The organism is Pseudoclavibacter sp. CFCC 14310 (genome assembly GCF_008831165.1).
GTDB lineage: Bacteria > Actinomycetota > Actinomycetes > Actinomycetales > Microbacteriaceae > Pseudoclavibacter_A.
The window spans coordinates 54,234-284,919 of sequence record NZ_WBKC01000003.1 but is presented as its reverse complement, the minus strand read 5'-3'; the positions used below and the strand labels follow the sequence as shown (position 1 = coordinate 284,919).

Annotated in this window: 198 protein-coding genes, 3 tRNA genes and 3 riboswitches (1 of these 204 running past the window's edge); of the genes, 141 read left to right on the top strand and 60 right to left on the bottom strand. The window is 65.8% G+C overall.

Features of this window, described 5'->3' with window-relative positions:
* Positions 1-232 carry the 3' portion of a ribose-5-phosphate isomerase gene (locus tag F8O06_RS08670; RefSeq protein ID WP_158038243.1) on the top strand. 245 nt of this gene lie to the left of the window's left edge, so the window shows 232 of its 477 coding nt (coding positions 246-477); its start codon lies beyond the left edge, outside the window; the stop codon is at positions 230-232.
* A gap of 411 nt (positions 233-643) precedes the next feature.
* On the opposite strand, the gene F8O06_RS08665 is transcribed toward F8O06_RS08670, so the two are convergent.
* Complete coding sequence (locus tag F8O06_RS08665; protein ID WP_158031082.1) at positions 644-1,135, bottom strand: Dps family protein; 492 nt, start codon at positions 1,133-1,135, stop codon at positions 644-646.
* A 205-nt stretch (positions 1,136-1,340) separates the two neighbouring features.
* Between F8O06_RS08665 and F8O06_RS08660 the strand changes: the two genes are divergently transcribed.
* Positions 1,341-1,535 (top strand): hypothetical protein, encoded by a 195-nt coding sequence (locus F8O06_RS08660; RefSeq protein WP_158031083.1) that lies wholly within the window; start codon positions 1,341-1,343, stop codon positions 1,533-1,535.
* A gap of 187 nt (positions 1,536-1,722) precedes the next feature.
* On the opposite strand, the gene F8O06_RS08655 is transcribed toward F8O06_RS08660, so the two are convergent.
* Positions 1,723-2,121: a hypothetical protein gene (locus F8O06_RS08655; protein WP_158038242.1), complete on the bottom strand. Its 399-nt coding sequence runs from the start codon at positions 2,119-2,121 to the stop codon at positions 1,723-1,725.
* A gap of 398 nt (positions 2,122-2,519) precedes the next feature.
* On the opposite strand from F8O06_RS08655, the gene F8O06_RS12265 reads away from it, so the two are divergent.
* The gene (locus tag F8O06_RS12265) at positions 2,520-3,074 is read left to right on the top strand and encodes a hypothetical protein (RefSeq protein WP_192496894.1); all 555 of its coding nucleotides are present in this window, start codon (positions 2,520-2,522) and stop codon (positions 3,072-3,074) included.
* A gap of 147 nt (positions 3,075-3,221) precedes the next feature.
* Here the strand turns inward: F8O06_RS12265 and F8O06_RS08645 are convergent.
* Positions 3,222-3,295, bottom strand: a tRNA-Gly gene (locus F8O06_RS08645).
* 121 nt (positions 3,296-3,416) lie between these two features.
* Here F8O06_RS08645 and F8O06_RS08640 point away from each other — a divergent pair.
* From F8O06_RS08640 to clpX, 5 genes are all read left to right on the top strand, one after another.
* Positions 3,417-3,490, top strand: a tRNA-Pro gene (locus tag F8O06_RS08640).
* 93 nt (positions 3,491-3,583) lie between these two features.
* Positions 3,584-5,032, top strand: a complete 1,449-nt coding sequence (tig, locus tag F8O06_RS08635) for a trigger factor (RefSeq protein WP_158038241.1) — start codon at positions 3,584-3,586, stop codon at positions 5,030-5,032.
* Positions 5,033-5,248: 216 nt separating this feature from the next.
* A complete protein-coding gene (locus F8O06_RS08630; RefSeq protein ID WP_158037620.1) occupies positions 5,249-5,848 on the top strand; it encodes an ATP-dependent Clp protease proteolytic subunit in 600 nt (199 codons plus the stop codon).
* Positions 5,849-5,955: 107 nt separating this feature from the next.
* Positions 5,956-6,609, top strand: coding sequence for an ATP-dependent Clp protease proteolytic subunit (locus F8O06_RS08625; RefSeq protein WP_158031811.1), 654 nt, complete (start codon positions 5,956-5,958; stop codon positions 6,607-6,609).
* Between the two features lie 60 nt (positions 6,610-6,669).
* Positions 6,670-7,941, top strand: coding sequence for an ATP-dependent Clp protease ATP-binding subunit ClpX (clpX, locus tag F8O06_RS08620; RefSeq protein ID WP_158031089.1), 1,272 nt, complete (start codon positions 6,670-6,672; stop codon positions 7,939-7,941).
* Positions 7,942-7,945: 4 nt separating this feature from the next.
* On the opposite strand, the gene F8O06_RS08615 is transcribed toward clpX, so the two are convergent.
* On the bottom strand, positions 7,946-8,737 hold the full coding sequence (locus tag F8O06_RS08615) for an alpha/beta hydrolase (RefSeq protein ID WP_158037621.1): 792 nt from the start codon (positions 8,735-8,737) through the stop codon (positions 7,946-7,948).
* Positions 8,730-8,993: a hypothetical protein gene (locus F8O06_RS08610; RefSeq protein WP_158031091.1), complete on the bottom strand. Its 264-nt coding sequence runs from the start codon at positions 8,991-8,993 to the stop codon at positions 8,730-8,732. The genes F8O06_RS08615 and F8O06_RS08610 overlap by 8 nt, the downstream gene beginning before the upstream one ends.
* Positions 8,994-9,109: 116 nt before the next feature.
* On the opposite strand from F8O06_RS08610, the gene F8O06_RS08605 reads away from it, so the two are divergent.
* Positions 9,110-10,450 carry an MFS transporter gene (locus F8O06_RS08605; RefSeq protein ID WP_158031092.1) on the top strand — a complete coding sequence of 447 codons (1,341 nt, stop codon included), beginning with the start codon at positions 9,110-9,112 and terminating at the stop codon, positions 10,448-10,450.
* Between the two features lie 79 nt (positions 10,451-10,529).
* On the opposite strand, the gene F8O06_RS08600 is transcribed toward F8O06_RS08605, so the two are convergent.
* The gene (locus tag F8O06_RS08600; protein ID WP_158037622.1) at positions 10,530-11,618 is read right to left on the bottom strand and encodes a radical SAM protein; all 1,089 of its coding nucleotides are present in this window, start codon (positions 11,616-11,618) and stop codon (positions 10,530-10,532) included.
* A 164-nt stretch (positions 11,619-11,782) separates the two neighbouring features.
* Between F8O06_RS08600 and F8O06_RS08595 the strand changes: the two genes are divergently transcribed.
* Positions 11,783-12,400: a hypothetical protein gene (locus F8O06_RS08595; protein WP_158037623.1), complete on the top strand. Its 618-nt coding sequence runs from the start codon at positions 11,783-11,785 to the stop codon at positions 12,398-12,400.
* A gap of 825 nt (positions 12,401-13,225) precedes the next feature.
* On the opposite strand, the gene valS is transcribed toward F8O06_RS08595, so the two are convergent.
* Positions 13,226-15,871, bottom strand: coding sequence for a valine--tRNA ligase (gene valS / locus F8O06_RS08590; RefSeq protein ID WP_225733380.1), 2,646 nt, complete (start codon positions 15,869-15,871; stop codon positions 13,226-13,228).
* Between the two features lie 218 nt (positions 15,872-16,089).
* Between valS and F8O06_RS08585 the strand changes: the two genes are divergently transcribed.
* The 8 genes from F8O06_RS08585 to ndk all read left to right on the top strand — a co-directional run bounded on the left by F8O06_RS08585 (position 16,090) and on the right by ndk (position 28,645).
* Positions 16,090-17,607 (top strand): L,D-transpeptidase family protein, encoded by a 1,518-nt coding sequence (locus F8O06_RS08585; protein ID WP_192496830.1) that lies wholly within the window; start codon positions 16,090-16,092, stop codon positions 17,605-17,607.
* 151 nt (positions 17,608-17,758) lie between these two features.
* Entirely contained in the window at positions 17,759-20,785 is a 3,027-nt protein-coding gene (locus tag F8O06_RS08580) for an FAD-binding and (Fe-S)-binding domain-containing protein (RefSeq protein WP_158037625.1), read from the top strand.
* A gap of 162 nt (positions 20,786-20,947) precedes the next feature.
* Positions 20,948-22,201, top strand: coding sequence for a transglycosylase (locus F8O06_RS12260; protein ID WP_192496831.1), 1,254 nt, complete (start codon positions 20,948-20,950; stop codon positions 22,199-22,201).
* A gap of 45 nt (positions 22,202-22,246) precedes the next feature.
* A complete protein-coding gene (locus F8O06_RS08570) occupies positions 22,247-22,681 on the top strand; it encodes a pyridoxamine 5'-phosphate oxidase family protein (protein WP_158037626.1) in 435 nt (144 codons plus the stop codon).
* Positions 22,682-22,966: 285 nt separating this feature from the next.
* A complete protein-coding gene (gene ileS, locus F8O06_RS08565) occupies positions 22,967-26,242 on the top strand; it encodes an isoleucine--tRNA ligase (protein ID WP_158038188.1) in 3,276 nt (1,091 codons plus the stop codon).
* Positions 26,243-26,246: 4 nt separating this feature from the next.
* A complete protein-coding gene (locus tag F8O06_RS08560) occupies positions 26,247-27,746 on the top strand; it encodes a bifunctional folylpolyglutamate synthase/dihydrofolate synthase (RefSeq protein ID WP_225733381.1) in 1,500 nt (499 codons plus the stop codon).
* Positions 27,747-27,777: 31 nt separating this feature from the next.
* Positions 27,778-28,179, top strand: a complete 402-nt coding sequence (locus F8O06_RS08555) for a DUF4233 domain-containing protein (protein WP_192496832.1) — start codon at positions 27,778-27,780, stop codon at positions 28,177-28,179.
* 25 nt (positions 28,180-28,204) lie between these two features.
* Entirely contained in the window at positions 28,205-28,645 is a 441-nt protein-coding gene (gene ndk, locus F8O06_RS08550) for a nucleoside-diphosphate kinase (protein ID WP_225732830.1), read from the top strand.
* A gap of 156 nt (positions 28,646-28,801) precedes the next feature.
* Here ndk and F8O06_RS08545 read toward each other — a convergent pair whose 3' ends face one another.
* Positions 28,802-29,401: a vitamin K epoxide reductase family protein gene (locus F8O06_RS08545; RefSeq protein ID WP_158037628.1), complete on the bottom strand. Its 600-nt coding sequence runs from the start codon at positions 29,399-29,401 to the stop codon at positions 28,802-28,804.
* Positions 29,402-29,646: 245 nt separating this feature from the next.
* Here F8O06_RS08545 and F8O06_RS08540 point away from each other — a divergent pair, with 245 nt between their 5' ends.
* From F8O06_RS08540 to F8O06_RS08475, 14 genes are all read left to right on the top strand, one after another.
* Positions 29,647-32,508 (top strand): Rne/Rng family ribonuclease, encoded by a 2,862-nt coding sequence (locus F8O06_RS08540; protein WP_158037629.1) that lies wholly within the window; start codon positions 29,647-29,649, stop codon positions 32,506-32,508.
* 113 nt (positions 32,509-32,621) lie between these two features.
* Positions 32,622-32,930, top strand: coding sequence for a 50S ribosomal protein L21 (rplU, locus tag F8O06_RS08535; RefSeq protein WP_158031102.1), 309 nt, complete (start codon positions 32,622-32,624; stop codon positions 32,928-32,930).
* 19 nt (positions 32,931-32,949) lie between these two features.
* A complete protein-coding gene (gene rpmA, locus F8O06_RS08530) occupies positions 32,950-33,207 on the top strand; it encodes a 50S ribosomal protein L27 (RefSeq protein WP_158031103.1) in 258 nt (85 codons plus the stop codon).
* A gap of 76 nt (positions 33,208-33,283) precedes the next feature.
* Positions 33,284-34,912 carry a GTPase ObgE gene (gene obgE / locus F8O06_RS08525; RefSeq protein WP_158037630.1) on the top strand — a complete coding sequence of 543 codons (1,629 nt, stop codon included), beginning with the start codon at positions 33,284-33,286 and terminating at the stop codon, positions 34,910-34,912.
* Positions 34,909-35,760 carry a glutamate 5-kinase gene (gene proB / locus F8O06_RS08520; protein WP_158037631.1) on the top strand — a complete coding sequence of 284 codons (852 nt, stop codon included), beginning with the start codon at positions 34,909-34,911 and terminating at the stop codon, positions 35,758-35,760. Before obgE ends, proB begins: the two co-directional genes overlap by 4 nt.
* Positions 35,761-35,933: 173 nt before the next feature.
* The gene (locus tag F8O06_RS08515) at positions 35,934-36,653 is read left to right on the top strand and encodes a response regulator transcription factor (protein WP_225733382.1); all 720 of its coding nucleotides are present in this window, start codon (positions 35,934-35,936) and stop codon (positions 36,651-36,653) included.
* Positions 36,650-38,293, top strand: coding sequence for a sensor histidine kinase (locus F8O06_RS08510; protein ID WP_158037633.1), 1,644 nt, complete (start codon positions 36,650-36,652; stop codon positions 38,291-38,293). Before F8O06_RS08515 ends, F8O06_RS08510 begins: the two co-directional genes overlap by 4 nt.
* A gap of 32 nt (positions 38,294-38,325) precedes the next feature.
* Positions 38,326-39,627, top strand: coding sequence for a glutamate-5-semialdehyde dehydrogenase (locus tag F8O06_RS08505; RefSeq protein WP_158037634.1), 1,302 nt, complete (start codon positions 38,326-38,328; stop codon positions 39,625-39,627).
* 97 nt (positions 39,628-39,724) lie between these two features.
* Complete coding sequence (locus tag F8O06_RS08500) at positions 39,725-39,940, top strand: hypothetical protein (protein WP_158037635.1); 216 nt, start codon at positions 39,725-39,727, stop codon at positions 39,938-39,940.
* Between the two features lie 14 nt (positions 39,941-39,954).
* On the top strand, positions 39,955-40,569 hold the full coding sequence (gene nadD, locus F8O06_RS08495) for a nicotinate-nucleotide adenylyltransferase (RefSeq protein ID WP_225733383.1): 615 nt from the start codon (positions 39,955-39,957) through the stop codon (positions 40,567-40,569).
* Positions 40,570-41,718 (top strand): hypothetical protein, encoded by a 1,149-nt coding sequence (locus tag F8O06_RS08490; RefSeq protein WP_158037637.1) that lies wholly within the window; start codon positions 40,570-40,572, stop codon positions 41,716-41,718. It abuts the gene before it with no gap.
* Positions 41,715-42,101: a ribosome silencing factor gene (gene rsfS / locus F8O06_RS08485; RefSeq protein WP_158037638.1), complete on the top strand. Its 387-nt coding sequence runs from the start codon at positions 41,715-41,717 to the stop codon at positions 42,099-42,101. Before F8O06_RS08490 ends, rsfS begins: the two co-directional genes overlap by 4 nt.
* 16 nt (positions 42,102-42,117) lie before the next feature.
* Entirely contained in the window at positions 42,118-42,417 is a 300-nt protein-coding gene (locus F8O06_RS08480) for a TIGR02611 family protein (RefSeq protein ID WP_225733384.1), read from the top strand.
* Positions 42,418-42,586: 169 nt separating this feature from the next.
* Positions 42,587-42,659, top strand: a tRNA-Ala gene (locus F8O06_RS08475).
* Between the two features lie 456 nt (positions 42,660-43,115).
* Here F8O06_RS08475 and F8O06_RS12255 read toward each other — a convergent pair.
* A complete protein-coding gene (locus F8O06_RS12255) occupies positions 43,116-43,271 on the bottom strand; it encodes a hypothetical protein (protein ID WP_192496833.1) in 156 nt (51 codons plus the stop codon).
* A gap of 103 nt (positions 43,272-43,374) precedes the next feature.
* On the opposite strand from F8O06_RS12255, the gene F8O06_RS08470 reads away from it, so the two are divergent.
* The gene (locus tag F8O06_RS08470; protein ID WP_158037640.1) at positions 43,375-44,877 is read left to right on the top strand and encodes an aldehyde dehydrogenase family protein; all 1,503 of its coding nucleotides are present in this window, start codon (positions 43,375-43,377) and stop codon (positions 44,875-44,877) included.
* A gap of 1,071 nt (positions 44,878-45,948) precedes the next feature.
* Here F8O06_RS08470 and F8O06_RS08465 read toward each other — a convergent pair.
* On the bottom strand, positions 45,949-47,073 hold the full coding sequence (locus F8O06_RS08465; protein WP_158037641.1) for a 5-methyltetrahydropteroyltriglutamate--homocysteine S-methyltransferase: 1,125 nt from the start codon (positions 47,071-47,073) through the stop codon (positions 45,949-45,951).
* A gap of 161 nt (positions 47,074-47,234) precedes the next feature.
* Here F8O06_RS08465 and thrC point away from each other — a divergent pair, with 161 nt between their 5' ends.
* From thrC to F8O06_RS08435, 6 genes are all read left to right on the top strand, one after another.
* Positions 47,235-48,662 carry a threonine synthase gene (gene thrC / locus F8O06_RS08460; protein WP_158038190.1) on the top strand — a complete coding sequence of 476 codons (1,428 nt, stop codon included), beginning with the start codon at positions 47,235-47,237 and terminating at the stop codon, positions 48,660-48,662.
* A gap of 69 nt (positions 48,663-48,731) precedes the next feature.
* Positions 48,732-50,309 carry a cryptochrome/photolyase family protein gene (locus F8O06_RS08455; RefSeq protein ID WP_158037642.1) on the top strand — a complete coding sequence of 526 codons (1,578 nt, stop codon included), beginning with the start codon at positions 48,732-48,734 and terminating at the stop codon, positions 50,307-50,309.
* A gap of 306 nt (positions 50,310-50,615) precedes the next feature.
* On the top strand, positions 50,616-51,359 hold the full coding sequence (locus F8O06_RS08450) for a TetR/AcrR family transcriptional regulator (protein WP_158037643.1): 744 nt from the start codon (positions 50,616-50,618) through the stop codon (positions 51,357-51,359).
* Entirely contained in the window at positions 51,356-52,222 is an 867-nt protein-coding gene (locus F8O06_RS08445; RefSeq protein ID WP_158037644.1) for a 3-hydroxyacyl-CoA dehydrogenase, read from the top strand. The genes F8O06_RS08450 and F8O06_RS08445 overlap by 4 nt, the downstream gene beginning before the upstream one ends.
* 146 nt (positions 52,223-52,368) lie before the next feature.
* Positions 52,369-53,898: an amino acid ABC transporter substrate-binding protein/permease gene (locus tag F8O06_RS08440; protein WP_225733385.1), complete on the top strand. Its 1,530-nt coding sequence runs from the start codon at positions 52,369-52,371 to the stop codon at positions 53,896-53,898.
* Positions 53,895-54,749 carry an amino acid ABC transporter ATP-binding protein gene (locus F8O06_RS08435; protein WP_225733386.1) on the top strand — a complete coding sequence of 285 codons (855 nt, stop codon included), beginning with the start codon at positions 53,895-53,897 and terminating at the stop codon, positions 54,747-54,749. Before F8O06_RS08440 ends, F8O06_RS08435 begins: the two co-directional genes overlap by 4 nt.
* 4 nt (positions 54,750-54,753) lie before the next feature.
* Here the strand turns inward: F8O06_RS08435 and F8O06_RS08430 are convergent, their stop codons facing one another.
* Positions 54,754-56,151, bottom strand: coding sequence for a peptide synthetase (locus F8O06_RS08430; RefSeq protein ID WP_158037645.1), 1,398 nt, complete (start codon positions 56,149-56,151; stop codon positions 54,754-54,756).
* A gap of 95 nt (positions 56,152-56,246) precedes the next feature.
* Here F8O06_RS08430 and F8O06_RS08425 point away from each other — a divergent pair, with 95 nt between their 5' ends.
* Positions 56,247-57,086: an alpha/beta fold hydrolase gene (locus F8O06_RS08425; protein ID WP_158031126.1), complete on the top strand. Its 840-nt coding sequence runs from the start codon at positions 56,247-56,249 to the stop codon at positions 57,084-57,086.
* Here F8O06_RS08425 and F8O06_RS08420 read toward each other — a convergent pair.
* The 5 genes from F8O06_RS08420 to F8O06_RS08400 all read right to left on the bottom strand — a co-directional run bounded on the left by F8O06_RS08420 (position 57,074) and on the right by F8O06_RS08400 (position 61,724).
* Positions 57,074-58,417, bottom strand: coding sequence for an MFS transporter (locus tag F8O06_RS08420; protein WP_158037646.1), 1,344 nt, complete (start codon positions 58,415-58,417; stop codon positions 57,074-57,076). The two genes, F8O06_RS08425 and F8O06_RS08420, sit on opposite strands and share 13 nt — an antisense overlap.
* Positions 58,418-58,705: 288 nt before the next feature.
* The gene (locus tag F8O06_RS08415) at positions 58,706-59,743 is read right to left on the bottom strand and encodes an arsenic resistance protein (protein ID WP_158037647.1); all 1,038 of its coding nucleotides are present in this window, start codon (positions 59,741-59,743) and stop codon (positions 58,706-58,708) included.
* Complete coding sequence (locus F8O06_RS08410; protein ID WP_158037648.1) at positions 59,737-60,855, bottom strand: NAD(P)/FAD-dependent oxidoreductase; 1,119 nt, start codon at positions 60,853-60,855, stop codon at positions 59,737-59,739. Before F8O06_RS08410 ends, F8O06_RS08415 begins: the two co-directional genes overlap by 7 nt.
* A 117-nt stretch (positions 60,856-60,972) precedes the next feature.
* Positions 60,973-61,377, bottom strand: coding sequence for a phage holin family protein (locus F8O06_RS08405; protein ID WP_225733387.1), 405 nt, complete (start codon positions 61,375-61,377; stop codon positions 60,973-60,975).
* Between the two features lie 5 nt (positions 61,378-61,382).
* Positions 61,383-61,724: a DUF488 domain-containing protein gene (locus F8O06_RS08400; RefSeq protein WP_158037649.1), complete on the bottom strand. Its 342-nt coding sequence runs from the start codon at positions 61,722-61,724 to the stop codon at positions 61,383-61,385.
* A gap of 90 nt (positions 61,725-61,814) precedes the next feature.
* Here F8O06_RS08400 and F8O06_RS08395 point away from each other — a divergent pair, with 90 nt between their 5' ends.
* Together F8O06_RS08395 and F8O06_RS08390 are read left to right on the top strand one after the other, a co-directional pair.
* Complete coding sequence (locus tag F8O06_RS08395) at positions 61,815-62,420, top strand: hypothetical protein (RefSeq protein WP_158037650.1); 606 nt, start codon at positions 61,815-61,817, stop codon at positions 62,418-62,420.
* A gap of 2 nt (positions 62,421-62,422) precedes the next feature.
* Positions 62,423-63,637 (top strand): glycerate kinase, encoded by a 1,215-nt coding sequence (locus F8O06_RS08390; RefSeq protein WP_225733388.1) that lies wholly within the window; start codon positions 62,423-62,425, stop codon positions 63,635-63,637.
* A gap of 7 nt (positions 63,638-63,644) precedes the next feature.
* Here the strand turns inward: F8O06_RS08390 and F8O06_RS08385 are convergent, their stop codons facing one another.
* Positions 63,645-64,541: a LysR family transcriptional regulator gene (locus F8O06_RS08385; RefSeq protein ID WP_158037651.1), complete on the bottom strand. Its 897-nt coding sequence runs from the start codon at positions 64,539-64,541 to the stop codon at positions 63,645-63,647.
* A gap of 62 nt (positions 64,542-64,603) precedes the next feature.
* Between F8O06_RS08385 and F8O06_RS08380 the strand changes: the two genes are divergently transcribed.
* From F8O06_RS08380 to F8O06_RS08360, 5 genes are all read left to right on the top strand, one after another.
* Positions 64,604-65,734: a YeiH family protein gene (locus F8O06_RS08380; protein WP_225733389.1), complete on the top strand. Its 1,131-nt coding sequence runs from the start codon at positions 64,604-64,606 to the stop codon at positions 65,732-65,734.
* 25 nt (positions 65,735-65,759) lie between these two features.
* The gene (locus F8O06_RS08375) at positions 65,760-66,536 is read left to right on the top strand and encodes an HNH endonuclease family protein (RefSeq protein ID WP_158037652.1); all 777 of its coding nucleotides are present in this window, start codon (positions 65,760-65,762) and stop codon (positions 66,534-66,536) included.
* A gap of 287 nt (positions 66,537-66,823) precedes the next feature.
* Positions 66,824-68,428 (top strand): DEAD/DEAH box helicase, encoded by a 1,605-nt coding sequence (locus tag F8O06_RS08370; protein ID WP_158037653.1) that lies wholly within the window; start codon positions 66,824-66,826, stop codon positions 68,426-68,428.
* 45 nt (positions 68,429-68,473) lie between these two features.
* On the top strand, positions 68,474-69,784 hold the full coding sequence (locus tag F8O06_RS08365) for a metallophosphoesterase family protein (RefSeq protein ID WP_158037654.1): 1,311 nt from the start codon (positions 68,474-68,476) through the stop codon (positions 69,782-69,784).
* Complete coding sequence (locus tag F8O06_RS08360) at positions 69,781-72,453, top strand: AAA family ATPase (RefSeq protein ID WP_158037655.1); 2,673 nt, start codon at positions 69,781-69,783, stop codon at positions 72,451-72,453. Before F8O06_RS08365 ends, F8O06_RS08360 begins: the two co-directional genes overlap by 4 nt.
* Here F8O06_RS08360 and F8O06_RS08355 read toward each other — a convergent pair.
* Positions 72,422-73,600 (bottom strand): LOG family protein, encoded by a 1,179-nt coding sequence (locus F8O06_RS08355; protein WP_158037656.1) that lies wholly within the window; start codon positions 73,598-73,600, stop codon positions 72,422-72,424. The genes F8O06_RS08360 and F8O06_RS08355 overlap by 32 nt on opposite strands.
* Positions 73,601-73,825: 225 nt before the next feature.
* Between F8O06_RS08355 and F8O06_RS08350 the strand changes: the two genes are divergently transcribed.
* The 3 genes from F8O06_RS08350 to F8O06_RS08340 are packed head-to-tail and all read left to right on the top strand — an operon-like array spanning position 73,826 to position 76,841.
* Positions 73,826-74,644 carry an N-acyl homoserine lactonase family protein gene (locus F8O06_RS08350; RefSeq protein WP_158037657.1) on the top strand — a complete coding sequence of 273 codons (819 nt, stop codon included), beginning with the start codon at positions 73,826-73,828 and terminating at the stop codon, positions 74,642-74,644.
* Entirely contained in the window at positions 74,644-75,072 is a 429-nt protein-coding gene (locus F8O06_RS08345; RefSeq protein WP_158037658.1) for a zinc ribbon domain-containing protein, read from the top strand. The genes F8O06_RS08350 and F8O06_RS08345 overlap by 1 nt, the downstream gene beginning before the upstream one ends.
* A gap of 35 nt (positions 75,073-75,107) precedes the next feature.
* Positions 75,108-76,841, top strand: a complete 1,734-nt coding sequence (locus F8O06_RS08340; RefSeq protein WP_158037659.1) for a TCP-1/cpn60 chaperonin family protein — start codon at positions 75,108-75,110, stop codon at positions 76,839-76,841.
* Positions 76,842-76,913: 72 nt separating this feature from the next.
* On the opposite strand, the gene F8O06_RS08335 is transcribed toward F8O06_RS08340, so the two are convergent.
* Positions 76,914-78,026: a YcjF family protein gene (locus F8O06_RS08335; protein ID WP_158037660.1), complete on the bottom strand. Its 1,113-nt coding sequence runs from the start codon at positions 78,024-78,026 to the stop codon at positions 76,914-76,916.
* On the bottom strand, positions 78,023-78,316 hold the full coding sequence (locus tag F8O06_RS08330) for a PLDc N-terminal domain-containing protein (protein ID WP_158037661.1): 294 nt from the start codon (positions 78,314-78,316) through the stop codon (positions 78,023-78,025). The genes F8O06_RS08335 and F8O06_RS08330 overlap by 4 nt, the downstream gene beginning before the upstream one ends.
* Positions 78,317-78,565: 249 nt before the next feature.
* On the opposite strand from F8O06_RS08330, the gene F8O06_RS08325 reads away from it, so the two are divergent.
* Positions 78,566-80,221: a TIGR04028 family ABC transporter substrate-binding protein gene (locus F8O06_RS08325; RefSeq protein WP_158037662.1), complete on the top strand. Its 1,656-nt coding sequence runs from the start codon at positions 78,566-78,568 to the stop codon at positions 80,219-80,221.
* Between the two features lie 122 nt (positions 80,222-80,343).
* Here F8O06_RS08325 and F8O06_RS08320 read toward each other — a convergent pair whose 3' ends face one another.
* On the bottom strand, positions 80,344-81,327 hold the full coding sequence (locus tag F8O06_RS08320) for an NAD-dependent epimerase/dehydratase family protein (RefSeq protein ID WP_158037663.1): 984 nt from the start codon (positions 81,325-81,327) through the stop codon (positions 80,344-80,346).
* A gap of 136 nt (positions 81,328-81,463) precedes the next feature.
* On the opposite strand from F8O06_RS08320, the gene F8O06_RS08315 reads away from it, so the two are divergent.
* Entirely contained in the window at positions 81,464-82,294 is an 831-nt protein-coding gene (locus tag F8O06_RS08315; protein ID WP_158037664.1) for a TetR/AcrR family transcriptional regulator, read from the top strand.
* Between the two features lie 51 nt (positions 82,295-82,345).
* Here F8O06_RS08315 and F8O06_RS08310 read toward each other — a convergent pair whose 3' ends face one another.
* The 10 genes from F8O06_RS08310 to F8O06_RS08265 form a co-directional block, all read right to left on the bottom strand.
* Positions 82,346-82,978 carry a YitT family protein gene (locus F8O06_RS08310; protein ID WP_158037665.1) on the bottom strand — a complete coding sequence of 211 codons (633 nt, stop codon included), beginning with the start codon at positions 82,976-82,978 and terminating at the stop codon, positions 82,346-82,348.
* Between the two features lie 11 nt (positions 82,979-82,989).
* On the bottom strand, positions 82,990-83,721 hold the full coding sequence (locus tag F8O06_RS08305) for a PadR family transcriptional regulator (RefSeq protein ID WP_225733390.1): 732 nt from the start codon (positions 83,719-83,721) through the stop codon (positions 82,990-82,992).
* A gap of 164 nt (positions 83,722-83,885) precedes the next feature.
* Positions 83,886-85,352: a cardiolipin synthase gene (gene cls, locus F8O06_RS08300; RefSeq protein ID WP_158037667.1), complete on the bottom strand. Its 1,467-nt coding sequence runs from the start codon at positions 85,350-85,352 to the stop codon at positions 83,886-83,888.
* Positions 85,353-85,486: 134 nt separating this feature from the next.
* Positions 85,487-87,106 (bottom strand): L-lactate permease, encoded by a 1,620-nt coding sequence (locus F8O06_RS08295; protein ID WP_158037668.1) that lies wholly within the window; start codon positions 87,104-87,106, stop codon positions 85,487-85,489.
* A 242-nt stretch (positions 87,107-87,348) separates the two neighbouring features.
* On the bottom strand, positions 87,349-88,116 hold the full coding sequence (locus F8O06_RS08290; protein WP_158031145.1) for an endonuclease/exonuclease/phosphatase family protein: 768 nt from the start codon (positions 88,114-88,116) through the stop codon (positions 87,349-87,351).
* A gap of 143 nt (positions 88,117-88,259) precedes the next feature.
* Entirely contained in the window at positions 88,260-89,135 is an 876-nt protein-coding gene (locus F8O06_RS08285; RefSeq protein ID WP_158037669.1) for a hypothetical protein, read from the bottom strand.
* Between the two features lie 54 nt (positions 89,136-89,189).
* Complete coding sequence (locus tag F8O06_RS08280) at positions 89,190-90,098, bottom strand: HEAT repeat domain-containing protein (RefSeq protein WP_158037670.1); 909 nt, start codon at positions 90,096-90,098, stop codon at positions 89,190-89,192.
* A complete protein-coding gene (locus F8O06_RS08275) occupies positions 90,095-90,688 on the bottom strand; it encodes a TetR/AcrR family transcriptional regulator (RefSeq protein WP_192496834.1) in 594 nt (197 codons plus the stop codon). Before F8O06_RS08275 ends, F8O06_RS08280 begins: the two co-directional genes overlap by 4 nt.
* A gap of 114 nt (positions 90,689-90,802) precedes the next feature.
* Positions 90,803-92,092: an arginine deiminase gene (locus F8O06_RS08270; RefSeq protein WP_158037672.1), complete on the bottom strand. Its 1,290-nt coding sequence runs from the start codon at positions 92,090-92,092 to the stop codon at positions 90,803-90,805.
* A 67-nt stretch (positions 92,093-92,159) separates the two neighbouring features.
* The gene (locus F8O06_RS08265; protein ID WP_158037673.1) at positions 92,160-93,635 is read right to left on the bottom strand and encodes a basic amino acid/polyamine antiporter; all 1,476 of its coding nucleotides are present in this window, start codon (positions 93,633-93,635) and stop codon (positions 92,160-92,162) included.
* A gap of 132 nt (positions 93,636-93,767) precedes the next feature.
* Here F8O06_RS08265 and F8O06_RS08260 point away from each other — a divergent pair, with 132 nt between their 5' ends.
* The 7 genes from F8O06_RS08260 (at position 93,768) to F8O06_RS08230 (ending at position 104,221) form a co-directional block, all read left to right on the top strand.
* Complete coding sequence (locus F8O06_RS08260; protein ID WP_158037674.1) at positions 93,768-98,480, top strand: ATP-dependent helicase; 4,713 nt, start codon at positions 93,768-93,770, stop codon at positions 98,478-98,480.
* Positions 98,480-99,271, top strand: coding sequence for a DNA-formamidopyrimidine glycosylase family protein (locus F8O06_RS08255; protein ID WP_158037675.1), 792 nt, complete (start codon positions 98,480-98,482; stop codon positions 99,269-99,271). Before F8O06_RS08260 ends, F8O06_RS08255 begins: the two co-directional genes overlap by 1 nt.
* Positions 99,241-100,533: a polysaccharide deacetylase family protein gene (locus F8O06_RS08250; protein WP_225733391.1), complete on the top strand. Its 1,293-nt coding sequence runs from the start codon at positions 99,241-99,243 to the stop codon at positions 100,531-100,533. The genes F8O06_RS08255 and F8O06_RS08250 overlap by 31 nt, the downstream gene beginning before the upstream one ends.
* A gap of 217 nt (positions 100,534-100,750) precedes the next feature.
* Entirely contained in the window at positions 100,751-101,920 is a 1,170-nt protein-coding gene (locus F8O06_RS08245; protein WP_158037676.1) for an LLM class flavin-dependent oxidoreductase, read from the top strand.
* Positions 101,907-102,449, top strand: a complete 543-nt coding sequence (locus tag F8O06_RS08240; protein WP_225733392.1) for a MarR family winged helix-turn-helix transcriptional regulator — start codon at positions 101,907-101,909, stop codon at positions 102,447-102,449. Before F8O06_RS08245 ends, F8O06_RS08240 begins: the two co-directional genes overlap by 14 nt.
* Positions 102,450-102,464: 15 nt before the next feature.
* Positions 102,465-103,256: a CE1759 family FMN reductase gene (locus tag F8O06_RS08235; protein ID WP_225733393.1), complete on the top strand. Its 792-nt coding sequence runs from the start codon at positions 102,465-102,467 to the stop codon at positions 103,254-103,256.
* Positions 103,257-103,432: 176 nt separating this feature from the next.
* Positions 103,433-104,221 carry an isocitrate lyase/PEP mutase family protein gene (locus F8O06_RS08230; protein WP_158037677.1) on the top strand — a complete coding sequence of 263 codons (789 nt, stop codon included), beginning with the start codon at positions 103,433-103,435 and terminating at the stop codon, positions 104,219-104,221.
* A gap of 81 nt (positions 104,222-104,302) precedes the next feature.
* Here the strand turns inward: F8O06_RS08230 and F8O06_RS08225 are convergent, their stop codons facing one another.
* From F8O06_RS08225 to F8O06_RS08200, 6 genes are all read right to left on the bottom strand, one after another.
* On the bottom strand, positions 104,303-105,148 hold the full coding sequence (locus F8O06_RS08225) for a GTP pyrophosphokinase family protein (protein WP_158037678.1): 846 nt from the start codon (positions 105,146-105,148) through the stop codon (positions 104,303-104,305).
* Positions 105,149-105,158: 10 nt separating this feature from the next.
* Entirely contained in the window at positions 105,159-108,521 is a 3,363-nt protein-coding gene (gene dnaE / locus F8O06_RS08220; RefSeq protein WP_158037679.1) for a DNA polymerase III subunit alpha, read from the bottom strand.
* A gap of 5 nt (positions 108,522-108,526) precedes the next feature.
* Positions 108,527-108,868: a DUF6504 family protein gene (locus tag F8O06_RS08215; RefSeq protein WP_158037680.1), complete on the bottom strand. Its 342-nt coding sequence runs from the start codon at positions 108,866-108,868 to the stop codon at positions 108,527-108,529.
* A 43-nt stretch (positions 108,869-108,911) separates the two neighbouring features.
* Positions 108,912-109,631, bottom strand: coding sequence for a DUF6226 family protein (locus F8O06_RS08210; protein WP_158037681.1), 720 nt, complete (start codon positions 109,629-109,631; stop codon positions 108,912-108,914).
* Between the two features lie 89 nt (positions 109,632-109,720).
* Positions 109,721-110,575 carry an aldo/keto reductase gene (locus F8O06_RS08205; RefSeq protein WP_158037682.1) on the bottom strand — a complete coding sequence of 285 codons (855 nt, stop codon included), beginning with the start codon at positions 110,573-110,575 and terminating at the stop codon, positions 109,721-109,723.
* Between the two features lie 10 nt (positions 110,576-110,585).
* Positions 110,586-113,393 (bottom strand): ATP-dependent Clp protease ATP-binding subunit, encoded by a 2,808-nt coding sequence (locus tag F8O06_RS08200; RefSeq protein WP_225733394.1) that lies wholly within the window; start codon positions 113,391-113,393, stop codon positions 110,586-110,588.
* A 172-nt stretch (positions 113,394-113,565) separates the two neighbouring features.
* Here F8O06_RS08200 and F8O06_RS08195 point away from each other — a divergent pair, with 172 nt between their 5' ends.
* The 6 genes from F8O06_RS08195 to F8O06_RS12250 all read left to right on the top strand — a co-directional run bounded on the left by F8O06_RS08195 (position 113,566) and on the right by F8O06_RS12250 (position 120,939).
* Complete coding sequence (locus tag F8O06_RS08195; RefSeq protein WP_158037684.1) at positions 113,566-114,774, top strand: glycosyltransferase; 1,209 nt, start codon at positions 113,566-113,568, stop codon at positions 114,772-114,774.
* On the top strand, positions 114,771-115,727 hold the full coding sequence (locus tag F8O06_RS08190) for an exopolyphosphatase (RefSeq protein WP_158037685.1): 957 nt from the start codon (positions 114,771-114,773) through the stop codon (positions 115,725-115,727). The genes F8O06_RS08195 and F8O06_RS08190 overlap by 4 nt, the downstream gene beginning before the upstream one ends.
* A 95-nt stretch (positions 115,728-115,822) precedes the next feature.
* Positions 115,823-117,187: a sugar porter family MFS transporter gene (locus F8O06_RS08185; RefSeq protein ID WP_263970002.1), complete on the top strand. Its 1,365-nt coding sequence runs from the start codon at positions 115,823-115,825 to the stop codon at positions 117,185-117,187.
* A 26-nt stretch (positions 117,188-117,213) separates the two neighbouring features.
* Positions 117,214-118,239 carry a magnesium transporter CorA family protein gene (locus F8O06_RS08180; protein ID WP_158037687.1) on the top strand — a complete coding sequence of 342 codons (1,026 nt, stop codon included), beginning with the start codon at positions 117,214-117,216 and terminating at the stop codon, positions 118,237-118,239.
* Entirely contained in the window at positions 118,236-118,922 is a 687-nt protein-coding gene (locus tag F8O06_RS08175) for a LysE family transporter (protein WP_158042597.1), read from the top strand. The genes F8O06_RS08180 and F8O06_RS08175 overlap by 4 nt, the downstream gene beginning before the upstream one ends.
* A gap of 148 nt (positions 118,923-119,070) precedes the next feature.
* The gene (locus F8O06_RS12250) at positions 119,071-120,939 is read left to right on the top strand and encodes a DUF2207 domain-containing protein (protein ID WP_192496835.1); all 1,869 of its coding nucleotides are present in this window, start codon (positions 119,071-119,073) and stop codon (positions 120,937-120,939) included.
* Between the two features lie 113 nt (positions 120,940-121,052).
* On the opposite strand, the gene F8O06_RS08165 is transcribed toward F8O06_RS12250, so the two are convergent.
* The gene (locus F8O06_RS08165) at positions 121,053-121,820 is read right to left on the bottom strand and encodes a TetR/AcrR family transcriptional regulator (RefSeq protein WP_158037688.1); all 768 of its coding nucleotides are present in this window, start codon (positions 121,818-121,820) and stop codon (positions 121,053-121,055) included.
* 240 nt (positions 121,821-122,060) lie between these two features.
* Here F8O06_RS08165 and F8O06_RS08160 point away from each other — a divergent pair, with 240 nt between their 5' ends.
* From F8O06_RS08160 to F8O06_RS08140, 5 genes are all read left to right on the top strand, one after another.
* Positions 122,061-123,137, top strand: a complete 1,077-nt coding sequence (locus F8O06_RS08160; RefSeq protein WP_158037689.1) for an AI-2E family transporter — start codon at positions 122,061-122,063, stop codon at positions 123,135-123,137.
* A 138-nt stretch (positions 123,138-123,275) separates the two neighbouring features.
* Positions 123,276-124,595, top strand: a complete 1,320-nt coding sequence (locus tag F8O06_RS08155) for a uracil-xanthine permease family protein (protein ID WP_158037690.1) — start codon at positions 123,276-123,278, stop codon at positions 124,593-124,595.
* A gap of 69 nt (positions 124,596-124,664) precedes the next feature.
* Positions 124,665-125,300 carry a uracil phosphoribosyltransferase gene (upp, locus tag F8O06_RS08150; RefSeq protein ID WP_158037691.1) on the top strand — a complete coding sequence of 212 codons (636 nt, stop codon included), beginning with the start codon at positions 124,665-124,667 and terminating at the stop codon, positions 125,298-125,300.
* A 120-nt stretch (positions 125,301-125,420) separates the two neighbouring features.
* Complete coding sequence (locus tag F8O06_RS08145; protein WP_158037692.1) at positions 125,421-127,646, top strand: NADP-dependent isocitrate dehydrogenase; 2,226 nt, start codon at positions 125,421-125,423, stop codon at positions 127,644-127,646.
* A gap of 333 nt (positions 127,647-127,979) precedes the next feature.
* Positions 127,980-129,503, top strand: coding sequence for an aldehyde dehydrogenase family protein (locus F8O06_RS08140; RefSeq protein WP_158037693.1), 1,524 nt, complete (start codon positions 127,980-127,982; stop codon positions 129,501-129,503).
* Between the two features lie 73 nt (positions 129,504-129,576).
* On the opposite strand, the gene F8O06_RS12245 is transcribed toward F8O06_RS08140, so the two are convergent.
* On the bottom strand, positions 129,577-129,744 hold the full coding sequence (locus F8O06_RS12245) for a hypothetical protein (protein WP_192496836.1): 168 nt from the start codon (positions 129,742-129,744) through the stop codon (positions 129,577-129,579).
* On the opposite strand from F8O06_RS12245, the gene F8O06_RS08135 reads away from it, so the two are divergent.
* Positions 129,743-130,288 (top strand): DUF779 domain-containing protein, encoded by a 546-nt coding sequence (locus F8O06_RS08135; protein ID WP_158031181.1) that lies wholly within the window; start codon positions 129,743-129,745, stop codon positions 130,286-130,288. The two genes, F8O06_RS12245 and F8O06_RS08135, sit on opposite strands and share 2 nt — an antisense overlap.
* On the opposite strand, the gene F8O06_RS08130 is transcribed toward F8O06_RS08135, so the two are convergent.
* The 5 genes from F8O06_RS08130 to thiE all read right to left on the bottom strand — a co-directional run bounded on the left by F8O06_RS08130 (position 130,289) and on the right by thiE (position 135,474).
* Positions 130,289-132,130: a sigma-54-dependent Fis family transcriptional regulator gene (locus F8O06_RS08130; protein WP_158037694.1), complete on the bottom strand. Its 1,842-nt coding sequence runs from the start codon at positions 132,128-132,130 to the stop codon at positions 130,289-130,291.
* 25 nt (positions 132,131-132,155) lie between these two features.
* Positions 132,156-132,959, bottom strand: a complete 804-nt coding sequence (locus tag F8O06_RS08125; protein ID WP_192496837.1) for an alpha/beta fold hydrolase — start codon at positions 132,957-132,959, stop codon at positions 132,156-132,158.
* 376 nt (positions 132,960-133,335) lie between these two features.
* Positions 133,336-133,851: a Cys-tRNA(Pro) deacylase gene (gene ybaK, locus F8O06_RS08120; protein ID WP_158037696.1), complete on the bottom strand. Its 516-nt coding sequence runs from the start codon at positions 133,849-133,851 to the stop codon at positions 133,336-133,338.
* A 24-nt stretch (positions 133,852-133,875) separates the two neighbouring features.
* On the bottom strand, positions 133,876-134,775 hold the full coding sequence (locus F8O06_RS08115; RefSeq protein ID WP_158038200.1) for a fructose bisphosphate aldolase: 900 nt from the start codon (positions 134,773-134,775) through the stop codon (positions 133,876-133,878).
* Between the two features lie 60 nt (positions 134,776-134,835).
* The gene (gene thiE / locus F8O06_RS08110; RefSeq protein ID WP_158038201.1) at positions 134,836-135,474 is read right to left on the bottom strand and encodes a thiamine phosphate synthase; all 639 of its coding nucleotides are present in this window, start codon (positions 135,472-135,474) and stop codon (positions 134,836-134,838) included.
* Positions 135,475-135,586: 112 nt separating this feature from the next.
* Positions 135,587-135,720: riboswitch (TPP riboswitch) on the top strand.
* Between thiE and F8O06_RS08105 the strand changes: the two genes are divergently transcribed.
* From F8O06_RS08105 to moeB, 4 genes are all read left to right on the top strand, one after another.
* Positions 135,713-136,990 (top strand): FAD-dependent oxidoreductase, encoded by a 1,278-nt coding sequence (locus F8O06_RS08105; protein WP_158037697.1) that lies wholly within the window; start codon positions 135,713-135,715, stop codon positions 136,988-136,990. (Overlaps the previous riboswitch by 8 nt.)
* Positions 136,987-137,223: a sulfur carrier protein ThiS gene (thiS, locus tag F8O06_RS08100; protein ID WP_158037698.1), complete on the top strand. Its 237-nt coding sequence runs from the start codon at positions 136,987-136,989 to the stop codon at positions 137,221-137,223. Before F8O06_RS08105 ends, thiS begins: the two co-directional genes overlap by 4 nt.
* Position 137,224: 1 nt before the next feature.
* Positions 137,225-138,010, top strand: coding sequence for a thiazole synthase (locus F8O06_RS08095; protein ID WP_158031187.1), 786 nt, complete (start codon positions 137,225-137,227; stop codon positions 138,008-138,010).
* Complete coding sequence (gene moeB, locus F8O06_RS08090) at positions 138,007-139,197, top strand: molybdopterin-synthase adenylyltransferase MoeB (RefSeq protein WP_158037699.1); 1,191 nt, start codon at positions 138,007-138,009, stop codon at positions 139,195-139,197. Before F8O06_RS08095 ends, moeB begins: the two co-directional genes overlap by 4 nt.
* A gap of 31 nt (positions 139,198-139,228) precedes the next feature.
* On the opposite strand, the gene thiD is transcribed toward moeB, so the two are convergent.
* The 3 genes from thiD to F8O06_RS08075 form a co-directional block, all read right to left on the bottom strand.
* A complete protein-coding gene (thiD, locus tag F8O06_RS08085) occupies positions 139,229-140,092 on the bottom strand; it encodes a bifunctional hydroxymethylpyrimidine kinase/phosphomethylpyrimidine kinase (RefSeq protein ID WP_225733395.1) in 864 nt (287 codons plus the stop codon).
* A riboswitch (TPP riboswitch) is annotated at positions 140,083-140,178 on the bottom strand. (Overlaps the previous gene by 10 nt.)
* Before the next feature lie 35 nt (positions 140,179-140,213).
* Positions 140,214-140,927, bottom strand: coding sequence for a DsbA family protein (locus tag F8O06_RS08080; protein WP_192496838.1), 714 nt, complete (start codon positions 140,925-140,927; stop codon positions 140,214-140,216).
* A gap of 107 nt (positions 140,928-141,034) precedes the next feature.
* Positions 141,035-142,294 carry an MFS transporter gene (locus F8O06_RS08075; RefSeq protein ID WP_158037701.1) on the bottom strand — a complete coding sequence of 420 codons (1,260 nt, stop codon included), beginning with the start codon at positions 142,292-142,294 and terminating at the stop codon, positions 141,035-141,037.
* Positions 142,295-142,435: 141 nt separating this feature from the next.
* On the opposite strand from F8O06_RS08075, the gene F8O06_RS08070 reads away from it, so the two are divergent.
* Positions 142,436-143,122 (top strand): M48 family metallopeptidase, encoded by a 687-nt coding sequence (locus F8O06_RS08070; protein ID WP_158037702.1) that lies wholly within the window; start codon positions 142,436-142,438, stop codon positions 143,120-143,122.
* Between the two features lie 35 nt (positions 143,123-143,157).
* Here F8O06_RS08070 and F8O06_RS08065 read toward each other — a convergent pair whose 3' ends face one another.
* Together F8O06_RS08065 and F8O06_RS08060 are read right to left on the bottom strand one after the other, a co-directional pair.
* Positions 143,158-143,955, bottom strand: a complete 798-nt coding sequence (locus tag F8O06_RS08065) for an SGNH/GDSL hydrolase family protein (RefSeq protein ID WP_225733396.1) — start codon at positions 143,953-143,955, stop codon at positions 143,158-143,160.
* A complete protein-coding gene (locus tag F8O06_RS08060; RefSeq protein ID WP_225733397.1) occupies positions 143,948-144,667 on the bottom strand; it encodes a DedA family protein in 720 nt (239 codons plus the stop codon). Before F8O06_RS08060 ends, F8O06_RS08065 begins: the two co-directional genes overlap by 8 nt.
* Before the next feature lie 153 nt (positions 144,668-144,820).
* Between F8O06_RS08060 and F8O06_RS08055 the strand changes: the two genes are divergently transcribed.
* A complete protein-coding gene (locus F8O06_RS08055) occupies positions 144,821-145,609 on the top strand; it encodes a sulfite exporter TauE/SafE family protein (protein ID WP_158037703.1) in 789 nt (262 codons plus the stop codon).
* A gap of 46 nt (positions 145,610-145,655) precedes the next feature.
* Here the strand turns inward: F8O06_RS08055 and F8O06_RS08050 are convergent, their stop codons facing one another.
* Positions 145,656-147,215 carry a helix-turn-helix domain-containing protein gene (locus tag F8O06_RS08050; RefSeq protein ID WP_158037704.1) on the bottom strand — a complete coding sequence of 520 codons (1,560 nt, stop codon included), beginning with the start codon at positions 147,213-147,215 and terminating at the stop codon, positions 145,656-145,658.
* A gap of 134 nt (positions 147,216-147,349) precedes the next feature.
* Here F8O06_RS08050 and F8O06_RS08045 point away from each other — a divergent pair, with 134 nt between their 5' ends.
* Positions 147,350-147,760 (top strand): hypothetical protein, encoded by a 411-nt coding sequence (locus F8O06_RS08045; RefSeq protein ID WP_158037705.1) that lies wholly within the window; start codon positions 147,350-147,352, stop codon positions 147,758-147,760.
* A gap of 241 nt (positions 147,761-148,001) precedes the next feature.
* On the opposite strand, the gene F8O06_RS08040 is transcribed toward F8O06_RS08045, so the two are convergent.
* Both F8O06_RS08040 and F8O06_RS08035 read right to left on the bottom strand, forming a co-directional pair.
* Complete coding sequence (locus F8O06_RS08040) at positions 148,002-149,708, bottom strand: L-lactate permease (protein ID WP_158037706.1); 1,707 nt, start codon at positions 149,706-149,708, stop codon at positions 148,002-148,004.
* Positions 149,709-149,830: 122 nt separating this feature from the next.
* On the bottom strand, positions 149,831-150,526 hold the full coding sequence (locus F8O06_RS08035) for a FadR/GntR family transcriptional regulator (protein WP_158031197.1): 696 nt from the start codon (positions 150,524-150,526) through the stop codon (positions 149,831-149,833).
* Positions 150,527-150,689: 163 nt separating this feature from the next.
* Between F8O06_RS08035 and F8O06_RS08030 the strand changes: the two genes are divergently transcribed.
* From F8O06_RS08030 to F8O06_RS08005, 6 genes are all read left to right on the top strand, one after another.
* The gene (locus tag F8O06_RS08030; RefSeq protein WP_158031198.1) at positions 150,690-151,472 is read left to right on the top strand and encodes a (Fe-S)-binding protein; all 783 of its coding nucleotides are present in this window, start codon (positions 150,690-150,692) and stop codon (positions 151,470-151,472) included.
* Positions 151,469-153,133, top strand: a complete 1,665-nt coding sequence (locus tag F8O06_RS08025; protein WP_158037707.1) for a LutB/LldF family L-lactate oxidation iron-sulfur protein — start codon at positions 151,469-151,471, stop codon at positions 153,131-153,133. Before F8O06_RS08030 ends, F8O06_RS08025 begins: the two co-directional genes overlap by 4 nt.
* A complete protein-coding gene (locus F8O06_RS08020) occupies positions 153,130-153,762 on the top strand; it encodes a LutC/YkgG family protein (RefSeq protein WP_158037708.1) in 633 nt (210 codons plus the stop codon). Before F8O06_RS08025 ends, F8O06_RS08020 begins: the two co-directional genes overlap by 4 nt.
* A 66-nt stretch (positions 153,763-153,828) precedes the next feature.
* A riboswitch (TPP riboswitch) is annotated at positions 153,829-153,925 on the top strand.
* Positions 153,918-154,712: an ABC transporter ATP-binding protein gene (locus F8O06_RS08015; protein ID WP_158037709.1), complete on the top strand. Its 795-nt coding sequence runs from the start codon at positions 153,918-153,920 to the stop codon at positions 154,710-154,712. (Overlaps the previous riboswitch by 8 nt.)
* Positions 154,709-155,485: an ABC transporter permease gene (locus tag F8O06_RS08010; protein ID WP_158031202.1), complete on the top strand. Its 777-nt coding sequence runs from the start codon at positions 154,709-154,711 to the stop codon at positions 155,483-155,485. Before F8O06_RS08015 ends, F8O06_RS08010 begins: the two co-directional genes overlap by 4 nt.
* A gap of 183 nt (positions 155,486-155,668) precedes the next feature.
* Entirely contained in the window at positions 155,669-156,727 is a 1,059-nt protein-coding gene (locus F8O06_RS08005; protein WP_158037710.1) for an ABC transporter substrate-binding protein, read from the top strand.
* Positions 156,728-156,835: 108 nt separating this feature from the next.
* Here F8O06_RS08005 and gdhA read toward each other — a convergent pair whose 3' ends face one another.
* A complete protein-coding gene (gene gdhA / locus F8O06_RS08000) occupies positions 156,836-158,197 on the bottom strand; it encodes an NADP-specific glutamate dehydrogenase (RefSeq protein WP_158037711.1) in 1,362 nt (453 codons plus the stop codon).
* A 163-nt stretch (positions 158,198-158,360) separates the two neighbouring features.
* A complete protein-coding gene (ilvD, locus tag F8O06_RS07995; protein ID WP_158037712.1) occupies positions 158,361-160,217 on the bottom strand; it encodes a dihydroxy-acid dehydratase in 1,857 nt (618 codons plus the stop codon).
* A gap of 130 nt (positions 160,218-160,347) precedes the next feature.
* Here ilvD and F8O06_RS07990 point away from each other — a divergent pair, with 130 nt between their 5' ends.
* From F8O06_RS07990 to F8O06_RS07970, 5 genes are all read left to right on the top strand, one after another.
* Entirely contained in the window at positions 160,348-161,121 is a 774-nt protein-coding gene (locus F8O06_RS07990) for a LiaF transmembrane domain-containing protein (protein WP_158037713.1), read from the top strand.
* Entirely contained in the window at positions 161,121-162,242 is a 1,122-nt protein-coding gene (locus F8O06_RS07985) for an alpha/beta hydrolase (RefSeq protein ID WP_158037714.1), read from the top strand. Before F8O06_RS07990 ends, F8O06_RS07985 begins: the two co-directional genes overlap by 1 nt.
* Before the next feature lie 83 nt (positions 162,243-162,325).
* Entirely contained in the window at positions 162,326-163,075 is a 750-nt protein-coding gene (locus tag F8O06_RS07980; RefSeq protein WP_158037715.1) for a TIGR00645 family protein, read from the top strand.
* Positions 163,075-164,799, top strand: a complete 1,725-nt coding sequence (locus F8O06_RS07975; protein ID WP_158037716.1) for an ATP-binding cassette domain-containing protein — start codon at positions 163,075-163,077, stop codon at positions 164,797-164,799. The genes F8O06_RS07980 and F8O06_RS07975 overlap by 1 nt, the downstream gene beginning before the upstream one ends.
* Entirely contained in the window at positions 164,796-166,538 is a 1,743-nt protein-coding gene (locus F8O06_RS07970; protein WP_158037717.1) for an amino acid ABC transporter ATP-binding/permease protein, read from the top strand. The genes F8O06_RS07975 and F8O06_RS07970 overlap by 4 nt, the downstream gene beginning before the upstream one ends.
* A gap of 18 nt (positions 166,539-166,556) precedes the next feature.
* On the opposite strand, the gene F8O06_RS07965 is transcribed toward F8O06_RS07970, so the two are convergent.
* On the bottom strand, positions 166,557-167,228 hold the full coding sequence (locus F8O06_RS07965) for a metal-dependent transcriptional regulator (RefSeq protein ID WP_158037718.1): 672 nt from the start codon (positions 167,226-167,228) through the stop codon (positions 166,557-166,559).
* Positions 167,229-167,307: 79 nt separating this feature from the next.
* Between F8O06_RS07965 and F8O06_RS07960 the strand changes: the two genes are divergently transcribed.
* From F8O06_RS07960 to F8O06_RS07940, 5 genes are all read left to right on the top strand, one after another.
* The gene (locus F8O06_RS07960) at positions 167,308-168,993 is read left to right on the top strand and encodes an AMP-binding protein (RefSeq protein ID WP_225733398.1); all 1,686 of its coding nucleotides are present in this window, start codon (positions 167,308-167,310) and stop codon (positions 168,991-168,993) included.
* Positions 168,990-169,721 carry a polyprenol monophosphomannose synthase gene (locus F8O06_RS07955; protein WP_158037719.1) on the top strand — a complete coding sequence of 244 codons (732 nt, stop codon included), beginning with the start codon at positions 168,990-168,992 and terminating at the stop codon, positions 169,719-169,721. Before F8O06_RS07960 ends, F8O06_RS07955 begins: the two co-directional genes overlap by 4 nt.
* A gap of 107 nt (positions 169,722-169,828) precedes the next feature.
* On the top strand, positions 169,829-170,380 hold the full coding sequence (locus F8O06_RS07950) for a YceI family protein (protein WP_192496839.1): 552 nt from the start codon (positions 169,829-169,831) through the stop codon (positions 170,378-170,380).
* Positions 170,381-170,617: 237 nt separating this feature from the next.
* Positions 170,618-172,708 (top strand): phosphate acetyltransferase, encoded by a 2,091-nt coding sequence (gene pta / locus F8O06_RS07945; protein WP_158037720.1) that lies wholly within the window; start codon positions 170,618-170,620, stop codon positions 172,706-172,708.
* Positions 172,705-173,817, top strand: a complete 1,113-nt coding sequence (locus tag F8O06_RS07940) for an acetate/propionate family kinase (RefSeq protein WP_158031214.1) — start codon at positions 172,705-172,707, stop codon at positions 173,815-173,817. The genes pta and F8O06_RS07940 overlap by 4 nt, the downstream gene beginning before the upstream one ends.
* On the opposite strand, the gene F8O06_RS07935 is transcribed toward F8O06_RS07940, so the two are convergent.
* Entirely contained in the window at positions 173,750-174,475 is a 726-nt protein-coding gene (locus F8O06_RS07935; protein ID WP_158037721.1) for a GntR family transcriptional regulator, read from the bottom strand. The two genes, F8O06_RS07940 and F8O06_RS07935, sit on opposite strands and share 68 nt — an antisense overlap.
* A 77-nt stretch (positions 174,476-174,552) precedes the next feature.
* Here F8O06_RS07935 and F8O06_RS07930 point away from each other — a divergent pair, with 77 nt between their 5' ends.
* The 32 genes from F8O06_RS07930 (at position 174,553) to F8O06_RS07775 (ending at position 215,026) form a co-directional block, all read left to right on the top strand.
* The gene (locus tag F8O06_RS07930; RefSeq protein ID WP_158037722.1) at positions 174,553-176,448 is read left to right on the top strand and encodes a DEAD/DEAH box helicase; all 1,896 of its coding nucleotides are present in this window, start codon (positions 174,553-174,555) and stop codon (positions 176,446-176,448) included.
* Positions 176,449-176,664: 216 nt separating this feature from the next.
* On the top strand, positions 176,665-178,149 hold the full coding sequence (locus F8O06_RS07925) for a cytochrome ubiquinol oxidase subunit I (RefSeq protein WP_192496664.1): 1,485 nt from the start codon (positions 176,665-176,667) through the stop codon (positions 178,147-178,149).
* A gap of 18 nt (positions 178,150-178,167) precedes the next feature.
* The gene (gene cydB, locus F8O06_RS07920; RefSeq protein ID WP_158037723.1) at positions 178,168-179,202 is read left to right on the top strand and encodes a cytochrome d ubiquinol oxidase subunit II; all 1,035 of its coding nucleotides are present in this window, start codon (positions 178,168-178,170) and stop codon (positions 179,200-179,202) included.
* Positions 179,203-179,345: 143 nt separating this feature from the next.
* Positions 179,346-181,109 carry a thiol reductant ABC exporter subunit CydD gene (gene cydD, locus F8O06_RS07915; RefSeq protein WP_158037724.1) on the top strand — a complete coding sequence of 588 codons (1,764 nt, stop codon included), beginning with the start codon at positions 179,346-179,348 and terminating at the stop codon, positions 181,107-181,109.
* The gene (gene cydC, locus F8O06_RS07910) at positions 181,106-182,890 is read left to right on the top strand and encodes a thiol reductant ABC exporter subunit CydC (RefSeq protein ID WP_158037725.1); all 1,785 of its coding nucleotides are present in this window, start codon (positions 181,106-181,108) and stop codon (positions 182,888-182,890) included. The genes cydD and cydC overlap by 4 nt, the downstream gene beginning before the upstream one ends.
* A gap of 51 nt (positions 182,891-182,941) precedes the next feature.
* Positions 182,942-185,473, top strand: a complete 2,532-nt coding sequence (gene leuS / locus F8O06_RS07905) for a leucine--tRNA ligase (RefSeq protein WP_158037726.1) — start codon at positions 182,942-182,944, stop codon at positions 185,471-185,473.
* 164 nt (positions 185,474-185,637) lie between these two features.
* Positions 185,638-186,324, top strand: coding sequence for a helix-hairpin-helix domain-containing protein (locus F8O06_RS07900; RefSeq protein ID WP_158037727.1), 687 nt, complete (start codon positions 185,638-185,640; stop codon positions 186,322-186,324).
* On the top strand, positions 186,321-188,579 hold the full coding sequence (locus tag F8O06_RS07895) for a ComEC/Rec2 family competence protein (RefSeq protein ID WP_158037728.1): 2,259 nt from the start codon (positions 186,321-186,323) through the stop codon (positions 188,577-188,579). The genes F8O06_RS07900 and F8O06_RS07895 overlap by 4 nt, the downstream gene beginning before the upstream one ends.
* Positions 188,580-188,636: 57 nt before the next feature.
* On the top strand, positions 188,637-189,647 hold the full coding sequence (gene holA, locus F8O06_RS07890; protein ID WP_225733401.1) for a DNA polymerase III subunit delta: 1,011 nt from the start codon (positions 188,637-188,639) through the stop codon (positions 189,645-189,647).
* 110 nt (positions 189,648-189,757) lie between these two features.
* Positions 189,758-190,018: a 30S ribosomal protein S20 gene (rpsT, locus tag F8O06_RS07885; protein WP_158031224.1), complete on the top strand. Its 261-nt coding sequence runs from the start codon at positions 189,758-189,760 to the stop codon at positions 190,016-190,018.
* A 78-nt stretch (positions 190,019-190,096) separates the two neighbouring features.
* Entirely contained in the window at positions 190,097-191,965 is a 1,869-nt protein-coding gene (lepA, locus tag F8O06_RS07880) for a translation elongation factor 4 (protein ID WP_158037730.1), read from the top strand.
* Complete coding sequence (gene hemW, locus F8O06_RS07875) at positions 191,962-193,116, top strand: radical SAM family heme chaperone HemW (protein WP_158037731.1); 1,155 nt, start codon at positions 191,962-191,964, stop codon at positions 193,114-193,116. Before lepA ends, hemW begins: the two co-directional genes overlap by 4 nt.
* Before the next feature lie 92 nt (positions 193,117-193,208).
* Positions 193,209-194,243 carry a heat-inducible transcriptional repressor HrcA gene (hrcA, locus tag F8O06_RS07870; RefSeq protein WP_158037732.1) on the top strand — a complete coding sequence of 345 codons (1,035 nt, stop codon included), beginning with the start codon at positions 193,209-193,211 and terminating at the stop codon, positions 194,241-194,243.
* Between the two features lie 64 nt (positions 194,244-194,307).
* Positions 194,308-195,408 (top strand): molecular chaperone DnaJ, encoded by a 1,101-nt coding sequence (dnaJ, locus tag F8O06_RS07865; protein WP_158031228.1) that lies wholly within the window; start codon positions 194,308-194,310, stop codon positions 195,406-195,408.
* Positions 195,408-196,277 (top strand): 16S rRNA (uracil(1498)-N(3))-methyltransferase, encoded by an 870-nt coding sequence (locus F8O06_RS07860; RefSeq protein WP_158037733.1) that lies wholly within the window; start codon positions 195,408-195,410, stop codon positions 196,275-196,277. Before dnaJ ends, F8O06_RS07860 begins: the two co-directional genes overlap by 1 nt.
* A 25-nt stretch (positions 196,278-196,302) precedes the next feature.
* Positions 196,303-196,653: an HIT domain-containing protein gene (locus F8O06_RS07855; protein WP_158037734.1), complete on the top strand. Its 351-nt coding sequence runs from the start codon at positions 196,303-196,305 to the stop codon at positions 196,651-196,653.
* The gene (locus tag F8O06_RS07850; RefSeq protein ID WP_158037735.1) at positions 196,598-197,734 is read left to right on the top strand and encodes a PhoH family protein; all 1,137 of its coding nucleotides are present in this window, start codon (positions 196,598-196,600) and stop codon (positions 197,732-197,734) included. The genes F8O06_RS07855 and F8O06_RS07850 overlap by 56 nt, the downstream gene beginning before the upstream one ends.
* Positions 197,731-198,198: an rRNA maturation RNase YbeY gene (ybeY, locus tag F8O06_RS07845; protein ID WP_158037736.1), complete on the top strand. Its 468-nt coding sequence runs from the start codon at positions 197,731-197,733 to the stop codon at positions 198,196-198,198. Before F8O06_RS07850 ends, ybeY begins: the two co-directional genes overlap by 4 nt.
* On the top strand, positions 198,195-199,544 hold the full coding sequence (locus tag F8O06_RS07840; protein ID WP_158031233.1) for a hemolysin family protein: 1,350 nt from the start codon (positions 198,195-198,197) through the stop codon (positions 199,542-199,544). The genes ybeY and F8O06_RS07840 overlap by 4 nt, the downstream gene beginning before the upstream one ends.
* Positions 199,541-200,527, top strand: a complete 987-nt coding sequence (era, locus tag F8O06_RS07835) for a GTPase Era (protein WP_158037737.1) — start codon at positions 199,541-199,543, stop codon at positions 200,525-200,527. The genes F8O06_RS07840 and era overlap by 4 nt, the downstream gene beginning before the upstream one ends.
* 144 nt (positions 200,528-200,671) lie before the next feature.
* Positions 200,672-202,450 carry a 2-isopropylmalate synthase gene (gene leuA, locus F8O06_RS07830; protein ID WP_158037738.1) on the top strand — a complete coding sequence of 593 codons (1,779 nt, stop codon included), beginning with the start codon at positions 200,672-200,674 and terminating at the stop codon, positions 202,448-202,450.
* 6 nt (positions 202,451-202,456) lie between these two features.
* Positions 202,457-203,197, top strand: a complete 741-nt coding sequence (gene recO, locus F8O06_RS07825; protein ID WP_158037739.1) for a DNA repair protein RecO — start codon at positions 202,457-202,459, stop codon at positions 203,195-203,197.
* Positions 203,198-203,209: 12 nt separating this feature from the next.
* Entirely contained in the window at positions 203,210-204,055 is an 846-nt protein-coding gene (locus tag F8O06_RS07820) for an isoprenyl transferase (protein WP_158037740.1), read from the top strand.
* A 105-nt stretch (positions 204,056-204,160) separates the two neighbouring features.
* Positions 204,161-205,546, top strand: coding sequence for a glycine--tRNA ligase (locus F8O06_RS07815; protein WP_158037741.1), 1,386 nt, complete (start codon positions 204,161-204,163; stop codon positions 205,544-205,546).
* The gene (locus F8O06_RS07810) at positions 205,543-206,799 is read left to right on the top strand and encodes a CPBP family intramembrane glutamic endopeptidase (RefSeq protein WP_158037742.1); all 1,257 of its coding nucleotides are present in this window, start codon (positions 205,543-205,545) and stop codon (positions 206,797-206,799) included. Before F8O06_RS07815 ends, F8O06_RS07810 begins: the two co-directional genes overlap by 4 nt.
* A 3-nt stretch (positions 206,800-206,802) precedes the next feature.
* Positions 206,803-208,071, top strand: a complete 1,269-nt coding sequence (gene dusB / locus F8O06_RS07805) for a tRNA dihydrouridine synthase DusB (protein WP_158037743.1) — start codon at positions 206,803-206,805, stop codon at positions 208,069-208,071.
* Positions 208,072-208,075: 4 nt separating this feature from the next.
* Entirely contained in the window at positions 208,076-209,401 is a 1,326-nt protein-coding gene (locus F8O06_RS07800) for a deoxyguanosinetriphosphate triphosphohydrolase (RefSeq protein ID WP_158037744.1), read from the top strand.
* A gap of 83 nt (positions 209,402-209,484) precedes the next feature.
* The gene (dnaG, locus tag F8O06_RS07795) at positions 209,485-211,431 is read left to right on the top strand and encodes a DNA primase (RefSeq protein WP_158037745.1); all 1,947 of its coding nucleotides are present in this window, start codon (positions 209,485-209,487) and stop codon (positions 211,429-211,431) included.
* A gap of 43 nt (positions 211,432-211,474) precedes the next feature.
* Positions 211,475-212,404 (top strand): NAD(P)-dependent oxidoreductase, encoded by a 930-nt coding sequence (locus F8O06_RS07790; protein WP_158037746.1) that lies wholly within the window; start codon positions 211,475-211,477, stop codon positions 212,402-212,404.
* A 28-nt stretch (positions 212,405-212,432) separates the two neighbouring features.
* Positions 212,433-213,728, top strand: coding sequence for an alpha-hydroxy acid oxidase (locus tag F8O06_RS07785; RefSeq protein WP_158037747.1), 1,296 nt, complete (start codon positions 212,433-212,435; stop codon positions 213,726-213,728).
* A gap of 66 nt (positions 213,729-213,794) precedes the next feature.
* Positions 213,795-214,253: a GNAT family N-acetyltransferase gene (locus tag F8O06_RS07780; RefSeq protein ID WP_158037748.1), complete on the top strand. Its 459-nt coding sequence runs from the start codon at positions 213,795-213,797 to the stop codon at positions 214,251-214,253.
* Positions 214,254-214,405: 152 nt separating this feature from the next.
* The gene (locus tag F8O06_RS07775) at positions 214,406-215,026 is read left to right on the top strand and encodes a TetR/AcrR family transcriptional regulator (RefSeq protein ID WP_158037749.1); all 621 of its coding nucleotides are present in this window, start codon (positions 214,406-214,408) and stop codon (positions 215,024-215,026) included.
* Between the two features lie 28 nt (positions 215,027-215,054).
* Here F8O06_RS07775 and F8O06_RS07770 read toward each other — a convergent pair whose 3' ends face one another.
* On the bottom strand, positions 215,055-215,657 hold the full coding sequence (locus F8O06_RS07770; protein WP_158037750.1) for a GNAT family N-acetyltransferase: 603 nt from the start codon (positions 215,655-215,657) through the stop codon (positions 215,055-215,057).
* A gap of 80 nt (positions 215,658-215,737) precedes the next feature.
* On the opposite strand from F8O06_RS07770, the gene nrdI reads away from it, so the two are divergent.
* From nrdI to F8O06_RS07720, 10 genes are all read left to right on the top strand, one after another.
* Positions 215,738-216,181 carry a class Ib ribonucleoside-diphosphate reductase assembly flavoprotein NrdI gene (nrdI, locus tag F8O06_RS07765; protein ID WP_158037751.1) on the top strand — a complete coding sequence of 148 codons (444 nt, stop codon included), beginning with the start codon at positions 215,738-215,740 and terminating at the stop codon, positions 216,179-216,181.
* 321 nt (positions 216,182-216,502) lie between these two features.
* The gene (locus F8O06_RS07760; protein ID WP_158037752.1) at positions 216,503-217,678 is read left to right on the top strand and encodes a hypothetical protein; all 1,176 of its coding nucleotides are present in this window, start codon (positions 216,503-216,505) and stop codon (positions 217,676-217,678) included.
* A 227-nt stretch (positions 217,679-217,905) separates the two neighbouring features.
* Entirely contained in the window at positions 217,906-218,166 is a 261-nt protein-coding gene (locus F8O06_RS07755; protein ID WP_158037753.1) for a hypothetical protein, read from the top strand.
* 191 nt (positions 218,167-218,357) lie between these two features.
* On the top strand, positions 218,358-218,687 hold the full coding sequence (locus tag F8O06_RS07750; RefSeq protein WP_158037754.1) for a hypothetical protein: 330 nt from the start codon (positions 218,358-218,360) through the stop codon (positions 218,685-218,687).
* 227 nt (positions 218,688-218,914) lie between these two features.
* Positions 218,915-219,169, top strand: a complete 255-nt coding sequence (locus F8O06_RS07745) for a hypothetical protein (protein WP_158037755.1) — start codon at positions 218,915-218,917, stop codon at positions 219,167-219,169.
* Between the two features lie 191 nt (positions 219,170-219,360).
* Positions 219,361-219,663, top strand: coding sequence for a hypothetical protein (locus F8O06_RS07740; RefSeq protein WP_158037756.1), 303 nt, complete (start codon positions 219,361-219,363; stop codon positions 219,661-219,663).
* Between the two features lie 50 nt (positions 219,664-219,713).
* Complete coding sequence (locus tag F8O06_RS07735; RefSeq protein ID WP_158037757.1) at positions 219,714-220,040, top strand: hypothetical protein; 327 nt, start codon at positions 219,714-219,716, stop codon at positions 220,038-220,040.
* A gap of 508 nt (positions 220,041-220,548) precedes the next feature.
* Positions 220,549-221,145 carry a suppressor of fused domain protein gene (locus tag F8O06_RS07730; RefSeq protein WP_158037758.1) on the top strand — a complete coding sequence of 199 codons (597 nt, stop codon included), beginning with the start codon at positions 220,549-220,551 and terminating at the stop codon, positions 221,143-221,145.
* Between the two features lie 586 nt (positions 221,146-221,731).
* Positions 221,732-222,676 (top strand): PoNe immunity protein domain-containing protein, encoded by a 945-nt coding sequence (locus tag F8O06_RS07725; RefSeq protein WP_158037759.1) that lies wholly within the window; start codon positions 221,732-221,734, stop codon positions 222,674-222,676.
* Between the two features lie 5 nt (positions 222,677-222,681).
* The gene (locus tag F8O06_RS07720; protein ID WP_158037760.1) at positions 222,682-223,584 is read left to right on the top strand and encodes a hypothetical protein; all 903 of its coding nucleotides are present in this window, start codon (positions 222,682-222,684) and stop codon (positions 223,582-223,584) included.
* A gap of 74 nt (positions 223,585-223,658) precedes the next feature.
* Here F8O06_RS07720 and F8O06_RS07715 read toward each other — a convergent pair whose 3' ends face one another.
* Positions 223,659-224,213 (bottom strand): hypothetical protein, encoded by a 555-nt coding sequence (locus F8O06_RS07715; RefSeq protein ID WP_158037761.1) that lies wholly within the window; start codon positions 224,211-224,213, stop codon positions 223,659-223,661.
* 832 nt (positions 224,214-225,045) lie between these two features.
* On the opposite strand from F8O06_RS07715, the gene F8O06_RS07710 reads away from it, so the two are divergent.
* The 5 genes from F8O06_RS07710 to F8O06_RS07690 all read left to right on the top strand — a co-directional run bounded on the left by F8O06_RS07710 (position 225,046) and on the right by F8O06_RS07690 (position 228,448).
* On the top strand, positions 225,046-225,639 hold the full coding sequence (locus F8O06_RS07710) for an RNA 2'-phosphotransferase (RefSeq protein ID WP_158037762.1): 594 nt from the start codon (positions 225,046-225,048) through the stop codon (positions 225,637-225,639).
* 61 nt (positions 225,640-225,700) lie between these two features.
* Positions 225,701-226,285 carry a T6SS immunity protein Tdi1 domain-containing protein gene (locus F8O06_RS07705; protein WP_158037763.1) on the top strand — a complete coding sequence of 195 codons (585 nt, stop codon included), beginning with the start codon at positions 225,701-225,703 and terminating at the stop codon, positions 226,283-226,285.
* A gap of 377 nt (positions 226,286-226,662) precedes the next feature.
* The gene (locus F8O06_RS07700; protein ID WP_158037764.1) at positions 226,663-227,109 is read left to right on the top strand and encodes a hypothetical protein; all 447 of its coding nucleotides are present in this window, start codon (positions 226,663-226,665) and stop codon (positions 227,107-227,109) included.
* 163 nt (positions 227,110-227,272) lie between these two features.
* Positions 227,273-227,506: a hypothetical protein gene (locus F8O06_RS07695; protein WP_158037765.1), complete on the top strand. Its 234-nt coding sequence runs from the start codon at positions 227,273-227,275 to the stop codon at positions 227,504-227,506.
* A gap of 60 nt (positions 227,507-227,566) precedes the next feature.
* Positions 227,567-228,448 (top strand): PoNe immunity protein domain-containing protein, encoded by an 882-nt coding sequence (locus F8O06_RS07690; protein WP_158037766.1) that lies wholly within the window; start codon positions 227,567-227,569, stop codon positions 228,446-228,448.
* Between the two features lie 473 nt (positions 228,449-228,921).
* On the opposite strand, the gene F8O06_RS07685 is transcribed toward F8O06_RS07690, so the two are convergent.
* Both F8O06_RS07685 and F8O06_RS07680 read right to left on the bottom strand, forming a co-directional pair.
* Entirely contained in the window at positions 228,922-229,857 is a 936-nt protein-coding gene (locus F8O06_RS07685) for a hypothetical protein (protein WP_158037767.1), read from the bottom strand.
* A gap of 17 nt (positions 229,858-229,874) precedes the next feature.
* Positions 229,875-230,411, bottom strand: coding sequence for a hypothetical protein (locus F8O06_RS07680; protein ID WP_158037768.1), 537 nt, complete (start codon positions 230,409-230,411; stop codon positions 229,875-229,877).
* Positions 230,412-230,686: the final 275 nt, after the last annotated feature.

Here is a 230,686-nt window from a genome sequence, read left to right as displayed (position 1 = left end):
CGCCGCCAACAAAGTGACCGGCATTCGCGCGGCGCTGGCCTGGAGCGAGGCGACAGCCAAGCTCGCACGGCAGCACAATGACGCCAATGTCGTGGCGGTCGGAGCTCGGCAGCACACCGTCGACGAGGCGACGCAGCTGGTCGAGTGGTTCGTGCAGGAGCCGTTCAGCGGTGACGAACGTCATGTGCGGCGCATCGGCCAGATCGCGGACTACGAGGCGCAGCGCGGCTGAGCTGCATCTCTGCGCGGCATCCCATCCAGCCATGCCGTTTGACTCTGTGCTGTGACTCTGCACGGCATCCAGCCATGCCATTTGGCTCTAGGCGGGATCCAGACAGGGTATTTGTCGTCGAACTGCTTCCAGACATGGAACTTTCCATGTCTCGATGTGCTGAGGCGTCATTTGCCATGTCTCGATCTGAGGGGCGGGTCCGTTCCACAGCCTGAAGCGCGGGGGAGGGGGGAGAGAGACCGACGGCTCGATGACCCGGGATGACCCGGGATAACCCGAGGCCCCGAGGCCCCGAGGACCCGAGACAACGTGAGGGGTCGATGACACCCAACCTCGAGCAGGTACGAAAGAAGGGGCAGAACCCGAAGGCTCTGCCCCTTTCCGTTCGTGGGGGTGACTCAGAAGACCGGACTACGCCTCAGCGATGTGTGCGAAGAAGAACCAGCGATCCTTGTCGAGCCCGCGCTCGATCTCGATCGCGACGTCCTGGCTCGACAGATCGATGCCGTCGAGCTCGACGACTGCGGTGTGAACGACCTTGAGAGCCGCATCGATGTTGGCGATCGCGGCGGCAATGGTGTCGGGCGACTGCTGGAAACCGTCGGCGAGCACCGGCGACGTGGTCTGCTCCGAGACGGTCTGCAGACGGCCGTCGACCGGAAGTCCGAGAGCGACGACGCGCTCGGCGGCAAGATCCGCCCAGTCGCGAGCATGGGCGACGAGGTCGTCGAGCAGCTCGTGGATCGGGCCGAAGTTTGCGCCACGCACATGCCAGTGCAGCTGCTTCGCATTGACGCTGAGCGCGGTCAGCTCGACGACGACCGGCTGAAGGAACTGGGCGACGCCGGAAACGGTGTCGGGGGTTACTGAGGTCTGAACGGGTGCAACGGTTGATGTAGTCATATCTGAGGGCTCCTTTCGAACTCTTGAACATCACACTAGGCACCTCAATCGGCAGCGTCAATGCAGTTGAGCCTTGGCTAAGGGACTCTTGGGAATAGGGCGTTCGCCCATGAAGAAATACGACGATTTCGCTATCTTTCCCAGTAAGAGATGAGTATCGTGAGGTGCGTCAGAAGCTGTATCTCAGGACGCAGAGGAGAGACTCATGGGAGTGTTCGAAGACGCCAAAGAGACGCTGAAGGCCGGCGCCGAGAAGGTCGGAGACGCCGTGCACGAGGGCGTCGATCGCATCAAGGACAAGGCCGACGAAGTCAAGGCCGAGGCCAACGTCAAGAAGGCAGAGGCTGAGAAAGAGTCGGTCGAGGCGCGCAATGACGCGAAAGAAGAGCTGCGAGACTGACAGCTAGTCGACTTCAGAGAGCAGGGGCTCGGTCAGTGTTTCGACCGAGCCCCTGCTCTTTTTCTGTCTGCTGGGTCTTCTGCTTACTCGTCTTGTGGCTGTTCAGCTGCCTCGAGGGGCCTCCCCGCGTCCGCGGCGTCGGTCGTCCGACGCGCCTATCAGCGTGTCGTCTGACCCCTCAGTACTATCAGTGCGCTGCGTCTGAGCCGTCCATCCGACGCTGGCGCTCGATCTCACGCCCGAGGTCGACACGGGCGCGCGCCTTCCCCGCAGACTGCAGCAGATCGTGTGACGCCTCGACGCGTGCGATCGCGCGGATGAGTCGGGCTGCTGACTGCTGCTGCTCGGAGAGCGCAGCCATCTGAGCAGCCAGCTTCGCGTGCTCGGCCTGGTCGTGACGGTCAGCTGGGCGAATCCCGCGCACGAGCAGGGCACACGCCAGGCAGAGCAGCACGAGGCTCATGAAACCCATGGCGACGATCAGCACCACAGAAGAAATCATCGCTCCCGATCGCATCGCGAGCAGCATCCCTGCGACTGCAACGGTGATCGCGGTCCATGCGACGGTGATGCGGGTGAGATCCATGTGCGGCCTCTCTGTCGTTCTCAGTCGTTCCGGTGTCTGGTGTCTGGTTGCGGTGTCCAGTTTTCGGTTTCCAGCGTCCGGTGTCCAGTGCGTGGTCTCCAGCGTCCGGTGTCCAGCGTCTGGTTTCTAGGGGCCGGGCCAAGGCATCCTTGCGCACCGGCGCTCCGAACTCTGCGGCGGCTGCTGCGCCTCGAACGAACCATACTGTCATGTCGGGCGGCCTGGGGCACTTCGGCATGTCGGGCTGGCTGACGCACTTCTGCATATCGGGCTGCCTGACGCACTCCGGCCAGCGCGAACGAAGGCAGCTCTGCGCGCAGTGACCTGCCTCAGCGGGCGAAGGCCAACCTCATCTTCACCATCTGGAGTCGGCGACCTGATATTCGTACACTGCGGTCATGGCAATCTCCTCTGACGCGACATCCCCGGCGACCGAGCCAGCCTGGACGACCTCTCGGATAGACCGGCTGCTGAGCTCGCGGCTGGTCGGCGGGTCGAACGCGGCCCTGCGACTGGCGGCTCCGCCCCAGGGCGCGCAGCGCGTCTGGCGGTCGATCGCTCTGCTGCTGTCTCTCGAGGTCGTCGTGGGCATCGCGACGCTTGTTGTGGCTTTCGCATTTCGTCATGTGGATGGTCTGGTGACGCCCGCCTCATGGTTCCGCGGCACCGTGGTGCTGTTGATGACGTTCACGCTCTTCGGTTTCGCTTGGGCGGCACGCCGCGGCTACTGGTGGGCTTACTGGCGTCTGCGCCTCTTCAGCCAGATCTTTCCTGTGGTCACTCTGGTCATCGCAGCGGTGCCCGGTCTGTATCCGCTCTGGATGACGATTGAGCAGATCGTCTTCAGTGTGCTGCTCATCGGAGTCGGCGACTTCTTGACAGGGGAGCGGATGCGGGAGTGGTACCCGAACCCGAAACGTCAGCCCGACGCCTATGTGGCAGTGCACGTCTAATTGGTGCGCTCGCTGACAGTGTCGCCAACACATTTGCCGACACTCAGTGCCTACTAGTCTTTGCCGACGTTGCGACCAACTCACGTTTTCGAGTTGGTGCAACGACGGGTGTCGCGTGTGGTTCCGTCTATCTGTGCGGAACCGGTATGGAGCGGGCGACGGGAATCGAACCCGCGTAGCCAGTTTGGAAGACTGGGGCTCTACCATTGAGCTACGCCCGCATGTCTCAACGACAACTTGAGCACGAGGTACGAGCATACCTGTTTTGCGCTAGACTTGCACGGGCCGTTCGACGAGGCCACGTGCGAAGTGCGGTCTTCTGAGGTCGCACAGGCATGAAAACGGGATGTAGCTCAGCTTGGTAGAGCACTCGCTTTGGGAGCGAGGGGTCGCAGGTTCAAATCCTGTCATCCCGACGGACAGGCCGGTCGTGCCGGCGAACCGTCCTTCAGAGTCGCAAGACTCGAAGACGCCATCCGGCGGAACGCGAAGAAAGAGGAGACCAATAAGTGTCCAGCACCATTGAGCAGCTGAGCCCGACTCGAGTCAAGATTCACATCGATGTGACTCCCGAAGAGTTCAAGCCTGCACTGGAGAAGGCCTACAAAGAGATCTCGAAGAACATCCAGATCCCTGGTTTCCGCAAGGGACATGTTCCTGCTCCGATCATCGACCAGCGTGTCGGCCGCGGTGCCGTCATCGAGCAGGCGATTAACGACAACCTCGACACCTACTACCAGAGTGCGGTGCGTGAGCACGATGTGAAGACGCTGGGTCGCCCCAACGCCGACATCGTCGAGCTGCCGAACGTCGAGACGCTGCAGGGCGATCTGAAGATCGCGGTCGAGGTCGACGTGCGCCCGGAGTTCGAACTGCCTGACGTCGCCGATGTGACCGTCGAGGTCGAGCCTGCGGCTGTGACCGACGCCGACGTCGACGAAGAGCTGGAGCACCTGCGCGAGCGGTTCGCGACGCTGACCAAGGTCGAGCGTCCCGCTGCCAAGGGCGACTTCACGACGATCGATCTGCAGGCCAAGATCGACGACGAAGTCATCGACGACGCATCGAACATCTCGTATGAGATCGGTTCGGGCCAGCTGCTCGACGGCATCGACGAGGCGCTCGAGACGCTGACCGCAGGCGAGACCACCACGTTCGAGTCGAAGCTCGTGGGCGGTGACCACGAGGGCGAGACCGCTCTGATCGAGGTCACGCTGAACGCCGTCAAGGAGCGCGAGCTGCCTGAGGCTGACGACGACTTCGCTCAGCTGGCGAGCGAGTACGACACCATCGCCGAGCTGCGCGACAGCCTGAAAGACGAGGCTGCGAAGCGCAAGAGCACCGAGCAGGTCGGTCAGGCCCGTGGCAAGCTCGTCGAGGCGCTGCTCGAAAAGGTCGAGCTTCCCCTTCCCGAAGATCTCGTCGACGCCGAGGTCAAGGCTCATCTTGAGCAGGAGGGCAAGAGCGAAGACGATCCGCACGCAGCGGAGGTTCGCCCTGATGTCGAGCGCGGCATCCGCACTCAGCTGCTGCTCGACAAGGTCGTCGACGACCTGCAGGTGCAGCTGGGGCAGGACGAGCTCTCGCAGTACCTCGTGCAGCAGTCGATGCAGTACGGCATCGAGCCCAACGAGTTCTTCAAGATCATCAGCGAGCAGGGTCAGCTTCCGGCCCTGTTCGGCGAGATCTCGCGCAGCAAGGCGATTTCGACCCTGCTCGGCAAGGTGAAGGTCGTCGACACCGACGGCAACGCCGTCGACCTGAGCGAGTACCTGCCGAAGGATGCCGAGGCTGAGACGGCAGCGCCCGCCTCTGACGAGTCTGCCGAGGACGCCCTCGATCAGGTCAAGGCTCCTGCGAAGAAGGCACCGGCGAAGAAAGCCGCAGCGAAGAAGGCTCCGGCCAAGAAGGCCGCGGCCAAGACCGCTGCTGAGGCAGAAGAGACCGACGCCGAGTAGTTCGCCGTCGACTCGCAGCAAAAGCGGGGTGCGCCCACTGTGGCGCACCCCGCTTTTGCGTTGTCACGGCGAGCTTTTGCCGACGGCGAACAGCGCGAACGAAGACGGGGGATTCCAGTAGATTCATACATGTCGGCCTCTCTCGGGGCCGACGAAGCTTCGAGTGTCGTCATGGCACCTGCGCCGTCGAGGCGCGCTGAGGAATGGAGAGTGGAGATGGCAGAACCCCAAGGGCAGGCATCGGTCTACGAACGCCTGCTGAAAGAGCGGATCATCTGGCTCGGCAGCGAGGTTCGCGATGAGAACGCGAACGAGATCTGCGCGAAGATCCTGCTGCTGTCCGCCGAGAACCCAGACGCTGACATTTATCTGTACATCAACTCGCCCGGCGGCTCGATCACCGCTGGCATGGCCATCTACGACGCGATGCAGTTCGTGCCGAACGACATCGTCACCGTCGGCATCGGCATGGCCGCTTCGATGGGGCAGTTCCTGCTCTCCAGCGGCACGAAGGGCAAGCGCTACGCCACCCCGAACACGCGCGTGCTGCTGCATCAGCCGCATGGCGGCTTCGGCGGCACGGCGTCAGACATCGCCATTCAGGCACAGCTGATCAGCGACATGAAGCGTCGCCTCTTCGAGCTCACCGCCGAGCAGACCGGCAAGACCGTCGATCAGATCGCCATCGACGGCGACCGCGACCACTGGTTCAGCGCCGAAGAGGCCAAGGAATACGGCTTCGTCGATCACATCCAGGCGGCGGCTCTCAATGTCTCCGGTGGCGGCGGCACGGCGCACAAGTCGGAGGAGAAGTGAGCATGGCAGACCAGTTCGGCGACCAGCACCAGTCACACAGCGGGCAGCACCGCAGAGAGATGGGCATGCAGATGAGATTCCCCAACCTTTCCCAGGCCCCTGTCGGCATGCCGTTCGGCGGCGTGCCCAGCGGCGTCGAGATGCCCTCGTCTCGGTACATCCTGCCCGAGTTCGAAGAGCGCACCGCCTACGGCTACAAGCGTCAGAACCCGTACACGAAGCTCTTCGAAGATCGCATCATCTTTCTCGGCGTGCAGGTCGACGACGCCTCTGCCGACGATGTCATGGCGCAGCTGCTCGTGCTCGAAAGCCTAGATCCCGAGCGAGACATCCAGATGTACATCAACTCGCCCGGCGGCTCGCTGACGGCTCTCACCGCCATCTACGACACCATGCAGTACATCCGCCCCGAAGTGCAGACCATCTGCCTCGGGCAGGCGGCCTCGGCAGCCGCAGTTCTGCTGGCCGCAGGCGCACCCGGCAAGCGCCTCGCACTGCCCAACGCCCGCATCCTCATCCACCAGCCGGCAGTCGGCGGCGAGGGCGGCCACGGACAGGCCTCAGACATCGAGATTCAGGCCGCTGAGATCATGCGCATGCGTGACTGGGTCGAAGACACGCTGTCGCTGCACTCCAACCGCACCAAAGAGCAGGTGCACAAAGACATCGATCGTGACAAGATCCTCACGGCCGAGCAGGCGCTGGAGTACGGCCTCATCGACCAGGTGCTGACGACGCGAAAGACGCAGCGCCCCGCCTGACACACAGTGTCTGCGGCAGCGACTAGGCTCGTGTGATGACATCAGGAAGGAACGGCGAGTATGGCGCGCATCGGTGAGACGTCTGATCTGTTGAAGTGCTCTTTCTGCGGCAAAAGCCAGAAACAGGTGCGCAAGCTGATCGCCGGGCCCTCCGGGGTCTACATCTGTGACGAGTGCATCGAGCTCTGCAACGAGATCATCGACGAAGAGCTCACCGAGCAGCCTGCCGTCGAGCAGACCGAACTGCCCACGCCGAAAGAGATCTTCGCGTTCTTGGGCGAGTTCGTGGTGGGGCAGCAGACGGCCAAACGCGATTTGGCCGTCGCTGTCTACAACCACTACAAGCGCATTCGTGCGGCGGGCGCGAGCACAGACGAGAGCGAACCCGTCGAGATTCAGAAGTCGAACATCCTGATGGTCGGCCCCACCGGCTGCGGCAAGACATATCTGGCTCAGACGCTGGCTCGGCGACTCAACGTGCCGTTCGCCGTGGCCGACGCCACGTCGCTGACAGAGGCCGGCTATGTGGGCGAAGACGTCGAGAACATTCTGCTGAAACTGCTGCAGGCCGCTGACTTCGACGTCGAGCGCGCGCAGCACGGCATCATCTACATCGATGAGATCGACAAGATCGCACGCAAAGCCGAGAACCCCTCGATCACGCGAGACGTCTCGGGCGAGGGCGTGCAGCAGGCTCTGCTGAAGATCATCGAGGGCACCGTCGCGTCGGTGCCGCCCCAGGGCGGCCGCAAGCACCCGAACCAGGAGTTCATCCAGATCGACACGACGAACGTGCTGTTCATCGTGGCCGGCGCGTTCGCCGGGCTCGAAGAGATCATCGCCGATCGCTCCGGCGCGCACGGCGTCGGCTTCGGCGCTCCGCTGTCGACCGAGGCCGATCGAGTGAACATCCTCTCTGAGGTCGAGCCAGAAGACCTGCGCAAGTTCGGCATGATCCCAGAGTTCATCGGTCGTCTGCCCGTGCTCACCACTGTCGACGCGCTGGATCGCGCCGCGCTGATCGACATCCTGGTCGGCCCGCGCAACGCTCTGGTCAAACAGTACGAGCGCATGTTCGCGCTTGACGGCGTCGATCTCGCCTTCACCGACGACGCACTGACGGCGATCGCCGATCAGGCGGTCGAGCGCAAGACCGGCGCCCGCGGACTTCGTGCGATTCTCGAGACCGTGCTCGGCCCGGCGATGTACGAAGTGCCCGGCAACGACGAGATCGCCAAGTGCCTCGTCACGGCCGCGGCCGTCGAAGGCACCGACTCGGTGCAGGTCTTCACACACGAAGAGGTCGAGCGCGCCGCTGAGAAGACCGCCTGACCGGTCAGCCCTGCGACTCCGTGAGCACGTGCTCGTCGAGAAATGCCGAGACGTCTGACAGCTCCTGCGCACTCACCGCGTGGCCGATGCCGGCATAGACCCGCTCGTCCAGTGCGCTGTGCGCGGGCAGCCACTGCTCTGTGAACTGCGTCAGGTGCGGCGGAATGACCGGGTCTCGGTCAGCGCGACCCCAGAACACCGGCGGGCGTTCGACGCGCAGGAGCTCATCCAGCTCACGCGGCTGCTGAGCGACGTACCCGGACAGATTCACCGTGGCACGCAGCAGGTGCGCGTGCGTGCGCAGCAGCTCGGTCGTCATCAGCCCGCCCTGCGAGAAACCCAGCACGCTGACCTGCGCGCTGCGGGAGCCGACCGGCGCGACCTCGTCGAGCCACCGCACCAGTGCATCCACCGCCGGGCGCGCATCGGTCTGGTCGCCGCCCGTGGCAGGCTCACGCAGAGCCGCGATCGGGTACCAGGCGAAGCCATAGTCGTTGCCCGCGTCGAGCGGCGCACGCGGCGCGGCGACGACGAACTCGGGCGGCAGGCTGCTGGCCAACGGCAGGATGTCGGACTCACGCGCGCCCCAGCCGTGCAGCATCAGCAGCAGGGGTCGGGTGGCCAGCGCCTCTGCCCGGTCTTCGGGCGACACGTTCCAGAGCGTGTGGCGGTCGTCGATGCTCAGCACAGCGGTTCGACGCGAGTCGGCTGTCTGGGGCGCAGTCGGCTGCGATGCGCCCGACTGGTCGAGCGGATGCTGCGGCCGTGCATTGGGGTGTGCTGACGGTTCAGGCATAGGGGCCTCCGTTGACGTCGTCGTCTTCGTCGAGTCGGTCGACGGTCACCTCACCGATGTCAGGCAGCCAGCTGATGGTCGTGCCGTCGTCGAGCTCGGCCACGGGGTGACGTTCCAGCCAGGTCAAGGTCCACGACCAGCGTTCGCGCTGTGTCGGTTCGAGGCCCGCCTCGACCTCGCTGATCGCGGCCAGCATCGGGTCGGGCAGGGCGAGCGGGGGAGTCACTCCGACGTTCCATCTGGTGCCGATCTGCATGAGATCCTTCCGTCATCAGCGGTCTTCTCTGCGTCGTAGGGTACCCTGTTTCACGGCCGACGGTGACCTGTGGAGGTCGCCGGCAGCGGTCGCAACCCAATTCAGGAGTCACAGATATGAGCACGACGACGTCGCCGGCACCCGGCACGCAGACCACAGGCAACTCACGCGCACGCGTGCTGGTCGCCAGCCTGATCGGCACCACGATCGAGTTCTATGACTTCTATGCCTATGCGACTGCCGCGGTGCTGGTCTTTCCGGTGCTCTTCTTTCCGAATGATCCGAACAACCCCGATCACACCGTGCAGCTGCTCTCGTCGTTCGCGATCTTCGGCGTCGCGTTTCTGGCGCGCCCGCTCGGCTCGCTGCTCTTCGGCCACTTCGGCGACCGCATCGGCCGCAAGGGCACACTCGTCGCCTCACTCATGTTCATGGGGATCGCAACGTTCCTCATCGGCTGCCTGCCGACCTACGCCCAGATCGGCTACTGGGCGCCGGCGCTGCTCGCGCTGATGCGCTTCTGCCAGGGCATCGGCCTCGGCGGCGAATGGTCGGGCGCGGCCCTGGTGGCGACAGAGAACGCGCCGAAGGCCAAGCGTGCGCTCTGGGGAACCTTTCCACAGCTGGGAGCCCCGCTCGGCTTCATCCTGGCGAACCTGGTGTTTCTGTGGCTGGCGCTCGGGCTCGATGAAGAGGGCTTCCTCAGCTGGGGCTGGCGAGTGCCGTTCCTGGTGAGCATCGCTCTGGTGGCGATCGGCCTGTGGGTGCGGCTGCGTCTGGTCGAGGCTCCGGCCTTCCAACAGGTGGTCGACCGCGGTGAGATCGAGAAGCAGCCCATCGTGACGTCATTCACGGGCTACTGGCGCGAGATCGTGATCGGCACCTTCCTGATGGCGGCGACCTACACAGTGTTCTATCTGGTGAACACCTTCGCACTGACCTTCGGGACGACTCCGGCCACAAAGACGCCCGGCGGTCTCGGCTATGACCGCAGCACGTTCATTCTGCTGTTGATCTTCGGCTGCGTCTTCTTCACGATCACGACGCTGCTCAGCGGCATCGTCGCCGATCGCATCGGTCGTCGCCGGCTGAACACCATCGTGAACGTGGCGATGGCGGTCTTCGGCATCGTGTTCGGCCCGCTGCTCGGCGGCGGCTTCGCCGGGCTGATCGTCTTTCTCGTGGTCGGCTTCTCGCTCACCGGCTTCGCGTTCGGGCCGATGGCATCGACGCTGCCCGAGCTGTTTCCGACGCGTGTGCGCTACACCGGGTCGGCCATCGCCTACAACCTCTCGGCGATCGTCGGTGCCGCAGTGGCTCCGTTCATCGCGGTCTGGCTGTGGAGCCTCGGTGGTGGCAGCGCATTCTGGGTCGGCATCTACCTGACCGTGATGTGCCTGATCTCGCTGGTCGCGATTCGTCTCGCGCCCGAGACGAAAGACGTCGAGTACCACTGACCCGTTGCTCGACGTCGAGGCGTGGCTGAGCGTTGCACAGGAGTGTGCGGTTCAGCTGAGCTGACTCCGGTGAGCTGTTTCAGAACAGCGTGGGTACCGCGGATGCGTCAGTCGCCAGCGGGGATCGGCTGCGCGTCTTCGCTGCGCGCCGGTGCTGCGGCCGAGGTGCTCGGGGAATGGGAGCAGCCTGTGCCCCAGGCTGAGAGCCGTCGAGCCGATACAACGAGATCAACGGCTTGATCAACCCTGCGAGGTGGCGCCGGTAGTCGCTGGTCGCTCGGTCTCCCTTCGGGTACAGCTCGGTGTACCTGTCGACAAGGTCGGGATGATACTCCCGCAGCCAGCGCATGAACCATGGGCGCACGTGGGGGCGTAGGTGCAGCACTTGATAGAGCACGCGGTGGGCACCGGCTTCTCCGACAGTCTGAAGAGTGTGCATCAGGCTTGACCGGCTGTCGGTGAGCAGTGGCAGAATCGGCATCAGGAACACTCCGACGTCGAGGCCGAGATCACGCGCACGGGATACTGTGCGCAGTCGAGCCTGAGCGCTCGGGGTGCCCGGCTCGAACTGTTGGCGCAGCTGGTCGTCGACGATGGGAATCGACATCGACACGCTCACCGGCACCTGTGTCGCGAGTTCGGAGAGCAGCGGCAGATCGCGTCTGATCAGCGTTCCCTTCGTCAGTACTGAGAAGCCGATGCCTGCCTGCGCGAGCTCGCGGTAGATACCGGGCATCAGTGCGTAGCGACCCTCGCAGCGCTGATATGGGTCGGTGTTCGAACCGAGCATCACGAACGGCACGCGGCCGACATGCGAGGTGCGCAGCTCCTGATGCAGGCGTTCGACGATGTTCGTCTTGACCACGATCTGCGTGTCGAAGTCGTGACCTGTGTCGAAGTCGAGGTACCGGTGGCTGCCCCGAGCGAAGCAGTAGATGCACGCGTGCGAACAGCCGCGATAGGGATTGATCGTGTAGGCCCCGGGAAACTCGCTGCTCGCGTCTGGCACACGGTTCAGCGCGGAACGTGCGAGCACCTCGTGGTAGACGAGGTCTGCGAACCCTGGGGTGCGGACTTCGTGGGTGACCTCGCTGAGGCTTTCGATGCGGTCGAGTCCGCTCAGAGCATCGAGGTCGGTGTGTGCCGTCTCTTGTGCATGCCAGCGCATGATGTGATTCGAACATATATTCGAATGATCGTCAAGCTGGTCGTCGCTCGTCGCTACGAAGACCGAGACGGGCCCAACGTGTGCCTGCGGTCAGCGGCTCGGAAGCTCGGTTCTGCTAGTGTGCGTACTGCGGGTGTCGCGGGCAGGTCAAAGGGGTGGGGAATATGAGAAGAGTGTCTGTCATTCTGGGGGCTCTCGGGTTCCTCGCTGTGGTCATCGGAGTCGCCGTGTTCCTGCTGAGTTCGCATTCGGCTGCGCCAGAGCAAGCAGCACAAGAGCAAGAGGCGCAAGAGCAAGAAGTGCCCTCCAGCTCCGGGCCGTTATCCTCAGTCGAGGACGAATACACACAGGCGATCCAAGGCAGCCTTGCGAATGACCTGCAGCTGCCAGACGGTGTTTCATGGCCCTCACTGTCCGAGATGGTGGTCAGAAGTGATTTCGCCACAGACCCATCGTCTGCAGGGGTCGGGGCCGGTGAGGTCGAGCTGACGTACGAGGCCGGAACGGGAGTCGGGCAGGCACTTTCCTTCTATGCCTGGGCGTGGGAGGCAGAATCCGTCAGAGCGCAGAGAGAAGGCGACTCTGACGCTCTGCAAAAGGCGTTGGACAAGTTGAAAGAGTGGACTTCGCTCCCTCAGACCACTCAGTATCATGCGAACCCGGACGGTTGGTATCACGCAGTCGTTGAGCCCGCGCGCAGGGGTGACTTCGCCGCCATGGAGGAAGAGGTCAGCGCCGGGCCACCAAAGCTGCCCGCGACTGCCGAACAAGCAGGACTCTAGTCAGTCTGCGTGCAGGATCGAGGCGATGCCGTCTGCGTTCGTCATTCGTGCAGCCGGCGACTGATCGCCTGAACTCTGTACCCCGACACCTGAACAAGAGGTGATGAGTATGCCGTGTCGTCGTTGGTGCGCTGGTGTTGCGCGGTTGTGCGCGGTCTTCGTGTCTGTTCTCGCTGCGACATTCTGTTTGAGTGGTTGTTCTGATGACGATCCCCCTGCTCCAAGCCCGAGCGAGCTGCGGAAGATCAATTATTTCTCCGAGGACTTGGTAGGAGGTATGAACCGAGCGATTGATGCAGGAAAGCTTGGCTCTGGTGTGCCTTTGAGCACAACGGAATCTGATGTCCTGAACTGGCTGAGAACTCCAGAAGTCGCCAGTGGGGACTCTGTGTATTACGGTGTGCTGTCCGTCGAATCATTGGACGACCAGCATTCCCTATTCCACCTCGTGGTTTTTATCGGTATCGGTTCCGCTGACCCCTGGCACATACCCCGCCAAGATCCTGACGCACCCACGGAGGCACGGACATGCATCAATATCCCCGTCACCCTCGGGACCCAAGCACACGCCGACGCCTTCACCCGCGTCGCCTGCCCACCAGACACCCCGACATATTCCCAGCAGGAACTGCCAGACGGTTCACGGATACCCAGCCTCACTGGACAATGAACAGATCCATGGACAGCATTCTGGCCACCCAAGGATCTGACATGAACATCAGATCCTCGCGGAAGTGACAGCCCGGCCGGAATCACAGCGACAGATGGGCGAAGAGGCGGATGCCACGGAGCATCCGCCTCTCAACTCGGCCGGCCACAGACCGCCTACTGGTCGAGCGAGCCGAACTCCACATCGCTGACGGTGAACTGCTCGCCGTCTTCGGCCAGCACGATCTGCTCTGCCTTGGCGACCGAACGCAGATCGTCGAGCGCGAGAGCGACCTGCTGGATGCGGTCTGCCGGCCCGTGCAGCGTGGCCGTCACGATCGGGGTGCGCATCTTGACCTTCGCCTCGGTCTTCGCTCGACGGAAGGTGATCAGCGCATCGCTAACCGCCGCGAACACGCCGCCCTCGTCGATATCGTCGCCGGCAGCATCGGCTGGCTCGGCGGGGCGAGCCGCAGGAGTCAGCACCTCGGCGGCAGTCGGCCAGGGCTGACGGTGGATGGACTCGTCGTGCGTCCAGCTGTAGACCTCTTCGGTTGCGTACACGATGAACGGCGCGAAGAGCCGCAGCAGCACCTCGAGTGCCGTCTGCAGGGTGACCAGAGCCGAGTCTCGCTCAGCGTCGCCGGCCGCGCCGTAGGCACGCTCTTTGACGATCTCGATGTAGTCGTCGCAGAACGTCCAGAAGAACGACTCGGTCACTTCGAGCGCACGAGCATGGTCGTACGCGTCGAAAGCCTTGGTCGACTGCTCGACGACCTCTGCCAGCGTCGCCAGCAGGCTGATGTCGAGCGGGTTCGTCGCCTGCGTTCCTTGGGACGCCTGACCGAAGGCGAGCACGAACTTGGCCGCGTTCAGAATCTTGATCGCCAGACGGCGGCCGACCTTGATCTGCTTCGGGTTCTGCGGGTCGAACGCAGCGTCGGTGCCCAGCTTGTAGGCAGCCGCCCAGTAGCGCACGGCGTCCGAGCTGAACTGCTCGAGCAGGCTCAGCGGGGTGACGACGTTGCCCTTCGACTTCGACATCTTCTTGCGGTCGGGGTCGACGATGAAGCCCGAGATCGTGGTGTGCGACCACGGCAGGCGGTGATCTTCGAGCTCGCTGCGCAGCAGGGTCGAGAACAGCCAGGTGCGGATGATGTCCTGCGCCTGAGGGCGCAGATCATAGGGTGCGACGAGGTCCCAGAGCTCAGGATCGCGCTCCCAGCCGCCGGCCAGCTGCGGAGTGAGCGAGGAGGTCGCCCAGGTGTCGAGTACGTCGACCTCACCGACGAAGCCGCCGGCCTGTCCTCGCTGCGACTCGTCGAAGCCGGCGGGCGCCTGCGACGAGGGGTCGACCGGAAGCTGCGACTCGTCGGGCACGATGGGATGCTCATAGTCGGTGACGCCCTCGGCATCGATCGGGTACCAGACCGGAATCGGCACGCCGAAGTAGCGCTGACGACTCACCAGCCAGTCTCCGTTGAGACCGTCGACCCAGTTGTCGTAGCGCACGTGCATGAACGCCGGGTGCCACTCCAGCTCGTTTCCGCGCTCTTTCAGCGTGGCACGCAGCTTCTCGTCGCCCGCGCCGTTCGAGATGTACCACTGGCGCGTGCTGACGATCTCGAGCGGGCGATCGCCCTTCTCGAAGAACTTGACCGGATGCTTGATCGGTTTGGGTGCGCCCAGCATCTCGCCCGACTCCTGGAGTGCCGCGACGACGGCCTTCTGGGCTGAGAACACCGTCTTGCCCACGAGCTGAGCGAAGGCGTCGCGACCCTGCTCGTCGGTGATCCATTCCGGGCTCAGATCGATGACGCGACCGTCCTGGCCGATGATGGTGCGGTTCGGCAGGTGCAGCTCGCGCCACCACACCACGTCGGTGACATCACCGAAGGTGCAGATCATCGCGATGCCCGATCCCTTGTCGGGCTGGGCGAGACGGTGGGCGAGCACCGGCACCTCGACGCCGAAGAGCGGCGTGCGCACCGTGGTGCCGAAGAGCTTCTGGTACCGCTCGTCGTCGGGATGCGCCACGAGCGCGACGCAGGCAGGCAGCAGCTCTGGGCGAGTGGTCTCGATGATGACGTCTTCGCCGTCATGTGCGCCCGTTCCATGGAAGGCCAGGGAATGATAGGCGCCGTCGCGCTCGCGGTCTTCGAGCTCTGCCTGTGCCACCGCCGTGCGGAAGGTGACGTCCCAAAGCGTGGGAGCATCCGCCTGATACGCCTCACCGCGCGCCACATTGCGCAGAAATGCACGCTGACTGGCCGTGATCGACTCGTCGCCGATGGTGCGGTAGGTCTGGTTCCAGTCGACCGAGAGCCCCACGGAGCGCCAGAGCTGCTCGAACTGCTTCTCGTCTTCTTTGGTCAGGCGCTCGCAGAGTTCGATGAAGTTGCGACGCGAGATGGGCTGCTGATCGGCGGCCTTCACGCTCTTGCCGTCGCCGCCTTCGAACGGGGGAACGAAGTCTGGAGTGTAAGGGAGCGAGGGATCGCAGCGCACGCCGTAGTAGTTCTGCACGCGTCGTTCGGTCGGCAGGCCGTTGTCATCCCAGCCCATCGGGTAGAAGACCTCTTTGCCCTGCGCGCGCTGGTACCGTGCGATCACGTCGGTGTGCGTGTAGCTGAAGACGTGGCCGATGTGCAGTGAGCCGGATGCGGTGGGCGGGGGCGTGTCGATCGAATAGACGCCCTTGGCCTTGGCGGCATCGCGATCGAAGTGGAAGGTGCCCTGCTGATCCCACTTGGCGTTCCACTTCTGCTCGAGGCCTTCGAGTGCGGGTTTGTCGGGGATGCCGTTGGCAGCGGAATCGGTCACCTGAGGTGCTCCTTCAGTATGTGCGGCACCGCGTCATGAGCCGAAATGGGCTGCTGTGTGCCTGAATGTCGGATACGAGTCGACGAAACGTCGATCCAATTCAGCATACACATGGGCGTTTCGTCCACGGTCGAGCTTGGTTGTCTGTACTAATATGATTCGACAGACATCAGTGCCCGTCTCGCTTGCGAGGCTGCACGGCGAGAGGAAGCATGCCCATGGGGGACAACGTCACTTTGGATCGAGGCACGGGCACGGGGATGACTCCGGAAGCCAAGCCCACGACCCAACTGATCGATGTCGCGGCCGCAGGCGGCATGCCGCCCGCAGGAGGAGCCGACCGCAGTTCTGGCACAACGGGGCCTGGTCGCAAGCGCCGTCGCAAGGCGCCGTTCATTCTCGGCGGGGTGGGCGTGCTCGTTCTGGCCGCCCTCGGTTTTGGGGCTTGGTACTCAGCTGACCACGTCGCTCCTGGCGTCACGTATGCCGGCGCAGATCTCGGCGGTCAGACCAGCGAACAGGCGGCACAGACCATTCAACGTCAGTTCGATCAGCACTCGGTGCCGTTCAGCTTCGACGGCACTCAGCAGCAGGTCAGCGCAGCCGACCTGGGGCTGCAGATCGATGCGCAGCAGACAGCGCATGACGTGATCGCAGGTCAGCCGGCATGGCAGTTCTGGCGCTGGAACAACGCCTCGACCGTCTCTCCGCAGGTCTCAGCCGATGCAGCCGCAGAGAGCACATTCTTCTCTGACGCATGGCCAGCGGCATACACGGTCACTGAACCGAGCCTGGAGTATCAGCCGGCGAAGGCCTCATTCACGGTCGTTCCCGGGAAGGCCGGCCAAGGAGTCGACGCGGCCGCCGTGCAGACTGCGTTCCTCAACTCCTTCGCCAACGGCGACTCATCAGCCCAACGCGTGAGCCAGAGTGAGGTGCAGCCCACGATCACCGACGAACAGGCTCAGGCCGCTCTGCCCACGGCTCAGCATCTCGTGCGCAAGATGACCTTCCAGGCCGCTGGCAAGCCGCTGATCACGGCCGATGCGGTCACAGTCGGGTCGTGGGTCAAGATCTCTGACCGCGACGGCCAGTTCACCGCGGTCTACGACGCCAAGGCCATCAGTGACTTCGTCGAACAGAACGCACCCACGAAGCTCGACCCGACGCCCAAGACGCAGACCGTGCTCGCCTCTGACGCCAACGTCGTGCTCGTGCCTGGCAGCACAGGCAAGACCTTGGGCGATGTGTCGTCATTCTCTGAAGACGTCGCCGCGAAGGCCGCCACAGGCGACAGCTCGTTCGACCTGCCGGTCACAGAAGTGCCGTTCGAGACCAAGACCGTCGACCGCAAGATCGACATCAGCCTCGCATCGCGCTCGGCCTCGCTGATCGAGAACGGCCAGGTCGTCACGACCTTCCCGATGTCTCCCGGTCTGCAGACGAACTCCGGGGCGATGCAGGCGGCGAAGACGTCGACCAAGGTCGGCAACTACAAGGTCTGGTACAAGACGACGGTGCAGAGTATGGGCTGCACGCCGCAGTACGACTACTGCACGCCGAACGTCAAGTGGTCAACGTTCTTCAACGGTGACCAGGCTCTGCATGGCACCTACTGGCACAACCAGTTCGGCATCTCAGACATGAGCCATGGGTGCGTGAACCTGCGCGAGGCCGACGCGAAGACGGTCTACGACTTCGCACCGATCGGCACTCCGGTCTCAGTGCACTACTGATTCGACGAACCGGCTTCGAAAGCGCGGTTCGCAGGTCTGGGGAGTGCGCTCGCCGATCGCTTCGTCGCGTGCATTGTAAGATTCGAGCTGTGCGCGCATGAGCGCGAAACTCATTCCACGACGCACGGGGGAGTCTCGAAAGGAAGATCGCATGTCGACATTGGCCGGCCCCCCGGTGCTTCGACCACCGGCGGATGTTGCAGCGCTGGATGCTGACGTCGTCGCCGAGATCGCGGGTGTGCTCAGCGGTGGTGCGGCCGATGTGGATTCAGGCACACGCCGCCGGGCCGAGTACTCGTCAGATGCCTCGGTGTATCGCGTGGCTCCACGTGCGGTTGTCTTTCCTCGCACGGCCGAAGACATCGTCGCGGTCATGCGCATCGCCCGATCGCACCAGCTGCCGGTCACCATGCGCGGAGCCGGCACGTCGATCGCAGGCAACGCCATCGGCCCAGGCGTCGTGCTCGACACCTCTCGGCATTACAATCGCATCCTTTCGCTTGATCCCGAAGCCCGCACCGCCGTCGTGCAGCCCGGTGTGCTGCTCGCCGCGATTCAGAAGGCCGGCGCCCCGCATGGGCTGCGCTTCGGGCCAGATCCCTCGACATGGACGCGCTGCACCATCGGCGGCTCCATCGGCAACAACGCCTGCGGCCCCCATGCGCTCGCCTGGGGTCGCAGCGCCGACCAGGTGATCGATCTCGATGTGGTGGATGGCACCGGTCGTCGGTTCACGGCCTCGACCGGGCTCGACGAGTTTCCCGAGCTGCGTGACATCGTTCACGGCGGTCTCGCCACGATCCGTCGAGAGTTCGGCACGTTCGGCCGCCAGGTGTCAGGCTATTCGCTCGAGCATCTGCTGCCCGAGCGCAAAGAGAATCTGGCACGCATGCTCGCGGGCACGGAGGGCACGCTGTGCGTGATCCTGCAGGCCACCATTCGGCTGGTGCCGGTGCCGACCGCCCCACACCTCGTCGTCCTGGGCTACCCCGACATGTTCGAGGCGGCCGACGACGTGGTCAATCTTCTGCCGCTGAAGCCGCTGGCCATCGAGGGAATGGACTCCAGGCTGGTCGACGTGGTGCGCCAGCACAAAGGCGACGGTGCGGTGCCCGACCTGCCCAAGGGCGCCGGCTGGATGATGGTCGAGGTCGGCGGCGTCGACGAGGCCGATGCTCGCGAGCGCGCCCACCAGCTCGCCGAGGCATCCGCAAGCGATGAGGTCGCGGTCTTCCCACCAGGGCCCGATGCGACCGCGATGTGGCGCATCCGAGCAGATGGAGCAGGCCTCGGTGGTCGCACGCCGGCAGGGGAGCAGGCCTGGCCCAACTGGGAGGACGCCGCCGTGCCGCCCGCCCGCCTCGGCGAGTATCTGCGTCGATTCGACGCGCTGATGAAGGAGTACCGACTCGACGGTCTGATGTACGGCCACTTCGGCGATGGCTGCACACACATCCGCATCGACTTCCCGCTTGATCGCGACCCGCAGGTGATGCGCGACTTCATGGAGCGCGCCGCCGATCTCGTGGCGACCTACGGCGGCTCGCTCTCGGGAGAGCACGGTGATGGTCGGGCGCGATCCGAGCTGCTGCCGCGCATGTACTCCGCTGACGCGATCGATCTCTTTCGCCGGGTCAAGGGCGTGTTCGATCCCGATTCACTGCTCAACCCGGGCGTGCTGGTCGATCCTGATCCCATCGACGAGCACGTGCGACGCCCGAACGCCGGGCCGGTGCCGGCATCCGGCGGCTTCTCGTTCGAAAGCGATCACGGCGACTTCTCGACGGCGGTGCACCGCTGCATGGGCGTCGGCAAGTGCCGCGCCGACATGCGCGCCGCCGGCGGGTTCATGTGCCCTTCGTATCAGGCGAGCAAAGACGAGAAAGACTCGACGCGCGCCCGCGCTCGTGTGCTGGAAGAGATGATCCGAGGCACGCTGGTCGACGGCGGGTGGGATGCCCCCGAGGTGGCCGACGCGCTCGACCTGTGCCTCTCGTGCAAGGCCTGCTCGAGCGACTGCCCGGCCGGCATCGACATGGCTCAGTACAAGTCTGAGGTGCTGTACCACAAACACAAGGGACGGGTGCGGCCCATATCGCACTACTCGCTGGGCTGGCTGCCGCGCTGGCTGCGCCTGGTGGGCATCGCTCCGGCAGCGGTCAACGCGATCATGAAAGTGCCCGGCGTGCAGCAGGCGATCATCCGAGGCGGCGGCATGGATCGTCGTCGGCGCATGCCCGGCTTCGCCCCCCAGCAGTTCGGGCGCTGGCTCAAGCGCGACGGTCGACGACGCTCGCATGACTTCTTCACCGATGTCGACTGGGTCGCGTCGGTGGGCGGGCGAGCAGGGGCGGCGACGGGCATGCTTCCTGTGGATGCCGCAGACAGTGACGCGCGGCGGGGCGCGGTGGCGGCGCGGCGGGCTGGAGTTCGCACCCCGGTCGTACTTTGGACCGACTCGTTCAGCAACGGCATCGCGCCGGAGATTCCACGGGCGGCCGTCGCCGTGCTGGAAGACGCCGGCTATGAGGTGGTGCTGCCGCCGGACAACGCCTGCTGTGGGCTGACCTGGATCACGACCGGCCAGTTGGACGGCGCGAAGTCTCGGCTCGAGGATCTGCTGGGCAAGCTGGGACCGTTCGCGGCTCGCGGCATTCCGATCCTTGGGCTCGAACCCTCGTGTACGGCGGTGCTGCGCAGCGACCTGCTGCACCTCTTGCCGAACGATCCGCGTTCGCAGGTGGTCGCTGACCATGTGTTCACCCTCTCTGAGCTGCTCAGTGCCCCCGCCCCTCTCGGGCCCAGGCCCGACTGGCGGCTGCCCGATCTGCACGGCACCACGGCAGTGGTGCAGCCGCACTGCCACCAGTACTCGGTGATCGGGTTCGCCCCAGATCGTGCGCTGCTCAAACGTGCCGGCGTCGAGTTCACCGAGCTGGCCGGCTGCTGCGGGCTCGCCGGAAACTTCGGCATGGAGAAAGGGCACTACGAGACCTCGGTCGCCGTCGCCGAGAACGCTCTGCTGCCGGCGCTGCGCGAGGCCGACCAGAGCTGCGGCGGTGACTACGTCTACCTGGCCGACGGGTTCTCGTGTCGCACTCAGGCAGACAACCTCGCGGACAAAGACGGGCGGGCGCTCGCCCAGCTTTTGGCCGACGGACTGCACCTGAGGTACTGACAGGGGCGGGAGCATCTCTGTGGTCGCCCGCTCTGGCTTCGGGGCGCAGATGCGAACACAGCATGGGTTGACTAGGGTCGAGAGTGTCGTCGTGACGAGCTGAGCACGTTTCTCGCCTCACCCGGTCTGACGACACATTGCTGCAGGAGAGTGAGAGACCGGATGACCTCGAGACGACGACCGCTGCGCTGGGCGGCAGGGTCTGCGGCTGCGTGCACGCTGGCGACCGCTCTCGCGGTCACCCCTTCGTCGTTCGCCCCCGGGCGGGTCGACCTGCCTCTCGCCCGTGCCGACGCCGCCGGTGACACCCAGTCGCAGATCGACGCGATCAACGGGCAGCTCGATGATCTCGAGCAGCGTTCCGACGAAGCCGGTGACGCCGCGGTACGCGCACAGGGCGATGCGAGCGACGCCCAACAGGCCCTCACCACGGCCACAGAGCAGGTGGCGGCGCTGCAGGGCCAGATCGACACCGCTCGCGCCGCCGCCGACGAAGCTCGTCGAAACAGCACCTCCGCAGTGCAGCAGCTCGCGCGCGGCACCGGGATGGAGACAGACCCGGCGGGGCAGCTCGTGACCAGTCGCGATCCCTCTGCCGCGCTCTGGCGGCTGACCACACTCGGGCAGGTCTCGCAGCAGACCGATCAGCGCATGACCGAGGCAGGGCAGCGAGCCAGTGAGCTCCAGGCGCTCACCGACCAGCAGCAGCAGGTCGAATCCGAACGCGAGCGTCTCGCCCGCGAAGCCGAGAGCGACGCTCAGGCCGCGAGTGCGGCATCCGCTTCGGCTGACGCGGCTGTCAGCGCTCTGCAGACTCAACAGCAGGGGCTGCTGCAGCAGCTTGCCGACATCAAGCGCACGACTGCGGCGCAGGAGGCCGAGGAGCGACGACAGCGTGAGCTGGCGGCCTCGATCGCCGCATCGAACCAGCCGCAGGCCGCAGCCTCCGACAGTGCGCCAGCCAGCAGCAGCGCGCCGACTCAGCCGCAGACGCCAGCTGTACCGAACCGTCCTGCTCCCGCTCCCGCTCCTGCGCCGACGCCGACGCCGGCACCGGCTCCTTCGCCTGCACCGGCACCAGCTCCGGCCCCAGCGCCGAGCGGTGGCTCGTCGCCTGCTGCGGCGAAGGCGTACGCTCAGTCGCGCATCTCCCAGATGGGCTGGGGCAACGACCAGTTCGTCTGTCTGGTCAATCTCTGGCAGAAGGAGTCAGGGTGGCAGGTCAACGCTGAGAACCGCAGCAGCGGTGCCTACGGCATTCCGCAGTCTCTGCCGGGCAGCAAGATGGGCTCCGTCGGAGCTGACTGGAGAACCAACGCTCAGACGCAGATCGAATGGGGGCTGGGCTACATTCGCGGTCGCTACGGCACGCCCTGCGGCGCTTGGGGCCACTCTCAGTCGACCGGCTGGTACTGACCGCTCAGAGTGGACTCTTCCCACCACAGGGTGTACATGTGATGTATGGAAGACAACACAGTGATCACTCGAGTCGGCGAAGACGAGGCATGGCAGCTGTTCACCAGGAACACCCTCGGCCACCTCGGCTTCATCGTCAACGATGCCCCTGAGGTGCTGCCCGTGAACTACGCTGTTCGCGACCGCAGCCTCCTGCTGCGCACCGCTCCCGGCACGAAGCTCTTCGGCGTGACGGCGAACCCGAAGGTCGCCTTCCAGACAGAGCAGTACACCGAGACCGGCGGTTGGAGCGTCGTGGCCAAAGGAACCGCCGAGGTGCTGACCTCTGAGAGCGCAATCGAAGCGGCCGAACAGGCCGGGCTCAGGCCGTGGGTGCCGACCGTCAAAGAGAACGTCGTGCGCATCGTGGTCAGCGAGATCACGGGTCGTCGCTTCGTCTTCGGGCCAGAGCCGGAGGCGGAACCGGAAGGCGCGGCCTGATCGCAGGGGCGCTCCGTGACCTCTGCGGGCTCGGACTGATCGCGCTACACTGAGATACTGCACTGATCCGGCCATCACCGGGGAGCATCTGGAAGAACCGCAGGTCGCCGCGAACGACAGGCGCAGTAGACCCAGACGGGTCCGGCCCGAGACAGCCGAAGAGAAGCGGTTCGTCGGTGTCGTCGTCAGACGAGGCAGGCGAACAAGCGAGGTGGTACCGCGCACGTCTTTCGCAGAAGGGCGGCGTCCTCGTGCAGGTGAACGAGCACGAGAGTGACACGCGCAATGGTCTATCCGCTTCCCAGCCCCGGCAGCGAGCATCCCGAATCAGTCCAGCCTTCGCCGAGCTTCCCCGCAGTCGAGCAGGGCATCCTGGCCTTCTGGAAGGGCGATGACACCTTTCAGAAGTCGATCGACCAGCGACGCGACCAGCACGCCCCAGAGTGGGTCTTCTACGACGGCCCTCCGTTCGCCAACGGCCTGCCGCACTATGGGCACCTGCTGACCGGCTACGCCAAAGACGTCTTTCCCCGCTTTCACACCATGCGCGGCCAGCGCGTCGAGCGCCGCTTCGGCTGGGACACCCATGGGCTGCCCGCTGAGCTGCAGGCCGAGAAGGAACTCGGCATCACCGACAAGCGCGAGATCGAAGAGACCTTCGGCATCGCGAAGTTCAACGAGGCGACTCGCGCCAGCGTGCTGCGCTTCACCAACGAATGGCGCGAATACGTCACTCGTTCGGCCCGCTGGGTCGACTTCGACAATGACTACAAGACGCTCGACCTCACCTACATGGAGAGCGTCATCTGGGCGTTCAAGACCCTCTACGACAAGGGCCTGATCTACGACGGCTATCGTGTGCTGCCCTACAGCTGGTACGAGCAGACGCCGCTGTCGAACCAGGAGACGAAGCTCGACGACGCCTACAGGATGCGTCAGGATCCCACCGTCACGGTCACCTTCCCGCTGACGGGTGACAAAGCAGCCGCGCTCGGGCTCGAGGGTGCCAAGGCGATCGCCTGGACGACGACCCCGTGGACGCTGCCGACGAACCTCGCGCTCGCGGTCGGCCCCGAGATCGTCTATGCGGTCGTGCCTGCCGGTGAGGCCGGTGCAGGCGACGGCTCGCCTGCGGGCACACGGTTCGTGTTGTCCCGCGATCTGGTCGGCTCGCATGCGAAGGCACTGGGGTATGACTCCGCTGAGGCCGCGCAGGATGCCGTGGAGCGTACGCTGCTGGGCGCCGAACTCGAGCACGTGCGTTACGAGCGGCTGTTCGACTACTTCGCCGATGCAGAGCAGTACGGCACGCAGAACGCCTGGCAGATCCTGGTGGCTGACTACGTGTCGACCACAGACGGCACCGGCATCGTTCATCAGGCTCCAGCCTATGGCGAAGACGACCAGCTGACCTGCCAGAAGTACGACATCCCCGTCGTGCTCTCGGTCAATCAGGCGGGTGAGTTTCTGCCCAGCGTGCCCGAGGTCGCCGGAGTGAACGTGTTCGAGGCGAACAAGACGCTGATCAAGCTGGTCAAGTCGCACGGCCGTCTGCTCGAACAGGCGACCATCGAGCACTCTTACCCGCACTCCTGGCGCAGCGGCAAGCCGCTCATCTACATGGCGCTGCCTGCCTGGTTCGTGAACGTGACCAAGGTCAAAGACCGCATGATCGCGCTCAACCAGCAGATCAACTGGGTGCCCGACAACGTCAAAGACGGTCAGTTCGGCAAGTGGCTCGAGAACGCCCGCGACTGGAACATCTCTCGCAACCGCTACTGGGGTGCACCGATCCCGGTGTGGAAGAGCGACGATCCCGAGTACCCGCGCGTCGACGTCTACGGCTCGATCGAGCAGCTCGAACAGGACTTCGGCGTGAAGGTCGACAACCTGCACCGGCCCTACATCGACGAGCTGACCCGCCCGAACCCCGACGACCCGACCGGCAAGTCGACCATGCGCCGCGTGCCCGAGGTGCTCGACTGCTGGTTCGAGTCGGGCTCGATGCCCTTCGCACAGGTGCACTACCCGTTCGAGAACAAAGAGTGGTTCGACACCCACAACCCCTCTGACTTCATCGTCGAGTACATCGGGCAGACCCGCGGCTGGTTCTACAACATGCATGTGCTCGCCACCGCGCTCTTCGACCGCCCCGCGTTCACCAACGTGATCAGCCACGGCATCGTGCTCGGCAACGACGGGCAGAAGATGTCGAAGTCTCTGCGCAACTATCCGGATGTCAACGAGGTCTTCGATCGCGACGGCTCGGACGCCATGCGCTGGTTCCTGATGTCGAGCCCGGTGCTGCGTGGCGGCAACCTGATCGTCACCGAAGAGGGCATCCGCGAAGGCGTGCGCCAGGTCATCCTGCCGCTCTGGAGCACCTGGTACTTCTTCCAGATGTACGCGAACACGGCACGGCCCGCCGGTTCTTCGGCGTCCGGCTACGAGGCGAAGTGGCGAACCGACTCGACCGACGTGCTCGACCGGTACCTGCTGGCCAAGACCGGTGACCTGGTGCGCACGGTCGAGGTCGCGCTCGAAGGCCTCAACGGCGTCGACGCGACCGACGCGCTGCGGCAGTTCGCAGACGTGCTGACCAACTGGTACGTGCGACGCAGTCGCGACCGTTTCTGGGTGGGCGAAGACACCGACGCGTTCGACACGCTCTACACGGTGCTCGAGACGGTCACGCGTGTGGCCGCTCCGCTGCTGCCGCTGGTCACCGAGCGCATCTGGAAGGACCTCACCGGGGGCGAGAGCGTGCATCTGCAGGACTGGCCCGACGCCGGTGCGTTCCCGAAAGACGACGACCTGGTCGCCGCGATGGATCAAGTGCGAGACATCTCGAGCGCCGCCCTCGCGCTGCGCAAGGCTGAGCACCTGCGGGTGCGTCTGCCGCTGTCGAAGCTCACCGTGGTCGAGGCGGGCGCGGATGCGCTGGCTCCGTTCGCCGACATCCTGCGTGACGAGCTCAACGTGAAGTCGGTCGACCTCGTCGAGCTCAGCGAGCAGACCGCAGAGCGCTTCGGTGTGTCAAAGCGACTGACCGTGCATGCTCGGGTGTGCGGTCCACGCCTCGGCCGCGAGGTGCAGACCGCCATCAAGGGCTCCAAGACCGGCGACTGGAGTGCAGAGGGAGACCAAGTCGTCTCGGGCGGCATCGCCCTGCAGCCGGGGGAGTACTCGATCGATCTGGTCGCCGACGCCAGCTCAGACAGAGGCACCGATCACGCGGTCGGGCTGCTTTCCGGCGGCGGTTTCGTCCTGCTCGAGACCGCGGTGACCCCTGAGCTCGCCGCCGAAGGGCTGGCGCGTGACACGGTGCGCCAGGTGCAGCAGGCACGACGCGCAGCCGGACTCGAGATCAGCGATCGCATCCACCTCACCTTGGGCGGCGACGACGCTGTGCGTGCGGCGCTCGAGGCCAATCGTGACCTGATCGCCGCCGAGACACTCGCGACCGACCTCCATGTCGTCACTGTCGAAGCGCTCGGCGACGAGGCAGACCAGCCCGTCGGCGACGGCGAGCGGGTCGGCATCCTGATCGAGAAGGCCTGAACCTGTGACTGACGCACGCAACGCCACGACGGCTGCCCTCGCCCCGAACAGTGTCGAGCAGCTCACCGAGCAGCTCTATGGGCGGGCTCCTGAGAACCGCATCGAGCCACGGCTGGACGCGGTCGCTCGGGTGCTCGACCTGTTGGGCGACCCACAGAAGTCGTACCGGATCATCCATATCACGGGCACCAACGGCAAGTCGTCGACGGCACGCATCGCCGCCTCGATGCTGGCGTCGGCGGGCCTGCGAGTGGGAGTGTTCACCAGCCCCCATCTGGTGCGCTTCAACGAGCGCATCGTGATCGACGGATCGCCGATCACCGACGAGCGGCTGCTCGGCACGTGGGAGGACGTACAGCCCTTCGTCGAAATGGTCGACGAACAGCTGCGCGGCGAAGGCCGGGCGGCGCTGACCTTCTTCGAGGCGCTGACCGTGCTCGCCTTCGCGGCCTTCGCCGACGCACCTGTCGATGTGATCTGCCTCGAGGTGGGCGTGGGCGGGGAGTGGGACTCGACCAACACCGCCGACGGCGACGTCGCGGTGTTCGCGCCGATCGCGCTCGACCACACCAAGGTGTTGGGCAGCACGATCGCCGAGATCGCGCATACGAAGGCCGGCATCATGAAGCCGGGCGCCATCGCGGTGACCGCCGCGCAGGCACCGGAGGCGATGCGCGAGCTGCAGGCCAAAGCCGACGCTTTGGGCATCACGCTGAAGCGCGCGGGCACCGACTTTGAGGTGTCGGGCGCGCAGCCGGCTGTTGGCGGGCAGGTGATCGACGTGCGCGGCCTGGCCGGCACCTATCGCGATCTCGCGCTGCCGCTCTACGGCGAGCATCAGGCGCAGAACGCCGCGCTGGCGATCGCCGCCGTCGAGGCCTTTCTCGGCGGGGGAGACGTGCCGCTGGGCGCCGATGTCGTCGAGCCGGGCATCGCCTCGGCCAAGTCGCCCGGTCGGCTGCAGGTGGTCGGCACCGACCCGACGATCATCATCGACGCCGCGCACAACCCACACGGAGCGCGCAGCCTGGCCCGTGCGCTGGTCGAGAACTTTCACTTCGATCGCACCGTCGCCGTGATCGGCGTGTTGTCTGACAAAGACGCGAAGGGCTTTCTGCAGGCGCTCGACGGCGCCGTCGACGAGGTGGTGGTGACCGCCTCGCACTCGCCTCGGGCGATCCCCGCAGACGACCTGGCCGCACTGGCGGTCGAGGTGTTCGGCACAGAGCGGGTCAGGGTGGTCGACGATGTCGAAGAGGCCTTGGACGAGGCTCGCTACCTGGCACGCGAGGTCGAGCACTCCGGCATCATCGTCACCGGGTCGATCACGGTCATCGGCGAGGTGGCCGCGCTGACGGACGCCGACACCTCTGCGGTGGCAGCGGATGCGACGTCGGATGCCGACGTCGAGGCGGCGAAGGAAGCCCTTGAGGCGTCGGCTGCCGAAGACGACGACGCGAACGAGATGTGGCCAGACAGCACGGAGCCAGGAGACCGGTTCTGACCATCGGGCCGCAGCACGTAGAATGAAGGCGATGAAACCTCCGAACAGCGCAGACGGTGCGGCTCCGAGCAGCGGTGTGAGACTTCGTCAGAAGCTCTGCAGCGTGATGCTCGGTTTCGAGTCGTTCGTGATCATCTTCTATACCTTGGTGCTCTTCGGGCTGCGGCTGATCTCGTCGCCGCTGGTCTGGTGGCTCGGCGCCGGCTCGATGCTGCTGCTCGTGCTCGCTCTCGCCTGTATGCGTCGAGGCCCCATCGGACTCTGGCTCGGGTGGGCGGTGCAGGTCGTGCTGCTGCTCGCCGGCCTCTTCAGCGGGTTCATCTTCTTCGTGTCGCTGATCTGCCTGGCCCTGTGGATTTACATCATGGTCGCGGCAGCACGCGCAGACCGGGAAGCTGCAGCGGTGCAGCATGAACAACCGACCCAACACTGACGAAACACCCGAAAGGAATCGACAGATGACCACTGCAGAGCAGAAGCAGATCACCCCAGACCACACCCTCGTGCTGGTGAAACCGGATGGCGTCGAACGCGGACTGACCGGTGAGGTGCTCGCCCGCATCGAGCGCAAAGGCTACCGCCTGGCAGACATCCGGTGGGTGAAGCCGACCCGGGAGCTGCTCGAACGCCACTACGCCGAGCACAAGGGCAAGCCGTTCTTCGACTCTCTCGTGGACTTCATGATCAGCGGGCCGATCGTGGCCGTGATCTTCGAGGGCGACAACGTCGTTCCCGGCGTGCGCACGCTGCTCGGCGCAAGCGACCCGACCGTCGCAGCGCCCGGCACCATTCGCGGCGACTTCGGCCGTGACTGGGGCGTCTCGGTGCAGCGCAACGTCGTACACGCATCTGACTCGACGCAGTCTGCAGCGCGTGAGATCGGCATCTGGTTCGCCTGATCCTCTCCGTGCGCAGTTGACCTGCGCAGATGACAGAAGGGGCCGCGCTCTGCAGAGCGCGGCCCCTTCTGTCATCTTCAGGGCTCAGCGGTGCGCAAGGCGCCGTGAGACATGAGCAGAGCAGGTCAGCGCAGCGCCTGAGCGCCGCGCCGACGGTCAGAGCAGAAACTCGATCCAGCCGAGACGGATCTCGGCGAGCACTGCGATCAGCACGAGGTTGAGCAGGCTGACGACCCACGCCCAGTGGAAGAGCCAGACCCCGAAGCGTTTGAGCCCGCTTCCGAAGTGACCTTCACGCAGATTCCAGGCGGTGATGTACCAGAAGCCGAAGATCATGAAGAACCAGACCTCCATGCACCACGGGCACAGTGTGCCGATGACGAAGATGCTCTGGGAGTAGAGCCACGTGATGAACACATAGCCGCCGAGCATGCCGAGGTTGAACAGCTGCCAGTACCACCGTGTCATGCGTGCCCCGGCCAGAGCGCTCACCCCGACGGCGATCGGGAAGATGAAGCACATCAGGCCGAGCAGCGCGTTGGGGAACCCGAAGAGGCTGCCCTGCCAAGACTGCATGTTCGGACCGCAGGTCACCAGGATGTTCAACGAGCAGTTCGGTGTATACGCGGGGTTCTGCAACGTCTTGACATACTCAGTGGCCAGTTCGAAGGCTCCGAGCAGGCCGCCCAGGCCGATGACGACCATGGTGACGGCGAGCGGCTTGGGAAGGGCAGTGCCCGAACGGTTTGCAGACATGCCGCCATTATGGCACGCAGCGGCGAACACCGGATTCCATGCGATAATGGGCTGGGTCGCGTGAGTCGCCCTCACGCGCAGACGCGCATCACAGGCGTCGTCAAAACGACGCAGATGCTGTTCAGGGCCAGGACGCCCTGCGATAGAGCTGAATTTGGCGCATCGACCTCAGCGGTCGTGCGAACAGTTTGAGGAGCCGGCTCGGGGCGACCGGGACTGCGGCTGGATACAGGAGTGCACCAGCGATGGTGGGTAATGAAGAACATGGGAAGGGCGGTCTGTTCGGGCAGCTCTTCGGTACGAAGCGCACCCGACGGGCGAAGTCTGCCTTCGGCGACCACGAGTCAGCGGACGAGACGTCAGGCGACGCCGCGCCGCGCCACGGTGCCGAGGGTGAAGCAGTGAACGAGCACGCCGCCGCCGGTGTCGCGTCGGCCGCGTCGTCTGATGCTGATCGTGGCGATCTGGCGAACCCGGCTGAGGCTCCGGCCCCTGCAGTGGTCGAGGAATCGCTCGCAGTGGCAGAAGAGACAGCCGATGCACAGGCGCGCTCCAACGAATCGGCGACAGCGGACGAGCACTCGTCAGACCAGGCGGCCCGAGCGGCTGCTGCACCGGGCGAGACCGCGCCTGCAGAGGCAGCGCTGACGGATGCCGAGGCAGCCGCCGACGTGTCGGCTCAGGGCACCGGTGAGCTGGCTGCGACCAAGACCGAGTCTGCTGCCGAGGCGGCCGCTGAAGCGACGCCGGCGCAGGCACCTGAACCAGAGCCGGCGCCTGATCCCCTTGCTGAGATCACGCCGTTCTCGCCGTTCAGCGTTCGAGAGGCGGGGGCGACCTCAGCTCCGGCAGTGCCGGTCGCTGAGACGGTCGCCCCGATCGAGCTGACCTTCAAAGAGCCCGAGCTGCCCGAGCGCGACGATGACGAAGAGCCCGAGCTGCCCGAGCACGTCGAGAGCGTGCGTCGTCGCACCCGCAAGCGTGACGGAAGCCGTCGGTCGCGCACGAGCGACGAAGCCGCCGACGAACAGAGCCCGGAGAGCGGGCAGCGCAGTCATCGTGAGACGCCGACCAAGGTCAAGGGCTCGACACGACTCGAGGCGAAGAAGCAGCGTCGCAACGCCAGTCGCGATGCCGGGCGTCGTCGCCAGAGCGTCACCGAGGTCGAGTTCCAGGCACGCCGCGAGGCGGTCGACCGGCAGATGATCGTGCGCTCGACCGACGACCGCATCCAGATCGGCGTGCTCGAAGACGACATTCTGGTCGAGCACTATGCAGCGCACTCACGAGACCTCTCGCTGATCGGCAACGTCTATCTGGGGCGCATCCAGAACGTGCTGCCCAGCATGGAGGCCGCATTCGTCGACATCGGACGCGGCCGCAACGCCGTGCTCTACTCAGGCGAAGTCGACTGGGAGGCTGCCGAGGTCACCGACAAGCAGCGGCGCATCGAGATGGCGCTCAAAGCGGGCGACACCGTGCTGGTGCAGGTCACGAAAGACCCCGTCGGTCACAAGGGCGCCCGTCTGACCAGTCAGATCTCTCTGCCCGGTCGCTACCTGGTGTACGTGCCGGGCGGTTCGATGAGCGGCATCAGTCGCAAGCTGCCCGACAGCGAGCGTTCGCGTCTGAAGAAGACGCTGAAAGAGATTCTGCCTGAGAACGTGGGCGTCATCGTGCGCACCGCTGCTGAGGGTGCGACGAAGGAACAGCTCGAACGGGACGTCACCCGTCTGCAGCAGCAGTGGGAAGAGATCCAGCGCCTGCGCGAGACGCAGCAGGCTCCGGCGCTGTTGCACACCGAGCCGAATCTGCTCATCAAAGTCGTGCGCGACGTCTTCAACGAAGACATCACGAAGATGGTCATCAGCGGCAAAGACGCAGAAGAGACCATTGAGAAGTACCTGCACACGATCGCGCCGGATCTGGTCGATCGCGTCGAGCACTACAGCGGCGACAAAGACATCTTCGACGCCTACCGCATCAACGAGCAGCTGGCGAAGGCGAGCGAGCGCAAGGTCTTCCTGCCGTCGGGCGGCTCGCTGGTGATCGACCGCACCGAGGCCATGACGGTCATCGATGTGAACACCGGCAAGTTCGTCGGCTCCGGAGGCAACCTCGAAGAGACGGTCACGAAGAACAACCTCGAGGCCGCCGAAGAGATCGTGCGACAGCTGCGTCTGCGCGACCTGGGCGGCATCGTGGTGGTCGACTTCATCGACATGGTGCTCGAGTCGAACCGCGATCTGGTTCTGCAGCGTCTGATCGAATGCCTTGGTCGCGATCGCACCAAGCATCAGGTGGCCGAAGTGACCTCGCTGGGTCTGATCCAGATGACCCGCAAGAAGATCGGCATCGGGCTGGCCGAGACGTTCACGCAGCTCGGCGAGAGCTCCGACTCCGGTCAAAGCACGCACAGTTCTCAGAGCGGGAAATCCGGTTCGGCTCGCAAACCTCGCAGCAAGAAGACCCAGGCTGTCAAGCCGGTGAAGAACACCCTGAACGCGAACGTCAAGAACGCCGTCGCCCAGGTCGCCGCCAGCACGATCGCGCAGATCGCCTCTGCTCCGACCGCCGAGGCGTCTGCACCTCTGGCGGCTGCGGGCGATGTGGCAGCGCATGCGCCTGTGCACGAGCATCGTTCTGGCGAGCCAGTCGCCCGTACTTCGCACGCAGAGTCGGGCCTCAGCGCAGCGGAGGGTGCCGCAGCCGCGCCCGCATCCGATCGAATTCGGCCTGCTGCGACGGCACACGAACCCGCAGAGCGTCAAGAGCCCGTCGAGCCGCACCTGCAGGCGAAGTCATTGCAGTCGGCGGAGTCGAGCGAGCATCCGCAGCGACGTTCGGAACCCGCGTCGGCTCGCCGGTCGCGTCGTGCATCGGCTCCGGCAGGGCCGGCGCGCACCGACATCGACCTCGACCTGGATCTGCCGAAGCCGAAGACCCAACCTGCCGCCGAGGCCTCACCGAAACAGCCGGTCGACCGCGACGCCCTGCTGGCAGACGTGCTCGCGCACCTGCCAGAAGGCGCCCGCACGCCGAACGCAGCCAAAGAGACTCGAGGCCAGAGTTTTCGGCAGCGCCCGGGCGGTGAGCGTCAGGACTGAGACACGCGGTCGCGGGTGTTTGACCTGCACACACACAACTGAGTATTATTGAGTGTTGGCTCGGGCTGGTTCTGCCGGCGAGTGAACACAGACTTCAAGACAAAGGATGACACGTGGTTTATGCAATCGTGCGCGCCGGCGGGCGTCAGGAGAAGGTCGAGGTCGGCACTGTCGTGACGGTCGACCGTGTTCAGGCAGATGAGCAGGGCGCTGTGGAGCTTCCCGCTCTGCTGCTGGTCGACGGTGACAAGGTCACCTCGAAGACCGAAGATCTCGCCAAGGTCAAGGTGACCGCCGAGGTGGTCGAAGACCTGCGCGGCCCCAAGATCAACATTCAGCACTTCAAGAACAAGACCGGTTACCGTCGGCGCCTCGGGCACCGCTCTGAGCTGACCAAGCTCAAGATCACCGGCATCAAGTAACAGCGAAAGGCGTCCTCTCATGGCACATAAGAAGGGTGCGAGCTCAACTCGCAACGGTCGCGACTCAAACGCTCAGCGTCTCGGCGTGAAGCGCTTCGGTGGGCAGGAGGTCAACGCCGGCGAGATCATCATTCGTCAGCGTGGCACCCACTTCCACCCCGGCGCCAACGTGGGCCGCGGCAAAGACGACACGCTCTTCGCGCTCGAGACCGGATCAGTCCAGTTCAGCAGCAAGGGCCGTCGCCGCGTGGTGAGCATTCTCACCGCTGCGGAGTGACATTCCGTTTTTCAGCATGATCGAGGCGGGCTCGCATAGCGAGCTCGCCTCTTTCGCACCTTAAGGAGCACATCACATGGCACTCAGCTTCGTCGACGACGTCGTGCTGCACGTCACAGCAGGTGACGGCGGCGACGGCTGTGCGTCAATTCGCCGCGAAAAGTTCAAACCGCTCGCCGGCCCCGACGGCGGCAACGGGGGTGACGGCGGCAACGTCATCGTCGAATCAGACCCGCAGATCACCACACTGTTGGCCTACCACCGTCGACCGCATCAGCGGGCCGAGAGCGGCGGCTTCGGCATGGGCGACTACCGCGACGGCTATGCCGGACAGGATCTGATCCTGCCCGTTCCGGTCGGCACGGTCGTGCGCGACGCGGATGGCGAGATGCTCATCGACCTCGATCAGCCGGGCATGCGCTACACGGTGGCGCAGGGCGGCATCGGCGGTCTCGGCAACAACTCGCTCGCCTCGACGAAACGCAAGGCTCCCGGCTTCGCACTGCTCGGCACACCGGGCTGGAGCGGCGATGTGCGGCTCGAGCTCAAGACCATGGCCGATGTGGCTCTCGTCGGATACCCCTCAGCAGGCAAGTCGAGCCTGATCGCAGCCATGAGCGCGGCCAAGCCGAAGATCGCCGACTATCCGTTCACGACGCTCGCTCCGAATCTGGGCGTCGTCGAGGCCGGAGATGTGCGGTTCACCGTGGCAGACGTGCCCGGGCTCATCGAAGGGGCCAGCGAAGGCAAGGGGCTGGGCCTCGACTTTCTGCGCCATGTGGAGCGGTGCGAGGCATTGGTGCATGTGCTCGACTGCGCCACGATCGAGCCGAATCGAGATCCGATCAGCGACCTCGAAACGATTCTGGCCGAACTCGCGAAGTATCCGGTCGCCGAGGGCAAAACGCCGCTCATCGAGCGACCGCAGCTTGTCGCGCTCAACAAAGTCGACGTACCTGAGGCCGAGGAACTCGCCGAGTTCGTCACAGATGATCTTGAGCAGCGGGGATTCCGCGTGTTCCAGGTCTCGGCGGCCACACGCCGCGGGCTGCGCGAGCTCACCTTCGCGATGGCCGGACTGGTCGACGAGGGTCGGGCCGCACAGCGTGCCGAGGCAGAAGCCGAGGCTGAGCAGCCGGAGCGCATCGTGATTCGCCCGCGATCACGTCGTCGTGAGGCTGAATTCACCATTTCTCGTGAGACCGGCCCGGACGGCGAGTACTTCCGTATTCTCGGTGAGAAGCCGGAACGCTGGATCGCCCAGACGATGTTCGACAATGATGAGGCGGTGGGCTACCTCGCCGACCGGCTGAACCGGTTGGGCATCGAGCAGGAGCTGTTCCGTGCCGGTGCGCGCGCCGGATCGGCCGTGGTCATCGGGCCGGGCAGCAACGAGCGAATCTTCGACTGGGAGCCGTCGATCACCTCCGGCGCCGAGATCGCTGCGCCGCGTGGCGAGGATCTTCGCCTGAGCGATCACTCGCGCCCGACCCGTGCCGAGAAGCGCGTCGAGTACTACGAGCGCATGGATGCCAAGGCCGCTGCCCGAGCCGAACTGCAGGCCGAACGCGAAGCCGGCCTGTGGACGGAGGATCGAGAGCGGACGAGGGCGACCAGTGCATCCGCCGCAGGCTCGACAAACACGACGGATGCCGCAGGCTCGGCCGCTGAGGACACCTCGGACGAAGAAGGAGAGCAGCGGTGAGCAGCGTCATCTCGCAGGCTGGGATTCCCGGCGCCGGGCGCATCGTCGTCAAAGTCGGCTCGTCGTCGATCACCGGTGAGAACGAGCACCAGCTCGGCCATCTGGTGTCGGCGCTGGCGCAGCTGCACGAGGGGGGCGTCGAGGTCGTCCTGGTGTCGTCCGGAGCGATCGCCACCGGGCTGCCGCTGCTGAACCTGAACGGTCGACCTGCCGACCTGGCGACTTCACAGGCAGCGGCTGCCGTGGGTCAGGCACGACTCATGTACCGCTACGAGTCAGTGTTCGACGCCTTCAGCGTGACGACCGCACAGGTGCTGCTCACCGCGAGCGACATCGACGACCGCAGACATCGCCGTCAGGCGCAGCAGACCATCGATCGACTGCTCGATCTGCGTGTGCTGCCCATCATCAATGAGAACGACACCGTCGCGACGCATGAGATTCGCTTCGGAGACAACGATCGGCTGGCGGCGCTCACCGCGGTGCTGGTTCGGGCCGATGCGCTGGTGCTGCTCTCGGACGTCGATGCGCTCTACGACCGCCCGCCGCAGCGCGAGGGCTCGAAGCCCCTGCACTTCGTCGCGCACGACGACGATCTCGAACACATCGAGGTCTCGCCGGTGACGGTCAACGGCGTCGGCACCGGGGGAGCGGTCACGAAGATCGCCTCGGCTCGGGTCGCGACCGAAGCGGGCATCCCGGTGCTGCTCACCTCGACCGAGCACGTTTCGAACGCGCTTTCGGGGCAGTCGATCGGCACATGGTTCGAGGCGCGCCCGGTGCTCGGTCACGAGCTCACCGACACCGGAGCACTGCAGACCATCGAGTCGGTCACCCACGAGCACTGAATGGCGCGTATGTGCTGAGTGTCTGAGGATCTGGACACCTCGCACACATGACGCTCACAGAATTCGCTCAGTATGCTCGAAGCAGTTCTTCGCGAGAACGCCCGGACGACGTATCGTCGGCACTCGCGCGAAGATCCCGGGTTCAGGCCCGGGTGAGAGAGATCGGAGAGCCTGTGAACGAGTCAGCTGCCAGAAGTGAGAAGCACGATGTGACGGTGCTCGTCGTCGACGACGAACCGAACCTGCTTGAGCTCGTCGCTTCAGCCGTGCGCTATGAGGGCCTGAACGTGATGACCTCGCTCAACGGCCGAGGAGCGGTCGATGCTGCCCGCACCACCCGACCCGACGTGGTGATCCTCGATGTGATGCTGCCTGACCTCAGCGGGTTCGAGGTGCTGCGCAAGCTGCACGAGATCGACGAGAGCATCCCGGTGATCTTTCTCACCGCTCGTGACGCGGTCGAAGATCGCATCGCCGGCATCACCGTGGGCGCCGACGACTATCTGACCAAGCCGTTCAACATCGAAGAGCTCATGGCGCGCGTGCGCGGGCTGCTGCGACGCTCGCGGCACTGGGTCGAAGAGGAGCACGACCCCACTGTCGTCGTCGGCGATCTCATGCTGAACGAAGACTCATACGAAGTGACCCGCGGCGGCGACGAGATCAAGCTCACAGCGACCGAGTTCGAACTGCTGCGCTTCTTGATGCGCAATGCCAAGAAGGTCATGTCCAAAACGCAGATACTCGATCACGTCTGGCACTATGACTTCGGCGGAGAGGTCAATGTCGTCGAGCTGTACATCTCGTATCTGCGCAAGAAGATCGACCACGGGCGCGAGCCGATGATCCACACCGTTCGAGGCGTCGGATACGTGCTGAAGCCTGCGGTATGACCGATCGCGAGGGCCCGCGCACCTCGCACCAGCGTGCTGCGAGGCCCGGCGCCTACCGTCGCAAGAGGCGAGGCCTGCTGCGGCACTGGCGGCTGCTGCCGCTGAGCAAGACACTGCCGATCATGCTCGCTGCGCTGCTGTTCTCGAGCGTGGCCCTGATCGCGACCGTCACCACGTCTGCGCTGAACACCTCGCTGTACGGGCAGCTCAACACCGAGCTGAGTCTCGCGACCGAGCGTGCCCGCGCCACTGATGTGGCGAAAGGGGATGCCGTAGTGCGGCCCGATGACCCGGTTCCGCCAGGCCTCGACGTGCGCACGCAGCGGGCGCACACCATCATCGTCGACCTGCGGCAGGGATCTCTCAGAGCCGGCTACATCGACGACGGCGAGACCCCGACCTTCCACCAGCTCGACTCCGATCAGGTCGCGATGCTGCTGAAGGTGCCGGTCGACGGCGGTTTCTACGACGTGCCGCTGCCCGATCTCGGCACCTACCGTGCCGTCGCGATCAACGACCGAACCGGTGCTCGACAGGTCGTCGCCATCTCACAGGAGGCCGTCGCCAATACGATCACGCAGTACATGGTCGTGCAGATGGTCGTGATCGCGCTGGCCGGCATCGGCGCGCTGCTGCTCGGCTGGATGCTCATGCGCCGCGCACTGCATCCGCTCGAGGTCGTCGCACGAACCGCACAGAGCGTTGCCGGGCGCGAACTCGCCACCGGAGACGCGGCGCTGACCGAGCGCATTCCCGAGATCTTCGTCGACGACGTGACCGAGGTGGGTCGCGTGGCGGGCAGTTTCAACCGCATGCTCACACACATCGACGACGCCTTCCGCGTGCGACGGGCCAGCGAGACGAAGCTGCGCCGTTTCGTCGCAGACGCCAGCCATGAGCTGCGCACGCCGCTCGCATCGATTCGCGGCTACACGCAGCTCGTGCTGCGCGATGCCGACACGCTGCCGCCCCATGCGGCCGAGCAGCTGGGTCGCGTGCGCAGCGAGTCCGAGCGCATGTCTGACCTGGTCGAAGACCTGCTGCTGCTCGCCCGTCTGGACAACGAGCCGGTGATCGAGCGTGAAGAGGTCGACCTGCGAGGGCTGCTGATCGACGCCGTGGCAGACGCGCACGCCGCGGGCCCGAACCACCACTGGCAGCTCGACCTCGACGCCAGCCAGCCGCTCGAGGTGCTGGGAGACGAGAACAGCCTGCGTCAGGTGCTGGTCAACCTGCTCGCGAACTCCCGCACACACACGCCGGCCGGCACGAACGTGGTGCTCGGCGCTGCGATCGTCGGCGACGACGTGCGCATCCAAGTGCGCGACGACGGCCAGGGCATTCCGGAACAGATGGTCGACACGATCTTCGACCGCTTCGTCAAAGCTGACGACTCCCGCACCCCGGGGCAGGGGTCGACCGGGCTCGGACTCTCGATCGTGCAGGCGCTGGTTCATGCACACGGCGGCAGCGTCTCGGTCGCGTCGACTCCGCAGCGCTTCGATGACGACGGCAGGCCATTGGAGGGCGACCACGGAACGACATTCACCGTGCTGCTGCCGAGACTGCAGCATCCACAGCAGGACGACGAGACCGGTGCCCAGAACGACGCGGACGATCCGAACGCGAATCGCGCCTGATCGTGTCGGCGCCGTGTCATAGACTGTGAGGCATGTCAGCAGATCACTCACGCGACGATCGTTCACCGCTCACCGGCGAGGCGGCTCTTGCCGCTCTGCGGCCGCGTCTGCAGGCAGCGAAGCAGGCCGGGCGCTCGCTCGCCACACGCACCTCGGGCGTCAAAGATGCAGCGCTTGAGGCGATCGCCCAGGCGCTCGTCGACAACGAGTCGCGCATTCTCGAGGCCAACGCGCGCGATCTCGATCGTGCGGTCGAGACGGGGCTGTCGTTGCCCATGCACGACCGACTGCGCCTCGATCATGACCGCATTGCAGCGCTCGCCGACGCCGTGCGCGTCGTGGTGGGGCTGACCGACCCGATCGGCACGCTCGTGCGCGGTCATCGGCTGCCGAACGGTGTGCGCATCGAACAGGTTCGTGTGCCTTTCGGCGTGCTGGGCGTGATCTACGAGGCACGTCCGAACGTCACGGTCGACATCGCCGCCCTCGCGATCAAGAGCGGCAACGCCGTGGCGCTGCGCGGCGGCTCGGCTGCGTATGACACCAATGACGTGCTGGTGCAGGTGCTGCGTGAGGCGATCGCCTCGGTCGGGCTGCCGGCGGATGCCGTGGTGAGCGTCGACGACCACGGTCGCGCGGGCGCTGACGCACTGATGCATGCGCGTGGGCTGATCGACGTACTGATTCCGCGCGGCGGCAAGGCGCTGATCCAGCGGGTGGTGCAGACGTCGACCGTGCCGGTGATCGAGACCGGTGACGGCAACGTGCACGTCTATCTCGATGCGAGTGCCGATCTGCAGCATGCGGTCGACATCGTGGTGAACGCGAAGACCCAACGCGTGAGTGTGTGCAACGCCGCCGAGACGGTACTCGTGCATCGTGACGCGGCCGAACGAGTGCTTCCCGCCGTGCTGACCGCACTGCACGACAGAGACGTGACGATTCACGGAGACGAGGCCGTTCAGGCGATCGACTCCTCGGTCGTTCCCGCGACCGAAGCCGATTGGCAGACGGAGTACCTCGCACTCGAGCTGGCGGTGCACGTCGTCGATTCGATCGACGAGGCGATCGAGCACATCAATCACTTCTCGACGCACCACACCGAGTCGATCATCACCGAAGACTATGCGAACGCCGAGCGCTTTCTCGCCGAGGTGGACTCGGCTGTGGTCATGGTCAACACCTCGACCCGTTTCACCGACGGCGGCCAGTTCGGGTTCGGCGCCGAGGTCGGCATCTCGACACAGAAGCTGCATGCGCGCGGGCCGATGGGCCTGCCCGAGCTCACCACCACGAAGTGGATGGTGCGCGGCGAGGGCCAGATCAGACACTGACCGCTGACTGGCGCGGGGCGGGCACGCTGGCGCGTGTGTACTGAAGTGGTCGCGTGATCCTCTATCATGGGGTGAGTAGTCAGAAGATGAGGACACAATGCTTGCAACTGCCGTGAACGTACTTGCCGCTGAATCAGTGGAGCACTCGATGCCGATGCCTCCGTGGGGCTTCGCACTGGTCGCCGCTGTGGTCTTCATCCTGCTCGGGCTCATCGTGTTCAGCTACCGTGACGTCAACAACCGGCATCACGATGAGGTCGTTCCGCCGCTTCCCGAGCTGGCCGCCGGTTCAGAGGCGCACCAGGGGCACTGAGCTCCGCCAGTCGCGTGCACACACAGACCACCCCGCATCGGCGTCGACGTATCGGCGTCATGGGCGGTACCTTCGATCCGATTCACCACGGCCACTTAGTGGCTGCCAGCGAGGTGGCGAACGCGTTCGACCTCGACGAAGTGGTGTTCGTACCCACCGGCCAGCCGTGGATGAAAGCTGATCGCCGGGTCACCGGTGCCGACCAGCGTTACCTGATGACGGTGATCGCCACAGCATCCAACCCCAGGTTCACCGTGAGCCGAGTCGACATCGATCGAGCGGGCCCCACCTATACGATTGACACCCTTCGCGACCTGCATCGTCTGCGCCCCGAGGCCGAGCTCTTCTTCATTTCTGGGGCCGATGCCATCGCCCAGATTTTGACGTGGAAAGACAGCGAAGAGCTCTGGAAGCTCGCGCATTTCGTCGCGGTCAGCAGGCCCGGGCATCCGCTCTCACTTTCGAGCCTGCCGCATGACGACGTAAGCTTGTTAGAGATACCTGCGCTTGCGATATCGTCGACAGACTGTCGACGGCGTGCGCGCCGTGGTCAGCCCGTGTGGTACTTGGTGCCAGACGGCGTTGTCCAGTACATCAGTAAATACGGACTGTATCGGGATGAGGACTAAGTGGCCGAAGAACATCAGCTGACGCGGCGAGAGCTGCGTGCACGAGAGCGCGCGGCTCAGCTGGCTGCCTCCGAGGCCGCAGCGGCAAAGACTCCGAGCGACGCATCGAAGACTTCCGGCGATGCAAAGAAGAAGCAGACAGCAGCCGGTTCAGGGCAGGGTGCTGCCTCGAAGGCGCAGCAGTCGGCACAGAGCACTGCTGCCGACGGGCAGTCGAAACGAGCGCATCATCGGCACGGCGCCCCGGCAGCGGCGGCACAGTCGACTCCTGCTCAGCGCCCGGCATCGGCTCAGCGTCCGGCACCTGTTCAGCGTCCGGCAGTGGCGAAGAAGTCGGCTCCGCAGCCTGCTCCTGCCACATCGGCAGGTCCGGCCTTCGTGAAGTCGGCGGCGCCCGCTCAGGCGAAGCCCACCCCGAAGCCGGCTGAGAAGCCGGCGGCAGAACGGCCTGCTGCAAAACCGGTTGGCGGCCCCTCGTCGACGCCGGGCAGCTCGCAGGTGACGCCTGCAGCGAAACCGGCCGCGGCGTCCCCGACGCCGTCGACGCCGGAACCTCGTCGCCGGCGGCCGCTGCTGGCCGATGCACCGGTGGCCTCATCGAAGCCTCGCGCAGCGGCTCCGACCCCGTCGGTGACGAAGTCCGCAGCTCAGCCGAGCCAACCGGCGAAGGCTGAGAGCACTCCGGTGATCATCACGCCGGCGACGTCTGACAGCGACGTCGACGCCAGGATCGCCCCCAACAAGCCGACCATCACGACCGGGCCAGCAACGGCCAGCGTGCTTGTGCTGCCGAGCACACCCGAGCAGAACAGCCTCGCGCTGCCGCTCGACTCGACCGGTGATGTGCTGATCACGACCGGTTCGATCACACTGCCGCAGCTGACCACCGACACCGGTGTCATCCCGGCGGCGTACGAGAAAGATCGCGGCGACCCGCTGGCCGACACCAGCGACTCGGTGCCGGTGACTGACGAGACTCGGCCGGTGTCTGCCGTCGAGACGGTGCGTCGCTACGAGACCGACCGCATTCTTCCCGAGAACTCACAGCACGATCGCATGAACAAGCTGTCGATCGGTCTGCTGATCGGTGCCGGCGTGCTGCTCATCGCCGCCACCGTGTTCGTGCTGCTGCGGATCTTCGGCGCATGACGGCCACCGCAGAGGCGAAACGCCTGGCACAGATCGCCGCTCAGGCCGCGCTCGACTTGAACGGGCACGACATCGTCGCGCTCGACGTCTCGGGCACGAATCCGTTCGCAGACATCTTCGTGGTCGTCACCGGATCGAGCGACCGTAACGTGGTCGCCATCGCCGACGCTGTGCAGGATGCCATGGTCGAGAACGGCGTGAAGATGCGAGGCCGCGAGGGGCGCGAGCTGGGGGAGTGGGTGCTGCAGAACTTCGGCGATGTGGTCGTGCACACCTTCCAGGAAGAGTCGCGCGACTTCTATGCCCTGGAACGCATCTGGAACACGGCGCCGGTGGTCGAGCTTGACCTGCACGATGGTGTGGAGAGCACCTCTGCGCGCTGAATCGGGTGCGAACCTCGTGACTCCGGCTGACGACGCTGATGCGCCAGAGCAGGGTGCCTTTCGTCGCTGGCTGGGGCGGCATCCTCGGATGCTGCGCATCTGGCGGGCGGGTGTCGCGTGCGTCGGCGGGTGCGTGCTGGCCCTCGGCATCGTGCTGCTGCCGCTGCCCGGCCCCGGCTGGATCGTGATCTTCTTCGGCCTCGGTATTCTCGCGACGGAGTTCGCCTGGGCTGCGAAGGCCCTGAAACCACTGAAGAGGTTCTGGGTGTGGCTCAGCGCACGGATGGAGCGCCGGCGCGAGCGGCGTCGTGGATAGTTTGACAGTGCTGTGGTGAACAGTGCCGCAGCAGGGAGCTGTCTGCTCGGGCTGGGTTCGTGCCTCAGCCTGAACGGACTTGTCGATCTCGGGTTGCAATCTTCAAGCAGTTCAGTCTAAGATTATCGAGTTGGCTGAAACGCCGTAAGGTGTTTTGAAGCTCCGAAAGGGGCCTGTGGCGCAGCTGGTAGCGCACCTGCATGGCATGCAGGGGGTCAGGGGTTCGAGTCCCCTCAGGTCCACACGAGATGGTTGAGACATCGCTCGTAACATTAGAAATCCCGCCAGGTGCAACTGGCGGGATTTCTGCGTTGAGGGGCTGATCTGTGCGCAGTGTTTTGCAGGCACCGTGCTCTGCGCGCGATGTAGTGCTGTGTACTGTGGCGACATTCAGCATGAGGGCGCATCAGGTTTTGACTCTGTGCTGATGAGTCTTTGTGCCGGTGCACGGATCCGCTCGGATTTACATGGTTTTGTCGAGATCAGCTGAGGTTGAGCGGAACGGTGCCGCGCTCGACAAATCCGTGTTGCACTGAAGCAAGTAGGGCGCTGCCGCGTTCGACCAATTAGAGGTGGGCAGTGCTGCCCGGCGGCTGTTTGAGTACTGTTTGTCCTCCACCAGTACCGGGCATGTGCGTTGCAGTGCTCACGCACCAGCCCAGCCGGTATGAGCACTGCCGCGGCAGCGCACCGACCGCTCACTCCGGCGCGGAGTACCGTGCGATCTTGAAATCTGTCGCCTCGCGGGCGAGCTCCAGCTCGGCGATCTGGCGTTCGATGCGGTCTCGTTGATCGAGCATGATCTGTCTGCGCTCAGGAATCGTCGCGTCGCCCTGCTCGAGCAGGGAGACCACTACGGCCAGACCGCAGAAGCTGGGATAGTGTTGGTTCCAGCCTGATCCTGCACACAGAGCACAACATCCAGCCGCGCCCACCCCACGACTGAAAGCAGACCGCATGACTGACACCGCGCATCCCCAGAACGATTCGACGCCTGACGAGACGCGCTCGAGACTCTTCATCGGGGGCGCCGCGCGCGCGACCGACGAGACGACGGCCATCATCGATCCGGCGAGGCCGAGCCATATTGTCGGCCATGCGGCGGCGGCATCGCCAGCAGACGTGGCAGACGCCGTGGCTGCGGCGAAAGGTGCGTTCGCGCAGTGGTCGGCGCTGACCCCGCAGCAGCGCGCCGACCTGATGACCGAGGCCGTCGCAGACATCGCGGCAGACCGAGATGCGGATGCCGCGCTGCTGTCGCGAGAGAACGGCAAGATCGTGGCCGAGGCGTGGGTCGACGCGCTCGTCTTCGAGCTGCGCTGGCGACTGGCGCTCACGCTGGTCGACCAGGTCGATGCCGATGTCGTGCTGCGCCCCGAACCCGGCATCCCGGTCGAGACGACGGTGACTTATCAGCCGCTCGGTGTGGCCACGGTGATCGTGCCGTTCAACCGGCCGCTGGCGATTCTCGCGGCATCGCTGCCGTACGCGCTGCTGGCCGGCAACACAGTGATCGTGAAGCCGCCGCTGACTGCTCCGCTGGCGACGGCGCAGCTCGTGCAGCGGGTGGCCGAGCGTCTGCCCGCAGGCGTGCTGAATGTCGTGACCGGGCCGGACGCGAACATGACGGGACTGATTCGCAACGAGGATGTCGCGAAGGTCTGCTTCACCGGGAGCGTGGGCGGCGGTCGTCGCATGATGGAGCTCGCGGCGCCGACGCTGACCCGTGTGACGCTGGAGCTCGGCGGCAACGATGCGGCGATCGTGTTCGATGACGCTCCGCTCGATGAGGAGCACTTGGACCGGCTCTTCCACGCGGTGTTCGACTCGACCGGGCAGATCTGCATGAACGCCAAGCGCATCTACGTGCACCGGTCGCGCCTCGACGAGCTGGTTGCCGGGCTCTCTGCGCGGCTCGACCACGTGGTGCTCGGCGACGGTGTCGACCCGAAGACGACGATGGGGCCGCTGCATTCGGCGGAACAGAAGAGGTTCGTCGACGGGCTGATCGCCGAGGCGAAAGCGGCCGGGGCCGACGTGCGAGAGTTCGGCGAGCTGCCGGGCGGCGATCTTGCCACAGGCAACTTCGTGCGGCCGGCGATCGTGGTCGAACCCGATGCGGGCCTGCGCGTGGTCACCGAAGAGCAGTTCGGACCGGTGATCCCGGTGATGGCGTTCGACGACGCGGCGGATGCGGTGCGCCTTGCCAACGACAGCTGGGCGGCCCTGGGCGGCTCGGTCTGGACGATGGATGCGGCGCGGGCTCGGCGGGTCGCCGGCCAGCTGGTCTGCGGGTATGTATGGATCAACGACCACGGTGCGAACCGGCTCGATCTGCGGGCGCCGTTCGGCGGACTCAAGTCGTCGGGCATGGGGCGTGAGCAGGGGCTCGACGGGCTGCGTGACTTCCAGGATGCGCGGGCGGTCGCTGTGCTGGAGTCTGAGGTGCTCGCCGGATAGGAGGTGGCGGGGACGGCCCGGTCGAAGCGCGCAGCCTTGCCATAGATCGCCCTCAGGTTCGCGGAAGATGAGCCGGCCAGTGTCGAGGAGCGACCTCACGTGAAGGAATATGTGACTGACTGAGTCGCTCCGAGAGCATTCGTCAGGCTCTGGCAGGATTCGCTGCATGAATCTCATGGTCTGGCGCGAAAATATGCTCTCGGGTCATGGCGCCCACATGCTCCGAGGTTGGTTCGTGTGCTCGGAGGAGCGATCGCCTTGTGCGCGGCTCTGCCCAGACGTGCGCGGCTCTGCCCAGATGTACACCGTTCCGCCGAGATGTACACGGTTCCGCTCAGAACAGCCTGATTTCAGCGGAACCGTGTACATCTCAGCGAATTTGTGCTTCATGGCAGACAGATCAGGTCACTGGTGCAGTGCTGAACCTCGACCGAAGACCAGTATCGGCCGACCTGCGACCTCGCCGAGTTCGTGAAGGCTTGTGACGGTACCTGCAGATTCCCTGGATGCGAGGCTACGGCACACGGCTGTGAGGTCGACCAGACGGGGAACTGGGAATGGGACGGCCCCACCAATCCGGATGACCTCGCCTGTCTGTGCCGTCGGCACCCCGCTCAAACTTCAGAGCCACTGGAAGGTCAAGCAGATCGGTGGCGCGAGGCTGCACTGGACGAGTCCGACCGGTGCAGGCAGAGTGACGAGGCCAAGCGGCAATGACGACCCGTCGTTGTGACCGTTCTTGCCGGTTTCACCACGCTTGTAGGTAGGTCTGCCAGGTTCGACCTGCTGGGCCGATTTTGCAGATCTCACAGGTTCGACCTGCTGGGCCGATTTTGCAGATCTCACAGGTTCGACCTGTTGAGTCGTTGTATCAGACCCGCCAGGTTCGGCCCTTTGACCGCTCCAGTGGATCAGACCGGTCAGGAGGCTCGCGCTGAGACTTGCTCGCGTTAAAACCCGCCTGCCGTGAGATCTTGCTCGCGCTGAGAATCGCTCGCGCTGAGACCCGCCTGCAGCCAGATCTTGCTCGCGTTGCGACCCGCCTGCGCTGAGACTTGCTCGCGCCGAGAGCTACCGATCCTGCGGAAAGCCCCAGACCTCGTCGGCGATCTTCGTGATCTCGCGGAGCTTCGCCCACTGCTGTTCCTCGGTGAGCACGTTGCCCTCTTCGGTCGAGGCGAAACCGCACTGCGGGCTCAGGGCGAGCTGATCGAGCGGGGCGAATTCCGCCGCCTCGCGAATACGCGCGCGCACGGCATCCGCCGGTTCGAGGTCGCCCGACTTCGACGTGACCAGCCCGAGCACGACCCGGCGACCGTCATGGGGCAGAAAGCGCAGCGGCTCGAAGCCGCCGGCACGATCGGAGTCGTACTCCAGGAAGAAGCCGTCGTAGTCGACCTGGCCGAGCAGGTACGGGGCGACCGGCTCGTAGCCGCCCGACGAGATCCACGTCGAGCGGAAGTTGCCACGACACACGTGCGTGGTGATCGTCATGTCTTCAGGGCGGTCGCGAACGATGTCGTTCAGCAGATCGGCGTAGGCCTGTGCGATGTTCTCGGTGTCGAGTCCGCGCTCGCGGGCACGCTCCAGTTCCAGATCAGAGCACAGATACGCCCATGCGGTGTCGTCGAACTGCAGGTAGCGGCACCCCGCAGCGTGGAAGGCACGGACGGCATCCCGCCACGTCTGAGCCAGATCGGCGAACAGCGAAGCCCGGTCGGGGTAGACGCTGTGGTCGATGCTCTCGGGGGCCAGACGAAAGTGCATGACGGTCGGCGCCGGGATGCACTGCTTGGCCGTGACCGTGGTGTGGTCGCGAACGAAGCGGAAGTGCTCGAGCATGGGGTGGTCGTCGGGAAAGCTCACCTTGCCGGTGATGTGCACGGCATGCGGCTTCGGCGCCGTGCCGTGAAAGGCCATGCCGCTGTCCTCTTCGACGATCTCGACGCCATTGAGCCCGCCGAAGAAGTCGAAGTGCCAGAAGGCGCGACGGAACTCGCCGTCGGTCACCGCCTGCAGACCGACCTCCTCCTGCTTGGCGATGACGCGTGCGATCTGCTCGTCTTCGACGGCACGCAGAGCTGCGGCGTCGATCTCACCGCGGGCGAAGCGGTCGCGGGCCTCGTGGACGGCCGGCGGACGAAGCAGACTGCCGACCTGGTCGGCACGAAAGGGGATGCTGTGCGAGGTTGTCATAGGTTCAGTTCTATCAGTTCGGCGGCCGCTGAGGGCTTCTGGCGGCGCCGGACCACGGCCTGTCGTGGTCAGTCGGTATCCTTGAGTGGCAGCCGTACGAGCGCCGTCTATCGAAAGGCACGAACCGCATGACCGAGGGAATGATCGACCACCAGACCGATCTGCAGTACGTCTCGACACGAGGGGGCATGCAGCCCGCGACGTTCACCGAGGTGCTGCTCGACGGTCTCGCCCCCGACGGCGGTCTCGTGGTGCCGCAGACGATTCCCCAGGTGAGCGCCGAGCAGCGCGAGTCATGGCGTTCGCTGACCTACCCGCAGCTCGCGGCGAAGGTGATCGCGCTCTACGCGACCGACATCCCGACGGCCGACCTTGAAGTGCTCACTGCCAGGGCCTACAGCCCCGAGCGTTTTCCCGACCCCGTCGTGCCGCTGACGCCGCTGGACGATCGCACGGTACTGGTCGGGCTGTCGCAGGGGCCGACCATGGCCTTCAAAGACCTGGCGATGCAGTTTCTCGGCGAGGCGATGCCCTATGTGCTGGCTCGTCGAGGCCGTCGCCTCAACATTCTGGGCGCTACGTCGGGAGATACCGGCTCAGCAGCCGAGCATGCGTTCCGCGGCAAGCCCGGCATCAGCGTGTTCATGCTCTCGCCACAGGGCCGTATGAGCGATGTGCAGCGTGCGCAGATGTACTCGATCACCGACGACAACGTGCACAACATCGCCATCGACGGAGTCTTCGACGACTGCCAGAACATCGTGAAGGCGATCAACGGCGATGCGCAGTTCAAGGCCGACCAGGCCATCGGCGCCGTCAACTCGATCAACTTCGGCCGAATCAGCGCACAGATCGTGTACTACTTCTGGGCGTGGCTGCGTGCGACGGATGCGGTGGCCGAGTCCGACCGACCCGAGGCGATGCTCTCGGTGGCCGTGCCGTCGGGCAACTTCGGCAACATCTACGCGGGTCACCTCTCGCGCAGCATGGGGCTGCCGATCGACCGTCTGATCCTCGCCACCAACGAGAACAACGTGCTCGACGACTTCTTCCGCACCGGTGTGTACGTGCCGCGTTCGCGCGAAGAGACGCTAGCCACGTCGAGCCCCTCGATGGACATCTCGAAGGCCTCGAACCTCGAACGCTTCATCTGGGAGCTGCTGGGCACAGACGCATTCCCCGAGCGCTGGGCCGAGCTGCAGCGCACCGGTCGCCTCGACCTCAGCGCCGAGCTGCCGCGCCTACACGCCGAATTCGGCTTCATCAGCGGAACCAGCACCCATGCTGACCGGCTCGCGAGCATCCGATCGACCTATGAGCACAGCGGCGTCGTCATCGACCCGCACACCGCTGACGGGGTCACGGTGGCGCATGAACTCGATGTGCCCGGCCTGACCCTGGTGCTTGAGACGGCGCTGCCGGCCAAGTTCAGCGACACGGTGCACGAGGCGCTGGGCGATGACGTCGACGTGATCTCGCCCGCCGTGCGTGAGCTGCTGCAGCAGCCTCAACACGTCGTCGATCTGCCAGATGATGTGGATGCCGTGCGTGCGTACCTCGAGGAGCACGCGCTGACGGCGCAGGTCTGAGTCTGCGGAGCTGACGGCGCGCGGTCTGTACCAGCGGAGCTTACTTACCAGGTGAACTAAACTGGGGTCATGACGACTCTGGTGTGGTTTCGAGACGATCTGCGGGTGAAGGACAACCCGGCGCTGCTGCAGGCGTCTCGTGACCCGGAGGGCGTCGTCTGCGTCTACCTGCTCGATGAGCATAGTCCAGAGACCCGCGCATTGGGCGGAGCGGCGAAGTGGTGGCTGCACCAGTCTCTGATGCGACTCAGCGAGCGGCTGGCCGAGCTCGGTGCGCCGCTGCTGCTCGAGCGCGGAGCCGCCCGTGTAGTGATTCCGCGTCTCATCTGGGGAGCTGGTGCTGGTGCTGGCGCACACGCTGAGGTCGGTGTGCCTGTCGAGTCTGGTGGGCACACAGAAGATGGCGCGAACGTCGCCACCGGGGCGACGCAGATCACCCGGGTGGTCTGGAACCGGCGGTACGGACCAGAGAAGGCGATCGACGCCGATCTGAAGCTCCGGCTGCGCAACGCAGGCGTCGCCGTGCAGTCGTTCGCTGCGAATCTGCTGCACGAACCCTGGACCGTGCAGACGAAGGCCGGGGGAGCGTACAAAGTCTATTCGCCCTTCTGGCGAGCCTGCGGGGAACTGCCCGTTCGCGCTCCGGTGCCGGCGCCCGACCATCTCACGCCTGCATCCGTCGAACTGCCGACGCTAGGCGGAGGGCGTGAGCCGAGTGCCAGCCCTGCCAGCCCTGCCAGCTCGGCCGCCGAGACGTTCTCGACGACGCTTGCGAGCTGGAACCTACGGCCGAGTGCTCCCGACTGGTCAGCGGGTCTCGCGGATCGATGGACACCGGGAGAGGACGCGGCCCATCGACGGCTGGCGATCTTTCTGGGCGAGGAAGCGTCGCATGCTGCGCCGGGAAGTGCACAGAGACCTGCGCCGATCGACGAGTATGCCGAGCACCGTGACGAACCTGCCGACGACGACGCGGTCTCGGGGCTCTCGCCACACCTGCGGTGGGGAGAGATCAGCCTGGCAACGGTATGGCGCCAGGCCATCGCGAGCGGTCGGTCCGTCGGGACGTTCCTGAGCGAGCTCGGCTGGCGGGAGTTCGCATGGCACACGCTCTTTCAGCATCCCGATCTGGCGACGACTAACCTCGACCGGCGATTCGATGCGTTTCCGTGGCGAGCCGGAGCGGGGCAGGCCGCGGGTGCCGCGATGTCTGCCGCAGAGAACTCTGAGCTGCGGGCCTGGCAGCAGGGCCGCACGGGAGAGCCGCTCGTCGACGCCGGTATGCGCGAGCTCTGGCAGACCGGCGTCATGCACAATCGCGTGCGCATGGTGGCGGCGTCGTATCTGGTGAAGAACCTGATGATCGACTGGCGGGTTGGGGAACGCTGGTTCTGGGACACGCTCGTCGACGCGGATGCCGCGAGCAACCCCTTCAACTGGCAGTGGGTTGCCGGGTGCGGGGCGGATGCTGCGCCCTACTTCCGCATTTTCAACCCCGAGACCCAGCGGCGTCGGTTCGACCCGCAGGGAGAGTATGTCGACCGGTGGCAGGCGAGGCAGCCCGGGATCGAGCCGCTGGTCGACCTGCGCGCGAGTCGTGCGCGTGCGCTCGCAGCCTATGCCGAACTCACGCGGGCGCCTCGGTGACACCAGTGATAAAGGTGACGGTGACGCGCCCGGCCGCGAGCAGAGCTGCGTCAGAGCCGGCGATCGGCAGATAGCCCGGGGCTCTGCGATGCGGAGCGCCGGTGACGAGTGCTCTCTGCGAGATCGATTGTTCGTACTGAGAGATCGACTGTTCTATCTGCTGACATTCTGGGCGCGCAAACTTGCCTGGAGGGTATCGAAATGCGTCAAAACATGAGTACACTCAGAAATGAGCAGGCTCACCAGGACTCCTGAGGAGTCTGCGTCTACAAGAGGTGTCGGCTGCGCAGATCCTGGAGGTGGGAAATGACGGTGACCAAAAGCGAAGGTCGAGTCGCCCGTCGCAAACGAGAGACGCTCGGGCGCATCATACACGCGGCCGCAGAGCTCTTCGACGCACAGGGCTTCGACGCCACGACGACCCAGCAGATCTCCGAGCGTGTCGACATCGCCGCAGGCACGCTGTTCCGCTATGCGGCCACCAAGCCGGAGCTGCTGCTGCTCGTATACAACGAGCGGCTGCGCGAGGCCTTGGCCGCAGCAGAGCGCGCCATGGACGCAGAGGCTGAGACGACGGAGGCTCTTCTCGCCTACGCCGTGTGCATTCTGCGGGCGGCCGCAGACCAGCCACGCAACACCGCGCTCTTCCAGCGTGAGCTCATCTTCGCCGATGCCGACGAGCCATACCGTGCCGAAGGTCTCGCACTCGTCGAAGAGATGGAGCACCATCTCTGCGATCGTCTGATGGCCGATCTCGACGACCAGATCAGAGCGGGCGACGCCGAGCTGTCGGCCACGGCATCCGCCTGCCTTCAGCCGGTCGCCCTGCAGGCTGCCCGCAGCATCTTCGCCGATCTGCACGTGCTGCTGATCCAGCCGCACCGCGCCAGTGACGCGCTGAACAACGACTTCGCCGATCTGCGACTGCAGGTGGCCATGATCGTCGACGGGCTCCGCGTGCGCGCCGCCGAGATCTGCTCCTCGACCCCGGTCAGCACGATCGAAGTCAAGACCAACGACCCAAAGAAAACCCGAAAGGAACCATCATGACCAGCAACATCACCAACGTCACCGTGCTCGGCACCGGCGTGCTCGGATCGCAGATCGCCTTCCAGAGCGCCTACGCCGGGTTCACCGTGACCGCCTATGACATCAGCGACGAGATTCTCGAGCACGCAAAGGCGCGATTCGCCGGCCTCGCCAAGGTGTACCAGCAGCAGGTCGACGGGGCAACGGAGGCCCGGACCGATGCGGCTCTGTCTCGTCTGGGCGTGAGCAGCGATCTCGCGGCCGCGGTGGCCGACGCAGATCTGGTCATCGAGGCCGTGCCCGAGGCCGTGGCGATCAAGCGTGACACCTATCAGAAGCTGAGCGCCGCGGCACCGGCGAAGACCATCTTCGCGACGAACTCGTCGACCTTGCTGCCAAGCGACATCGTGAGCGCGACCGACCGTCCCGACCGCTTTCTCGCCCTGCACTTCGCCAACGAGATCTGGCTGCACAACACGGCCGAGGTCATGGGCACTGAACAGACCTCGTCTGAGGTCTTCGACCGAGTTGTCGCCTACGCCAAAGAGATGGGCATGGTGCCGGTCCCGCTGCACAAAGAGAAGTCAGGGTACGTGCTGAACTCGCTGCTCGTGCCGCTGCTCGACGCAGCGCTCGAACTGGTCGTCTTCGGGTACTCCGAGCCCGCTGATGTCGACAACGTCTGGCGGATCGGAACCGGCGCGCCGATGGGCCCCTTCCAGATTCTCGATGTGGTGGGTCTGAACACTCCGTACAACATCATGGCGCATGGCGACGAGCGCAAGCAGCAGATCGCCGCCTGGCTGAAAGAGAACTACCTCGATCAGGGCAAGCTCGGACGGGCCTCGGGGGAGGGGTTCTACTCCTATGACCAGGCGGAGTGACGCCTGAACTTGGTGCCGGTGATGCGTCTTGCCGGGCCCAGGTCCACGGTCGAAATATTGAGGTGAGTATACTTTTCCCCAGCAATCACTCGACGAGATGAACCTCTCGACGGTGCCTACGGCCCGGCGAGAAGACGGAGGCACTGATGGTCTGCGACCATGCGACCAGAATCGACCAGCACTCTGGTGAGTCTGGGGGTCGCAGGCCATGGGGCGTGCTCACGGCATTCGCGATGGCGTTCTTCACGCTGTTCGCCCTGCTGCTGCCCGGAGTGTCGTCCGCTCACGCCGATGCCGATGAGAACCCGAGCGGCGACGGCGCCGTCGCGGGCCGCACCTTCCGGGTCGCGACCGACACGACCTTCGCGCCCTTCGAGTTCCGCGACTCATCGGGGCAGATGGTCGGCATCGACATGGATCTCATGCGCGAAATCGCCAAGCGCGAGGGCTTCGACGTCGAGATCCAGTCGCTCGGCTTCAACGCGGCACTGCAGGCGCTGTCGTCAAACCAGGTCGATGCGGTGATCGCCGGCATGTCGATCACCGACCAGCGCAAGCAGGTCTATGACTTCACCGACCCGTACTTCCAGAGTGGAGTGCAGATGGCTGTCGCCAAGAACAACGAAGACGTGCACTCCTACGAAGACCTGCGGGGCAGGACCGTCGCGGTCAAGACCGGTTCCGAAGGCGAGGCCTACGCCAAGTCGATTCAAGAACAGTACGGTTTCAAGATCGACGGCGTCGATCAGTCGGCGACCATGTACGAGAAAGTCAAGTCGGGCAATGCCGTTGCCGTCATCGACGACTATCCAGTGCTGGCCTACGGCATCGCCCAGAACAACGGGCTGAAGACGGTGACAGACAAGGTGCCCGGCGGCGACTACGGCGTCGCGGTGAACAAGGGCATGAACGCCGACTTCGTCGACGCGTTCAACCGAGGACTCGCCTCGATCAGGCAGGACGGCGAGTACCAGCGCATCATCGACCACTATCTTGCCGACCCCGAGGCGAACGCCGCCGGCCAGGGCGGGCTGCTGCAGCTCGCCAAGCAGGCGTTCCCCGCTCTGATGCTCGGTCTGCGCAACACGGTGATCATCACGCTGATCTCGTTCGCCGTGGCTATGGTACTCGGCTTCGGCTTCGGCCTGATGCGCGTCGGCACCAGCCGCGTGCTCGACTGGATCGCCAAAATCTTCGTCGGCGTCTTCCGCGGCACCCCGCTGCTGGTCTGGGCGTTCTTCTTCTACTTCGGCGTTCCACAGCTGATCGGGCATCCCGTGAACATCTGGGTTGCCGGCGTGCTCACTCTGGCGCTGAACTCGGGAGCATACATCACCGAGATCATCCGCGGAGCGGTGGGGTCAGTCGACTCCGGCCAGCTCGAGGCGGCCCGGTCGCTCGGCCTGGGCTACAGCAAGTCGATGCAGCGCGTCGTGCTGCCGCAGGCCGTCAAGATCGCCACACCGTCGCTGATCAATCAGCTCGTGATCATGGTGAAAGACTCGTCGCTGCTGCTCGCCATCGGCTTCGGCGAGCTGCTCTATCAGGGCCAGCAGATCTACGCGGCGAACTTCCGCGTGACTGAGACGCTGCTGCTCGTGGCCATCATCTATTTGGTGGCGATCACCTTGCTGACATGGCTCGCCAACGTGATCGACCGGAGGATCAACCGATGAGCGCCGAACCGACCACCAGCGACGGCAGCTCGACAACGGAGAAGGCACCGACCATGGACGAAAGCACCATCAACACGCCTGACAGCGCCAGCGCCGCCGGGTCCGTCAGCGAGACCGATCGCCCCGTCCGCATCGAGGTGCGCGATCTGAAGAAGACCTTCGGCTCGAACGAGGTGCTCAAGGGCATCTCGCTGACGGTGCGATCAGGCGACGTGGTCAGTATCATCGGCACATCGGGGTCGGGCAAGTCGACGCTGCTGCGCTGCCTCAACCGGCTCGAGACCCCGACGTCGGGCACCGTCATCGTGAACGGGCACGACATCTCCGGTGCGAAGGTGAACATCGACGAGGTGCGCCGCGAGGTCGGCATGGTGTTTCAGCACTTCAACCTCTTTCCGAACATGACCGTCGCCGAGAACATCGAGCTGGCGCCGCGAGAGATCCACCACGTGAGCAAGACTGAGGCCCGGAGTATGGCGCTCGAACTACTCGACCGGGTGGGGCTGGCAGACAAGGCGGACGCAAGCCCGACATCCCTCTCAGGCGGCCAGAAGCAGCGTGTCGCCATCGCACGGGCACTCGCCATGAAGCCCGAGATCATGCTCTTCGACGAGGCCACCAGCGCGCTCGACCCCGAGATGGTCGGCGAGGTGCTGCAGGTCATCCGCGATCTGGCCGCCGAAGGCATGACACTGCTGTTGGTGACGCATGAGATGGGGTTCGCTCGTGAGGTCTCGAACCGCGTGCTCTTCCTCGACGCCGGCGTGGTCGAAGAGCAGGGCTCGCCCGAACAAGTCTTCGCGCACCCGCAGAGCGCTCGCCTGCAGACCTTCCTCTCGAAGGTGCTCTGAACCCTCAGCTGGCGCGGTGCTCGACGGCGTCGTGCAGCGTGCGATCCTGCAACCGATGCACGACGGCCTCGAGCCAGGCGCGCATGCTGACACGTGCCTGTGGGGTATCCGGGTAACGGCAGCGCAGATGCATGCCGGTCGGACTCACGACGAACCAGATCATCACGCCGTCGACCCTCAGCGCAGCCGAGACGTACTGCGTCGCCAGTTCTGCAGGCAGCTGCACGGGTAGACGGCGGGTGTCGAGCCAGGAGATTGCGAACATGCCCGGACCGCCCGGCATGCCGCCGCGAGGTTCGAAAATGTCGGCCAGCGGCGTGCCCGCGAGTCGAAGCGCATCTTTCACATCCCGGGCACACTCGCGCGGGTCATCCGAGGCGCACTCGATCACCGAGTTGGTCACGAACCAGCCGACGGAGTCGTGCCAGCGCGGTTCGTACCGACTGTGCACCGGGAAGACCGCACGCAGCGGCCGCCCGGTCATGGCGAGGGTGACTCCGGCCAAGTCGGCGAGCACCATGTGCAGCAGTCGGACTCCCAGGGCCGCGGCCTGCGTCGAAAGCATCTCGAGACGGTCGGCGTCAAGGATGTCACGCACCTCGACCACCTCTGGCACCGCGTGCCGCAGCTCGCCGAGGTCGAGCGGCAGCGTGGGCAGCAGTCCGTCTCCGGCTGCCAGGATCTCGGCCCATCGTTCGAGCACCTCGGGCGTGGCCGCCGGGCGTGCGGCGAGGGCTGCGGTGTGATCGGCGAAGTCTGGGGCTTCGTCGAGCGATGCGGATGCTCCGGCGGCGTCGGTCGTGAGCGTGGCGGTCGGTCGCCCGGTCTCGAGCCGCATAAGAACGTCGTGCTCGACCGCAGACGAGTCGAGCGCTGCCAGCAGGTCTCGGGCGAGCAGCAGCACCGACCACATGTCGACATGAGAGTGGTCTGAGCCGATCACCACGGTCTGCGCGGAGTCTGTCGCATCGCTGGACGGATCGATCAGCACCAGGCGATGGGACGGACGCGAGCAGGGGCGGCAGTGCGCGTCCAGGATCTCATGCACGGCATCCCTCGTCAGCTGCCCGCCCGAGCGAGGATGCTCATGCCAGCTTCCGGCGCTCACCGCATGTTCGGTCAGCTGCAGGGTTCCGTCGTCTGCGCGTGAGAACACTGTGCGCATGGTGCCGTGTCGGCGCACCACGTCGAGCCAGGCCTCGCCCAGTCGCTCTGCGGTGACCGGATGAGGCAGACGGAAGGCGAGCGCCATCCAGGAGCCTGGCCGTTCGCCCTCGCTTACGTGACGTCGCTGATCGAACGAGATCGGTACGTGTTCTCGCACCACCGCACCCATCGTCACGGCATAGTGGCGCACGCGGCCCGCGGGCAGCGTGACTCGGGTGATGTTCGTCAGGCGCACGTTCTGACTGTACCGCGTCGCCGCGCGCTATTCTGGTGTGAATCTCACGTGCTGCCACCTCTGCCGACACGTGGAGAAGACGACTGGGAGTGACCGTGCCCGTGCTGGAGCTGAGCGACGCGAAGATCGACTACGACATCAGTGGCGATGACGGGCCGCTCGTCGTGCAGCTGCACGGCCTCACTTCGTGCCGCGAGCGCGATGCGCGTCTCGGGCTCGACCACGGGCGGGCGCTTCGCGACCACCGCGTGCTGCGCTACGACGCCCGCGGCCATGGGCGTTCGACCGGATCGCTCGAAGCGGCCAGCTATCGCTGGAGCCGGCTCGCCGACGACCTGCTTGCGCTGCTCGACCATGTGGCGCCGGGTGAGACCGTGCACGGGGTGGGGCAGTCGATGGGCTGCGGCACGCTGCTGCACGCGGCCGTGCGTGATCAGTCACGCTTCGCCAGCCTGACCCTGGTCTCACCGCCGACGGCCTGGGACACCCGACGGGCACAGGCGAAGAACTATCTGGCCAGCGCCGAGCTGGTGGAACGCGCCGGCATCGAGGCGTTCATCGCGCAGGGGCACAGGAACGTGACTCCGCCGGCGCTCGCCGACGTGCCCGACACCCGGCCGGCGGTGGCAGAAGGGCTGCTGCCGACAGTGCTGCGCGGTGCCGCCGAAGCGGATCTGCCGAATCCGGCATCCCTCGCAGGCATCGCCACCCCGACGCTGATTCTCGCCTGGATCGCCGACCCTGCTCACCCGATGACGACGGCGCAGGCGCTCAACGCGCTGATCCGGGGCAGCCGGCTCGTGGTCGCTCAGACGCCGTACGGCATCATGGCGTGGCCGGGGCTCTTCGCAGAGCACGTGGCCACCCATGATGCCGCTGTGTTGCAGGCTCCGCAGCAGGAGACGCCGCAGAGCGTCGCCGGTTACCTGCGGTAGTCGACGTCTTTCGTCTCACGACAGGTGAACAGCGCCATGAGACTGAGCACGGCCATCAGACCGAGATAGAGGCCGACGTTCTGCACGCCGTTTCGGGCGAGCGCGGTGGCGATCGACGGGGCGAACGCGGCACCGACGATGGCGGCCAGGTTGTAGGCGATGCCTGAACCGGTGTACCGCACATGTGCCGGGAAGAGTTCGGGCAGGAACGCGCCCAGCGGGCCGAAAGCGGCGCCCATCAGCAGGAATCCGACGCACAGGAAGACCATCACGGGTGCGACGCTGAGGTGCCCGAGCATGGCGCCGAAGAAGCAGCTGAAGACGACCATGCCGGCCGAGGCGAGCGTCAGCACCTTCTTGCGCCCCCAATGATCGGCGAGTACGCACGAACCGACGATCGAACCCGCGAACACCACCACCGAGATCATCAGCATGGCCAGATACTGCCGATTGCTGAAGCCGAGCGTCTTCGTGCCGTAGGACAGCGACCACGTGGTGAGCATGTAGAAGAGCGTGTACGTGACGGCGACGACGAGCGTGCCCTGAACGACGGCACGCCAGTGGTCATGCATCGTGGTCACCAGCGGTGCCTTGACCGTGCGGTTCTGCGCGGCGGCGAGCTTGAACACCGGAGTCTCCTCCATAGTGACGCGAACCCAGAGACCGATCACCACGAGCACTCCGCTGAGCAGGAACGGCACGCGCCAGCCCCAGGCCAGCATCTGATCATGGGAGCAGACCGTCTCAAGCAGCAGGAACAGGCCGTTGCAGAGCAGGAAGCCGATCGGAGCGCCGAGCTCGGGGAACGAGCCGTAGAGCGCGCGGCGGTTCGACGGGGCGTTCTCGGTGGCGACCAGTGCGGCGCCAGACCATTCGCCGCCCAGGCCGATGCCCTGGCAGAACCGGCAGAGGCACAGCAGCACGACCGCCCAGACGCCGGCCTGAGCGAACCCGGGCAGCACGCCGATCAGCACGGTTGCGGCGCCCATGGTGAGCAGCGAGACGACCAGCGTCGTCTTGCGGCCCAGACGGTCGCCGAAGTGGCCGAAGAGCAGTGAACCGAACGGGCGGGCCACGAATGCGACGGCAAAGGTCAGCAGCGAGGCGAGCACGCCGACGGTCGCGCTGGCCTGTGGAAAGAAGACCGTGGGAAAGTAGTTGGCCGCGGCGGTGCCGTAGGCGTAGAAGTCGAAGAACTCGATGGCGGTGCCGATCATCGACGCGGCGATCACCTTGCGTGCGGAGTCTCGCTGCAGGCCTGCCGCGGTGGCGGCAGGCACGGTCTTCGGCATTCGACCTGCGGTCGTCTGCTCATCCAGTGTGCTGGACATTGTCGTGTTTCACCTTTCACATCCTGACTGCGGCACCGGTTGGTGGGGCAGAGAAAAGGCCCTGTCGCAAAGACAGAGCCTGGATGTGCGCATCGATGATCACGCCTGTCGGGCTCTGCCTTCGCAGGCGAGCCCGAGCAACTTGTGTTCGATCATTCCGCCGACGAATGGGACGGAATAATAATTCGTGTGGATGCGACGAACGACGTCTTGCGTACCATCATGGCGGAACCTCCTCTCGAACACCTGGTCAGCTGTCAACGACAGCCGACAGTCGCACAGTATAGGTCAGGATGCGTACGAACGCCAGGTCAGGCGTGTCGTCGGTGCGGCCGGCCGGCGGGAACGCTGCCGGAGCAGCAGCTGTGTGATCACCGTCAGATGCGGGAACTCGACGAGCATGCCGAGCACGATCGCAGCCTGGACGACGGGCTGGCCAGGCAGCGCGACGGCTGTCACGGCGAGCATCATCGGTGCGTTTCGGGCTGAGGTGGTCATCGAGAGCAGCGCATGCGCCGAATAGGGCAGACGAGTCAGATGTGACACGCCGGTGACGAGCCACCACGAGACCACGAAGAACACGAAGACGGTGACGAAGACGAGGCCGAAGGCAGCCGGATGTTGGACGACGGTCGATCCGTTGGCCGCGAACAGCGCCAGAATGAGCGCGGCGATCACGGGTGTGACGAGGTGGTCGAGCGCGCCCAGGATGCGTTCGCACACGTCGACCGGAGTCGTCAGTCGCAGTGCCGCGCGCACAGCCAGAGCACAGAGGGCTGGCAGCGCGAACCACTGCACCAGCGCCGGCCCGATCTCTGCCACGGTCGAGACCACGCTGGCGCCGGTGAGCCAGCTCAGGTACACGGGGTAGAGCGAGAGCTGCGTGACCATATTGATCGGAATCAGCGCCGCGCCCGTCACGGTGTCGCCATGTGCCAGCCGTGTGAAGCCCAGAAACCAGTCGGTGCAGGGAAAGAGCAGGTAGATCATCACGCCCAGCCGCAGCAGGGGATCGTCCGGGAGCACGAAGGAAGTCACCCCGATGGCCAGCACCGGAACGACCACGAAGTTCATCGCCCAGGCCAGAGCGATGAGCGGCGCGCTGGGGCGAATTCGCTGAGGCGCCGTGCCAGAGACGCCTGCGCGGCGGCCGACGGGCAGGGTGACGAAGAGCATCGCGACCAGCAGGAGCACCAGCGGATCGGTCAGCTCGCCGGCGACCGCAGAGGCCGTGGTCGAGACGCTCGCGATGATGCTGCCGACCGCCATCGAGAGCACCGGCAGCAGCGCGGTGACGACCGTCGCGGGGTGCAGGCCCTTCAGCATGCGCAGCTCGTTCCGCAGCAGGAGAGATCGTCGAGCAGCATGCCCTGCTCGCGCCAGAGATCGAGTGCCGAGCAGTCGCGGCCGGCCCGCTCGCCGATCACGCGGGCGACATGGGCGAAACGCTGTCGATACTTGTAGACGAAGCAGAATCGCTCGTCGTCGTGCCGCAGCGCCGGTCCGGTGAGGAACAGGCCAGGGGTGACGGTCGACTCGTCGTGCTCGGTGAGCAGCGGCCAGCCGTCGTCGCGCCGGTCGAAGAGCTCGGCTGCGGGACCGAGCCCGGGACCGTAGCCGGTGGCCGCGATCGGCGGCGTCTCGCTCAGCACCGCGGGACCGCGCGAGGTGCTGACGCGAAAGCCGGTGCCGTTGCGCACCACGGCGGTGGCGCTCGCATCTCGCAGCTCGAGGCGGCCGGTCTCGAGGGCGGCGCGCATGCGGATGCGGGTGCGCGGGGCGAGCCCGAACGACGGGTCGGCCTGTCGATCGCCGTTGACTCCGTGGCCCCACGGCCGCTCGGCGTCGATGACCGACACCTCGGCACCTCGTTCGACGTGATGGCAGGCGATCTCGATGCCTGACTCGGAGCCGCCGATCACCGCGAGACGTCCGCTGCGCTCGGCCCAGGCATCCGCATGCGACGAATGGGTGAGCAGATGCTCGCCGCGGATGCCGGGCAGGCGCGGCTCACTGCGTTCGCCGCCCGCCCAGATCAGCGTGCGAGAGCGGCCGCGCCCCCGGTCGGTCTCGATCTCGAAGCCGTCGTCGGTGGGTGTGATGCGCTGCACTCGGGTGTCTTCGGCGACCGGCACGCGGAAATGCGAGACCAGCGAACGGAGGTAGCGCGCGTAGCCGGGGCCGTCGGGGTAGTCGACGCCCAATGTGAACGCCGGAGAGGTGCTCGGGTGCACCGAGTTGAGGTCGGTCGCGCCGAAGCCGTTGCCGGTGAACGACGGCGTGAGGAACCGCTGTTCCGGGTGCCAGTCGTGAAAGGTCTGGCCGATCTGCCCGGCGTCGATCAGCGAGACCTCGAAGTCGCCGATCGCGTTGGCGGCGACCGCCATGCCCACGCCGGCCGGGCCCGCTCCCACGATGGTTGCGTCGATGACGTGCATGGAACACCACTCTCATAACTAATGCGAATAGTTCGCAATAGTAGTGTGGCGTGTCGGTCGTGTCGAATTCTCGGTGATGTGGGTCCTCGGTGGCCTGGGTCCGCGGTGACGTGGGGCTCAGTCGCGAGAGCCGATGCCCACTGCCCGGGTGACCAGCTCGACCAGCCAGTTGGCGAAGCCGAGCACGATCGCGCCGAACACCGCTGACCACCAGAAGCGATCGATGGTCAGCCCCCAGCCCCAGGAGCTGCTGATCAGACTGGCCGTCCAGAGCAGCAGACCGTTGAGCACGAACGACCAGAGTCCCAGCGTCACGATGTAGAGCGGGATGCTGATGAAGCGCAGCACGGTGCCGAAGAACGAGTTCACCAGGGCGATGATCGCCGCTGCCAGCAGGTAGGTCAGGATGCTGTTCATCGGAGGCTCACCGGCGAACGGAACCACGGCGATGCCGGGCACGATCGCAGCGGTGATCCAGAGGGCGACTGCCGTCAGCACCGCCTGCGTCACGAAGCGGATCATCGCCGTCACCCCTGCAGAAAGTCGCGAAGCACGAGGGCGTGGTTCACCTTCGGGTCACGGGCTGCGTAGAGCAGGGTCACCGTCGGGTGCTCGCGCTCGACGGAGCGCAGCTGGTCGACGGCCGGGTTCGCTTCGAGCTCCTGCCGGTACCGCTCGGCGAACTCGTCGAGTCGAGCCGGGTCATGGTTCCACCAGGTGCGCAGCTCAGGCGACGGTGCGGCGTCTTTGAGCCACAGGTCGAGGTGTGCACGCGCCTTCGAGACTCCTCGGGGCCACAGACGATCGACCAGAACCCGGAACCCGTCGCTCTCGGTGGGCTGTTCGTAGATGCGCTTGATCTGAAACATCAGGGAGCGTCCTCTCTCGGCTTTCGCAGCCTGATTCCACCGTAGCCCGTTCGACCCGCGGGGCACATGATCCGGCTAGGCTGAGCAGACATGAGCGATGAATCAGCATCCCCAGCCACAGCGGGCAGATCTTCGACGCGAGCGACCGGAGCCCCAACGCCAGCGAGTGAATCTCCAGCGACGGCCGAGTCGTCCCTGCAGCAGCAGGACGAGCAGCGGGCAGCGGCCGCATCGCGACTCAAAGAGCGTATCTACATCACCTTCACGGCACTCGCCGTCGTGCTCACGCTGGCATCTCACGCCGACGTCACCCCGCAGCAGGCGGTCACCACGCTGATCGTCACCGTCATCGGCTCGGTGCTGGCCATGTTCCTCGCCGAGATTCTCGCCCACTTCGTGACGCATCAGCGCATGTTCACCGCGAGCGAGGCTCGTCACGCCGCATCGACCTCGATCGGGGCAACCACGGCCATCGCCCTGCCGATTCTGATGCTTCTGGGGGCTTGGGGCGGCATCTGGACACTTGAGATCGCGCTGCGCTCTTCGACCGTCCTGTTGATCCTCTGGCTGGTGGGCATTGGCTTCGCCGCCGTGCGACGCCTGAAGCTGCCGGGCTGGCAGAAGCTCCTGGTGCTGGTGGCCGAAGCCGCACTGGGGCTGCTGGTGGTCGGTCTCGAACTGATGGCGCACCACTGATCATGACGACTCGATCTGATTCCGCCGACCGGGCGCTGCGCGTGCTGGTCGCCCCAGACAAATTCAAAGGGTCGCTCAGCGCGGCCGAGGCGGCGCAGCTGATCGGCCGAGGCATCAGCATGGCGCTGCCCGATGCTCAGATCACGCTCAAGCCGATCGCCGACGGCGGCGAGGGTACGGTCGATGCCTTTCTCGAAGCCGGAGCGACCGAGCACACCGCCCAGGTGCACGGGCCGCTGCCCGATCAGGGGCGCGTGAGTGCACGGTGGGCGACGATGGGCGACACCGCGGTCATCGAACTGGCGCAGGCCAGCGGCCTGCATCTCGTACCGGCAGAACTCGACCGAAGCGACGGAGGTCACCCCACACCGGAGCAGGCTCTCGCAGCGAACACGCGCGGTGTCGGCGAGCTGATCAGGCTGGCCCTCGACGAAGGCTACCGATCACTCGTGATCGGCATCGGCGGTTCGGCGAGCACCGACGGAGGCTTCGGATGCATCACCGAGCTCGGTCTGCGCGTCGTCGACGCACAGGATCACGTAATCAGCGACGTGCGCGATCTGGACCGTATCAGCCGGGAGCGCACCTCAGTCGGGGTGCGCTTCGACACGGCCGAGCTCGATCCGAGGCTTGCCGAGACGGCGATCGTGATCGCGAGCGACGTCACCGCGCCGCTGGTCGGGTCGCACGGTGCGGCTCAGGTGTTCGGCCCGCAGAAGGGGGCCGACGCGGATGCCGTGGTCACGCTGGAGGACCGCCTCGCGTTTTGGGGCTCGCTGCTGGAACACGAGACCGGCACCGAGGTGCGAAACGTCGAGGGCGCAGGTGCCGCCGGCGGGTTCAGCGCGCCGCTGATCGCCCTGCGCCTCGCCGAAGTGCGCTCCGGTGGTGACGAGATCGCCGATCTGTTGGGCATCTCTGATGCGTTCGCGCACACCGACGTGGTGGTCGTCGGCGAGGGGTCGCTCGACGAGCAGTCGCTGCAGGGCAAGGGGCCAGTGCAACTGGCTCGCAGCGCAGCCGCCGCAGGGGCAACCGTCGTGGCGATCGCGGGACGCAGCACGCTCGACGAGGCGCAGCAGGCACAAGTGGGCATCCGCCGTCTGGCGACGCTCGTCGACCGCGCCGGCTCACCGGAGCGGGCCATGCGCGACGCGGCCGCTCTGCTGCCGCAGGTCGCCGAAGAGGTCTTCGCGACGCTCGACGCTCAGCGGTGATCGATGCTCAGTGCTGATCGTCGCAGGCGATGGCGACCAGTCGACGGGCGACCGGCGAGACGAGGTCGTCGCGCCAGACCGCGCGAATCTCGCGATGCAGATCGACGCCGGTCACCGGCACGGCGACGAGCTCGCCGCGCTCTATCCAGCGTGCGACGGCGAGTCGGCTGAGCACCGCCGGCTCTGAACCCGCTGCGGCCGTGGCCAGCCCGGCCGCGTTGCTGCCCGCTTCGAGGGCCGGGGCGACAGGGGAGTGCTCAGCGAGAGCCCGCTCGACGGTGGCACGCGTGCCGGAACCCGGCTCGCGCAGGATGAGCGGCGTGCGCGCGAGCTCTTCGGCGGTGACCGGATCGGCCCGACGAGCCCACGGGTGCGTCGGGGCCGCCACGACCACGAGCTCATCCGTCGTGACCACCCGGGTGTGCAGCTCGACGGGCTGATCGGGGGTCTCGACGAAGCCGAGAAGACAGTCGCCAGAGCGCACCAAGTCGAACACGTCGGCCGAGTTGTGCACCTGCAGGTGCACGTCGGCGTCGGGCAGCGCCTCACGCAGCCGACCGAGCCAGCGGGGCACCAGCTGTTCGGCGACGGTCAGACTGGCGCCGAGGTCGAGGCGGACGCGCTCGCCGCTGACGACCTCGTCGATGCGGTCACCGAACGCATCGGCCGCCTGCAGCAGGCTTCGTGCGCCTGAGGCAACACGCAGCCCGGCACGGGTCAGCGACGAGCCGCGGGGGTGTCGCCGCAGCAGCGTCACGCCGAGGTCGCGCTCGAGCGCGCTGATCGCGCGTGAGGCGTTCGGCTGTGCGATTCCCGCTTCGCGCGCTGCCGCGCTGAGGCTGCCGAAGTCGTCGACGCCCATGACGAGCGCCAGCACCGACAGATCAGGCCATCTGTGAGTCATATCACGATGATATGTGATCGATGCAATTCCGGGACTACTGGCCGCGCCGTGCGAAGAGGATCATGAGACAGGTGAACGACGATCAGAGCAACGACCAGAGCAACGACCAAGCCAGAGCGGCCACTATCGAGCCGCGCCAGGGAGGCTCCCTCGCGCAGGCGCAGGCGCAGATGGCACCCGTGTCGTGGGCGAGCCGCGTCGGCGCGGTCGTACCGGGACTCGCCGTCAGTGCCGTCGGAATGGGACTCGCCCTGCTGGTGAGCTCCTGGCTGCCTGTGCTCAGCCCCATGCTCGTGGCGATCGTGCTCGGCGTGCTGCTGCGCAACCTGGGCGGCGTGCACCGCATTCTCGAACCCGGCATCGCCAGCGCCGCGAAGCGGGTGCTGCGCATCGGCGTCGTGCTGCTCGGCCTGCAGCTCGTCTTCGGTGACGTCCTGGCTCTCGGGCCGGGCATGATCGTGGTCGTCGTCGCCGTGGTCGGCGTGGGCATCGGCTCTAGCCTGCTCGTCGGACGCTGGCTCGGGATGACGCCGAATCAGGTGCTGCTGATCGGCGGCGGCTTCTCGATCTGCGGCGCGGCAGCCGTGGCCGCGATCGACGGTGTGCTCGACGACGACCGAGACGAAGAGGTGGTCACGGCGGTCGCGCTCGTGGTGATCTACGGCACGGTGATGATTCCACTGCTGCCGCTGATGGCCTCCGGACTCGGCCTGACCGAGCAGCAGACCGGTCTCTGGGCGGGAGCCTCCGTGCACGAGGTGGCGCAGGTCGTCGCCGTCGGCGGGGCCGTCGGATCCGGCGCGCTGGCAGCGGCCGTGATCGTGAAGCTCGCACGCGTTCTGCTGCTGGCTCCGGTGCTGACCGTGATCGGTCTGCAGCGCCGCCTGTCTGCGAGCGGGAAGGCTTCTGCGATCGACGGCACGCACACACACCGCCCGCCGATCATGCCGCTCTTCGTCGCAGGGTTCATCGCAATGGTCGTGATCCGCTCACTCGGCATCGTTCCACAGCCCGTCGTCGATGTGGCGCACACGGCTCAGACGCTGCTGCTGACCGCCGCGATGTTCGCGCTCGGGGCCGGAGTGAAGCTCAGCATGATCCGCCGTCTGGGCGCACGGCCCTTCGTGCTCGCCCTGTCGACCACTGTCGTCGTCGCCGCGATCGGTCTCGGCGGCGTGCTGCTCTTCGGATGAGCGTCCACACGCGTACGCTGCACGGATGACCCATTCGTCTCGCCGTCTGCAGCGGCTGCTCGGCGTGCTTGCGGCCCTCGGCGTCTGCCTCGGCCTCTGCGTCGGCTGCTCGACGACAGCCCCCGACGCTCCCGCTCCGGCGACCGATTCGCCCAGCACCGCACCGTCGGATGATGTCTTACCGACAGATGAGGCCCCCGGCTCGACCGGTGATGCGGCGATTGCATCCGCTGAACCGCAGCCGAGCGCTGCAGACGCGCAGGCGGCGCTGCAGACGCTGGCATCGCTGCCGGTGAAGGGTCGCGCGCCGAAGACCGGCTATGCGCGATCCGAGTTCGGCAAGGGGTGGCGTGATCCCGACCGCAACGGCTGCGACGCGCGCAACGACGTGCTGGCCCGTGACCTCGTGGACGTGCAGCTTCGGGGGCCGTGCACGGTGCTCTCGGGCACGCTTCACGACCCGTACACCGGGGGGACAATCGCCTTCGTGCGCGGAGACAAGACCTCGCAGGCGGTGCAGATCGACCATGTCGTCGCACTCTCAGACGCCTGGCAGAAGGGCGCGCAGCAGCTGAGTGCCGATCAGCGGCTCGAGCTCGCCAACGACCCGCGCAACCTGTTGGCGGTCGACGGCCCGACGAACACGCGCAAGGGCGACGGAGACGCCGCGACCTGGCTGCCACCGAACAGATCGTTCCGCTGCTCGTACGTCTCGCGGCAAATCGTGGTGAAGTCGGCCTATTCGCTGTGGGTGACGCAGGCAGAGGCCGAGGCCATGCGGCACGTGCTGTCGAGCTGCTGAGGTCGGGCGGTCGCGTTCTTCGCGCTGATGAGGTAGTGTGGTGCACTTGGTGAGCATTCGTGCTCGCTCGCGTCGTAGAACGCCTCTTGAGCTCTGTACGAGCCCGCGCTGACCTCGCCCCGAGCTGGGACCCAGCGCAGAGATCTCTTTCATACGGCGAACGGATGCGCCGACCGGCGCCTTCGCCAATCAGTCACCAGGACGGTGCGCCATGCATGTGCATGGCGGTCTCATCGTGCCCCGGGTGACGCAAGCGGTCGTGCAGACCGCGGAAAGTCACACACATCATGACGACTCAGAAGACCTTCGCCGAACTCGGCGTTCCCGCACCGCTCGTCTCGGTGCTCGAGGCTGACGGCAAGACCGAGGCCTTTCCCATCCAGGCAGACACGCTGCCCGACACGCTGCGCGGCCGCGACGTGCTCGGCCGCGGCAAGACCGGCTCGGGCAAGACCCTCGCCTTCTCGCTGCCTCTGGTCTCACGCCTGGCCGGCGAGCTTGCCGGCGGCAAACGCCGCCCCGGGCAGCCCGTCGCGCTCGTACTCGCCCCCACACGCGAGCTCGCGACGCAGATCGAGACGGTGATCGAGCCGCTCGCCAGCGCCTACGATCTGCGTGCGACCACGATTTTCGGCGGGGTGAAGCAGCAGCGCCAGGTCAGCGCTCTGAAAGCAGGCGTCGACATCGTCGTGGCCTGCCCGGGTCGCCTCGAAGACCTCATGAAGCAGGGCTTCGTGAGTCTCGACGCCGTGGAGATCACCGTGCTCGACGAGGCCGACCACATGGCCGACCTGGGATTCCTGCCGGCGGTCACCCGCATCCTCAACGCGACCCCCAAGAACGGTCAGCGTCTGCTCTTCTCGGCCACGCTCGACAACGGCATCGACAAGCTCGCCAACCGCTTTCTGCACGACCCGATTCTGCACTCGGTCGACGAGGCGAACTCGCCGGTCGCCAAGATGACGCACCACGTCTTCGAGGTCAGCTCGCCTGACGTCAAGAAGGCGGTCGTCGAGCGCCTCGCCTCCGGAACCGGCCGACGCATCCTCTTCATGCGAACCAAGCACCATGCCAAGCGTCTCGCGCGCCAGCTCACGGCCAACGGCATTCCCGCCGTCGACCTGCAGGGCAACCTCTCGCAGAACGCCCGTGAGCGAAATCTGGCGAAGTTCGAGTCGGGCGAAGTCAAAGTCATGGTCGCCACCGACGTCGCCGCGCGCGGCATCGACGTGCCTGAAGTCGAGTTGGTGATCCACGTCGATCCGCCGGCAGAGCACAAGGCCTACCTGCACCGTTCGGGTCGTACCGCGCGCGCCGGCCACCAGGGCGACGTCGTGACGATCTGCCTGCCCGAGCAGCGCCGCGACCTCAAAGGGATGCTGCGCCAGGCCAAGATCTCGGTCGAACCGATCAAGGTGACCGCCGAGTCGCCTGAGGTCGTCGAACTGGTCGGCGAAGCGGCGCCGTATGTCGCCCCGAAGCCCCCGGAGACGCCCGAGGGCAACCGTCGGCAGGGACGCGGCAAGTCGCGTCGTCGTCGCGGTGAGGGGCAGGGCACGGGTCAGCGTGACGGCTCGCATGAGTCGCGCGGTGGGCGCGGCGGCCACAGCTCGCACAGCCGAGACTCACGCGGCGACTGGAACGGCTCGGACTCACGCGGACGCCGTGACGGCGCCCGTCGTGACGGCGGTCGTGCGGCGGAATCACGCGGCGGTCGCTCGCGTCGCTCGGGCGACGGCATCGCCTCGACGCACGACTCGCGCCCGCGCAGCGGCTCGTCGTCGAAGCAGGGCGGTCAGCGCTCCGGCGGCGCCGCTCGGTTCTCGAGCAAATCGGGAGTCGGCCAGCTCGCCGGTTCGCGCGGCAAGGGCGGTCAGCGCCACGGGCGGTAGACGCTGCTCTGCGGTCGGGACGGGCACAGTCGTTAAACTGCCAGCATGAGATTCCTCGCCACGGCAGACTGGCAGCTCGGCATGACCGCAGGCTTTCTCGAGCCCGAGGCGCGGCCCAGATTCGCCCAGGCGCGTTTCGACGTGCTGCAGCGCATCACCCGCCTCGCGGCCGAGCGAAAGGCGCAGTTCGTCGTGGTGTGCGGCGACGTCTTCGAGACGAACCAGCTCGATCGGTCGGTGATCGCGCGCACCTTCGAGGCGCTGCGCGACTCCACCGTGCCGATCTACCTGCTTCCGGGCAACCATGACCCGCTCGACTCCGCTTCCATCTACGACGCGGAGGAGTTCACGGCACGGCGGCCCGAACATGTGCACGTCATTCGCGACAGCGCTCCGGTGGCCGTGGCGGCCGACGTCGAGCTCGTCGGAGCGCCCTGGTTCTCGAAACGCCCCGATGCCGACCTCGTCGCGGCAGCCTGCGCCGATCTGGTGCCCCCGGCATCCGGCGTGACCCGGGTCGTGGCCGGGCACGGGGCGGTCGCGACGCTGAACCCGGATGCGACCGACCCGGCGACGATCGACGACGGTGCCCTCGGCGCGCTCATCACCGCGGGGATGGTGCACGTCGCCGTCTTGGGCGACCGACATGCCACCGCAGAGGTCGGCACGGGCATCTGGTATCCGGGCACGCCTGAGGTGACGGCTCGTCGCGAGGTCGATCCGGGGAACGTCTTGGTCGTCGACGTCGACCCAGACGCAGATCTGTCGGAACGCGTGCAGGTCGAACGCGTGCACGTGGGCGCGTGGCGGTTTGAGACGGTCGCCGAGACGCTGCAGGATGCCGACGATCTCGCACGGCTGCGCGGGCGCCTCGAACGGATTCCGGACAAGGCTCGAACCGGCGTCTGGCTGATGCTGCAGGGCACGCTCTCGACCTCGTTGCGCGCTCGTCTTGACGCACTGATCGACGAGTTCTGCGATCTGTTCGCGCTGATCAAGATCTGGGAGAGCCACAGCGATCTGGTCGTACGACCGGACGACGGCGACTTCTCAGACCTGCATCTGACCGGCTTCGCCTCGGCGGCGCTGACCGAGCTGATCGGTCGGGCCGAGGACACTTCTGCCGCAGACGCGCGCACCAGCGTGGCGGTCGAGCGCGACGTCGAGCGCGAGAACGATGGTGAGACGGCGAACGGGAACGTGGCAGAAGAGTCCGATCCCGAATTCGACCAGGCCGTGCGGGCAGCGCTCGAAGCTGCCGACGGAGAGAACGTCGGCGGGGAGCAGGCATCGGGGGCCAGGACCGCACAGGACGCGCTCTCACTGCTGTATCGGCTGACCGGAGGCGCGCGATGAGACTCACCCAGATCGAACTCACCGACTTTCGCGGCATCAGTCATCGCACGATCGCGTTCGGGGCAGGCGTCACTGTGGTGGAGGGGCCGAACGAGGTCGGCAAGTCGTCGGTGCTCGAGGCCTTGCACCTGGTGCGCGAGTACAAATCGAGCTCGAGGCATCGCTCGATCAGGAACGTGCAGCCCGTGGGGCGCGATGCCGGGCCCGAAGTCGCCATCGATATGCAGACCGGCCCGTACACGCTGACGATGCGCAAACGGTGGCTGGTGCAGCCGATCACCGAGCTGGCCGTGACCGCGCCCAAAGGCGAGTCGCTCTCGGGCGATGACGCGCACGATCGTTTCGTGCAGATTCTGCGAGAGACCGTCGACATGGGGCTGCTGCACGCCCTGGAAGTGCAGCAGGGCGACTCGCTCGACCAGCCGGAACTGGCACAGCTGCCGGCTCTGCAGACGGCGCTTGAGACCTCGGCAGACGACTTCGACGGGTATGACGAGCTGCTCGCTCGGGTCGAAAGCGAGTACACACAGTACTTCACCGCCACCGGGCGCCCGGTCAGAGCGGTCAGAGACGCTCGCCAGCAGCTGGCCGACCTGGCCCGGCAGTACAGAGATCTGCGGGATCGCAGCCGCGAGATGGACGAGGCCGCTGATGCCCATGCCGTCTGCCGGCGTCTGGCCGCCGACACCGCAGAGCGTCTGGAGCAGGCACGCACAGACGTCGCCGCTCTGACCCGCAGCAGCGCCGAGCTGCGTGTGCTGCAAGAAGGGCTGGCCTCGGCAGAGCGGGAGCACGAGAGCGCACAGCAGCGGCTGGGCGCACTGCGCGACCAGCTGCAGGCAAGACGTGCGCTGAACGATGAGCTCGAGGATCTGAAACAGCAGGCAGAGACACAGCGAGTCGAGGCGGAACGACTGGAGCTGAGTCAGACCGATGCGCAGACGCATGCCCGGCAGACGGCCGAACGGGTCGCCTCGGCGACGACGGCTCTGGCAGACGCCCGCGAACGGGCACGCCGCTGCGAACACGAACTGAGCCGGCGGCGCGACCATGACGAGCTGAATCGGCTCGGCGCTCAGCTGGAGCGCGCCACCGCGTCAGAGGCACAGCTCCGTGCGGCCGAAGCCGTGCTGCGGGTGCAGCATATCGATGACAAGAAGCTCAGACGCCTGACGAAACTGCAGACCGAAGTGCACGTGGCGACGCGAATGCGAGACGCGGCTGCTGCGCAGGTCACGGCCACGCGTCTCGGCGGCGATGCGGTTGTGCTTGACGGCAGCGCCCTCGACGCCGGCGCTGTTCGTGAGGTCGCCGTGCACGACCACGTGCGCATCGAGGTCGAGGGAGTCGTGCGCGTCGACGTCGCACCTGCGGCCAAGACCAGCGAACTCGATGCCGACGTGCAGCACGCGCAGTCAGCCCTCGAACGTGCGTTGAGCAGAGACGGAGTCGCCACCTTCGAAGACGCCGAGCAGTCTGCCGAACTGCGTCGCACGGCGGACGCTGAGCGGCAGCGGGCCGAGACCGAGCTGCGGGCGCTGCTCGAGGTCGACGACGACGTTCCGGAAGCGATCGCCGAACTGCGAGCCCGCGTCGAAACCCTGCGAGCTCGCCTGCACAGCGATGACGAGCCGCGCGAGCCAGACGAAGCTGCAGAGCCGGGCCGACGCGACTCGGCCGGTCTGTCCGTGCTCGAATCGCGATCGTCGGATGCCCGTGATCGACTCGACGACACCGAGCATGAGGTCGCCCTCGCGCAGCAGGCGAACGAACGTGCGCGCGAGCGGCTGACGGAGGCCGCCACTGCGGCGGTGCGAGCGGCCGAGGCCTACAAGGCGGCGCTTGCCGAATGCGAACGGCTGACCGTCAGAATCGACAACGACCGACAGTCACTCGGCGACGTCGCTCTCAAAGAGCTCGTGGATCAGGCAGAGGGCTCTCTGCAGTCGGCTGCCGAAGGCGTCGAACAGGCGAAACGACGCCTGCAGAATGCCGACGCAGAGAAGATCGAGCTGCAGGTCGAGAATGCGCGGCGGCTGGTGCAGAGCACCACCGCCGAGCTCGAAGACGTGCGCACTCAGCGCGACGAGCTGCAGGGGCGGCTCAAACTGCTGGCGGGGGAGGGCATCTACGATCGCCTGCAGGTGGTGTGCACCGATCTCGTGACGGCGCACGAGCAAGTGGCGCGAACCAACCGCGCCGCACAGGCGGTGTCGACACTGCGCGAGACGCTGCTGCGGCACCGCGACGAGGCCCAGCAGCGCTACGTGGCTCCGTTCCGACGTCAGATCGAACGGCTGGGGCGCAGCGTCTTCGGACGCGACTTCGCCGTCGAGGTCAGCCCGACGCTGCAGATCGCATCGAGAACCCTCAACGGGCGCACCATCCCGTTCGACTCGCTGTCAGCCGGCGCTCGAGAGCAGCTGGCACTCATCGGCAGACTCGCCTGCGCTCAGCTGGTCTCGTCAGACGACGGCGCACCCGTCGTGCTTGACGACACGCTCGGCTTCGCCGATCCGGAGCGACTGGAGATGCTGAACGCGGTGCTCAGCCAGCTCGGCGGTACGGCGCAGGTGATCGTGCTGACGTGCCAGCCGCGACGCTTCGCTCGCATCGGGGGAGCCAAACAGGTTCATCTCACTCGCGCGGAGCACTGGGCAGGTCGTTGATCGCTCGTATCAGCTGGAACAGATGGCCGATCTGACGTGAGTCCGGCGTGAGCATGAGACGAGGCAGATCGACCTTGTCGTGATCGCGCGTTTCGGGCCGCAGCGGTTCGGTGCGGCAGATGGCCGCATCGGGGGTCAGATACGAGAATCGCCGGTTGAGGTCGGCGATCTCGTCGTCTGTCGGAGCGTTGCGCAGCCGGAGGATCAGGCGGCTGCCCACCCAGCGCAGCGAGTCGTAGTTGTTCCAGAAATGTGCGATCTCGTGCACGGCCTCGTCGACCGAGTCGGTGATCATCACGCGGTCGAGATCGTCTGGCGAAACCACTCCAGACGGAATGAGCTGATCGTCGACGAAACGGCGAAGGCCGCTCCAGAAGCCGCCGATCGGGCGTGGAGGAGCCTCGTCGGCGGCAGGATCATAGCCGGCTCGATTTCGGGCGCGGCTCGCGTGCGCAGACACGGCTTCCGTCGGAACGCCCTCGGCAGGACGGTCGAGCAGCACGATCGGGGTGGGCACCGACTTGCCTGTCTGCTGCAGAGTCAACAGCTCGAAGAGCTCGTCGAGCGTGCCGAACCCGCCAGGGATGCACACGAACCCCTGCGACTCTTTGACCAGCATGAGCTTTCGCGTGAAGAAGTACTTCATGCTGACCAGATTGGTCTCGTCGGTGAAAGTCGGGTTGGGCGATTCGAACGGCAGCCGGATGGCCACACCGATCGAGCTCTCCGGTCCGGCTCCCTCGGTGGCCGCCTGCATGATGCCAGGGCCTGCTCCGGTGACGACGAGCCAGTTCATCGCCGCCAGCCGTTCTGCGACGTCACGAGCCATCTGGTAGACGACGTCGTCGGGTTTGGTGCGCGCAGACCCGAAGACTGTGACCTTGGGGCGCCCGTCGAAGCGCGCGAACAGCTGAAACGCCTGCCTCATCTCTGAGATCGCACTCGAAGCGATCTTCAGATTCAGTCGATCGGCGCCGTCTTCACCGAGACCGAGGCCCTCAATGACGATGCGTTCGACCAGATCGGCATCATCGGTGATGCCGCACTCCTCGATGAGCTCGCGCACCTGACCCAGCTGGCGCTCCGGAGTCGACGGCAGGTCGACGGAGGCAGGATCTGGGCTGTGGGAAATCGACTGTGTGGACATATCTCCAGCATGTCACAGGGGAGTGACCAGAACGTGAACGTCGCTCCGATCATCGGTGAGCAGCCCGAACGACAGTCGGGAAGGGAAGCAGAGACCGACGGCCCCTGCGACATGCAGACGCCCGGATTATGTCAGCTCGCACATTGCTGGCTGTCTCTGGGGTGCGTGACAATGTTTCGAAGTTCGAGCTGATCGAGCTCGTCACAACAGGCAAAGGCGGTTGTTATGACTCAAGAGATGAAGGTGCACATTCTCTCCACCGGAGTGATGGAATGTGACTACACCTGGCTGCTGCTCAAAGCAGGCAGCACCATCGTCGATCGACATCACAAAGACCAGAAGCCCCGGTGGGATGACTGCCCCACGCATGCGGTGCTGGTCGAGCATCCAGAGGGGCGACTGCTCTGGGACACCGGTGTTCCTCGTGACTGGGAGACACGGTGGAAGCCCACCGGCTTCGAGGAGTTCTTCCCGGTGAAGGAAGATCCCGAGGGCCCCGGCTACCTCGACAGCGCGCTCGCCGACCTCGGTCTGACCCCGGACGACATCGACGTGCTGGTTCTCTCACACCTGCACTTCGACCACGCATCCAACACGAAGCTCTTCAACCCGGAGCGCACGCGGATCATCGCGAACTCCGACGAGATCGCCGGTGCCTTCGCAATCGACGGCGTCTTCGCCGGGGCGCACCTGGTCTCTGACTACGACGGCGTCAAGATGGAGGCCGTCTCAGGAGACCAGGAGATCTGGCCGGGTGTCTCGGTCATCTTCACCCCCGGTCACACATGGGGCACGATGTCCCTGCGCGTCGATCTGCCGAATGACGGCACGAAGATCTTCACGTCGGACGCCGTGTACCTCGGCGAGAGCTACGGGCCGCCCGCCATCGGTGCCGGTATCGTCTGGGACAGCGTGAAGTGGCTGGAGTCGGTCGAGAAGCTGCGCGGCATCGCCGATCGCACACAGGCTGAGCTGATCTTCGGCCACGACCCGGAGCAGCGCAAGCAGCTGCGGCTCGCCCCCGAGGGCGGCTTCTACAGCTGATGATTCTGTACGACTTTCGCTGCGCGAACGGGCACGGCTTCGAGGCGGTCGTCGACGAACAGACGGCCACCGACCCGCTGTGCCCGACGTGCGGCGCTGCCGGCGCCCGGCTGATCTCGACGCCGACGGTCGGCGGCAGCTGTTCGGCCGGTCTGGGCGAGGGTGAGCTGCCGCAGACGTGGACGGCCGCAGACCGCGGTGACCGCGAGACCGTCGATCGGTGGCGCGCACAGGCACTGCGCCGCGAGCGTCTGACCGAACGCTTTCCCGAGATCGCGGGCGACCGCCGGCCCGTGGTCGCTCATGAAGGCGTCTTCGAGCAGCGTCCGCTGCGGGCCGGCGAAGACGTCGACCATGCGCTGCGAGAGGCGCAAGAGATCAGTCTCGATCATGCCGACCGGCAGGCGTTCGAGCGCCGCAACGGCTGATTCCGAGCCGAGACTGCGAGCAGAAGAAGGGCACCATGACGGTCACGATCGATGAGGGCGGCATTCTGCATGGCGACGCAGCTCGTGACCGCATGCTGGTCGGTGTGCGTACGCTCAGCCGTCTGGTCGGCGTCACGCTCGGCCCTGCCGGACGCAACGTCGTGATCGGTCTGCCAGACGGCCGTGTCATCACGACCAACGACGGTGCGACAATCGCCCGCAGCATCCGCCTCGACGACCCGATCGCAGACATGGGCGCCCAGCTGATCTGCACCGCCTCGAGCGCGGCCGATTCGGCGGCGGGAGACGGCACCACCACTGCGACCGTTCTCGCCGAGGCGTTCATCGCCTTGGGCCTGCGCCACATCGCGAGCGGAGATGATCGTCAGACGGTGGCTGCGCGTCTTCGAGGCCTGGCGGATCGCGCTGCCGGCCTCGTCGCCCGTCATGCGGACACGGTTCGTTCGACGGACGCCGTGGCCGAGATCGCGGCGCTGGCCGCCGGAGACCGGGAGGTCGGCGCGACCATCGCGGCAGCGGTCGACCGCGCGGGGAAGCTCGGCGTGGTGACGGTGCAGGAAGGGACATTGGGCGGAAGCGGCGGAGCCTCGTCGCTCATCGATGTCGAAGAGTCTTCGGCGATGGCTCTGGACGCCCGTCTCGTCGATGAGCGATTTTCGTCGCCGGCGGGCTCGGCCCGATCACCGCACGGTCTGCTGATCGCCGATGAACCGCTCATCGTGGTGGTCGACGCCGAGATCACGAGCGGCGAGGAGCTGATCGCCCCGGCCCGCGTGGCCCACGAGTCAGGTCGGGCGCTGGTCGTCGTAGCGCACGAGTTCAGCGCGGACGCCCGGGCCATGCTGCTGACGAACAGCAGGCAGGCGGGGCTGTTCGCTCTGCCTCTGATCGCGCCGAGCAGCGGGATCCGACGTTCGGACCTGCTTGAGGACCTCGCCGTGTCGGTCGGCGCCACGCTGCTCGGCGGGCCTGAGCTCCCTGTGCGCCGGTGTCGTGCCGACGACTTGGGCAGCGCCCGACAGGTCGTCGTCCGCGATGCGGCGCGACAGGTGCAGCTCGGTGCGACGAGCGCTTCGGCCGGCACGACGACGTTCTCAGGGGGAGCGGCAGATCCACAGCTTCTGCTCGCCCGAGTCGACCGGCTGCGCAGGGCGCTTGCGCTGGCGGTCGATCCGTTCGACGCCGAGCAGCTGCACCTGCGGCTGGCTCGACTCGCTGGACGAACCATCACGCTGCGGGTCGGCGGGCAGACGCAGTGGGAGCGCTCAGAGCGTCGGCTCCGAGTCGACGACGCACTGCACTCGGCGCTCTCAGCTCTGCGCAGCGGTTGCGTGGCCGGTGGCGGAGCCACGCTCGCTGCGGCCGCAGAGGCCCTGCAGGCATGCGAAGTCGATGCGTTCGCCCAGGAGTTCGCCGATGTGCTGCTCGTGCCGCTGCGCACGATCGCAGAGAACGCCGGGCGAGACGGAGCCTCGATCGCTCGGCGGCAGATGGAGCTGCTGCGGGAGGCAAGGCACAGCTCGACTGAAGACTCGGGTGACTCGTGGCGACTCGGGTACGAGGCCTCTGCCGGACGCTGGTGCGACCTCTTCGAGGCGGGCGTCATCGACTCGGCCGTGACGGTCGAACGGGCGCTGACCTCGGCTGCCTCGGCTGCTGCTGTCTACCTGACCTCAGAGGCCGTCGTACCGAGGAACCAACAAGTGGTCTCTTTCACCGAGACCACCACCGGACACCACCGTCACTGACGGGCTGATTCCACGGTCAGTGCGTGCCTGCGCGCGATGCCCGGCAGCGGAGGGCGACGGGGTCAGTGCACCTCATCGGCGTCGGTGGACGCGCCCCTGGAGGTTCTGGGCGGCCAGCTCGAGCAGCAGCGCCGCAAGTCGGTTCGACTGCAGATAGTCGAAGATGTCGAGGTCGCCGGCCAGATGATTCTCGCAGAGCCTGAGCCATGCGTAGCCAAGCGCAGTCGTGACGCCGCCGGCGACCGCGCCGGTGATCACCCACCCGGCGCCCGGCACGAGCTTCAGCAGGCTCGTGGCGAGTGTCTTGCCGGCAAGGGCACTGGTCAGCTGAGCGACCAGCGCGACCGTCGCCTGCTTGGTCAGCGAGATGCCGTAGATCGAGGCGATCCTGCGCAGCATACCCACCTGCACGGCCATCAGCGGCACCGCATCTGCGACGGGAATGGGAATCGCACCGATCCCCGTGGCGGTCGTCGACGCCAGAGCGATGACCTTACGCGCGGCGCCGTGCTTGACGGCGATGCTGACGCTTTGTGCCGCGGCCAGCGCCGCGCTCACGCCTTTTGGGGCCGCTTCGAGGGACACCTCCACAAGATGCTCGAGGCCGAAGGCCTGTGTGCCGGAGAACGGGTCGTCCACTGCGGCGATCGGCACCGGCCTGCCCGTTTCGATGGGCAGCCGCAGCGACGTGAGATAGTCGACGAAATGCTGCACGTCGGGAGGAAAGCCGATGCCGGCCTTCCATGGTGTCTGCGTGATCACGAGGAACACGGGGACGTCGAGAGCCGCAAGATCTTCGACGAGGCGTCGCTGAGTCTGATCGAAGCGTCGATCGGCCGCCTTGATGCAGAACCAGATGCCGTGGATGGGCTCGCCGGCCTTCGCACGCTCGGCATAGGTCTTCTTGAACGAACGCACCACATCGCGCAGCTGATCGAAGCTCTCGACTCCTTTGAAGTCGTAGAGGCCGAGAGTGCCTTCGTCGTTCGTGTACAGCGAGACCTGCTGCGTGACCGGAGCGCCGACGCCGGTAGCCGCCAGGTCCTCGCCGAAGACGGCGTTGATCAGCGTGCTCTTGCCGGCACCGGTCGCCCCGATCACCGCGAGGTTGTATCGCGGCAGCTGCGCCTCATCCCACGCCTCGTCCAGGCGCCCCTGAGGGTCACGACCCAGCTGTTCGGTCATGCCCGCTTCTGCAGCCCGTCGACGAAGCCCTTGACCTGGTCGAAGGTCTCTTTGCGGCCCAGCAGCAGATAAGCGGTCGGACCGACCCAGTTGATCGCGAGCGCACCGGCCCAGAGTGCCTTCGGGCCGTTGATCTGCGACTCGGGACGCTTCACGAGATCCGAGCCGGCATAGGCGGCCAGTGCGAGCTGTGCGGCGCCGGCCACGAAGCCGAAGACCTTCGAACCGCCCTTGACTCTGCCTTTGACTTCGCCTTTGGTCTCGAGCGCCTGATCTTTGAGCTTTGCCATTGATGCCTCCTCGATTGCCGTGACCACATCGGACGATGCCGTCGTGTGCCCAGCCTAGTGCGTTCGTGCGACAGGGGCCGGATGGTGCGCCGGCGTCTCGTGCCTCGGCTCGCCATACCGGCCGGCCGAGTCCCATGCGAGCCGGTGCACCTGAGCGATCGTTACCTCCAGTGACGCCGAAAGATGTGCCCGAGCGGGATGAGATGGCTTACTGATGCAGTCATGTCAGCGACCTCAGGAGGATCAATCATGCGACCACAACGGAGGAATCGACTGCTTGCCGTGGTTCTCTCGGCGGCCACGGCATCCACACTGCTCGCAGGATGCTCTGCCGCCGACCAATCAGCACAGGCAGTGGGCGAGCCCAAGTCAGGCGGCACGGTCACCTATCTCGAGCCGCAGGCCTTCAGCGGGCTCTACCCGCCCGCAGCCGGCTTCTACCCGAACGGCAGCATCGTCAACAACCTCACCGACCGGCTGCTTTATCAGAACCCCGAGACGCTGGAGCTCGAGCCCTGGATCGCGAGTGCACTGCCCGCTGTGAACGCGGACGCAACCGAGTACACGTTCAGGCTGCGCGAAGGGGTGACCTACTCGGACGGCACGCCGCTCGACGCCGCCAACGTCGTCAAGAACTTCGACCTCTACGGCAAGGGGGACAAGCAGCGCAAGCTGACCGTCTCGGAGGCATTGAACAACTATGACCATGCCGAGGCCGTCGACGAACACACCGTTCGCTTCCACTTCTCGGCACCTGCCCCGGGGTTCGCTCAGGCGACGTCGACCATCAACTCCGGCCTGCTGTCGAACGCCACCCTCGATCGCGACTCCGAGGGCTTCGCGCCCGGGCAGGCGAAGCAGATCGTCGGCAGCGGCCCGTTCGTCGTCACCGACGAGCAGCTGAACACGGAGTACACGCTCACGGCTCGTGAAGGGTACGACTGGGCGCCGCCGTCGCTCGCGCATCAGGGCAGAGCTCGCATCGATGCGGTGAAGGTGGTCGTGACACCTGAGAGCAGCATTCGGGTGGGCACGCTCGTCGCCGGTCAGGCTGACGTTGCCCGCCAGATCGATCCGCCGGATGAGGCGCAGGTCACCGGCGCAGGACAGAGTCTGCACGTCGCCAGCACGAACGGCATCGACAACGCGCTGCAGTTCCGGTTCAGAGATCGACGGCTCAGCGACATCCGAGTGCGGCAGGCGCTCATCGCGGGTGTCGACCGGCAGCAGATACTCGATCAGCTCTACACGGCGAGCTATCCGCTGGCCACCTCGCCGCTGGCGAAGAGCGCACTCGGCTACAAAGACGAATCGGCCGCCTACCGCTACGACCGACAGCGGGCACGTGATCTGCTGGACGAAGCCGGATGGCACGTCGGTGATGACGGCATTCGCACCAAGGACGGTGAACGGCTGACCCTCACCGTCAATCACGCCATCCCGCTGCCGAGATCGAAGGAGCTGGTCACGATCCTGCAGGAGCAGCTCAAAGAGGTGGGCGTCGAGGTGAGGCTCTTCCAAGGCGATCAGGCGGCGCAGAACGCCGCCGCTCTCGACCAGGACACGGTGCAGGTCTATCACCAGATGGTCGGGCGAGCCGACTACGACGTCATCAAGAGCCAGTACTCGGGCGACAATCGCAACGTCTTTCTGAACCTGGACAAGACCGACGGATCGTACGGCGACCCGCATCTCGAGGAGCTGCTGCACGCCGTGGCCAGCCGGCCGAGCGCCGAAGAGCGTCAGCGTGCGAGCGAAGCCGTGCAGGACTATGTCACCGAGCAGGCATATGTGCTGCCCATCTACGAAGAGCCCCTGGTCTATGGGACGAGCTCTGCGGTACAGGGGTTCGACACGGAATCGGTGGGGCGGCCGTCGTTCTACAGCCTCTGGCTGAACCGGTGAGGAGCTGAATCGCTGAATCGCTCAGCCATCATCGTGTCAGTCGTGCGCGTCATCAGCCCGACGTAGCAGACATGTTCGTCTCCAAGCGCGCGGTGGCGCCCGATCGTGCGGACGGATTGCGATCAGCGGAGTGAGACTGACCGCCGGGTGTGGAAGTCGCGGACCATGTCCTCGATGGTCTCAGCCCACGGGGTCTCCTGCTCGCCGAGCTCGTTCCGTGCCGCAGAGTCATCGAGGACGAACGGCTCGGTGAACTGATAGGCGACTGTGCCCAGCTGACGCATCATCGGTGAGAAGAGACCGAGAGCGGTCAGCAGCCAGCCTGGAATCGGCTGGAGTCTCGGGTGCGTCTGTGCTGCCTGACCGTTCAGACGCACATCTGCGTCGAGCAGCGCCTGAGCGACGTCTCTGATTGCGCAGGCCGGAGCGCTGGGCACATGCCAGACGCGGCCCCACATGTGTTCGTCTTGCACCGCCCGCGCCAGCAGGCGCCCGAAGTCCCTGATCGCGGTCCACGTGTGTGGCTGGTCAGGATCTCCGATTGGATGTGCGGCCGCCCCGGAGAGCACCGGAACGACCAGCCGGTCGCCGGCGTGGGCCCCAGCTCCGGCTCCTGCTCCGAGGTAGTCGGAGCCGCGGATCTCCGTCGCCCGTATCCTGCCCTGCTTATGAGCGTCGAAGAGCGTCTCCCAGACTTCTGCACGCACTCGTCCCAGCGCAGACGGTGGGTCGATCTTTGAGGTCTCGCCGAGCGGAGAGGAGCCGAGTGCATAAGGGTACAGGTTGCCTGCGACTGTCAGCGATGCGTCATGCTGTGCCGCGATCGCGATGAGCTGCTGGGTGGCCCTCGGCCACATCCGCGACCATTGCGGGTACGGCCAGTTGCAACAGGCCACGATCGCCGACAGCCGCAGGGTGCGTACGGCTGCCAGCGCCTCGGGAGTCGTAATGTCGCAGGCGATCGACCGTGCCCCGCCAATGACGAGTGGATCAGTGTCGGGCAGTGGGCGACGTGTGGCCACGACGACGTCGTGACCCGCGTTCAGCAGGTGCTCGGCGGTGGAGCGGCCAAGTGCTCCGGCGCCGATGATGAGAGAAGTTGACATGGGTGGCTCCCGTCTGGGGCACGGCTCACCAGGGTGAGAGAACCTGCACCGTGAACAGTGTTCACTCATAGTGATGACTATAGTGAACACTGTTCACAAGCGCAACGGCAAATCACTGTTCTGAGAATGGAGACCCATGATGACTGTGCGGCGGGGTGAAGAAGCCTCGAGAATCGGAGACGCCCCGGAGCGACGAGTGCAGAGCAATGAGCACGACGCTGTTCGGCTGAGAATCCTTCGCGTTGCGGAGCATCAGCTTGCCACGGTAAGCCCGTCTCAGCTGTCGATGCGTGGCATCGCGCGAGAGCTGCGCGTCACGGTGGGGGCTCTGTATCGATACTTCGACGGGCGCGATGATCTGCTCACCGAGCTCATCGAGCGTGCCTACAGTGATCTGGCGCAGAGTATGAACGACGCTGACGCCGAAGTGCAGCATTCGGGCGGGTCTGCACGACAGCGCTGGATCGCGGTTTGGGAGGCAGCCTCTGCATGGTCGCAGAGACATATCCAGCGGTTCTACCTGATATACGGCACGCCAGTCATTGGATACGCCGCGCCGGATTCGACGGTCGAGCCAGCAGGGCAGGTGGTGCGCGTGCTGTTGAATGTCTATCTCGATGGCCACAGCAGCACGGGGATGAGCGAGACGCCCCTGGGGTGGACTTCCGCCGCGAACAGTGGCACAGTCGGGCCGCTGATCGCAGAGGAAGACCTGGAGCGTATTCGGGGCTGGGTGCGGCAGCACGTCGGTGGAGCGAGGGGCGGTGCTGACATCGCCGACGGACTCTCTGCCGCTGAGGTGTTTGCGGTCATCAGCGCATGGACGGCCTTGATCGGCACGATTGCTTTCAGTCTTGGCAGTCACTATCGCGGCTCGATCGAGGACGTGCAGGTCTACCTGCGGTCTCTTGCCCTCGATCACGCGACGCGCCTTGGGCTGACGGACGTGACGCCGAATCTGGAGTGAGGCCGGTCTTGTGACATACCGCGCAGATGCCAGGCTTCGCCGGCTCGAAGGTCAGAACCCGAGGTAGCGTCCTGGGCGATGGTTGAGCGCGATGACCAGGTTCATGATCACCGCACCGATGGCCGAGAGCAGCACGTTCATCGGCGAGGTGACGGAGAACGAGGCGGCCACGATGATCACGTCCAACGCCATCTGCACGTAGCCGGCGCGCCATCCCCATCGATCCTGAATGATCAGGGCCATGATGTTGAACCCGCCGAGACTCGCGTGATGCCGAAAGAGGATCAGCAGGCCGATGCCGGCGAGCAGGTTTCCGGCGACCGCCCCGTAGACGGGATTCTCTGCCAGCGTTCCGAGCATCGCCGGGTGCAGGGGAGTGAGCGCCGACACGGCAGCGACCGCGATGACCGTGCGGATGGTGAAGTTCCATCCGCGCTGTCGCACCGCCAGCACGAAGAACGGCAGGTTGACCACCATGAACAGCACACCGAAGGGAACCGGCGTGGCGTAGGCCAGCAGCAGCGAGAGCCCCGCCGTGCCGCCGGTGACCACGCCCGCCGAGTGCAGCAGGTACAGCCCGAGCGACGCGGCGAACACACCACTGCCGATGCCGACGACGTCATCGAGGATACTGTGGTGCTGTGCCGGATATCGGCGGTCGCTGGAGTCGCTGGCAGAGGTCATAGCACCGAATTCTACTTCGTGTCGGTGTTCTCCTCGGCCTGCCCATGCGCCTCGTCGTCAGAGGCCAGGATGCGGAAGAGCGCTTTGCGAGTGCGCTTGAGCTCGTCGATCGCCGCGTCTCGCTGCTGCTGCGTCGAGTGACGGAAGTCGCCGATGACGGTCATGAGCGCATGGGCCGCTTCGCGCAGTCCTCCGTGCTCGCCGCGCTGAGGCCGGGCGTCCCAGATGTGCGCGATCTGCTCGGCGTGTTCGCCGACGTATTTGGCGCCTGCGGCGGTGAGTTCGTGGGCGCCGTTCTCTCCGCTTGCGGTGATGAGCCCCTCTTCGGTCAGCTGCTGCAGCGTGGGGTAGATCGACCCGGGGCTGGGGCGCCAGCTGTCGTCAGTGCGCTCGGCGATGCGTTTGATGATGCCGTAGCCGTTCGCCGGCTCGTCGTTCAGCAGCGACAGAATCGCCAGTCGGGTGTCGCCCCGGCGTGCACGGCCGCGCCCGCCGTGTCCGAAGCCGCCACGCGGGTCGAAGCCTGGACCTCCGAAGCCCGGTCCACCGAAGCCCGGTCCACCGAAGTCCGGTCCACCAAAGCCGGGACCGCCAGCGCCTGGACCTCTGTCGTGTGACCGTCTGTGGCCGCGGTCGCCGAAGCCGCCGTCATGGCCGCATCCGTCGAAGCCGGGGCCGCCGAAGCCGGGGCCACCGAAGCCGGGCTCGTGATGGTGATGATGATTGTGATGTTCGTGTCTCACGATGTTCTCCTTTATGACTATCGCGATATATCGCGATCTAGATGATCAGAAATATATACCGATATATCGAAAAGTGCAAGAGTGGGACGGTCGATCTGATGCGAGGCGCACGGCGACGGTCGACAGGCCGAGGGGCCGTCCGGCGTCGCGATCACGACCGCAGGCTACTGGAGCTGGGCCGTGAGCCGGGCAATGCCCTCTTTCGCCTTCTCGCGTGTGGGGCGACGCCGCCAGTCGGAGACATTGAGACGGATGCTGTTGGTGCGACAGTCGGCTTCGACTGCGCGCAGCTGATCAACGAAGTCGGCGTCTCGCACCAGCACTGAGATCTCCATATTCAGACTGAAAGAGCGGATGTCCATGTTGCTGGAGCCGATCACGGCGACCTCGTCGTCGATGGAGAAGTGCTTGGAATGCAGGACCGTCGGCGAGCGGTACAGATAGATCGAGACGCCGACGTTGAGCAGGGCCTCGTAGTACGAGCGCTGTGCGTAGTACACGAACGCCTGATCACCGATCTCAGAGACGAAGAGCTCGACGTCCACCCCGCGCGCGGCAGCGGTGAGCAGCGCGAGCAGGGTCGCCTCGTCAGGCACGAAGTAGGGGCTGGTGATGCTGATGCGATGCCGGGCGTTCTGAATGAGCAGCACGAACAGCTTGAGCGAGTTGTCGCTGGCGAAGCTGGGCCCGCTGGGCACGACCTGCGCATCGGCTCCGAACACCGTCGGTATGCCTGTGCGAGGCTCGGCGGCGGGCGAAGGAGCCATCGGGGTGAGCCGTTCGCCTGATTCGCTGAACCAGTCGGACATGAAGACGGCGTCGAGCTCGCCGACGAGCGGACCCTCGACACGGACCATCAGCTCCTGCCAGTGCAGCCCTCGTCGCAGGTTCTTCGGCTTCAGATAGCTGTCGTCGATCAGGTTCTGCGAACCGGTGTAGGCCACCTTGCCGTCAATGGTGACGATCTTGCGATGGTTGCGCATGTCTGGCCGCTGCCACTGCCCGCGCCAGGGCCGCAGCGGCAGCATCGCGTGCCACTGCGCGCCCATCTCTGAGAGCATCCGCTTCGTCGCGCGACGACCCGGATAGCCGAGACCCGAGAGGTGATCTGAGAGGGCGCGCACGGTCACGCCGCGATGTCGAGCACGTCGCAGCGCCTCGAAGAAGGGCGCTGTCGATGCGTCGTGCACCAAGATGTAGAACTCCACGTGCACGTACTCGGTCGCCGCATCGATGTCGTCGATCATGGCCTGCAGCGACCCCTGGTACGAATCGATCAGCTGCAGCGTGTTGTCACCCACCATGGGCAGCGCGGTCAGCCGTTCGTTGAGGCGAACCGCAGAGGGCATCCACTCTGGCGACTCCGGGACGGTGCGGTGTGCGGTGACCTCGTCACGCGCGGCGAGCGCCGAGTTGATCTCGATCTGACGACGCTGCCGCCAGCGAGGCAGGCGCCCGATACCGATCGTGAGGAATGCGATCACTCCGACCACGGGAATGAACATGATCGCGAGCACCCATGCGATGGCCGTCTGCGGCGGCCGACGCAGCGAGATGACGATGGCCGAGACGAGCACGATGAGGGTGTGTGCGAGCGTCGCCAGCAGACTGGCAAGCGGCGCGGTGAACATGGCAGTCCTCGATCATGGGATCCGTGCTCGGAGCCCCGAACACGGATCCCATCCTAAATCAGTGCGGAATCTGCAGCACCACTCGCGCTGGCAGACCGCGCAGCCAGACCTCAGCCGTCGCGAGCGGAGCGAGATCAGCCAAGCATCGCCGAGAGGGCGAAGACCCACAGTGACAGCACGACGAGCAGTCCGAGGCTGTAGGGGAGAGCGGCGCGCATGATCGCCGACTCCTTGCCGGCCAGGCCGACGGCCGCCGACGAGACGGCGATCGACTGCGGCGAGACGATTTTGCCGATGCCACCACCGGCCACGTTGGCCGAGACCAGCAGGGTGGGATTGGTGCCGATCTCGGTCGCGGTCACCGACTGCAGGTGGGCGAAGAGCGTGTTGTTGTTGACGACCGAGCCCGTGATGAACACGCCCAGCCAGCCGATGACCGGTGAGAGCAGCGGGAACAGCGCGCCGACGCTCGCCAGCGCATGGCCGATGGTCGTCGAGCCGCCAGAGAAGTTCGCGATGTAGGCGACGATCATGATGAGCAGGATCAAGAGGATCGGCTGCCAGAGCATCTTGACCGAGGCGACGAACTCTTCGCCGACCTGCTTCCATGTGAGTGCGCTGCTGGTCAGCGCGGTGAGCAGCACCGACACCAGGATGGCGGTGCCGGCGGCGCCGATCGGCGACCACGTCCACACCGCTGTCATCGGGGCATCCGCACCCGCAGCCGTGACCTGGCCGTCGAGACCGGGAATCGAAACCAGCAGGCTCAGCGCGGAGAGCGCACCGCCCTTCGAACGATCGAAGAGGTTTGCGAAGAAGGGGGCGCTCCAGATCAGGATGAGCACGGTCAGAAACAGGAAGGGCGACCAGGCGCTGACCAGCTGACGCGGGGTGTAGTGCTCGCTGACCGGTTCGGGAGCACCGGGCATGCGGAAGGTGCGCTTCGGCTTCCAGAAGCGCGACAGCACGGCGAGGGCGGCGAGAGCCACGATCGACGGGATGATGTCGGCCAGGTCGGGCTGTCCGAGCACGAGCAGCAGTACAGCCTGAGAACCGCTGAACGCGACGACCACGGTGATCAGGGCGGGCAGCACCTCGCGGATGCCGCGGAAGCCGTCGAGAATGGCGACCAGCAGGAACGGGATGATGATCGTCGGCAGCTGACCGACCAGCACCATCATGCCCGACAGCTCGGGGATCGGGACGTCGCCCTGGCGTGCGGCGATGATCACGGGGATGCCGATGGCGCCGAAGGCACCTGCTGCGGCGTTCGAGATGAGGGCGAGCACCGCAGCCTTCAGCCCGGGAAAGCCCAGCGTCAGCAGCAGGGCGGCACAGATGGTGATCGGCACGCCGAAGCCGGCCGCACCTTCGAGGAACGCACCGAAGCAGAAGGCGATCAGCAGCACCTGGATGCGCTGGTCGGCAGCGATGCCCGAGATGCTGTTGCGAATCACATCGAACTTGCCGCTGCGCACGGCGAGCTTGTACAGCCACACCGCCATCAGAATGATGTAGCCGATCGGCCACAGGCCGTTGAGCACACCGTCAAGCGCGGCACCGCCGATGGCCGACGCCGGCATGCCGAAGCCGATGAAGGCGACGATGACGGCGAGCACAGCGGCGATGGCCGCAGCTGTCGTGCCCTTCATCTTGAAACCGACCAGTGCGACCAGGAAGAAGATCACCGGAACGGCGGCGAGCCCCGCTGAGAGAGCGAGGTTGCCAGTCGGATCAAGCGGTTGCGTCCACATGACAGAGTGCCTTTCGTGCATGCCGGAACAGCACACACGAGCGCCGTTCAGTCGGGAAATGAGCGACGTCGTCGTCAGAATCGGTCGGGCGCCAGAGGGCAGCGATTGTGGTCAGACCACATCAGGACCACATGACACAATACCGCTCGTGACGGCGTGATGGCGAGAGGCCAGCCTCAAACGACCGTGCACGCATCACGAGAGGCTCCCGAAACGCGCGGCAGAACCGGTGAGTTCAGGCTTCAGACGAGACCGGGAACGAAGGTGGTCGGCGTGTTGCTCTTGGGGCCGTGGCCGTGCTTCGGCGCGACGCTGGAGAGCGTCGCAGCGGCGCTCATAGAGTCGTCGTACGAGGCGTTCACCAGAATCGGGTGGTGGTCGGAGAGCCCCTGCGGCAGCGAGGTGACTCGATTGACCGTGAAGCCGGTCGACGTCGCCATGTCATAGCGTCCACGGAAGATGCGATAGCGCTGATACGTGCGCTGCTCCGTCGCGGTCAGCTCATAACCGTGCGTGCGCACGCGCTCCTGCAGGTGACGCTGGAAGAACGGGTAGTTGTAGTCGCCGACCATCAATGAGGGCAGACCCGCACCGAACTGTGCGAGTCGCTCGAACGAGGTGCGAATCTGATTGCGGCGCAGCGAGTTGAGCGCGGTGAGCGGGGCCCCGTGAAACGAGGCGACCATCAGCTCGCGATCTCGGGTGAGATCCATCAGTCGGGTCGCGACCAGACGCTCGTGAGCGGGTGCGGCGACACGGTCGTGCAGAGACTTCTTGAGCTGGTAGGTCTGCGATCCGATCAGGCGAAACCGGTCGGCGCGGTAGAAGACTGAGATGCCGAGACGATTGCCTCGGGTGGCCTCTGCAAGCCGCAGCGAACCGATCTCGGTCGGCAGGGAGTCGATGTCGCACTCCTGCAGACAGAGCACGTCGGGATCGGTTCGACGGGTGAGATCATCGAGCTCGCACAGAGCACGGTTCTTGCGCAGGTTGTAGCTGACGACATTCATCACGACAGTTTGCCTCCAAAGGGTAGAACCGCTTTCAGGCTACCGTTCTGATCGCCCGAGCGGGGCATGTTTCGGCCAGAAACAGCTGTGAATTCACCAGATCGTCACAGAGGGTCGGTAATTTCGCCCGCATTCGACGACGCTCAGCCCAGCAGAGCGACACAGCGCCCCAGCAGGGCCGCACCGGCGTCGTCGTCGGTGAGAAGCTGACCCGGAGCCAGCGGGTCGGCGATGGTCGTGACCTCATATGGTTTGTGCAGCGTGCCGTCGGCGGCGGCGCCCGGTGAGCTCGGCGAGCCCGGCTGCACGTCGACGTGGGTGACGTCGTAGCCCTGCGCGTGCAGCCAGTCGGCCATGGTGTAGTCACTGCGGGAGTCGCCGACGGTGAACCAGCGCTTCGGCAGCGCGGAATGCTCGCCCAACAGCTCGAGCGAGCGACGGGCACCCAGCGCCTTGCCGCTGCGAGAGACCTCGACGTCGCAGCTGATCACGGTGGGGTCGATGCGCAGCTGCACGGCTCCGAGGCGGGCGCGCAGCTCGATCAGATCCCGCACCAGGGCATCCCTCGCCGAAAGGAATGCCTCATGGTCGCTGCCGGCGATCATCTCGAGCGTCATCATGGTGCGCTTCGTATCGTCGAAGAACATGGTGTCGGCGAACTTCTCGGCCGCTGCCTCGCGGCCGAAGTCGACGACCTCCTGAGGCACTCGCATGTCGACGTCGATCTGCTCGTCGTCGAGGCCTGCGGCCGTGAGCTGCGCCCAGACTCCGCCCTTCTCGCCGACAACCGCGAGGCCGGTCGCGTCGGCAGCGAGACCGGCGGATACCAGAGCCGGGACGATCTGCCGGCTCACGAAGGCGGTCGAGCGGCCGGTGTTGAACGAGAGCGGCACGCCCGCTTCGGCGAGGGTGACGAGGCTGTCGGAGATCTCGGGCAGGCGCACGGTGCGGGTGACGGGGCTGGCGATCGGGCCGTCGACATCGAGGAGCAGGCCGAACGGTGCTGGCGCAGTGGACATAGCCCCATTGTGCCCGATGGCGGGCATCCGGTCTGTGCCTGACGCGCTTCTGCGTCACTCCTCCCCGGAGTCGGTCGCGCGACGATCGGCCTGTTTGGCGGCGCGAAGCCGGCGCAGCCGATCGGCTGGGGTGGGCTTCGGCGGATGCTGCAGCAGGTGCCGTGCGACCGCGCTGACCTGATCGGCGGCGCGGGTGTCTGATCGTTCCCCTGCCGGCTTCGCACGCTGTGAGACATCGATCAAGAGCTGCTGGGCTGCCGGGCCGTGCAGGTGCGCGGCTGTGACGAGTGCCGCAGTGGCGAGCTCGACGTCGGCGTCGGAAACCGGATCTGCCGCTGCGGTGAGTTCGGCTGGGCGTTCGGCCAGACGGCGCAGATCGGGGAGTGCCCCATCGGCATCGGGAGATCCGATGGAGGTCAGCACCTCGACGGCCTGTTCGCGCTGTTCGGGACGGCCGGTGCGCAGCACGGTCGTGAGCAGTGGCGTGGCCTCGGCACCGTAACCGGTGATGAGCTGGTCGACCATATCGCGCTCACGAGGATCGTGCGAGCCGAGACCGGCCATCAGGCGGGGCAGCAGCCGAAGATCGTGCAGCTGCGCCAGCATCCACCGGGCCTTCACGGCCACTGCAGGATCCGGGTCGTCCAAGAGGGCCAGCACCGCGTCGGCGTACTCGGGCGCACCGACTTTGCTCAGCAGATGCACGGCCTGGGCGCGAACCGGCGCGCGGCTGTCAGTGAGCTTTGCGGCTGCCTGCGGCAGAAAGCCCCGTCCCATGCGCACGAGGGCCCAGACGATCGACTCTCGAACGAAGAACTCGGGCTCGTCCCAGAGCAGCCGCACCAGCAGACGGGCAGTCTCAGGATCGGCGAGACGGCCGACTTCCAAGGCCGCACGCTGACGGGATTCGGGCGGGGCGGCGTGATCGGCCAGAGTCGCGAGGAGGGCCTGGACGTCGCTCATCGGCAGCAGCCCTCCGCTGAGAACTGCGGCATGTCGCGCAGCCCGGCGATGATGCGCTCGGCGTCGTAGCCCTGCGGATGCCGCACGAGCTCGACTCCCGCACCCTGGATCGCCGCGAGCATCGCATCGGTGATGCTGCGGGAGTCGAGGCCGTGCAGCGCGGCGAAGCGCGCGATCACCGGCTGCAGCCGCCGACCGTACTCGTGGAGCCCGGCATTGACCTCTGACCGGAACTCTTCGTCACGTCGCACGAAGAAGAACTGAAAGAGCAGCTCGATGTCATCGCGCTGCCTCTTCAGATCGCGGATCTCGCTGGCGACCATGCTCTGGAGCGCCTCGTGCGGTTCGAGGTCGGCGCCATAGTCTGTGGCGGGCCCGTCGAGAGCACGTCCGATGACGTCGTGGAGCAGGGCGTGCAAGAGACCGAGCTTTGTCGAGAAATAGAAGTAGACGAGCCCGCTCGACAGCTCTGCCTCGGCGGCGACGGAACGCCCGCTGACCATCGCGAGCCCGTCGCGCACCGCAATGCGGTGGGCAGCACGGACGATGGCCGAACGGCGTTCGGACTCGGACAACCTGACACCGACCATGGCCTCCACCATAGCCGTCGTCGCCCGCACAAGTGCTGACCGGATGATCAATACCGCGAGTGGAGCGTTCGGACAGGAGCACCTGAAGCAGTGTTCCTGCCCGAACGCCTGCGATCACCAGTCGACGGCGTCGCGGATGATGGGGCACGTCATGCAGTGGCCCCCACCGCGCCCGCGCCCGAGCTCGGCACCGGCGATGGTGATGACCTCGACGCCGGCCTTGCGCAGGGCCGCGTTCGTCTGGGTGTTGCGGTCGTAGGTGAAGACCACACCCGGCTCGACGGCCACGGCGTTGTTGCCGCTGTCCCACTGCTGACGCTCTGAGGCGTAGAAGTCGCCCGCCGTCTCGACCAGACGCAGCTTGGGCAGCCCCAGACCTCGTGCGACGACGTCGGTGAAACGGGCGTCGCCCTCGTCGACGATCTCTAAGCCGGGCGCTTTGTCGCTCTGGTGGATGCTGAACGTGTGCACGCCGTCGACGATCGCCGGGTGCACGGTCGCGAGATCTCGATCAGCGAAGGTGAAGACGGTGTCGAGGTGCATCGCGGCGCGCAGCTTCGGCATGCCTGCGACGATCACCTGTGTTGCCGCGCCTTCGTCGAAGAGCGCCTTCGCCACCTGCGTGATGGCCTGCCGTGACGAGCGCTCGCTCATGCCGATCAGCACGATGCCGTTGCCCACTGGCATGACGTCGCCGCCTTCGAGCGACGCCTGTGCCCAATCCTGTTCGGGGTCGCCCCACCAGACCTTCGAGCCGACGAAGTCGGGGTGAAAGAGGTAGATAGCCTTCATGAGCAGGGTCTCGCCGTGGCGTGCCGGCCAGTAGAGCGGATTGAGCGTCAGGCCGCCGTAGATCCAGCAGGTGGTGTCGCGGGTGAACAGCGTGTTCGGCAGCGGCGGCAGCAGATACTCGCGAGCGCCCTTGGTGTACTGGGCGAGGCTTCCGAGCATGGGGTGCAGATCGGTGGGGAGGTCGTGCAGGCCGAGCCCGCCGATGAGGTATCGGGCGAGGGATGCGCTGTCGAGCTCGTCGAGGAACTCGCGGGTCGCAGCGACCAGACCGATGCCGACGGTGTTCGCGATCACGAGCCGGTCGAGCAGCCATGCACGGGCGCCGGGCACGTCGATCGTCTCGGCGAGCACTTCGTGCAGCTCGACCACCTCGACGCCGCGATTCGCGAGTTTGTTCCTGAAATCGAGGTGATCGCGCTGAGCCTTCTCGACCCAGAGCACGTCGTCGAAGAGCAGGTCGTCGGAGTTGGACGGTGTGAGCCTCTCGTGGGCGAGTCCCGGTGCGGCGACGAGCACTTTGCGCAGTCGTCCGACCTCGGAGTGCACTCCGTATGCTTCGGAGCGGCCGCTGCCGACCGCAGTCTGTGCGGCGCCCTCTGATGAGTCTGTCATGATGTCGGTTCCTTTCAGAAGTTGCGTGGATCGGATGGAACGAGAAGGGGCCTGCCAGGTCGCTGCGTCAGAGCTGGATCAGCCCGTGCGCCAGGCCGACGACGCCGACGATCGCTCCGATGACCACGACCGCGAAGAGCACGAGCTCGCCGGTCGAGAAGACGCGTCGATGCTGCTCTCGTCTGGTGATCGCGAAGAGGATCGTGGCCGGCGCATAGAAGATCATCGAGATGAGGAGGAACTGCAGGCCCGCCGCGTAGATCAGGAACAGCGTGTAGACGACAGCGAGCACGGCGATCACCGCATCGGCAGCAAGACGGCGCGGCTGCTCGTGCAGATACGTCTCTCGTGTGACCACGAGCTTCAGTGCGTAGGCCGCGGCCAGGAAGTACGGGATGAGCGACAGCGCCGCAGTCAGGTCCAGGGCGAAGTCGAATGCCTCCTCAGAGAAGTAGGTGATCACGAGCACCACCTGGGCGAGCAGGGTGCTCAGCAGCAGGGCGTTGACGGGAACGTCGTCGCCGGTCTGTTTGGCGAGGAACTTGGGGAGATCTCTGTCTTTGGCCGCGACGAAGAGCACCTCGGCGGCCATCAGGCTCCAGGCCAGGTAGGCTCCGAGCACAGAGACGATCAGTCCGATGCTGACGAAGACCGTGCCCCACTGACCGACCGCGGCTTCGAGCACTCCGGCCATCGACGGCTGTCGCAGCGCGGCGATCTCGCCCATCGGCAGGATGCCGTACGAGACGACGGTCACCGAGGCGAAGATGGCGAAGACGCTGAGGAAGCCGAGCACCGTGGCGCGCCCGACGTGTTCGCGCTTCTGTGCGTGGCGGGAGTAGACGCTGGCGCCTTCGACGCCCATGAAGACGAACACCGTCACCAGCATGGTGTCACGCACCTGGGTCATGAGCGAGCCGGCGTAGTCAGCACCCATCAGGTTGTCGACGAACACGTCGGGGTGAAAGCAGAAGATCGCGATCAGCACGAACACGATGATGGGAACCAGCTTCGCGATCGTGACGATGCGGTTGATGGCGGTCGCCTCTTTGACGCCCTGTTTGATGAGCAGGAAGAACAGCCAGAGCCCGATCGAGCTGAGCAGGATCGCCACCCAGGTGTCGCCCGCGCCGAGCGCCGGCCACAGCGCGCCGAGCGTCGACATGATGAGCACCCAGTACGTCACGTTGCCCACGCATGCGCTTGCCCAGTATCCGATCGCCGAGAAGAAGCCGACGAACTGGCCGAACCCGGCCTTCGCGTAGGCGTACACCCCGGCGTCGAGTGCGGGTTTGCGGTTCGCCAGCCGCTGGAACACGAAGGCGAGCATGAGCATGCCGAAGCCGGCGACGACCCAGGCGATCAGTGCGCCGAGCACACCCGTCTCTTGGGCGAACCGACGTGGCAGAGAGAACACGCCTGCACCGACCATCGAGCCGATGACCATCATGGTCAGGGTGGCGACGGTGACTTTGGTGCCGGTGCCTGACGCGGGCTTCTGCGCCACACCGGCCTGCGGTGACCCGTTCTCTGTCGCGTGCATGCTGCACTCCTGTCGCACTGATCGGTTGAACCCGCCTGTTCGGCGTCGGTTTCACCTTACATTGAGCAACTGGTCAATTCAGGCGGACAGCCGTCGCCACACCGTGTCAGCGGTCGCACCTAGGATGACTGCATGACATCGGACGCACAGATCGGGGCAGTCGCGCCGTTCTCCGAGCCCACCCGAGCCTGGTTCGACTCGGCCTTCGCGGCGCCGACCGATGCTCAGGTGGGGGCCTGGCAGGCGATCGAACGAGGCAGGCACACACTGGTCGTGGCGCCGACCGGGTCGGGTAAGACGCTCGCGGCGTTTCTCTGGTCGATCGACCGGCTCGTGCGCGAGCGCCGATCTGCCCGTGCCGATGCCGACCCGCCTGAGTTCGCAACCGCAGCGGCGCCAGGCGTGCGCATTCTCTATGTCTCACCCATGAAGGCGCTGGGCGTCGACGTCGAGCGAAACCTGCGCGCACCTCTGATCGGCATCGGCCAGGCCGCCGAGCGTCTGGGTGAGACACTGCCGCCGATCACGGTCGGCGTGCGCTCGGGCGACACGACGCCCAAAGAGCGGCGCCGTCTCGTGACACACCCGCCCGATGTGCTGATCACCACGCCTGAGTCGCTCTATCTGATGCTCACCAGCAAGGCGGCCGAGACGCTGCGCACAGTGCACACGGTCATCGTCGATGAGATCCATGCGCTCGCCGATGACAAACGTGGTGCGCATCTCGCACTCTCACTCGAACGTCTCGAGGGGCTGCTCGAGACGTCGCCGCAGCGCATCGGCCTGAGCGCGACGGTGCGTCCGATCGATGCCGTCGCAAGATTCCTGGGCGGCTCGCGGCCGGTGCAGGTGGTTGCGCCCGATCGCCGTCGGCGATTCGATCTGACGGTCGAGGTGCCTGTCGACGATATGTCGAACCCGCCGATGCCCGAAAGCGTGGCGCCGGCCGGCGACCGGGGCGAGGGAGCCGCTTCGAGCGGCCCCGACGCCGTTGCGAACGACGACGGCGAGCACAGAGTGGGGTCGATGTGGCCGGCGATCGAGGCGTCACTGCTGAAACGCATCCGGAGCGTGCGCTCGGCGATCGTGTTCGCCAACTCCCGACGGCTCGCCGAGCGTGTCACCGCCCGGCTCAACGAGCTGGACGCCCAGCTGCAGAGCGCCGAAGACGAGGTCGAACCGCTGGCACGGGTGCATCATGGGTCGGTTTCGAAAGACCAGCGAGCCGAAGTCGAAGAGGCGCTCAAGAGCGGGCGGCTGCGGTGCGTGGTGGCCACGTCGAGCCTCGAACTCGGCATCGACATGGGGCTCGTCGACCTCGTCGTGCAGATCGACGCCCCGCCGTCAGTGGCCAGCGGACTCCAACGGGTCGGACGAGCGGGGCACCAGGTCGACGGCATCTCGCGTGCGGTGTTCTATCCGACGCATCGCCAGCAGCTGCTTGAGACCGCGATCGTCACCGAGCGTATGCTCGCCGGCGAGATCGAACACCTGCACATGCCGGCGAACCCGCTCGACGTGCTCGCTCAGCAGACGGTGGCCGCGGCCTCGGTCGAGACGCTTGACGTCGAAGCCTGGTTCGAGACCGTGCGACGTGCGGCGCCGTTCGCATCGCTGCCGCGCAGCGCATACGTGGCCACTCTTGACCTGCTCTCCGGGCGGTATCCGTCCAGCGAGTTCGCAGAGCTGCGCCCACGCGTGCTGTGGGATCGTGACGCCCAGACGCTCGAAGCGCGACCAGGCGCCAAACGGCTGGCGATCACCAGTGGGGGAACGATTCCCGATCGCGGACTGTTCCGGGTCGTGGCGGTGACCGGCGACGAGGGCGGCGGCACCAGAGTGGGCGAGCTCGACGAAGAGATGGTCTATGAGTCGCGTGTCGGCGACGTCTTCACACTGGGCACGACCTCGTGGCGCATTCGCGAGATCACGCATGACCGCGTCAACGTCGTGCCCGCTTTCGGGCAGCCAGGTCGCATGCCGTTCTGGCGCGGTGACAGCGCCGCTCGGCCGGCCGAACTCGGAGAGGCTCTCGGCGAGATGCTGCGCGGGCTCGAAGACGATGGAGCCGCCGAACGGCTGCAGCAAGCCGGGCTCGATCGACGAGCGGTGCAGAACGCGCTGGCCTATCTGTCCGAACAGCGCGAGGCGACCGGTATGGTGCCGACTGATCGGGCGCTCACGGTCGAACGCACCCGCGACGACGTGGGCGACTGGCGACTGGTGCTCGAATCTCCCTATGGCCAGGCGGTGCATGCACCGTGGGCGCTGGCCGTCACCGCACGGGTGAGAGAGCAGCTCGGCATCGAAGGCAGCGCCATCGCGAGCAACGACGGCATCATCGTTCGCATCCCTGACACCGAGAGCACGCCGCCGGGGGCGGAGCTCTTCGTGTTCGACCCCGACGAGATCCGCTCGATCGTCACCGCCGAGGTGAGCGGGTCTGCGCTCTTCGCAGCTCGCTTTCGCGAGTGCGCCGCGAGAGCGCTGCTGCTCGGGGCGTCCAAACCCGGCAGCCGGTCACCGCTGTGGCAGCAGCGCCAGCGTTCGGCCCGACTGCTCGAGATCGCCGCACGGCATCCGCAGTTTCCGATCGTGCTCGAGACTGTGCGCGAGTGTCTGCAAGACGTCTATGACATCGACGCGCTCGTCGGTCTGATGCAGCGTGTCGACTCGCGTCGCGTGCGTCTGCGCGAGGTCGCCTGCGAGCTGCCCTCGCCCTTCGCGAGGTCGATGCTCTTCGGCTATGTCGGCGAGTTCATGTACGAGGGCGATCAGCCCCTGGGCGAGCGCCGCATCGCTGCGCTGACGGTCGACCCGCAGCTGCTGCGCGAGCTGTTGGGCGAGGTGGAGCTGCGCGAACTGCTCGACCCAGAGGCGGTGACCGACGTCGAGGCCGAGCTGCAGCGCACGGCTCCTGCCTTCCGTGTGCACGGTGTCGAGGGCGTCGCCGACCTGCTGCGGATGCTCGGGCCGCTGAGCACGGCAGAGGTGCACGCCCGTCTCGCCGAGGCGTCGCCTGCGGCAGCCGAGCTGTTGGGCGAACTCGAGAATGCGCGACGGGTGATCCGTGTGCGCATCGCCGGCGCCGAGGTCTGGGCGGCCGTCGAAGACGCCGGCCTGCTGCGCGACGCACTGGGCACAGCGCTGCCGGTCGGCGTGGCCGATGCCCACACGAAGCCTGTCTCCGATCCGCTGCGCGAACTGGTCGTGCGGTGGGCCGCCACCAACGGACCGTTCACCGCACCAGCGGTGGCCACGCATTTCGGGCTGGGCACGGCGGTGGTGCGGGGTGCTCTGGAGCGTCTCGTCGTCGAAGGGCTGCTCCTGCGCGGCCGATTCCGCCCGCAGCACGCGGCCGCCGCCGACCTCGATGACGACGTCGAGTGGGTGCATCGCGACGTGCTGCGTCGGCTGCGGTCGCGCACCCTGGCGAAGCTGCGCGGCAGTATCGAACCGGTGCCGCAGCACGCCTTCGCGATGTTCCTGAGCGACTGGCAGGGCTGCTCGAACCAGCAGCGAGGTCTCGACGGTCTGCTCTCGGTGATCGAACAGCTCGCCGGTCTGCCGTTGGCTGCCTCGACACTTGAGACGATGGTGCTGCCGCAGCGTGTCGCCGACTACACACCCGCGATGCTCGACGAGCTGATCGCCTCCGGTCAGGTGCTGTGGGTGGGGGAGGGCGAGCTGCCGGGTCATGACGGGCGCGTCAGCCTGCATCTGGCCGACACCCTCGATCTCACACGGCAGACCTCCGATGACTCCGACGGCAGCGACAAGCCATCGGGGCTGTCACAGCTGATCGCCGACGTGCTCGGCGACGACGGCGCGCTCTTCGCCCACCAACTGCGTGAGCGTCTGATCGCACGGGGTGCACAATTCTCGACCGGGCAGCTGACCGCCGCCGTCTGGGAGCTCGCATGGGCCGGAGCGATCACGACCGACAGCCTCGGTCCGCTGCGGGCGACGGTCAGCGGAACCCATGCCGCGCAGAAGACGCGCACTCGCCCGAGTGCCGGCCGCAGCATCCGCCGGGGCGCGTTCGCGCGCGTGCGCGAGGCCAGAGCCCACGACCAGACCGTCGGCGGGGGCGATTCGAGCATGCGCACCGGAGCCGCACACGCCGCTGCGACCGAACCGAGACTGGCCGGTCGCTGGGCGCTGGTGCCGCACAGCACGGCCGAGCGGGCAGAGCGTCTCTCGGCGCAGGCGGGGCTGCTGCTCGATCGCTACGGGGTGGTGACGCGCGGGTCTGTCGTGGCCGAGGGATTTCCGGGCGGCTTCGCCCAGGTGTATCAGCTGCTTGCCGAGTTCGAGCGCGGCGGCTACTGCCGTCGCGGCTACCTGATCGACGGCCTCGGCGGAGCCCAGTTCGCGGCATCGGGCACCGTCGATCGACTGCGGGAGTTCGCAGATCTGCACGTCTCGTCATCGGGGCAGGCGCTGACGCTGTCGGCGACCGATCCGGCGAACCCGTTCGGGGCGGCACTGCCCTGGCCAGAAGCGGAATCGGCAGACTCGGGGCGTCCGAAGCGCAACCCTGGCGCGCTGGTCACCATCGTCGACGGCGAGCCTGTGCTCTACCTTGAGCGGGGCGGTCGCACCGCCGTCTCGTTCGTCTCAGCAGAAGCGGCCTCGGCCGACGACCCGGCGCAGCGACAGACGCGCCGCGAGTCCGCAGCACGCTCCCTGGTCGAAACCGTGCAGAGCCGACACCTGGCGACGTTCACCGTGCTGAAGATCGACGGCGAGCCCGTCGGCGGCTCGGCCTGGCGGCGACCGCTGATCGACGCCGGGTTCGAAGAGACGCCACGGGGCCTGATACTACGCAGGCGGGTGCGCTGATGCCAGAAGGAGACACTGTCTACCGCACCGCACGTGCGCTCGACGAGGCGCTGCACGGGCAGACGCTCACCCGGTTCGATGTGCGGGTGCCGCGGGCGGCGACGGTCGATCTGGCCGGGTGCCGGGTCGACCGTGTGACCTGCTACGGCAAGCACATCCTGCATCACATCGGCGACTACACGCTGCATTCGCATCTGCGCATGGAGGGGCGTTGGGATCGATACCGGCCCGGACAGCGCTGGCGCTCGCCCGGCTATCAGGCACGAGCCGTGCTGGCCACTGAGACGATCGTGACGGTCGGCTTCGAACTCGCCGAGGTTCGCGTCGTGCCGCGCGCCGAAGAGCACCTGCTGATCGACCATCTCGGGCCCGACCCGCTGAAGCGGCAGTGGGATCACGGCGGCCTCGAGGTCGCCGCCGAGAGGCTGTCAGCCGATGTGCGCCCGGTGCACGTCGCTCTGCTCGACCAGCGCAACGTCGCCGGGTTCGGCAACGAGTACGGCAATGAGATCTGCTTTCTGCGTGGCGTCGACCCGCACACCCCGGCGAATCAGGTGGACGCCATGGCTGTGCTGCGCCTCGGTGCACGGATGATCCGTGCGAACCGCGACCGCGTCGAACGCACGACGACGGGCAACCGCCGGCGCGGCGAACGACTCTATGTCTGCTTTCGCGCCGGCCTGCCCTGTCGCCGATGCGGCGAGGAGATCCGCTTCGACCGTCTCGGTGCCGATGCGACGCGCCTGCGCGATGTGTACTGGTGCCCGAGCTGTCAGCCGAGTCGGGGCTGACCGGGCCGTCGGCCGCCGAGCCGGTTGCTACCATTTCGCGCTGGTCTCAGGCAGACTTGGGGCGGCCCGGCTGCACGGCGGCATTCGGGCGGAGGGGAACCAGAATGGGCGAGGTGCAGCGTCGCAGACAGTACCGACATGCCAGAGGTCGGCATCGTCTCGCCGAGATCCGTCTGCTGACGGCGGCTCTCGTCACGCTCACTGCGGTGCTCCTCGTCGTGGGCGCACTGATTCCGAGCGTCGGCTCGGAGCCTTCGTCGCTGGCCCAGGGAGGCGTGTCTGGGGGCGCCAGAGCTGATGGAGCTGATGCGCCGAACTCGGTGGCGACACGGGGCTGCAGCGCTGCTGGTGCCGATCGCTGCGAGATCTCATTCGTCGGCGACGATGTGCAGGAGCCTGTGGTCACCGAGGTCGCCGGCGAGCTCTATCGTGATCTGCCGGTGCCGGATCGAACCGGCTGGGTGTTCGCCGGCTGGTATGCAGATGCCGCGAGCGCCGCATCCGCCGATCAGCGCGCCCGAATCAACGGAGCGCATCTGGTCGACTGCGCTGACGGCGAGCGCACGCTGCATGCGGCGTGGCAGACGCCGGATGCGGTGCGTGCGGCCGACGTGCGGGTGCCGATTCTGATGTATCACCAGTTCACGGCGAAGCCGGAGGGGGAGCGCGGTTGGCTGCGCCTGAACTATGCGTACATCGGAGACTTCGAGGATCACATCCGCTATATCGCCGAGAACGAGTACTACCTGCCGACCTGGGATGAGCTCGAGGCGTTCATCGACGGGCGTCTGGCGCTGCCGCGCAAGTCGGTGATCGTCACCGATGACGACGCAGACTCATCGTGGCTCGAACTCGCCGCGCCGATCGTCGAGCGGTATCAGGTTCTGGCGACGTCGTTCGTGATCACGAGCGCGCGCACCGAGGCGACGCCGAACCGCTTCGTGCTGCAGCGCTCGCACACGCACGATATGCACCGTGCCGGGGCGAACGGCAAGGGTCGCATGGTGAACGAGTCGGCTCAAGCCGTGGCACAGGATCTGCAGACCTCGGCCGACATCCTCGGTGCGAAGGAGGTCATCGCCTATCCGTTCGGCCATCACAATGCCGTCGCCGAGCAGGGTGTACGGCAGGCAGGATTCGATCTTGCAGTCACCGTCGCCGGGGGAACGGTGCACCAGGGCAGTGACAAGCTCGCACTGCCGCGTGTGCGCATCGACTACGGCATGAAGCTCGCGACCGTGAAGGCGGTGCTGGCCCAGTGATGCCTGTGCCGGTCGGAGTGACGCACGCGTGCATCTGCAACCGAGGATCGGCACCTGCTTTCGCCGGGAATATCTATTCACTTGCATAGGTTGCTGATACAAGTAGAATGGCACCAAGCAGATACCCCGAGACATGCCACCCAGACATGCCGCACCGATCACCGAGATCGCTGCTGCACCGCGGCATCCCTCGGCCACACGATGAGAGGCGGCAGTCATGCAGTTCGGAATCTTCTCGGTCAGCGACATCACTCGCGACCCGGTCAGCGGTGAGACTCCCAGCGAGGCGCAGCGCATCAAAGCGGCGGTCGCCATTGCGAAGAAGACCGAAGAGGTCGGCATGGACGTCTTCGCCATCGGCGAGCACCACAACCCGCCGTTCTTCTCGTCGGCGCCGACCACGCTGCTCGCCAGCATCGCCGCACAGACCGAGCGCATCGTGCTGAGCACGTCGACCACGCTGATCACCACGAACGATCCGGTGCGACTGGCCGAAGAGTACGCCATGCTGCAGCATCTCTCAGACGGACGCATGGATCTGATGCTCGGACGCGGCAACACCGCGCCGGTCTACCCCTGGTTCGGCAAAGACATTCGCGAGTCGCTGCCGATGGCCCTCGAAAACTACAACCTGCTGCACAGGCTGTGGCGAGAGGACGTCGTCGACTGGCAGGGCAGGTACCGCACGCCGCTGCAGGGATTCACCTCGACGCCGCGACCGCTCGACGACGTGCCGCCCTTCGTCTGGCACGGCTCGATCCGCACACCTGAGATCGCCGAGCAGGCGGCCTACTACGGTGACGGCTTCTTCGCCAACAACATCTTCTGGCCCAAAGAGCACTACATGCGGCTGATCCGCATGTACCGGCAGCGCTTCGAGCACTACGGGCACGGCACGGCGGCCCAGGCGATCGTCGGCCTCGGCGGGCAGGCCTACATCGCGAAGCGCTCGCAGGACGCCGTGCGCGAATTCCGCCCGTACTTCGACAATGCGCCGGTCTACGGCAACGGGCCGACGATGGAGGACTTCACCCGCCAGACGCCGCTCAGCGTGGGCAGCCCGCAGGAGGTCATCGACAAGACGCTCACCTTCCGGGAGTCGTTCGGCGACTACCAGCGGCAGATGTTCCTGATGGATCACGCCGGCCTGCCCCTGACGACGGTGCTCGACCAGATCGAGCTGTTGGGCAGCGAGGTCGTGCCGGTCCTGCGGCGCGAGCTGGCCGCACGTCGGGCGCCCGACGTGCCTGATGCCCCGACGCACGCCTCGCTGGTGCGGGCGAAGTACGGCGACGCCGAACCGCGCCAGCCTCGCCCGAACGCCAACCGCGGCGACAACGTCACCGGCGGCTCGCCCTACCTGGACACCGAAGATGCGCGCCGCTGAGCCGCTCGCGACCGGCGCCGATGTGATGGCCGACGCCGGGGCATCCACCGACAGTCGAGATGACGGCCGAAGCACAGCGCACGGGTCGGCGCGCATCGCGAACGAGGCGTGGGAGGCGCTGTTCCGCGCACAGGGCCGGCTGTTGCGCGTCTTCGAGGCCGACGACATCTGGCAGCAGGCGTCGCTGAACGAATACGACGTGCTCTACACCCTCGCGAAGCAGCCGCACGGGCTCAGCATGGGCAGGCTGAACGCCAGCGTGATGCTCACACAGCCGACGCTCTCACGTCTCGTCGACCGTCTGGTCGGTCGTGGTCTGGTGAGTCGGCAGCGGATGCCGGACGACAGCCGGCGGGTCTGCGTCACGCTGACCGAGGAGGGCCGCCGCGTGCAGCGGGCGGTCGGCCGGAGACATGGGCGGCTGGTGGCCGAACGCCTGAGTGCGGCGCTGAGCGACGCGGAGCTGGAGCAGCTGCGCGATCTGACGCGGCGGCTGATTCGATCGGTCGACGAAGACGATGAGAGATGAGTCGAGGCGAGTGAGGTGACTGCAGTGGACGAGACGAGCGAGCAGAGCGATGCAGGGCAGATGAGAACGACGGGTCGGCACGAGGACGCGGTCGCCGATCAGACACGGAAGATCGTGGTGATCAGCGCAGGGGTGTCGCAGCCGTCGTCGACGCACCTGCTGGCCGATCAGTTCGTGCGGCGTGTGCTGCAGCGTGCCGAGGCGGCGCAGGTGACCGTCGAGGTGCGTCAGGTGGAGCTGCGCCCGCTGGCGCAGCAGATCGTGCAGACGATGATCAGCGGCCTGCAGAGCGCCGAGATCGCACAGGCGATCGATCACCTGGCCCCAGCAGACGCGATCGTGGTCGCGACGCCGATTTACAAAGCGGGCATGAGCGGGCTGCTCAAGAGCTTTCTCGACATTCTCGATCAGGATCTGCTGCTGGCGAAGCCGACCGCGCTGCTGGCCACGGCCGGCACCGCACGGCACGCACTCGTGGTCGACGAGCAGCTGCGCTCGACGATGGCGTTCTTCCGCGCGCTGACGATTCCGACCTCGGTGTTCAGCACGTCAGAGGATTGGGGCTCGGCGAGCCTCGGCGGCAGACTCGACCGTGCGGCCAACGAACTGGTCGCACTGCTGGCCAGCGACGTCGCGCGTGCGATCACCGGCGGCGCCTGGCCGCACTATCAGCACGAGTTCGGATCGGTCGCCGAGCAGGCGGCGGCCGAGAAGGCAAGAGACCCAGATGCAGGTGCGGCGAGTGACGCGTCTGCCGGGCTCGACTTCGACTCGGACATGATGCGGCTGGCCGCCGGCGGCCAGTGACCACGGCCAGGTCGGTCGACTGACTGCTCGCTGTATACGGTGTTCGCGCAGAGAGGACACCCTGTGAGGATGCGCATCGGTGGGGCTAGCCTCGTGGCACATGAGTCGACGGCGAGACGTCGGCTCACAACCGGCTGACTCAACCGGATCGGCCGCCTGGACGAGAGGTGCAGACCATGAGCGAGACGACGAGAGACGAGACCGCACGCCGAGCCGAGACGCTCAGGGCGCTGCATCGTGACCCGAGCATTCTGCGGGTCGTCAATGTGTGGGATGCGATCACGGCCAAAGTGGTCTCAGACCTGCCCGGCACTCAGGCCCTGGCCACAGCGGGGCACTCCATCGCGGCCAGTCATGGTTTCTCTGACGGTGAGATTCCGCTCGACCTGCTGCTCGCTGCGACGGCCCGTATCGTGGCCGCGACCGACCTGCCCGTCAGCGCAGATCTCGACGACGGGCATGGCGATGCCGCAGAGACGGTTCGTCGTGCCATCGACATCGGCGTGGTGGGGGCCAATATCGAAGATCGGCTGCGACCCGTGGACGAATCAGCAGAGACGGTGCGTCGTGTGGTCGCCGCGGGGGAGAGCGCGGGAGTCGACTTTCAGCTGAACGCACGAACCGACGCGTTCGTGCTCGGCGGTGAACGACCGATCGATGTCGTGATCGACGATGCGATCTCACGCGGCCGGGCCTACCTCGACGCCGGAGCGGCGTTGGTCTTCGTGCCCGGTGTGCTCGACCGTGAGACGACCGAGCGGCTGGTGGACGGCATCGGAGAAGGCCGCCTCAGCGTCATCGGGCTGCCAGGTGCGCTGAGTGCCCGGGAATACGAACAGCTGGGTGTGGCACGCATCTCGTACGGGCCGATGACGCAGCGGCATGCGCTGCGCGCACTGCGTGATCTGGGCAACAGCCTCTATGACGACGGCGTGATCCCAGAAGACACCCCCGAACTCAACTGACCGCGCCTGAGCGTGTGGCGGCAGGGCTTCTGCGGCGCCACGATGCCGAGCAGGGTCAGGCAGGCGAGTCTCGGGTGAGGCTCACGTGGCGTCGCGGCCGTACCTCTGACGCAGGTCTGCGAGACGGCTGATGAGATGGCTGCGCAGCGGCAGGCCGGGGGTCTCGGTGTTGGTCGCCGCGTGGCTGTCTCGCGGATGCGAGTGGAACAGATCGAGGTCGTCGTCGATCGTCTCTGCAGCGTCGAGATCGTGCACCTGCTGGTGCAGGTCGGCCATGAGCTCGTCGAGGGCCGTGGCCTGCTGAGCTGACTCGTGCAGCTGCCGCTCGATCTGTTCGGGAACGTCGTGGCGGTATTTGTAGTAGATCTTGTGCTCGAGCGATGCCCAGAAGTCCATTGCGATGGTGCGGATCTGAATCTCGACGGTCACCGGCACCGTGCCTGACGAGAGGAACACCGGCACCGAGACGATCATATGCAGGCTTCGGTAGCCGTTGGGCTTGGGCTGATGCACATAGTCTTTGACCTGGATCACGGTGAGGTCGTCTTGGCGCAGCAGAGCGCGGTAGATCTGTTCGATGTCAGAGACGAAGCTGCACGTGATGCGCACGCCGGCGATGTCGGTGATCTCGGCGCGAATGGAGTCGAAGTCGGGAGCGATGCCTTTGCGCTCGATTTTGTCGAGCAGACTCTCTGGCGATTTGAGCCGGGACTTCACGTGCTCGATCGGGTTCTCGCTGTGCAGGTGGGCGAACTCGTCACGAAGGATGTTCACTTTGGTGAGCACCTCGTCGATGGCGAACTTGTACTGCAGCAGAAAGCCGGTGAACTGCTTTCTGAGATGACGCCAGTGAGCGACGTCGTCGTCGCCCAGCAGCGTCAGATCCTGGGTGGCGATGCGAGGTACGAGCTCGTAGTCAGCGGTCATGAGATACACGTTAGCCTGCCGTTCTCAGCAGAGACTGTGGATCGCGCTGCTGCAGGGTTCTTGAGCCCCGGTCGTCGGTCTGCTGCTGCGCCTGCACGTCGACGAGATTCCACGCCATCGACCCCGTGACGCTGATGCCTCTTGCTCCGCTGCGGCGGGTGACTCCTCGTACGAGCATCAATTGGGTGCGAAAGACTCCGCTGCGGATGCGCTCTTGGGCCTCAGCGAAGAAGACGATGTTGCTCACCCCGGTGCCGTCGTCGAGTGATACGAACACCACTCGGCGGCCTCCGCGCATCGGAGGAGTGTTCGTCGCACGGCGCACCCCGGCTACCAGCACCTCGCTGCCACCGGGCAGGCCGACGAGATCACGCGCCGGGGTCACGCCCAAACGCCGGAACAGCGGGTGGAAGCGCGAGACCACGTGGTGCTCGACGCCGATGCCGAGATGCTCGATCTCAAGATCGGTCTGGGTGCGCGCGTGCAGGTCGGTCACGGGCGCCGCTGCATGATGAATGGTCGGCAGATCAAGGTCGAAGGCCAGCTGCCGAGGCGGAATGCGTATGGGTGTGGCGGTGATCGACCTGATCAGAGCGAGCAGCTCATGACGTCGTCTGGGATCATGCCCGATGAACGCGTCGAGCGCGCCGACTCTGGCCAGTGCCTCGAACGTGCTGCGACGAGGGCGCACGCGATCGCGAAAGTCCTGCAGATTCGCAAAAGGCTGATGCGCGACCAGTCGCTCCTGCTCGGCTCGAGTGCTGCCGACCAGCTCGGCCACCGACACCCGGATGCCCAGACTCGGGGCCTGGCGGTCGGGCAGCCGCTCGACCCGGTAGTCGAGCCCGGAACGCTGCACGTCGAGCGGCAGCAGCGGGACGCCCAGGCGACGTGCCTCGGAGAGCAGCAGGTCTTTGGGCCACATGCCCGGGTCGTGGGTCAGCAGACCGGCGAGGAACTCGGCCGGATGATGGGTCTTCAGCCAGGCGGACTGATAGGTGGGCAGGGCGAAGGCCGCACCATGCGCCTTCGCGAAGCCGAAGCTGGCGAATCCCCGCAGCATCCGCCAGCAACGATCGGTCACCGACGACGGGATGCCTCGCAGCGACGCATTGCGAAAGACCATCTGCTCGATCTGGTCGAGCTGCTGATCGTCGGCCATTGCACGGCGGAGCACATCGGCCTTCGCCAGACCGCAGCCGGTGAGCTCGTCGAGCAGACGCATCACCTGCTCGTGGAAGACCACGACTCCCATCGTCTCTCGCAGAATCGGATCGATGCGCGGGTGAATGACCGCCGGAGACACTTCGCCGTGACGAGCCTGCAGATACTGCAGCGGCATGTTGTTCTTCATCGGGCCGGGCCGGAACAGGCTGATGTCGACAGTGAGGTCGTTGAACTGCTCGGGCTGCAGCTTGCCGACCAGCTCCATCTGCCCTGGTGACTCGATCTGGAAGATGCCCAAGGTGTGCGTCGAGCGAATCGTCTCGAAGGTCGCCGGGTCGTCGAGCGGCAGGGCGTCGAGATCGAGCGGCGTCTCGTGCAGCCGGTTCACCTCGCTCACCGCATAGGCCATCGCTGACTGCATTCGCACGCCGAGCACGTCGAGCTTGATGAGCCCCATCGGGTCGACACTGTGCTTGTCGAACTGCGACATGGGCAGCCCGATGCCCGAGGGCTGCACCGGGGTGCGGTCGAGCAGCGAGAGATCGGAGACAATGACCCCGCAGGGATGCATGGAGATGTGTCTCGGCAGTGCGTCGAGACGCTCGGTGGCGTCGACGAGCAGATCAAGCTGCGGGCTGGTGCGCACCTGCTCGGCGAAGTCGGCGAGTTCGGGCTTCTCGGCCAGCGCCCGCCGAAAGCCGCCGGCGCTGAACCTCCACAGTTCTTTGGCGATCGCGTCGATGCGCTCGGCCTCGATGCCCAGAGCGAGCCCGGCATCGCGCACCGCGCCACGGGAGCGATAGGTGTTCGTCATCGACATCAGCGTCACCCGCTGGTCGCCGAACTCGGCGAAGATGCGCCGGTAGACGTCATGGCGCCGGGCAGACTCGACGTCGAGATCGATGTCGGGCAGCGTGCGGCGCTCGGGCGAGAGAAAACGTTCCCAGAGCAGCCCATTGTCGAGCGGTTCGACGCCTGAGATGCGCAGCAGATAATTCAGCATCGAGCCGACCCCAGACCCACGGGCCTGCACCCGCACCCCCATCTCGCGAATCAGGTCGACGACTTTGGCGACGGTCAGAAAGTACGGGGCGAACCCCAACGTCTCGATGTCGGCGAGCTCATGATCGAGACGATCGTGCACCGCATGCAGGCGGGCGGGGTCTGCCTGGGCGTACCGATCGGGGACAGCAGCTCTGGCGCGCATGGTCAGCGCGCGCATCGGGTCTCCTTCGATTCCGATCACACCGGCCTCTGGCATGCGCGGATGCCCCCAGCCGAGATCGACTTCGGGGTCGAGCGTGCACCGTTCGGCGAGACGCTCGGTGGCGGCGAGCAGATCTGTCGCGGTGGTCGTGTGGTCGCTCACGTCGACGACCATGCGGGCAATGCGCCGCATGGCGGAGGCCGGCTTCAGCCAGGCCTGTCCGGTGGCGGTGAGGCGACGGTCGCGGTCGAGGTCGTCGAGCGGCAGCAGCGTACGCGCAGAGTCTGAGATGTCTGCAGTGGCTGCCTCATCTGGCTCGCCGTATCGAACCTGATTGGTGAGCACGGCCGTGAGCCCATGCGCCTCGGCCAGCGAGAGCATCCGTGTGGCCGGTGTGACGCTGCCGGGCTGTCCCGGCTCGGCCAGCCAGCACACCACCTCGACGGCCAGCAGCTCGCGCGGCACCAGTCGGCACCAGGCGCGCAGCGCCGCACGAGCCTCGGGCAGCCGGCGCGCCTCGACCAGTCGGCCGACGTCGCTGGACGGGCCGAGCAGCACGCTCAGGTGCGGCCGTTCGCGCAGCAGCTCGCTGAGCGCGTCACGGCTGAGCGAAGGGGCCGAAGAACGGCGCGCTCTCGGGCCGGGATCGTGTGCAGCGGTCACCATGCGGCACAGCGCGGCATAGCCTTGGCCATGCCCGGCCTGTGCCCACTGCGTGGAGTCGCTGCGGCCGACTGCGCCATGGGCGAGCAGCACGACACGGCCAAGCGGTTCGGCCAGACTGCCATGCACGGCGAGATCTGCGCCCAGGATCGGCGCGAGCGCCGCATCTCGGCAGGCCTGCACATGGGCCACCGCACCATAGACCCCGTCTCGGTCGGTGAGGGCGAGACGTTCGGCGTCGGCGCTCGACGCCAGCTCGGCGAGGCGTCTCGGGGTGGTGCAGCCGTAGTGCGTGGAGAAGCCCGAATGCACGTGCAGGTGTGTGAACGGAGGCATGCCGGTCACTCCCAGACGAGCTGGAGTCGCCAGCCGTCGTCAGGCAGGCGCAGCAGGTCGTAGGTGTGAAAGTCGTCGCCCGTGCACGAGGCATCGACGCGCCAGAGCTCCTGATCGACGCGCTGGCGGGGTGCGCAGGCTGTTGCCGCTGCGCTCGTCGTCGGATGAGCGCTCACCGCGCTCGCAGCGGGGGAGGACTGGGGCGCACACCACCAGCGCCTTCGGTGAAAGAAGCTCTGCGGCACCCCGACGATCTCGTACTCGAAACGGCGCCAGACGAAACTGCGCGGCTCGCCCTCGTGCGAGAGCTCGACGGTGATCGCCTCATCGATCTTGCGTGGCATCATGGCCTCCTGCTGTGCTCACTGGTTCGAACATATGTTCGAATGATCACAGCGTAGAGGTGCCCTCCGACATCGGCAACGACGACTGATGGTCGCACGCCTGCGCGCGCCGATCACGCCTCGGCCATGGCATCCACCGGCCGTTCGGGCTGGCCGCACCGAGCACGTCAAGTCGGGTGCGGGCTCGTGCCAGCAGATCGTCAGGAACGTCTTCTGCACGAGACTGCTGACTGCTCTCGGCTGACCCGTCAGCAGCGCGAAGCTGCCAGGAGACAGTCTGGCCCATACCTTTCTCGATGCCGCGACTCAGGCTGAAGCTCCATCTGGCGCGACGCGGTTCGCTTACGTTCTCGGCGAGGCCGCCCTCTGCGATTGCGAGCGTCTGCCACCTGAGCTCGTCTGCGCAGCCCTCCCACGTCTCGGCGCAGGCGTCGCACCCGCACGAGGGATAGAACTCGTCGAAAAGCGCGCCGGCGTATACCCGAACACCTGGGAAGTCCGTGAGGACGATCACCATCGGTGCGCAGGCGTCGTCATTCGGTGTCAGCCGCACCGCTCGCACGGTCTCGGCTGCGGTCGGTGCGTTCAGCAGTTCGGCGGTGACCGCGAATCCGTCTTCACGACGCACGTCGTAGACCGACGTCAAATGCTCGATGAGCTCTGTCGCCACCGTGTGCAGCGGAGCGAATCGATCCGGGTCGCTGAAGACGCTGAGACCGACGGCTGGTGACGCCGCGGTGCGGTCAGAGCGTGAGAGCCGGAACATAGGGCCATTCTTCCGTTTTTCCGCCGGCCGCAACAGCTTCAGCGCCCGCATCCGTCAGGCGGGCTCGATTCCTCTCAAATCGCGAGAGTTCAGAACTCCTCGTATGTGGCGGGATCCTGACCGTTGAGTCGACCGTCTTCGCGAGCCAGCCCGTCGATCGCGGCGAGATCCTCGTCGCTCAGGTCGAAGTCGAACACATCGAGGTTGCTGATCTGCCGATCGGAGTGCGTCGCCTTCGGAATCGGGACCACGCCGTTCTGCAGGTGCCACCGCAGGACGACCTGAGCCACGGTGCGCTCGTGCGCGTGAGCGATCTGCTCAAGCGTCTCGTTCTGCAGAATCTCGCTGGCTCGGCCGAGCGGACTCCACGCCTCGGTGACGATGCCGTGCTCTGTGTTCCAGCGCACCGCCTCGTGCTGCGGAAATCTCGGGTGCAGCTCGATCTGGTTCACGCTCGGCAGCACACCGGTCTCGCGCTCGAGACGTTCGAGGTGCTCGGGCAGAAAGTTGCTCACGCCGATGCGACGCGTCAGCCCGCGCTCGCGCGCCTCGATCAGCGCCTGCCATGCCTCGACGTAGCGGTCGGTCAGCGGGTTCGGCCAGTGGATCAGCAGCAGATCGAGATGATCGAGACCGGTGCGATAGACCGACTCTTCGATCGTGGGAACGGCCTGGTCGAACGCATGGTGGCGGCCGGGCAGCTTCGAAGTGACGACGATCTCGTCACGCGGCACGCTGCTGAGGCGCACCCCGGCGCCGACCGCGCCCTCGTTCTCATAGTTGAAGGCGGTGTCGATCAGGCGGTAGCCGTTGTCGATCGCCTGGGCGACCGTTTCGGCACCCGCACGCCCGTTCAGGCGGTAGGTGCCGAAACCGATCGCCGGCAGGGTGGTGCCGTCGTTCAGGGTGTGCGAGGTCTGCGTGTTCTCGGGGGAAGTGCTCATGCCAACGACCTTAGGCCGCGGCCTCGTCTCCTGCCACCTCCTCATGCACGCCGGCCGCGTTGGTCTCGACCGATGCCGAACCCGCACGACCCGTGTGGTCGTCTGCGTCTTCGAAGCGCACCTGCAGACGGGCGTCGGCCGAAGTGCCTGCCGCGTCGGCATCCGCCGTCGTCTCTGCAGACGCCAGATCGACCGTCACCACCGTGCCGCTCGCCTCCGAGACCAGCAGGTCGGCGATGCGATCGTCGACCTCGCGCTGTACCGTGCGGCGCAGCGGACGAGCCCCGTACTCGGGCTCGAAGCCGTGTTCGGCGAGCCAGTCGACCGCCTGGTCGCTGATCTGCAGGCGGATGCCCTGGTCGGCCAGCCGCTCGGCCGTCGCCGCGATCATGGTGCGTGCGATCAGCCTCACCTGCTCACGCGAGAGACGACGGAACAGCACGATCTCGTCGATGCGGTTGAGGAACTCCGGTCGCATCGCCTCACGAAGCCGGCCCATCACCCGATCGCGCAGCGCCCGCTCCGAACCGAAGCCCGTCGCGTCGTCGCCGGTGTTCGCGACGAAGCCGAGCGCTCCCGACCGTGAGGCCAGAAACTCGGAGCCGATGTTCGAGGTCATGATGACCACGGTGTTGCGAAAGTCGACGGTGCGCCCCTGGCCGTCGGTCAGCCGCCCGTCGTCGAGCACCTGCAGCAACAGGTTGAACACGTCGGGGTGCGCCTTCTCGATCTCGTCGAGCAGCAGCACCGAGTACGGCCTGCGCCGCACGGCCTCGGTGAGCTCGCCGGCCTCGTCATAGCCGACGTAGCCCGGGGGAGCGCCCACCAGCCGCGCTGCGGTGTGCTTCTCGCCGAACTCCGACATGTCGAAGCGCAGCAGCGCGTGCTCGTCGCCGAACAGACTGGCCGCGAGCGTCTTGGCCAGCTCGGTCTTGCCGACCCCGGTCGGGCCGAGGAACAGAAAGCTGCCCACGGGCCGGTTCGGGTCGCCCAGACCGGTGCGGCCACGACGCACGGCCCGAGCCACCGCGGCGACCGCGTCATGCTGACCGATCACGCGCTCGTGCAGTTCGCTCTCGAGGTGCGCGAGCCGTGTGCGCTCGCCCTCGCTGATGCGATCGACGGGAACACCTGTTCGGCGCGCGACCACCTCGGCGATCTGTCGCTCGTCGACCACCGCCTCGGTCGGTGCCGGCGCCGAACTCGTCGTCGCGGCGTGCTGATGCTCGATGCGGGCATTGTGCGCGCTCGCCGCGTCAAGAGCCGCCTGCACCTGTTCGATGCGGTCGCGAATCTGGCCGGCCTGCTCATACTGCTCGGTCGACGCTGCGGCGTTCTTCTCGGCCTCCAACTCCATGAGCTGGCGCATCAGCGCCTGCGTGTCGATGCGATCGCCGAGCCGCAGACGCAGCCTGGCTCCGGCCTGGTCGATCAGGTCGATCGCTTTGTCGGGCAGACGACGATCGGGCAGGTAACGGGCCGACAGACGCACGGCGGCGTCGAGCGCGGCATCCGTGTACCGCACGTCGTGATGCTCGGCGAAGGCGGGCGCGACGCCGTGCAGAATGCGCACGGCGACGTCCTCCGACGGCTCGTCGACGGCGACCGGCTGGAACCGGCGCTCCAAGGCGGGATCCTTCTCGATCCTGCGATATTCGTCGAGCGTGGTCGCGCCGATCATATGCAGCTCGCCTCGAGCCAGCCTTGGCTTGAGCATGTTGGCCGCGTCGAGGCCGTCGCCCATGCCGCTGCCGCCGGCACCGACGACCGTGTGCAGCTCGTCGATGAAGACGATGAGCTCATCGCGATGCGCGGTGATCTCGTCGAGCAGCTTGGTCAGGCGCTCTTCGAAGTCGCCGCGAAAGCGCGTGCCGGCCACCATCGACGCCAGGTCGAGAGAGACCAGGCGACGCCCGGCGATCGCGTGCGGAACCTCGTCGTCGACGATCGCCTGCGCGAGGCCCTCGACGACGGCGGTCTTGCCGACGCCGGCCTCGCCGACGAGCACGGGGTTGTTCTTGGTGCGGCGCGAGAGGATCTCGACGGTCTGCTCGATCTCGTCGGCACGACCGATCACCGGATCGAGTCGGCCGTCGCGTGCCTGTGCCGTCAGATCGGTGCCGAAGCGATCGAGCATCGGGGTCTGCGATGTGGCGGATGCATCAGTCTGCTCCGCATCGCCGCCTGCGTCCGCCTCCGATGAGCCGGAGTTCGCAGCCGCAGCGTCGTCGACGGGTGCCACGTCATCGGGCTGCCGGGCAGACTGCCGCATCGAATCGATCAGCGACTGCGCGGTCACGCCGAACCCTGCCAGGATCTGTGCGGAAGGCGCATCCTGTGCGAGCACGAGTGCGAAGAAGAGATGCTCCAGATCGACATAGGTCGAACCCGAGGCGCGGGCGACCTGGAAGGCATGGAAGAGGGCGCGCTGCAGCGAGGGCGTGACGTCGGGGGCCTCGGTGACGGTCGCGCCGTCACGAGCGACGGGCAGCCGAGCTTCGACCTCGTGAGCGAGCTGCTGAACGCTCACGCCCATGCGGGTGAGCACGTCGTGCACTGGGGCGTTCTCGGCGAGCACGCGCAGCATGTGCAGGGCGTCGACCTCGGTCTGACCTCTTCTGACCGCGTACGATCCGGCCTCGGCCAGAGCCTGCTGTGTGCGCTGGGTCAGAAACCTGCTGATGTCGATGGTGCGCTGGCCTTCGGCAGCCTGCTGCCGTGCCTGCTGTGCGTTCAGGTAGCGTGCGAGAAACTCGTCGAATGATCCCTGCCCGCTCGGTTCGCGTTCGCTCCCGTTCTGGGGGTTGTTCTCTGGCACAGTACCTCCTCGTCGGTGTCTGCGAGGGCGATACCGATCTGACAGTCGTTCAGACGTCGCCACCCTCAAAGTTGAGTGCCGTACGCTCAACCTAACGTCCGGGTGTCGCAGGTATTCCCCTGCGTCGCTTCCGTTCGCGGCATCACGAGCGCCATGCCTTAAACTGAACGGCATGCCCTCCGCCAGCCCGCTGCGCATCGCCATGATCTCGCTGCACACGAATCCCTATGGCGACCCCGGCACGGGCGACGTCGGCGGCATGAACATCGTGATCCAGCACCTTGCGGCCGAACTGGCCGCGCTCGGTCACCAGGTCGATGTGATCACACGCCGCAGCGCTCCCGAGCAGCCCGACGCCATCGAGCTCGCCCCCAGACTCATGCTGCGCACGATCACGGCCGGGCCCGAGCATCCGCTGCCCAAAGCCGAGCATGAGGCGTACATCGACGCCTTCGCCGGGCAGCTGCGGGCACTCGGCGACTACGACGTGATCCACGCGCATCACTGGTACTCCGGTCTGGCGGCCCTGCCCGTCGCTCGGGAATGCGGCGCGGCGATGCTGCAGAGCTTTCACAGCATCGCGGCAGACGCCGACACCGCACTCGACAACGGCGAGCCTCCCGAGGCGCCCGGGCGTCTCTCGGCAGAGCGCACTCTCGCACGCGAGGCCGATGCAGTGATCACGGTCAGTCATGCCGAGCAGCGCACCGTGGTCGAGCGGCTGGGCGGCGAGCCATCGCGGGTGCACGTGGTGTCTCCCGGTGTGGATGCTCGGTGCTTCCACCCGGGAGAGGCCGCAGTTCCGAGATACGTCGCCGCCGCAGCCCGCATCGAGCCGCTCAAAGGGCTCGACCTCGCCGTCGCCACGATTGCGTCGACTGACGACTCGCTGCGCCCTGATCTGCGCATCGCGGGCGGGCCGAGCAGCCAGGACGGCGGCTGTCTGACGGCTCTGCGCCGACAGACCGCCGACGCGGGCATCGGCGACCGGGTGCACTTCGACGGCGCGATGTCGCACGCCGAGCTGGCCGATCTGATGCGCGGTGCCTCGGTGTTCCTGGTTCCGTCGCACTCTGAGACCTATGGTCTGGTCGCACTCGAGGCAGCCGCAAGCGGGGTGCCGGTGATCGCGATGGCCACGGGAGGCCTTCCCGAGGCGGTGCACGACGGCGAGACCGGTCTGCTCATGCGCGATCGCTCGCCCGAGACCTGGGCGCGCGCGCTGACCCGGCTGCTCGACGACGCCGAGCTGCGCGAGCGCATGGGGCGTGCAGGCCGTGCACTCGCTCTGCAGCGCAGCTGGGCGAAGAGCGCCCGACGGCTCGTGCAGATCTACTGTCAGCAGCGTCGGATGACGCGCTCGACGGTGCAGCCGGTATGACCGCTCGCGAACGCGTCGCCGCTATCGACTGCGGCACGAACACCGTGCGCCTGCTCGTGATCGAGGGGCCCGCACCGACGCGGGAGCTCGTGCGCCGCACACGCACGATCCGTCTCGGCGAGGGCGTCGACCGCACGCATGCCTTCGCACCGGCGGCGCTCGACCGCCTTGGCGTCGCCTTGGCAGACTACCGCCGCGATCTGACGCGTCTCGGCGTCGCAGACGACCGGCTGCGCTTCGTGGCGACGTCGGCGAGCCGCGACGTGCATGACGCGACACCGCTGCGCGACGTCGTCGAATCGACTCTCGGCGTGCGGCCCGAGATCATCAGCGGTGTCGAAGAGGCCGACCTCTCGTACGCCGGCGCACTCACAGGAATGCCGACACAGCCCATGACGCTGGTCGTCGACCTCGGCGGCGGCTCGACCGAGCTCGTCGTCGGACGCAACGGCCGACCGACCGCCGCGTGGTCGATGAACGTGGGCGGCGTGCGCCTCACCGAGCGACACCTCGATGCGCACCGGCCGATGTCGGCGGCACAGCACGCGGCGATGGTCGCCGACGTCGACTGCGCCCTCGACGAAGCCGAGGCTCATGTTTCGCTGGCTGGCGTCGAACGGATCATCGGCGTCTCTGACTCGGTCGGCATGATCGCAGCGGTGACCGCCGGCGTTCGTGCCGAGCGCTTCGGCGAACTGTCGGGCGGATGCTGGAGTCTCGACGCGCTGCAGGCCGCCTGCACTCGTCTGATCGCCGCCGACCCGCATGCGCTTGCCGAGATGGGCGTCGACCGCACACGCACTGACCTGGTCTCCGCAGCTGCGGTGATCTGGTCACGGGTGAGCGCGCGCATCGCCGCCCGCTCACACTGCGACCACGCCGTCTACAGCGAGCATGACATCCTCGACGGCGCCGCTGAGACGTTGCTGGCAGGCGGTCGAGATCGGCGATGAGCAGTTCACGGGGAAGGACGAGTGAGGAGCACCGCAGGTCGACGAAGCCGACATCTCGATCATCGCGCGGCAGGAGCGGATCGCCCGACCGACGCGTGACGACCATCGTGCTGATCGCGACGATGGGAGCCGTCGCCTTCGGCTATGACACGGGCGTGCTCGCGGGCGCGCTGCCGTTTCTCAGTCAGCCGCGAGACGCCGGCGGCCTGGGACTCGACGCCCTGGCCGAAGGCGTCGTCACGTCGGCGCTCGTCTTCGCCGCGAGTCTCGGCGCCCTTGTCGGCGGGCGGCTCGCAGATCGCCTCGGACGCCGCCGAACCCTGCTCTTCGTCTCGCTCGTCTTCGCCGTCGGCGCACTGGGCACCGGGCTTGCGCCGAGCGTCGAGGCGCTGGTGGGGTGTCGGGTGGTGCTGGGCCTCGCCGTCGGAGCCAGCTCGACGATCGTGCCCATCTTCATCGGCGAGATCGCCCCGGCGCGGCGGCGCGCTGGGCTGGTCACCCGAAACCAACTGATGATCGTCACCGGGCAGCTGCTCGCGGCGGTGGCGAACGCTGCGATCGCGCAGGCGTCGTCTGACGGCGAAGCGTGGCGACACATGCTGCTGGTCAGTGCGACCCCGGCCCTGCTGCTGTTCGCCGGGCTCTGGTTCGTCCCGGAGTCGCCGCGCTGGCTGGCGACGCACGGTCGCCCCGAGGCTGCGCGCCGTGTGCTCGAATCGATTCGCAGCACCGGCGAGAGCGAGCGCGAGCTGCAGACGATCACGGCGCTTCACCCCCGGGCGAATGAGCCTGCAGGTGCGACGCAGAGAACGGATCGGCATCCGATGCGGGCCCGCTGGGTGCGCCGTCTCGTGCTGATCGGTGCCGGTCTGGGCATGGTCTCCCAGCTGACGGGCGTGAACTCCGTGATGTACTTCGCACCGAGCATCCTCGCGACCAGCGGGCTCGGCACGCAGGCGGCGCTCACCGCGACCATCGCCACGGGAGTGGTCTCGGTGCTCGCGACGCTCGTCGGCATCCGCGTGCTGCGTCGTCTCGGCCGACGCCCGATCATGATCACCGGGCTGATCGGCGTCGCCTCGTCGCATCTGCTGCTGGGCCTCGCCTTCGCCCTGCCGTTGGGGCCGGCCCAGCCTTGGCTCGTGCTCGCCCTCATGCTGGTGCTGCTCTGCTTCGTGCAGTCGATGGTGTCAGTGGTGTTCTGGCTGATGACGGCCGAGCTGTTCCCGCTGCAGGTGCGGGGACTGGCCGCCGGTGTGGCGGTCTGCGTGCAGTGGCTGTCGAACGGCGTCGTCGCGCTGCTCTTTCCACTGGCCTTCGCGCACCTGGGCGGCGACGTCTACTTCGTCTTCGCCGCGGTCAACGTGCTGAGCGCATGGTTCGTCTGGCGTGCGCTGCCCGAGACGCGAGGGCTGGCGCTCGAAGAGGTCGAGAGGATGCTGCGCCGACGTCTCAGCTGAAGCGATCGACTGCGTAGACTCGGTTCATGCGCTCTGAGACCGACCCTGAGAAGACCGGTGCGAGTTCGACCGTCTGCACACCTGAGATCCGCGTCTACCGCGGTGGCCGACTCGAACGGGAGACCACCTCTCTGACCGAGCTCGAGCAGCTGCAGCACGACGCCGAGCGCACCACGTGGGTCGATCTGCCGACGGCCGATCATGAGGCGCTCGTGCAGATCGCGCAGACGCTGCATCTGCATCCGCTCGCGATCGAAGACGTCGAAGAGAGCCATGAGCGCGCGAAGCTCGTTCGCTACGAGACGCATCTGTTTCTGACGCTGTATGCGATGGCTGCGCCGAACGATGTCGAGTCCGAGCTCGAACGGCATCAGATAGACATCTTTCTGACCAGAAACGTCGTGGTGACCGTGCGACACGGCGACGGCTTCGATCTCGGCGGTGCACGACTGGCCTGGGAAGCGCATCCGACGCTGCTGGCGATCGGCGGCATCACGGTGCTCTGGGCGATCGTCGATCAGATCGTCGACACCCATTTCGACACCGTGCAGCAGCTTGACGAGAGCATCGACGCTCTCGAAGACGAGCTCTTCGGCGACACACCGGACTCCCGCGGCATCCAGCTCAACGCCTATCATCTGCACAAGCGTCTGGTCACCCTGCGTCGGCTGGCGCTGCCGACCAGAGAGATTCTCAGCAGCGTGATCAATCGTGCCGAGCCGCCGCTGCCCGATGCGCTGCGGCCATACTTTCTCGATGTCTATGATCACGTGCTGCGCGTGAGCGACTGGACTGACTCGCTGCGAGACCTGGCCAGCACCATCATCGACACGAACCTCTCGAGCCAGAGCAACCGGATGAACCTGGTGATGAAGAAGCTCACATCGTGGGCGGCCATCATCGCCGTGCCGACGCTGATCACCGGCTTCTTCGGCATGAACGTGAACTTTCCCTATTTTCAGACCGATGTCGGTGCGGTGATCGCCGTGACGCTGATCGCGCTGACCTCGGTTGGGCTCTACGCCTGGTTCAAACGCCTGGACTGGCTGTGAGCCCGGCGGTCTGGGGAGCACTGCTTGCCGCGTCGATCATGGTGAGCCTCACCCCGGGCGCCGGAGCCATCTCGACGATGACGAATGCGCTGAACGTCGGGTGGCGCCGGTCGATCTGGGGCGTGCTCGGCCAGCAGATCGGTCTGCTCATTCTGCTGGTGATCGTGGCCTGCGGGCTGGGTGCGCTGCTCGCACACGCGCCGGGAGTCACCACGGCGATCCGCTACGCCGGCGCCGCCTACCTCGGCTACCTCGGGGTTCGGCAGCTGCTGCTCGCGCGCGCCGTCGGTCGGGTCGCCCAAGACGAGGACACCGACACCGGCGCGGCTGCCGAGAACCAGGCCGCCGATTCGGGGGATGCTGCCGGCGTCAGCCGATACCTGAGACCCGGCGCGATGGTGATGCGCGGAACCTGGGTGAACCTCAGCAACCCCAAGGCGATCATCTTCTTTCTGGCCTTCATGCCGCAGTTCATCGATGCGTCGAAACCGGTCGTGCTGCAGTATGCGGCGGTGATCGTCACCATGATCGTCGTCGACATCTGTGTGATGTGGGGCTTCTTCGCTCCTGCCGCACGCGCGGTCGGGCGATTCGCGCGAAACGCGCATGGTCAGCGTGTGATGAATGCGGTGTTCGGGGTGCTGTATCTTGCGGTCGGCGTGCTGCTGATCTTTCTGCACTGAGGCCTGCCTCAGCGCGACGTAATGCGCGATTCGTCGTGCGGGTGATCGGGCGATGTCGGTGCGACGAAGTACCATGGGCGGCATGAGGCCGATGCGAACGACCCAAAACTCCGCACCGACACCAGGCATGTCGCACACGCACAGATTGGTGAGCACGTCGAGATCGCTGCGTCTGCCGAGATCGACCCTGGCACGACTCTCGGCTCTGCTGCTGGCGGCCACGCTGCTCGCGTTGGCGCTGCTGGCGACGTCCGTCAGACCGGCAGCGGCATCCGTCGACGACTTCAGCTTCGAATCGATGTCTGTCGACTACCACCTGAGCCGCGACGCCGACGGCAGAGCCCGAATCGATGTCACCGAGACTCTGGTCGCCGACTTCCCGAGCTTCGATCAGAACCGCGGTCTCGTGCGCAAGATTCCCCTTGACTATGACGGGGTGGCGCTCGACCCGACGGTCACGGCGGTCTCCGATGACGCCGGCCGCGCAGTGGTGTACGACACCAAGCGCGTCGGAGGCCAGCTCGAAGTGTCTCTCGGCTCAGACGAGTTCGTGCACGGCAGGCAGACCTACGCGCTGAGCTACACCATGCAGAACACCGTGCGTCACTTCGCCGACACCGACACCGACGAGTTCTACTGGGATGTCAACGGCGAGAGCTGGCAGCAGCCGTTCGGGGTCGTCTCTGCGACGCTCACGGTCGATCCCTCGCTCGTCTCCGCCCTGAACGGCCAGGCCTCCTGCTACCAGGGTGCACACGGCTCGACCGCGCGCTGTCAGATCGTGCGTCTCGAAGACGCGGGTGACGCTGCCGCCCGGTTCACCGCGCAGACTGACGGCGGGCTTGCCCCCGCGCAGACCATGACCATCGCGGTCGGCTTCGCTCCGCAGACCTTCGTGATCCCCGAACCTCCCTCACGGGCATGGTGGACGACATGGCTGCCGCTGGGGCTGAGCGCAGTCGCTCTCGGGCTCGCCGTCGCCCTGGTCGTCGTGCGAAGCCGCCGGTGGCGGGACGCCCCGGGGCGTGGAGTGATCGTTCCGGAGTACGCACCGCCCGCTGGGCTTCCGATCGTCGCCGGGGCCGACCTGGTCAACCGGATGAACAGCTGGATGCCGGCCGCAGTCATCGACATGGCGGTTCGCGGCGTCGTTCGCATGGTCGACATCGAACATGTCGGCATGTTCGGCGCCAAGAGACCGAGCTTCGCGATCGAGATGGTCGACCCCGCTCGAATGCAGGCTCATGACGCAGAGGTGCTCGCCGTGCTGGCCGGGCCTCGTCAGCTGCAGCCGGGTGAGCGCGTGGCCATTGAGACGAAGCCCGACCAGCACCGTGCCGAACGTGCGCAGGCGGTGATCGCCGATGTTCAGCAGCGACTCCTCGCCGGCGGGTTCCGAGCCGTACCGACCTCCACGCTGCCGCTTGCCCTGCGCGTGTCAGGGTGGGGCATGATGGCGATCTCCGCCGCGTACGGGCTGTGGGCGCTGGTGCAGGCCGAACGCATCACCTGGTGGCTCATCGCAGCCGGGTTGGCCACGGTGGGGTCGCTGATGCTGCTGTTCGTGGCCCTGCCTCGTCCGAAGACGCTGACCGAAGCGGGTGCCGAGGCAAGAGACGAGGTCAAAGGCCTGAAGATGTACATGGAGCTTGCCGAGCGAGATCGCTTCGCCGTGCTGCAGAGTGTGCAGGGCGCCGAACGCATCGATCTGTCCGACGGCTCGACCAGTGTGCGTCTGAACGAAAGGCTGCTGCCGTGGGCGGTGCTCTGGGGCATCGAAGGCACTTGGGCGAAGCAGCTGCAGGTCGACTACGAGCGCACCGGCAGCCAACCGGGGTGGTATGACTCGATGACGCCGTTCACTGCAGGAGTCCTCGCTTCCAGACTCGCCGCGTTCAACACCGCTGCGACCACTTCGGTGCAGCCGCCCACCTCAGGAGGCAGCTTTTCTGGTGGGGCAGGGGGCGGGGGCTTCGCAGGTGGTGGTGGCGGTGGCGGCGGCGGTGGCGGCCGTTAGCGCTACCGGGTCGCTGCAGCGGCGATCATCGCTCCTGCCATCGTCGACTGCACAGACGCGTCTGCTCTCGAACCGCATCAGATGACGGGGCACTGCTGCAATCGAAAGAAGGGTCAGATGCGATTCTGTCGATGCCGTTTCAGAGCCTGCTGCACCACTGTGCCCACAGTAGACATTGGCGCATCGACGCCGAAGACCACGACGACCGATTCGGCGTCTGAGACGGTCGGCAGCTGAGGGCGGTCATGATTTCCCTCGGCTGCCGACGATTGTGGCTGCGCCTGTGACGGCTCGCCGACGACGGGCGCGAAGATGGTGAGCAGACGATCGAGTTCGACGCTCAGGTCTCGACGGGCCTGGTCTGGTGAGAGCTGATCTCGAATGGCCTGCCGCAGCACGGCATTGTGCGTGGTCGCGACGACGTCGGCGAACTGCAGAGCCTCGATATGTCGCAATGCGGGCAGCTGCTCGCGCAGATATCTGTCGAAGGCCTTCTGATATCGCGTGATGGTAACGATCTCACGATCTCGCAGTTTGTGCGTGGCTCGCACGATGCGATCACGCGAGCGGATGCTGGGAAGACGGGCCAGAAAACGATCGAGCACCAGCAGTGCGGCGTCGATCACGTCTCTGCGTGCGTCGACGGTGACCACCTCACCACGCAGACGTGCGGCGAAGAAGGCATCAACCTGTTCGAGGATGTCATCATGGTCGGCGAAGATCACATCGTCTTTGGTCCCGAACTGACGAAAGAACGTGCTGCGTGACACATGGGCTGCGGCAGCGATGTCGGCGGCGCTCACCTCGTCATATCCCCGGGCGGTGAACAGTGCGAGGGCGATATCGGCCACTTCGACTCGACTCAGCGATGCGGTGCTCATTCGGTCACGCTACCACGCAGGTGCACCCAAGAAATGACACCGCCTCGCATGATCCATCGCAGCAGGCGTATGCCACGCAGTGCTTGGGAAAACCATCCACCGTCGCCGACCTCGTCCGGAGCCTCGCCGAAGCCGACGTCGTCGCCGGACGGTGGGTCTGGAAGACTGGAAACGTTACGTTTAGTTCTCGGATAGGCACGCCCTACGCTGAGAGCGGATGTCTGCAAGCAGGAGGATCATATGTCGACCCCGGAACCAGCGACACGCGCAAAATGGCTGCCCCGCGGCCCCGGCGTGATGTCCGGCTTCTCGACGACGGTCGGCGTGCTGCTGGCAGTGCTTCTGGCCGCTGTCGTCGTCGCGATCATCAAGCCGCTGACCCTGGTGTTCTTCGCCCTCTTCATCACACTCGGACTGGAGCCGGTGATTCGCTGGCTCGAGAGCAAGGGGATGAAGCGCCCGCTGGCGCTCGGCACGGTGCTCGGCGTCGGCCTGCTGATCTTCGGCGTGGTCGTCTGGATGATCGTGCCCGGCATCGTGAAGCAGGTCGGCCAGTTCGTCGACACGGCGCCAAAGAGCTTCGACGAAGTCAGCCAGCGGCCCTGGTTCCTGCACGTGGACGAGCAGTTCAACGGAGCCGCGACCACGACGCTGCACACGATCGAGACGCAGGTGACGAACCCCGACTTCTGGTGGGGCGTCGGCGGTGGAGCCTTCGAGATCGGCCGCGGCGTGGTCGACGCCATGACCGGCACGATCTTCGTGCTGATTCTGACCCTCTACTTCGTGGTCTCCCTCGATCGCATGAAGCAGGCGTTCTCTCTGCTGGTGCCGAAGACGAAGCGGGCGAACGTCATGGACATCACCGAAGAGATCACCGGATCGGTCGGCAGCTACCTCGGGGGCATGGTCGTTCTGGCCTTCTGCAACGCGGTCTTCAGCCTGATCGTGATGACCGTCTTCGGCGTTCCGTTCTCGCTCGTGCTTGCCATGCTCGCGCTGTTCATCACGATGATCCCGCTCATCGGCAGTGTGATCAGCACCGTGCTGATCACTGCGGTCGCCCTGCTCAGCTCACCGCTCACCGCGGTGTTCGTCGCCGTCTGCCTGATCATCTACATGCAGGTCGAGGCATATGTCCTGACTCCGCGCATCGTCGGCACGAGCGTCAACATTCCCGGATCGCTCGTGCTGATCGGCGCGATGGTGGGTGCGACGCTCGCCGGACTGATGGGGGCGCTCGTCGCCTTTCCCGTCGCCGCTTCGATCCTCATCATCGTCAAACGCGTGATCGTGCCCGCTCAGGAGCAGCGCTGAACTGCCCGGCGATGTAACCTGCGCGCAACGCAGGTCGGCGTAGAATCTCCCCTCGGCGTGGCAGGCTCACGACTCTGCGTCGAGCCTGGAGCAGGAGAGCTCCTGTTCCTCGCCGCTTCATGACATTGAGGAGACGACATGGCTCGAGGAGCTTTCGACTGGCGGCTGCACGGAGACGGCGTGCACATCGGACCGGGCGAGGCGGTGGCTCCCGACGAGCGACTGACCTGGCCGCGCACGATCGGCATCGGCACCCAGCATGTAGTCGCCATGTTCGGCTCGACTTTCCTGGTGCCGCTGCTCACCGGATTCCCACCGGCGACGACCCTGCTGTTCTCCGGCCTCGGCACCATCATCTTCCTGCTGCTGACCCGAAACCGGGTGCCCAGCTATCTCGGATCGAGCTTCGCCTTCATCGCCCCGATCGCCGCGGCGCAGAGCGAGCACGGGTACGCGGGCGCGCTCGGCGGCGTCGTGATCGCCGGTGCCACGCTGTTCGTCATCGGTTTGATCGTGCAGTGGGCGGGCGTTCGATGGATTGAGTGGCTGATGCCGCCTGTCGTCACCGGTGCGATCGTCGCTCTGATCGGCCTGAACCTCGCACCCAGCGCCAAGGCGAACTTCGAGGTTGCCCCAATCACCGCGCTGGTGACACTGGGAGCGATCATCCTGTGGGGCGTGCTCTTCCGTGGGTTCCTCGGTCGTCTGTCGATTCTGTTCGGCGTGGTCATCGGCTACGTCACTGCGGTCGTCCGCGGTGAGGTCGACTTCTCGGCCATCGCCGACGCGGCATGGTTCGGACTGCCGCACTTCCAGACGCCCACCTTCCACATCTCGACCGTGGGCCTCTTCGTGCCCGTCGTCTTCGTGCTGATCGCTGAGAACATCGGACATGTGCGGTCGGTCGGCATGATGGTCGGCCGAAATCTCGACGACAACATCGGTCGTGCGCTGATCAGCGACGGTCTTGCCACGGTGCTCGCGGGTTCGGGCGGCGGCTCGGGCACGACCACCTACGCAGAGAACATCGGTGTGATGGCCTCGACCAAGGTGTTCTCGACGGCGGCCTACTGGGTGGCCGGCATCGTCGCCGTTCTGCTGAGTCTCTTTCCCAAGTTCGGAGCGGCGATCGCCACGGTGCCCGCCGGTGTGCTCGGCGGTGCCGGTGTGGTGCTCTACGGCATGATCGGTGTGCTCGGCGTGCGCATCTGGGTCGAGAACAAAGTCGACTTCTCGAAGTCGATCAACCTGACCACAGCCGGGGTCGCGCTGATCATCGCGATCGCCGACTTCACCTGGCAGGCCGGCGACCTGGTGTTCGGCGGCATCGCATTGGGAACCTTCGCCGCCATCGCCGTCTACCACGTCATGCGTGGAGTGACCCAGCTGCGCGGCGGACGCAGCACGACGCCGGTTTCGCCGGCGAGCACGGATCGCGTGGACGAAGCCGCGCACTGATCCACGCGAGTCGGCCGAGCCGGGCCGGCCGTGACATCCTCATCACCATGACACGACTAGGCTGAGAGCATGCGTCTGATCACTCCCAATCACCCCCTCATCGACCACAAGCTGACCGTTCTCCGAGACCGGAGCACCCCGCAGCCGGTGTTCCGTCAGCTCGTCGAAGAGCTCATGACGCTGCTGGCCTACGAGGGAACCCGCGACGTGGCCGTCGAAGACGTCCGCGTCATGACACCCGTAGCCGAGACCACCGGTGTGCGGCTGCAGCAGCCGCTGCCGCTGGTGGTGCCGATCCTGCGCGCAGGTCTCGGCATGCTCGAGGGCATGACGAAACTGCTGCCGACCGCTGAAGTGGGGTTCCTCGGCATGGTGCGCGACGAGCAGACGCTGCAGCCGACGACGTATGCGAAGCGGCTGCCCGACGACCTCAGCGATCGTGCCTGCTTCGTGCTCGATCCGATGCTCGCGACCGGCGGTTCGCTGATCGGCGCGATCGACTACCTCTTCGAACGCGGAGCTCGCAAGGTGACTGCGATCTGCATTCTGGGTGCGCCGCAGGGAGTCGAGGCGGTCGAAAAGCACTTCGAGGGCCGCGATCTCACCGTGGTGCTCGGCGCCGTCGACGAGGGACTGAACGACCAGAGCTACATCGTTCCGGGCCTCGGCGATGCCGGCGATCGGCTCTACGGAACCATCGACTGATCCCTCCCGGGGCCGTGCGTCGCCCGGCGCCGCATCCGGTATCGTGGGGTGCGGAAGTTCCACGAGTCTTTCGCAGGGCGAAAGATCTCACCGAACCTGATCAAGGGAGACAGTTCATCCATGGCGAAGATCATCTACACGCACACCGACGAGGCCCCGCTGCTCGCCACGTATTCCTTCCTGCCGATCCTGCAGGCGTTCACCGCGACCGCCGACATCGATGTGCAGACGAAAGACATCTCGCTGGCCGGCCGCATCCTGGCCGCGTTCAGCGATCGCCTTCCCGCAGAGCAGCAGGTGGGCGACGCGCTGGCCGAGCTCGGTGCGCTGGCCAAGACGCCTGAGGCCAACATTCTGAAGCTGCCGAACATCTCGGCATCGGTGCCGCAGCTCAAGGCAGCCGTCGCCGAGCTGCAGAGCAAGGGCTTCGACGTGCCAGACTTCCCGGACGAGCCGGCAGACGACGACGAGCGCAGCGTGCGCGCCGTCTACGACAAGATCAAAGGCTCGGCGGTCAACCCCGTGCTTCGTGAGGGAAACTCCGATCGTCGTGTGCCGGTCGCCGTGAAGAACTTCGCGCGCAAGCATCCGCACTCGGTGGCTGAGTGGTCGCCCGAGTCGAAGACTCGCGTGCTCACACTCGGCGATCATGACTTCCGTCACAACGAGCAGTCGGTGGTGCTGCCGAAGGCCGACGATCTCACCGTGCAGCTCGTCGCCGACGACGGCAGTGTCACGGTGCTGAAAGAGTCGATCCCGGTGCTCGAGGGAGAGGTCTTCGACGCGACGTTCCTCAGCGCCAAGGCGCTGGATGACTTCCTCAAAGAGTCCATTCAGCAGGCGAAAGACGCCGGCGTCATCTTCTCAGTGCACCTCAAGGCGACCATGATGAAGGTCTCAGACCCGGTCATCTTCGGTCACGTCGTGCGCGCGTTCTTCCCCGACCTCTTCGAGAAGTACGGTGACGCCCTCGAAGCGGCAGGCATCAGCGCGAACAACGGTCTGGGCGGCGTGATCGCCGGCATCGACTCGCTGCCAGAGGATGTTCGCGAAGGTGTGCGCGAGGCCATCGAGGCCGGCTACCAGAACGGTCCGCGTCTGTCGGCGGTCAACTCTGACAAGGGCATCAGCAATCTGCATGTGCCGAGTGACGTCATCATCGACGCCTCGTTGCCCGCGCTGATCCGCAACGGCGGTCGGCTCTGGGACATGACCGGTGCCGAGGACGACACCTTCGCGGTGATTCCGGACAGCTCCTACGCCGGCGTCTACGAGGCCACCATCGAAGACGCGGTGCGCAACGGCAAATTCGACCCGACGACGGTGGGCAGCGTTCCCAACGTCGGTCTCATGGCGAAGAAGGCAGAAGAGTACGGCAGCCACGACAAGACCTTCGTGATCGATCGACCCGGCGTCGTGCAGGTGCTCGACCAGGCAGGCGAGGCGCTCATCGAGCAGCGCGTCGAGGCCGGCGACATCTGGCGCGGCTGCCAGAGCAAAGACGAGTCGATTCGCGACTGGGTGAAGCTCGCGGTCACTCGTGCGCGTCTGTCCGAAACGCCCGTCGTGTTCTGGCTCGACGACAGCCGTGCCCACGATCGCAACCTCATCGAGAAGGTGCACGCCTACCTCGCCGATCTCGACACCGAGGGGCTCGACATCCGTGTGCTCTCGCCGATCGAGGCCACGAAGTTCACGCTGAAGCGCTTCCGCGCGGGCGAAGACACCATCTCGGCCAGCGGCAACGTGCTGCGTGACTACCTGACCGACCTGTTCCCGATTCTGGAGGTCGGCACCAGCGCCAAGACGCTGTCAGTCGTTCCGCTGCTCGCCGGCGGCGGCCTCTTCGAGACCGGTTCCGGCGGTTCGGCCCCCAAACACGTGCAGCAGTTCCTGGCCGAGAACCACCTGCGCTGGGACAGCCTCGGCGAGTACCTCGCCATCAGCGAGAGCCTGCGCTTCCATGCTCGAAAGAGCGACAGCCCGCGCGCGCAGGTGCTGGGCGACGCGCTCGACCAGGCCACCGAGCGCTACCTCAACGAAGATCGCTCGCCGTCGCGCAAAGCCGGAGAGATCGACGACCGTGGCAGCCACTACTACGTGGCTCGCTTCTGGGCTGAGAACCTGGCGCAGCAGACCGACGACGCCGAGCTCGCCGAGCTCTTCGCCCCGGTCGCCAAGGCGCTGTCCGAGGGCGAGCAGCAGATCACCAGCGATCTGCTCGCAGTGCAGGGCAGCCCGGTCGACATCGGCGGCTACTATCGTCCCGACGACGCACTCGCCTCGGCGGCGCTGCGTCCCTCGGCCGCACTGAACGAGATCATCGACTCGATCGGTCGCGCCTGAACGACGCACCTCTCGGTGGCGCACGGCCTGTGACCGGCGCCGAGACGCCGGCATCCACGTGCAGAACGTGTGATGCCGGCGTCTTTCGTCTCCGCGGCCCTGCCGCGCAGCCGAGTCCACAGCTCGACGCGCGGCAGATCACTCCGGCAGATGTCGGCGAAAGATGTCGGTCGGCGAACCGAAATGTGCCATTCTGACACGACCACGACCGACATCGTATACACCGGTTGTTTCCCCTCTCGGCACTGTCAGAATGAGTGATGTGCGGCCAAGGACGGTCGCGAGGCTGCCGGGCCAGCTTGGTCCGGCGACAAGCGGAATATAAGGAGCATCATGACGATCTATGCAGCGCCCGGCAGCGAGGGCAGCCTGATCACGTTCCAGGAGAAGTACGACAACTTCATCGGCGGCGCATGGGTGCCGCCGGCAGACGGGGAGTACTTCGACAACATCACTCCGGTCACCGGCAAGGTCTTCACCAAGGTGGCACGCGGCAAAGGCGCCGACGTCGAGAAGGCGCTCGACGCCGCATGGGCGGCGTTCCCGAAGTGGAGCAAGCTCTCGGCAACCCAGCGAGCCGACATCCTGTGGAAGATCGGCGACCGCATCGACGCCAGCCTTGAGAAGCTCGCCGTCGCTGAGACGTGGGACAACGGCAAGCCGGTGCGCGAGACGCTCGCCGCCGACATCCCGCTGGCGGCCGATCACTTCCGTTACTTTGCCGCCGCGATCCGCGCGCAGGAGACCAACACCAACGAGATCGACAGCGACATGGTGGCCTACCACTTCAAAGAGCCGCTGGGCGTCGTCGGTCAGATCATCCCGTGGAACTTCCCGATTCTGATGGCAGCGTGGAAGATCGCTCCCGCCCTGGCGGCGGGAAACACCATCGTGCTGAAGCCCGCAGAGTCGACCCCGGTCTCGCTGCTCGAACTGATCAAGGTCATCGAAGACCTGCTGCCGGCCGGCGTGCTGAACATCGTCAACGGCTTCGGCGCCGAAGCCGGAGCTGCGCTGACGTCGAGCAACCGCATCCGCAAGATCGCGTTCACCGGGTCGACGACGACGGGTCGGTTCATCGCGCAGCAGGCCGCGAACCTGATCATTCCCGCCACGCTCGAGCTGGGCGGCAAGAGCCCGAACATCTTCTTCGAAGACGTCGCCGACAAGAAAGACGACTTCTACGACAAGGCGCTCGAGGGCTTCGCGCTCTTCCAGCTCAACCAGGGCGAGATCTGCACCTGCCCGTCGCGTGCGCTGATCCAGGAGTCGATCGCCGACACGTTCCTGCCCGACGCAGTGGCTCGGGTCGAGAACTCGATTCAGGGCAACCCGCTCGACACGGCCACTCAGGTCGGCGCCCAGGCCAGTGAGGCTCAGCTGAAGAAGATTCTCAGCTACCTCGAGATCGGCAAGCAGGAAGGCGCAGAACTGCTGACCGGCGGTGAGCGCAATGTGCTCGACGGCGATCTTGCGGGCGGCTACTACATCAAGCCGACGATCTTCAAGGGCAACAACAAGCAGCGCATCTTCCAGGAAGAGATCTTCGGGCCGGTCGTCTCAGTGACGACGTTCAAAGACTTCGACGAGGCGCTCGACATCGCCAACGACACGCTCTACGGCCTCGGCTCGGGCGTGTGGAGCCGCAACGGCAACATCGCGTACAAGGCCGGCCGCGGCATCCAGGCCGGTCGCGTCTGGACGAACACCTATCACAACTACCCGGCGGGCGCGGCCTTCGGCGGCTACAAGGAGTCGGGCATCGGTCGTGAGACGCACAAGATGGTGCTCGATGCCTACCAGCAGGTCAAGAACCTCCTGGTGTCGTACAGCGAGAAGCCGCAGGGCTTCTTCTAAACCGACGCACACCACGTGTGACCCTGATCGTTCCGGCGGTCAGGGCAGCATACGGGGGTGACCGCAGGCCGAGTCACAGCTGTGTCGACTCGGACATCGACGTGACGGGGCGTGCCCGATCGTTCCGATTCGGAGCGGCGGGCCGCCCCGTCATCGTCTTCGATGGCTGGCGCTCGACGTGCGCGTCCGTCACGATGGGAACACCGGCATCTTCGATGCCTTCGACGAAGGAGTCAATCATGAGCCCACGCACTGAGTCAGTCGACGGCACACCGGCCGCACTGCTCGAACAGGCGCTGCACTCGCGAGTCGTGATCACGACCGCGGCTGCGGCGGTGCTGCACACCATCCGTGAGAAGCACGGCGACGTGATCTTCCATCAGTCCGGCGGCTGCTGCGAGGGGTCAGGGCCAGCATGCTTTCGAGTGGGCAGCTACATCGTCTCACCGCTCGACCGACTGCTGGGCTTCGTCCTGGACGGCAGCAGTGCGGATGCCGCGGGCACGCCGGTCTGGATCTCCAGCACACAGTTCTCGGCGTGGGAGCACACACAGGTCGTGATCGACGTGGCAGAGGGTGTGGGCCTGGGCGGATTCTCGCTGGAGGGGCCCGAAGGGTACGTCTTTCTGTCTCGCGGGCGCCTCTTCAGCAGCGAGGAGACCGCCGAGCTGGCTCCGGCTCCCACGAAGGCCGAAGTCGACGCAGGGGCTGAGACGCCGAGACCGCTGCCGCCGGTCGATCTCGACGGCGAGTTCGGCTCGGTCTGTCAGCTGCCGACCTTCTGATCAGATGTCTTCCAGGCCGTAGGCGCGCATCTTGCGGTAGAGAGACGACCGCGAGATGCCCAGCGCCTGAGCCGTCGCCGACTTGTTTCGGTTGCACTCGTACAGGTTCTGCACGATCGCATCCCGCTCGATGGCCTCCATGGCGGTGAGCACCATGAGATCGCTGAGGCTCGCGAAGCGTGGGATGTCGCTGCGCTGCACGGTCTGCCCGGGCTCGAGATTCGAGACCAGCGTCGCGAGCACGTCGTGCAGCTGCTTGAGGTTTCCGGGCCAGCTCGACTGGCTCAGCGCGGCCATGGCGTCGTCAGCGACGCGCAGCGGCTGTCTGTCGCCGGCGAGCACCTGCAGAAACTGTGCGACGATGCCGGGAATGTCGTCTGGGCGATGTCGCAGAGCGGGAATCATCGTGGTGTGCTGAAAGAACGGAAGCAGCTGCGCCGAGGGCATCCGGTCGCTCATGTGCGACGGGTTGTACGTCGCGGCCACCAGCACGTCGGCGGAACGCGTGATCAGGAATTCGGCCAGCGGCTCGATGGTCTCTTGCGGCAGCGAGTGGATGTTGCGCAGAATGAGCAGGTCTGGTCGGCCGGCGAGCAGCTGTGCGAAGCCGCGGCCGCGACGCACGCGACGATACAGGTCTTCGGGCTCGACGATGGTGCTGCGGCCGTCGGGCTTGAGCTGGTGGAAGATCTCGTCGACGGCCGAGGTCTTGCCCGTTCCGGTCTCGCCGACCGCGAGCACCGACTCGCGTCGACGCAGTGCTGCGCCCAGATCGGTGCGAGTCTGCAGCCACAGAGGAGACCGACCAGAGAGCAGCTGGACGTCTGCGAAGCGACGATAGTTCTCGCCCAGACGCATGGTGCTGCTCGTGCCGGTGTGGCCGATGACCCCGAGCGAGCGACTGGTGCCGATGAACTCGAGCTCGAGCACCAGACCGTCTTGAGCGAGCCCGGACGACATCAGCAGCGTCGGCTTCATCACGCACTCGGCGCCGGTGTGCAGACGAACCTGTCGGCGATCAGCGCTGTGCTGGGTGATCATGCGCAGGGCGGTGCGCTGCAGCATGGCACGGTCTTCGACGTCGAGCGTGAGCGTCGCCCAGGTGTTGCAGATCTCGAAGCCGTCGGCGTAGGCGAGCACCGGTCCGGTTGCCAGCGCGTCGCGATCGCTGAACAGGCGCAGCAGCGGCTGGCGTTCGCTGGTCGTCTCGTCCAGCAGTCGATGCTCGATGCGTCTCTTGGCGATGCTGAGGGTGTGACGCATCAGCTTGGTCGCGAGTTCGTCTCGGGTGGCCTTGGTGGTCATCTCGACGACGCCGATGAGCTGACCGCTGATCGGGTGGCGCAGCGGCAGGCCGACACAGGCGTACTGCTGGAAGGCGTCGTTGAAGTGTTCGGCGCCGATGACGGCCGTGGGCCTGCCCGTCGCGAGCGTCGTGCCGATGCCGTTCGTGCCGACCGACGCCTCGGCGAAAGAGTAGCCGGGCAGCATGTTGATCTCGCTGAGCGAGTCGCGGCCGGAGATGTCGCAGAACGCGGCCGACACGATGTTGCCGGTGGTGTCGGCGACGACGACGCCGGCGCTGACCTCGCTGAGGTCGCCGGCGAGGGTCTGCAGCGCTTCGGTCGAGTGCCGGGCCAATGGTGTCTGAGCCACGCTGCTGATCGGCGTGAGCTGCTGCAGGTCGTGCGCCGAGACATCGGCCTCGCGGCAGCGGCGCCAGGAGTCGGCGATCTCAGGGCGCAGCAGCGCGTCGTCGACGGCGCCGGAGGTGATCAGCCGCTCGCGGGCCCGGACGGCCCCAGAGAGGCCTTTGGGCATGAGAGGCGACGGAACTGACACGGGTGCAGTCTATGCGATGAATCTGTCAGCGAGCGAGGAAGTCTGCGGTCGCCTGGCACGCTGTCGGCGAACGCAGGATTCCGCTGTGCGTGACCCCCGGGAGCAGGCGGATGCGGGCGTTCGGCAGGTTTGCGGCCGCCAGCCGGGCAGCCTGCTCGCGTTCGGCATCCGCACAGCCGGCCAGAAGCAGCGTCGGCATGCGCATCGTGGAGAGCACGTGGGTCGGCACGCCGCGATCTCCGTCGGCCGCGGTCATGTAGGCGGCGAGGGCGAGCGGGTCGTTCATCCGCATGGCCAGAACGGTCGAAGCCGAGAGTGGGCGGCCGAGATGCTGCTCCCAGCGCTCGATGAACAGCTCCATAGACCCCTGTCGCAGCGTCTCGACGATGCCGGGAAAGAAGACCCGATCGAATGCGCCGGGGGAGTTCTGCGGCGATCCCGCCACGCTCACCATCGTCGAGACTCGTGCGGGGTGGTCTGCAGCGAGTGAGAACATGATGCGACCGCCGAGAGAATAGCCCACGACTGCCGCCTGGGGAATCTGAGCGGCGTCGAGCACATCGCAGACGTCTGTGACGAAGTGGTGCATGTCGTAGGCCGTCGCGTCGTGCGGTCTGCCGCTGCGGCCGTGACCGCGGAGATCCATGGTGAGCACGTCGCGGGCCGGCAGAACCGGGTCGATCCAGCCCATGCCGCGCCAAACGGACTGCGACAGCGCGGTGCCGTGCAGCATGATGACTGGAGCCAGGTCGGTCGCTGCCGTCGCGCTGAAACGGCGGCAGCGCAGTTCGACGCCGTCGAGCGATGAGTGCACGGTGAACGACTGCATGTGTGGAGAGTACCTCATGCGCTCGATCGGCCTTCGGCGGGTCGATATATCATCTCGTGGTTCCGAGGTGAGCCGCTCGTGCTCGGCTTAGACTGCAGGCATGAGCACGAACCGAGAGAAGGATCCCGGGCGAAGGGCCCGGAAGGAAGCTGGGCTCGATGCTGATCTCGAACAGATCTGGCAGGATGAGTCCCCGATGACTGCACAGAGCACCGACTTCGCCGACCAAGTCGACGGAGAGCTCGGCACGCGTCGTCGCGCTGGATCGAAGCACAACGATTCGGCTGCCGTCTCTGAGAGCTGACCTGAACTCTCACACCGGTGGTGGTGTCTCACAGCGTGGATGCCGCCACCGGTTCTCTGCGCCCGGCGCCGCTCAGTCGCGTTTGGCGATGGGGGCGTAGCGTGCCCCGGTGACGCTGCAGAGGTCGTCTGGCGTCAGCTCGACGTCAAGCCCACGCTGACCGCCGGAGACCACCATGGTCTCGATGGAGCGGGCGCCCTCGTCGACGAAGATGGGCAGGCGACTCTTCTGCCCGAGCGGACTGATGCCGCCGACCACATAGCCGGTGCGGCGCTGCGCCAGCTGAGGATCGGCCATGTGGCACCGCTTGACTCCCAGCGCGTGCGCCATGGCCTTGAGATCGAGTCGCGCATCCAGGCTCACGACGCCCACGGCGAGATCCTGACTGCGCGATGCAGCACCGTCGATCTCGACGACCAGCGTCTTGAAGATGCGGTCGGCCGGCAGGTCGAGCTTGTCGACGGCTTCGTCACCGAAGTGTCGGTCATCGGGGTCATGCTCGAAGCCGTGCAGCTGATAGGCCACCCCGGCACGGTCGAGGGCACGGGTCGCCGGCGTGGCCGACCCGTGCCCTCTGTGCGCTGCCATCTGTGTCGATCTCTTTCGCGTGTTTCAGCCGGCGATCGACGCCTGGTAGATGCTCTCGATGGCGGCGTCGAGCGTCTGGTTGAACTCGTCGTCGCTCTGCTGCGCCGTGAGACCCTCGGTGAGGGCGCGGCTGAAGCTGGCGATGACTCCCGGATTCTTGGCCAGCAGCGCGTTGGCCTCGTCTCGGCTGTAGCCACCTGAGAGGGCGACGACGCGCACGACGCGGTCGTGGTCGACGAGAGCGGAGTAGAAGCCGGCCTCGGTGGGCAGTGAGAGCTTGAGGGTCACGTTGCGCCCCTCGGGCAGCGCATCGAGGTGCTGCAGAATCTGATCGCGCAGAATCGACTCGGAATCGGCCTTGTCTGCTGCAGTGATGTCGACCTCGGGCTCGATGATCGGCACGAGCCCGGCGTCGAGCACCTGATCGGCCAGCTCGAACTGCTGGTCGACGACGGCGATGATGCCCGACTCGTTGGCCTGTTTGATCAGCGAGCGCTCTTTCGTGCCGAAGACCTCGTTCGCGTTCGCCTTGTCGAGCTGCTGCTGCAGCGTCGGGATCGGCTTGAGCACCTGCACGCCGTCTTTGAGCTCGGCGAGCCCTTTGTCGATCTTCAGGAACGGCACGATGCCCAGCTCGTTCCAGAGATACTTCGCGCTCGGGGCCTCGTTGATCTCACGGTCGACCGTCTGCTCGAAGAGAATCGCGCCGAGCACACGCTCGCTGGTGAAAGCAGGGCTGGTGATGATGCGAGTGCGCAGCTCGTGAATGAGGTCGAACATCTCGGTCTCATTGCGGTACTGCGATTCGTCCACTCCGTAGAGACGCAGCGCCTTGGGCGTGCTGCCTCCGGACTGATCGAGCGCGGCCAGGAAGCCGGCACCGGTCGAGAACCGCTCGTACTGTGCATCGAACACTGATGACATGGTCACCGCTTTCTTTGTTTGGTCAGCAGGGTGCCGTCGTGCGACACGACGAACATTATCTCACGCTGTGGCGAGCTCGGGCAGCGCTGAGCGCAGCTCGCGAGCGGCGGCCTCGGGGTCGTCGGCCTGGGTGATCGCACGTACGACCACGATGCGGTTCGCCCCGGCGTCGAGCACCTGCTCCAGGGTCTCGGCGTTGACGCCGCCGATGGCGAACCACGGCTTGGCATCGCCACGGCTCTGCGTATGCACCTGTCGTACGGCGTCGAGGGTGACCGGGGCCCGACCCGGTTTCGTGGGAGTGCGCCAGACCGGCCCGATGCAGTAATAGTCAGGATCGCCCAGACGCGCCTGCTCGGCCTGCACTCGGGAATGCGTCGACAGGCCGACGAGCGTGCCCTCCGGCAGCAGCGAACGAGCGTCGGCGACGCTGAGGTCGCGCTGCCCGACGTGCAGGATGTCGGCGCCGGTCAGCGTGGCGACGTCGGCTCGGTCGTTGGCGGCGAAGAGTCGCCCATGTCGGCGCGCCGCAGCCGCGAGCAGCTCGAAGTACTCCAGCTCATCACCAGCGTCGAGATGCTTGTCGCGCAGCTGAATGATGTCGACGCCTCCGCGGTAGGCGGCGTCCACGAACTCGTCGAAGTCTCCGGTGCCCAGTCTGGCGTCGGTGCACAGATACAGCTGCGCCTGCTGCAGCATGCTCAGTCGCCATTCTCGGGTGCGAGGTGTGGCGTGCGGGTCGGTGGAGCGGTCAGCGTGCTGAGACTTGACGATCATGCGTCCAGTGTACGAACCGGGCGGTACAATTGCCCCACATGAGCACGGGAGCCGAGAACTCGGCTGAGAGTGCGCGCGATTCACCAGGCCGAAACAGGCCGGTGATCGTGTGCAGACCGTCGACCTGATCCGGATCATACCGGCGTAGGAAGCGAGCAGAATGAACAAGCATGTCATCGTCATCGGTGCCGGCGTCGTCGGCCTGGCGACCGCGTGGCGACTGCATCAGCGCGGTCACGCGGTGACGATCGTCGATCCGGCGCCCGCTTCGGGCGCGAGTCATGCGGCGGCCGGGATGCTCGCCGCCGTGAGCGAGTACGCCTTCGAAGAAGAGAGTCTGCTCGCGCTCTCCGTGCCGGCCGCGCGTCTCTACCCGCAGATCGTCGCCGAGCTGGACCAGGCGACGGTGGTCGGCACCGGCTACCGGTCGACGCCGACCATCGTCGCCACCGCCGACGCCGCCGATCGCGAGCTGCTGCGAAGCCTGCGCGCCCAGCAGCTCGAACTCGGGCTCGACGTGCAGGATCTCACCTCACGAGAGGCCCGTGCGCTTGAGCCGCTGCTCGGCCCGGGCATCAGCGGGGCGTTCCTGGCCCGCGACGACCACCAGATCACCCCGAGACGCCTCGCCGGGGCCTATATATCGGCCCTCGAAGTGTGCGACGACGTGCATGTGGTGCCGGAACGCGCCGTGGAGCTTCTCTGGCGAGACGAGCGGGTGATCGGCGTTCGCCTCGAACCGAGCGAACGTCGAGAAGGACCAGTCACCCATCGCTTCGACGAACAGCCCGCGTGGCCGTCGAGCGAGGTCGTGGCCGACGTGCCGCCGGCGAGCCCGACCCCGAGCGTGTCGGCGCAACAGGTCATCGAGGCAGACGAAGTCGTGGTGGCCAACGGTTTGGAGAGCCCGAGGCTCGGCGGCCTGCCGCGAGGTCTGGTCTGGCCGATCCGCCCGGTGCACGGCGACGTGCTGCGTCTGCGCACTCCGGAGCAGCTGCGCCCGCTCACCACCCACACGATCCGCGGCCTCGTCCACGGCCGCAGCGTCTACATCGTGCCGCGCGAAGACGGAACGGTCGTGATCGGGGCGACCGAACGCGAAGACGCTCGAGACGCCGTGCTCGCAGGCAGCGTGCTGCAGCTGCTTCGCGACGCCCACGAGCTGCTGCCGGCGGTCGACGACCTCGAACTCATCGAGGCCACTGCTCGTGCCCGCCCCGGCACACCGGACAACGCGCCTCTGCTCGGCCGAGTCGCCGACGGGCTGCTCGCCAACACCGGCACCCACCGCCATGGCATCCTGCTCAGCGCTCAGAACGCCGTCGTGATCTCCGATCTCGTCGACGGCACCGCCGCAGCATCCGACTGGCAGGCGTTCGACCCCTGGCGCTTCTCGTCAGACGATCGATCCGAGACCACCACAGGAGCATCCGCATGACACAGATCATTCTGAACGGCGAGGCCGTCGAGACCGAGGCCGACTCGGTGCTCGCCCTCGTGGCCGAACGAACCGGCACCCCGCTCGCCGCCGACGGCCGACCCGCCGACGGCTCGCGGCTCGGCGTCGCGGTGGCCGTAGACGAGACGATCGTGCCGCGCGGCCGCTGGGCGCAGACGGTGCTCACACCGCAGGCCCGCATCGAACTCGTGACCGCGAAACAAGGAGGCTGAGATGGCTGACCACGACGATGACGATCTCTTCGAGGTCGCAGGGCGATCGTACCGTTCGCGGCTGATCATGGGCACCGGCGGCGCACCCAGCCTCGACGGGCTGGAACAGGCACTGCTGGCCAGCGGCACCGAGCTGACGACGGTCGCGATGCGACGGCACACCCCTTCGGCTGGGCCGAGCCTGTTCGACATCCTGCGGCGCAACGACATCGAGGTGCTGCCCAACACGGCCGGCTGCTTCACCGCGCGTGAGGCCGTTCTCACCGCTCAGCTTGCGCGCGAGGCGCTCGAGACGAACCTGGTGAAGCTCGAGGTCATCGCTGACGACCAGACGCTGCTGCCCGACGGGCTCGAACTCGCCGACGCCACCGAGCAGCTGGTCAACGACGGGTTCGACGTCATGGTCTACACCAACGACGACCCGATTCTGGCGCGCCATCTCGAGCAGGCCGGTGCCGCGGCGATCATGCCGCTCGGGGCGCCGATCGGCACCGGGCTGGGCATTCTGAACCCGCACAACATCGCGGCGATCACCGCGAACGCCGGAGTACCCGTGGTGCTCGACGCCGGCGTGGGCACGGCCAGCGATGCGGCTCTCGCCATGGAGCTCGGGTGCGACGCGGTGCTGCTCGCCACGGCGGTGACGCGAGCGGAGCATCCGGCGGTCATGGCGCGCGCATTCCGGCACGCGGTCGTGGCTGGGCGGCTCGCCGCTCTCGGCGGGCGCATTCCGAAGAGGGCGGACGCACTGGCGTCGTCTCCTGTCGAAGGCCGGCCCGACCTGTGAGTGGCGTCGATCACATCGCATCGTTCGTCGAGAGGCTCCAGTCTCTCGACGAGCTGCCCGGGCTCACCGACGACGAGCGACGCAGGTACTCCCGCCAGCTCATTCTGCCCGGGGCAGGCGAGGCAGCGCAGCGTCGGCTGAAGGCCGCCCGTGTGCTGGTCATCGGCGCAGGCGGTCTCGGATCGCCGGTGCTGGAGTATCTGGCAGCGGCCGGCGTGGGCACGATCGGTGTCGTCGACGACGACCGGGTCGACGAGTCGAATCTGCAGCGGCAGGTCATTCACGGCGTCGACCGCATCGGCGAGCTCAAAGTGACCTCGGCGGCGCAGACGGTGGCGCGCATCAATCCGCTGGTGAACCTCGAGGCTCATGCCGTGCGGCTTGATCGAGACAATGCGCTGCGCCTGTTCGCCGAGTACGACCTCGTCGTCGACGGTGCCGACAACTTCGCCACCCGCTACCTTGTGGCAGACGCGGCAGAGATCACCGGACGACCGGTGGTCTGGGGATCGATTCTGCGCTATGAGGGACAGGTCAGCGTCTTCGGCATCGACGCGGGCTACCGCGACCTCTTTCCTGAGCCGCCAGAGCCCGGCGAGGTGCCCTCCTGCGCCGAAGGGGGAGTCTTCGGTGTGCTGCCGGGCATGATCGGAACGGTGATGGCCGGTGAGGCGATCAAGCTCATCACCGGCATCGGCGAGCCTCTGGTCAACCGTGTGCAGGTGCTGGACGCGGCAGCGGGCCGATGGCGCGAGCTGCGACTGACGGCCGACCCCGACCGGGCCAGGGTGCACGATCTCGAGGCCGACTACGTCGAGCTCTGCGGCACGCCGGGCACGGCACAGGGAACCAGTGTGACGGCTCTCGATCTGCAGTCGCTGCTGCAGCGACGAGCCGCCGGCGAGATCGACTTCGATCTCATCGATGTGCGAGAACCGGACGAGTTCGACCTCGTGCACATTCCGGGCGCGCGGCTGCTGCCGTTGGCCCGGCTGCAGCACGAGATCCGTGCCCGGGCCTTCGACGTCCCGGCCGGACGCGAGGTCATTCTGGTCTGTAAGACGGGTGCGCGCTCGACGCAGGCGCTCGAAATGCTGCGTGACTCCGGACGCACCAACGTGCGACAGGTGGTGGGCGGCACGATGGGCTGGGTGCAGACGGTCGATCCCTCGCTGCCGCGCTACTGAACCATCGCTGCGACTGGCTCGGCGTCGAGCCTCAGCGCAGGTCGACGAAGTGATCGACCGGGCCGTGACCCTGCCCGACGTGCAGAGCGTCGGCGCTGCGCAGCGCCCGGGTGAGCCAGGCCTTGACGGTGATCAGCGCGGTGGGCCAGTCGTCGCCTGCGGCGAGGCGAGTCGCCATGGCCGAAGAGAGCGTGCATCCGGTTCCGTGCGTGCAGTCGGTGTCGACGCGCGGAGCGTCGGCTTCGAAGAGCCCGTCGGGCACGGGCGACCCCTCAGGGTCAGACCGGGCGTCGACAAGCGCGTCGTGCACGCGATCGCCGACCAAATGCCCGCCTTTGACGAGCACTACGGTATCGCAGCGTGCGCTGACGAGTCGGGCCTGAGCCACGGCATCCGCCCACGTCTGTGCCTCAGACGCGTCGGCGAGCACCGCGAGCTCTGGAACGTTGGGGGTGATCAGATCGGCACTGCGGCAGAGATCTCGCACGGCCGCCTCGGCCTCTTCGGCGAGCAGGCGGTCGCCGCTGGTGGCCACCATCACCGGGTCGAGCACCACGATCGGCGGCCGCACCTCGTCAAGCCAGGCCTTCACCGTCGTGACGGTGTCGGCGTCGGCGAGCATGCCGATCTTCACGCCGTCGATCTCCACGTCGTCAGACACCGCCTCCAGCTGCTCGCGCAGAAAAGAGACCGGCGGCAGGTGCACCGAGCGCACGCCCCGGGTGTTCTGCGCCACGAGCGCGGTGACGACCGCCATGGCGTAGCCGCCCATCGCCGAGATCGATTTCAGATCGGCCTGCACCCCGGCTCCGCCGGTGGGGTCGGTGCCTGCGATGCTGAGGATGCGCGGCACGCGGATGCTCTTCGGGCGTGATGCGGCATGGTTGACGGTCATTTGGACGATCCCTTCGCTCGTGCTGACGAGAGCAGGTTCGACGGGTCTCTTCTCAGCCCTCGTTCGGGGCACCCCGTGTCACACGCCCAGAGTATACGCCTGCGACCCCGGAGGGTCAGTCTCAGCGAGCGTCGGCGCCGACCCGCGTCTGCACCTCGTGCAGCACCTCGAGCAGGGCCTCGACCGGCTGCGCACCGGAGGCGCCGAAGCGATCGTTGAACAGGAAGAACGGCACTGATGAGATGCCGAGCTCGGCGGCGCGTCGTTCGTCGGCCTGCACCTCGCCCGTATGCGAATGCGTGGTCAGCTCGCGACTGATCGATGCGACATCGAGGCCCTGCTCACCGGCGATCTCCTCGAGCGTCTCGAGACGACCGATGTGGCGACCCTCGCTGAAGTGGGCGTGAAACAGTGCCAGTGCGACTTCGCGTTCCCGGTGGTCGAGACGGGCCGCGTGCAGCAGCTCGTGGGCGAGACCGGTGTTCGACTGCTGCAGCACGTCGAAGTGGAAGTCGAGCCCGGCGTCGGCGGCGGCCACGGTCACTCGGTCGAGCTCGGTTTGGGCCTGAGACACCGTGATGCCCTTGATGTCGGCGAGGTGCTGCGCCGCGCTGCGGGCGTCTGCGTCATCTGCATCGGGGTTGAGTTCATAGCTGCGCAGACCGAGCAGCACACGGTTCTCAGGCCGCTCTTCGCTGAAGCGCTGCACCGCTGCGAGCAGATTGCTCAGCCCGATGTAGCTCCATGGGCAGGCGAGGTCGATCCAGGTCTCGACGCGGAGCGCAGGCGCTCCGTCTGACGACGACTGCTGAGCGGGCGCGGGGGAGTCTGGCATGTTCGGTCTCTCATCCATCTGAAAAGGGTGACTCCATGCTAGCGAGAGCTGCGTGCGCGCTCACGACGACCGGCCGGGCGGTGCGACCCCAGACGAGCCGGCGGGTGTCAGACCCGACCGCGACCGGAGAGCTCCGGAGGCAGGAACTTCGGCGTGAAGTGCCACAGCAGCCAGGCTCCGACGACGCCCAGACCGGCCATGACCGCGGCAGAGGCCGCGATTCCGGCGGCGGCGGCGAGGCCGGAGAGAATCAGCGGCGAACTCGCGCTGCCCGCGTCTGCGACCAGACGCCAGGCTCCCAGAAACGCCGCTGGGTGATGCTCCGGCGCCAGATCCGCGCCCATGGTCATGATGATGCCGGATCCGAGGCCGTTGGCCAGAGACATCAGGCTCGCCGTGACGAGCAGCCCCCACGGCCCGTGCACCGGCAGCAGCGCGAGGTGTGTCACCGCCAGACCGAGCAGCGTCGGCAGCACGACCCAGAGCCGCCCGAAGCGATCCATGAGCTGGCCCGACACGTAGAAGAGCGCGAGGTCGAGGGCACCCGCGATGCCCATGATCAGCGCGATGGTCTCGGTGTCTGCGCCGATGTGCGTGCCCCAGAGCGGCAGAATGACCTGGCGGCTGGATCGCAGCAGCTGCACTGCGGCGATTCCCAGCCCCATGGTCGCGAGCACGCGTCGCGAGCTGACGAGGGTCTGCCACAGCGATGGGGCGGATGCCGTGGTGTCGGAGGCGTGGGCATCGTGCGGCTGCTCTGTGGCCGGCACCTCAGACGTGGATGCCCCGGTGGGAAGGCCAGCTCGCAGCAGTGCCTCGGGGTCGGGCATCAGCACCAGCAGCACGGCGACCACGACGCTGAGCGCGATGCTGGCCACGAAAGCCGACGTGCTGCCGAACCATGCGATCAGCGGGGCGACGATCATAGGGCCGAGAAACAGTCCGCCTCTGACGGTGCCGCCGAGCACTGACATGGCACGGGCTCGATGTGAGACCGGCACGAGCTCGGTGAGCAGGGCGTGTCTGGCGAGGTTGAACGCGGCAGCGGCCATGCCGACCAGCAGCGTGCCGACCAGCAGCACGGTCACAGACGATCCCACTGCGGCAACCGCGGCGCCGGCTGCGCCGAGGGTAGCCGCCACGATCATCGTGCGCTGCTCGCCGAGACGAGCGACCATCCAGCTGCTGGGCAGATCGCCGATCACCTGACCGATCATCAGCATGCCGGCGATGAGCCCCGCGAGGGCGGTGTCGGCTCCGAGCTCGACCGCTCTGGCCGGCAGCACAGGCACCAGGCAGGCCTCAGCGGTCGCGAAGAGCAGAGCTGGAAGAAAGATCGGCACGGCATACCGACGCAGCTGATTCATCCGGCCAGTGTAGACCCGAGGAGGCTGTCGGCTCTCGGTGCGCTGAATCTCGCGTTGCTCGGGGGTCGGGGGTCAGGGGTCGGGTTCGGGATCGGTGTCGGTGTCGGTGTCGGCCGGTCAGGGTAGAGTCAGCGCGACTGAATGAGACGAGCGAGGGCAGAAGGCACCATGGTGACGCAGCGCGGCGCACACGACGAACTGCTGCAGGTCGACGACCTGGTCTGTGTGCTTCGTCGTCGCCCCGTGCGGCGCGTGAGCCTCAGAGTGGGGCGCGTGGGCGGTGCACCACAGAGTGCTCTCGGCGCGCTGAGCTCTGTGGTGCTGACGGCTCCGGCAGGCATGCGCGAGTTCGAGCTGCGGCGTTTCGTGCGCACCAATCGCAGCTGGATCGATCGCTGTCTGGCCGAAGAGCGGCGGCGAGACATCGCGGTTCCGCAGCTCGACTGGTCTGAAGAGCAGATCGCATGGGCGAAGGCCCGACTGGCGGAGCTCGTGCCTGCTCTGATCGCATCGTGGACCCGGCGTCTCGATCTGCCGCGGCCGACGTGGACGCCGCGTCTCATGCGCACGCGCTGGGGAAGCTGCACGCCTGCAACCCGACGCATTCGCTTCAGCCTCGAACTGGCTCGCTACGATGACGCCTTTGTCGAGTACGTCGTGGTGCACGAACTCGTGCATCTGCGAGTGCACAACCACGGTGCCGAGTTCCAGGCCATGATGAGTGCCGCGCTGCCGGCGTGGCGTCGTCTGCGGGCCGCGCTCGGGCATCCGCGCGCTGACATGCTCGCACCCGGTGGCCGCGAGTGCAGGGCGCAGGAACCCGCCTGACCGCGCGTTCGCAGGCACGGCGCGACAGATGAGGCCTACTCTGAGTCGTCTGTCGGATGCACCGGGTGGTCGAGTTTGGCATGACGACCGTCTGCCGACGAGCGCCCGGTCAGCCGCCGCATCGCCCACGGCCAGAGATACTCTCTGGCCCATTGGACGTCGGCCGAGGTGACGTGCCAGCGACCGACAGGCGGCCCGGCCACATGCTCGGGGCTGAGATCGTGTTCGACACCGAGCGTCTCGAGCACGCGAATGGCCATCAGATGGTGGCCGAGGGGCGAAAGATGCAGACGATCCGGCGCCCAGCGGCTGGGGTCATGGAGTGCGCGCAGCCCCCATTGGTCCACGACCAGCGCACCCCGGCGTGCGGCGCTGGCGCGCATGTTCTCGTTGTAGATGGCGACCTTGCCGCGAATCAGAGCGAAGGCGGGCATGGTGCGCAGATCGGGGCCGGTGAAGATCAGCACGGTCGCACCGGTGGCGGTCAGCCGTGCCAGAGAGCGATCGAAGATGGCGGCCACACGGTCGGGGTCGCTGCCAGGGCGCAGAATGTCGTTGCCTCCGGCGCAGAACGTGATGAGATCCGGCCGCATCGCGATGGCCCGGTCGACCTGCTCGCGAACGATCGGCTGAATGAGCTTGCCGCGCACGGCGAGGTTGGCGTATTCGAACGTGGGAGACTGCCTGGCCAGAACTTCGGCTGCTCGGTCGGCCCAGCCTCGTACGCCGCCCGGAGCCTGCGGGTCTTCGTCTCCGACGCCTTCGGTGAAACTGTCGCCGATGGCGACGAAACGCTGAAAACGCATGGTGGCGGGCGTTGAGAGCTCACTCATGCAGACTCCTTTCGTTGTTGGCCGCAGGCGCCGGTGCCGGTGACCGCCACTCGTCGGTGCGGCGGCGCATGGCATCCTCTCGAATGCGAGCGCGCAGCACCCGCCGGCGGTGTCGCTGCCAGCGTTTGACCGACCAATCGATGATCACGCCCAGCGAGAGCGCGATGGCGATGGCGAGGACGGCGGCGAGAAACGGCGACTGCTTGGCCCATGCTCCGGCGAGCAGTCCGATGAGCACCGAGTACACCGACCAGCTGGCTCCGGCGAGCAGACTGAGCGGGGCGAACCGGCGCCAGGGAAAGTCCGTGGCTCCGGCGGTCATATTGACGACGACGCGCCCGACGGGAATGTAGCGGGCGGCGAGTATGAGAACGGCCGGACGGCGGTGCAGCGTGTGGCGCGCGGTCTGGATGAGCCGCTGCATGCGCGGACGGGCCGCCCAGGCGCGCTGATCCAGATGCAGTCGCGAACCGAGCCAGAAGGCGATGTTGTCGCCGGTTGCCGCGGCAACCGCTGAGACGAGCAGCAGCATCCAGAGTTGAGGCTCGCCCTGCGCGACGGCCAGCGCCGCCAAGGCGACCACCAGAGACTCACTCGGCACGGGTGGAAAGAACGCGTCGATCGCGATGAAGAGAAACAGGAAGACGAGAACCCAGGGGCTGGACGACATCGTGAGCAGAGTCGCGTCGAACGCGTCGAACATCTCGGTCATGCACTGCCTCTCGTACCCCGACAGTCTACGGTGACTCCCGTCACGGCTCGGACAGCGTCGCCGAACCTCATGGCCAGCTCACAACCAATCGACAGCTTCGTCGCGTGACCCTCGTCGACTCGGGGGATCGGCCGCCCGGTATATTGACTCAATATGTTCGAGAGTCTCGACGCAATGCCGATCTGGGTGCCGATCGGCCTGGTCGTCGCTTCGCTGATCGCGGGGCTGGTCGATTCGATCGTGGGCGGCGGCGGGCTCATCCAGCTGCCGGCGCTGCTGCTCGTGCCAGGATTTCAACCGGTGCAGGCGTTGGCGACGAACAAGGTCGCTTCGGCGTGCGGCACGATCACCAGCTCGATCACCTTTGCGAGGCGGGTGCGGCCAGACTGGCGAATGCTGGCCCCCGTCGTCGTCGCGGCGTTCGCGGCTTCGTTCGGCGGGGCGGTGCTCGCCGCACGGCTGCCGGCCGGCATCTTCACGCCGATCATCGTCGTGGTGCTCGTCGGCGTGCTGATCTTCACCCTGATGAGACCGGAGCTCGGCAGCCGTCCACGTGACGACGTCGGCAGCGTGTCGTTCGCGATGCTGCGCGGGCTGGCCCTCGGCCTGGTGCTCGGCTTCTACGACGGCCTGCTGGGGCCGGGCACCGGCGTGTTCCTGGTGCTGGGCATCACGCTGGTGCTGCAGGCCGATCTGCTTCGTGCCGCGGGTGGGGCGAAGATCGTGAACGTGGCCACCAACCTGGGCGCCCTGGCATATTTCATCCCGTTGCAGGCGGTGCACTGGCCGCTGGCGATTCTGCTCGGCGCGGCGAACCTCGTCGGCAGCTATCTCGGGGCACGGCTTACCATGCGTCTGGGGGCACGATTCGTGCGATGGATGCTGGTGATCGTGGTGAGCGCGCTGATCGTTCGCCTCGTACTGCAGCTGTTCGGCGTGTGACCGAACAGCCGCAGGCGAGAGGCCAGGGTGCGGTTGCGCTGGCGGATCAGTCGAAGAACGTCTCGATGTCGGCACCGAGCGAGACGAGTCTCTCCTGCAGCTGCTCGTAGCCGCGGGCGATGATGTCGACGTCGCGCAGCACGCTCTCGCCCTTGGCCGCGAGCATCGCGATCAGAATGACGACCGCGGGGCGCAGCGCCGGCGGGCAGCTGATCTCGGCACCAGACCAATGGGTCGGGCCGGTCACGTCGAGGCGATGCGGGTCGCGCAGCCGAACGTCGGCGCCGAGACGGGTGAGGTCGGTCAGATGGATGGCACGACCCTCGTACACCCAGTCGTGAATGAGGGTGTGCCCGTTGGCGCAGGCGGCGATCACCGTGAAGAACGGCAGGTTGTCGATGTTCAGACCCGGGAACGGCATGGAATGGATCTTGTCGATCGGAGCGCGCAGCGTCGAGGGAAAGACCGTGACGTCGACCAGCCGCGTGCGGCCGTTGTGCGCGGCGTACTCCGCTGAGAGCGAGTACTGCAGTCCCATCTCGTGCAGGGTCGCGAGTTCGATCTCCATGAACTCGATCGGCACGCGACGCACGGTGATCTGCGAGTCGGTGACGATGCCCGCCGTCAGCAGGCTCATGGCCTCGATCGGATCTTCGCTGGGCCAGTAGTCGACGTCTGCGTCGATGTGGCTGCGGCCGGTGATGCGCAGGGTGGTGGTGCCGATGCCCTCGATCTCGATGCCCAACAGCTCGAGGTAGAAGCAGAGATCCTGCACCATGTAGTTGGGGCTGGCGTTGCGGATGGTGGTGACTCCGTCGTGCACCGCGGCCGCCATGATCGCGTTCTCGGTGACGGTGTCGCCGCGTTCGGTGAGCACGATCGAGACGTCCTGCGGGGTGTCCTGCGACACGGTGGCGTGGTACCAGCCGGCTTCGGCCTTGATACCGAGGCCGAATGCCTGCAGAGCGATCAGGTGCGGCTGCACCGATCGCTCGCCAAGATCGCAGCCGCCGGCATAGGGCAGGTCGAAGCGGGAGTGGCTGCCGAGCAGCGGCCCGAGGAACATGATGATGCTGCGGGTGCGCCGACCGGCGGCCTCATCGATGTGGGTTAGATCGAGGTCTGCGGGAACCCGGATCTCGACGTCGTTGCCGTCATCGCTCCAGGTGACGCTGACGCCCAGGCTGCGCAGCACGTCGATGATGCGATCGACCTCGACGATGCGGGCGACGCGATGCAGGCGCGTCGTGCCGCGGTTCATCAGCGATGCGCAGAGCAGTGCGACGGCGCCGTTCTTGCTGGTCTTGACATCGATCTCGCCGTGCAGCTTCTTTCCGCCGTGCACGCGCAGATGCGTGTGTCGAGGGCGGTCTTCGAGGTTGATCAGTTCTCGTCCGAGCGCGTCGCTGATGCGGCCGAGCAGTTCGACGCCGATGTTCTGGCTGCCGTGCTCGATGCGGTTGATCGCCGACTGACTGGTGCCGACCTGTTCGGCGAGCTCAGCCTGGGTGAGATTGCGGCCCTGCCGGGCGCTGCGAATCAGCAGCCCGACCTGCTTCACGAAGGGCGAGGGGGCGTTGGGTGTGGTCTTGATCGCCTGAGTCATATGCGCGAGTGTATCTCGTATCTGAGATATTCGGAATGTGACACGCAGGGTCTGAGCAGGCGGTCGCGGTTTCGGCTCGGTAGTCTGAACCCGGTGCGGATGTGCCGCAGCCTCTGCCACGAAGGAGCATTCAGATGAACGCCGACTCCCGCAACCCGAAACCACGCATGAGCGCCTCGTCTGGACCACGAGAGCGCGGGTGGGCGGGGTGGAAGCTGACCGCCTGGGCGGCTGGCATCATGCTGGTGCCTCTGATCGTGCTGCTCTTCGTGCCGAATCACGAGATCTGGACGCTCGCATGGTTCGCCTATGTCTCGCCGATCATCGCGGTCGTGTTCGGGGCCATCTGGGGTCGGGGGCGTGAGCACCCGAGCGAGCTGTGGCAGCTGCCGGCGGCCGTCGCGGTCATTTCGGCCGTCGTGGTGCTGATCTTCATGCGGCCGTTCGACGTCATGTCGGCCACGATCATCGTAGGCGAGTGCTTCGTCGTCGGCATGATCGGAACCCTGGTCGGGCTCGGTCTGCGCAAGCTCTCGGGCAAGTAGCGCTTCACACAGACGCGCCTCGCGCAGGTCGCTGGTGGCGGCAGCAGGGGATGCGTCGTGCGCAGCACAGAGTCTGGCGCCCCTGAGCCGGTCGCGTCTGCACCTGGGGTGCCGACGAACCACGGGCATCCAGCCAGACCACGCAGCCGTAAGGGCATATGAAAAGGCCCGGTCTGCCTCGCGAGAGTGCGAGGCAGACCGGGCCGAGTGCTGATCAGCAGTCGAGCTGATCAACGGTGGATCAGGCGGGGATCATCCAGCCGAGCACCGGTGTCGACTGCAGGAACACGATGATGCAGACGATCAGCAGCAGGCCGAGCGACCAGGGGAGCGCCTTGCGCAGAATGGTCGACTCCTGACCCTTGAGATCGACAGACGTTGCGGCGATCGTCAGGTTCTGCGGGCTGATCATCTTGCCCACGACGCCACCTGACGTGTTGGCAGCCGTGAGCAGGTGCTCATTGATGCCGATCTGGTGCGCAGCCGTCTGCTGCAGCTTCGCGAAGAGAGCGTTCGCCGAGGTGTCTGACCCGGTGACCGCCGTGCCGAGCCAGCCGAGGATCGGCGACAGGAAGGCGAAGAACACGCCGGTTGCGGCGAGCCACTGACCGATCCAGATGGTCTGCCCGGAGAGATTCATGACGTACGCGATCGACAGCACGGTGGCAACCGTGGCCAGCGAGATGCGCGACTTCACAATGGTGTGCCAGAACTCTGCGAGAGCCTGCCCGACGGTCATGCTGAACTTGCCGCCTGCGGTGAAGATGCTGAACACGATGGCGACGATGATTCCGGCGATCAGCAGCGTCGTACCGGGCGACGACAGCCATGTCAGTGTGTACGTGGCCGACGAAGAGATCTTGCCGTCGGCGGTCATCAGACTCTGGCTGAGGCCGGGCCAGGGAATCTTCAGGTCGGTGCCTGCCAGCAGCTTCGGAATGTTGGCGCCCATCGTCCAGAGCTTGGTGAAGCCGAAGAGTGCGATGACGATGATGTACGGCAGCAGAGCCATCCAGACACGCACGCCGGTTAGCGGCTCTTCTTTGACCTTCGACATCTGATCTTCGGGGGTCGTGGGCTTCCAGAACTTGAGCAGGATGGTGGCGATCAGGAAGCCGCCCAGTGCAGCGACGACGTCGGTGAGCTCGTAGACGAAGTGGTGCGCGCACCACCACTGCAGCACAGAGAAGGTGAGGCCGGTCACCAGTGCGGGGAACCAGAGCTGGCGCACACCGCGGAAGCCGTCGAGGATGAGCAGCAGCAGAATCGGCACAACCCATGCGATCAATGGGGTCTGCACGCCGACGACCTGTGCGATCGCCTCGGCCTGGGCCCGCTTGTCGCCGTCACCGGCGGTCAGGTTGCCGGCGGTGGTGATCGGCACGGCCATGGCGCCGAAGGCGACCGGGGCGGTGTTCGCGACCAGCACCGCGAGCGCGGCGCGCAGCGGCGGCAGACCGAGCGCCACCAGCATCACACCGGTGATCGCGACGGGCGCGCCGAATCCGGCGAGCGCCTCGAGCAGGCCGCCGAAGCAGAAGGCGATCAGCACAGCCTGGATGCGCATGTCGCCGCGACCGACGCTCGAGAAGATGCGCCGCAAGTCGTCGCTGCGCCCGCTGAGCACGGTGACCTCGTAGAACCAGATCGCCGTGATGACGATCCACATGATCGGGAACAGGCCGAAGACCGCTCCTTGGGTCGCTGCGGCGAAGGTGAGCCCGACCGACATCTTCATACCGAAGATGGCGACGAGCATCGCCGTCAGCAGCGCTCCGAGACCGGAGCGCAGAGCACTGATCTTGAACCCTCCCAACAGCACGAAGAACACCACGAGTGGGATGAGTGAGACGAGAGCAGTAAGCGGAAGGCTGCCGCCGATGAGGCTTGACTCCAGATTGGGAGTGAAGCCATCGCTAAGCAGGACCGCGGTGTCTGAGGGCGACATGGTCGTGATTCTCTCCTTCGAGAAGTCGGACGTTAGAGACGCAGATGCGTCGTTCGGGCAGATTATCTGGCGTGGTCAGACCACGTCAAGTCGTGAAATACGGTTAGTGTCTCAGAAGCGAGTCAGGCTGCTGCGGTGTGGGCCTCGGTCAGCTGGTAGTAGCCCGTGATGTGGTCGGTCACCAGGCGCGTCGCCGCCTCGTGGTCGCCGCGACGAAACGCCTCGAGGATGCCGGTGTGCTCGGCGTGCAGCGTGCGTGCGGTGGTCGGCCAATCTGGCAGCTGTCTTGCGCGGTCGAGTGTGTGGTCGGCGATTGCCGTGCGCATGCCGTCCATGAGCGTGGAGATGAGCGGATTGGCCGCAGCGTCTGCGAGCGCGGCGTGAAAGCTGGCGTCCAGCGCCAGATACTGCTCGACGGGAAGGTCGGGGTCGGCCATACGATCGAGCAGACGCTGGGCGACCTCCCAGTCGGTGTAGCCGGGGTCAGCGTGGCCTGCGACCCAAGACTCGAGCAGCAGACGAGTGTGTACGACGTCTTCGAATCGCACACTGCGTGAGCTGAGCTGCATTCCGAGCGCGAGTGCGAGAGCCTGCTGCGGCTCGGCAATCACGATGGTGCCGGAGTTCGGGCCTGAGCCCGTCGCAGAGGTGAGCGTGCCGAGTGCCTCGAGAATGCGCAGGCCCTCTCGAACCGTGCTGCGTGAGACCCCGAGCTGCTCGGCGAGCTGGCGTTCTCCGGGCAGACGATCGCCGACCGCGAGCGTACCCGCAGCAAGCTGGTCTCTGACCCAGGACATCACCGTCTCATGTGCTCTCATAGCGAGATGAGGATACCCTACATTGCCGCGTTTCCGCGAAAGTGGTGGCATGGACTCCAGCGGCGCCCGCTCGTCGAAAGTGTGGTCAGACCACAGTGTCGACGCCTGTTCCTGGGCACAGCCGCCAGCTGATTCTGTCAGTCGCAGCGAACGGAGGCACTCCATGCGAGTGGGAATTTTCGGAACGTGTCTGGTCGACACGCTCTATCCAGATGTGATCAGGGCGACGGCTCGTCTGATCACCAGACTCGGCCACGAGGCGGTGTTCCCCGAGGGACAGACCTGCTGCGGCCAGATGCACATCAACACGGGCTACCAGAAAGACTCTCTGCCGCTGGTGCAGAACTACGTCGACGTCTTCGGCGACTCGTCGATCGACGCCGTGGTGCTGCCGAGCGGCTCGTGCACAGGGTCGGTGCGACACCAGCATCCGATGATCGCCGGAAAGTTCGGCGACGAGGCGCTGAGCCGAGAGGTCTCGTCGGTCAATGACAAGACGTACGACCTCGCCGAGTTCATCGTCGACGTGCTCGGTCTCACCGACGTCGGAGCCTACTTTCCGCACACTGTGACCTACCATCCCACCTGCCACTCGCTGCGCATGATCCAGGTGGGCTCGCGCCCGTACCGACTGCTGCAGAACGTCGAGGGCCTTGAGCTGCGCGAGCTGCCCTTCGCAAAGGAGTGCTGCGGCTTCGGCGGCACCTTCGCCGTCAAGAACGCCGCGACCTCGACCGCAATGGTCGAAGACAAGGTCAAGCACATCGAAGAGACCGGTGCAGAGTACTGCGCCGCCGGGGATGCCTCGTGCCTGACGAACATCGGCGGAGCCATGTCGCGCCTGCAGCTGGGAACGAAGACGATCCACCTCGCGCAGATCCTGGCCTCGACGCATGCCGACGCCGATCGCTCGATCACGTTGCTCGGCGAGGAGGTGGCCGCATGACCACGTTCCTCGGCATGCCGGCGGTTCCGCCGGTCGCCCCGGCAGGGGTCGGCAACCTGCGCGGCACAGAGAAGTTCCAGCAGGCAGCGGTGCACGAGCTCGCCAATGAGCAGCTGCGCCGCAACCTGAACTTCGCCACGCACAAGATTCGCGACAAGCGTCAGCACGTCGTCGACGAGATGCCTGACTGGCAGCGCCTGCGTGAGGCCGGTTCGCGCATCAAGCGCGAGGTGCTCGCCAACCTGCCCGATCTGCTCGAGCAGCTGGAAGAGAAAGTGACCGAACACGGCGGCCAGGTGCACTGGGCTCGTGACGCCGCAGAGGCGAACGAGATCGTGCGCGGCATCGTCGCCGATCACGGCGCGAAGGAGGTGCTCAAGATCAAGTCGATGGCCACGCAGGAGATCGGCCTAAACGAGTACCTCGAAGAGCACGGCATCCATGCTCAAGAGACCGACCTGGCCGAACTCATCGTCCAGCTCGGCCACGACAAGCCCTCCCACATTCTGGTGCCGGCCATCCATCGCAACCGCAGCGAGGTGCGCGACATCTTTCTCAAAGAGATGCCGGGCGTCGACCCCGATCTCGACGACAACCCCGCCCATCTGGCTGAGGCGAGCCGTCGCTTTCTGCGAGAGAAGTTCCTGACCTCGAAGATCGCGATCTCGGGTGCGAACTTCGGCATCGCCGAGACCGGCACGCTCTCGATCTTCGAGTCGGAGGGCAACGGGCGTATGAACCTGACCCTGCCCGACACACTGGTCACCGTCATGGGCATCGAGAAGCTGCTGCCTCGCTTCAACGACCTCGAGGTCTTCACCCAGCTGCTGCCGCGCTCGTCCACCGGCGAGCGCATGAATCCCTACACCTCACTGTGGACCGGCGTCACTCCCGGTGACGGCCCGCAGGAGTTCCACCTCGTGCTGCTCGACAACGGCCGCACCCACGCTCTCGCCGACGGCATGGGACGCGAGGCGCTCAAGTGCATTCGCTGCTCGGCATGCCTGAACGTCTGCCCGGTCTACGAACACGCCGGCGGACACGCCTACGGATCGACCTACCCGGGCCCGATCGGAGCCATTCTCTCGCCGCTGCTGACGGGCATGGAGGACTCACACGACCCCAACAGCTCGCTGCCCTACGCGTCGAGCCTCTGCGGGGCCTGCTACGAGGTCTGCCCGGTCAAGATCGACATCCCGTCGATCCTCGTCGAACTGCGCGACCAGAAGGTCAACACCGTCGGCTCCGGGCTCGAGAAGCCGATGCTCAAGACCGTGGCGTCGGCCATGAGCTCCGGCAAACGCTGGCATGCGGCGCAGAAGGCGGCCAGCATCGGCGGCCGCATCGTGGCTGGTCCTGACAAGAAGATCACCAAGCTGCCCGGGCTCTTGGGCGGCTGGACGGACGCCCGCGACTTTCCGGCGCCGGCGAAGCACTCGGCCCGCGAGTGGTTCAAGACCACGGATGCCAAACGTGAGCTGGCGGCCGAGCAGGCGCGTTCCAGCGCAGTGCAGGCCGATCTGACGCAGCGCCCGGGCAACCAGGACGCCCAGCGCGACGCCGATTGGGAGCGCAGGCCCATGCCCGCAGGCTTCGGGAGCCCCGCGGCGCCGTCTGAGCAGTCCGAAGAACGAAGCAGCACGCAGGGGAGCACAAAGTGAGCACCGCACGCGAAGACATCCTGGATCGCATCAAAGACGCGCTGCGGATCGCGCCGCCGGTGGTCGAGCCCGTGGTGCGCGACTATGACGCCGAGATCGAGCTGCCCGACGCCGAACGCATCGATCTGCTGATCGATCGGCTCGAAGACTACAAAGCCGAGGTGCGGCGCGCCACGCCGAGCACCATCGGGGCAGAGGTCGCCTCGGCCCTCGCCTCCGTGCAGGCGAGCCGCGTCGGCATCCCCCCGGCACTGGATCGCAGCTGGCTGGGTGACTACGCGGGCGAGGTGCAGGTCGACGACGCTTCGATCCCTGCCGCATCGCTCGACAGCCTCGATGCCATCGTCACCGGAGCGGCCGTGGCCTGCTCGATCAGCGGCACGATCTTTCTGGACGGCAGCGGCACCCAGGGTCGCCGCGCGCTGACGCTGGTGCCCGATGTGCACGTGTGCGTGGTGCAGGATGCAGAGATCGTCGTCGACATGCCGGCGGCGATTCGGCGGCTGGTGCCGGAAAGGCCGATCACGATGATCGCCGGGCCCTCTGCGACCTCGGACATCGAGCTGCAGCGCGTCGAAGGCGTGCACGGCCCGCGCACCCTGATCGTGGTGATCGTCTCGGCCGAATGACTCGCCCAGACTGAGCAGTAGCAGACCCCGGTCGGCCGTGTGCCGACCGGGGTCTGCTACGCTTTCGACGAAGACACGGGGTGCTCCGAGAGCTGGAGCTGAGATGAGACCCGCTGAACCTGATCTCGTTCACACGAGCGGAGGGATGTCACACGATGGAATCGACGCGCGTCGAATCCGACACCGCAGTCGTCGTCAGCGACGTGGTCTACACGCCTGAGGGCGCAGCGGCGCCGGTGCTCGAAGAACTGAGCCTGAGCATCCAGACCGGCGAGCACGTCGCCGTGATCGGTCGTTCCGGCTGCGGCAAGACCACCGCCCTGTCGGTGATCACCGGGCTGCTCACACCAGACGCAGGCACGGTCCGAGTGCTCGATCACTCCGATCCGGCCGAACGAGTGCGCAGCTGCGCACTCATGCCTCAGGGCGACTCCCTGCTGCCGTGGCTCTCTCTGGTCGACAATGTCGCGATGCCGCTGCGCAACCGCGGCGTCTCCAAGTCAGCCGCACGCGAGCAGGTGCGTCCACTGGTCGAGCAGTGGGGGCTCGGCTCGGTCGCGCACCGCCGCCCGCATGAGCTGAGCGGCGGCATGCGACAGCGTGCTGCTCTGCTGCGCGCCCTCGCCGCCGACAAACCCGTCCTGCTCGCCGACGAGCCCCTGGGAGCCCTCGATGCGATCACCCGTGCCGACGGTCAGACCTGGCTGCGCGAGCGGCTGCGCGATCGGCAGACCACGCTCGTGCTGGTCACCCACGACGTCGACGAAGCCCTGCTGCTGGCTGATCGGGTGCTGGTGCTGGCCGGACGGCCTGCGCGTGTGACCGCTGAGAGTCGCGGCTGGTTCGGCGATCCTCGCTCGCGCACCGAGCTGCTCGCAGACGTCGATCTGGCCGCTGCGCGCACCGGTCTGCTGACCGCGCTGTCCGCAGAGGGGGCGATGCGGCGATGAACACGCGCAACGCACAGAGCCGCCTGCACCGGGTGCTGCCGCCGGCCACTGCGGTCGTGATCGTGCTGGCCGTGTGGTGGGGAGCCACCACGTGGCTCGGAGTGCCGAAATACCTCGTTCCGGCCCCGCAGGACGTCATCGTGGCGCTCGGCCGCTACTGGGGCACGCTGTGGTCGGCCACTCTCGTGACCGGCAGTGAGACTGTGCTCGGCCTGCTGGTCGGCGTTCTCGCCGCCGGCGTCATCTCGGTCACGGTCTTCGCGGTGAAACCGCTGCGCAGCGCCCTCGAACCCCTGCTGATCGGCACGCAGACAGTGCCGGTCATGGTCTTCGCCCCGATTCTCACGATCGCGCTCGGCTACGGCATCGCATCGAAGGTGGTGATCGTCGCGCTGCTCTGCTTCTTTCCGGTGACCGTCAGCCTGCTGTCGGGCCTGCAGAGCGTCGACCCGCGACTGATCGACACGATGCGCACGCTGTGGGCAAGCCCGAGCGCGCTTTTCTGGCGCGTGCGGATGCCATTCGCACTCCCGCAGGGCTTCGCCGGGCTGCGCATCTCGGTGACCTTCGCTCCCGTGGCCGCCGTCTTCGGCGAGTACGCCGGATCGAGCAATGGTCTGGGCTATCACCTGATCCAGGCGATTCCCAGACTGCGCACCGACTTCGTCTTCGCCGAGGTCGTGCTGCTCACCGCCATGACGGCCGCCCTGTACCTGCTGACGCTGCTCGCCGAACGCCTGGTGTGCGGCTGGCAGCGTGACAGCCTGCGCTGAGCCCCGACCTCGGGCGACATCGGCGACCACGCCGATCGAACGGCGCACCGACCCCGGCCGTCACACCCAGAATCCCGGTCCCGATGCCACCTCACGGCACAGATAACTTCACAGCACCGACAACTTCCCAGAACCGATACCACTTCCACGAACCGATACCACAGAGAAGACGAAGGAGAGACAATGATCACCTCGCAGACCGCGTCCCAGAGACGGGCGCATGCACGCATCCGCCGATCGATGGGCATGGGGCTCATCGCCGGAGCCGCCGCGTTGAGCCTGGCGCTGAGCGGATGCTCGAGCCAACAGCAGGACTCGGCCGCCTCAGACGGCCTCGACCCGGTGAGCGTGCTGCTCGACTGGACGCCGAACCCCGACCACGTGTCGCTCTACACGGCGCAGCACACCGGCGCGTACGAGCAGGCCGGGGTCAAGGTGGACTTCACCACGCCGAGCGGCACCGCAGACGCCGCGAAGATGGTCAGCCTCGGTCAGACCGATCTGGCGATCTCGTACGAGCCCGACACACTGATCGCCGAGGGGGAGGGGCTCGACGTCATCTCGGTGGGCGCGCTCGTTCCGACCAGCCTCAACTCGGTGATGACCTGGGAGGGATCGGGAATCAACGGACCGCAGGATCTCGCCGGCAAGAAGGTCGGCACGTCAGGGCTCGCCTCGCAGGAGACGACGATGAACTACATCGCCAAGAAGCACGGCGTCGACCCGTCGACGATCACCTACGTGAACCTGTCACAGGGGCTCAACCAGCCGCTCATCGATCATCAGGTCGATGCGACCATCGGCGCATACCCGAACATCGAGGGCGTCGAGCTCGCCGAGCACGGCAGCTTTCCGTCGTGGTCGAACACCGAGCTCGGGCTGCCCGACTACGACGAGCTCGTCGTGATCGCCCAACGTTCGCGTCTGCAGAGCGACTCGGCCTATGCCGAGCGCGTGCGCAAGTTCCTGGCCGGCACGGCGAAGGGCCAGGAGGTGGCAGAGGCGAGCACCGACACCGCGGTCGAGGCTCTGACCGGACCGACCGACGGCGCCTACGAACCCGATGTGCTGCGCCGGATGGTCGAGCGCACGGTGCCGCTGCTGAAGAACGACGGAGGCTTCGGTCACCAGCCGGAAGACGACTGGGCCGCGTACGCCGCCTGGATGCACGAGAACGGTCTGCTCGAGAACGAGTACGACGGCCGTCAGGGACTGACCAACGAGTACCTGCCCGGCAGGTAATCGAGGCTCCGCAGTGAGAACGGGCTGCGGAGACACCGAACCGTGAGTTCTGGCGTCTCCGCAGCCCTTCGTCTGTGCGGCGGCCTCAGCCGCGGGCTGCGTCGATGATCAGATGACGCCCTGTGCGATCATGGCATCGGCCACGAGCTGGAAGCCGTGGATGTTCGCGCCGCGCACGTAGTCGCCCGGGTGACCGTACTCTTCGGCGGTGCGACGCACCGAGCGGTGCAGCCGGGTCATGATCTGCTCGAGACGCTCCTCGGTGTATTCGAACGTCCACGAGTCGCGCGAGGCGTTCTGCTGCATCTCGAGTGCCGAGGTGGCGACGCCGCCGGCGTTGGCCGCCTTGCCCGGGCCGAAGAGCACACCGGTCTTCTGGAACGTGCGCACCGCGTCTGGCGTGCAGGGCATGTTCGCGCCCTCGGCGACAGCCCGGACGCCGTTGCGCACCAGGGTCTCGGCGTTCTCGGCGTTCAGCTCGTTCTGGGTGGCGCAGGGCAGAGCCACGTCGATGCCGTCGACATCGGCGATGTCCCACACCGAGCTGCTGTCTCGGTACTCGGCGCGGCCGCCGCGGCGCTCGACGTAGTCGCGCACGCGACCGCGCTCGACCTCTTTGATCTCGCGCAGCAGCTCGAAGTCGATGCCGTCGGGGTCGTGGACTGCTCCCTGGGAATCTGAGGCGCCGATGACCGTGCCGCCGAGCTGCTGCACCTTCTGAATGGCGTAGAGTGCGACGTTGCCTGATCCTGAGACGATGACTTTTGCGCCGTCGAAGCCCTGCTGGCGAGTCTCGAGCATCTCACGGGCGAAGATGACGGCACCGTAACCGGTCGCCTCGGTGCGGGCACGCGAACCGCCCCAGCCGATGCCCTTGCCGGTGATGACACCAGACTCGAACTTGTTGCGCAGACGCTTGTACTGCCCGAAGAGGTAGCCGATCTCACGGGCGCCGACACCGATGTCGCCGGCTGGCACGTCGACGTACTCGCCGATGTGGCGCTGCAGCTCGGTCATGAACGACTGACAGAAGCGCATGACCTCACGGTCGCTCTTGCCCTTCGGATCGAAGTCGGAACCGCCTTTGCCGCCGCCGATCGGCAGACCGGTGAGCGCGTTCTTGAAGATCTGCTCGAAGCCGAGGAACTTCACCGTGCCGAGCAGCACGCTGGGATGAAAGCGCAGACCGCCCTTGTACGGGCCGAGGGCGCTGTTGAACTGCACACGGAATCCGCGATTGATGTGCACGTGATTGCGATCGTCCGTCCAGGGAACACGGAAGATGATCTGACGCTCGGGCTCGCAGATGCGTTCGAGGATCGCCGACTCGGCGTATTCTGGGTGACGTTCGAGCACCGGCTCCAGCGACTCGAACACCTCGTGTACCGCCTGGTGGAACTCTCGTTCGCCAGGATTCCGAGTGAGCACGGTCTGGTACACCGAATCGATGAACTCAGCTGCTTTGGACATTCATGAACCTCTCTGCACGGCTGCTCGGGGGCCCGTTCGAAGTGCCCACCGGGGGCACACACGGCGGCGTGCGCACCTCGCTCAGTCTACAAAAGACGATGCGGGCCAGACCATGGCGACGCCATCATCCGACCCGCATCCTGATGCGAACCCACTCTGTCGATCAGTAGATCGCGTCGATCTTCGCCTTGTCGCGAACCGCTCCCTTGTCAGCTGACGTCGCCAATGCGCCGTAGACCTTGAGGGCGGTCGAGATCTCACGCTTGCGATCTTTCGGGTGGTATCCGTTGCCCTCCTCCAGGGCGGCGCGGCGCTCGGCGAGCACCTCGTCAGAGACGTTCAGCTCGATTCTGCGATTCGGGATGTCGATGGTGATCGTGTCTCCGCTCTCGACGAGCGAGATCAGGCCGCCGGATGCCGCCTCGGGGGAGACATGGCCGATCGAAAGCCCCGAGGTGCCGCCGGAGAAACGGCCGTCGGTGATCAGCGCGCACTTCTTGCCCAGGCCACGACCCTTCAGGAACGACGTCGGGTACAGCATCTCCTGCATGCCCGGGCCGCCCTTTGGTCCCTCATAGCGAACGACGACGACGTCGCCGGCCTTGACCTGCTTGTTCAGGATGACGTTCACCGCGTCCTCCTGCGACTCGACCACGACGGCCGGTCCGCTGAACGTCAGGATCGATTCGTCGACGCCGGCGGTCTTCACGACGCAGCCGTCCTCGGCAAGATTGCCGTAGAGCACGGCCAGGCCGCCGTCTTTCGAATAGGCGTGGGCGACGTCGTGGATGCAGCCGTCCTCGGCGTCGAGATCGAGCGTCTCCCAGCGTTCTGACTGCGAGAACGCCTTGGCGCTGCGTTTGCAGCCCGGAGCCGCGTGGAACAGCTCGAAGGCCTCGTCGGTCGCCTTGCCGCCGCGCAGATCCCAGTCGTCCAGGTAGGAGCCGAGCGTCGGATGGTGCACCGAGTGCACGTTCTCGTTCAGCAGGCCGCCACGGTGCAGCTCGCCGAGAATGGCGGGAATGCCGCCTGCGCGGTGCACGTCTTCGACGAGGTAGCTCCCGTTCGGCGCGACCTTGCACAGGCAGGGCACATGGTGCGAGAGGTCGTTGATGTCGTGCATCGTGTAGTCGACGCCTGCCTCCTGGGCGGCGGCGAGCAGGTGCAGAATCGTGTTGGTCGAGCCTCCCATGGCGATGTCCATGGCCATGGCGTTCTGGAACGCCTCACGCGTGGCGATCGAACGGGGCAGCACACTGTCGTCTTCGTCGTCGTAGAACCGGTGGCACAGATCGACCACGAGCGAACCGGCGTTCTCGAAGAGCGCGCGCCTGGCCGTGTGCGTGGCGAGAGTGGTTCCGTTTCCGGGCAGCGACAGACCGAGCGCCTCGGTCAGGCAGTTCATCGAGTTGGCCGTGAACATGCCCGAGCACGATCCGCAGGTCGGGCAGGCGCTGGCCTCGAGCCGGAGCAGGTTCTCGTCTGACAGGTTGGGGTCGGCCGTGCCTGACATCACCGAGATGAGCTCGACGCGCTTCTTCACGGTGCCGTCGACGAGAACTGCCGTGCCGCCCTCCATCGGGCCGCCTGAGACGAAGACGGTCGGGATGTTCAGTCGAAGCGCGGCCAGCAGCATGCCGGGAGTGATCTTGTCGCAGTTCGAGATGCAGACCAGCGCGTCGGCCTGGTGGGCGTTGACCATGTACTCGACGGAGTCGGCGATCAGGTCGCGGCTGGGCAGCGAGTAGAGCATGCCCGAGTGGCCCATGGCGATGCCATCGTCGACCGCGATGGTATTGAACTCGCGGGGAATGCCGCCGGCGGCGCTGATCGCCTCTGAGACGACTCGCCCGACGGGAGCGAGGTGGGTGTGTCCGGGAACGAACTCGGTGAAGCTGTTCGCGACTGCGATGATCGGCTTGCCGAAATCTGATCCGTCGACGCCGGCGGCGCGCAGAAGGGCGCGAGCGCCGGCCATGTTTCTGCCGTGGGTGACGGTGCGTGAGCGTAGATTGGCCATCTGCCCACAATACCCGCCCTCTCTGCTCACGTCATGTGAGGTCGCCCTCTATTTGTCCCGGCCGGGTTTGGAGCTTTCCTGCTGACCGACCCGACGACCACGCAGTGGGAACGTTGGCTAGAGTCGAAGCATGAGAACAGTGGGCTCCCGCATCATCGCAGGCATCGTCATCGTGGGCGTGGGGCTGGTGCTGCTCGCCAACGTGGTGATCCCTGACTTTCAGATGGGCAGCGTCTTTCGTCTGATCATCGGCATCGCCGTGATCGCCTTGGGCGTCTCGACGCTGGTGTCGTCCTGGTCGAATCTCTGGTGGGCGCTGGCGCTCGTCGTCGTCGGCACCGCACTGATCCTCGACAACTTCGGTCTGCTGCCGTTCAGTCCATGGGCACTGATCGCACCGGCCGCTGTGATCGCGCTGGGCCTCAGTGTGCTGACGAGACGTCGTCCGAAGGCGGCGGCGAGCAGGTCTTCGGCAGACCATTCGGTTCCGAGATCGCCAGCCGAGGCGTCTGCCGCAGAGGAGCGCCGATTCGGCGCACGTGACGGCGACGCCGCCCTTGACCAGAACGTGACTGCGGTGCTGGGCAGCTCCGAGGTGCGCAGCACGGCACACGGCTTTCGCAGCGCGTCAATGACTGCCGTGCTCGGCTCGTCGACGCTTGATCTCACTCGTGCCGTGCTGGCACCGGAAGTTCGCATCGAGGTGCTCGCGTTGATGGGCGGCGTCGAGATTCGCATCCCGGACGGCGCCCGGGTGCGGGTCGAGGCGACGGCTCTGCTCGGCGGCGTCGAAGACCGGTCGGTCTTCACCGCGTCGGCTGCCGATCCGTCGGTCGCGGCTCTGGCTCCGGTCGTGGTCATCGGCGGGCAGATCATGCTGGGCGGCCTCGAGGTTCGCAACTGATGCGCAGCACGCACGAGCCGGGCGCGCCTGGCCCGACTTCGGCAGGCGCGTCGACGGCCGGGCTGACGCCGCTGCGCCGTTGTGCGACGGTGCTCGGCATGCTCGTCGCCGTTCTGGTCTCGCTGCTGCTCGTGGTGGTGCTGAGCTTCGCCACCACCCCGATTCCGGGCGCGCTGCTGATCCGGTCGTCGTTCAACGCGGGAGGCGTGCAGGGCAACGAGGCGCTTGGTGCCTACGCACCGGCCGACGTGCGACGTGACGCCGATCTCGCCTACACCTCGAGCGGTCGCGCCGACGAACGGCTCGACGTGTACCGCCGTGCGGACGCGACCGAACCGGCAAGCACCATCATCTGGGTGCACGGCGGCGGCTGGGTCGGCGGCGACAAGTCGCAGGGCGAGAACTACTCGCGCATTCTTGCGGCGAGCGGAGCGACCGTCGTGCAGATCAACTACACGCTCTCGCCAGAGGCACGATTCCCGACTGCGGTGCAGCAGCTCGACGCAGCCACCAGCTACCTGCTCGATCACGCCGACGATCTCGGCATCGCGGCCGACCGTCTTTTCTATGCGGGAGACTCTGCCGGATCGCAGGTCGTGGCCACCTATCTCGCCGCTCTCGAAAGCCCCGACGAGGCCTCGCTGCTCGGCCTGCAGCCGCAGGTTCAGCCGAAACAGGTTCGTGGGGCGGTGCTCTTCTGCGGGGCCTATGACGTCGGCGCCGTGCAGGCGACCGGTCCGTTCGCCTCATTTCTGAACACAGTGATGTGGGCCTACAGCGGCGTGCGCGACTGGCAGAGTGCCGAGATGCTTCGCCAGGGCTCTCCCATAGACGCAGTGACGGCAGACTTTCCGCCGACGTTCGTCAGCGCAGGCAACGGCGACCCCTTGGAGTCACAGTCGCGGGCATTCGCCGCGCATCTGCAGCAGCTCGGAGTGCCGGTGGTCACGCAGTTCTACGACACCGATCACGAACCGCCGCTGCCGCACGAGTATCAGGTGCTGTTCTCGCAGTACCCCGAGGCGATCGCTGCGACGCGCGCGGCCGTGGCCTTCGTCGGGGCACACGGGGGAGGGGACGTCGACGTCGACCGTGTGCCGGTGCTCGCTGCTGCGCGATGACGTCGGGTGCAAGTAACATGAGTTCGTCACTCCATAGTCGCCAATGACGTCGACTGGGATCACCCACACACGTCAGGAGCTCGATGTCCCCCTCTGATCACCACCAGCGACGTCAATTCGCCGTCGGCCGTCAGGCGCAGAACTCGCAGACATCGAACATGCTCGGCTACCTGATCTTCGCCAGCAGGTGGCTGCAGGCTCCGCTCTACATCGGTCTCATCGTGGCGCAGCTGATCTACGTGATCGTGTTCTGGGTCGATCTGTTCCACCTGCTCACCGACGTCTTCACCGACTGGGGCAAGCTCGATGAGACCACCATCATGCTGACCGTGCTGGGACTCATCGACGTGGTCATGATCGCGAATCTGCTGATCATGGTCATCATCGGCGGATATGAGACGTTCGTCTCGAAGATCAACGTCGACGGCCACCCGGACGAGCCCGACTGGCTGTCGCATGTGAACGCGAACATCCTCAAGGTCAAGCTGGCCATCTCGATCATCAGCATCTCGTCGATCCATCTGCTGAAGATCTTCATCGAAGTCGGCGATCTCGGCGCAGAGCATGCGCACAACGTGACCGGCGAGAGCTACACGACCACCGGCGTGATGTGGCAGGTGTTCATCCATCTCACCTTCATTCTCTCGGCGGTCGCCCTCGCCTGGATCGAACGCATCCAGCGCCCCGAACACCACGGAGAGACCGCATCCGGCGCACCCGCGCTGCCGGGGCATCCGTCTGCACCCGATGCCGTGCACCCGGTTGAGCAGGTGGCCTCGGCCGTGCCGTCAGAGCCGGCAGCGACGCACACCGGCAAGCCGCGTGACCACTGATGCACGAAAGTCGGTCAGCGGCTGACGTGCGACGGCACCCCGGAGCAGTGCGCGAGGCTCTGCCCGTCGCTGCCGGCCCCAACCGGCTGTCGCGCGCAGGGCTGGCTCTCTCGGTGGCGCGCACCGTGCTGCTGGCCGTCGGCGTGGTCGCCTTGGGCAGAACGCTTGCGACGGCCTTCGGACCTGACGGCACGGCGGCCGCGGCGCACCTGTTCCTGGTGACGGCCGTCGCGTTCGCCGGCGTCGTGATCGTGCAGTTTCTCGGCGAGGCCGCTCAGGACGCAGCCGAGCGGCAGCTGCAGACCGAGGTGCGCGAGAGCCTTCTCAGACGGCTGGGCGGCCCGGCCGACGCCGACGATCGGCTGCCCGCCGAGGGAGACTTCGCCGATCTGGCCACCGCTGACGCCGCGAAGTACGCGACCTACCGGGCCGAGTTCCACGGCAGCATTCTCGCCGCGCTGCTCTCGCCCGTGATCGTGCTCGTGGTCATCGCACTGGCCGTCGACCCGGTGCTGGCCGGATGCCTCGCGGCTCTGGTCGTGCTCGTCACGGCGGCGGTGGGCGCCTTTCAGCGTGTCACCCGAAAGTCGATGGGCGGTTGGCGGCGGCGCGAGGCCTCGCTGGCCGTGACGTTTCTGCAGGGGCTCCAGGGGCTGCGCACGCTGGCGCTGTTCGGCGCCGGCGACCGGTATCTGCAGCGCCTGGCTCGCAGCGCGGAGCAGCAGCGCACCGAGGTCATGCGGCTGCTGGCGGTCAACCAGCTGCTGATTCTCGTGCTCGACGGGCTGTTCTATGCGGGCGTGCTCGCCGGTTCGGCTCTGCTGGCCGTGTGGCGGCTGCGCAGCGGTGCCATCGACGTGACAGAGGCCGCGGTCGTCGTGCTGCTGGCGGTGGTGATGAGTGCGCCTCTCGACGTGGTCGGCAAGTTCTTCTATCTGCGTGCGCAGGGTCAGCGCGCCGAAGGCCGGCTGGCGCGCGTGATCGGCGTGGGCGACGGTGACTCACGACACGAGACGGCACGACGCGCACCCACGGCTCCGTCAGACGGCAGCCTGCTGCGCATCGAGCAGGGCACACTCGTGACGCCAGACGGGCGCGAGCTTGCGCAGGGTCTGCAGGTCGACATCCGCCGCGGCGACCGACGGACGATCATGGGCCCCAGCGGCGTCGGCAAGTCGACACTGCTCGGCGTGATCGCTGGTCGTCGCGAACTCGGAGGCGGCACGCTGGAACGACTTCCCGGGCTGCGCACCGTCGAGGTCGTGCAGAACCCGGTGATTCTCTCTGGCACAGTGCGTGAGAACCTCGCGCTCGGTCTGGGAGCAGAGGCCGACCAGAGCGCGACGGGCGACGATTCGTCGGATGCCGTGGACGATGCCGCCTGCTGGCGTGCGCTTGAGCTGGCCGGCCTGAGCACGACGATCGGCGAACGACTCGGAGGCCTGGATGCGGCCCTTGGGGAGCGCGGAACGGGGCTCTCCGGTGGCCAGCGCCAGCGGCTCGCGGTCGCGCGCGCTCTGATGCAGCCCGTGGACGTGCTGCTGCTCGACGAGCCGACCAGCGGCCTCGACCGCCAGACCGGCGAGCGTCTGGTCGACACGCTCGCCGACCTGCCCGAACACATGGCCGTCGTCTGCGTCACACATGATCCTGCGGCGTTCGCGCGCCGTATGGCCACGTCTCGCCTCACGACGGACGGTCTGCACGATGAGAGGTCACGATGACGAGCGCGACGCAGGCGAGCACGGCAGACACGCTGCGACAGCTGCTGCCGATGACGAAGGGGTTTCGGGGCAGTCTGGCTGGTTCGTTCGCATTGCGTCTGGTCTCGCAGGCCACGGGAATCGCAGCGGTCGTCGCCGGGGTGCTGCTGGTGGCGGCGAGTGCCCGGGGTCAGGTCTCGGTCTGGACCGTGGGGCTGGTGCTGATCGGCCTCGCTCTGGTGAAGGGCCTGACTCGCTACGGCGAGCAGTATCTCGGGCATCGCGTCGCGTTCATTCTGCTGGCGCGCCTGCGCGTGCGCTTCTTCGCCAGCCTGCTGCCGCAGGCTCCGGCAGTCACGTCGCGCAGCGGCAGCGGCGACCTGCTCTCGCGCGCAGGCCGTGATATCGATCGGCTCGAGGTGTTCTTCGCGCACACCATCGTGCCGGCGGTGAGCGCGGTGATCGTCAGCGTCGGTGTGGTGTTCGCGCAGTGGCTTCTGACCGGGTGGCCGGCGGCGGTGGTCGTTGCCGTCGGTCTGCTGCTCGCCTTCGGCTGCGCCGGGCTGGGACTGCGCGGCGAGGCGCAGACCGCGTCAGAGGGTGCCCGACTCGACGGCCAGAGTGCGCAGTTCGCCGCCGAGACGATGCACGCGCTGCCCGATCTGCGCGGGCTGCACGCGATCGATCGTCGGCTCGGCCGCTGGCACCAGCTGAACCGCAGGCACGCTGACATCATGCGTGCGGAGCAGCGGCTCGGTCGCACCAGACGAGCGCTGGTCACTCTGGTCTGGCTGCTCACAGTGCTGGCCTCGGTGCTCGTCTCCACTGCCGACTCGCATGGCGGAGGGCTGCTGCAGGAGCCGCTGGGCGCAGCGCTTGTGGGTGCCGCACTCGCGTTCTCCGCGTTCGCCGCGCCGGAGTCAGTGGTCGGATTCGTCAATGAGTGGCGTGCTGTGCAGGCGGCAGCGCTTCGTGTGCAGGCGACGATCACGCGCGAACCCGAGGTGACGTTTGCCGCTGAGGAGCCTCCCGAGTCGTCGGCTGCAGCCGCAGAGTCTGGCGATCGGGGAGCGGCCGCGGTGATCGGCCCGCTGGTCTACCGTCACGACGCTGTCGGCGGCGCTCACGGGCCGCAGCTGCGCGTGCCGGAGCCGATCAGCGTCGAGGCGGGCTCGCACGTGCTCGTCGAGAGCTCGAGCGGCAGCGGCAAGTCGACGCTGGTGGATCTGCTCGCACGTGTGCACGATCCGGATTCCGGCTCGGTGCAGATCGCCGGTCGCGATCTGCGAGAGCTGAGCCGTGCCGAACTCGTGCGCACCGTGGCTGTGGTCGATCAGTCGACGTTTCTCTTCGACGCGAGCATCGCCGAGAATCTGCGAATCGCACGGCCTGACGCCAGCGACGACGACCTGCGCGAGGTGTGCGCGACCGTCGGCCTCGGTGCGTTCGTCGACAGTCAGCGCCAGGGCATCCGCACGCGGCTCGGTCGCGGTCGCGGGTGCGTCGGGCTCTCGGGAGGTCAGGCTCAGCGGCTGGGTCTGGCACGCGCGCTGCTGGCTGAGACGCCGGTGCTGCTCGCCGACGAGGTCACTTCTCAGCTCGATGCGCGCACGGCCGATGACATTCGCCGCGTGGTGCTCGATCCTGCTTCGGGACGCACCGTGCTCTGGGTCTCGCACCGTGACGATGCGTGGAACGGACCGGTCGTCGCGGTCGGTGAGACCGGTGTCGTGCGGCTGGTCGCAGCCGACGATCGCTGATGACCGGAGCGGCTGCCCCTACTCGGTGACGAGGATGTTGCCGGCGGCAGGCAGACCGAGATCGAGGGGCTGGCCGTTCATCACCAGACGAATCGTGCCGGCAGCGGGGATGCGCTCTCGAACAGTGATGGTGCTGTCGAGGGTCAGACCGATGTCGGTGAGATAGCGCAGCAGCTCTGGGTTCTCGTCCGAGACACGGCGTACGTGCACGGTATGCCCCTCTGGCACCTCGCTGAGCGGGTGGGCGTCGAGAGTCGGAATGCTGCCGTCGGCTCGCGGTATCGGATCGCCGTGCGGGTCGCGGGTGGGAAAGTTCAGACGGGCGTCGAGCCGCTCGATCATGCGCGGGCTCACCGCGTGCTCCAGCACCTCGGCCTCTTCGTGCACTTCGTCCCAGTCATAGCCGAGATACGACACCAAGAAGGTCTCGAGGATGCGATGGCTGCGCACGAGGTTCACCGCCGCCGATTCTCCGGCCGGGGTGAGCGTGATGTTGCCGTAGCGTTCGTGCACGACATAGCCCTGATCGGTCAGCCGACGCACTCCCTCTGAGACGGTCGAACGGGTGAGGCCCATGCGCTCGGCCAGCTGGCCGGTGGTGATGGGATCGCCCGACCACTCGGCGAACTGCCAGATCTCTTTCAGATAGTCCTGGTTCGTCTGCGAGAGGGCTGTGCGCGGGTCTGACATGGTTTCGATTGTACGTGCCGTTCATCTTGATTCTTGGGCGATCCCTCAGGTGGTTCACCTGGTGGGGCATAATTGACCCGTGACTGAGCAGCAGAGGCAAGACGACATTCCGAGACCGTGGCTCGACCTGTATCCCGATGACGTGCCGAGCGAAGTCGGCACCCTCGAACACCGGTCGATCGTCGATCTCGTCGATCAGACATGTGCCCGTTTCGGTGATCGCAAGGCGTTCACCAACATGGGGCAGACGCTCACGTTCCGTGAGGTCAAACAGCTCTCAGACGACTTCGCCGCCTATCTTCAGGTCTCTCTGGGGCTGCAGCCAGGTGACCACATCGTGCTGCAGATGCCGAACCTGCTGCAGTACCCGGTCGCACTCTTCGGCGCCATAAAAGCGGGCCTCGTCGTGGTCAACGCGAACCCCCTCTATACCGCTCCCGAGACCAAGGCGGTCATTCTGCAGTCGCGAGCGCGTGCCATCGTCGTGCTCGAGATGTTCGCAGACAAGATCGCCGAGATTCTGCCCGACACCACCCTGCAGAACGTGATCATCACCCGGCCGGCAGACCTCTGGCGCAGTCCGGCCAGACGTGTGCTGACGAACGTCGGCATGAGGCTCAAGGGCATGGTGCCGAAGTATCGCCTGCCCGGAGCCGTCGACTTTCGTGACGCCATCGCGCATGGGGCAGACCTGCGTCTGCAGCCCGTCTCGGTCGGACTCGACGACGTCGCACTGCTGCAGTTCACCGGCGGAACGACGGGCACGCCGAAGGGCGCCATGCTCACGCATCGCAACCTGCTGGCCGACTCCCAGGCCATGCGGCACTGGATGCGCGTGATCCTGGACGAGGGCGCCGAAAACGTTCTCGCAGCGCTGCCGCTCTACCACGTGTTCTGCATGACGGTGAACTGCCTGTGCTTCTTCGCCTATGGTCTGCACAACGTGCTCGTGACCAATCCTCGCGAGATCTCTCCGCTCGCCAAGACGATCGTGAGAGAGCGAACCTCGGTGATCATCCTGGTCTCGACTCTCGCTCAGGCGCTCCTCGAGAACCCGCGGTTCCTGAAAGCCGACTTCGACTTTCTCAAACTGACGGTGGCCGGCGGCATGGCTCTGCGCGAGTCGACGGCGAACGAGTGGCAGAACGTCACCCAGCGCCCCATGCTCGAAGGGTACGGGCTCACCGAGGCCTCACCCGTGGTGAGCGTGAACCCGACGTGGCTGCCGCCGATCATCGGCACCGTGGGCATTCCGCTGCCGTCGACCGAGATCAAAGTGCTCGACGACCACGGTCGTGTCGCGGCGTTCGAAGAGCCCGGAGACCTCTATGTGCGCGGCCCCCAGGTGATGAAGGGGTATTGGGAGCGCGAGGACGAGACAGCCGAGGTGCTCGACGCCGACGGATGGCTGGCCACGGGCGATGTGGCCGTGCTGCACGACAACGGCTACTTCTCGATCGTCGATCGCCGGAAGGACATGATCTCGGTGTCCGGGTTCAACGTCTACCCGAACGAAGTCGAGGCGGTGCTGAGCGATCACCCACGCATCAAGACCGCCGGAGTGATCGGCGTGCCTGACGAACACTCCGGCGAGGTGGTCAAAGCCTTCGTCGTGCCGGCTGACCCAGAACTGACCGAACAGGAGGTGCGGCAGTACGCCCGCCGCTATCTCACCGGATACAAACGCCCGCGCTACATCGAATTCCGTGACGAGCTTCCGCTGTCCAACGTCGGCAAGGTCATTCGCCGCGAGCTGCGCGATTGAGCGCGCCAACGGGGGAGACACTGGTCGTCATTCCCACATACAACGAACGAGAGTCGCTGCCTGGAGTGCTGGAGCGGCTGTTCAAGACGCTCCCCGAGGTTTCAGTCCTCGTGGTCGACGACGGATCCCCAGACGGCACGGGCCTGCTCGCCGACCGGCTGCGGGAGCGGCATCCGTCGCTGTCAGTGCTGCACCGTGACCAGAAGCACGGCCTCGGACCTGCCTATATCGCGGGCTTCGAGTGGGGCGAGGCCCACGGGTTTCGCTATCTGGTCGAGATGGACGCCGACGGATCGCACCTGCCTGAGCAGCTGCCGCATCTGCTCGCAGCAGCGGGTGAGAATCGGCTGGTGCTCGGATCTCGATGGGTGCGCGGCGGCACGATCGTGAACTGGCCGTGGTACCGCAGCTCGCTGTCGCATGCGGCCAGCATCTACTCGCGACTGATGCTCGGCCTCGGCCAGCGTGACGTGACCTCGGGATATCGGGTCATTCCCGTCACTGCGCTGCGAGCGCTTCGGCTCGACGAAGCGGCCAGTCATGGGTACTGCTTTCAGATCGACGTGCTGCGACGCGCCGTGGCAGCGGGGCTCGATGTGACCGAGGTGCCGATCACCTTCGTCGAACGTGAGAACGGCCGCTCGAAGATGGATCTCTCGATCATCGTCGAAGCTGTGCTGCGGGTGACCGCTTGGGGCATGCAGCGGATGCTGCCGACACGCCGCTGAGAGTTGCAGAATGCGCTTGCGCTGGTGCATTCATGTGGATACTGTTGTAGATACAACCACTGATGTGCGGACGAAGGCCCGACATCTTCAATGAAGGAGCAGACATCATGACTCAATCCGCAATCGCAGGCTTCACCTCGGGCACGTGGCAGATCGACCCCACGCACAGCAATATCAGCTTCAGCGTGCGTCACCTCGTCACGAAGTTCCGCGGCAGCTTCACCGATTTCGCGGCGACGCTCACCACCGGAGAAGACGTGCTCGACTCCAGCGTGAGCGCCGACATCAAGGCCGCCAGCATCTCGACCGGCAACCCAGATCGCGACGGCCATCTGCGGACGCCTGACTTCTTCGATGTCGAGAATCACCCCGAGCTCACGTTCCGTTCGACTGCGGTGCGGTATGACGGCGATGACCTGGTGGTCACCGGAGACCTCACGCTGCGCGGAGTCACGAAGAGCGTCGACTTCCAGGTCGAGGTCGGGGGCATCACGACGAGCCCGTACGGCCAGACCGTTCTGGGCATCGAAGCCGACACGACGATCAAGCGCGAGGAGTTCGGACTGGAGTGGAACAGCGCCCTTGAGACCGGCGGCGTGCTGCTGGGCAGCGATGTGAAGATTCACATCGAGGCCGAGTTCGTGCTCGACCAGCAGTGATCGTCTGCCGCCGGCCGCGCTGAGCCGGTGACAGAGCACGACGGCCACGGGAGATCCTGAGATCGATCCCCGTGGCCGTCGCCGTGTCTGCAGTCTGAGGCGACGCGGCAGCGTGGTGCGCGGCTTCACGAAGAGTTCACGGAATGGCCGTTCGAACCCAGGGCGCGCTGTGGGGCACGTTCTGTGGGTGCGATAGTCTGGAGGGGCACCGACGCACAACGAACAGATGGAGATCTCATGCCCGACGGACTGCTCATCACTGGTGTGGGGGAGACCTCTGGAAAGTCGCTGGTCACCATCGGGCTGCTGCGCCAGGCTGCTGCTCGGTACGCTCGTATCGGGTTTCTGCGGCCGATCACATCTGCTGACAAACCGACCGAGTCGCGCATCGTCCAGCTGGCCGAACGGCTGCTTCCCGAAGGCGCCCTGACCGCTGTCTCGGTGATGACCGCCGCGCATGCCGAAGAGCTGGTGGCCGACGATCGCACAGACGAGCTCATCGCCGAATGCCTCGGCGCCTTCGAGAGGCTCGCCGCCGAAGTCGACTTCGTCATCATCGAGGGCACCAACGCCATCACCGTGCCCGTGCACGGTGAGCCAGACGTGAACGTCGCTCTGGCGCGGCACCTCGACGTGCCGCTGCTTGCGGTCGTCGACGGCTTCGGGCGCAACGCCGCTCGTGTCGCCGCCGCGGTCTCGCTCACCCGGCAGCGACTTCGCCAGGCGCGTTCCACCCTGATGTGCATCGTGGTCAACCGCGTCTCACCCGAGGTCATCGACGAGGCCCGCACCCTGATTCCCTCGGGGTCGCTCGGGCGCCCCGTCTACCTGCTGCCCTATGTCGAGAGCCTCTCGTGGCCGAGTGTCGAAGAGACGGCGGAAGCCATCGAGGCGCTGCGCATCGGCACCAATGGCGACGCCGATCATCTGGTGCGTCGCATCACGGTGGCAGCGATGGAGGCCGAGCACGCGCTCTCCGTCATCGGCTCGGGAGCGCTCGTCGTCGTGCCCGGTGACCGCGTCGAGCTCATCGAAGCGGTGCTCCAGGCCGCCCTCGCCCCAGAGGCCGTGATCATCAGCGGTGACTTCGACATCTCCGAGCGCCTGCAGCGCGTCGTCGCCGCGGGCAGCATCCCCGTCTACGGCAAACGCGCCGACACCTTCGCCGTCGCACAGGCCGCCAGTCGGGTTCGCGGCGAGATCGGTGCAGGCAACCCGACCCGCACTCGGCAGGCGCTGAAGACTTGGGACGAGCACGCCGACGGCGCCGAGATCCTCTCGCGTTTCGAGTTGTCCCTGCGCGACGTGACCACCCCCGAGCGCTTCGCCTACGAGCTCGCCCGTCGAGCCCGTGCGGCTCACGCTCGAATCGTGCTTCCCGAGGGAGGCGACCCGCGCATCCTCACGGCAGCAGCAGAGATCGCGAAGCAGGGTCTCGTCGATCTCGTGCTCTTGGGCGACCCTGACGAGGTGGCGAAGCTGGCGCGTCTGCACGGGGCGAGTCTCGATGGCATCGAGATCATCGACATCGATCAGTCCCCTCTGCTCGACGAATTCGCACAGACCTACCAGCAGCTGCGCGCCCACAAAGGGGTGACGCTCGAACAGGCGGCACAGCAAGTCCGCGACCCCAGCTTCTTCGGCACCCTGCTGGTGCACTCGGGGCAGGCCGACGGAATGGTCTCGGGCGCGATGCACACGACCGCCGACACGATCCGTCCCGCCTTCCAGATCATCAAGACCCGGCCCGGCGTCCGCGAGGTCTCGTCAGTGTTCCTCATGTGCCTGCCCGATCGGGTGCTGGTCTATGGCGACTGCGCCGTGATTCCGAACCCGACGCCCCAAGAGCTCGCCGGCATCGCCGTGGCCAGCGCCCAGACGGCGGCCGCCTTCGGCATCGAACCTCGGGTGGCGATGCTGTCGTACTCGACCGGAACCTCAGGACACGGCTCCTCGGTCGACGCCGTGCGCGAGGCCACCGAGCTGGCTCGCGCGGCCGCACCCGAACTGCCGGTTGAAGGGCCGATCCAGTACGACGCCGCCAGCAACCTGAAGATCGCGGCTGGCAAACTGCCCGACTCGCCGGTCGCCGGGCGCGCGACGGTCTACGTGTTCCCCGATCTGAACACGGGCAACAACACGTACAAAGCGGTGCAGCAGTCGAGCGGTGCGATCGCCATCGGGCCGGTGCTGCAGGGGCTGCGCAGGCCCGTCAACGATCTGTCCCGCGGCTGCACCGTCGATGACGTGGTCAACACCATTCTGGTGACGGCCGTACAGGCGGGGGCCACGAAAGCCGCCGAGACGCAGAAAGAGGACAACGCATGAGCATGCTGCTGGTGAACGCGGGTTCGTCGAGCCTGAAGCTGAGCGTCGCCGATCAGGACGAAGTCGTCTACAACCGCACGGTTGCGACGCCGCCGGCCGAGATCACCGACGAAGCGTGGGCCGAGCTGATCGCCGACTTCTCGTCGGTGAGCGGCGATATCGAGGTCGTCGTGCATCGCGTGGTGCACGGCGGTCGTCTCTTCGGTGAGGCCGCGATCGTCGACGACAAGGTGATGGCCGGCATCGAAGAGCTCACCGATCTGGCGCCGCTGCACCAGCCGCCGTCGGTGGCGACTCTAGAACGGCTGCGTGCGCTGCTGCCGGAGGCGACGCAGATCGCCTGTTTCGACACTGCGTTCCACGCCAGAATGCCCGCCGAGGCCTATACCTACGCGATTCCTCGTGAGTGGCGCGAGGGGCTCGGGGTGCGCCGGTTCGGCTTCCACGGTCTTGCACACGAGTACAACGTGCGCGAAGCCGCACGCATTCTCGATCAGGATCTCTCCGAGCTGCACATCGTCAGCGCCCACTTGGGCTCGGGTGCCTCCCTGACGGCGGTGCGCGACGGACACAGCGTCGACACCACCATGGGCTTCACTCCGCTGGAGGGTCTGGTCATGTCGACCCGTTCCGGCACGATCGACCCAGCGGTGTCGGCATGGCTCGTGGCGAACACCGGCCTGAGCGTTCGCGAGGTCATCTCGCGGCTTGAACGCCAGTCTGGTCTGCTCGGCCTCGCCGGTGACACGCACATGGGCAACATCGTGAACCGTGCGCATGCCGCCGAGCCTTCGGCACAGCTCGCGCTGGCCGTCTGGGCGCATCGTGCGGCAGGCATGATCGGGCAGATGACGATCGCTGCTGGTGGGCTCGACGCGCTCGTGTTCAGCGGCGGCATCGGCGAGAACTCGCCGGCTGCACGCGCACTCGTGCTCGAACGTCTGCGCCCGCTCGGCGTTCGCTTCGACGAGCGGCTCAACCGCCGCAACGAGATGAACAGCCAGATTCAGACCGAAGGCTCGTCGGCCGCGATCATCCTGGTCAAGACTCGCGAGGACGTGACGATGATCCGGCAGGCCGAGGCCCTCCTGTGGCAGCGCGATCACTGATCGCCTGCTGCGCGTAGCGCAGATAGGCCTCGGTGTTTCGCTCGCGATGAGCTCGGATGAAGGCCTCGACCTCGTCGGGCGAGGTCTTCTTCTCGAGCATCTGCAGCAGGTGCTCGTGCTCTTCGACCAACCCGTCGACACGCCCGGGCAGCAGGCCGAAGACGGCGCCTTTGACCGCGGCGGCCTTGGCCCAGCCCTCGTTGAGCGTCTGCATGAGGTAGCGGTTGGGGCAGTCGCGGTAGAGCACGCGGTGAAAGAGCGTGCTGAACCGGTTGGCCTCGGCGAAGCGTGACGCCTTGAGCGCCTCGATCAGATGGCGGTTGTAGAAGCGGGCCTCGTCGATGGTCTGCTGCCGGATGTGCGGAACGGTCTGTGCGACGGCAGCGCCTTCGAGCACCGAGAGCGTCGACATCATGTGCCGGTACTCCTGCGGCCGGAAGTCGGTCACCTGTGCACCGACGTTGTGAGCGAATGTGACCAGGCCCTCTGACTCGAGCAGCCGGATCGCCTCACGAACCGGAACCGGAGACATCTTGAGCTCACGAGCCAGCTGCGAGATGACGAGACGCTGGCCTGACTGCAGTCTGCCTGCGGCGATCGATCGCTTGATGGCGTCGCGCGCCTGCAACGCCTTGCTGTTCGTCTGCTGCTCGGTCATCGTGTTCTCCCTCAGGATCCCGCGTCAGTCGCAGTCCTCGATGACTGCCGTGATCATAATAGGACAGTCCCGAGAAAATGCCCGTCGGCAGGCCGCAGACCCACGGAATCACCGGCCCCGACCAGAGCGGCCCACGTCGGTCTGACAGGCGCACGTCGTCGGCTGCGGGTACAATCTCTGCCGTGCACCCCCCAATCGACTTCGGCAACGCGTCTGCCCGCGATCTGCCCCCGGCCTACCCGCGCCGTGCGGCACGAGGCACCGCGAGTCGACTGCGCGCCTGGCAGGCTGAGGCTCTTGAGCGGTACTTCGCCGAACAGCCCAGAGACTTTCTCGCCGCAGCGACCCCTGGAGCCGGCAAGACCACCTTCGCACTGCAGCTGGCTGCAGGACTGCTCGATCAGGGGACCGTCGATCGTGTGCTGGTCGTCGCGCCCACCGAGCATCTGAAGCGCCAATGGGCCGAGGCCGCCGAGCGAGCGCTCATTCGCCTCGACCCGAACTTTCGCAACGCCGATCGCGTCTTCGGCTCGCACTACGTGGGTGTGACGGCAACCTATGCACAGGTCGCCGCCAACGTCGAGGTGCACAAGGCGCTCGCCGAGGCGAAGCGCACCCTGGTGATTCTCGACGAGGTTCATCACGGCGGTGACGCACTGAGCTGGGGCGACGCCATTCGCGAGGCCTACGCGCACGCCACACGGCGTGTCTGTCTGACTGGTACGCCGTTCCGCTCTGACGAAGCGCAGATCCCCTTCGTCACCTACGAGCCGCAGCCCGACGGCTCGAAGATCTCACGCGCCGACTACACCTACGGTTACGGCCGCGCCCTGCACGACGGCGTGGTGCGCCCGGTGATCTTCCTGACCTACGCCGGCAACATGCGCTGGCGCTCCCGCAGCGGTGACGAGATGAGCGCCGATCTGGGCGCACCGGCGACCAAAGACATCATCGCCCAGGCCTGGCGCACGGCGCTCGACCCGCGCAGCGACTGGATCGGCTCGGTGCTGCGTGCCGCGGATGCTCGGCTCACGCAGGTGCGTCGGGGAGTGCCCGACGCCGGCGGGCTCGTGATCGCGACCGACCAGACGCAGGCTCGGGCCTACGCCGGCATCCTCAAACAGATCACGGGGGAGTCGGCGACCATCGTGCTGAGCGACGAAGACGGCGCCAGCGATCGCATCGAAGAGTTCTCGGCAGGGCAGCAGCGCTGGATGGTCGCCGTGCGCATGGTGTCGGAAGGCGTGGACGTGCCTCGGCTGGCAGTCGGCGTCTACGCGACGAGTGCGAGTACGCCGCTCTTCTTCGCCCAGGTCGTCGGGCGATTCGTGCGAGCTCGCAAACGAGGCGAGACGGCCACCATCTTTCTGCCCAGCGTGCCCGGTCTGGTGGGTCTGGCACACGAGCTCGAGGTCGAGCGCGACCATGTCTTGGGGGGCCCGAAAGACCGGGACGACGACGGTCTCGAAGACTCGCTGCTCGAACAGGCGAACCAACGCGAGGCCGCATCCGACGATCTGCTCGACGGCGTCGACTTCGAGCCGCTCGAGGCACAGGCCGCCTTCGACCGCGTGCTCTTCGAAGGCGACGAGTTCGGGTCGGGCGCCGAAGCCGACAGCTTGGAAGAACAGGACTTCCTCGGTTTCCCCGGCCTGCTCGAACCCGACCAGGTGCGCTCGCTGCTGCGGTCTCACCAAGACGAGATCACGAAGCGCAAACAGCGCAGGGCGGCGGCGACGCCCGAGACCGAGGCCGCGTCGAACGAGCCGCTCTTCAAACAGCTGAAGGCCAAGCGGGCCGAACTGCACCAGGCGGTCTCGGTCTGGGCCCAGATCAGCGGCGAGTCGCACAGCAGCATTCACTCCAAGCTGCGGCGCATCAGCGGTGGCCCTGCGGTGCCGCAGGCAGACCTCGGGCAGCTGCAGAAGAGGCTGCAGACCGTTCGCGGCTGGATGCACCGCGGACGTCGCTGACGCGCAGCGCCGCTCTTCGCCATCCTGGCGCCGAACGTCGTGTCAGCACGGCGCAGAAGCACTCGATTCGAGCTGTGACAACGTCGATTCGTCTCGATTCGACACAGGTTAGGGTCGTCTACTTTGCACTTGTATACAAGCCGGAGTAACGTCTCCAACAGGTGTCGCCGACAGGTGTCGGAGACCGAAATTTCACTGGAGTGAAGAGGAACGCACATGACCGATACATTGGCCGTGCTGCAGAGCGACCCCACGGCACTGGCGCTGGCGCGCTGGCAGTTCGGGCTGACGACTCTGTACCACTACCTGTTCGTGCCGCTGACGATCGGGCTGATGCTCATCGTCGCGATTATTCAGACCGCTTGGGTGCGCACCGGCAAGGTGAAGTACCTGCAGCTGACGAAGCTCTTCGGCAAGATCTTCCTGATCAACTTCGCCATGGGCGTGGTGACGGGCATCGTCCAGGAGTTCCAGTTCGGGCTGAACTGGTCGGAGTACTCGCGCTTCGTCGGAGACATCTTCGGCGCCCCGCTGGCCATGGAGGGGCTCTTCGCCTTCTTCTTGGAGGCCACGTTCATCGGCGTCTGGATCTTCGGCTGGAACAAGGTGTCGAAGGGCGTGCACCTCGCGTCGGCGTGGCTGACGTCGATCGCGACCATCCTCTCGGCCTACTTCATCATCGCCGCCAACTCGTTCATGCAGAACCCGGTGGGCTACGAACTGAATCCGAACCGTGGGCGCGCAGAGCTGACCGACATCGGCCAGGTGCTCACGAACCCGGTTGCGGTTTCGGCGTTTCCGCACGCCATCACGGGCGCAGTCGTGTTCGCCGGTGCAGTGATCGTAGCCGTGAGCGCCTACCACCTGCGGCGCAATCAGCATGTCGAGACGATGCGCACCGGCCTCAAGATCGGTGCCTGGTCGGTGCTCGCGGGCTTCGCGGGCGTCTTCCTGAGCGGCGACCAGCTCGGCCTGGCCATGGTGCACACCCAGCCCATGAAGATGGCGGCTGCCGAAGCGATGTTCGAGACGAGCACTGGCGCAGACGCCTCATTCTCCGTCTTCACCCTCGGCACGCCCGACGGCCACAGCGAGCTCTTCTCTCTGCGCATTCCCTATCTGCTGTCGTTCCTCTCGACGCACACGTTCAACGGCACTGTCGAGGGGCTGACCGATCTGCAGGCGAAGTACACCCAGCAGTTCTGCACGGATGCGTTGAACCCTGCACTGACGTGCCCGACTGATGGGTCGTTCATGCCGGTGCTCTGGATCACCTACTGGAGCTTCCGCTGGATGATCGGTCTGGGAGCGTTCAGCGCGCTGATCGCTCTGGTCGCGCTGTGGATCACACGCAAGAAGAGCCGGATCACGGTGCCCGACTGGTTCTGGCGTGTCGCGATCTGGGCCGCTCCGGTGCCTCTGCTCGCCAACCTCGTCGGCTGGGTCTTCACCGAGATGGGTCGACAGCCCTGGATCGTGTTCGGCCTGATGACCACCGAACGTGCGGTCTCGCCGAACGTGCCGGCGTGGTCGGTCGGCCTGTCGCTGGCCCTCTTCACCTTGGTCTACGGAGCACTGGCAGTCGTTGAGTTCAAACTCATCAAGAAGGCGGCTCAGGCCGGTCCGCCAGAGTTCGACGCAGACCACAGCGGAGATGAGACCGCAGAGGTCGATCCCCACAAACTGGCGATCACGTACTAGTAATGGAGATTTGATCAAATGACTCTCGAAATTTTCTGGTTCTTCATCGTCGGGGTGCTGTTCGTCGGCTACTTCGTGCTCGACGGCTTCGACTTCGGCGTGGGCATGTCGCTGCCCTTCCTCGGCAAGAACGACACCGAGCGCCGCCAGATTATCAACACGATCGGCCCGGTCTGGGATCTCAACGAGACCTGGGTGATCGTGGCTGGCGCCTGCCTGTTCGCCGCCTTCCCCGAGTGGTACTCCACCCTCTTCAGCGGTGCCTACCTGGCACTGGTGCTGATTCTGATCGCGTTGATCTTCCGAGGCGTCTCGTTCGAGTACCGCCACCAGGGCCACCACGAGAACTGGAGCAAGTGGTTCGACTGGTTCATCGTGATCGGCTCTGCCGTTCCCGCCCTGCTGTGGGGTGTGGCGGTGGCCAACATCGTCAACGGTCTGCCGATTCTGAAGGTCGAGCACTCGTTCATCTATCAGGGCACACTGCTGACGCTGCTCAACCCGTACGCACTGCTGGGCGGTCTGACCACGCTGCTGCTGTTCTTCACGCACGGAGTGCAGTTCGTCGGGCTGAAGACCGACGGCAAGGTCAAGGCACGCGCCCATCGGCTGGGTCGCTCACTCGGCCTGATCACCATCGTCGTCGCGGCGCTCTTCCTGCTGTGGACCAACATCGCGCACTTCTCGCCGCTGGTGCTCGTGCTCTCGCTGCTCGCCGCTGTGACGCTGATCATCAGCTACTGGTGCAACTGGATCGAGCGTGACGGCCTCGGCTTCACCTTCACCGCTCTGACCGTCGTCTTCGCGGTGCTGGCGCTGTGGATGGTGCTGTTCACGAGCTACCCCGAGCACATGGTGATGCCGAGCACCTACGGTCTCGAGAACAGCCTGACGCTCACGAACGCCTCGAGCTCGACGAACACACTGTCGTTCATGACCTGGGTGGCGGCATTCGCTCTGCCGGTCGTGCTGCTCTACCAGGGCTGGACCTACTGGGTGTTCCGCAAGCGCGTTCGCCGCGTCGACATCGAGCAGGCGGCCGTGGCGCACTGACACCCCAGCTGCCGGAACGAACCGCTCCAATCGTCTGCACGACTACACTGTTGTGGCAGGCGAGGGGAGCGGTTCTTCCGTCTGCAGGACGCAGCCACCTGGGGCGTGGGGCTGCGCAGAGATCTTCGAACACGAGGTGAACCATCAAACCCATCGACCCCCGGCTGCTGCGCCGGGCAACGGCCGCCCGAGGCTATCTGCTCGTCAGCGGGCTCATCGGTCTGCTGCAGATCGCCTGCATTCTGGTCTTCTCATGGGCGGTGGCACAATGCGTGGCCGGTGCGCTCATGCAGCATCTGACCTGGAACGAGAGCCTGCACCTGGTCGCACTCGCCGCGGCCGCCCAGGCGATTCGAGCCCTGCTGGCATACGCGTGGAACGTCTCTTCAGAGTTCGCCGCGGCAAAGGTCAAAGCCCAGCTGCGTGAGCAGATGGCTGAGCGGTTCGCGGCACTGGGCCCCGCCTGGCTCGCCAGCCGCTCTGCTCCGCAGCTCACGACCGTCTATGGGCGTGGTCTGGACGCGCTCGACGGCTACTTCTCGAAGTTCCTTCCGCAGCTGGTGCTCACGGTCATCTCGGTGCCGGTCTTCCTGTTCGTGCTCTGGCGCGAAGACCTGCCGTCTGCGATCACAGTGGGCGTCACCCTCCCGCTGATCCCGATCTTCATGATCCTGATCGGCTGGTACACCCAGCGGGTGCAGAACTCCGAATGGGAGGCCTCACGAACACTCTCTGGTCACTTCGTCGACGTCGTCACCGGTCTCTCCACGCTCAAAGTCTTCGGGCGGCAGTGGCACCAGCGTGACGTGATCTCGACCGTGACCGACCACTACCGCCAGCGCACCATGCGCGTGCTGGGCATCTCGTTCATGTCGGGCTTCGTGCTGGAGCTCGCGTCGACCCTGGCGGTCGCACTCGTCGCCGTGTCGATCGGCACACGTCTCATCGGCGGCGAGATCGATCTCTACACCGGTCTCTTCGTCCTGCTGATCGCACCAGAGGCCTTCTCTCCGCTTCGCCTCGTGGGCTCGCATTACCACGCGGCCACCGAGGGCATCTCGGCCGCCGACGACGCGCTGAGCGTGCTCGACGAGCCAGATTCTCGGCCTGGCGCGCACCCGGCCGCCCCGATCCGCAGCGCCAGGAGCGACGCGACCACGGCATCCGCAGAGTCACCGTCGAGCCTCAGACCCGCAGACCTGCGACTCGAAGACATCTGCGTCTCGAGAGGCGATGTCAGGCTGCAGACGGTCACGCTGCGCGCCGAGGCAGGCCGGCTCACCGTGATCAGCGGCCCGTCAGGAGCCGGTAAGAGCAGCATCTTCGCGGCGCTGCTCGGCTTCGCGCCGGCGACGGGTCAGGTGATCTGGCAGGGCGAACGCATCGACCTCGAACGAGACGCGCCGCTGCGGCCCGTCATCGCCTGGAGCGGACAGCGCACTGATCTCTTTCCGGGAACGATCGCGAGCAACGTCGCCCTCGGGCTCAACTCGGGCGACCACGTCGATGCCGATCTGCTGCGGCGCTGCCTGAGGCTGGCCGGCGCGGGTCGGCTCGATCTCGACCAGGTGATCGACCCTGTCGGCGGAGGCATCTCGGGCGGGCAGGCCCAACGCGTCTGCATCGCGCGCGCCTACTACCGCGCCTTCTCGCACGACTGCCGCATCGTGCTGCTCGACGAGCCGACGAGTGCCGTCGACGAGCAGACCGAACGCGAGATGATCGCCGGTATGCGCACCATGGCGCAAGACGGGCGCGTGGTCGTCGTCATCAGTCATCGTCCGCGTGTCATCGCTGCGGCGGATGCTCGCGTGTCGATCGCCGCGCAGCCGACGGGCCGCGCAGGCGGTGCGGTGGCGAGCGCATCCTCGGCGTCGCGTGACGAAAGAGACGGAGTGGTCGCATGAATCGTGGCAGGACTCTGCTGCCGGCACCCGGCGTCGACGAGCGGCTCGCCAGACTCGCCACCCCAGACCCGAAGCGCTTCTGGGCAGGTGTGCTGTTCGGCGTGCTGAGCGCCGCGGCCGCCATCGGGCTGACCTGGGCCAGCGCCTACCTCATCTCGGCGAGTGCGCTGCGCCCGCCCATCCTCACGCTGATGGCGATCATCGTGAGCGTTCGAGTCTTCGCGCTGGGACGCGCATCGTTCCGTTACATCGAGCGTCTGCTCAGCCACGACGCCGCGTTCCGAATGCTCGGGCGACTGCGCGTCGGCGTGTTCGAGCGACTGATACCGGGTGCGCCTGCGAACCTCTCGCATCTGGGCCGCGGCGACCTGATGAGCCGGTTCGTGTCGGACATCGACGATCTGCAGGATCTTCCCCTGCGCGTCTGGCAGCCGCTGCTCACTTCGCTGCTGGTGAGTGCCGTCACGACCGCGCTGCTCGCACTGATCTCTCCGATGGCGGGTCTCGTGCTCGCGCTGAGCCTGATCGGCGCCGCGGTGTTGGGCGGCGTGCTGCCTGAGCGGGCGACCTCGGCTCGCACCCGAGACGCGGCGCCGGTGCGTGCCGCGCAGAACGAGCACATGCTGCGCATGCTCGAGTCGATGGACGTGCTGACGGCCTATGACGCGCTCCCGCAGGCTCAACGCGAGGCTCAGAGTCTGGCGCGGCGGCAGTCGGTGATCGACCGCTCGCGTGCCGCCACACAGGGGCTCGTCGATCTGTGCCTGACCGGATTCACCGGCATCGCCGTGATCGGCGCGATCTGGGCGGGCGGCACCGATCTGCAGGCCGGAGCCTTTCCCGGCAGCTGGCTGGCGGTGCTGGTGCTGGTGCCGATGACGATCTTCGACGTCTTCTCGCAGGTGCCGACCGCCATGACGGCGATCGAGAAGGTGCGTGTGGCCTCGCACCGCATCGGTGCGGTCATCGACGACGGCAGGCGGCTCAACGGCGGGGCCGACGATGCCGGTTCCGGCGCGGGTGCAGACGGGGATGCCGGAGCCGAGCCCGCACCGCAGGCAGACGAGCGAGCATCCGCATTCGCGTCACTGCAGCTGCGAGACGTCAGCATCGGCTGGCCGGGAGCCGCGATCATCGCAGAGGGCATCGACCTCGACCTGAGGCCTGGCCGCCGTGTGCTCATCACCGGTGCGAGCGGTGCAGGCAAGAGCACGCTCGCTGCCACACTGGTGCGCTTTCTCGACCATCGCTCCGGAGGGTATGCGATCGATGCGCAAGATGTGCGCGACCTCGGCGGCGACCGCGTCCGTCGCGTCGTCGGTCTCTGCGAGCAGCGACCGCACCTGTTCGCGTCGACGGTGCGCGCCAACCTGCTGCTGGCGCAGCCCGAAGCCGAAGACGACCTGTTGCTCGCGGTTCTGCGCCGTGTGGGACTCAATGACCTGATCGAGTCACGCGAGGGTCTCGACACGGTGGTCGGAGAGAACGGACAGCTGCTGTCGGGCGGGCAGGTGCAGCGCCTCGCATTGGCACGGGCTCTGCTCGCAGAGTTCCCGGTGATCGTCTTCGACGAGCCCACGGCCAACGTCGACCCGGAGCTCGCAGACGAGCTGCTCGTCGATCTGCTCGCCATCGCTGGAACGCACGGCAGCACGAGAGACGGTCAGGCTGCCGCGGTCGTGCTGATGAGTCACGATCGGGTTCCCTCGGCGCTGGTCGACGAACATCTGCATCTGGCCGACGGGCGGCTCACGCGGGTCGACGCGGTCGAACAGGCGTGATCGAGTAACCTTGAGGCGGTCTGCCTCGTTTCCGACAGACCAGCGCGATCCATGAGAACAGGTGAAGAAGAGTTGAGCGACGAGACGGCAGAACAGCCAGAGTACGACTTTCGCAGACTGCAGCAGAAGTGGCAGCCCATCTGGGCCGAGCAGCGGCTGTTCGACGCCGAACGGGCGGTGACCGAGCATCCTGATCGACCGCGCAAGTACGTGCTCGACATGTTCCCCTACCCGTCGGGCGATCTGCACATGGGCCATGCCGAGGCGTTCTGCTACGGCGACATCGCGGCGCGCTACTGGCGTCACCGCGGCTACAGCGTGCTGCATCCGATCGGCTGGGACTCGTTCGGCCTGCCCGCCGAAGACGCTGCGATCAAACGCGGCATCAACCCGCGCACCTGGACCTACGACAACATCGCCCAGCAGAAGCGCAGCTTCGAGACCTACGCGCCGAGCTTCGACTGGTCGCGTGAGCTGCACACCTCCGACCCGGAGTACTACCGCTGGAACCAGTGGCTCTTTCTGCAGATGTACGAGCGCGGGCTGGCGTATCGCAAAGACTCCTGGGTCAACTGGGATCCGGTCGACCAGACCGTGCTGGCCAACGAGCAGGTGCTCGCCGACGGCACCAGCGAACGCAGTGGCGCCATGGTCGAGAAGAAGAAGCTCACGCAGTGGTATCTGAAGATCACTGACTACGCCGATCGGCTTCTCGACGACCTGGATCGACTCGAGGGTCATTGGCCGGCCAAGGTGCTGCAGATGCAGCGCAACTGGATCGGACGCTCGTACGGTGCAGACATCGACTTCCGCATCGAGGGCCGCGAACAGCCGGTCACTGTGTTCAGCACACGGCCAGACACGCTCTATGGGGCCACCTTCATGGTGGTCGCGCCAGAGAGCGATCTCGCAGCGGAGCTCGTCTCGGCCGCCAGCCCCGAAGCACGAATGCGTTTTCAGGACTACCTCGAGCGCACCCAGCACGCCACGGAGATCGAACGGCAGGCATCTGACAGGCCGAAGACCGGCGTGTTCCTGGAACGCTATGCGGTGAACCCGGTCAACGGCGAACGTCTGCCCGTCTGGGCTGCCGACTACGTGCTGGCCGACTACGGTCATGGCGCCGTGATGGCCGTGCCCGCGCATGATCAGCGTGACCTCGACTTCGCCCGCGCGTACGATCTGCCGGTGCGGGTCGTGGTGAGCAGCGACGATGATGACCCCGCCGAGAGCGGTGTGGCCGTCACCGGCGACGGAGTGCTGACCAATTCGGGCCCGCTCGACGGCCTGCACAAGGACGAGGCGATCGCACAGGTCATCGAGAAGCTCGAGGCCGACGGCACCGGTCACGGCACGAAGACCTACCGGCTGCGCGACTGGCTGATCTCTCGCCAGCGCTACTGGGGCACGCCGATTCCCGTGCTGCACGCCGAAGACGGTTCGCTGGTGCCTGTGCCCGAGTCTGAGCTGCCCATCGAGCTGCCCGACACCGAGGGTCTCGACCTCAAGCCCAAGGGCACGTCGCCACTGGGCGCCGCCACCGACTGGGTGCACACGACGCTGCCCGGCACCGACGAGCCTGCGCTGCGCGACCCGGACACGATGGACACCTTTGTCGACAGCTCGTGGTACTACCTGCGCTTTCTCAGCGCGAACGATGCGACGCAGCCTTTCGACCCCGAACAGGCCCGCCAGTGGGCGCCGATCGACATCTATGTGGGCGGCGTCGAGCATGCGATCCTGCATCTGCTCTACTCACGGTTCATCACCAAGGTGCTGCACGACATGGGCTGGGTCGACTTCGACGAGCCCTTCACCTCGCTGATCAACCAGGGCATGGTGCTGCTCGACGGCTCGAAGATGTCGAAGTCGAAGGGCAACCTCGTCGAGTTCGCCTCCGAGCTGCGTGATCACGGCGCCGACGCGCTCCGTGTGACGCTCGCCTTCGCCGGGCCGGTCGAAGACGACATCGACTGGGCAGACGTCTCAGTGCAGGGCTCGGCGAAGTTCCTCGCTCGTGCCTGGCGCGTCGCTCGTGACGTGAGCAGCGCATCCGCCGCAGACGCCGCGGCTCTCAGCGACGGCGACCTGACCCTGCGGCAGGCCACGCACCATCTGCTGGCAGATGCGCCCGACCTGATCGAGGCGACGAAGTACAACGTGGTCGTGGCGCGTCTGATGGAGCTGGTGAACCTCGCCCGCAAGACGATCGATCGACCGCAGGGGCGTGGAGCCGCCGATCCCGCTGTGCGCGAGGCCGCTGAGGTGCTCGCACGCGTGCTCGACCTGTTCGCGCCCTATCTGGCCGCCGAGATGTGGCAGATGCTCGGGCATGAGGATGCCGTGGCGTTGTCGGTCTGGCCTGTGGCCGATCCGTCTCTGCTGGTTCGCCAGGAGGTCACGGCGGTCGTGCAGGTCAACGGCAAGGTGCGCGCCCGTCTTCAGGTCTCGCCCGAGATCACCGAGGGCGAGCTGCAGGAGCTCGCACTGGCGAACGAGCACGTGCAGGAGCTGGTGGGCGACCGCAGCATCCGCCGTGTGATCGTGCGCGCGCCGAAGCTGGTCAACATCGTGGTCGGCTGAGTCCCAGCCGTCTGACGGCGACGTGCCCCGGTCGGGCGGCGGAGTGATCTTACCCGCTGCCCACCGGGGCACGCCTGTGTGCACAGAAGGTGTCGGCCGTCCAACCTGTGCACAGCGGTGCCCAAGGATGAGCGGGCAGATGGGCGATCGACCACAGTCGAGGCATGCCAGCTTCAGAGCATCCCACGACGTCGACCCGTTTTCTGCACGCTCGAGCCCTGATTCTGCTCACCGTGCTCGCCTTGGTCGTCTGCGTGCTGCTCTCGGCCTGTCAGGGCTCGAGGCATTCGGTCGTCGAAGCCGGTCAGAACACAGCGTCTGACGGGGGAGACCTCAACGCTGCCTCGGGTGCGCCAGGCGAAGCGAATCGCACGCCGGGCGGTGACGACGGCGTGCACGTGCATGTCACCGGCGCAGTACGTGCCCCGGGTCTGCATCGGCTCGATCCAGGGCTGCGCATCGCCGATGCCATCGAGAAGGCCGGCGGGTTTGCCGACGACGCCGACGTCGAGACGCTGAATCTCGCCCGTGTGCTGGTCGACGGCGAGCAGCTCGTCATTCCGCGTCGCGGCGAAGAGGCTCCTGCCGCATCGGCACCGAGCGGGTCCGCATCCGGATCGGCCGGCGCAGCATCCGGTGCGACCGCCGGCGGTGCGGGCAGCCAGATCAATCTGAACTCGGCGACGGCCGATCAGCTGCAGACGCTGCCTGGTGTGGGGCCCAGCACCGCGCAGAAGATCATCGACTCGCGGGCAGCCGAAGGCGCGTTCAGGTCGGTGGACGACCTGAACCGGGTGTCGGGCATCGGTGAGAAGACGCTCGAGAAGCTGCGCTCACGGGTGACCGTATGACGGGCAGGAGGCGTTCGCTGCTGGCCTCACCGCAGCTGATCGAATGGCGGCAGCTGGGCGAGGTGCGGGGTGACCGCCCCAGATGGCGCGCTGGAACGGCGCTGCTGGCAGTGCTCGGCGGGTGGATGCTCGCGTTGAGTCAGGGAGCCGGGGAGCCAGCCGCGCGCAGCGAGCTGCGGCGCAGTCTCGAACTCTTCGATCCCCACTGGGCAGAGCAGATGCGGGCTGCGTTCGGCCGCATTCTCGCAGACCTTGGCGGGCTGCTGCCGCTGAGCCCCGAGGTCACCGGCCTGATCGGAGGGGTCTCAGTCGGCGTGGTCGACGGGCTGCCCGAAACGACGGACGCGAACATGCTCGCCACCGGCCTCGCCCACATCACTGCGGTCAGCGGGTCGAATGTGGCGGTGCTCGTCGGCATGGTGCAGGGGCTGCTCGGGCTCATGCACACACCGAGACTCTGGCGCGGCGTGGGCGAGCTGGCCGGCATCTGGGGGTTCGTGCTGCTGGTGGGCGGCGAGGTCACCGTGCTGCGGGCGGCGGCCATGCTCACACTGGTCACGCTGCTGCGCCCGTGGCGCGGCGGCCGCGGCGTGGTCGGCATCTGCGTCGCCGTTGTGATCCTGCTGCTCTGGGAGCCGCAGCTTGCCGGCAGCGTCGCTTTCGGGCTGTCGGTGACGGCGACAGCTGGCCTGATGCTGTTCAGCGGACCGGTCGCCCGCTGGCTGTGTCGATGGATGCCCGAGGCGATCGCGAATCTGCTGGCGCCCAGTACGGCCGCACTGATGGCTTGTCAGCCGCTGCTCCTGCTGATCGACGGGCAGCCCGCGTCCGGTCACCAGCTGGCTGCGAATCTGCTGGCTCTGCCCGCAGTGCCTGCGGTGACGGTGCTCGGCGTGCTCAGCTGCCTCACGGCAGCGTGGGCACCGTGGCTCGCCGTCGTCTTCGCGCTGCTTGCGGCTCCCGGCGGGTGGTGGATCGGTCAGGTCGCGGCGCACTTCAGCTCGCACCCGTTCGGCGCGATTCCGTGGCTGTCCTGGCCAGCAGGCGGAATGGCGAGCGGGCTGCTGCTCGCACTCTTGACCGTCGGCACCCTGATCGGCTCCGGGCATGGGCCGACGTCAACTGCGTCTTCATCGACTGGCTCACGCCGATTGAGCATTCGCTCCTCAGACGAACGACGAGACCACGAACTGCACCGACCACGACGGCGCCGATCGCGACGGCATCGGCCACGACGGCATCGGCGGCGCCTGAACTGGCGGCGGCGCGTGCGGCTGGTCAGCTTTGGCGGCGCGCTGATGGTGACGACTGCGACTGTGGCGGTCACCGGCATCGGCCACGTGCTGTCGGCCAGTCGGCTGCCGGTGGGCACGCCGATACTGCAGTGCGATGTGGGGCAGGGCGACGGCCTGCTCGTGCAGGGCTCCGGCGCAACCGTGCTGATCGACACGGGCGAGTCTGAGCAGAAGATCACCGACTGCCTGCGCGGGGCGCAGGTCACCGCAATCGACGTCGTCGTGCTGACACACTCGGACGTCGACCATGCCGGAGCCACCGAAGCGGTCGCGAAAGTGGCTCAGGTCGACACTGTTCTGATCCCCGACGTCGTCGACGCGAAGCTGGATCGTGCGGCCGGGCGGCTGCAGGCTCGTCAGGTCGTGCGTGCCGGCCTCGGCGACGCCGGGAGCATACAGGCGGTCCCCGGTCTCGACGATGCACGCAGCTCGAAACAGCAGACACCGGCCGGGGCAGGCATCGCGTGGCGTGCCCTGCACCCCAAGAAGGCGGCGCCAGGTGCGACAGGGGGCCGACCTGTGAATGACCCGAACGCCAGCAGTCTCGCGATGCTGATCGATCTGCCAGATCTGCGCCTGCTGACGCTCGCCGATCTCAACGCAGACGGGCAGCGATCGGTCGCTCGCGAGCTGTCTGCGCTCGGTGTGCGAAGAATCGACGTGGTGAAAGTCGCCCATCACGGTTCCGCCGATCACTGGCCGGGCCTCTACCTCGAGCTGCGTCCCACCCTGGGTCTGATCTCCTGCGGGCGGGGCAACTCCTATGGGCATCCGACGTCCAAGCTCCTGGCCACGCTGCAGCGCAGCGGCACTGCTGTTCGCCGCACCGATCAGCACGGCCGCGTGGCAGTGAGCGCCGAGCCTCCCGACGTCGCGGAAGGCACGCGTGAGGCACCCTCTGCGCACGAATCGGCCAGAGGAGGTCAGCGGCTCGCGGTATGGTGTGAGCACGGCTGCTGAGCCGACACGACGTCGACCCGGCACACAGACAGAATCAGAGCGAAGACGAGGAGTCGCGTGGCGGCGAAGGGCAAGATCCAGCGTGCACGATGGAGCCAGGTGCGTCTCGCACCGATCGTTCTGCTGAGCGGCCCAGAAGACCTCTTGGCCGATCGCGCCCGACAGCTGCTGCGTGTCGCAGCGCAGCAGCAGGCGAGCGATCAGCAGCAGGAGGTCGAGTTCTCTGATCTTGACGCGCGAGAGTACGCCTCCGGCTCACTGCTGAGCGTCGCGTCGCCTTCGCTCTTCGCTCAGCCGCGTTTCATCTGGGTCGATCACCTTGAGCAGATGACCGATGCCTTTCTGAGCGATGCGATCGACTACATCGGTCAGGCCGATCCCGATGTGACCGTTGTGCTGAGGCATCGCAAAGGGGTCCGCGGCAAGAAGCTGCTGACTGCGATCCGCGATGTGGCCTCTGCGCTCGAGGTGGAGTGCGCAGAACTCAAACGCGACGATGACAAGCAGACCTTCGTGCGAGAAGAGCTGCAGCTGGCTGGTCGGCGCATCGACCCCGATGCGGCTCGGGCGCTCGTCGACGCGTTCAGCGCAGACACCACCGAGCTGGCGGCCGCCTGCAGGCAGCTCGTCGCAGACGTGACCGAGAACATCACTCGGGCTGACATCGACCGCTACTTCGGCGGGCGGGTCGAGACGACGGGCTTCGCCATCGCAGACGCCGCACTGGCGGGGCAGACCGCGAAGGCCCTGGTCTTGGTTCGACACGCCGGGCAGCAGGGCATGAACGCGGTGCCGATCGTCGCGGCGATCGCGACGAAGGTGCGCCTGATGGCCGCCGTCTGCGAGGTGCACGCCTCTCCGCAGCAGCTGGCCTCGAGGGTCGGGGGCGCACCCTGGCAGATTCGGCGTGCCCAGCAGGATGCGGCACGGTGGAATCCCGTCGAGCTGGGTCGTGCCGTGCGAGCGGTGGCCGACACAGACGCCCAGATCAAGGGGCAGTCCGTCGACGGCGGCTATGCTCTGGAGCGGCTCGTGCGCAGACTTGCGACACGACGCATCGGCAGTTGAGCGCCTGCCCCGGCGTTTGGTAGTGTAGATGCTTGGCCTGCACACCCTCGGTGTGATGTGTCCGTGTCGAACCCGACCGGGCTTACCAGAAGACTGACAGAAAGACGACAGTGGCGAACATTAAGTCCCAGAAGAAGCGCATCCTCACCAACGCCAAGCGCACTGAGCGCAATCGCGCGCTGAAGAGCGAACTGCGCACCCTCTCACGTAAGACCCGTGAGGCCGTCGCAGCAGGCGACAAAGAGAAGGCTCAGGCCGAACTGCTCATCGTCTCGAAGAAGCTCGACAAGGCGGTCACGAAGGGCGTTCTGCACAAGAACACCGCTGCGAACCGCAAGTCGAAGCTGACCAAGCAGGTCAACTCTCTCTGAGTCTGAGACCCAGGAGTTCGTGAAGGCCCGCCCCTGAGCGGGCCTTCTGCATAGCAGGCCGCAGAGAAAGAGGAGCGCATGCCCAGAGTCACCGACCAGCAGGCACGTCAGATCGTGCCAGCAGCCACCGACTCGAAGCGCATCCGCAACTTCTGCATCATCGCGCACATCGACCACGGCAAGTCGACCCTGGCCGATCGAATGCTGCAGATCACCGGCATCGTCTCTGACCGTGACATGCGGGCGCAGTATCTCGATCGCATGGACATCGAGCGCGAGCGCGGCATCACGATCAAGAGCCAGGCCGTGCGCATGCCGTGGGGTGTCGGCGATCAGGGGTATGCCCTGAACATGATTGACACGCCCGGTCACGTCGACTTCACCTACGAGGTGTCGCGTTCTCTGGCAGCCTGCGAAGGCGCCATTCTGCTGGTCGACGCGGCGCAGGGCATCGAGGCCCAGACTCTGGCCAATCTCTATCTGGCTCTTGAGAACGATCTGACGATCATCCCGGTGCTGAACAAGATCGACCTGCCCAGCGCCGACCCGGAGCGCTTCGCCGCCGAACTCGCCGGGCTGATCGGCGGCGACCCCGCCGACGTGCTGCGGGTCTCGGGCAAGACCGGCGAAGGAGTCGAAGCGCTGCTCGACGAAGTGGTGCGCCGCATTCCAGCACCGCAAGGCGACCCCGATGCGCCCGCTCGTGCGATGATTTTCGATTCTGTGTACGACGCATATCGTGGCGTGGTCACCTATGTCAGAGTCGTCGACGGCCGGCTGAACCCTCGCGAACGCGTGCAGATGCTCAGCACCAAGGCGACGCATGAGATTCTGGAGATCGGCGTCAGCTCGCCAGAGCCGAGACCGAGCGACGGTTTGGCCGCGGGCGAGGTCGGCTATCTGATCACCGGGGTGAAAGACGTTCGTCAGTCGAAGGTCGGCGACACGATCACCACACATGCCCGGCCCGCGACCGAAGCGCTGCCCGGCTATGACGAAGCCAAGCCGATGGTGTTCTCGGGGCTCTATCCGCTTGACGGCAGCGACTACCCAGATCTGCGCGAGGCGCTTGACAAGCTCAAACTCGAAGACGCCGCGCTGATCTACGAGCCAGAGACCTCGGTGGCACTCGGCTTCGGCTTCCGCTGCGGGTTTCTGGGCCTGCTTCACCTCGAGATCATCTCAGAGCGTCTGCGCCGCGAGTTCAACCTCGATCTGATCGCCACCGCACCCAGCGTGATCTACGACGTCACCGCCGAAGACGGCACCCAGGTGCACGTCACCAACCCCTCCGAGTTTCCAGACGGCAAGATCGTCGATGTGCAGGAACCGATCGTGCGTGCCACGATCCTGGCGCCGAAAGACTATGTCGGAGCAATCATGGAGCTCTGTCAGTCCCGTCGCGGCACCATGCAGGGCATGGACTATCTCAGCGAGCAGCGCGTCGAACTGCACTACACGCTGCCGCTCGGCGAGATCGTCTTCGACTTCTTCGACCAGCTGAAGAGTCGCACGCAGGGCTACGCCTCGCTTGACTATGAGCAGACCGGCACCCAGAGCGCCGACCTGGTGAAGGTCGACATCCTGCTGCAGGGTGAGAAAGTCGATGCGTTCAGCGCGATCGTGCATCGCGATGCGGCCTACGCCTATGGCGTGAAGATGACACAGCGGCTGCGCGAGCTGATTCCTCGCCAGCAGTTCGAGGTGCCGATTCAGGCGGCCATCGGCGCCCGCATCATCGCTCGCGAGAACATTCGTGCCCTGCGCAAAGACGTGCTGGCCAAGTGCTACGGCGGCGACATCTCGCGCAAGCGCAAACTGCTCGAGAAGCAGAAAGAGGGCAAGAAGCGCATGAAGTCGATCGGTCGCGTCGAGGTTCCGCAAGAGGCCTTCATCGCCGCAATCTCGAGCGACGGCGGCGGCCAAAAGGGCGAGAAGCGCAAGTGACGTTCAGCGTCTACGTGCACATTCCGTTCTGCCGGGTGCGCTGCGGATACTGCGACTTCAACACCTACACCGGCACCCAGCTGCGCGGCTTCGGCCAGAGCGAGTATGCGCAGGTGGCGGCCGACGAGGTCGGCTACGCCGCCAGCGTGCTGCGCGACGGCGATCATGCTCCCGACCAGGTCGACACGGTCTTCTTCGGCGGCGGCACCCCGACCATGCTGCCGGTCTCCGATCTCACCATGATCCTGCACCGCATCCGCGACGAATGGGGCCTGGCGCCCGACTGCGAGATCACCACCGAGGCGAACCCCGAGACGGTCGACGCCGCCGCCCTGCAAGAACTCGCCGCGGCCGGGTTCACCCGCGTGTCGTTCGGCATGCAGTCAGCCGTGCCGCACGTGCTGCGCACCCTCGACCGGGTGCATCGCCCTGAACGCATTCCACTGGTGGTGCAGTGGGCGCGAGCAGCAGGGCTGCAGGTGTCGCTCGACCTGATCTACGGCACGCCGGGGGAGTCGATGGCCGACTGGCAGACCAGCGTCGACGAGGCTCTGGCGCAGCATCCCGATCATCTCTCGGCCTACGCGCTGATCGTCGAGCCGGGCACGAAGCTGGCCCGCCAGATCAGGCACGGTGAGGTCGCCGAACCCGACGACGACCTCACCGCAGACAAGTACGAGTGGCTCGATGCCCGCATGCGTCGCGAGGGGTTCGAGTGGTATGAGCTCAGCAACTGGGCGCGCGTCGTCGATGACGACGTCGACCGACGCTGTCGACACAACCTGCGCTACTGGCACAATGACGACTGGTGGGGCATCGGCCCCGGTGCGCACAGCCACGTCGGCGACCAGCGCTGGTGGAACGTGAAGCATCCCGCGCCCTATGCCGCCCGAGTGCGCGCCGGCGAGAGCCCGGAGGCGGGCCGTGAGACTCTGGACGCCACCGCTCGCTACGAAGAGCGCATCATGCTGGGCAGTCGGCTTCGCGAGGGCATCGGCGTGGCCGAGATCGCCGCTGCGCGTCGTGACGAGCTGCCACTGCTGGCCGGCGACGGCCTGCTCGATGCGGATGCGCTGGCAGGTGGGCGAGCAGCGCTCACGCTGCGTGGTCGCCTGCTCGCCGACCGCGTGGTGGCAGATCTGATCGCATAGGTCTGGCTCGCGCCGTGAAGTCACAGGCGCGCTATGATTAGCACTCGAGGCATGAGAGTGCCAGCAGCGGAGTCAACCCGGAGGTGATTGCCATGGCGACCGAACGAGGTCTCGCGGTGCTTCAGGCGATCGTGAACGACTATGTGGCCACCCGAGAGCCGGTCGGCTCGGCGGGTCTGGTCTCTCGACACCAGTTTCACGTGTCTGCGGCCACCATTCGCAATGACATGTCGGCTCTGGAAGACGAGGAGCTCATCTCAGCGCCTCATACCTCGGCCGGCCGCGTGCCGACTGAGAAGGGCTATCGGGTCTTCGTCGACAACCTGACGCGGCTGCGCGGCATCACGGCGCCCCAACGCAGAGCGATCGAGCGGTTTCTGACTCCCGGCGAAGCCGATCTCGATGTGATGATCGAGAAGACGGTGCGTCTGCTTGCTCAGCTCACCAACCAGCTGGCCGTCGTGCGGTACCCGACGTTTTCGAGCACGCGCGTGCGCAAAGTCGACATCGTCGACGTCGAGGGTGGTCGTCTGCTCGTGGTGCTGATCACCAGTCGTGGCACGGTCGCACAGCATCACGTGACGCTGCCGGCCGGTGCGTCGACGCAGTCGGTGCGTCCTTCGGTCGTGCGCCTGCGCGCCCTCATCAACGACCAGCTGCGCGGCGTCGACCTCGAGCAGTTCGGCGACCGTGCCGAGCAGGTGCGCGAGTATGCGGCACCAGATGATCGCCCGCTCGCCGAACTGCTGCTGGGCGCGCTCGAACTGGGGGTAGAGGGCTCTCGGTCAGAGCGTCTGGTGGTTGCAGGCACCGGCAACCTGATGCGCACTGAGGCCGACTTCGACCACACCCTGGTGCCGGTGCTCGAGGCCATCGAAGAACAGGTGGCTCTGCTTCGGCTGCTCGGCGAGATGGGCGCCGAGGGGCGCGACATCACCGTGCGCATCGGCCGCGAGAACGAGCACGAAGGCCTCGAAGAGGCTGCCGTGATCTCGAGCGGGTATGGCTCCGAACAGCGCGGCGAGTACGGCAGGCTGGCTGTTCTGGGCCCGACCCGCATGGACTACCGCGCGAACATGGCGGCCGTCCAGGCTGTCGCCAGCTATCTGTCGAAGATGCTGCGATGACCGCGAACCGCACGAATCCCGCCCCTGAGGCGAACGACGACCATCACAATTGGAGACGAACAGAATGACCGATCACTACGAAACACTGGGCGTGTCTCGTGAGGCGAACCAGGATGAGATCAAGAAGGCCTACCGCCGCCTGGCGCGCAAGCTGCACCCCGATGTGAATCCCGACCCGCAGGCGGCAGAGCAGTTCAAACAGGTGACGCTGGCCTATGAGATTCTCTCGGACGAGACCAAACGCGCGCAGTACGACCGCGGCGACACAGGTGACGGGCAGTTCGGCTTCGGCGACATCTTCGACGCGTTCTTCGGCGGCGGGGGAGGCGGTCGCGGACACCGCGGCCCCAAGCCACGCCAGCAGCGCGGGGATGACGCCTTGGTGCGCATCAACGTCTCGCTTCGTGACGTCGTGTTCGGCGCCTCAGAAGACGTCGAGGTCGACTCGGCGAAGGTCTGCGAGACCTGCACCGGATCGGGCGCAGCGCCCGGCTCGTCGCCGGTGACCTGCGACTACTGCCACGGCGAGGGCTACGTTCAGCAGCAGGTGCGGTCTCTGCTCGGCAACGTGCTCACAGAGGCCGTCTGCCCGATGTGCAAGGGCTACGGAACGATCATTCCGCAGCCGTGCCCCGATTGCGCCGGGCAGGGCCGCCTGCGCTCACGCGAGACCATCACAGTGCCGATTCCGGCAGGCATCGACAACGGCGTACGTCTGCACCTCGCCGGTCGCGGTGAGGTCGGCCCCGGCGGCGGGCCCCGCGGCGACCTCTACTTCGAGGTGCACGTCGAGAACGACGAGACCTTCACCCGCGACGGCGACGACCTGCTGGCCTCACTCGAGGTCTCGATGACCGATGCGATTCTCGGCGCCAGTGCGAAGATCGAGAGCTTCGACGGCCCTCTCGACATCGAGGTCAAGCCCGGCGCACAGAGCGCTGATGTGATCACGATCGCCGACCACGGCGTCACGCACCTGCATCGCAACTCGCGCGGCGCGCTGCGAATCTCGCTGCGGGTGTCGACTCCCACCAAACTGAGCGGCGATCAGCGCCGTCTGGTCGAACAGCTGGCGAAGCTGCGCAATGACGAGGCACCACATCTGACCAGCGCAGCGAAGTCGGGGTTCCAGCGCTTCCGCAAGCGGTTCATGGGTCGCGGCTGATGCCGCTGTTCCTGCCCGAGCACCTGCTGCGCCTGGAGCTCGCCGCCGACAGTGACGAGCAGACCGTCAGCCGCACGCTCGCCCAGCTGCCCGGTCAGGCGTTTCACGATGCGGCCACCGCATCCGCATGGCAGGCGCAGCCCGGTGACCTCGTGGCCTTCTCCGGGGCCGAGGCGCACCACGCGACGTCAGTGCGTCGGCTGAAGCGAGACGAGACCCTGAGCGTCGCCGACGGCACCGGGCTCGAACTCGTCGGAGCCGTCGCCGCCACCACCAAGTCAATGCTCGCGCTGCGCGTCGAACAGCGAATCGCCCATGAGCTGGCGACGCCCTCGCTGACCCTGGTTCAGGCTCTCGCGAAGGGCGGTCGTGACGAGCTCGCGATTCAGAGTGCGACCGAGGCGGGTGTGGATGCGGTGATGCCATGGCAGGCGAAGCGCAGCGTGTCGGTGTGGCAGGGGCGCAAACTGACGACGGGGCAGGAGCGTTGGGCGTCGGTTGTGCGAGAGGCCGCGAAGCAGTCGCTGCGTGCGCGCGTGCCAGAGGTCGGCGAACCGGTGACGACGCCGCAGCTTGCGGCGGCGTTGGACGGCGCGCAGGCAGACGCAGCAGGAGGGCGGCTTGCCCTGCTGCTCGACCCAGAGGCGAAGGAACGACTGACCGCGGTATCGCTGGATCGGGCCGTCGAAGCGGCACACGGCGAGGTCATGGTGATCATCGGCCCCGAAGGCGGAACGGATCCCGCCGAACGCGACCGGCTGATGAATGCCGGGGTGATCCCAGTGCGTCTTGGCGAGAGCGTGCTGCGCACGTCGAGCGCCGGTCTTGCGGCGATCTCGGTGCTGAGCGCCCGGCTCGGCCGGTGGTGACCGGCGGGCGACTAAGATGAGCAGCATGAGCGCCGAGACACCCAGCATCTTCAGCAAGATCATCGATCGAGAGATTCCCGCCGACATCGTCGCCGAGACGGACGACCTGATCGCGATCCGCGACATCAACCCACAGGCCGAGCTGCACCTGTTGGTGATTCCCAAGAGCGCCGACTTCCGCGATGTCGTCGAGCTTGCCGAAGAACCCGAGCTGCTCGCCAAAGTGGTGAAGATGGCCGGCGATCTCGCCCGCCAGTACGCCGACGGCGAGTTCCGACTCGTGTTCAACACCGGCGCTGCCGCAGGGCAGTCGGTGTTCCATGTGCACGCCCACGTGCTCGCCGGCCCGACACTCGACGAGGGAAAACTTGCCTGACGCTGCATCAGAATCCACCCGCGGCACCGTACGAGTGCCGCTGAGCACCTCGGCGGTACGCGTACTCGGCGCCGGCGACCTGCACCTGCGTCGCATGGAAGAGCAGTGGCCCGGCCTGCGGTTTCAGGTCGACCGCGACGGCATCGAGATCAGCGGATCGGGTGAACAGCGTGATGCCGCAGCACGACTCATCGAAGGTCTGGACGCCGAGGCGCATCATCGGCAGATCACCGGAGCCGTCGTTGACGCCGTGCTGAGACAGCAGGCGTCGACTGCGCTGGGCTCTGTCATCGTCGGCGAAGGCACGCGAAGCGTTCGCCCCAAGACAGCCGGCCAGCAGCGCTACGTCGAGGCGATTGATGAGAACGTCATCGTCTTCGGCCTGGGCCCCGCCGGCACAGGCAAGACCTACTTGGCGATGGCCAAGGCCGTGCAGGCACTGCAGCGCAATGAGGTGAGCCGGATCGTGCTGACCCGGCCGGCGGTCGAAGCCGGCGAGCGACTGGGGTTTCTGCCCGGCGGGCTGCAAGAGAAGATCGACCCATATCTGCGCCCGCTCTACGACGCTCTGGGCGAGATGATGAGCCCCGAGTCGGTGCAGAAGCTGCTCGAGCTCGGCGTCATCGAGGTCGCACCGCTGGCCTACATGCGCGGCCGCACACTCAACAGTTCGTTCATCATTCTCGACGAGGCCCAGAACACCACGCCCGAGCAGATGAAGATGTTTCTCACACGGCTCGGCTTCGGCTCGCGAATGGTGGTGACCGGTGACTCCAGCCAGGTCGACCTGCCGGTGCGACGCAGCGGGCTGATCGACGCCGAGCGTGTGCTCGGCGACGTCGCCGACATCGAGATGGTGCGTCTGAGCAGCGACGACGTCGTGCGTCACGGCCTGGTCAGCGCGATCATCGAGGCCTATGACGATCGTGCGGCGGCCGCCGAAAGCCGCGGGGCACCCAGCGCGGGCGAGCCAGCCGACGCGCGGGAGCATCCGCATCGCCACACCACACAGCCAACCGCGCCCGACGAGAACGATGGGCGACGAACCACGCCGAGAGCGTCAGAAGGAGCACAGCAATGAGCGTCGAGATTCTCAACGAATCGGGCGTCACGATCGACGAGGGCCGCTTTCAGCGACTCATCACCTATGCGCTCGACGAGCTGCACGTGCACCGTGATGCGGAGCTCTCGCTGATCTTCGTCGAGGTGCCGGCGATGGAGCAGCTGCACATCCGCTGGATGCACGAACCGGGACCGACCGACGTGCTGAGCTTTCCGATGGACGAGCTGCGGCCGGGAACCTCCGATCGCCCCACAGACCCCGGGGTGCTCGGCGACATCGTGGTGTGCCCAGACGTCGCAGCCGAGCAGGCGGTGCGCGCCGGACATCCCGCTGAGCAGGAGATGCTGCTGCTGGTCACGCACGGCCTACTGCATCTGCTCGGCTTCGACCACGCCGAACCCGACGAAGAGAAAGAGATGTTCGCTCTGCAGAACGAGATTCTGATCACCTTTCTGCACAACGAGCGCATCGCGGGACGATGACTCTGTCGCTGATCCTGATCGCCGTGGTGCTGATCGGCGCCGGCGGAGTGTTCGCCGCCGTCGAGGCCGCGATCGTGACACTGCCGGTCGCTGAGATCCGCGAGATCGCCGAAGACCACCCGAAGCAGCGCAATCGTCTGCTGGCCATCGCCGCGCAGCCGCGCGAACATGCCAACACCGCGGCCTTCGAGCGTGTGCTCAGCGAGATGGGCGCTGCGGTGGTCGTGACGATCGCCCTGGTCAACGCCCTGCCGAACATGGTGCTGGCGCTCATTGTCGCGATCGTCGCCATGACGCTGGCGTCGTTCGTGCTGGTGGGCGCGTCGCCGCGCACCTTCGGCATCAACCGGCCAGAGAAGGTGCTGGTTCGCACGGCTCGTCTGATCTCGATCTCGCGTATCGTCATCGGGCCGATCGCGGTGTCGCTCTCGTCATACGGCCGCCGAACGAATCGTGTCGCCGAGGCCGATCAGGACGACGACACGCAGCTCATGCATCTGGTCGACAAGGCCGTCGAGCGCGACGTGCTCGAACAGGGGGAGCGCGAGCTGATCCATCAAGTGGTCGAGTTCGGCGACACGCTCACGCGGTCGATCATGATTCCACGCATCGACATGCGCACGCTGGATACGACGACCACGCTCGACGACGCGATGGACGTCTTTCTCGAGAGCGGCTATTCGAGGCTTCCTCTGCAGGACGAAGAGACCGAAGACGTCGTCGGGGTCGTCTACCTGCGCGACGTTGCGCGCGCGCTCTTCGAACAGGATGCCGCACGCGAGGGTCAGCGCACCGTCGAGTTCCTGGCACGTCGGCCGAACCTCGTGCCCGAGTCGAAGCCGATCGACGATCTGCTGGCTCTGATGCAGCGCACACGTCGGCACATGTGGATCGTCATCGACGAGTACGGCTCGGTGGCGGGGCTGGTCACGCTGGAAGACGTCATTGAAGAGCTGGTCGGCGAGATCAGCGACGAGCACGACCGCAACGCCTCCGAAGTCATCCGTCTGGCACCGCACCGCTACCGTCTCAGCGCGCGACTGGCCTTGGACGAGCTCGGCGACCTCTTCGACGAAGAGCTCGAAGACGATGAGGTCGATACGGTCGGCGGTCTGCTCATCAAGGCACTGGGGCACCTTCCGGCCCTCAACGAGCGCGTCGTGGTGGGTGACCTGTCGCTGACAGCCGCCAGAATCGACCCGCGAAGCCACCGCCTGCTCACCGTCATCGCCGAGCCCGCAGCAGGCGCCACGGCCAGCACGAATCGTCCGCAGACGACCGAGACCACACTCGAGCGCGCCCAGAGTCAGCGCGGCGCCTCCGACACCGAGAGAGACCGATCATGACCGATTCCGCCGAATCACCCGTTCAGCCTGACTCCGAGGTCAGTGCGTCGGCCGTGCCAGAGGCCGCGACCGCATCAGCAGCAGACCGTCATCCCGACTTCCATGCCGGCTTCGTGGCCTTCGTCGGCCGCCCCAACGCGGGCAAGAGCACCCTGATGAACGCGCTCGTCGGCGAGAAGGTCGCCATCACCAGTGCCAAGCCGCAGACGACACGACGGGCGATCCGCGGCATCCTCACTGCCGATGCCGGACAGATCGTCGTCGTCGACACACCTGGTCTGCACCGCCCGCGCACGCTGCTGGGGCAGCGGCTGAACGACATCGTCGAGGCCGAGCTCGACGGCGTCGACGTGGTGTGCGTGTGCCTGCCGGCCGACGAGGCAATTGGCCCGGGCGACCGGCGGATCATTGAGCAGGTCGGGCGACATCCACGTGCCAAACGCGTCGCGCTGCTGACGAAGACCGACCGGGTGCGGCCCGATGACGTGGCCGCCCGGCTGATCGAGATCGATGCGCTGGCCGAGTGGGCGACGCTGATTCCGGTCTCGGCAGTGACCGACGACCAAGTGGATGTCGTGCGCGACGAGCTGATCCGTCTGCTGCCCGCCTCGCAGCAGCTCTACGACGCCGAAACCCACACCGAGGACTCAATCGAGGTGCGCGCCGCAGAGCTCATTCGCGAGGCGATGCTCGAAGACGTGCGCGACGAGCTGCCCCATTCGCTGGCGGTGGTCATCGATGACGTCGAGGCCCCAGAGGCTGAGGGCGGAGTCACCAAGATCTACGCCAGCGTCTTCGTCGAACGGGACTCGCAGAAGGGCATCATCATCGGCAGAGGCGGGCAGCGGCTGAAAGCGTTCGGCACCGCGGCGCGCAAGCAGATCGAACAGCTGATCGGCGGCCGCGTGCATCTCGATCTGCGGGTGAAGGTCGCCAAAGAGTGGCAGACCTCGCCGAAGCTCCTCGATCGCCTCGGATTCTGAGCGCTCGGGGTCTGCTATGCTGATGCGCATGCGTTCGGTGCAGCTTCTTCTTAGCCGCCGCGGCGAGTCTTAGATTCTAAGACCTTCCTCGCCGCGGAGTTTCGTCGTGGTCTTGACACGCAAGTCTCGAGGAAGAGAAGCACAATGGAAAACCGCCAGCAGCCCAGCGGCATGCACACCGACAAGTACGTTCCCTATCACCAGCAGTTCTCCGTCGAACTGCCTGATCGCACCTGGCCCGATCAGCACTTCACGAAGGCCCCGCGCTGGTGCGCAGTCGACCTGCGCGACGGCAACCAGGCTCTGATCGATCCTATGGATCCCCACCGCAAGCGCGTGCTCTTCGATCTGCTGGTCGAGCTCGGGTTCAAAGAGATCGAGGTCGGCTTCCCCTCTGCCAGCCAGACCGACTTCGACTTCGTGCGGTCTCTGATCGAAGACGGAGCGATTCCCGACGACGTGACCATCCAGGTGCTGACGCAGGCACGTGAGCACTTGGTGCACCGCACCTATGAGGCGCTGCAGGGTGCCAAGCGCGCCGTCGTCCACTTCTACAACTCGACCTCCGTGCTGCAGCGCGATGTCGTCTTTCACAAAGACCGCGCCGGAATCATCGACATCGCCGTCTCAGCAGCGCAGCTGTGCAAGCGACTCGAGGGGGACATCCCCGACACCGAGATCACGTACGAGTACTCGCCAGAGTCGTACACCGGCACCGAGCTCGACTTCGCCGCCGAGATCAGCAACCGCGTCATCGAGATCATCGATCCCACTCCTGAGCGCCCGATGATCCTGAACCTGCCCTCAACCGTCGAGATGACCTCGCCGAACGTCTACGCCGACTCGATCGAGTGGATGGGACGCCATATCGACCGCCGTGACTCGGTGCTCATCTCGCTGCACCCGCACAACGACCGCGGCACCGGTGTCGCTGCAGCCGAGCTGGGCTTTCTCGCCGGCGCCGATCGCATCGAAGGCTGCCTGTTCGGCAACGGCGAGCGCACCGGCAACGTCGACCTGGTCACCCTGGCGCTGAACCTGTTCACGCAGGGGGTCGATCCCGAGCTCGACTTCAGCGACATCCCGCGCGTTCGACGCATCGTCGAGTTCTGCAACCAGCTCGATGTGCACGAGCGCACGCCCTATGGCGGCGATCTCGTGTTCACGGCGTTCAGCGGCTCGCATCAGGATGCGATCAAGAAGGGCATGGAACGCATGCAGGCCGACGCCGATCACGTCGGCAAAGACTTCAACGAGATTCCGTGGGCGGTGCCCTATCTGCCGATCGATCCGAAAGACATCGGCCGAGACTACGAGGCGATCATCCGCGTCAACTCGCAGTCGGGCAAGGGCGGCGTCGCCTATCTGCTGAAAGCCGATCACAACCTCGATCTGCCGAAGCGCCTGCAGATGGAGTTCTCGTCGGTCATCCAGCACAAGACCGACTCCGAGGGCGGCGAGGTGAGCAGCCCGCAGATCTGGTCGATCTTCTCGGACGAGTACCTGCCGGCCGACGACCGGGGCAACAAGTGGGGCCACTACGAGCTGCTCGGTCTGAGCACCACCTCTGAGATGACCGGTCAGGTGCACATCGAGGCGAACATCCGCCGCGGCGACGAGCGCAGGCAGGTGGGCTCCACCGGCAACGGCCCGATCGACGCGTTCGTCAACAGCCTGCGCGACGCGGGAGTCGACGTGCAGGTCGAAGACTACGTCGAACACGCGCTGAGCTCGGGCCGTGACGCCGTGGCAGCCGCCTACGTCGACGCCAGCGTCAACGGGGTGCGTCTGTGGGGCGTCGGCATCGACGCAGACAGCTCGACAGCGGCTCTCAAGGCCGTGGTCTCGGCTGTGAACCGCGCGATCCGAGCTGAGACGGCAGACGCAGAGCGCGAGCCGGCCACCGCATCCGCAGGAGCCTGACCCCGCGTGCCCCTGTATCGTGATGAGGCGGTCGTGCTGCACACCCATGACTTGGGCGAGGCAGACCGCATCATCACGATGCTGGCACGCCACCACGGGCGGCTGCGAGCGGTCGCCAAAGGCGTGCGCCGCACCTCGTCGAAGTTCGGCGCACGCCTCGAGCCTTTCAGCGTCGTCGACCTGCAGTGCTTCGAGGGGCGCACTCTCGACACCGTCACCCAGGCCGTGACCTTGGCAAACTTCGGTGCGGCCGTCGCCGGCGACTACACGAAGTACACTGCGGGCACCGTGATGCTCGAAGCCGCCGAACGGCTCAGCGCCGAGACGGCGAACCCGGCGCTCTACCGACTGACCGTCTCGGCACTGCGGTCGCTGGCCCGCGGCGAACACGATCCCGTCTCGACCGCAGACGCCTTTCTGCTGCGTGCGCTGTCGCTCTCTGGGTGGGCGCCGTCGTTCGCCGACTGCGCACGCTGCGGCGCACAGGGGCCCCACCGACTCTTCTCGGCCGTCGCCGGCGGCATGGTCTGCGACACCTGCGCTCCGAGCGGCTCACTCGCCGTCGAACCGCGCACCCTGGAGGTGCTCGCAGGGCTGCTCTCGGGCGTCTGGGAACTGGTCGACGGCGACAGCGACGACGACGCACTCGCGCGATCACGGGCACACGAGGTCACCTCGAAGTACACCCAGTACCACCTGGAGCGTCGTGTGCGTTCCCTGCGTCACCTCGACGGTCAGAGCACGTAGAATCAGAGCGCTATGACATCCTCAGCTGATTCGAAGCCCGCCATGCTGCCGCTGGACTATGCCGGCGGGCAGCCGCCGAAGATCCCCGCGAGGTTTCTGCCGGCGCATGTCGCGATCGTCATGGACGGCAACGGGCGGTGGGCGAACCAGCGCGGTCTCACCCGCACCGAGGGGCACCGGGCCGGCGAAGAGGCGCTGCTCGACGTCGTCGCCGGGGCGATCCAGATGGGGGTGAAACATCTCTCTGTGTATGCCTTCTCGACCGAGAACTGGAAGCGCTCGCCCGACGAGGTGCGCTTTCTGATGGGCTTCAACCGCGATGTGCTGCACCGGCGGCGCGATCAGCTGCACGCCTGGGGTGTGCGCGTGCGCTGGGCTGGCCGGCGCCCGAAGCTCTGGCGCTCGGTCATCAAAGACCTCGAGATCGCCGAAGAGCTGACCCGAGACAACACCGTGATGGATCTGACGATGTGTGTGAACTACGGCGGGCGGGCCGAATTGGTGGATGCCATGCGCGCGATGGCCGAAGAGGTGGCCGCCGGTCGGCTGCGTCCGCGCGGCATCACCGAACGCACCATCGAGCATCACCTGTCGACCTGGCCGGTGCCCGACGTCGATCTCTTTCTGCGACCCTCGGGCGAGCAGCGCACCTCGAACTTTCTGCTCTGGCAGTCGGCCTATGCCGAGTTCGTCTTTCAGGACGTCCTCTGGCCCGACTTTCGGCGGGCGAATCTGTGGGATGCCGTGGTCGAGTACGCGCATCGCGATCGCCGGTTCGGGGGCGCGGTCGATCATCCCACCGAGGCGTCGGGGGAGCGAACGGTCGAGGCTCGCCCGGATTCTGTGCCGGGCGTCTAGACTGGAGAACGGGTGCCTGCGTGCGCCCAAGCCCTTTCGACCGCGGTCGTGTGACGTGCCAGCCATGTCTCGATCTCGGCGACAGTCAATGAATCAGGAGTGCGTGTGTCCAAGTCATCCCGTCTCGATGCGGTCATCTCACTCGCGAAGCGTCGCGGGTTCGTCTTTCCCTCTGGAGACATCTACGGAGGCACGCGTTCCGCATGGGACTACGGCCCTCTCGGCGTCGAGCTCAAAGAGAACATCAAGCGTCGCTGGTGGGACGACTTCGTGCGCGGCCGCTCCGACATGGTCGGTCTCGACTCGTCGATCATTCTGCCGACCAAGGTGTGGCAGGCGTCTGGGCACGTCGAGACCTTCACCGACCCTCTGGTCGAGTCGCTGCACACGCACAAGCGCTATCGTGCCGACCATTTGATCGAGGCCTACACCGCGAAGCACGGTCACCCGCCTGTCAACGGCCTCGCCGACGTGAATGATCCTGAGACGGGTCAGCCAGGCGCATGGACCGAGCCGCAGCAGTTCTCGGGGCTGATGAAGACGTACCTCGGCGCCGTCGACAACGAGCAGGGTCTGCACTATCTGCGCCCCGAGACGGCTCAGGGCATCTTCGTGAACTTCGCCCACGTCGTCACTGCCGCGCGCAAGAAGCCGCCGTTTGGCATCGGCCAGATCGGCAAGGCATTCCGAAACGAGATCACGCCCGGCAACTTCATCTTCCGCACTCGCGAGTTCGAACAGATGGAGATCGAGTACTTCGTCAAGCCAGAAGACGCCGACGAGGCGTTCAAAGCCTGGGTCGAAGACGCCTGGAACTGGTTCGTCGACCTCGGCATCGACCCGGCCAACCTGCGCCGGTTCGACGTGCCAGAAGACGACCGCGCACACTACTCGACCGGGACGATCGACGTCGAGTACAAGTTCGGCTTCGAGGGCGGCGAATGGGGCGAGCTCATGGGCATCGCGAACCGCACTGACTTCGATCTGAAGAACCACACCGAGGCTTCGGGCAACGACCTCAGCTACTTCGACCAGGCCACCGGCGAACGCTTTATCCCGTACGTCATCGAACCGTCGTTCGGACTGACCCGCTCGCTCATGGCGTTCCTGGTCGACAGCTACGACGAAGAAGAGGTGCCGAACGCCAAAGGTGGCACCGACAAGCGCACCGTGCTGCATCTCGACCCGCGTCTCGCGCCCGTCAAGGTGGCCGTGCTGCCGCTCTCGCGCAACGAGAAGCTCTCGCCCGAGGCACGGGGGCTGGCCGAGCGCCTGCGCAAGCACTGGAACGTGCAGTTCGACGACTCCGGCGCGATCGGCCGTCGCTACCGTCGCCAAGACGAGATCGGCACGCCCTTCGCCGTGACCGTCGACTTCGACACCCTCGACGACCATGCCGTGACCGTGCGCGAACGCGACTCGATGACGCAGGAGCGGGTGTCGCTCGACCAGATCGAAGGGTACCTGGCACAGCGGCTGATCGGCGCGTGACCGTGCCCCGCTCTCAGCGCGAGCAGCCGCAGCCACTCGGCTGGCAGCACCAGCCATTGGGCTGGCACTGGGAGTGGGTGCGGCCCGAGCCTCTGCAGTTTCACCGCCTGCAGCTGAGTCTGCCCAACTACCGCTGGTGGCGGCCTCTGCTGACAGTGCTGCTCGCGGTGGTGTACTACCTCGTGCTCTCGGTGCTGCTGTTCGTGGTCTACGGCATCGCGATGTTCGCAAACAGCCGCAGCGGCCTCGCCGGTCTGGAACAGCTCGACACCTCTCGCGTCACCGATCCGATGACGCTGTCGCTGCTGCTCGTCTCGGTGATACTGATGGCGCCGGCCGTGCTGCTGGCCTGCCTGTCGACCGGTCTGCGACCGTGGCGGCATATGCTCTCGGTCACCTCACGCATCCGCTGGCGGTGGATGCTCTGGTGCGTCATGCCTGCCGTCGTCACGTTCGTGGGCACACAGGTGCTGGTCTCTGTGCTCACGATCATCGCGTCGCTCACGACGGGCGGCATCTCAGACCATGAGGCGAGCGCGCTGTCGAGCACACATGGGTGGGTCGGGTGGCCGACCTACGCCGTGCTGCTCGGCATGATCATCGTGCTCGTGCCGCTGCAGGCGGCCACCGAGGAGATCGTCTTTCGAGGGCTCATTCTGCAGACCGTCGGCGGCTGGGTGCGTCGGCCGTGGGTGGCGGCCATTCCCAGTGTGCTGCTGTTCACGGCAGGCCACGGCTATGGTTTCTGGGGGCAGCTGAGCATCGTCGTGTTCGCCGTCACAACGGTCTGGCTCACGATTCGCACTGGCGGGCTCGAAGCCTCGATCGCGCTGCACGTGGTTAACAACGTGCTGCTGTTCGTGGTGCAGGCCACCGGCATCACAGGTGACGACACGCTTGAGGGCTCTGCTGACACGCCGATCGTGCTGTTCCAAGAAGTGATCCTCTGCGGCTCGTTTCTCTGCTGGGTGCTCATCGCGGCGCGTCGTCGTCGCATTGACAACAGGTTTCATCCTGCGCCGCACCCGGTGCCCGTGTGGCACGGAGCGCAGCCGACGTTCGCCGCGCAGCCGCCGTTCGCAGCGCAGCCGCCGTTCGCAGCGCAGCCGCCGTTCGCAGCGCAGCCGCCGTTCGCAGCGCAGCCGCCGTTCGCAGCGCAGCCGACCGATGACACCGTCTCTATCCGAACCCTTCAGCCGTCGACCGACGGCGATGACGAACAGCATCCCCCGATGCAGAGAACACAGAAGTAGCGCATGACAGAACATCTCACCGCTTCGGCCGATGCCCGACCTGCGACGCAGACGCGCGCAGAACGACGGAACGACGCCGCATCCGCACCAGCAGACGTGCCTTCGGCCACTCGGGGCCTGCAGATCGGCCGCCTGCACGTCGACACCCCGGTCGAGCTCGCACCGATGGCAGGCATCACGAACCGGGCGTTTCGGCATCTTGCCCGCGACTATGGCGGCGGCATCTATGTCTGCGAGATGATCACGACGCGTGCCCTCGTCGAGCGCAACGCCGAGACGATGCGCCTGATCACGTTCGACGACGATGAGTCGCCGCGGTCGGTGCAGCTCTACGGCGTCGATCCGAAGACCGTGGGCGAGGCGGTGCGCATGATCGTGGCCGAAGACCTCGCCGATCACATCGATCTCAACTTCGGCTGCCCAGTGCCAAAGGTGACCCGCAAAGGCGGGGGAGCGGCTCTGCCCTGGAAGCACGACCTCTTCGCCTCGATCGTGCAGACCGCGGTGCGCAGTGCGGGCGATCTGCCGGTGACGGTCAAGATGCGCAAAGGCATCGACAACGATCACATGACTTTCGAGTGGGCCGCGAAGGCAGCCCGTGACGCCGGTGTCGCAGCGGTGGCGCTGCACGGGCGCACGGCGGCCGAGCACTACTCGGGGCATGCCGACTGGTCGGCGATAGCCCGCCTGCGCGAGATGCTTCCCGACGTGACGGTTCTGGGCAACGGCGATATTTGGTCGGCCGAGGATGCGATCCGCATGGTGCGTGAGACCGGCGTCGACGGCGTGGTCGTCGGTCGCGGCTGCCTGGGGCGACCATGGCTGTTCCAAGACCTGGAGCGGGCGTTCGCCGCGTATGCCGCCGACCCGACGAGGCCGAGCTACGAGTATCAGCCCGCGCAGCCGAATCTGCGAGAGGTCGGGCAGGCTCTGCTGCGGCATGCGCGTCTGCTGGGCGATTTCTTCGACGACGAGATGCACGCCTGCCGCGACATCCGCAAGCACGTCGCCTGGTACTTCAAGGGGTATCCGGTCGGCGGCGAGCTGCGCCAGCGCATGGCCCTGGTCGAGACGTTCGGCGAGCTCGAAGACCTGGTGGGGCAGCTCGACGCAAGCGTGCGCTACCCGGGCAAAGACGCCGAGGGGCCGCGTGGTCGCGCCGGTCGCCCGAAGCGTCCGCACCTGCCCGAGCACTGGCTTGAGTCGAACCTGCTCGACGCCGAGCAGTCGTCCTGCCTGCTCGAGGCCGAACTCGACGTGAGCGGCGGCTGATCGCATGAGCGAAAGTGAGACCGGGGCGCGCGACAGTCGCGCGGCTGCCACGGTGGCGGTCACGTCGTCGGGGCGCTTGAAGCGGGCGAAGTACTCCAAAGCCGACCGGGAGCGCTGGTACCCAGAGACCCACACGAACCGCCGCGGCGACTTCGAACGCGATCGAGGTCGAATGATCCATTCCTCGGCTCTGCGCCGGCTGTCGGCCAAAACCGGTGTGTTCTCGCCGACCGCAGGCCTCGACTTCGTGCGCAACCGACTGACGCACTCGCTCGAGGTCGCCCAGGTGGGTCGCGAACTCGGCAAGTCGCTCGGGCTGAACCCCAATCTGGTCGACAGCGCCTGCCTCGCCCACGACTTCGGACACCCGCCGTTCGGACACAACGGTGAGATGGCCCTGGCCGAGTGGTCAGTGCGCTTCGGAGGCTTCGAGGGCAACGCGCAGACGCTGCGGCTGCTCACCCGCCTTGAGACAAAGCGCATGGTCGACGGAGTCAGCTACGGGCTCAACCTGACGCGTGCCACGCTTGACGCCACCGCGAAGTATCCCTGGGGCGTCGAAGAGGGTGTGCGCCGCGCCGACGAGACCGGGGGCCCGCTGAAGTACGGCGTCTACGCCGACGATCTGCCGGTCTTCGAATGGCTGCGAGCCGGGGCGCCCGCAGGGCGGCGGTGCATCGAGGCGCAGGTCATGGATCTCAGCGACGACATCGCCTACTCGGTGCATGACTTCGAAGACGGCATCGTCGAGCGCTATGTCGACCCTGAGATCATCAACGACCCGCAGCATCTCGACGAAGTGCTGCGCGGAGCGATGATCTGGACGGGCACACGGCACTCGCCAGACGAGCTGGCCGCTGCGCTGCATCGTCTGCAGCGGCTGCCGCTCTGGCTCTGGAACTGGAGTGAGAGCCGCGAGCATCTCGCCCAGCTCAAAGATCTCACCAGCGAGCTGATCGGCCGGTTCTGCCGATCAGTCACTGAGGCCACCCGTGCCGCACATCCAGTCGGCAGCCTGATCCGCTACCGCGCCGACGTCGAGCTCCCGGCCGCGACCTCAGCCGAGATCACCCTGCTGAAAGGCATCGTGGGCATGTTCATCATGGCCTCCGACAGCCTGCAGCCGTATTACGAGCGGCAGCGTTCGATGCTGGCGGCGCTGCTCGACGCGCTGTGGTCGACTGGGGACGCACATCTCGAGCCCGCCTTCCGCGAGCTGTGGCGAGCGGCACCCGACGACGACGGGCGTCGGCGTGTCGTCGTCGATCAGGTGGCGATGCTGACCGATCTTTCGGCCGAGCACTGGTACGCACGTTTCGTCGAGGGATAGCCGCGCCTCGTCGACGCACCAGCGAGGAAGGTCGCGTCGAGCCACACGGGGCGGATCAGCGCCGAGGATCTAGACTGGTGGGCATGGCCGGACGGATTGCACGACGCGACATCGACGAGATTCGCTCGCGCATCGACATCTCTGAGGTCATCGGCCAGTATGTGACGCTGAAGTCGGCCGGCATCGGCTCTCTGAAGGGTCTCTGCCCGTTTCACGACGAGCGTTCGCCCTCATTCCACGTGCGCCCCCAGCTCGGCTACTACCACTGCTTCGGATGCGGCGAAGGCGGCGACGTCTTCACGTTTCTGCAGAAGATGGATCACGTCACCTTCACCGAGGCGGTCGAGCAGCTCGCCGATCGGCTGGGCTACGAGCTGCACTACGAAGATGGCGGCCCCGATCTGCAGGCTCGCGGCCGTCGTGCCCGCATTCTCGAGGCCAACGAGGCTGCGCGCAGCTGGTTCGCCCAACAGCTGAACAGCCCCGAGGCGAAGGTCGCCCGCGCCGAGCTGCTGCGCCGTGACTTTGACTCCCACGCAGCCCACGAGTTTCACATGGGCTATGCGCCCAAAGGCTGGAACGGCCTGCGCGACCACCTGCAGCAGCGCGGATTCACCAATGACGAGCTGATCGCCGCCGGGCTCGTCTCGCAGGGCCAGCGCGGCGTCTACGATCGGTTTCGTGGTCGACTGATGTGGCCGATCATCGACCTCACCGGCCGCACGATCGGGTTCGGTGCCCGCAGACTCTATGACGACGATCAAGGGCCGAAATACCTCAACACACCCGAGACCGACGTCTATCACAAGGCAAAGGTGCTCTACGGTCTCGACCTCGCCAAACGCGCCATCGCGAAGAAGCGTCAGGTGGTCGTGGTCGAGGGATACACCGACGTGATGGCCTGCCACCTGGCCGGCGTCGACACCGCCGTCGCCACCTGCGGCACCGCCTTCGGCCCGGGGCACATCGAGGTCATCCGACGGGTGCTTGCCGACGATGCCTCCAAGCCGGCCGAGGTGATCTTCACCTTCGACCCCGATGAGGCGGGGCAGAAGGCCGCTCTGCGCGCGTTCGCCGAAGAGCAGCGCTTCGTCGCGCAGACCTACGTGGCCATCGCACCCGACGGCCTTGACCCCTCAGATCTGCGCATGAGCCGGGGCGATCAGGCCGTGCGAAGCATGATCACGGCGAAGACCCCGCTTTTCGAGTTCGCCATGCGCCAGGTGATCAAGCGTTTCGATCTGAACACTGTCGAAGGCCAGGTGCAGGCGCTGCAGCAGGCCGCTCCGATTGTCGCCAGTCTGCGCAACCGGGCGCTGCAGCCCGGCTATGCCCGCGTGCTCGCCGGATTGGTCGGGGCAGACCCCGACGAGGCTCTGCGCGCGGTGCGAGCCGCAGAACGCGATCGGTCGCGGCGTTCGACGGCTTCGCCTGACGTGCCTGACGCGCCTGCGGTGAGCGCGCAGCAGGTGGGGTCGGGCTTCGTCAGAGCCGGTGACGCCGAGCAGCGGGCGGATGCCGTGAGCGCGCCCGCTCCCGCTGTGCCGGTGCACCGAGCCGATCTGCCGATGGGCTCGCAGCATGCCAGACGCGAGGTGCAGCTCGCCGAGGCTCTTCTGCAGGTGCCCGAGCTGTGCCCGCCCGATCTGCGCAGCCGAGTCGAACAGCTGCCGGTCAACGAACCCCGCTTGCGTCAGCTGCTCGAAGTGCTGTTCTCGGTGCCGAACTACGCCGAGCAGAAGAACCGCGTCGAGACGGTCGGCGAGCGCGTCGCGCCCGAGCTGCAGTCGCTGGTCGGCGAACTGGCGATGACCCAGCTGCCGGTGAGCACCGGTGCCGAGGCGGCCGCCTATGCACGCGAGGTGCTGACCCGGTACCTGCTTGACCGACTCGACCAGCGCATCCGCGAACTGCTCGGTAGACTCTCGCGAGGAGCGGCCGTCGCTCCGCCAGACCAGGTGCGCAACGTGCAGCGTATGCTCGTCGACCTTGAGCAGGAGCGCAGAGACCTGCAGGAGTCGATCGCCTGAGTCTGTGACACACGCGATTCAGTCATCACACAAAGGAGTTCCCATGACGATCACCGTTCTTCCCGAGGCTCAGGCCCCGTTCGTCAAGGCCGTCGCCGCAGGCGGCGTCGAGGCGCAGCCGCTCAGCGCCGAGACCGAGGGTGTGGTCTGGCTCGATCCGAAGGGCGTCTCGCAGCTCGCTGAGGTGCTCGACGCCAACCCTCAGGTTCGCTGGGTGCAGTTGCCCTTCGCCGGCGTCGACGCGTTCACCGACGTCTTCACGAGTCACAGCTCGATCACGTTCACCTCTGCCAAGGGAGCCTACGACGAGCCGGTCGCCGAGCACGCTCTGGCTCTCACTCTCGCTGCGCTGCGTGACTTCGGCCCCTACTCACGGCGCACTAGCTGGAGCGCTCAGGCCGGCCGCTCTCTCTACGACCTGCGGGTGGCAGTCGTGGGCGCCGGCGGCATCGGTCGTGAGATTGTGCGTCTGCTGCAGCCGTTCCGCGCGAAGATCACGGTCGTGCGACGTCGTCAGCAGCCTGTCGAAGGAGCTGAGCGCGTCGTCGACGACCAGACATTCCGCAGTCTGGTGGCAGAGTTCGATGTGATCATCCTCGCTGCGGCACTGACGGCCGGCACGAAGCACCTGCTCGGGGCCGAAGAGTTCAAGGCGCTGCCGAACGACGCGGTCGTCGTGAACATCGCCCGCGGCCCACAGATCGACACGGATGCGCTGGCCGAGGCCATCACCCAGGGCGAGATCGCGGGCGCAGGCGTCGACGTGACCGACCCCGAGCCTCTGCCCGACGGTCACCCGCTGTGGACGGCGGGCAACGTGATCATCACACCGCACACGGCGAACACCTGGGCGATGGCGCAGAAGCCGCTGTCAGCTCGAATCAGCCACAACGTGCGCGCATTCCTCGGCGAGAGCGACGGCGGCAGCGCCGTCGAGTTCGCCGGTGTGGTCGACAAACAGGCCGGCTACTGAACCACGACGAGAAGAGATCAGCAAGACAATGACGAAGCGTCGATTCCCAGATCCCAAAGAGTTCAGCCAGTTTCTGCGGCTGAAGCCGTTCGAGCCCAATGGTAAGAAGCGCCGACTCGACAAGGCTGCCGACCTCTGGGACATCCGGCGCATCGCGAAACGTCGCACACCGAAAGTGGCCTTCGACTACACCGACGGTGCGGCCGAGAGCGAGATCAGCCTGCGGCGGGCACGCCAGGCCTACCGCGACATCGTCTTTCACCCCTCGGTGCTGCGTGACATCGCAGAGATCGACACCAGCACCGAGGTGCTCGGCGCCAGTGCCGCCATGCCTCTCGGCATCTGCCCAACCGGCTTCGTGCGCATGATGAATCACGAGGGCGAGGTCGCTGCCGGGCAGGCGGCACGTGACGCGGGCGTTCCGTTCAGCCTCTCGTGCATGGGCACCACCTCGATCGACACACTCGCCCAGAGCACGCCAGGCGGTCGCAACTGGTTCCAGCTCTACCTCTGGAAAGAGCGCGACCGGTCGCTGAAGCTGATCGAGCAGGCGCAGCAGGCAGGCGTTGACACGCTGATCGTGACGGTCGACACCGCTGTGGCCGGCGCCCGCCTTCGCGATGTGCGCAATGGCATGACCATTCCGCCGAGGCTCACCGGCAAGACGTTCATGAACGGTGCCGTTCGCCCATGGTGGTGGTTCAACTTCTTGACGACCGAGCCGCTCAGATTCGCGGCGCTGGATTCGTGGCAGGGCACGGTCGGCGAGCTGGCCAACCAGATGTTCGACCCGACGGTCTCGTTCGACGACGTCGACTGGCTTCGCGAGCAGTGGAAGGGCAACCTGGTCGTCAAAGGCATTCAGAACGTGGATGACGCCAAGCGGGTGCGCGACCACGGTGCCGACGGCGTCTGGCTGTCGAACCACGGCGGGCGACAGCTCGACCGAGCTCCGGTGCCGCTGCACCTGCTGCCAGAAGTGCGTGCCCAGCTGGGCGATGACTACACCATTCTCATCGACACCGGCATCATGAACGGTGCCGACATCGTCGCCGCCGTTGCCAATGGTGCCGACATGGCGATGATTGGGCGCGCCTACCTCTACGGGCTGATGGCTGCGGGCAAAGAAGGCGTCGCCAAGGTGCTTGAGCTGCTGCGAGGCGAGTACACGCGCACACTGCAGCTGCTCGGCGTCAACAGCACGGCTGATCTGACCCCTGATCACGTCGAGCTGCTGCAGCGGCTGACCCCGTTGGCACGGCCTCATGCTGCTGCAGGGCAGCTGTCGACCGCTCACTCAGGCCGGAAGACACGACACAGCTGAGGCAGCGGTCGTCATGCAGACGTATATGCTGAGGTCTTCTCGGGCAGGGTGCCATATGATGCTGCCATGAGCACACTGAGACTTGAAGAACTGAACGCGAAATACATCATCGCTGCCAACGCGCTCTCGCTGAAGCCAGGCCAGGCGCAGTACATCGCTCCCGTCTCGTACTCAGCTGCGGTCTCGGTGGTGAACCCCGACACCGCGTGGCAGCGCGTTGTGGTCGATGACGAGACCGACGAGGTCGTCGGTTTCATCCACGGCAGCTTCGACCCGCACGCTGATCGCGACGAGTTCAGCGCGGCTCTCTGGCGCATCCACGTAGACGCCCGGGGGCAGGGAAGGGGCATCGGGCGGTTCGCCGTCGAGGCACTGGCCGACGAGGCTCGGACACGCGGCTTTGGGGCGCTCTATGTGATCTACGAACCCGGGGAAGACGGCCCCGGACCATTCTTCGAGCACGTCGGTTTCATGACCGTCGGCGAGACCCCTTATGGCGAGTCTGTGGGGCGCATGTCGCTGTGACACCCCGCTCAGCCTGAGCAATCACAGGTGGGTGCCACGTCAGACGATGATTATGCGATACACTGTGCAACGGGGGAACCAATGGGGGGACCGTTCGTCTCGGGTCTTCGGGCCCGAGACGAACCGTATCGGCCGTCTCACCTAGGAGCCCCTTGACTGATCCCCGTCTCACGTCAGCACGCGAGAGCTCCGGTCGGCCTCTTGACGCAGGCGTCTCTCAGGCGATCATCGATTCCGTCGTCGACATCACGCTTGCTCACGGTCTGCGTGAGGTGACGATCTCATCGGTCGTGACCGCGGCGAAGACCACGAGACCTGCATTCTACCGTCGCTTCAAGAGCCTCGACGAGATGCTGCTGTTCGTCGTCAATTCACGCGCCACCTCGTTCAACGCCTCAGACCACGGAAGTCTCGAAGAAGATCTGTACGCCGTTCAGCTCGTCTCCGTGGAACGGCTGAACGATCGATTTCTTCGTGCGGTGCTGCCGTATCTGGCGTATCGCGGCATGTCAGACGGTTCTTGTATGCCCCTGTTGAACCGGGAGTTCATCGGCCCCTTTCGCGACACGGTCAGGTCTGCCCTCGAACGTGCAGTCGATCGTGGAGAGATCAGCCAGTTGCCAAATCTGAGCGAGGTCTGCAATGTGCTCTCTGGAATGCTCGTGCCTGACGCACTCTGCTCGGAAGGCTCACGAGATCTCACAGAGCGAGACGCCCGCCGTTCGGCACAGGTCGCCGCGTTGGCTGCGAGGCTCGGGCCGTCAGACGGCTGAGTGCCTAGCCTGGGCCTGAGACGGCCGCTCAGCGATGGTCTCGGCGGATGCTCTTCGTCATATAGCGGCCGGTGCGCGTGCCGTCGTGCGAGATCGGAACCGGCAGCAGCTGATCAGTGCCGGGCGCCAGGATGGGCAGAGTCACGTTCTGAGTGTCGTGCGCGGTGAACCCGAGCGCGGCGAAGAACCCCTCGGATGCCTCTTGACAGACCTCTTCGGCGAAGGTGTAGACCCCCGCGATGCTGGGATGCAGAGACGAAATCGCAAGGGCAGCCTCGACCAGAGCCCGGCCGACGCCGGCTCCACGGTGCTCGGGAATGACGGCGAGCTGGGGGAGCAGCGCCCACTGTGAGACGAACGAACGCGCGATACGTGGATCCAGACCATTTGCGATGATCATGTAGACCTCGGTGTCTGCACGGAGCACACAGGCGCCCAAGAGGGTTCCGTCATCGTCGCGCGCGGCGAGCACCGTCTCATCGACTCCTCCGAGGGATCGAACCAGTGCGGCCGTCTGCGCGTCGGGTTCGTCAGGAAACAGCGGCATCGTCGTCCGGAGCTCTGCCTGGAGCAGAGTGCGGCAGGCGGCGCGATCGTCAGCGCGGCGTGCGCGCTTCACTGAGAGGGACATGACCAGCAGTCTACTGAGCGATTCGGCAGCTCGCCGGCAGGGAACCAATCGACGCTGAGGCAAGAGGCATGATGGAGAACATGAGAGAGACGCCGATCTACTACTACTCATCAGCCAGTGGCTTGGTGCGACGTTTCGCCGGGCATCTGAACAGAGATGTGCGCGACCTCTCAGATCACGACGTGCGCAACAGCGTCACCGACGGCCCCTGGGTGCTGCTGACGCCCTCGTACAAAGCGGGCAACGGGGCCAATGACACCCTGCCGAAGGCCGTGCTGAGGTTTCTGGCCTCGCCGCAGAACCGACGACACATGGTGGGGGTCATCGGATCTGGAAACCGGAATTTTGGCGAACACTACCAGGCAGCCGCACGACAGATCGCGCAGCGTTCTGGCCGACCGATGCTCTTCGAGTTCGAACTCTCGGGCACTCAGGAAGACGTCGTACGGTGCCGGGAGATTCTCGCCGAGCTCGACGAGAAGCTGGATGAGAGACACCGAATCGACCACACTGAGCGGGTGTAGAGGGCCGATCTGGCGTCTGCTGAGGCATCGTTGGCGTCTGCGCAGGCCCAGCAGCAATCGGCCCAGTCGGAGTATTCCCGGCAGAACCGTGTGTTTCAGCAGTGGGGGTCAGCGCCGGCTGATCAGGTGCCCTCTGGGTTGTCGGTGCCGTCGGGGTCTGTGGTGCGTTCTCTGTACCGGCAGCAGCAGGACGCGGCCTCTCGTGTGGGGTCGGCGTCGTCCCAGGTCGGTGACGCGCAGTCGCGGCTGGATGCGGCCAGACGCCTTGTTGCACAGGCGAAGCAGTCGTATCAAGAAGACGCGCATACCACGGCGGGTCGTTTGCAGGCCGCGACCGACAGTGCGATTCCGAAGGATTCTTGGTGGGAGAAGCTCACCAACTCTGATGCGTGGAAGGTGCTGGTCACGGTCGCGACAGTGGTGGTCGTGGTTGCCGCTGTGGCGGGGTTGTTTCTGTCGGGTCCAGCGGGGTGGATCGCTGCTGGTATCGCGTTCGGTGCGGGGGCGCTGCTGACTGCTGATGATGTTGCTGAGTTCGCCAAGGGCAACATGTCGTTGGGCGAGTTCGTGGTGTCGATGGGGCTGAACTTCATTCCAGGCGGTGCGTTCGCCAAAGGCGGGAAGGCCCTGGCCAAGGGGTTGAGTCGTGCTGCGCATGGGGTGGGTAGGGCCGGGGGTGCTGCGGTGGCGGGCGTGAGTAGGGCGGCGTCTCGTGCGGGTGAGGCCCTGGCCGGAGCGTCACGGCGGGCAGTTGATGGTGTCATTTCGGGGGTGCGGAATGATCCGATCTATCAAGGCGTGCTCGCTGCGGGGAGGCGTGGTATTGACCAAGCCACGGGTGTGTTCGAACATGCGGGGCAGGGGTTGCGGGCCCGGACTGGTATGTTGAGTCGCGTGTCTGGGGATCTTGTTTTGGGTGTGCGTGAGACCGCGATGCGTGCGGGAGCCAGTCAAGGTGTGAAAGGGTTCGTCACCCAGGCCGCGTTTGGTGCCGCGGGGAATGTGGGGGTGTACTCCGTGACGAACGCTGCCGACGGGAAGCCCTGGACGGTGTCTGGTGCCGCAGCCGCCGCGGCTGGTGGCGCGGCCGCTGGCGGCCTCGGATCCCAAGCCGGAAAAGCCGGAGCGCTCTTTCATGGTGATACTGCCCAAGCGGGCGCGGGGGTGGTTGCGTCGGCTGGTGCTGAGGTGATCGGTGGCGTGGTCGAGGACCAGCTCAACGGTCCTGAGAATGACTATGACCTGGTTGACGTTTTGCTTGATGCTGTTGATGGTGGCCTGTTGTCGAAGTTCCCTGACGCTGCCGCTATTTCCGGGGCGAACCCGTCGTGGGGTGCGCATGTGGGTGCCGCGTTCGCGGGCGAGCACGCAGGCTTAGGTGTTGACGCGGCCAAGTTCACGGCAAAGCATGTCGTAGAGAACCTCACTGGAGCCAACGCCGCAGCACCCGAACCCAACCAAGGTACGACAGACTCCAGCCACGGGGCCACGCAATGACCCACCCCCAACCCCAGTCAGGGCCAGAGCCTGAACCAAAGTCTGGACCAGGGGCAGGCTCGGAGTCTGCGGCTAGCGACGCCGCGAGTGGCGGTGTCGACCCGGGGCGTTGGGACAAGACCGGGAAGGTACTCGGACAGATCTGGAACTGGTTGCTTTGGGCTGGCCTTGTCGTGTCGGTGGCCGCCGTGGTGTATGTGTTGACCCAGGTGCCGTGGACTACCACGGTGGAATACTCACGTCGCAACGGCCGTGCCCCACTCTTGGTTCTGCTCGGGGTCCCGGTGATCATCTGGCGGCTCGTGCGCCCAATCAAAAAGATTCGAGCGCTCAGGGCGAAGACGCCCATCACGGAGGAAGCTGAAGACTGGACCTTCTTGAAGATTCTAGTCTTCGTGGGCCTGGTCATGTTCGGCACCTGCGCCTTCATTTTTGGTCAGTTGTACCTGTCGTATGAGTTCTTGCGTGAGGGTGGTGCGTTGGGCTGAATCGGCCCGCCCTGCACTGTTCCTGAACGCTCACGGCTGATGCAGGTAGGCGTGGTGTTGACGGGGCCACGGGGTTGTTCGAGCATGCCGGGCAGGGGTTGCGGGTCGAGGCTGGTATGTTGAGTCGCGTGTCTGGGGATCTTGCTATGGGAGTACGTGAAACCGCGACCCGTGCACTAGCCAGCCAAGGCATGAAAGGCTTCGCCACCCAGGCCGCGTTCGGTGCCGCGGGGAATGTGGGGGTGTACTCCGTGACGAACGCTGCCGACGGAAAGCCCTGGACAGTGCCTGGTGCTGAGGTGGCCGGTGGCGTGGTCGAGGATCAGCTCAACGGTACTGAAGACGACTATGACATGTTTGACGCTGGGCTTGATGCTGTTGGTGGTGGCCTGTTGTCGAAGTTCCCTGACGCGGCCAAGTTCACGGCAAAGCATGTCGTAGAGAACCTCACTGGAGCCAACGCCGCAGCACCCGAACCCAACCAGGGTACGACAGACTCCAGCCACGGGGCCACGCAATGACCCACCCCCAACCCCAGTCAGGGCCAGAGCCTGAACCAAAGTCTGGACCAGGGGCAGGCTCGGAGTCTGCGGCTAGCGACGCCGCGAGTGGCGGTGTCGACCCGGGGCGTTGGGACAAGACCGGGAAGGTACTCGGACGGATCTGGAACTGGTTGTCCTGGGTTGGTCTTGTCGTGTCGGTGGGCGCGTTGGTGTATGTGTTGACCCAGGTGCCGTGGACTACCACGGTGGAATACTCACGTCGCAACGGCCGTGCCCCACTCCTAGCCCTGCTCCCGTTCCCATTGGCTTTCTGGTGGTTCGTGCGCCCGCGCACTGCCGAGCAGAAGGCAAAGGAGGCCGCAGAATCAGAGACCAAGCACTGGAGTGTTTTCACGCTCATTCTTTTCGTGGTCCTGGTCATGTTCGGCACCTGCGCCTTCATTTTTGGTCAGTTGTACCTGTCGTATGAGTTCTTGCGTGAGGGTGGTGCGTTGGGCTGAATCGGCCCGCCCTGCACTGTTCCTGAACGCTCACGGCTGATGCAGGTAGGCGTGGTGTTGACGGGGCCACGGGGTTGTTCGAGCATGCCGGGCAGGGGTTGCGGGTCGAGGCTGGTATGTTGAGTCGCGTGTCTGGGGACCTTGTTTTGAGTGTGCGTGATACCGCGACCCGTGCACTAGCCAGCCAAGGCATGAAAGGCTTCGCCACCCAGGCCGCGTTCGGTGCCGCGGGGAATGTGGGGGTGTACTCCGTGACGAACGCTGCCGACGGTGTGCTGTTGTCGAAGTTCCCTGACGCGGCGGCTATTTCCGGGGCGAACCCGTCGTGGGGTGCGCATGTGGGTGCCGCGTTCGCGGGCGAGCACGCAGGCTTAGGTGTTGACGCGGCCAAGTTCACGGCAAAGCATGTCGTAGAGAACATCACGGGAGCCAACGCCGCAGCACCCGAACCCAACCAAGGTACGACAGACTCCAACAACGGGGCTGCACAATGACACAACCCTGACTAGGGCCAAAGCCTGAACCAGAGGCGCGGAAACTCGACTTGGAAGAACTCAATGGTGTTGACTTGGCGCGTCTAGAAAAGACCAGAAGTCTGCTGGTAGGTATCCTGATGTGCTTATGCTGGATTGGTCTTGTCGAGTCGGTGGCCGCCTTGGTGTATGTGCTGATGCAGGTGCCGTGGACCACCACGGTCGACTACTCACATCGCAATGGCCCAGCCCTACTCCTGGTTCTGCTCGCGTTCCCGGTGATCTTCTGGATGTTCGTCCGCCCAAGCAAGAAGACCATGAAGAAGAAGGTGCCACGGAAACCCGAACGGGGAGACATTTGCCGCGTGATCGCAGCCATGGCTTTGGTGGCGGGGTAGTTTCGGTCGGGTCCGACGGGTTGGGTGATCGCGAGCGCGACGTTCGCTGCTCCTGTTCTGCTTGTGACCTCCCTGATTTGCTATGCCCATGCGGAGGCGATCTTGTTGATGTGGAGGTGGCGGCGCTGAGCATGGTGCTTGGGGCCGGTGCCTTGTGTGACAGGGGTGCTCTTGATCCGTGAAGCCAGACACATAGCTACAGGAGGCCAAGTGGATTGCGTAGGGGCGTTCGAGTTCAGGTCTGCGAGACAGCTGTAGATTCTCAGAGGCTTGTTGAAAGTCCTAACACCGGGGTTGCCGTAGAGTATCGCAGCCTTTGCGGTAAGGGGCATGAACCCTGCCATGGGTTCGTCAAGCACCACGAGTGATTGATCGAGACGCTTTTTGACGAGCAGGATGGTTCAACTCGCTATGGGCCTTGGCGGCCTCTAGAACAGCTATCACAGTAACGAAACTCGATCGGTCTTATAATCGAGATGAGAGTTCGATTTCAGGAAGATGGCTCTAAATGTCTGATTATCGTTTAGATACGGCTCGGCATATCGGTAAGACCATTTTCCACCTCCCGCAAGAGTATCGACCTGAGTTTGAACGATACTCACAGGAGGATGAGCAACTGCATATTGACATACTACGTGCACGGGATACGCCGACCCTGGGAGAAACATGCTACGGGTCAATCGGAATTAGTCAATTTGACAATGAACTTGAAATCGAAGGCCAGCCACTACGTGTTGAGATCCTAGCTGTATGTGCTTCTCAATGGGATATTATTGGTCACGGTATTGCGGCTTGTGGATTTCAGCTGGCGTCCGGTTACAGAGTACTTCGGCCTGATATTGTCTGTGAGGGCGTTCTCTCGGGGTATAACGATTGTATTACGACAACCGGACTGCTGTTGACTGCTCCGTTTAGCTTTGAGCATACACATGTTTTGTCGTTTCCCAGCTTCTCAATTTCATGGTTGCAAGCGATCCCGATAACTCAATCGGAATGTGAGTTTGTTCTCTCTCATGAGCATTCTGCTCAAGAACTTCTATCGCTATTTGAGGCGCAGCAGCTTAAACTCAATTGTCTTGATCGAGATTCCGTCCATTTTGACTAGTGGTAGTTTCTCATTCGGTTGCGCACCAGGTGGAAGCGGCTCGCTACTCTATTCCGCAGACGTACATTGTGGACGTAGCGATAGAACCAGTTCTCTACGTCACTTCCTTGGTTGCGTTGCAATCTCTTCTACGCGCAATTCTTGACTGGGTAGGGGTCGAACACGTGCCAAGATCAGACAGAAGCGCCGACGGGTGTTGTACTTGACCCAGTGGCAGGCGCAGCGTTCGTTTGTGGATGTGCGGTTTGAGGTTGTGGTGGGGAAGTGAGGGTTGGTTGTGGATGGTCGGTATGTGTTGCCGGGGTTTGTGTCGTCTGGTGGTGTGGTGTCGAAGAGGGCTCGGCGTCGGTTTCGGAAGGTGTTGCCGCCGGGTGTGTTGGCGTGGTGGGGTGAGTATAGGCAGGGTGTCGCCTTTGATGGGTTTCTGCGGCTGATCGACCCGTTAGATGGTGTGGTGCACTTGAATCGTATCGAGGGTGCAGGGTCTGTGGCCTGTGAGGTCAAACACGGTACCGTGCTGCTGTGAGCCGCTGAATCTGTCAGGGGCTCATATGCAGTCACTCAGCAAGAGACAACAGGAGAAGTCATGGGAGGCCAGACAATGCGCGACTGGCGACGCGACGAAGAGTTCTACCGTAAATGGATCAAAGCTGATGACGGGAAAGCAGCAATCTTCAAAAAGTACTCCAACGAGACGCTCTGGCCTGTTGCTGAAAGAAAGTCGACACCACTGAGTCTGATCGCCGATACCACCGCTTGGATGGGCAATGTGGAGTTGGGGTGGTTGCATCGGTATTCGTTTGGTGTGGATCTTGGGGTGCTGCGCGAGCGGTTGTTTCCGACCGTGGCTGTGTTCGTGGAGGCTCGTCGTCGTGTGAGCCAGTTCACGGTCGAGCAGATGAAGGGCTGGTCGTGGCTGGCGCACTCTGATACGGGCCTGCCGGATTATGAGCGTGTGTTGCGTTTGGTGTCGTTGGGTGTGTGTTTGGGGGTTGGGCCGGTGTGGGTTGGTGCGGTGGTCGAGGCGTGGCCGGGCTGGCCTGGTGGGCATGATCGTCTGTTGGACCGGCTGGTGGCCTCGGCGCTGCCTGACCGGCAGATCGGTACCGTGGATGCGGCCAAGCGGCCCGCCTACGGCCTGTTGGCGTCAGCGTTCGAGACCGACGTCCCGGACGAGCAGGTGGCGATCATCACCAAGTATCTGGATGGTTGGTACAAGCAGTGCCGCAAGTCGTGGTGGTGGGACACCCACTCGCTGGGAGATCTGCGCGGCTCCGGGAACTATTTTGGGTATTGGTGTTTCGAGGCGGCGGCGGTGATCTCGGTGCTGTGCCTCGATGCTGACCGGTTCGACTCGGAGTATCTGCCCAAAGACCTCGCCGCATGGCGCAGCCAGCACCCGGACCTGATCGGTACCAGCCCCAGCCCAGACGAAGTGGACCTGGACTCAGTCATTGGCCCCCTGCCGAGTGCGGCGGGCGCGGGCGCTTCTGGTGCGGGTAGTTCTGGTGTTGGTCAGGGAGATGCGTGATGGGTGTGTTTGAGAGTTTCGAGGCGGTAGCTGGCCGGGTGCGGTTGCGTCTGGTGGGGCTGGACGTGTCGGGTGTGGCCGGGTTGCGTTTGGATGCGGCTGGTCATCCGGGCAGCAGACAGGCGGTGCTCGCCCTTGCACCCGGGGTGGGTGTGGGTGCGGTGATCGATGATGGTGACCGTCTGGTGCAGGTCAGTGTCGACATGGTGGATGCGTGGGGTGTCGGGTTCGGTGAGGTGGTCGCTGCCGGTGCGCGGGCGTTTTCCGGGCGTGCGGTCGAGACGTCTCAGGTGCAGCCGGGCACCTGGATTCTCTCCGATCCAGAACAGATCGCCGTTGCCATACTTGATTCGGCCACGATTGACGGGTTTCAGGTGACGGGGCGGCCTGTGGTCATTCCTGTCGCCCAAGACCTGTTGGTGCTGGTCGGCAGCGACGACCATGACGGGTTGGGCAAAGCAGTGCGCGCGGCCCTGGATGCTTCGCAGGCGGTGCGGGTTCCGGTGTCTGGCTGGCCGCTGACCGTCGCGGCTGATGGCAGCCGGTGGCAGGGCTACGCGTGGGCCGCTGACCTGAATGTCGGGTTCTCACAGCTGACTCGTTCGTGGGACGCCCGCTGGTACGGTGCACAGCGCGAGGTGTTGGGCGAGACCACGGCGGCGGGGCGTTTCGTGCCCGCCGTCGAGCTCGCCCAGGGCCGTGATGGGTCGTACGTGACGTACTGCTCACTGCCCGCAGGAGTCGAGGCACTGCTGCCCAGAGTCGACTTCGTGCACACCGTCAGCGATGACGGCACCGTGCATCCCCACCCCTGGCAGCAGATGATCGACACGTACGGAGCTGCCTTGACCGATACCGGCGTGCACCCTGCTCTGCGGATCGCACCAGCGAACACGATCACCGGCTGACCGACCAGACACCACGCTGCAGCCCCGACCACTGACACCCCGCCCACTGGCCGCTGGTGTCCTGGCCGCTGGGGTCAGGCGAGCACGGTGGCAAGTGTCGGCAGCGCTGCCTCCTTGCCCAAGGCGGCGGCAGCCGAAATGATGTCATCGACATGATCGGCGTCTGCAGCCACAAAGGTGTACGAGTCAGAATCGGTATCCCAATGCACAAAGACGATTCCAGCAGGTGACAGCCACGCGTTGACGAACGCAACAGCAACCATCATGCGGTCGAGCCCGGGCGCATCCAGATCGTCGAGCAGCTCGACCAGCGCATCGAGCTTCGAGCCGTCCAGGCCGGCCTGCGCGACAACCGTGAGGTCTTCGATCAACTCGACCAGATTCGTCGGCAGCTCATCCCAATCGATCGTCACCGCCCGATTATCAGCCTCGAGCAGTGCTGCCAACCCCACCCACGCATCCACCGATTCAGCAGACCAGAACACGTCACCGAGCACCGCATCATCCGTCATGCCCGCATACGCTGCCTGCGGATCACTGGCCATCTGACCCACCAGATCACGCACATGCGCGTCCGCATCGACCGCGGTGAGAAGCTGCTGCCAGACCTGCTTCTGTTGATAGACCATGACCACAGAATACCTAACTGTTGCGTATCGAAAGCCGTCTGGCTGGACGTACGATGAGATCATGGGTGGGATGCGAAGCCGTGGATGGCGTGGCGACAGAGTCGATGTCGTACGGCAGCCGGACGGTCGGGTCACGAGTGTGGACAACACCAGAATCCGGGCCGCAAGAGAAACCGACACTACGGTCGAAGCCCGAATACACAATCCCGGTGACCGCATCGGTGATTCGGAGCTGGCGCAGCGACTGCAAAACCACAAGACTCATCAGGACGTCTCAACTTGGGGTGAAGGTGTAGCAAACCGGATTCGTAAACAGGGCGCAGGGTGGTCTGGGGAGAACCCACTGGGGTCTGATGTGCTACCGAGGGTTACTGGAGTACCAATTGGGTAAAGAAAGACGTGTTCTTACCTCTGATGAACGATGCAGGGAAATGTTGTGTTCGGCATCGTCAGAATTCCACTTCCCAACCTCGTTTCTACGCTTCATCGAAGAGGACCCTCTACCAGATATAGAGCCTTGGTTTTTTACCTCGGCTCTAGAAGGTAACCAGCAGTTCTTCTCACGTATAGTACGTGAGCAGTTTCCGTATCGTGTGTTGGTGCCGTTCGCTGTCATGGATGGTACTGATGATGTGTTCTGTTTTGATGGGTCGGATGTGACTGGTGATCCGGCGGTGTTGGTGATTCATACGTTTTGTGATCCTGGGTGGGAGTATCGGGGGCATTGGTCGGGGTTTGCTGCGTGGTTGGAGCGTGCGGAGCAGTTGCATGCGTTGTTCGTCGCGGGTGATGACCGGTATCTGGAGTGGGAGGTGCCGTTGTTCAACGAGGAGTGGAAGGTATCGCCTCGTCGTCGGCGGTGGTGGAGGCGGTCATGAGCGGGGTGAACCAGTTGCGGTTGTCTCAGCTGTTGACGCAGGCGTTGCGGCATGTGCCTGGTGAGTTTGGGCTGGTGCTCGATGCGCAGGGGTGGGCGCAGCTGTCGGATGTGATTGCTGCTGTCGGCCGGGCTGGTCTGGAGGGCGTCGGAGAGTCGACTGTGCGTGACTTGGTCGCTCATCAGTCGAAGAAGAGGCTGGAGATCAGTGGTGGCCGGATTCGTGCTGCGTACGGTCATTCTTTCTCGACGGTCGTTGACCACAATGTCATCTCTACGCCGCCCTCGGTCCTGTTCCATGCGACATCCCCGCAGGCGTGGCAGCGCATCCGTGAGGAGGGGCTGAAACCGATGGGACGGCAGTTCGTGCACTTGGCCACAAGTGCGGAACAAGCGATGATCGTGGGGTTGCGCCATGCTGACCATCCGGTGCTGTTGCGCGTCGACACGGCCTGCGCGGCAGCGCGTGGTGTGCAGTTCATGAACGGATCCGACAGCGTTATCCTGGCCGATGCGGTGCCCACGGAGTGCATATCCGCTGAGTTCTGAACGATAGCGTTCGTTTCTGGATGTGCGTTTTGAGGTTGTGGTGGGGAAGTGAGGGTTGGTTGTGGATGATCGGTATGTGTTGCCGGGGTTTGTGTCGTCTGGTGGTGTGGTGTCGAAGAGGGCTCGGCGTCGGTTTCGGAAGGTGTTGCCGCCGGGTGTGTTGGCGTGGTGGGGTGAGTTTGGGCAGGGTGTCGCGTTTGATGGGTTTCTGCGGCTGATCGACCCGTTGGATGGGTGGATGGAGTTGGTCGCCCAGACTGCGCAGACGCTGGGCGAGGTGGTGCCGGTGGCGACAACTGCCATGGGCGACGTCCTCGCCTGGCAACTCGAGAATGATGGGCGGGGGCATCTGCTGCTTATCGACTACAGGCATGGTGAGATCCGCACCCTTGCCTCTCGGGATGTGGACTACTTTGCGAAGGATCTTCGAGACGAACCAGATTCTATGCAACAGGCTGAGGAGCTGGGGTGGTCGCCGTTTCCTGAGGCGGTGGAGCGCCTGGGTGTTCCTGGGTTTGATGAGTGTTTCGGGTATGTGCCGATTCTGGCGGCTGGTGGGCCCGAGGACGTCTCGCATCTGCAGCGTTTGGATATGCGCACGCATTTGTTGATCATCGCCGAGTTCGCGGGGCCTGCGAAATGGTGAACGATGCGACTGGGGTGCTTGCGCGCGTATTTGGTGAGGCGTTCGCCGGTGACGGCCGTCTGTTCATCGGCGTAGATTCAACCGGCACAGTCACACACGTCAGGGCTCAGCCGCTGGCATGGCACTCCCACAACTCTGGCACCAGTCATCCATCATCTATCGCACACTCTTCGACACCTCAACGCATCTCAACAACTTGGTCGCCGATGGTGCGCATGTCAGCCCATTTGAGTACAAACTCATCGAGAGCCAATCCGCGCTTGAGCTTCGATCTGGCGGTTTGAGGATGGTCAGTAGCATTACACAGAGAGATGTGGCTCCTCCGGTTGATCGAGTATCTGGTAGACGGAAGCAGTTCAGCATCGAGAATGGAGTTGATGTTGGATGCGCCGCAGAGAGATTCTGAACCATTGAGTGCTCTTGAAGAAGTTCTTGGAACAGCTGTCAGCGAGATGGTCAGTGCTGCATTAGAATACGCGCCACAAGTCGACGAAGTCCTCATCTATTTTTCTAATGAGAATGGCACCCGTACTGCTGACGTTGCATACGTGCAAAACGGCACCCTGTTAACGAAAGATCATGTTGAGGCGCCAGATACTTCCTCTGCGATGAAACGAGCGCTTCTGAAATTCATCGTCTCGCAAGTGGGACGTATCCAAGCTTCTGTAGACTCCGCACACCCGATCCCGACAGCAGGACGCATCCGATATGCGGTCGCAACGAGATCCGTGGATATGGACCTTACTCCAACCCCTGAGCTTACTGACTATCAGGTGAGCCCCTCTGACAAGTTTCAGGAATGGCTCCAACAAGTTGCCCCTTGACGGTAATCAGCTCCACGCCTGCACCTTCCCCGTATCCCCGTTGTCTCATGCCTACACACGCCGGTCGAGCGCGGCACTGGCTGAGCCCGCCCTACTACTGACATCGTCAGTCTTACCCCGGCAGCAGTGGTGGGGCTCAGACACCAGGAACTCTGGCATGCAAATGAGCGAAGACGAGCTCAATAGCCCTGTCAGGGTAGGCGACGATCAGACACGGAAAATCGAGGCCTTCGGCCACGAGCTGTCAGGACTAGATACGTTCGTGGAGCAGTATGCGGCGGGCAGCGTGGATCGAGTGTTGTCTCGTGTTGATGTGGATGGTGTGGTGCACTTGAATCGTATCGAGGGTGCAGGGTCTGTGGCCTGTGAGGTCAAACACGGTACCGTGCTGCTGTGAGCCGCTGAATCTGTCAGGAGCTGATTTGCAGTCACTCAGCAAGAGACAACAGGAGAAGTCATGGAAGGCCAGACAATGCGCGACTGGCGACGCGACGAAGAGTTCTACCGGAAAGCCATCGAGTTCGATGATGGCGCTGAAGTCATATACCGCAAACGTGCTGACCAGGTGCTGTTGCCCTCAGATTCGCGCACGCTGTCTTCACGAATTCTTAGCTCTTATGTGATGAGCTGGTCGAATAGTGCTACTGCTGCGTGGTTAAAAAGGTACTCGTTCGGGATTTCACTTGACGAGCTTCGGTCGCAGTTTTTTCCTATGCTCGCGACGTTTATTGATGCACGGAGACGGGTATCGCTCCTGCCTGAAGAATCTGTGAATGCTTCCGGCTGGTTTCCGTATCCCGAGTCGGCTTTGCCTGATCATTATCGCGTGTTGCGTTTGGTGTCGTTGGGTGTGTGCCTGGGCGTTGGCCCAGTGTGGGTCGAGGCTGTGGTGGGGGCGTGGCCGGGGTCGCCTGGTGGGCATGATCGTCTGTTGGACCGACTGGTCGCCTCGGCGGTGCCTGACCGGCAGATCGGCACCGTGGATGCGGCCAAGCGGCCCGCCTACGGCCTGTTGGCGTCAGCGTTCGATACCGACGACCCCGACGAGCAGGTCGCGATCATCACGAAGTATCTGGGTGGTTGGTACAAGCAGTGCCGTGGGTTCGGGTGGTGGAATGCTCATACGCTGATAAACAAGCAAGGCTCCGGACGGTATTCTGGGTATTGGTGTTTTGAAGCGGCGGCGGTGATCTCGGTGCTGGGCCTCGATGCTGACCGGTTCGACTCGGAGTATCTGCCCAAAGACCTCGCCGCATGGCGCAGCCAACACCCCGACCTGATCGGTACCAGCCCCAGCCCAGACGAAGTGGACCTGGACTCAGTCATCAAACACGGCTAGCAGTGCACGGCACGAGCGTCGACGCCTTCAAGAAGGTCAGGATATGGAACCAGTACAGTGCCCATTCGAAAGAGTCTTTGACGAGCTCAGCCTGATGGTTGCTGGTGCATTGGAATACGCACCCGATGTCGACGAGGTTTTCATCTACTGCTCGGATGAGCACGGCTCGGTCACAGCTGACGTCTTTTATCGGCAAGATGGGGTAATCAGGTCGAGTCGGAAATATGCGGGGGAGGGCATGAAAAAAGCCCCCGCCAGGATGATTCGACCGGCTGGGGCTTTAGCTCCCCCGGTTGGACTCGAACCAACAACCCTTCGTTGTTGCAAAAGAAGAGTCATCCCAGTGATCCAGCGGACTCTACGGCAGCTGAACGGAAGTTATCGTACCCCGTTCGACCCCGTTTTAGTCAACGGATTAGTCAGTCTCGAAGGCCAACCGTTTCTACGTCGGTTCGTCATAAGTCCCAGTGGCCTTAGATCTCAGCGTAGAGTTCTGCCATGTTTCGGCCACCGTCGTTCACTTGGCTGCCGTACTCGAGTGCCTCGGCGAATGTCGTCGGCTGGAACGCTTTGACGCGGCCACCGTTGCGGGAGAGGTCGGACAGGCGGATGGAGCCGTGCTCACTGATGAGACCTGAGTCAGGCGGGAATACGAATGCCCCGTTGACGATCGGGTCGTCTCCGTCTTCGGTGATGTCGGTGGCATACAGGATGGAGCCCCGGCCGCTGTGGTCACCGTTGAAGTTGGGTGCGTTGTAGATGAAGACTGCGGCGACCTCGTCATGTTCGCTCTCATCGTCTGGGATGCCGTCGACGGTGGCCTTCCCAATGTCGGGGATCGCGGAGGCCGCCATACGTGCTTGGTCTTCGAAGTGCTTGACCTGACCGTAGCCGTCACGAGCTTCGATCACGTTCAGGGAGTCGATTGGGTATGCCTTCGACCGGCTCCCCTTCTGGAGGAGGTAGTCCGTGCCGTTCAACGTCATTGCGCGCCCCTCGATGACACGCAGGCTCCCTGAATTCCCGTGCGTGAGCACGGTCACCTTGCGATCAGTCTGGTCTCGCAGGAGAGCGCGTGCTCGGTCCTGGCCTTCGACGCCGGCATCATCTCTGAGATAGTTCACCAGGGCTCCGCCAGCGCCGTTCAGATCACCATGGCGGGCGCCGATCGACACACTGATGACCGAATCGCTGCCGGCCTCCTGGGAGATGTTCCGGACCATTGGGTTGAACAGCACCGTCTCGCCACGGTTGGTCGAGGTTGGTGAGATGAGGTGCTCCAGGGAGCCGCGTGGGTCGGCGCCGGCGAGTCCGATCTCGGAGCTGGTCTGGGTCTTGGTCGCGAATTGACCGGCGTGGCCGGTGGTCTGATTACCGCGCGGATGCTGGGTGGGGTCGAATGTGTTCATGCCCGCAATGTGGGCTGCTACTGCATCGTGCGGGTCTTCCCTCGCGGGTGGTTGTCTACGAAGTCCACGCCGCTGACACCCTTCGCCCGCGCCGCATCCCATTCGAGCTGCAGGGCCCTCGCCTCACGCAGCGTGAACCGGTCGCCGAGCACCATTCCCCTCACCCAAGCGTCGGCACGGCGTCGAGCCATGGGCCGCATGCGCCTGAGTGTGGTTCCTGGTGTGTAGTCGTTGAAGACGTCGAGCGCGGCAGTGAGGGTCTCAACGGTGTCGGTGTACGCCTCGGGGTTCGTGCGCTGGCCGGTCTCCGCGAGGACGAGTTCTCCAAGCGCCGTCAGATCTGCCATCTGAGGATCTTCGTATCGCCCATTGGGGGTGTTCACATAGTCCCAGCGGCCCGCGGCGACCTTCCCGAGTCGCCCCTGAAAATCGGCTGCGGACAGCTCCTGACCGAGGCCGACTTCAGCGTCGGACTGGGCCTTGGTCGCGAACTGCCCGGCGTGGCCGGTGGAGGTGTTACCGCGCGGGTGCTGAGAGGGGTCGAAGGTACTCATGCCTGGTATGTGGGCGGCTGCACTCGGGTCATGATCTTGTGCCCGCGGATGACGCTCCAGCTCCGGTCGAACAGGAGCCGACAGATCTCTTCGCTGTCAGCAGTCGAAAGGTTGCCTGGGTCGTAGGCGCCACTGCATAGCCCGCGAGCAGTCCGTTCAGCAGTACCTTCGCTGGCGAGCCACGCGTTCATTCGACGCGTCCAGCCAAGGACCTTCCGTTCGGTTAACGGGCTTTTGGGGAACGTCGGCGCAGGTGTAGTGATGCGTCCGCTTGT

What these genes read in the sequence shown, in the direction of transcription:
- F8O06_RS08615 (WP_158037621.1), bottom strand. Translation starts at nt 8,737, where the DNA reads ATGCCTGAACCGTCAGCACACCCCAATGCACGGCCGCAGCATCCGCTC.
- F8O06_RS08210 (WP_158037681.1), bottom strand. Translation starts at nt 109,631, where the DNA reads ATGTTCCGGCTCTCACGCTCTGACCGCACCGCGGCGTCACCAGCCGTC.
- F8O06_RS07740 (WP_158037756.1), top strand. Translation starts at nt 219,361, where the DNA reads ATGAAAGGCTTCGCCACCCAGGCCGCGTTCGGTGCCGCGGGGAATGTG.
- F8O06_RS08195 (WP_158037684.1), top strand. Translation starts at nt 113,566, where the DNA reads ATGCCCTCCGCCAGCCCGCTGCGCATCGCCATGATCTCGCTGCACACG.
- F8O06_RS08045 (WP_158037705.1), top strand. Translation starts at nt 147,350, where the DNA reads ATGAACGCCGACTCCCGCAACCCGAAACCACGCATGAGCGCCTCGTCT.
- F8O06_RS08465 (WP_158037641.1), bottom strand. Translation starts at nt 47,073, where the DNA reads ATGACAACCTCGCACAGCATCCCCTTTCGTGCCGACCAGGTCGGCAGT.
- F8O06_RS08215 (WP_158037680.1), bottom strand. Translation starts at nt 108,868, where the DNA reads ATGATGCCACGCAAGATCGATGAGGCGATCACCGTCGAGCTCTCGCAC.
- F8O06_RS07770 (WP_158037750.1), bottom strand. Translation starts at nt 215,657, where the DNA reads ATGTCCCTCTCAGTGAAGCGCGCACGCCGCGCTGACGATCGCGCCGCC.
- F8O06_RS08030 (WP_158031198.1), top strand. Translation starts at nt 150,690, where the DNA reads ATGCGAGTGGGAATTTTCGGAACGTGTCTGGTCGACACGCTCTATCCA.
- F8O06_RS08040 (WP_158037706.1), bottom strand. Translation starts at nt 149,708, where the DNA reads ATGTCGCCCTCAGACACCGCGGTCCTGCTTAGCGATGGCTTCACTCCC.
- F8O06_RS08115 (WP_158038200.1), bottom strand. Translation starts at nt 134,775, where the DNA reads ATGTCATCAGTGTTCGATGCACAGTACGAGCGGTTCTCGACCGGTGCC.
- F8O06_RS08005 (WP_158037710.1), top strand. Translation starts at nt 155,669, where the DNA reads ATGATCACCTCGCAGACCGCGTCCCAGAGACGGGCGCATGCACGCATC.
- thiD (WP_225733395.1), bottom strand. Translation starts at nt 140,092, where the DNA reads ATGACCGTCAACCATGCCGCATCACGCCCGAAGAGCATCCGCGTGCCG.
- F8O06_RS08415 (WP_158037647.1), bottom strand. Translation starts at nt 59,743, where the DNA reads ATGCTGAAGGGCCTGCACCCCGCGACGGTCGTCACCGCGCTGCTGCCG.
- F8O06_RS08665 (WP_158031082.1), bottom strand. Translation starts at nt 1,135, where the DNA reads ATGACTACATCAACCGTTGCACCCGTTCAGACCTCAGTAACCCCCGAC.
- F8O06_RS08370 (WP_158037653.1), top strand. Translation starts at nt 66,824, where the DNA reads ATGACGACTCAGAAGACCTTCGCCGAACTCGGCGTTCCCGCACCGCTC.
- F8O06_RS08395 (WP_158037650.1), top strand. Translation starts at nt 61,815, where the DNA reads ATGAGCGATGAATCAGCATCCCCAGCCACAGCGGGCAGATCTTCGACG.
- ybeY (WP_158037736.1), top strand. Translation starts at nt 197,731, where the DNA reads ATGAGCGTCGAGATTCTCAACGAATCGGGCGTCACGATCGACGAGGGC.
- F8O06_RS08065 (WP_225733396.1), bottom strand. Translation starts at nt 143,955, where the DNA reads ATGAGTGAGCTCTCAACGCCCGCCACCATGCGTTTTCAGCGTTTCGTC.
- F8O06_RS08445 (WP_158037644.1), top strand. Translation starts at nt 51,356, where the DNA reads ATGACCAGCAACATCACCAACGTCACCGTGCTCGGCACCGGCGTGCTC.
- lepA (WP_158037730.1), top strand. Translation starts at nt 190,097, where the DNA reads ATGCCCAGAGTCACCGACCAGCAGGCACGTCAGATCGTGCCAGCAGCC.
- hrcA (WP_158037732.1), top strand. Translation starts at nt 193,209, where the DNA reads ATGGCGACCGAACGAGGTCTCGCGGTGCTTCAGGCGATCGTGAACGAC.
- ileS (WP_158038188.1), top strand. Translation starts at nt 22,967, where the DNA reads ATGGTCTATCCGCTTCCCAGCCCCGGCAGCGAGCATCCCGAATCAGTC.
- F8O06_RS07900 (WP_158037727.1), top strand. Translation starts at nt 185,638, where the DNA reads ATGCCAGCTTCAGAGCATCCCACGACGTCGACCCGTTTTCTGCACGCT.
- F8O06_RS08660 (WP_158031083.1), top strand. Translation starts at nt 1,341, where the DNA reads ATGGGAGTGTTCGAAGACGCCAAAGAGACGCTGAAGGCCGGCGCCGAG.
- F8O06_RS08570 (WP_158037626.1), top strand. Translation starts at nt 22,247, where the DNA reads ATGGAAGACAACACAGTGATCACTCGAGTCGGCGAAGACGAGGCATGG.
- F8O06_RS08435 (WP_225733386.1), top strand. Translation starts at nt 53,895, where the DNA reads ATGAGCGCCGAACCGACCACCAGCGACGGCAGCTCGACAACGGAGAAG.
- F8O06_RS07980 (WP_158037715.1), top strand. Translation starts at nt 162,326, where the DNA reads ATGTCCCCCTCTGATCACCACCAGCGACGTCAATTCGCCGTCGGCCGT.
- F8O06_RS08340 (WP_158037659.1), top strand. Translation starts at nt 75,108, where the DNA reads ATGACGGTCACGATCGATGAGGGCGGCATTCTGCATGGCGACGCAGCT.
- F8O06_RS08540 (WP_158037629.1), top strand. Translation starts at nt 29,647, where the DNA reads ATGGTGGGTAATGAAGAACATGGGAAGGGCGGTCTGTTCGGGCAGCTC.
- F8O06_RS07985 (WP_158037714.1), top strand. Translation starts at nt 161,121, where the DNA reads ATGCGCAGCACGCACGAGCCGGGCGCGCCTGGCCCGACTTCGGCAGGC.
- F8O06_RS07990 (WP_158037713.1), top strand. Translation starts at nt 160,348, where the DNA reads ATGAGAACAGTGGGCTCCCGCATCATCGCAGGCATCGTCATCGTGGGC.
- F8O06_RS08630 (WP_158037620.1), top strand. Translation starts at nt 5,249, where the DNA reads ATGGCAGAACCCCAAGGGCAGGCATCGGTCTACGAACGCCTGCTGAAA.
- F8O06_RS08310 (WP_158037665.1), bottom strand. Translation starts at nt 82,978, where the DNA reads ATGACCTCTGCCAGCGACTCCAGCGACCGCCGATATCCGGCACAGCAC.
- F8O06_RS07860 (WP_158037733.1), top strand. Translation starts at nt 195,408, where the DNA reads ATGCCGCTGTTCCTGCCCGAGCACCTGCTGCGCCTGGAGCTCGCCGCC.
- F8O06_RS08135 (WP_158031181.1), top strand. Translation starts at nt 129,743, where the DNA reads ATGAGCCCACGCACTGAGTCAGTCGACGGCACACCGGCCGCACTGCTC.
- F8O06_RS07820 (WP_158037740.1), top strand. Translation starts at nt 203,210, where the DNA reads ATGACATCCTCAGCTGATTCGAAGCCCGCCATGCTGCCGCTGGACTAT.
- F8O06_RS12260 (WP_192496831.1), top strand. Translation starts at nt 20,948, where the DNA reads ATGACCTCGAGACGACGACCGCTGCGCTGGGCGGCAGGGTCTGCGGCT.
- F8O06_RS07800 (WP_158037744.1), top strand. Translation starts at nt 208,076, where the DNA reads ATGAGCGAAAGTGAGACCGGGGCGCGCGACAGTCGCGCGGCTGCCACG.
- F8O06_RS07855 (WP_158037734.1), top strand. Translation starts at nt 196,303, where the DNA reads ATGAGCGCCGAGACACCCAGCATCTTCAGCAAGATCATCGATCGAGAG.
- F8O06_RS08070 (WP_158037702.1), top strand. Translation starts at nt 142,436, where the DNA reads ATGAGACGAGCGAGGGCAGAAGGCACCATGGTGACGCAGCGCGGCGCA.
- F8O06_RS08095 (WP_158031187.1), top strand. Translation starts at nt 137,225, where the DNA reads ATGGCTGACCACGACGATGACGATCTCTTCGAGGTCGCAGGGCGATCG.
- rsfS (WP_158037638.1), top strand. Translation starts at nt 41,715, where the DNA reads ATGACGGCCACCGCAGAGGCGAAACGCCTGGCACAGATCGCCGCTCAG.
- rpmA (WP_158031103.1), top strand. Translation starts at nt 32,950, where the DNA reads ATGGCACATAAGAAGGGTGCGAGCTCAACTCGCAACGGTCGCGACTCA.
- leuS (WP_158037726.1), top strand. Translation starts at nt 182,942, where the DNA reads ATGAGAACAGGTGAAGAAGAGTTGAGCGACGAGACGGCAGAACAGCCA.
- F8O06_RS08125 (WP_192496837.1), bottom strand. Translation starts at nt 132,959, where the DNA reads ATGCAGTCGTTCACCGTGCACTCATCGCTCGACGGCGTCGAACTGCGC.
- F8O06_RS08360 (WP_158037655.1), top strand. Translation starts at nt 69,781, where the DNA reads ATGAGACTCACCCAGATCGAACTCACCGACTTTCGCGGCATCAGTCAT.
- F8O06_RS07750 (WP_158037754.1), top strand. Translation starts at nt 218,358, where the DNA reads ATGAAAGGCTTCGCCACCCAGGCCGCGTTCGGTGCCGCGGGGAATGTG.
- F8O06_RS08105 (WP_158037697.1), top strand. Translation starts at nt 135,713, where the DNA reads ATGAACAAGCATGTCATCGTCATCGGTGCCGGCGTCGTCGGCCTGGCG.
- F8O06_RS08290 (WP_158031145.1), bottom strand. Translation starts at nt 88,116, where the DNA reads ATGAATGTCGTCAGCTACAACCTGCGCAAGAACCGTGCTCTGTGCGAG.
- nrdI (WP_158037751.1), top strand. Translation starts at nt 215,738, where the DNA reads ATGAGAGAGACGCCGATCTACTACTACTCATCAGCCAGTGGCTTGGTG.
- F8O06_RS08245 (WP_158037676.1), top strand. Translation starts at nt 100,751, where the DNA reads ATGCAGTTCGGAATCTTCTCGGTCAGCGACATCACTCGCGACCCGGTC.
- F8O06_RS08025 (WP_158037707.1), top strand. Translation starts at nt 151,469, where the DNA reads ATGACCACGTTCCTCGGCATGCCGGCGGTTCCGCCGGTCGCCCCGGCA.
- F8O06_RS08470 (WP_158037640.1), top strand. Translation starts at nt 43,375, where the DNA reads ATGACTGACACCGCGCATCCCCAGAACGATTCGACGCCTGACGAGACG.
- F8O06_RS08325 (WP_158037662.1), top strand. Translation starts at nt 78,566, where the DNA reads ATGCGACCACAACGGAGGAATCGACTGCTTGCCGTGGTTCTCTCGGCG.
- dnaG (WP_158037745.1), top strand. Translation starts at nt 209,485, where the DNA reads ATGGCCGGACGGATTGCACGACGCGACATCGACGAGATTCGCTCGCGC.
- F8O06_RS07715 (WP_158037761.1), bottom strand. Translation starts at nt 224,213, where the DNA reads ATGGTCTATCAACAGAAGCAGGTCTGGCAGCAGCTTCTCACCGCGGTC.
- cydC (WP_158037725.1), top strand. Translation starts at nt 181,106, where the DNA reads ATGAATCGTGGCAGGACTCTGCTGCCGGCACCCGGCGTCGACGAGCGG.
- F8O06_RS07935 (WP_158037721.1), bottom strand. Translation starts at nt 174,475, where the DNA reads ATGACCGAGCAGCAGACGAACAGCAAGGCGTTGCAGGCGCGCGACGCC.
- F8O06_RS07965 (WP_158037718.1), bottom strand. Translation starts at nt 167,228, where the DNA reads ATGTCAGACCCGCGCACAGCCCTCTCGCAGACGAACCAGGACTATCTG.
- dusB (WP_158037743.1), top strand. Translation starts at nt 206,803, where the DNA reads ATGACAGAACATCTCACCGCTTCGGCCGATGCCCGACCTGCGACGCAG.
- F8O06_RS08405 (WP_225733387.1), bottom strand. Translation starts at nt 61,377, where the DNA reads ATGATCCGCTTCGTGACGCAGGCGGTGCTGACGGCAGTCGCCCTCTGG.
- F8O06_RS07785 (WP_158037747.1), top strand. Translation starts at nt 212,433, where the DNA reads ATGACGAAGCGTCGATTCCCAGATCCCAAAGAGTTCAGCCAGTTTCTG.
- F8O06_RS08280 (WP_158037670.1), bottom strand. Translation starts at nt 90,098, where the DNA reads ATGAGCGACGTCCAGGCCCTCCTCGCGACTCTGGCCGATCACGCCGCC.
- leuA (WP_158037738.1), top strand. Translation starts at nt 200,672, where the DNA reads ATGGAAAACCGCCAGCAGCCCAGCGGCATGCACACCGACAAGTACGTT.
- F8O06_RS08365 (WP_158037654.1), top strand. Translation starts at nt 68,474, where the DNA reads ATGAGATTCCTCGCCACGGCAGACTGGCAGCTCGGCATGACCGCAGGC.
- F8O06_RS08140 (WP_158037693.1), top strand. Translation starts at nt 127,980, where the DNA reads ATGACGATCTATGCAGCGCCCGGCAGCGAGGGCAGCCTGATCACGTTC.
- F8O06_RS08545 (WP_158037628.1), bottom strand. Translation starts at nt 29,401, where the DNA reads ATGTCTGCAAACCGTTCGGGCACTGCCCTTCCCAAGCCGCTCGCCGTC.
- F8O06_RS08180 (WP_158037687.1), top strand. Translation starts at nt 117,214, where the DNA reads ATGCGCTCTGAGACCGACCCTGAGAAGACCGGTGCGAGTTCGACCGTC.
- F8O06_RS08230 (WP_158037677.1), top strand. Translation starts at nt 103,433, where the DNA reads ATGAGCGAGACGACGAGAGACGAGACCGCACGCCGAGCCGAGACGCTC.
- F8O06_RS07850 (WP_158037735.1), top strand. Translation starts at nt 196,598, where the DNA reads ATGTGCACGCCCACGTGCTCGCCGGCCCGACACTCGACGAGGGAAAAC.
- F8O06_RS08555 (WP_192496832.1), top strand. Translation starts at nt 27,778, where the DNA reads ATGAAACCTCCGAACAGCGCAGACGGTGCGGCTCCGAGCAGCGGTGTG.
- F8O06_RS08420 (WP_158037646.1), bottom strand. Translation starts at nt 58,417, where the DNA reads ATGTCCAGCACACTGGATGAGCAGACGACCGCAGGTCGAATGCCGAAG.
- thiS (WP_158037698.1), top strand. Translation starts at nt 136,987, where the DNA reads ATGACACAGATCATTCTGAACGGCGAGGCCGTCGAGACCGAGGCCGAC.
- F8O06_RS08330 (WP_158037661.1), bottom strand. Translation starts at nt 78,316, where the DNA reads ATGGCAAAGCTCAAAGATCAGGCGCTCGAGACCAAAGGCGAAGTCAAA.
- F8O06_RS08255 (WP_158037675.1), top strand. Translation starts at nt 98,480, where the DNA reads ATGCCAGAAGGAGACACTGTCTACCGCACCGCACGTGCGCTCGACGAG.
- F8O06_RS08155 (WP_158037690.1), top strand. Translation starts at nt 123,276, where the DNA reads ATGGCTCGAGGAGCTTTCGACTGGCGGCTGCACGGAGACGGCGTGCAC.
- F8O06_RS08345 (WP_158037658.1), top strand. Translation starts at nt 74,644, where the DNA reads ATGATTCTGTACGACTTTCGCTGCGCGAACGGGCACGGCTTCGAGGCG.
- F8O06_RS08060 (WP_225733397.1), bottom strand. Translation starts at nt 144,667, where the DNA reads ATGACCGAGATGTTCGACGCGTTCGACGCGACTCTGCTCACGATGTCG.
- F8O06_RS08265 (WP_158037673.1), bottom strand. Translation starts at nt 93,635, where the DNA reads ATGCACGCGACAGAGAACGGGTCACCGCAGGCCGGTGTGGCGCAGAAG.
- F8O06_RS12265 (WP_192496894.1), top strand. Translation starts at nt 2,520, where the DNA reads ATGGCAATCTCCTCTGACGCGACATCCCCGGCGACCGAGCCAGCCTGG.
- F8O06_RS08075 (WP_158037701.1), bottom strand. Translation starts at nt 142,294, where the DNA reads ATGAATCAGCTGCGTCGGTATGCCGTGCCGATCTTTCTTCCAGCTCTG.
- F8O06_RS07925 (WP_192496664.1), top strand. Translation starts at nt 176,665, where the DNA reads ATGACCGATACATTGGCCGTGCTGCAGAGCGACCCCACGGCACTGGCG.
- F8O06_RS08375 (WP_158037652.1), top strand. Translation starts at nt 65,760, where the DNA reads ATGACCCATTCGTCTCGCCGTCTGCAGCGGCTGCTCGGCGTGCTTGCG.
- ilvD (WP_158037712.1), bottom strand. Translation starts at nt 160,217, where the DNA reads ATGGCCAATCTACGCTCACGCACCGTCACCCACGGCAGAAACATGGCC.
- F8O06_RS08160 (WP_158037689.1), top strand. Translation starts at nt 122,061, where the DNA reads ATGTCGACCCCGGAACCAGCGACACGCGCAAAATGGCTGCCCCGCGGC.
- F8O06_RS08580 (WP_158037625.1), top strand. Translation starts at nt 17,759, where the DNA reads ATGTCGACATTGGCCGGCCCCCCGGTGCTTCGACCACCGGCGGATGTT.
- F8O06_RS07790 (WP_158037746.1), top strand. Translation starts at nt 211,475, where the DNA reads ATGACGATCACCGTTCTTCCCGAGGCTCAGGCCCCGTTCGTCAAGGCC.
- era (WP_158037737.1), top strand. Translation starts at nt 199,541, where the DNA reads ATGACCGATTCCGCCGAATCACCCGTTCAGCCTGACTCCGAGGTCAGT.
- F8O06_RS08145 (WP_158037692.1), top strand. Translation starts at nt 125,421, where the DNA reads ATGGCGAAGATCATCTACACGCACACCGACGAGGCCCCGCTGCTCGCC.
- F8O06_RS08240 (WP_225733392.1), top strand. Translation starts at nt 101,907, where the DNA reads ATGCGCGCCGCTGAGCCGCTCGCGACCGGCGCCGATGTGATGGCCGAC.
- dnaE (WP_158037679.1), bottom strand. Translation starts at nt 108,521, where the DNA reads ATGCCTCCGTTCACACACCTGCACGTGCATTCGGGCTTCTCCACGCAC.
- cydB (WP_158037723.1), top strand. Translation starts at nt 178,168, where the DNA reads ATGACTCTCGAAATTTTCTGGTTCTTCATCGTCGGGGTGCTGTTCGTC.
- F8O06_RS07730 (WP_158037758.1), top strand. Translation starts at nt 220,549, where the DNA reads ATGTCTGATTATCGTTTAGATACGGCTCGGCATATCGGTAAGACCATT.
- F8O06_RS08510 (WP_158037633.1), top strand. Translation starts at nt 36,650, where the DNA reads ATGACCGATCGCGAGGGCCCGCGCACCTCGCACCAGCGTGCTGCGAGG.
- thiE (WP_158038201.1), bottom strand. Translation starts at nt 135,474, where the DNA reads ATGCTGCAGCAGGCGCAGCTGTATCTGTGCACCGACGCCAGACTGGGC.
- F8O06_RS08410 (WP_158037648.1), bottom strand. Translation starts at nt 60,855, where the DNA reads ATGCACGTCATCGACGCAACCATCGTGGGAGCGGGCCCGGCCGGCGTG.
- F8O06_RS08450 (WP_158037643.1), top strand. Translation starts at nt 50,616, where the DNA reads ATGACGGTGACCAAAAGCGAAGGTCGAGTCGCCCGTCGCAAACGAGAG.
- upp (WP_158037691.1), top strand. Translation starts at nt 124,665, where the DNA reads ATGCGTCTGATCACTCCCAATCACCCCCTCATCGACCACAAGCTGACC.
- F8O06_RS08610 (WP_158031091.1), bottom strand. Translation starts at nt 8,993, where the DNA reads ATGCAGATCGGCACCAGATGGAACGTCGGAGTGACTCCCCCGCTCGCC.
- F8O06_RS07695 (WP_158037765.1), top strand. Translation starts at nt 227,273, where the DNA reads ATGAGCGAAGACGAGCTCAATAGCCCTGTCAGGGTAGGCGACGATCAG.
- F8O06_RS07700 (WP_158037764.1), top strand. Translation starts at nt 226,663, where the DNA reads ATGTTGGATGCGCCGCAGAGAGATTCTGAACCATTGAGTGCTCTTGAA.
- F8O06_RS08015 (WP_158037709.1), top strand. Translation starts at nt 153,918, where the DNA reads ATGGAATCGACGCGCGTCGAATCCGACACCGCAGTCGTCGTCAGCGAC.
- F8O06_RS08600 (WP_158037622.1), bottom strand. Translation starts at nt 11,618, where the DNA reads ATGCGCTGGCATGCACAAGAGACGGCACACACCGACCTCGATGCTCTG.
- clpX (WP_158031089.1), top strand. Translation starts at nt 6,670, where the DNA reads ATGGCGCGCATCGGTGAGACGTCTGATCTGTTGAAGTGCTCTTTCTGC.
- F8O06_RS07930 (WP_158037722.1), top strand. Translation starts at nt 174,553, where the DNA reads ATGCCCGTCGGCAGGCCGCAGACCCACGGAATCACCGGCCCCGACCAG.
- F8O06_RS08275 (WP_192496834.1), bottom strand. Translation starts at nt 90,688, where the DNA reads ATGGTCGGTGTCAGGTTGTCCGAGTCCGAACGCCGTTCGGCCATCGTC.
- F8O06_RS07780 (WP_158037748.1), top strand. Translation starts at nt 213,795, where the DNA reads ATGAGCACACTGAGACTTGAAGAACTGAACGCGAAATACATCATCGCT.
- gdhA (WP_158037711.1), bottom strand. Translation starts at nt 158,197, where the DNA reads ATGTCCAAAGCAGCTGAGTTCATCGATTCGGTGTACCAGACCGTGCTC.
- F8O06_RS08380 (WP_225733389.1), top strand. Translation starts at nt 64,604, where the DNA reads ATGAGACAGGTGAACGACGATCAGAGCAACGACCAGAGCAACGACCAA.
- F8O06_RS08225 (WP_158037678.1), bottom strand. Translation starts at nt 105,148, where the DNA reads ATGACCGCTGACTACGAGCTCGTACCTCGCATCGCCACCCAGGATCTG.
- F8O06_RS07725 (WP_158037759.1), top strand. Translation starts at nt 221,732, where the DNA reads ATGGGAGGCCAGACAATGCGCGACTGGCGACGCGACGAAGAGTTCTAC.
- F8O06_RS08315 (WP_158037664.1), top strand. Translation starts at nt 81,464, where the DNA reads ATGATGACTGTGCGGCGGGGTGAAGAAGCCTCGAGAATCGGAGACGCC.
- F8O06_RS08355 (WP_158037656.1), bottom strand. Translation starts at nt 73,600, where the DNA reads ATGTCCACACAGTCGATTTCCCACAGCCCAGATCCTGCCTCCGTCGAC.
- F8O06_RS08505 (WP_158037634.1), top strand. Translation starts at nt 38,326, where the DNA reads ATGTCAGCAGATCACTCACGCGACGATCGTTCACCGCTCACCGGCGAG.
- cls (WP_158037667.1), bottom strand. Translation starts at nt 85,352, where the DNA reads ATGTTCACCGCGCCGCTTGCCAGTCTGCTGGCGACGCTCGCACACACC.
- F8O06_RS08385 (WP_158037651.1), bottom strand. Translation starts at nt 64,541, where the DNA reads ATGACTCACAGATGGCCTGATCTGTCGGTGCTGGCGCTCGTCATGGGC.
- F8O06_RS08320 (WP_158037663.1), bottom strand. Translation starts at nt 81,327, where the DNA reads ATGTCAACTTCTCTCATCATCGGCGCCGGAGCACTTGGCCGCTCCACC.
- F8O06_RS07895 (WP_158037728.1), top strand. Translation starts at nt 186,321, where the DNA reads ATGACGGGCAGGAGGCGTTCGCTGCTGGCCTCACCGCAGCTGATCGAA.
- F8O06_RS07940 (WP_158031214.1), top strand. Translation starts at nt 172,705, where the DNA reads ATGAGCATGCTGCTGGTGAACGCGGGTTCGTCGAGCCTGAAGCTGAGC.
- F8O06_RS08605 (WP_158031092.1), top strand. Translation starts at nt 9,110, where the DNA reads ATGAGCACGACGACGTCGCCGGCACCCGGCACGCAGACCACAGGCAAC.
- F8O06_RS08455 (WP_158037642.1), top strand. Translation starts at nt 48,732, where the DNA reads ATGACGACTCTGGTGTGGTTTCGAGACGATCTGCGGGTGAAGGACAAC.
- F8O06_RS07840 (WP_158031233.1), top strand. Translation starts at nt 198,195, where the DNA reads ATGACTCTGTCGCTGATCCTGATCGCCGTGGTGCTGATCGGCGCCGGC.
- F8O06_RS08035 (WP_158031197.1), bottom strand. Translation starts at nt 150,526, where the DNA reads ATGAGAGCACATGAGACGGTGATGTCCTGGGTCAGAGACCAGCTTGCT.
- F8O06_RS08655 (WP_158038242.1), bottom strand. Translation starts at nt 2,121, where the DNA reads ATGGATCTCACCCGCATCACCGTCGCATGGACCGCGATCACCGTTGCA.
- F8O06_RS07950 (WP_192496839.1), top strand. Translation starts at nt 169,829, where the DNA reads ATGACTCAATCCGCAATCGCAGGCTTCACCTCGGGCACGTGGCAGATC.
- F8O06_RS07685 (WP_158037767.1), bottom strand. Translation starts at nt 229,857, where the DNA reads ATGAACACATTCGACCCCACCCAGCATCCGCGCGGTAATCAGACCACC.
- F8O06_RS08190 (WP_158037685.1), top strand. Translation starts at nt 114,771, where the DNA reads ATGACCGCTCGCGAACGCGTCGCCGCTATCGACTGCGGCACGAACACC.
- F8O06_RS08205 (WP_158037682.1), bottom strand. Translation starts at nt 110,575, where the DNA reads ATGAGCACTTCCCCCGAGAACACGCAGACCTCGCACACCCTGAACGAC.
- dnaJ (WP_158031228.1), top strand. Translation starts at nt 194,308, where the DNA reads ATGACCGATCACTACGAAACACTGGGCGTGTCTCGTGAGGCGAACCAG.
- pta (WP_158037720.1), top strand. Translation starts at nt 170,618, where the DNA reads ATGCCCGACGGACTGCTCATCACTGGTGTGGGGGAGACCTCTGGAAAG.
- F8O06_RS08295 (WP_158037668.1), bottom strand. Translation starts at nt 87,106, where the DNA reads ATGTGGACGCAACCGCTTGATCCGACTGGCAACCTCGCTCTCTCAGCG.
- F8O06_RS08390 (WP_225733388.1), top strand. Translation starts at nt 62,423, where the DNA reads ATGACGACTCGATCTGATTCCGCCGACCGGGCGCTGCGCGTGCTGGTC.
- F8O06_RS08595 (WP_158037623.1), top strand. Translation starts at nt 11,783, where the DNA reads ATGAGAAGAGTGTCTGTCATTCTGGGGGCTCTCGGGTTCCTCGCTGTG.
- F8O06_RS08080 (WP_192496838.1), bottom strand. Translation starts at nt 140,927, where the DNA reads ATGCCAGACTCCCCCGCGCCCGCTCAGCAGTCGTCGTCAGACGGAGCG.
- F8O06_RS08350 (WP_158037657.1), top strand. Translation starts at nt 73,826, where the DNA reads ATGACTCAAGAGATGAAGGTGCACATTCTCTCCACCGGAGTGATGGAA.
- F8O06_RS08440 (WP_225733385.1), top strand. Translation starts at nt 52,369, where the DNA reads ATGGTCTGCGACCATGCGACCAGAATCGACCAGCACTCTGGTGAGTCT.
- F8O06_RS08260 (WP_158037674.1), top strand. Translation starts at nt 93,768, where the DNA reads ATGACATCGGACGCACAGATCGGGGCAGTCGCGCCGTTCTCCGAGCCC.
- F8O06_RS08500 (WP_158037635.1), top strand. Translation starts at nt 39,725, where the DNA reads ATGCTTGCAACTGCCGTGAACGTACTTGCCGCTGAATCAGTGGAGCAC.
- F8O06_RS07690 (WP_158037766.1), top strand. Translation starts at nt 227,567, where the DNA reads ATGGAAGGCCAGACAATGCGCGACTGGCGACGCGACGAAGAGTTCTAC.
- ndk (WP_225732830.1), top strand. Translation starts at nt 28,205, where the DNA reads ATGACCACTGCAGAGCAGAAGCAGATCACCCCAGACCACACCCTCGTG.
- F8O06_RS08335 (WP_158037660.1), bottom strand. Translation starts at nt 78,026, where the DNA reads ATGACCGAACAGCTGGGTCGTGACCCTCAGGGGCGCCTGGACGAGGCG.
- F8O06_RS08285 (WP_158037669.1), bottom strand. Translation starts at nt 89,135, where the DNA reads ATGTCCACTGCGCCAGCACCGTTCGGCCTGCTCCTCGATGTCGACGGC.
- F8O06_RS08165 (WP_158037688.1), bottom strand. Translation starts at nt 121,820, where the DNA reads ATGAGCACCGCATCGCTGAGTCGAGTCGAAGTGGCCGATATCGCCCTC.
- F8O06_RS08400 (WP_158037649.1), bottom strand. Translation starts at nt 61,724, where the DNA reads ATGTTTCAGATCAAGCGCATCTACGAACAGCCCACCGAGAGCGACGGG.
- F8O06_RS08010 (WP_158031202.1), top strand. Translation starts at nt 154,709, where the DNA reads ATGAACACGCGCAACGCACAGAGCCGCCTGCACCGGGTGCTGCCGCCG.
- F8O06_RS08055 (WP_158037703.1), top strand. Translation starts at nt 144,821, where the DNA reads ATGTTCGAGAGTCTCGACGCAATGCCGATCTGGGTGCCGATCGGCCTG.
- F8O06_RS12245 (WP_192496836.1), bottom strand. Translation starts at nt 129,744, where the DNA reads ATGATTGACTCCTTCGTCGAAGGCATCGAAGATGCCGGTGTTCCCATC.
- F8O06_RS08585 (WP_192496830.1), top strand. Translation starts at nt 16,090, where the DNA reads ATGGGGGACAACGTCACTTTGGATCGAGGCACGGGCACGGGGATGACT.
- F8O06_RS07970 (WP_158037717.1), top strand. Translation starts at nt 164,796, where the DNA reads ATGACGAGCGCGACGCAGGCGAGCACGGCAGACACGCTGCGACAGCTG.
- obgE (WP_158037630.1), top strand. Translation starts at nt 33,284, where the DNA reads ATGGCACTCAGCTTCGTCGACGACGTCGTGCTGCACGTCACAGCAGGT.
- ybaK (WP_158037696.1), bottom strand. Translation starts at nt 133,851, where the DNA reads ATGGCAGCGCACAGAGGGCACGGGTCGGCCACGCCGGCGACCCGTGCC.
- F8O06_RS08625 (WP_158031811.1), top strand. Translation starts at nt 5,956, where the DNA reads ATGCCGTTCGGCGGCGTGCCCAGCGGCGTCGAGATGCCCTCGTCTCGG.
- F8O06_RS07975 (WP_158037716.1), top strand. Translation starts at nt 163,075, where the DNA reads ATGCACGAAAGTCGGTCAGCGGCTGACGTGCGACGGCACCCCGGAGCA.
- F8O06_RS07680 (WP_158037768.1), bottom strand. Translation starts at nt 230,411, where the DNA reads ATGAGTACCTTCGACCCCTCTCAGCACCCGCGCGGTAACACCTCCACC.
- F8O06_RS08270 (WP_158037672.1), bottom strand. Translation starts at nt 92,092, where the DNA reads ATGACAGACTCATCAGAGGGCGCCGCACAGACTGCGGTCGGCAGCGGC.
- F8O06_RS08050 (WP_158037704.1), bottom strand. Translation starts at nt 147,215, where the DNA reads ATGACTCAGGCGATCAAGACCACACCCAACGCCCCCTCGCCCTTCGTG.